Annotated in this window: 209 protein-coding genes, 3 tRNA genes and 2 pseudogenes (1 of these 214 cut by a window edge); 57 read left to right on the top strand and 157 right to left on the bottom strand. The window is 38.2% G+C overall.

Annotated elements, in window-relative coordinates:
- Window positions 1-69: 69 nt before the first annotated feature.
- The 17 genes from GKR92_02050 to GKR92_01970 all read right to left on the bottom strand — a co-directional run bounded on the left by GKR92_02050 (window position 70) and on the right by GKR92_01970 (window position 20,180).
- Window positions 70-693, bottom strand: a complete 624-nt coding sequence (locus tag GKR92_02050) for a response regulator (GenBank protein QMU60541.1) — start codon at window positions 691-693, stop codon at window positions 70-72.
- 36 nt (window positions 694-729) lie between these two features.
- On the bottom strand, window positions 730-3,840 hold the full coding sequence (locus tag GKR92_02045; GenBank protein QMU60540.1) for a PAS domain S-box protein: 3,111 nt from the start codon (window positions 3,838-3,840) through the stop codon (window positions 730-732).
- 333 nt (window positions 3,841-4,173) lie between these two features.
- Complete coding sequence (gene gspD, locus GKR92_02040; GenBank protein ID QMU60539.1) at window positions 4,174-6,447, bottom strand: type II secretion system protein GspD; 2,274 nt, start codon at window positions 6,445-6,447, stop codon at window positions 4,174-4,176.
- Window positions 6,448-6,872: 425 nt separating this feature from the next.
- Entirely contained in the window at window positions 6,873-7,808 is a 936-nt protein-coding gene (locus tag GKR92_02035; protein ID QMU60538.1) for a hypothetical protein, read from the bottom strand.
- Window positions 7,805-8,425, bottom strand: coding sequence for a hypothetical protein (locus GKR92_02030; GenBank protein QMU60537.1), 621 nt, complete (start codon window positions 8,423-8,425; stop codon window positions 7,805-7,807). The genes GKR92_02035 and GKR92_02030 overlap by 4 nt, the downstream gene beginning before the upstream one ends.
- Before the next feature lie 5 nt (window positions 8,426-8,430).
- Complete coding sequence (locus GKR92_02025; GenBank protein QMU60536.1) at window positions 8,431-9,453, bottom strand: hypothetical protein; 1,023 nt, start codon at window positions 9,451-9,453, stop codon at window positions 8,431-8,433.
- A gap of 125 nt (window positions 9,454-9,578) precedes the next feature.
- Window positions 9,579-10,412 carry a hypothetical protein gene (locus GKR92_02020; protein ID QMU60535.1) on the bottom strand — a complete coding sequence of 278 codons (834 nt, stop codon included), beginning with the start codon at window positions 10,410-10,412 and terminating at the stop codon, window positions 9,579-9,581.
- A 9-nt stretch (window positions 10,413-10,421) separates the two neighbouring features.
- Window positions 10,422-11,081 (bottom strand): prepilin-type N-terminal cleavage/methylation domain-containing protein, encoded by a 660-nt coding sequence (locus GKR92_02015; GenBank protein ID QMU60534.1) that lies wholly within the window; start codon window positions 11,079-11,081, stop codon window positions 10,422-10,424.
- A gap of 2 nt (window positions 11,082-11,083) precedes the next feature.
- A complete protein-coding gene (locus tag GKR92_02010; protein ID QMU60533.1) occupies window positions 11,084-11,506 on the bottom strand; it encodes a prepilin-type N-terminal cleavage/methylation domain-containing protein in 423 nt (140 codons plus the stop codon).
- A complete protein-coding gene (locus GKR92_02005; protein QMU62686.1) occupies window positions 11,503-11,967 on the bottom strand; it encodes a prepilin-type N-terminal cleavage/methylation domain-containing protein in 465 nt (154 codons plus the stop codon). The genes GKR92_02010 and GKR92_02005 overlap by 4 nt, the downstream gene beginning before the upstream one ends.
- 18 nt (window positions 11,968-11,985) lie before the next feature.
- Window positions 11,986-12,426 carry a type II secretion system protein GspG gene (gene gspG, locus GKR92_02000; protein QMU60532.1) on the bottom strand — a complete coding sequence of 147 codons (441 nt, stop codon included), beginning with the start codon at window positions 12,424-12,426 and terminating at the stop codon, window positions 11,986-11,988.
- 30 nt (window positions 12,427-12,456) lie between these two features.
- Window positions 12,457-13,677: a type II secretion system F family protein gene (locus tag GKR92_01995; GenBank protein QMU60531.1), complete on the bottom strand. Its 1,221-nt coding sequence runs from the start codon at window positions 13,675-13,677 to the stop codon at window positions 12,457-12,459.
- A gap of 19 nt (window positions 13,678-13,696) precedes the next feature.
- The gene (gene gspE / locus GKR92_01990; protein ID QMU60530.1) at window positions 13,697-15,391 is read right to left on the bottom strand and encodes a type II secretion system protein GspE; all 1,695 of its coding nucleotides are present in this window, start codon (window positions 15,389-15,391) and stop codon (window positions 13,697-13,699) included.
- A gap of 211 nt (window positions 15,392-15,602) precedes the next feature.
- The gene (locus GKR92_01985; GenBank protein ID QMU60529.1) at window positions 15,603-16,658 is read right to left on the bottom strand and encodes a hypothetical protein; all 1,056 of its coding nucleotides are present in this window, start codon (window positions 16,656-16,658) and stop codon (window positions 15,603-15,605) included.
- A gap of 14 nt (window positions 16,659-16,672) precedes the next feature.
- A complete protein-coding gene (locus tag GKR92_01980) occupies window positions 16,673-18,517 on the bottom strand; it encodes an AAA family ATPase (GenBank protein QMU60528.1) in 1,845 nt (614 codons plus the stop codon).
- 261 nt (window positions 18,518-18,778) lie between these two features.
- Window positions 18,779-19,747: a protein-methionine-sulfoxide reductase catalytic subunit MsrP gene (msrP, locus tag GKR92_01975; protein QMU60527.1), complete on the bottom strand. Its 969-nt coding sequence runs from the start codon at window positions 19,745-19,747 to the stop codon at window positions 18,779-18,781.
- A 343-nt stretch (window positions 19,748-20,090) separates the two neighbouring features.
- Window positions 20,091-20,180 (bottom strand) — tRNA-Ser (locus GKR92_01970).
- A gap of 85 nt (window positions 20,181-20,265) precedes the next feature.
- On the opposite strand from GKR92_01970, the gene GKR92_01965 reads away from it, so the two are divergent.
- Window positions 20,266-20,342: transfer RNA gene (locus GKR92_01965), tRNA-Arg, on the top strand.
- A 493-nt stretch (window positions 20,343-20,835) separates the two neighbouring features.
- Here the strand turns inward: GKR92_01965 and csrA are convergent.
- From csrA to GKR92_01930, 7 genes are all read right to left on the bottom strand, one after another.
- The gene (csrA, locus tag GKR92_01960; protein QMU60526.1) at window positions 20,836-21,027 is read right to left on the bottom strand and encodes a carbon storage regulator CsrA; all 192 of its coding nucleotides are present in this window, start codon (window positions 21,025-21,027) and stop codon (window positions 20,836-20,838) included.
- Window positions 21,028-21,173: 146 nt separating this feature from the next.
- The gene (locus tag GKR92_01955; protein ID QMU60525.1) at window positions 21,174-22,412 is read right to left on the bottom strand and encodes an aspartate kinase; all 1,239 of its coding nucleotides are present in this window, start codon (window positions 22,410-22,412) and stop codon (window positions 21,174-21,176) included.
- Window positions 22,413-22,549: 137 nt separating this feature from the next.
- Window positions 22,550-25,147, bottom strand: coding sequence for an alanine--tRNA ligase (gene alaS / locus GKR92_01950; protein ID QMU60524.1), 2,598 nt, complete (start codon window positions 25,145-25,147; stop codon window positions 22,550-22,552).
- A 42-nt stretch (window positions 25,148-25,189) separates the two neighbouring features.
- Window positions 25,190-25,513, bottom strand: coding sequence for a RecX family transcriptional regulator (locus tag GKR92_01945; protein ID QMU60523.1), 324 nt, complete (start codon window positions 25,511-25,513; stop codon window positions 25,190-25,192).
- A gap of 142 nt (window positions 25,514-25,655) precedes the next feature.
- On the bottom strand, window positions 25,656-26,714 hold the full coding sequence (recA, locus tag GKR92_01940) for a recombinase RecA (protein ID QMU60522.1): 1,059 nt from the start codon (window positions 26,712-26,714) through the stop codon (window positions 25,656-25,658).
- Window positions 26,715-26,860: 146 nt separating this feature from the next.
- Complete coding sequence (gene thpR / locus GKR92_01935; protein ID QMU60521.1) at window positions 26,861-27,391, bottom strand: RNA 2',3'-cyclic phosphodiesterase; 531 nt, start codon at window positions 27,389-27,391, stop codon at window positions 26,861-26,863.
- A complete protein-coding gene (locus GKR92_01930; GenBank protein QMU62685.1) occupies window positions 27,384-27,872 on the bottom strand; it encodes a nicotinamide-nucleotide amidohydrolase family protein in 489 nt (162 codons plus the stop codon). The genes thpR and GKR92_01930 overlap by 8 nt, the downstream gene beginning before the upstream one ends.
- 137 nt (window positions 27,873-28,009) lie before the next feature.
- Here GKR92_01930 and mutS point away from each other — a divergent pair, with 137 nt between their 5' ends.
- Window positions 28,010-30,550 carry a DNA mismatch repair protein MutS gene (gene mutS / locus GKR92_01925; GenBank protein QMU62684.1) on the top strand — a complete coding sequence of 847 codons (2,541 nt, stop codon included), beginning with the start codon at window positions 28,010-28,012 and terminating at the stop codon, window positions 30,548-30,550.
- A gap of 42 nt (window positions 30,551-30,592) precedes the next feature.
- On the opposite strand, the gene GKR92_01920 is transcribed toward mutS, so the two are convergent.
- Window positions 30,593-31,519 carry an NAD-dependent epimerase/dehydratase family protein gene (locus tag GKR92_01920; GenBank protein ID QMU60520.1) on the bottom strand — a complete coding sequence of 309 codons (927 nt, stop codon included), beginning with the start codon at window positions 31,517-31,519 and terminating at the stop codon, window positions 30,593-30,595.
- Between the two features lie 187 nt (window positions 31,520-31,706).
- Between GKR92_01920 and GKR92_01915 the strand changes: the two genes are divergently transcribed.
- The 3 genes from GKR92_01915 (at window position 31,707) to GKR92_01905 (ending at window position 35,756) form a co-directional block, all read left to right on the top strand.
- Window positions 31,707-32,030, top strand: coding sequence for a DUF3470 domain-containing protein (locus GKR92_01915; GenBank protein QMU60519.1), 324 nt, complete (start codon window positions 31,707-31,709; stop codon window positions 32,028-32,030).
- A gap of 190 nt (window positions 32,031-32,220) precedes the next feature.
- Window positions 32,221-35,127, top strand: a complete 2,907-nt coding sequence (locus GKR92_01910; GenBank protein QMU60518.1) for a hypothetical protein — start codon at window positions 32,221-32,223, stop codon at window positions 35,125-35,127.
- Window positions 35,128-35,147: 20 nt separating this feature from the next.
- Window positions 35,148-35,756 (top strand): arylesterase, encoded by a 609-nt coding sequence (locus GKR92_01905; GenBank protein ID QMU60517.1) that lies wholly within the window; start codon window positions 35,148-35,150, stop codon window positions 35,754-35,756.
- 1 nt (window position 35,757) lies between these two features.
- On the opposite strand, the gene GKR92_01900 is transcribed toward GKR92_01905, so the two are convergent.
- From GKR92_01900 to GKR92_01815, 18 genes are all read right to left on the bottom strand, one after another.
- Complete coding sequence (locus tag GKR92_01900; GenBank protein ID QMU60516.1) at window positions 35,758-35,961, bottom strand: DUF2970 domain-containing protein; 204 nt, start codon at window positions 35,959-35,961, stop codon at window positions 35,758-35,760.
- A 71-nt stretch (window positions 35,962-36,032) separates the two neighbouring features.
- Window positions 36,033-37,916, bottom strand: a complete 1,884-nt coding sequence (locus GKR92_01895; GenBank protein QMU60515.1) for a hypothetical protein — start codon at window positions 37,914-37,916, stop codon at window positions 36,033-36,035.
- Complete coding sequence (locus tag GKR92_01890) at window positions 37,820-38,824, bottom strand: DNRLRE domain-containing protein (protein QMU60514.1); 1,005 nt, start codon at window positions 38,822-38,824, stop codon at window positions 37,820-37,822. The genes GKR92_01895 and GKR92_01890 overlap by 97 nt, the downstream gene beginning before the upstream one ends.
- Window positions 38,821-39,801, bottom strand: a complete 981-nt coding sequence (locus tag GKR92_01885; GenBank protein QMU60513.1) for a prepilin-type N-terminal cleavage/methylation domain-containing protein — start codon at window positions 39,799-39,801, stop codon at window positions 38,821-38,823. The genes GKR92_01890 and GKR92_01885 overlap by 4 nt, the downstream gene beginning before the upstream one ends.
- A 27-nt stretch (window positions 39,802-39,828) precedes the next feature.
- The gene (locus GKR92_01880; GenBank protein ID QMU60512.1) at window positions 39,829-40,272 is read right to left on the bottom strand and encodes a hypothetical protein; all 444 of its coding nucleotides are present in this window, start codon (window positions 40,270-40,272) and stop codon (window positions 39,829-39,831) included.
- Window positions 40,269-40,826 (bottom strand): hypothetical protein, encoded by a 558-nt coding sequence (locus GKR92_01875; GenBank protein QMU60511.1) that lies wholly within the window; start codon window positions 40,824-40,826, stop codon window positions 40,269-40,271. The genes GKR92_01880 and GKR92_01875 overlap by 4 nt, the downstream gene beginning before the upstream one ends.
- Before the next feature lie 45 nt (window positions 40,827-40,871).
- Complete coding sequence (locus GKR92_01870; GenBank protein ID QMU60510.1) at window positions 40,872-41,384, bottom strand: prepilin-type N-terminal cleavage/methylation domain-containing protein; 513 nt, start codon at window positions 41,382-41,384, stop codon at window positions 40,872-40,874.
- A 239-nt stretch (window positions 41,385-41,623) separates the two neighbouring features.
- Window positions 41,624-42,751, bottom strand: coding sequence for a hypothetical protein (locus GKR92_01865; GenBank protein QMU60509.1), 1,128 nt, complete (start codon window positions 42,749-42,751; stop codon window positions 41,624-41,626).
- A gap of 10 nt (window positions 42,752-42,761) precedes the next feature.
- Window positions 42,762-44,822: an STAS domain-containing protein gene (locus tag GKR92_01860; GenBank protein ID QMU60508.1), complete on the bottom strand. Its 2,061-nt coding sequence runs from the start codon at window positions 44,820-44,822 to the stop codon at window positions 42,762-42,764.
- A gap of 61 nt (window positions 44,823-44,883) precedes the next feature.
- Entirely contained in the window at window positions 44,884-47,085 is a 2,202-nt protein-coding gene (locus tag GKR92_01855) for an EAL domain-containing protein (protein QMU60507.1), read from the bottom strand.
- Window positions 47,082-47,462 (bottom strand): response regulator, encoded by a 381-nt coding sequence (locus GKR92_01850; GenBank protein ID QMU60506.1) that lies wholly within the window; start codon window positions 47,460-47,462, stop codon window positions 47,082-47,084. The genes GKR92_01855 and GKR92_01850 overlap by 4 nt, the downstream gene beginning before the upstream one ends.
- A 2-nt stretch (window positions 47,463-47,464) precedes the next feature.
- Window positions 47,465-49,342 carry a hypothetical protein gene (locus GKR92_01845; protein ID QMU60505.1) on the bottom strand — a complete coding sequence of 626 codons (1,878 nt, stop codon included), beginning with the start codon at window positions 49,340-49,342 and terminating at the stop codon, window positions 47,465-47,467.
- On the bottom strand, window positions 49,333-50,793 hold the full coding sequence (locus tag GKR92_01840; GenBank protein ID QMU60504.1) for a hypothetical protein: 1,461 nt from the start codon (window positions 50,791-50,793) through the stop codon (window positions 49,333-49,335). The genes GKR92_01845 and GKR92_01840 overlap by 10 nt, the downstream gene beginning before the upstream one ends.
- On the bottom strand, window positions 50,790-51,038 hold the full coding sequence (locus GKR92_01835) for a hypothetical protein (GenBank protein QMU60503.1): 249 nt from the start codon (window positions 51,036-51,038) through the stop codon (window positions 50,790-50,792). The genes GKR92_01840 and GKR92_01835 overlap by 4 nt, the downstream gene beginning before the upstream one ends.
- A 120-nt stretch (window positions 51,039-51,158) precedes the next feature.
- The gene (gene pilO, locus GKR92_01830; protein ID QMU60502.1) at window positions 51,159-51,710 is read right to left on the bottom strand and encodes a type 4a pilus biogenesis protein PilO; all 552 of its coding nucleotides are present in this window, start codon (window positions 51,708-51,710) and stop codon (window positions 51,159-51,161) included.
- A 2-nt stretch (window positions 51,711-51,712) separates the two neighbouring features.
- On the bottom strand, window positions 51,713-52,357 hold the full coding sequence (locus GKR92_01825; protein ID QMU60501.1) for a hypothetical protein: 645 nt from the start codon (window positions 52,355-52,357) through the stop codon (window positions 51,713-51,715).
- A complete protein-coding gene (locus GKR92_01820; GenBank protein ID QMU60500.1) occupies window positions 52,350-53,513 on the bottom strand; it encodes a hypothetical protein in 1,164 nt (387 codons plus the stop codon). Before GKR92_01820 ends, GKR92_01825 begins: the two co-directional genes overlap by 8 nt.
- A 65-nt stretch (window positions 53,514-53,578) precedes the next feature.
- Window positions 53,579-54,091, bottom strand: a complete 513-nt coding sequence (locus GKR92_01815) for a prepilin-type N-terminal cleavage/methylation domain-containing protein (protein QMU60499.1) — start codon at window positions 54,089-54,091, stop codon at window positions 53,579-53,581.
- A gap of 356 nt (window positions 54,092-54,447) precedes the next feature.
- On the opposite strand from GKR92_01815, the gene GKR92_01810 reads away from it, so the two are divergent.
- From GKR92_01810 to GKR92_01800, 3 genes and pseudogenes are all read left to right on the top strand, one after another.
- Window positions 54,448-54,936, top strand: a complete 489-nt coding sequence (locus GKR92_01810) for a prepilin-type N-terminal cleavage/methylation domain-containing protein (protein ID QMU60498.1) — start codon at window positions 54,448-54,450, stop codon at window positions 54,934-54,936.
- Window positions 54,937-54,948: 12 nt separating this feature from the next.
- A complete protein-coding gene (locus tag GKR92_01805) occupies window positions 54,949-57,771 on the top strand; it encodes an EAL domain-containing protein (GenBank protein QMU60497.1) in 2,823 nt (940 codons plus the stop codon).
- 154 nt (window positions 57,772-57,925) lie between these two features.
- A pseudogene (locus tag GKR92_01800) lies at window positions 57,926-59,205 on the top strand (NAD(P)/FAD-dependent oxidoreductase).
- On the opposite strand, the gene cmoB reads toward GKR92_01800, so the two are convergent.
- The 11 genes from cmoB to GKR92_01745 form a co-directional block, all read right to left on the bottom strand.
- A complete protein-coding gene (cmoB, locus tag GKR92_01795) occupies window positions 59,202-60,185 on the bottom strand; it encodes a tRNA 5-methoxyuridine(34)/uridine 5-oxyacetic acid(34) synthase CmoB (protein QMU60496.1) in 984 nt (327 codons plus the stop codon). The pseudogene GKR92_01800 and the gene cmoB overlap by 4 nt on opposite strands.
- Window positions 60,186-60,192: 7 nt before the next feature.
- The gene (gene cmoA, locus GKR92_01790) at window positions 60,193-60,942 is read right to left on the bottom strand and encodes a carboxy-S-adenosyl-L-methionine synthase CmoA (GenBank protein QMU60495.1); all 750 of its coding nucleotides are present in this window, start codon (window positions 60,940-60,942) and stop codon (window positions 60,193-60,195) included.
- 21 nt (window positions 60,943-60,963) lie between these two features.
- Window positions 60,964-62,577, bottom strand: coding sequence for a peptide chain release factor 3 (locus tag GKR92_01785; GenBank protein QMU60494.1), 1,614 nt, complete (start codon window positions 62,575-62,577; stop codon window positions 60,964-60,966).
- A 99-nt stretch (window positions 62,578-62,676) separates the two neighbouring features.
- The gene (gene rimI, locus GKR92_01780; protein QMU62683.1) at window positions 62,677-63,105 is read right to left on the bottom strand and encodes a ribosomal-protein-alanine N-acetyltransferase; all 429 of its coding nucleotides are present in this window, start codon (window positions 63,103-63,105) and stop codon (window positions 62,677-62,679) included.
- 101 nt (window positions 63,106-63,206) lie between these two features.
- Window positions 63,207-63,950: a uracil-DNA glycosylase gene (locus GKR92_01775; protein QMU60493.1), complete on the bottom strand. Its 744-nt coding sequence runs from the start codon at window positions 63,948-63,950 to the stop codon at window positions 63,207-63,209.
- Between the two features lie 24 nt (window positions 63,951-63,974).
- Window positions 63,975-65,519 carry a 2-isopropylmalate synthase gene (locus tag GKR92_01770; GenBank protein QMU60492.1) on the bottom strand — a complete coding sequence of 515 codons (1,545 nt, stop codon included), beginning with the start codon at window positions 65,517-65,519 and terminating at the stop codon, window positions 63,975-63,977.
- A gap of 440 nt (window positions 65,520-65,959) precedes the next feature.
- A complete protein-coding gene (gene pssA / locus GKR92_01765; GenBank protein QMU60491.1) occupies window positions 65,960-66,760 on the bottom strand; it encodes a CDP-diacylglycerol--serine O-phosphatidyltransferase in 801 nt (266 codons plus the stop codon).
- A gap of 9 nt (window positions 66,761-66,769) precedes the next feature.
- Window positions 66,770-67,390 (bottom strand): hypothetical protein, encoded by a 621-nt coding sequence (locus GKR92_01760; protein ID QMU60490.1) that lies wholly within the window; start codon window positions 67,388-67,390, stop codon window positions 66,770-66,772.
- 40 nt (window positions 67,391-67,430) lie between these two features.
- Window positions 67,431-68,447 (bottom strand): ketol-acid reductoisomerase, encoded by a 1,017-nt coding sequence (gene ilvC, locus GKR92_01755; GenBank protein ID QMU60489.1) that lies wholly within the window; start codon window positions 68,445-68,447, stop codon window positions 67,431-67,433.
- A 45-nt stretch (window positions 68,448-68,492) separates the two neighbouring features.
- A complete protein-coding gene (ilvN, locus tag GKR92_01750; GenBank protein QMU62682.1) occupies window positions 68,493-68,996 on the bottom strand; it encodes an acetolactate synthase small subunit in 504 nt (167 codons plus the stop codon).
- A gap of 157 nt (window positions 68,997-69,153) precedes the next feature.
- Window positions 69,154-69,384, bottom strand: coding sequence for a SirA family protein (locus GKR92_01745; GenBank protein ID QMU60488.1), 231 nt, complete (start codon window positions 69,382-69,384; stop codon window positions 69,154-69,156).
- Between the two features lie 215 nt (window positions 69,385-69,599).
- On the opposite strand from GKR92_01745, the gene GKR92_01740 reads away from it, so the two are divergent.
- Complete coding sequence (locus GKR92_01740) at window positions 69,600-71,081, top strand: M48 family metalloprotease (GenBank protein QMU60487.1); 1,482 nt, start codon at window positions 69,600-69,602, stop codon at window positions 71,079-71,081.
- A gap of 8 nt (window positions 71,082-71,089) precedes the next feature.
- On the opposite strand, the gene GKR92_01735 is transcribed toward GKR92_01740, so the two are convergent.
- The 7 genes from GKR92_01735 to GKR92_01705 all read right to left on the bottom strand — a co-directional run bounded on the left by GKR92_01735 (window position 71,090) and on the right by GKR92_01705 (window position 80,195).
- A complete protein-coding gene (locus tag GKR92_01735; protein ID QMU60486.1) occupies window positions 71,090-71,695 on the bottom strand; it encodes a hypothetical protein in 606 nt (201 codons plus the stop codon).
- Window positions 71,696-71,861: 166 nt separating this feature from the next.
- Window positions 71,862-73,799, bottom strand: coding sequence for an acetate--CoA ligase (acs, locus tag GKR92_01730; protein QMU60485.1), 1,938 nt, complete (start codon window positions 73,797-73,799; stop codon window positions 71,862-71,864).
- 42 nt (window positions 73,800-73,841) lie between these two features.
- Entirely contained in the window at window positions 73,842-76,142 is a 2,301-nt protein-coding gene (locus GKR92_01725) for a VWA domain-containing protein (GenBank protein QMU60484.1), read from the bottom strand.
- Window positions 76,143-76,150: 8 nt separating this feature from the next.
- The gene (locus tag GKR92_01720) at window positions 76,151-76,948 is read right to left on the bottom strand and encodes an AAA domain-containing protein (GenBank protein ID QMU62681.1); all 798 of its coding nucleotides are present in this window, start codon (window positions 76,946-76,948) and stop codon (window positions 76,151-76,153) included.
- Between the two features lie 112 nt (window positions 76,949-77,060).
- On the bottom strand, window positions 77,061-78,095 hold the full coding sequence (locus tag GKR92_01715; GenBank protein ID QMU60483.1) for an aliphatic amidase: 1,035 nt from the start codon (window positions 78,093-78,095) through the stop codon (window positions 77,061-77,063).
- A gap of 337 nt (window positions 78,096-78,432) precedes the next feature.
- Entirely contained in the window at window positions 78,433-79,035 is a 603-nt protein-coding gene (locus tag GKR92_01710; GenBank protein ID QMU60482.1) for an ANTAR domain-containing protein, read from the bottom strand.
- A gap of 2 nt (window positions 79,036-79,037) precedes the next feature.
- Entirely contained in the window at window positions 79,038-80,195 is a 1,158-nt protein-coding gene (locus GKR92_01705; protein QMU60481.1) for a transporter substrate-binding protein, read from the bottom strand.
- Between the two features lie 195 nt (window positions 80,196-80,390).
- Here GKR92_01705 and GKR92_01700 point away from each other — a divergent pair, with 195 nt between their 5' ends.
- On the top strand, window positions 80,391-81,224 hold the full coding sequence (locus tag GKR92_01700; protein ID QMU60480.1) for a hypothetical protein: 834 nt from the start codon (window positions 80,391-80,393) through the stop codon (window positions 81,222-81,224).
- A 63-nt stretch (window positions 81,225-81,287) separates the two neighbouring features.
- On the opposite strand, the gene GKR92_01695 is transcribed toward GKR92_01700, so the two are convergent.
- On the bottom strand, window positions 81,288-81,611 hold the full coding sequence (locus GKR92_01695; GenBank protein ID QMU60479.1) for a hypothetical protein: 324 nt from the start codon (window positions 81,609-81,611) through the stop codon (window positions 81,288-81,290).
- Between the two features lie 247 nt (window positions 81,612-81,858).
- On the opposite strand from GKR92_01695, the gene GKR92_01690 reads away from it, so the two are divergent.
- The 3 genes from GKR92_01690 to GKR92_01680 all read left to right on the top strand — a co-directional run bounded on the left by GKR92_01690 (window position 81,859) and on the right by GKR92_01680 (window position 86,150).
- Entirely contained in the window at window positions 81,859-82,545 is a 687-nt protein-coding gene (locus GKR92_01690; GenBank protein QMU60478.1) for a haloacid dehalogenase type II, read from the top strand.
- 181 nt (window positions 82,546-82,726) lie between these two features.
- Window positions 82,727-84,031, top strand: coding sequence for a transporter substrate-binding protein (locus GKR92_01685; GenBank protein QMU60477.1), 1,305 nt, complete (start codon window positions 82,727-82,729; stop codon window positions 84,029-84,031).
- A 43-nt stretch (window positions 84,032-84,074) separates the two neighbouring features.
- Window positions 84,075-86,150, top strand: a complete 2,076-nt coding sequence (locus GKR92_01680) for a response regulator (GenBank protein ID QMU60476.1) — start codon at window positions 84,075-84,077, stop codon at window positions 86,148-86,150.
- A 93-nt stretch (window positions 86,151-86,243) separates the two neighbouring features.
- On the opposite strand, the gene GKR92_01675 is transcribed toward GKR92_01680, so the two are convergent.
- A complete protein-coding gene (locus GKR92_01675; GenBank protein QMU60475.1) occupies window positions 86,244-86,942 on the bottom strand; it encodes a response regulator in 699 nt (232 codons plus the stop codon).
- 503 nt (window positions 86,943-87,445) lie between these two features.
- On the opposite strand from GKR92_01675, the gene GKR92_01670 reads away from it, so the two are divergent.
- The 11 genes from GKR92_01670 (at window position 87,446) to GKR92_01620 (ending at window position 99,591) form a co-directional block, all read left to right on the top strand.
- A complete protein-coding gene (locus GKR92_01670; GenBank protein ID QMU60474.1) occupies window positions 87,446-88,780 on the top strand; it encodes a transporter substrate-binding protein in 1,335 nt (444 codons plus the stop codon).
- 225 nt (window positions 88,781-89,005) lie between these two features.
- Window positions 89,006-89,908: an urea ABC transporter permease subunit UrtB gene (urtB, locus tag GKR92_01665; protein ID QMU60473.1), complete on the top strand. Its 903-nt coding sequence runs from the start codon at window positions 89,006-89,008 to the stop codon at window positions 89,906-89,908.
- 38 nt (window positions 89,909-89,946) lie between these two features.
- Window positions 89,947-91,038 (top strand): urea ABC transporter permease subunit UrtC, encoded by a 1,092-nt coding sequence (gene urtC / locus GKR92_01660; GenBank protein QMU60472.1) that lies wholly within the window; start codon window positions 89,947-89,949, stop codon window positions 91,036-91,038.
- Window positions 91,038-91,781 carry an urea ABC transporter ATP-binding protein UrtD gene (gene urtD, locus GKR92_01655; protein ID QMU60471.1) on the top strand — a complete coding sequence of 248 codons (744 nt, stop codon included), beginning with the start codon at window positions 91,038-91,040 and terminating at the stop codon, window positions 91,779-91,781. Before urtC ends, urtD begins: the two co-directional genes overlap by 1 nt.
- A gap of 1 nt (window position 91,782) precedes the next feature.
- A complete protein-coding gene (gene urtE, locus GKR92_01650; GenBank protein ID QMU60470.1) occupies window positions 91,783-92,478 on the top strand; it encodes an urea ABC transporter ATP-binding subunit UrtE in 696 nt (231 codons plus the stop codon).
- A 385-nt stretch (window positions 92,479-92,863) separates the two neighbouring features.
- Window positions 92,864-93,313: a N,N-dimethylformamidase, small subunit gene (locus GKR92_01645; GenBank protein QMU60469.1), complete on the top strand. Its 450-nt coding sequence runs from the start codon at window positions 92,864-92,866 to the stop codon at window positions 93,311-93,313.
- Between the two features lie 54 nt (window positions 93,314-93,367).
- On the top strand, window positions 93,368-95,767 hold the full coding sequence (locus tag GKR92_01640) for a LamG domain-containing protein (protein ID QMU60468.1): 2,400 nt from the start codon (window positions 93,368-93,370) through the stop codon (window positions 95,765-95,767).
- Between the two features lie 143 nt (window positions 95,768-95,910).
- The gene (locus GKR92_01635; GenBank protein QMU60467.1) at window positions 95,911-97,092 is read left to right on the top strand and encodes a ring-hydroxylating oxygenase subunit alpha; all 1,182 of its coding nucleotides are present in this window, start codon (window positions 95,911-95,913) and stop codon (window positions 97,090-97,092) included.
- A 38-nt stretch (window positions 97,093-97,130) separates the two neighbouring features.
- The gene (locus tag GKR92_01630) at window positions 97,131-97,817 is read left to right on the top strand and encodes a sel1 repeat family protein (GenBank protein QMU60466.1); all 687 of its coding nucleotides are present in this window, start codon (window positions 97,131-97,133) and stop codon (window positions 97,815-97,817) included.
- Between the two features lie 19 nt (window positions 97,818-97,836).
- Entirely contained in the window at window positions 97,837-98,142 is a 306-nt protein-coding gene (locus GKR92_01625; GenBank protein QMU60465.1) for a hypothetical protein, read from the top strand.
- Window positions 98,143-98,265: 123 nt separating this feature from the next.
- Window positions 98,266-99,591 carry a hypothetical protein gene (locus GKR92_01620; protein QMU60464.1) on the top strand — a complete coding sequence of 442 codons (1,326 nt, stop codon included), beginning with the start codon at window positions 98,266-98,268 and terminating at the stop codon, window positions 99,589-99,591.
- Window positions 99,592-99,655: 64 nt separating this feature from the next.
- Here the strand turns inward: GKR92_01620 and GKR92_01615 are convergent, their stop codons facing one another.
- The 4 genes from GKR92_01615 to GKR92_01600 are packed head-to-tail and all read right to left on the bottom strand — an operon-like array spanning window position 99,656 to window position 105,455.
- Window positions 99,656-102,151 (bottom strand): NAD(P)-binding protein, encoded by a 2,496-nt coding sequence (locus GKR92_01615; protein QMU62680.1) that lies wholly within the window; start codon window positions 102,149-102,151, stop codon window positions 99,656-99,658.
- Between the two features lie 29 nt (window positions 102,152-102,180).
- On the bottom strand, window positions 102,181-104,142 hold the full coding sequence (locus tag GKR92_01610; protein ID QMU60463.1) for a glutamate synthase: 1,962 nt from the start codon (window positions 104,140-104,142) through the stop codon (window positions 102,181-102,183).
- The gene (locus GKR92_01605; protein QMU60462.1) at window positions 104,124-105,032 is read right to left on the bottom strand and encodes an amidophosphoribosyltransferase; all 909 of its coding nucleotides are present in this window, start codon (window positions 105,030-105,032) and stop codon (window positions 104,124-104,126) included. Before GKR92_01605 ends, GKR92_01610 begins: the two co-directional genes overlap by 19 nt.
- Window positions 105,033-105,053: 21 nt before the next feature.
- Complete coding sequence (locus GKR92_01600) at window positions 105,054-105,455, bottom strand: hypothetical protein (GenBank protein QMU60461.1); 402 nt, start codon at window positions 105,453-105,455, stop codon at window positions 105,054-105,056.
- A gap of 292 nt (window positions 105,456-105,747) precedes the next feature.
- Between GKR92_01600 and ureE the strand changes: the two genes are divergently transcribed.
- The 8 genes from ureE to GKR92_01560 are packed head-to-tail and all read left to right on the top strand — an operon-like array spanning window position 105,748 to window position 112,175.
- Window positions 105,748-106,188 carry an urease accessory protein UreE gene (ureE, locus tag GKR92_01595; protein ID QMU60460.1) on the top strand — a complete coding sequence of 147 codons (441 nt, stop codon included), beginning with the start codon at window positions 105,748-105,750 and terminating at the stop codon, window positions 106,186-106,188.
- 2 nt (window positions 106,189-106,190) lie between these two features.
- Complete coding sequence (locus GKR92_01590) at window positions 106,191-106,883, top strand: urease accessory protein UreF (GenBank protein QMU60459.1); 693 nt, start codon at window positions 106,191-106,193, stop codon at window positions 106,881-106,883.
- 33 nt (window positions 106,884-106,916) lie between these two features.
- Complete coding sequence (locus GKR92_01585; GenBank protein QMU60458.1) at window positions 106,917-107,612, top strand: urease subunit gamma; 696 nt, start codon at window positions 106,917-106,919, stop codon at window positions 107,610-107,612.
- 2 nt (window positions 107,613-107,614) lie between these two features.
- Window positions 107,615-109,327, top strand: coding sequence for an urease subunit alpha (ureC, locus tag GKR92_01580; GenBank protein QMU60457.1), 1,713 nt, complete (start codon window positions 107,615-107,617; stop codon window positions 109,325-109,327).
- A complete protein-coding gene (gene ureG, locus GKR92_01575) occupies window positions 109,324-109,950 on the top strand; it encodes an urease accessory protein UreG (GenBank protein QMU60456.1) in 627 nt (208 codons plus the stop codon). Before ureC ends, ureG begins: the two co-directional genes overlap by 4 nt.
- 12 nt (window positions 109,951-109,962) lie before the next feature.
- Complete coding sequence (locus tag GKR92_01570; protein QMU60455.1) at window positions 109,963-110,772, top strand: hypothetical protein; 810 nt, start codon at window positions 109,963-109,965, stop codon at window positions 110,770-110,772.
- Between the two features lie 14 nt (window positions 110,773-110,786).
- Window positions 110,787-111,443 carry a hypothetical protein gene (locus GKR92_01565; GenBank protein QMU60454.1) on the top strand — a complete coding sequence of 219 codons (657 nt, stop codon included), beginning with the start codon at window positions 110,787-110,789 and terminating at the stop codon, window positions 111,441-111,443.
- Window positions 111,444-111,500: 57 nt separating this feature from the next.
- Window positions 111,501-112,175 (top strand): hypothetical protein, encoded by a 675-nt coding sequence (locus GKR92_01560; GenBank protein ID QMU60453.1) that lies wholly within the window; start codon window positions 111,501-111,503, stop codon window positions 112,173-112,175.
- Between the two features lie 9 nt (window positions 112,176-112,184).
- Here the strand turns inward: GKR92_01560 and GKR92_01555 are convergent, their stop codons facing one another.
- From GKR92_01555 to GKR92_01535, 5 genes are all read right to left on the bottom strand, one after another.
- Window positions 112,185-112,628, bottom strand: a complete 444-nt coding sequence (locus GKR92_01555) for a GNAT family N-acetyltransferase (GenBank protein QMU60452.1) — start codon at window positions 112,626-112,628, stop codon at window positions 112,185-112,187.
- 35 nt (window positions 112,629-112,663) lie between these two features.
- Window positions 112,664-113,029, bottom strand: coding sequence for a hypothetical protein (locus GKR92_01550; protein ID QMU60451.1), 366 nt, complete (start codon window positions 113,027-113,029; stop codon window positions 112,664-112,666).
- Window positions 113,030-113,054: 25 nt separating this feature from the next.
- Entirely contained in the window at window positions 113,055-113,582 is a 528-nt protein-coding gene (locus GKR92_01545) for an SRPBCC family protein (GenBank protein QMU60450.1), read from the bottom strand.
- A 323-nt stretch (window positions 113,583-113,905) separates the two neighbouring features.
- A complete protein-coding gene (locus GKR92_01540; GenBank protein ID QMU60449.1) occupies window positions 113,906-115,168 on the bottom strand; it encodes a tetratricopeptide repeat protein in 1,263 nt (420 codons plus the stop codon).
- A 13-nt stretch (window positions 115,169-115,181) separates the two neighbouring features.
- Window positions 115,182-115,721, bottom strand: a complete 540-nt coding sequence (locus GKR92_01535; protein ID QMU60448.1) for an isochorismatase family protein — start codon at window positions 115,719-115,721, stop codon at window positions 115,182-115,184.
- A 143-nt stretch (window positions 115,722-115,864) separates the two neighbouring features.
- Here GKR92_01535 and GKR92_01530 point away from each other — a divergent pair, with 143 nt between their 5' ends.
- Together GKR92_01530 and GKR92_01525 are read left to right on the top strand one after the other, a co-directional pair.
- Window positions 115,865-116,245, top strand: a complete 381-nt coding sequence (locus tag GKR92_01530; protein ID QMU60447.1) for a hypothetical protein — start codon at window positions 115,865-115,867, stop codon at window positions 116,243-116,245.
- A 378-nt stretch (window positions 116,246-116,623) separates the two neighbouring features.
- Entirely contained in the window at window positions 116,624-117,295 is a 672-nt protein-coding gene (locus tag GKR92_01525) for an HAD-IA family hydrolase (GenBank protein ID QMU60446.1), read from the top strand.
- Between the two features lie 15 nt (window positions 117,296-117,310).
- Here the strand turns inward: GKR92_01525 and GKR92_01520 are convergent, their stop codons facing one another.
- From GKR92_01520 to pdsR, 3 genes are read right to left on the bottom strand one after another with little or no spacing between them, the layout of a single operon-like run.
- Window positions 117,311-117,745, bottom strand: coding sequence for a hypothetical protein (locus GKR92_01520; GenBank protein QMU60445.1), 435 nt, complete (start codon window positions 117,743-117,745; stop codon window positions 117,311-117,313).
- Window positions 117,706-119,910: a proteobacterial dedicated sortase system histidine kinase gene (gene pdsS, locus GKR92_01515; protein ID QMU60444.1), complete on the bottom strand. Its 2,205-nt coding sequence runs from the start codon at window positions 119,908-119,910 to the stop codon at window positions 117,706-117,708. The genes GKR92_01520 and pdsS overlap by 40 nt, the downstream gene beginning before the upstream one ends.
- 6 nt (window positions 119,911-119,916) lie before the next feature.
- A complete protein-coding gene (gene pdsR / locus GKR92_01510; protein QMU60443.1) occupies window positions 119,917-120,618 on the bottom strand; it encodes a proteobacterial dedicated sortase system response regulator in 702 nt (233 codons plus the stop codon).
- A 198-nt stretch (window positions 120,619-120,816) separates the two neighbouring features.
- Between pdsR and pdsO the strand changes: the two genes are divergently transcribed.
- From pdsO to GKR92_01495, 3 genes are read left to right on the top strand one after another with little or no spacing between them, the layout of a single operon-like run.
- Complete coding sequence (gene pdsO, locus GKR92_01505; protein ID QMU60442.1) at window positions 120,817-121,629, top strand: sortase-associated OmpA-like protein PdsO; 813 nt, start codon at window positions 120,817-120,819, stop codon at window positions 121,627-121,629.
- Window positions 121,630-121,655: 26 nt separating this feature from the next.
- Window positions 121,656-123,776, top strand: coding sequence for a marine proteobacterial sortase target protein (locus tag GKR92_01500; protein QMU60441.1), 2,121 nt, complete (start codon window positions 121,656-121,658; stop codon window positions 123,774-123,776).
- A complete protein-coding gene (locus GKR92_01495) occupies window positions 123,763-124,341 on the top strand; it encodes a class GN sortase (GenBank protein ID QMU60440.1) in 579 nt (192 codons plus the stop codon). Before GKR92_01500 ends, GKR92_01495 begins: the two co-directional genes overlap by 14 nt.
- A 37-nt stretch (window positions 124,342-124,378) precedes the next feature.
- Here the strand turns inward: GKR92_01495 and GKR92_01490 are convergent, their stop codons facing one another.
- From GKR92_01490 to GKR92_01430, 13 genes and pseudogenes are all read right to left on the bottom strand, one after another.
- The gene (locus GKR92_01490; protein QMU60439.1) at window positions 124,379-124,666 is read right to left on the bottom strand and encodes a hypothetical protein; all 288 of its coding nucleotides are present in this window, start codon (window positions 124,664-124,666) and stop codon (window positions 124,379-124,381) included.
- Window positions 124,667-124,668: 2 nt separating this feature from the next.
- Window positions 124,669-126,363 (bottom strand): dihydrolipoyl dehydrogenase, encoded by a 1,695-nt coding sequence (gene lpdA / locus GKR92_01485; GenBank protein ID QMU60438.1) that lies wholly within the window; start codon window positions 126,361-126,363, stop codon window positions 124,669-124,671.
- Between the two features lie 2 nt (window positions 126,364-126,365).
- Window positions 126,366-128,268 (bottom strand): annotated as a pseudogene (gene acs, locus GKR92_01480) (acetate--CoA ligase).
- Between the two features lie 26 nt (window positions 128,269-128,294).
- On the bottom strand, window positions 128,295-128,900 hold the full coding sequence (locus GKR92_01475; GenBank protein QMU60437.1) for an OsmC family peroxiredoxin: 606 nt from the start codon (window positions 128,898-128,900) through the stop codon (window positions 128,295-128,297).
- Between the two features lie 140 nt (window positions 128,901-129,040).
- On the bottom strand, window positions 129,041-129,628 hold the full coding sequence (locus GKR92_01470) for an OsmC family peroxiredoxin (GenBank protein ID QMU60436.1): 588 nt from the start codon (window positions 129,626-129,628) through the stop codon (window positions 129,041-129,043).
- 277 nt (window positions 129,629-129,905) lie between these two features.
- Window positions 129,906-130,406, bottom strand: a complete 501-nt coding sequence (locus tag GKR92_01465) for an NUDIX domain-containing protein (protein ID QMU62679.1) — start codon at window positions 130,404-130,406, stop codon at window positions 129,906-129,908.
- Between the two features lie 112 nt (window positions 130,407-130,518).
- Window positions 130,519-130,821 carry a hypothetical protein gene (locus tag GKR92_01460; GenBank protein ID QMU60435.1) on the bottom strand — a complete coding sequence of 101 codons (303 nt, stop codon included), beginning with the start codon at window positions 130,819-130,821 and terminating at the stop codon, window positions 130,519-130,521.
- A 43-nt stretch (window positions 130,822-130,864) separates the two neighbouring features.
- A complete protein-coding gene (locus GKR92_01455; protein QMU60434.1) occupies window positions 130,865-131,464 on the bottom strand; it encodes an NAD(P)H-dependent oxidoreductase in 600 nt (199 codons plus the stop codon).
- 146 nt (window positions 131,465-131,610) lie between these two features.
- Window positions 131,611-132,783 (bottom strand): dimethyl sulfone monooxygenase SfnG, encoded by a 1,173-nt coding sequence (sfnG, locus tag GKR92_01450; protein QMU60433.1) that lies wholly within the window; start codon window positions 132,781-132,783, stop codon window positions 131,611-131,613.
- A 113-nt stretch (window positions 132,784-132,896) separates the two neighbouring features.
- Window positions 132,897-133,082: a hypothetical protein gene (locus tag GKR92_01445; GenBank protein QMU60432.1), complete on the bottom strand. Its 186-nt coding sequence runs from the start codon at window positions 133,080-133,082 to the stop codon at window positions 132,897-132,899.
- 90 nt (window positions 133,083-133,172) lie between these two features.
- Entirely contained in the window at window positions 133,173-134,399 is a 1,227-nt protein-coding gene (ribB, locus tag GKR92_01440; GenBank protein ID QMU60431.1) for a 3,4-dihydroxy-2-butanone-4-phosphate synthase, read from the bottom strand.
- A gap of 321 nt (window positions 134,400-134,720) precedes the next feature.
- A complete protein-coding gene (locus GKR92_01435; protein ID QMU60430.1) occupies window positions 134,721-136,139 on the bottom strand; it encodes an ABC transporter substrate-binding protein in 1,419 nt (472 codons plus the stop codon).
- A 475-nt stretch (window positions 136,140-136,614) separates the two neighbouring features.
- The gene (locus GKR92_01430) at window positions 136,615-138,009 is read right to left on the bottom strand and encodes a response regulator (GenBank protein ID QMU60429.1); all 1,395 of its coding nucleotides are present in this window, start codon (window positions 138,007-138,009) and stop codon (window positions 136,615-136,617) included.
- Between the two features lie 461 nt (window positions 138,010-138,470).
- Here GKR92_01430 and GKR92_01425 point away from each other — a divergent pair, with 461 nt between their 5' ends.
- Window positions 138,471-138,956, top strand: coding sequence for a flavin reductase (locus GKR92_01425; GenBank protein ID QMU60428.1), 486 nt, complete (start codon window positions 138,471-138,473; stop codon window positions 138,954-138,956).
- Between the two features lie 27 nt (window positions 138,957-138,983).
- On the opposite strand, the gene GKR92_01420 is transcribed toward GKR92_01425, so the two are convergent.
- The 46 genes from GKR92_01420 to flgB form a co-directional block, all read right to left on the bottom strand.
- Window positions 138,984-139,220, bottom strand: a complete 237-nt coding sequence (locus GKR92_01420; protein ID QMU60427.1) for a helix-turn-helix domain-containing protein — start codon at window positions 139,218-139,220, stop codon at window positions 138,984-138,986.
- Between the two features lie 193 nt (window positions 139,221-139,413).
- Complete coding sequence (locus GKR92_01415; protein ID QMU60426.1) at window positions 139,414-139,974, bottom strand: hypothetical protein; 561 nt, start codon at window positions 139,972-139,974, stop codon at window positions 139,414-139,416.
- Between the two features lie 136 nt (window positions 139,975-140,110).
- Complete coding sequence (locus GKR92_01410; protein QMU60425.1) at window positions 140,111-141,076, bottom strand: HDOD domain-containing protein; 966 nt, start codon at window positions 141,074-141,076, stop codon at window positions 140,111-140,113.
- Between the two features lie 30 nt (window positions 141,077-141,106).
- The gene (locus GKR92_01405) at window positions 141,107-142,654 is read right to left on the bottom strand and encodes an HDOD domain-containing protein (protein QMU60424.1); all 1,548 of its coding nucleotides are present in this window, start codon (window positions 142,652-142,654) and stop codon (window positions 141,107-141,109) included.
- Between the two features lie 104 nt (window positions 142,655-142,758).
- Window positions 142,759-144,882: an EAL domain-containing protein gene (locus tag GKR92_01400; protein ID QMU60423.1), complete on the bottom strand. Its 2,124-nt coding sequence runs from the start codon at window positions 144,880-144,882 to the stop codon at window positions 142,759-142,761.
- A 15-nt stretch (window positions 144,883-144,897) separates the two neighbouring features.
- Window positions 144,898-145,971, bottom strand: a complete 1,074-nt coding sequence (locus GKR92_01395; protein QMU60422.1) for an ion transporter — start codon at window positions 145,969-145,971, stop codon at window positions 144,898-144,900.
- 454 nt (window positions 145,972-146,425) lie between these two features.
- On the bottom strand, window positions 146,426-146,881 hold the full coding sequence (locus GKR92_01390; GenBank protein ID QMU60421.1) for a DUF2802 domain-containing protein: 456 nt from the start codon (window positions 146,879-146,881) through the stop codon (window positions 146,426-146,428).
- A 17-nt stretch (window positions 146,882-146,898) separates the two neighbouring features.
- Window positions 146,899-147,072, bottom strand: a complete 174-nt coding sequence (locus GKR92_01385; protein ID QMU60420.1) for a hypothetical protein — start codon at window positions 147,070-147,072, stop codon at window positions 146,899-146,901.
- A gap of 69 nt (window positions 147,073-147,141) precedes the next feature.
- Window positions 147,142-147,876, bottom strand: coding sequence for a FliA/WhiG family RNA polymerase sigma factor (locus GKR92_01380; GenBank protein ID QMU60419.1), 735 nt, complete (start codon window positions 147,874-147,876; stop codon window positions 147,142-147,144).
- Window positions 147,877-147,893: 17 nt separating this feature from the next.
- Window positions 147,894-148,769: a P-loop NTPase gene (locus tag GKR92_01375; protein QMU60418.1), complete on the bottom strand. Its 876-nt coding sequence runs from the start codon at window positions 148,767-148,769 to the stop codon at window positions 147,894-147,896.
- Complete coding sequence (flhF, locus tag GKR92_01370) at window positions 148,762-149,943, bottom strand: flagellar biosynthesis protein FlhF (GenBank protein ID QMU60417.1); 1,182 nt, start codon at window positions 149,941-149,943, stop codon at window positions 148,762-148,764. The genes GKR92_01375 and flhF overlap by 8 nt, the downstream gene beginning before the upstream one ends.
- Window positions 149,944-149,992: 49 nt before the next feature.
- Window positions 149,993-152,107, bottom strand: a complete 2,115-nt coding sequence (gene flhA, locus GKR92_01365) for a flagellar biosynthesis protein FlhA (GenBank protein QMU60416.1) — start codon at window positions 152,105-152,107, stop codon at window positions 149,993-149,995.
- A 16-nt stretch (window positions 152,108-152,123) separates the two neighbouring features.
- Window positions 152,124-153,251: a flagellar biosynthesis protein FlhB gene (flhB, locus tag GKR92_01360; protein QMU60415.1), complete on the bottom strand. Its 1,128-nt coding sequence runs from the start codon at window positions 153,249-153,251 to the stop codon at window positions 152,124-152,126.
- A gap of 10 nt (window positions 153,252-153,261) precedes the next feature.
- Window positions 153,262-154,029: a flagellar biosynthetic protein FliR gene (fliR, locus tag GKR92_01355; protein QMU60414.1), complete on the bottom strand. Its 768-nt coding sequence runs from the start codon at window positions 154,027-154,029 to the stop codon at window positions 153,262-153,264.
- Window positions 154,030-154,039: 10 nt separating this feature from the next.
- The gene (fliQ, locus tag GKR92_01350; GenBank protein QMU60413.1) at window positions 154,040-154,309 is read right to left on the bottom strand and encodes a flagellar biosynthesis protein FliQ; all 270 of its coding nucleotides are present in this window, start codon (window positions 154,307-154,309) and stop codon (window positions 154,040-154,042) included.
- An 11-nt stretch (window positions 154,310-154,320) separates the two neighbouring features.
- Window positions 154,321-155,061 (bottom strand): flagellar type III secretion system pore protein FliP, encoded by a 741-nt coding sequence (gene fliP / locus GKR92_01345; protein QMU60412.1) that lies wholly within the window; start codon window positions 155,059-155,061, stop codon window positions 154,321-154,323.
- Window positions 155,054-155,512 (bottom strand): hypothetical protein, encoded by a 459-nt coding sequence (locus GKR92_01340; GenBank protein QMU60411.1) that lies wholly within the window; start codon window positions 155,510-155,512, stop codon window positions 155,054-155,056. The genes fliP and GKR92_01340 overlap by 8 nt, the downstream gene beginning before the upstream one ends.
- Window positions 155,512-155,874 carry a flagellar motor switch protein FliN gene (gene fliN, locus GKR92_01335; GenBank protein ID QMU60410.1) on the bottom strand — a complete coding sequence of 121 codons (363 nt, stop codon included), beginning with the start codon at window positions 155,872-155,874 and terminating at the stop codon, window positions 155,512-155,514. The genes GKR92_01340 and fliN overlap by 1 nt, the downstream gene beginning before the upstream one ends.
- 18 nt (window positions 155,875-155,892) lie before the next feature.
- Window positions 155,893-157,014, bottom strand: a complete 1,122-nt coding sequence (gene fliM / locus GKR92_01330) for a flagellar motor switch protein FliM (protein ID QMU60409.1) — start codon at window positions 157,012-157,014, stop codon at window positions 155,893-155,895.
- A 25-nt stretch (window positions 157,015-157,039) separates the two neighbouring features.
- Entirely contained in the window at window positions 157,040-157,498 is a 459-nt protein-coding gene (locus GKR92_01325) for a hypothetical protein (GenBank protein QMU60408.1), read from the bottom strand.
- 206 nt (window positions 157,499-157,704) lie between these two features.
- Entirely contained in the window at window positions 157,705-159,129 is a 1,425-nt protein-coding gene (locus GKR92_01320; GenBank protein QMU60407.1) for a hypothetical protein, read from the bottom strand.
- Between the two features lie 75 nt (window positions 159,130-159,204).
- Window positions 159,205-159,645 carry a hypothetical protein gene (locus GKR92_01315; protein QMU60406.1) on the bottom strand — a complete coding sequence of 147 codons (441 nt, stop codon included), beginning with the start codon at window positions 159,643-159,645 and terminating at the stop codon, window positions 159,205-159,207.
- Between the two features lie 24 nt (window positions 159,646-159,669).
- Entirely contained in the window at window positions 159,670-161,040 is a 1,371-nt protein-coding gene (gene fliI / locus GKR92_01310; GenBank protein QMU60405.1) for a flagellar protein export ATPase FliI, read from the bottom strand.
- On the bottom strand, window positions 161,033-161,635 hold the full coding sequence (locus GKR92_01305) for a flagellar assembly protein FliH (GenBank protein QMU60404.1): 603 nt from the start codon (window positions 161,633-161,635) through the stop codon (window positions 161,033-161,035). The genes fliI and GKR92_01305 overlap by 8 nt, the downstream gene beginning before the upstream one ends.
- Before the next feature lie 16 nt (window positions 161,636-161,651).
- A complete protein-coding gene (gene fliG / locus GKR92_01300) occupies window positions 161,652-162,677 on the bottom strand; it encodes a flagellar motor switch protein FliG (protein ID QMU60403.1) in 1,026 nt (341 codons plus the stop codon).
- Complete coding sequence (gene fliF, locus GKR92_01295) at window positions 162,667-164,313, bottom strand: flagellar M-ring protein FliF (GenBank protein ID QMU60402.1); 1,647 nt, start codon at window positions 164,311-164,313, stop codon at window positions 162,667-162,669. Before fliF ends, fliG begins: the two co-directional genes overlap by 11 nt.
- Window positions 164,314-164,346: 33 nt before the next feature.
- The gene (gene fliE, locus GKR92_01290; protein QMU60401.1) at window positions 164,347-164,667 is read right to left on the bottom strand and encodes a flagellar hook-basal body complex protein FliE; all 321 of its coding nucleotides are present in this window, start codon (window positions 164,665-164,667) and stop codon (window positions 164,347-164,349) included.
- Window positions 164,668-164,694: 27 nt separating this feature from the next.
- Entirely contained in the window at window positions 164,695-166,053 is a 1,359-nt protein-coding gene (locus tag GKR92_01285; GenBank protein ID QMU60400.1) for a response regulator, read from the bottom strand.
- Between the two features lie 26 nt (window positions 166,054-166,079).
- Window positions 166,080-167,279: a GHKL domain-containing protein gene (locus GKR92_01280; protein QMU60399.1), complete on the bottom strand. Its 1,200-nt coding sequence runs from the start codon at window positions 167,277-167,279 to the stop codon at window positions 166,080-166,082.
- Window positions 167,280-167,417: 138 nt separating this feature from the next.
- Window positions 167,418-168,542 (bottom strand): AAA domain-containing protein, encoded by a 1,125-nt coding sequence (locus tag GKR92_01275; protein ID QMU60398.1) that lies wholly within the window; start codon window positions 168,540-168,542, stop codon window positions 167,418-167,420.
- Between the two features lie 364 nt (window positions 168,543-168,906).
- Window positions 168,907-169,212: a hypothetical protein gene (locus GKR92_01270; protein ID QMU60397.1), complete on the bottom strand. Its 306-nt coding sequence runs from the start codon at window positions 169,210-169,212 to the stop codon at window positions 168,907-168,909.
- Between the two features lie 21 nt (window positions 169,213-169,233).
- Window positions 169,234-169,608: a flagellar export chaperone FliS gene (gene fliS / locus GKR92_01265; protein QMU62678.1), complete on the bottom strand. Its 375-nt coding sequence runs from the start codon at window positions 169,606-169,608 to the stop codon at window positions 169,234-169,236.
- A gap of 55 nt (window positions 169,609-169,663) precedes the next feature.
- A complete protein-coding gene (gene fliD / locus GKR92_01260) occupies window positions 169,664-171,046 on the bottom strand; it encodes a flagellar filament capping protein FliD (protein ID QMU60396.1) in 1,383 nt (460 codons plus the stop codon).
- 59 nt (window positions 171,047-171,105) lie between these two features.
- Window positions 171,106-171,504, bottom strand: a complete 399-nt coding sequence (locus tag GKR92_01255) for a hypothetical protein (GenBank protein ID QMU60395.1) — start codon at window positions 171,502-171,504, stop codon at window positions 171,106-171,108.
- An 86-nt stretch (window positions 171,505-171,590) separates the two neighbouring features.
- Window positions 171,591-172,940 carry a flagellin gene (locus GKR92_01250; protein QMU60394.1) on the bottom strand — a complete coding sequence of 450 codons (1,350 nt, stop codon included), beginning with the start codon at window positions 172,938-172,940 and terminating at the stop codon, window positions 171,591-171,593.
- 251 nt (window positions 172,941-173,191) lie between these two features.
- On the bottom strand, window positions 173,192-174,394 hold the full coding sequence (gene flgL, locus GKR92_01245) for a flagellar hook-associated protein 3 (protein ID QMU60393.1): 1,203 nt from the start codon (window positions 174,392-174,394) through the stop codon (window positions 173,192-173,194).
- 5 nt (window positions 174,395-174,399) lie between these two features.
- Window positions 174,400-176,304, bottom strand: coding sequence for a flagellar hook-associated protein FlgK (gene flgK / locus GKR92_01240; protein ID QMU60392.1), 1,905 nt, complete (start codon window positions 176,302-176,304; stop codon window positions 174,400-174,402).
- 14 nt (window positions 176,305-176,318) lie between these two features.
- Entirely contained in the window at window positions 176,319-177,362 is a 1,044-nt protein-coding gene (gene flgJ / locus GKR92_01235; GenBank protein ID QMU60391.1) for a flagellar assembly peptidoglycan hydrolase FlgJ, read from the bottom strand.
- Window positions 177,363-177,379: 17 nt separating this feature from the next.
- Window positions 177,380-178,492 carry a flagellar basal body P-ring protein FlgI gene (gene flgI / locus GKR92_01230; GenBank protein ID QMU60390.1) on the bottom strand — a complete coding sequence of 371 codons (1,113 nt, stop codon included), beginning with the start codon at window positions 178,490-178,492 and terminating at the stop codon, window positions 177,380-177,382.
- 5 nt (window positions 178,493-178,497) lie between these two features.
- Complete coding sequence (gene flgH / locus GKR92_01225; protein ID QMU60389.1) at window positions 178,498-179,160, bottom strand: flagellar basal body L-ring protein; 663 nt, start codon at window positions 179,158-179,160, stop codon at window positions 178,498-178,500.
- 13 nt (window positions 179,161-179,173) lie between these two features.
- Window positions 179,174-179,962, bottom strand: coding sequence for a flagellar basal-body rod protein FlgG (flgG, locus tag GKR92_01220; protein QMU60388.1), 789 nt, complete (start codon window positions 179,960-179,962; stop codon window positions 179,174-179,176).
- A 27-nt stretch (window positions 179,963-179,989) separates the two neighbouring features.
- Window positions 179,990-180,730: a flagellar hook-basal body complex protein gene (locus GKR92_01215; GenBank protein QMU60387.1), complete on the bottom strand. Its 741-nt coding sequence runs from the start codon at window positions 180,728-180,730 to the stop codon at window positions 179,990-179,992.
- Window positions 180,731-180,752: 22 nt separating this feature from the next.
- Entirely contained in the window at window positions 180,753-181,985 is a 1,233-nt protein-coding gene (locus tag GKR92_01210) for a flagellar hook-basal body complex protein (GenBank protein ID QMU60386.1), read from the bottom strand.
- Between the two features lie 43 nt (window positions 181,986-182,028).
- A complete protein-coding gene (locus GKR92_01205) occupies window positions 182,029-182,694 on the bottom strand; it encodes a flagellar hook assembly protein FlgD (GenBank protein QMU60385.1) in 666 nt (221 codons plus the stop codon).
- A gap of 15 nt (window positions 182,695-182,709) precedes the next feature.
- Entirely contained in the window at window positions 182,710-183,135 is a 426-nt protein-coding gene (gene flgC / locus GKR92_01200) for a flagellar basal body rod protein FlgC (protein ID QMU60384.1), read from the bottom strand.
- Window positions 183,136-183,137: 2 nt separating this feature from the next.
- Window positions 183,138-183,542, bottom strand: coding sequence for a flagellar basal body rod protein FlgB (gene flgB / locus GKR92_01195; protein ID QMU60383.1), 405 nt, complete (start codon window positions 183,540-183,542; stop codon window positions 183,138-183,140).
- A 301-nt stretch (window positions 183,543-183,843) separates the two neighbouring features.
- Between flgB and flgA the strand changes: the two genes are divergently transcribed.
- From flgA to GKR92_01175, 4 genes are all read left to right on the top strand, one after another.
- On the top strand, window positions 183,844-184,539 hold the full coding sequence (gene flgA, locus GKR92_01190) for a flagellar basal body P-ring formation protein FlgA (GenBank protein ID QMU60382.1): 696 nt from the start codon (window positions 183,844-183,846) through the stop codon (window positions 184,537-184,539).
- An 86-nt stretch (window positions 184,540-184,625) separates the two neighbouring features.
- On the top strand, window positions 184,626-184,928 hold the full coding sequence (gene flgM / locus GKR92_01185; protein ID QMU60381.1) for a flagellar biosynthesis anti-sigma factor FlgM: 303 nt from the start codon (window positions 184,626-184,628) through the stop codon (window positions 184,926-184,928).
- A gap of 3 nt (window positions 184,929-184,931) precedes the next feature.
- Entirely contained in the window at window positions 184,932-185,450 is a 519-nt protein-coding gene (locus GKR92_01180) for a hypothetical protein (GenBank protein ID QMU60380.1), read from the top strand.
- Window positions 185,451-185,841: 391 nt separating this feature from the next.
- A complete protein-coding gene (locus GKR92_01175; protein ID QMU60379.1) occupies window positions 185,842-186,768 on the top strand; it encodes a diguanylate cyclase in 927 nt (308 codons plus the stop codon).
- Window positions 186,769-186,770: 2 nt separating this feature from the next.
- Here GKR92_01175 and GKR92_01170 read toward each other — a convergent pair whose 3' ends face one another.
- The 5 genes from GKR92_01170 to GKR92_01150 all read right to left on the bottom strand — a co-directional run bounded on the left by GKR92_01170 (window position 186,771) and on the right by GKR92_01150 (window position 192,253).
- Window positions 186,771-188,183: a diguanylate cyclase gene (locus GKR92_01170; GenBank protein ID QMU60378.1), complete on the bottom strand. Its 1,413-nt coding sequence runs from the start codon at window positions 188,181-188,183 to the stop codon at window positions 186,771-186,773.
- Between the two features lie 2 nt (window positions 188,184-188,185).
- A complete protein-coding gene (locus tag GKR92_01165) occupies window positions 188,186-189,832 on the bottom strand; it encodes an FMN-binding glutamate synthase family protein (GenBank protein QMU60377.1) in 1,647 nt (548 codons plus the stop codon).
- A 116-nt stretch (window positions 189,833-189,948) separates the two neighbouring features.
- Window positions 189,949-190,569, bottom strand: a complete 621-nt coding sequence (locus tag GKR92_01160; GenBank protein QMU60376.1) for a hypothetical protein — start codon at window positions 190,567-190,569, stop codon at window positions 189,949-189,951.
- Window positions 190,570-190,573: 4 nt separating this feature from the next.
- Entirely contained in the window at window positions 190,574-191,458 is an 885-nt protein-coding gene (locus GKR92_01155; protein ID QMU60375.1) for an OmpA family protein, read from the bottom strand.
- Window positions 191,459-191,470: 12 nt separating this feature from the next.
- Complete coding sequence (locus tag GKR92_01150; GenBank protein QMU60374.1) at window positions 191,471-192,253, bottom strand: flagellar motor protein PomA; 783 nt, start codon at window positions 192,251-192,253, stop codon at window positions 191,471-191,473.
- A 294-nt stretch (window positions 192,254-192,547) separates the two neighbouring features.
- Here GKR92_01150 and GKR92_01145 point away from each other — a divergent pair, with 294 nt between their 5' ends.
- The 4 genes from GKR92_01145 to GKR92_01130 all read left to right on the top strand — a co-directional run bounded on the left by GKR92_01145 (window position 192,548) and on the right by GKR92_01130 (window position 196,930).
- Window positions 192,548-192,907, top strand: coding sequence for a response regulator (locus tag GKR92_01145; GenBank protein ID QMU60373.1), 360 nt, complete (start codon window positions 192,548-192,550; stop codon window positions 192,905-192,907).
- A gap of 205 nt (window positions 192,908-193,112) precedes the next feature.
- On the top strand, window positions 193,113-194,102 hold the full coding sequence (locus GKR92_01140) for a transporter substrate-binding domain-containing protein (GenBank protein ID QMU60372.1): 990 nt from the start codon (window positions 193,113-193,115) through the stop codon (window positions 194,100-194,102).
- A 12-nt stretch (window positions 194,103-194,114) separates the two neighbouring features.
- Complete coding sequence (locus GKR92_01135; protein QMU60371.1) at window positions 194,115-196,469, top strand: PAS domain-containing protein; 2,355 nt, start codon at window positions 194,115-194,117, stop codon at window positions 196,467-196,469.
- Entirely contained in the window at window positions 196,466-196,930 is a 465-nt protein-coding gene (locus tag GKR92_01130; GenBank protein ID QMU60370.1) for a response regulator, read from the top strand. The genes GKR92_01135 and GKR92_01130 overlap by 4 nt, the downstream gene beginning before the upstream one ends.
- Before the next feature lie 16 nt (window positions 196,931-196,946).
- On the opposite strand, the gene GKR92_01125 is transcribed toward GKR92_01130, so the two are convergent.
- The 6 genes from GKR92_01125 to GKR92_01100 all read right to left on the bottom strand — a co-directional run bounded on the left by GKR92_01125 (window position 196,947) and on the right by GKR92_01100 (window position 209,362).
- A complete protein-coding gene (locus GKR92_01125) occupies window positions 196,947-198,302 on the bottom strand; it encodes an HlyD family type I secretion periplasmic adaptor subunit (GenBank protein ID QMU60369.1) in 1,356 nt (451 codons plus the stop codon).
- Entirely contained in the window at window positions 198,299-200,488 is a 2,190-nt protein-coding gene (locus GKR92_01120; protein ID QMU60368.1) for an ATP-binding cassette domain-containing protein, read from the bottom strand. Before GKR92_01120 ends, GKR92_01125 begins: the two co-directional genes overlap by 4 nt.
- Before the next feature lie 8 nt (window positions 200,489-200,496).
- Complete coding sequence (locus GKR92_01115; GenBank protein QMU60367.1) at window positions 200,497-202,257, bottom strand: ATP-binding cassette domain-containing protein; 1,761 nt, start codon at window positions 202,255-202,257, stop codon at window positions 200,497-200,499.
- A 199-nt stretch (window positions 202,258-202,456) separates the two neighbouring features.
- Entirely contained in the window at window positions 202,457-203,428 is a 972-nt protein-coding gene (locus tag GKR92_01110; GenBank protein QMU60366.1) for a hypothetical protein, read from the bottom strand.
- The gene (locus tag GKR92_01105) at window positions 203,388-205,364 is read right to left on the bottom strand and encodes a hypothetical protein (GenBank protein ID QMU60365.1); all 1,977 of its coding nucleotides are present in this window, start codon (window positions 205,362-205,364) and stop codon (window positions 203,388-203,390) included. The genes GKR92_01110 and GKR92_01105 overlap by 41 nt, the downstream gene beginning before the upstream one ends.
- 164 nt (window positions 205,365-205,528) lie before the next feature.
- Entirely contained in the window at window positions 205,529-209,362 is a 3,834-nt protein-coding gene (locus tag GKR92_01100; GenBank protein QMU60364.1) for a hypothetical protein, read from the bottom strand.
- Between the two features lie 956 nt (window positions 209,363-210,318).
- Between GKR92_01100 and GKR92_01095 the strand changes: the two genes are divergently transcribed.
- From GKR92_01095 to GKR92_01045, 11 genes are all read left to right on the top strand, one after another.
- Window positions 210,319-211,560 carry an FAD-dependent oxidoreductase gene (locus tag GKR92_01095; protein ID QMU60363.1) on the top strand — a complete coding sequence of 414 codons (1,242 nt, stop codon included), beginning with the start codon at window positions 210,319-210,321 and terminating at the stop codon, window positions 211,558-211,560.
- A 24-nt stretch (window positions 211,561-211,584) separates the two neighbouring features.
- Window positions 211,585-211,860 (top strand): sarcosine oxidase subunit delta, encoded by a 276-nt coding sequence (locus GKR92_01090; GenBank protein QMU60362.1) that lies wholly within the window; start codon window positions 211,585-211,587, stop codon window positions 211,858-211,860.
- 16 nt (window positions 211,861-211,876) lie between these two features.
- Entirely contained in the window at window positions 211,877-214,795 is a 2,919-nt protein-coding gene (locus GKR92_01085) for an FAD-dependent oxidoreductase (GenBank protein QMU60361.1), read from the top strand.
- 2 nt (window positions 214,796-214,797) lie between these two features.
- On the top strand, window positions 214,798-215,499 hold the full coding sequence (locus GKR92_01080) for a sarcosine oxidase (protein QMU60360.1): 702 nt from the start codon (window positions 214,798-214,800) through the stop codon (window positions 215,497-215,499).
- A 149-nt stretch (window positions 215,500-215,648) separates the two neighbouring features.
- On the top strand, window positions 215,649-216,248 hold the full coding sequence (locus tag GKR92_01075; GenBank protein QMU60359.1) for a helix-turn-helix domain-containing protein: 600 nt from the start codon (window positions 215,649-215,651) through the stop codon (window positions 216,246-216,248).
- A gap of 111 nt (window positions 216,249-216,359) precedes the next feature.
- Window positions 216,360-217,262 carry an amidophosphoribosyltransferase gene (locus GKR92_01070; GenBank protein QMU60358.1) on the top strand — a complete coding sequence of 301 codons (903 nt, stop codon included), beginning with the start codon at window positions 216,360-216,362 and terminating at the stop codon, window positions 217,260-217,262.
- A gap of 12 nt (window positions 217,263-217,274) precedes the next feature.
- Complete coding sequence (locus tag GKR92_01065) at window positions 217,275-217,778, top strand: hypothetical protein (GenBank protein QMU60357.1); 504 nt, start codon at window positions 217,275-217,277, stop codon at window positions 217,776-217,778.
- On the top strand, window positions 217,747-218,448 hold the full coding sequence (locus tag GKR92_01060) for a protein glxC (GenBank protein ID QMU60356.1): 702 nt from the start codon (window positions 217,747-217,749) through the stop codon (window positions 218,446-218,448). The genes GKR92_01065 and GKR92_01060 overlap by 32 nt, the downstream gene beginning before the upstream one ends.
- A gap of 66 nt (window positions 218,449-218,514) precedes the next feature.
- On the top strand, window positions 218,515-219,828 hold the full coding sequence (locus tag GKR92_01055) for an FMN-binding glutamate synthase family protein (GenBank protein ID QMU60355.1): 1,314 nt from the start codon (window positions 218,515-218,517) through the stop codon (window positions 219,826-219,828).
- 63 nt (window positions 219,829-219,891) lie between these two features.
- Window positions 219,892-221,199: a type III glutamate--ammonia ligase gene (gene glnT / locus GKR92_01050; GenBank protein ID QMU60354.1), complete on the top strand. Its 1,308-nt coding sequence runs from the start codon at window positions 219,892-219,894 to the stop codon at window positions 221,197-221,199.
- 393 nt (window positions 221,200-221,592) lie between these two features.
- Window positions 221,593-222,327, top strand: coding sequence for a hypothetical protein (locus GKR92_01045; protein ID QMU60353.1), 735 nt, complete (start codon window positions 221,593-221,595; stop codon window positions 222,325-222,327).
- Between the two features lie 26 nt (window positions 222,328-222,353).
- On the opposite strand, the gene GKR92_01040 is transcribed toward GKR92_01045, so the two are convergent.
- From GKR92_01040 to ruvA, 12 genes are all read right to left on the bottom strand, one after another.
- Window positions 222,354-222,429 (bottom strand) — tRNA-Lys (locus tag GKR92_01040).
- An 86-nt stretch (window positions 222,430-222,515) separates the two neighbouring features.
- Window positions 222,516-223,208, bottom strand: coding sequence for a 7-cyano-7-deazaguanine synthase QueC (queC, locus tag GKR92_01035; GenBank protein QMU60352.1), 693 nt, complete (start codon window positions 223,206-223,208; stop codon window positions 222,516-222,518).
- A gap of 96 nt (window positions 223,209-223,304) precedes the next feature.
- On the bottom strand, window positions 223,305-224,006 hold the full coding sequence (gene queE / locus GKR92_01030) for a 7-carboxy-7-deazaguanine synthase QueE (protein QMU60351.1): 702 nt from the start codon (window positions 224,004-224,006) through the stop codon (window positions 223,305-223,307).
- Between the two features lie 34 nt (window positions 224,007-224,040).
- On the bottom strand, window positions 224,041-224,901 hold the full coding sequence (ybgF, locus tag GKR92_01025; protein ID QMU60350.1) for a tol-pal system protein YbgF: 861 nt from the start codon (window positions 224,899-224,901) through the stop codon (window positions 224,041-224,043).
- 18 nt (window positions 224,902-224,919) lie between these two features.
- Window positions 224,920-225,447 (bottom strand): peptidoglycan-associated lipoprotein Pal, encoded by a 528-nt coding sequence (gene pal, locus GKR92_01020; GenBank protein QMU60349.1) that lies wholly within the window; start codon window positions 225,445-225,447, stop codon window positions 224,920-224,922.
- Window positions 225,448-225,509: 62 nt separating this feature from the next.
- On the bottom strand, window positions 225,510-226,799 hold the full coding sequence (tolB, locus tag GKR92_01015; protein ID QMU60348.1) for a Tol-Pal system beta propeller repeat protein TolB: 1,290 nt from the start codon (window positions 226,797-226,799) through the stop codon (window positions 225,510-225,512).
- Window positions 226,799-227,791: a cell envelope integrity protein TolA gene (gene tolA, locus GKR92_01010; GenBank protein ID QMU60347.1), complete on the bottom strand. Its 993-nt coding sequence runs from the start codon at window positions 227,789-227,791 to the stop codon at window positions 226,799-226,801. The genes tolB and tolA overlap by 1 nt, the downstream gene beginning before the upstream one ends.
- 3 nt (window positions 227,792-227,794) lie before the next feature.
- Window positions 227,795-228,271: a protein TolR gene (gene tolR / locus GKR92_01005; GenBank protein QMU60346.1), complete on the bottom strand. Its 477-nt coding sequence runs from the start codon at window positions 228,269-228,271 to the stop codon at window positions 227,795-227,797.
- Between the two features lie 26 nt (window positions 228,272-228,297).
- Window positions 228,298-228,996 (bottom strand): protein TolQ, encoded by a 699-nt coding sequence (gene tolQ / locus GKR92_01000; protein ID QMU60345.1) that lies wholly within the window; start codon window positions 228,994-228,996, stop codon window positions 228,298-228,300.
- 2 nt (window positions 228,997-228,998) lie between these two features.
- Window positions 228,999-229,415 carry a tol-pal system-associated acyl-CoA thioesterase gene (gene ybgC / locus GKR92_00995; protein QMU60344.1) on the bottom strand — a complete coding sequence of 139 codons (417 nt, stop codon included), beginning with the start codon at window positions 229,413-229,415 and terminating at the stop codon, window positions 228,999-229,001.
- 42 nt (window positions 229,416-229,457) lie between these two features.
- Window positions 229,458-230,552 (bottom strand): Holliday junction branch migration DNA helicase RuvB, encoded by a 1,095-nt coding sequence (gene ruvB / locus GKR92_00990; GenBank protein QMU60343.1) that lies wholly within the window; start codon window positions 230,550-230,552, stop codon window positions 229,458-229,460.
- A gap of 25 nt (window positions 230,553-230,577) precedes the next feature.
- Window positions 230,578-230,686, bottom strand: the 3' portion of a protein-coding gene (gene ruvA, locus GKR92_00985; GenBank protein QMU60342.1) for a Holliday junction branch migration protein RuvA. The gene runs 500 nt beyond the window's last position; the window shows 109 of its 609 coding nt (coding positions 501-609); its start codon lies beyond the right edge, outside the window; the stop codon is at window positions 230,578-230,580.

Raw genomic sequence — 230,686 nt, 5'->3', positions numbered from 1 at the left:
ATAACTTACGTAGTTTTAGTGAGTTACATGAGTAATTATTAAACTACTTAAACTTTGACCCATTTCAGCCTAATTGGGCTTAGTGTTTGTGCGATCAAACATATCGCCGGTAAAACGATTTACATTGTCTACCGACTTCACTAATTCAGCGGCTATTAAGCCTACTTTTTTGCGCTGATTACGAGATTCTGAACGTAACATTTCAAATGCTTGTTCTGAGCTAATATTGTATCGCGCCATTAATATACCAATGGCAATACTGGTTTCACGACCTTGTTGTAAGGCTGTGCTTAACTGTGATTCGGTTTGCTTAAGCTCTCTGATTTCAGCGGCACGCTGTAAGGCCGACTCAATGGATGGCAATACTTGTTGCACATCGATAGGCTTCACTAAATAACCCAATGCACCCGCTTCTGCAGCCTTGGCTACAAATTCTTCATCTGAATAAGCGGAAAGAAAAATACACGACACATCAGCCTTCTCTCTAAGCAGGAGTGCTGCCTCCACACCTGTAATATCAGGCATTTGAAAGTCCATTATGACAAGATCCGGTTTCATTTCACAACCCATCTCAACCGCTTCATTGCCACTACTGGCTCCCAGCACATCAAAGTCATACTGACGCAAACTCTTCGCTAGCGTTACACGTATAACGCGGTCATCATCCGCGAGTAATATTTGTGCTTTTGCCACGCTTTACAACTCCAAACTTAAAATAAACACTGAAATTTATGACACGGCTTCTAATACATTCATTTCTGACGCATACATATTGAGTATCACTGGCGGATGCAAAGTAAGGGTTGCTTTTACGTAATCACCTTCTTGCTCATATTCAAGCTCTGCCCCCTCAGGTGGCATCAAAGACTGAATCATTCCCATGCCCACTCCACCACTGTTTAAGCTTTCCTCGAAACTGAAAAATTCACCAGCAGCATAATTAATTTTATTGGCTACCTGAATTATTAATTTCGATTCTTCATTATCAATTATGATGCGCACTCCATCTGAATCCACTGCATAAGATGAACGATGTTTCATCGCATTGGTAATCAATTCTGAAATGATCAAAGAAACCGCAACCGTTTCTTCCTCCCAAAATTCTAAGTGATCGGAATCGTCACAGAGCACTTCAAAAGATACCTCTTGAGAAAATAATTTACTTGAGGCTTGGGTGATTTGTTTAATTAACTCGACGACATTGACCAATCTATGCGCTGAGTCAATCATCAAGTTATTTACAATTGAAATGGTGTCAACTTGATTAATTGAAGTGACTAGAACATTGCGCAATTCTGGATAAGCATCTAAATTTACTTTTAACAAGCCAACAATGGCTTGTAAATTATTCTTGATTCTATGGCGCATTTCACGGCTAACCTCGTCACGCTGTACTTTTATATGGTCAAGCCTTTCTCTCTGACTAGTAGATCGTTGTGTAACATCTCTACAAAGAATTCTTAACTCCCGCGGCACACCTTTTTGTGCCTCAATGACCCGCAGTCTATGATGGGTATTAATAAGCACACCTTCTCGTGTAAGCATGCGTATCTCCATCTCAAACTCATTAATTTGATCCTCAAATACAACATTAAAGTGCCGATTAGCCCGTCTAATATCATTCTCATGCATCAAATTCCAAATAGGCTTATTTAATAACTCATCTTTTGTATACCCAAGATAATCTGCGCAAAATTGATTAACGGATTGAATAGTTCCATTTGCATCTACAGAAAAATACATGTCAGGTGCATTTTCATATAAGTCTTGCAACCTAGTTTGACTTCGCAACAGATTTTGCTGCATTTCAACACGCTCAGTTACATCATGCACAAGTGCCATATAGCTAACTTTTACATTAAATAAATCCGATGATTGCGTAGCGGCCCATTCTGTATGTTTTAATTTACCTGATGCATCTTGTATCGTTAATCCAAATTGATTAGAGGTTGCATTTCTATTTTGCATGTATGTCTGCAGCTCAATAAGCATTTCAGGATGACTCGGATGCTTCACGGACCAGTTAGATGGCATTTTTCCAACAACCTCCTCATCACTCCACCCTAATATTTGTTCTGCTTGATGTGACCAACGCTCAATAACACCATTTTCATCCCACTCCACTATTGCAGTTGGCGAATTTTCCAAATGCAGCGCAAGAGTTTGATCAGCCTCTTTTTGTCTTTGTTCGGCAAACTGGCTTTGCAGCTTATTTGATATCCATTCAGACATCATTTGCACAAATTTTTTCTCTGTATCGTTAAACTCATTGGCGCGCGGCTGTAAACTAGTAAAATTTAACGTACCGTAAGGATTATTGTCTAAATACACTGCTGCACCAATATACGCCTCAAGCTTTAGCGCCGCATATGCTGGATGATGTGCAACCTCTGTTGTTTTTGCATGCGCAAAACCCAATGCATCTCGAGATTCAATCGTTAACTGACAATATGTAAGACCAAGTTCAAACTTATCACCGCCTTGAACCTGGTAAGTAGGCGATTCAGTATGCACTTGCATCACTGTGTAACGCTCACCTTCAATATATGAAAAAATGCCACATTTCATGCCCAAGTGTTTACAGCCACCTGCCAATAAACATTGAATCTGCGTGTGCAGCGAACTCCCTTCAACTGAAACTATTGAATAGAAAAAGTGCAAAGCTTCATCATTTTTCTTGAGCGCTAACTCAGCATGCTTTCTCTCGGTAATATCAGCAGTAGTTCCAATCACTCGCAATGGTGTGCCGTTTTCGTCTCTATCTAAAATTCGACCACGATCATGCACCCAAATCCAATTGCCAGACTTATGCTTAATTCGGTGCTCATGTTCGTAAAAATCTGCATCCCCTGATAGATGTAAATCAAATGATTGTTTTGCGCTGGCTATATCGTCTTCATGAATCATCCTATTCCGCGGCTGCTTACCATTCTGCAACTCTTCACTTGCATAACCCACTAATTCACACCATCGTTCGTCGAAGAAATTTTCATCTCTACCTAAGTCTATTTCCCACACACCGTCCTGAGTACTCTCTAATGCAAGCTGCAATCGTTCTTGGGTTTTGCGTATTTTTTCATTTGCCTCATAACGACGTCGCGTTTCCCTTTGATAAAGCTTGGCTGCAATTATAACTACTATGAGAATTGCTAAAAATTTTAACAAGCTACTAACCACTATTTTTCTTAACTCGTCAGAAAACAAAGTGTGATTATGCAAGGACACCACATCCCATTGAGTGCCACCAATAGAGGCCACTGCACCTACTCGCTGCATATCTTCAGGCTCAAGATAGACATCATTAACCAAATCCAAGTCCGAATTTGGTGCTGCTAACTCTACAAAACCAGGAGAGTCTTGGCGCCATAGGACAAGTTGATAATTAATATTTTGATGTTTATAGAGTAAAGGCTGAACTAATTCAGATGGAAAACTTACGCCAAATATTCCCATGAAATTATTTTCATACTTCCAGGGAACTATAATATTAAAATGATCCTGATCTGAATTTCGATGCATGCGTACAGCATATTCTGCATCCACACCACTAATGGAAGGCAATACATACACTTCGGGTTTATTAATCTGGGTACCTTTTGCATCAATCACTAATTTTCCATCTCGATTCCAAATTAGAAAATTTATGGCATCAGGATAATTACTGTTAATTTGCTGATTTAACAATCCAATGGCAATTGATTCTGAAGATTTACTGAGTTGAGCATCTTCGAGCATTTTAGTTTCGATATCAGCAAACATAGCTATGTTTTTTTGCATCATCTCCACATAATTTGATATTTCATTTGCCGCAGACCAAGATGACTGTGACATGCTATCCATTTGAGATTTATGGAATTGAGAATACTGTTCCCAACCACTCCATAAGAGTAAGGCTATAACTGCAGACAATAGGAATACAACAACTGAAAGCGGGACCTTTTGTTTGATAAAAGGCAGCTTAGCTGTGGATGTAAAATATTTGCTGTTATCCGCTCGAATAACTCCTCCTCCCGGCAAATTGCCCCAACTCAGGGTAGTTGCTCTAGTTCTATGATGAGCTTATCGTCTTATGTTTTTATTGTTGTGACAACGCTTCAATATACTTGAATAAGCTCCATATTTCGTGCATTACCAGTAATTATTTTTATCTATCATATATATGGGCAATTTCAATTACCAGCGCACACCACCACGCTCAATCGCTTTAATCTTCGCCTCTGGATTATTCAATTCAGGAATATCTAAACCATCTAGCTTTTTACGTAATTCATTTGTTGCTTCTCTCGCTTCAGCTGCATCACGAATAGCCGTTGGAGTGATGAGAACCAGTAGCTCAGTTCTCGAAGACGCGTTTGTCGTAGTGCCGAACAAGCTACCCAGTATTGGTAAATTACGCAATCCTGGAACACCAACGTTACCTTGACCATTGGTATCCTGTATCAAACCTCCCAAAACAATAGTGTCACCACTCGGTACAGAAACCGAAGTGCTAACTTCACGTTGCCCTATCGTTGGTGAATCGATTCCCGATGTTTCAGTTTCATTTGCAGTTCGAATACTTTGATAAATATCCATCACCACATTGCCGCTTTGACTCACACGAGGCGCCACTTGCAAGGTCACTCCCGTTTCTACAAACTGAATAGTACTCGTCACCAAATCACTTGTACCAGTATTGGTAGACTCGGATGTTCTCACAGGCACTTGGTCTCCAACGTTTATCGATGCCGTATGATTATCCAACACCATTAGCGAAGGTGACGAAAGAATTTGCATTTTATTATCGCGAGCCAAAGCGCTTAACACGCCACGCACCAAGCCGCCCGAATCTACTAACGAGTATGAAAAACCTTCTGAAGCTATACCTGCTAAAGTTGCGTCAGCACCCCCCACTCCAAGCCCTAAACGACCTATTCCAGTATTACTATCAATATCATTATTTCTAAACAACCATTGTGTTCCGTATTGTAAATCTCCAGTTAGTTCCACTTCAACAATAGTGGCTTCTAACAAAACTTGTAATGGTGAGATATCTAAACGTTTAATAGCATCAGCAATATCTTGATATTCTTCTTTGGTAGCTTTTACTACCAGCGCATTATTTTCTTCATCGGCAATTATTTTAATTACACTATTATTACCACTGTTACTAGCGCCATTAGAAGCTTGATCAGTTGAAGCAAAGCGATCTGCATTAGGGCTCAGAGAACCTGGCAATGAAGCCCCTGCACCGGTGGGCACACCTGCACTTATACCATCGGCTTCACCACTAATATAATCCGAATTACCAATTCCAGAACTACTGCTTGTTGAACCCGCTAAACCCGGTGCTAATGAAGCTTGATTACCATCTTCTTGTGTAGAAATATCTGCATCAAATAGTTCAGAAAGAATTTGTGCCAAGTACCCCGCACGTAAATTTTGCACAAAATAAACATGTAATGTTCTTGCGATACTATTGTCGACTCGATCTAGTCGATCCACCCATTGCGATACGGTATTAAGATATTTTCGTTGCGGCGTAATCGCAAGAATTGCATTTAACCGTTCAATTTCTACAAATCGCAGCACTCCTGCCTGCCCTTCTTCGCCATTAAGTCCAAAGATTGAGTTTAGCTCTTGAATTACTTTGCTTGCAGAAGAAGAACTTAATCTAAATATTGCAGTAGACATCCCTTTGAATTGATCAACATCAAATATCTCCACCGTATCTAACATATTTTTTAGTTCAGCTTGTGTGCCTGAAACCAGCAAAATATTCCGACTTTCATCGGATTGAATCATTGCATTTTCACCTTGCAATGAACGCAACACATTTGTCATTTCAGTTGCTGAGATATAACGAAGCGGAACAACAATGACTTGATAGCCTTTTTGGCGATCTAATTCATAAGATGGAGTCACTACACTACTCAACCCTTCACTTGCAGGAAGAATTTGAAATACACCATCATTTTCAGCTAATACTGCATTGTTTGCTTTTAAAATGTTTTCCATTACAGGTATTAACGAATCTCTCGCTAATGGCCGACCCGTTTTAAGACTTACTGAACCTTTAACACGTTCATCAACCACATAAGCACGACCCAGTAGGTCTCCAAGTATCGTCATGGCAACTTCTTCGATCGGTGCATCTTGAAACATTAAGGTGATATCACCTTCAGTACTACTAGACGATATATCTGCACTTGGTCTTGCTGTGAACGTACCCGTACCAGGATATATTTCTGCAGCACGTTTTTCAGGCTTAGATGGTGTGTTTGCTTCAGTTCTAGCTGTTTCTACATCAACATTTTGTTTCGCAGATGTTTTGACAGCATTATCAACGTTAACATCTGATACTTTTGGTGAGTTGGCAGTTGTGGTGCAACCACTGATAATAAACACCAACGCAACAAAACTTGCATGCGCCAGCTTAATTAAACTAGATTGTTTTTGAGTGTCCATAGTAACCTTACGTTTTACAACCAGGTAGCCGAGACTGTTTGTTATATCCAAACATGTACATCAGTAATTGAGTTGTAATGTAACTTATGGTGAACGCGCAAAGCTGCACGCACCTCCTCCATAATTATTCTTTTTATTCTTATTATTTTATTATCCTCTAAACATATTCTTTAGTTTAGAGTGTCACAACACCAATGCATAAGGCGGGGTCTGGGGCCGAACGGTGTGAGTATTAATTATTTGAATACACGTTACGCATTGGCCTAGCGCAAGTCAATGAAAGTCTGTTTAAGTTCAAGTAGTTATTGCAGTTGTTTGTATAATTTTATTGGCTTTTTTTATACATCAATACGTTACAAATACCGCACATAAAGCACGGCAATTAATTTATTAGGCATTGCGAATAGATTATTACTAACTATCTATTAATCATCGAATATTTTAGCACCCAAACCTTCTAGTGCTTTGAGCTCATCTTCAGTGATATCTTCATCATCATAGTAATCTTCTGCAGATATTTCTCTAACTGTATTTGCACGACTACTCGATGCAGTTGAACTTTCATTGTCATCTTCAGCTTCATAATAAGCTGCATTTTTCTCTTCTTCACCGGGAATTCTTATAGGTGATTTTCTAACAGGTTTATTAGCTGGCTTAGCACTTCCGGTTTCTTTATCTTTATAAGAATTATTTTTCGTAGACTTATTACGGTAGCTCCAAGATTTTCCAGCAACTTTCTGTTTAGGTTTATCCGTATTTAAACTATCTTTACCTTGCTTATTTTTATTGGCTCCTTTCCAACCCTTGTAAGATTTAATCGCTGCCGTTGCTTTTTCTATTTTACTTTTATTTAACTGCTTAATCAGCTTTGCCTGCTTTTCTTTTTGACTTCCTTTAATTGGCGTCACAAATAGTTTGTACTCTAATTCCTCATTTTGAAAAATTACATGGTTAGAAGAAACCTCAGCAATATTCCATTCTTTATACGATTCTCCTACTTTCAAACGCTCCATCTGTTTAGCTTTTGTATCCGCTACTATCGCTATTTGTACATCTGAACTACTTGCGGTACCTACTAAAATTAAATGCGCTAATGCGTCTACGGTTGTTGCTTTAGTGACTGAACGTATATTCACGGCAGCAGCTCTGCCTTTTACAAACAAAGGCCGTTGCACAATTTCCGAGTATTTATCGATACTTTTTAACACTGCTAATTGTGGTAAATCATAATCAATAGACTTTGCTAGCTCTTTATCAAGGCTTTTGCCACGTACACTTTCGACATCCAAAGGATAAGACATCACTTGGTAGGCAAATAAAGCCAGTAGTGCAATGCAGAGGGTGCTTAATATAAGTTTCATAATTCTGTATCTAATCCATTCTTTGTATTACTTGGTGTTGCTTCTTGAGCGGCCAAAAACCCAGACACATCAAAACGTATATCTAGTGCCTCATTAGAGCCTTTAGACTGCTGATCTCTAAAAGTAGTTCGATAACCTCTACCAACATTTATCTTATCAATAATTAAAACGGGTATATGAGACTCTAATTCATATACCAAATTACGCAAACTTATTACATCAGCCCGACAATGCACCGAAATCTTTATTTGCCGCTCATCCTGATTACCGCTAGTCACTGGCTGTGTGCTTAAAATTTTTGCGCCATGTAGATTAAGCACTTCTTTAATTATCCCTTGTAATTCTGCAGATACTAAAGCTGCTTTCCCTTCTGAGAAATAATACTCTTGATCTTCATTAAATAGCTGTAATTTATCAAGCTTACTTGATAATCCACTAGTTTTGTGTGAGATGGTTTTGTACTGCAATAATCGATGTTGCAGCGATGTCACCTCTTCTTTACTACTGCTATAAAGAGCAAACAATGGAAGCACAACGATAAAGAGTAAAATTAATATCGCAATAATTAATACTATTGCTGCATATAACTTGTGTTTAGATTCTGGTGTTTGCGACATGGTATCTATTCCTGGGCTGCCTTTATTTGCGCTGTAATAGAATACCGCTCTAACCCATCTGCACCACTTTGTGTAACGGGTGCAGCAAATCGAATATCATCAAACATGCCGCTTTTATCTATAATTGGAATTAAATCTGATGCAGATGCGGACAAGCCTTGGATAGAGAGTAACCCACCCTCTAAGGATAGCCTCTGCACATAAGTGTGGTCAGGAATAGCTTGTGTTAATAAGTTAAGCAATTCAATGATGCTTGGATTTCTATGTTTAACATCTATCAAGTACCCTACTTGATCCTGCATTTTTGAATATTCTGTTTGCAGCTGCTTAACTTTTTGTACAGTTTTCTCAAGCCCCTCTAACTCAGAAGAAAGTTTTGAAATATGCATGTAGTTTATTACCAACGGGGTAACACCTGTTAATAACAGCAAGCCCAATGCAGCAGCGGCTATCCAATTAATTGATGATTTTTTACTATTCCCTAAATCAGAATGTGAACGTAGTAATTTTACGTTATGCAAGGAATTATCAGAATTTTGGGAATCGACAATATCAATCTTTTGTAAATGAACACCACTGCTCTCAATTGCATGTACCACAGGATTTAGTACTTCTTTTCTGACAACAATTAATAAAACTTTAATAAGCTCTTTTTCTTTAATACGATCTTCAATTCTATAATCACAATAGACATCGTCTTTATTAAAAGGTGTATAACGATCCATTTCATATTGAATAACTTCATATAAATTTTCTTCTGTACTAGCCGGCAATGAAATATGCCTAGTCAGCACTTCACTTTCATTTATATGAACATCTAAAGCCAATTCACCTTTTTTGCTTGCCTCTTCTTTAAAAAGATATTTGAGCGATTCAGCAGGATCAGCCGTAATGGCTTGTTTAGCATGTAATAACTCAACACTACTGCTATCCAAAACCTGATATTCATCTCTTGCAATTATTAACAATAGTGAATCTTTACTGCGACTATGACCTAAATGTTTTTCGCCAGGCAAAAGCAATGACAATCCCTCACCCCACCAAGTGAAGAAATCTTTAAACGACTGTGTAATTGAAGAAGAAATAGCAACGGTTCCTTTAATTATTCTTTTTTAAACTTCCATGTAGTGTATCAGCAACAATTAGAGGATTTTTAACTCTGCTTCCAGCCTAATATAGCAAAAGGCTCAAACGTATTACCTCTTTGCAATCGCACAATACTCGTAATTACAGTAGACAAACCACTTGGACCGGTAGCTTTGGCACGCAGAGTATAAATGAGACCGCCTGTAGAAGAAATGTAATCACTAGAGGTTTCTTCACTGTTACTTGTGCCTATAATATCTTGCACTGCCTTTTTAACCACATCGGATGCTAAATTTGTATTCACTCCAATATCTTGAGCAAAGACGGTTACGTAAGGTTTAACTCTAGCGAATATTTCGGGAGTCACTCCCAATACAAGTGACAATTCATCAATACTATCAAATTCATCATCTTTAGCCTCATACAGCAAACCATTTGCTGCATAATCCTGATCTTCCGCACCATCCACTCTTTTTAAATTATCTTGATCACGCCAATCTGCAATTGCATCTGCGATAGATGAACCAACTTTTTCATCAACACCAACAGTTACAAAAAGTGACCTTATTAAATCAACTGATGCTAAGTTGAGATCGATTTTCCCCGATTCATCAGCAACCTCCACATAAACTGCTATATCATCTAATTCGTAATTAAAATTCGGGTTTTTTAAGTGAAATCCTTGCAATGCATCTCGTTTAATTAAAGTATCAATCGTTAACAACAATGTCCCTTCTGCTGCATGTTTGGTTTTGAAACCTGCTACTACATTCGTCGCTAAACTCAAGCTCGCACGCGCCTGATAAGACACTGAACCCGCAATTACAGTTAAGAATGCCGTAATCCACAATACAGTGATTAAAGCAAAACCTTTGGAATGAGTTTTATGTATCGATTTCATATGTTCCGCTTAGGGTAAGATATAACTACCATATCTAGTTTCAACAATTAAAGGCGGCCAAGACACAGCATCTTCAAATGACTCTACTGTTATTGATACACGTGAAGGTAAAGCACTTTGGTTCAACCAATTGTTGTACCAACTTAAAGCACCTGTTCGTTGGTTTAGACCATAATATTCAAATTTTATATTCTTTACGTTTTTAATTAATTTTACATCTCGTTCTGCTGCGCGCGCCTTACCAGAGAAATAAGTATTTGCAGGCAAATAACGCACACTTAAATTATATGCGCCATTCTTTTTTTGCTTAAATATTTCATAAATATAAAGATAATCATCTAGGCCGTATTGTGGGGATGGCGCTAGAAATATCATTTTCTCAGGATTTCCATCAAAGTAATTGTCTTTTGTTTCATCCTCTTCAATAGGATAAAAAACAGCTTCACTTAGTACTTTTCGTAAAAATCGTTGTGAACTTACAACTTCCTCTAAGTTATCTTGATGGTCGTCAACTTTAGCCCAAACACGACTTCCAAAAGTAAAGCCATTAGCACATAAGGTCACTACTATTGAAATAATGACTAAAGAAATTAGCAATTCGATAAGGGTTAAACCAGATTGACGAGCAACACAAAGGCGTGGAACGTATGATTGTTTGCAGGCTTTCATCTTCAAGCGCTCGCCAATCTAAAAGTTGTTGCACGAATTGAACGTTGGCCTCTTCTTGCCTGCCAATAGATATTTAGAACTACTTGATAACGCTTTACTGTTTCTACTATCGAACGAGAACTGGAACCATCTAATGGTTGTACTTCTAACTTCCAACGATATCGTTTGTTGTATGCACCTTCAGTAACGCCAGGTAATAAATGAACTTTTTTACCAATTTCAGCCAGATGTGAATCCGCATACATGCTTGCCTGTGCATAATCATCGGCTAACGTAGAACTCTGCAATGCAGAAGAAAATACTTGATAAACTACACCAAGTGAAATTGCCAAAACCGACAACGCCACCAAGGTTTCTAATAGTGTAAATCCACCTTCTCTTCTATATTTTGTTTCACGCACAAGATCATGGCTAATGCGACTCATCTTATTTCTACTTTCCCTGACAGCCACTCCACTACAATGCTATACATTTTTTTACCATTGGAAATTTTTATTTCTCCTCCCGATGAACTACCATCTGGCGCAAAACGAATTTGTGAAATATTTTTATTTGCACTTAAGCCTTTAGCTGAAAATATTTGCAAATCGAGCGATGAATCTATCAATCGTTGCCTTTGACTCCCCACTACCCAATAGATTCGTTTCTCATTATCAATTGAAAAAGCAACCTCTTCACTTTTTGCAATTGCAGAAATTCTCGCGCGTCGCAAAGTAACCAGAATATCCTGAGATGTGGCCTTCAAAGCAGCGCTAGATGAAAGACGACTGTATGCAGTAGCGGAAAGTGCTGTGATGGAGATCGCTATAACTAATGTAATCAGCAACTCAATCAGTGTGAATCCAAATGCGCTATCTCGTGGGCTTGATGTATTTGAACAAAGCATTGTTAATTTATTAAATGTTTAATTCCAACTCAACACATCTTGATTTTCTTTTTCCCCACCCTCTGCACCATCTGCACCTAAACTAAATATTTCATATTCTGCATTTCTACCTGGAAATCGATAATTATAGTTTTGCTTCCATGGATCCTGCGGTACAAACTTCTTGCGCAGGTATGGGCCATTCCAACCATCCACCCCAGCAGGTTGTTGCACTAAAGCATCTAGTGTTTGCTCTGTAGTAGGATAGCGATTGGTATCAATCTTATACATTTCTAAAGCTGTCGATAATTCTTCAATTTGTATTTTCGCCGCCTTGGATTTTGAATCGCCTAAGCGTTTCATAACTTGCGGACCCACAATACCTGCCAATAAAGCAAGAATGGCAACCACAACTAGTAATTCTATTAGAGTAAAACCCTTAACTCTAGATTTTGAAACATTACATTCTTTTTTATACATACGTACTCTCTTCTAATTTATCTATATTCGTTATGAAGCCAAATCATTAATACTTACCATCCCAAGTAATATCGAAACAATAATTCCGCCGATAACAACTCCTAATAAAATTATTATTGCTGGTTCAAATAAGTTCACCATCCTTTGCATGGCATTGGCAGTTTCTTTTTCATAAATTTCAGAAACACGTTTCAGCATATTATCCAACTCACCTGTTTCTTCGCCAACCTTTATCATTTGTAATGCTAGCGACGGAAACAACTTCGCCATGCTTAAGGTATGAAAAAGACTTTTACCTTCTTTAAATTGCTCCATCGCTTTACTTATATTGTCGAGAAACAAACTATTAGTAAGATTAGCTTTCGCTATGGGCAACGCAGATAACACTGGCACACCATTGGACAACAAACTACCCAAGCTGCTGGTAAATTTTGCAGTCTCATGTTTTACCAACAAATCACCAAATACTGGCAACCTTACAAACTTCGCATCCCAAAATTTTCGATAACTCGGCGAAGTAAACAAATATCGAATTAAAAACCCAGATAGAATTAAAACCACTAGCAACAACCACCAATAACTACTAACGAAATTGGACACACTTATAACCATTTTTGTCGCTACCGGGAGAAGCTCCTCACTTCCCTCAAACAACTCAGTTATCTTCGGCACTACAAACGTCATAATTACCAATATAGATGCCATCGCTACAACGATTAGAATCATAGGATAAATTAGTGATGAGATTAATTTATCGCGCATGGTTTTAGCGCTTTCTAAATACTCGTGCATACGAGTGAGTCCAATTTCTAAATTACCACTAGCCTCAGAGGCGCGCACCATGTTGATATAATAGGGACTGAAAATGGTTTTTTGTTTTTCCAGTGCACTAGACAAGTCATTACCCGCTTCCACGTCTTCCAATAATGAAGCCGACATATCCCTAACATTCTCATGTTCCGATAAATCTCTAAATATACGCAATGCGTGATCAACTGGAAGCTTAGCCTTAACTAATGTGGCCAACTGTTCAGTAAAGGCCAACAGTTGATTTGAGTTAATTGATTTTTTTGTTAGCGAAAAAGCATTTTTAAGTGAATGGCTTGAAGATGATTTTGCTTCTTTCGCGTAAATTGGAATATACCCAGAAGATTGCAACCAATTAATCATTGCAGGATGATCTAATTCTTCGCGCTGACCCTCTAACACCTTCCCCTCAGGAGTCGTCGCCTTATATTCAAACATAGGCATAATTAACTAAGCATCCATACTATGAGTCTTGAGTAACACGCAAAATTTCTTCCAAAGAAGTTATCCCTTGGGCAACTTTTTGCAATCCATCTTGATACATCGTCTGCATACCTTGCTGCGTAGCAGCGGCCGCCAAGGTTGAAGCATCGGCATGTTCTAATATTAATTTTCTGATCTCGTCGGTTACGAGCAACATCTCAATAATAGAAATTCTTCCGCCATACCCAGTATGATGACAAGATTCGCAACCTTCTGGAACGTACATATAATCAAAAGAAGCATTAGAACCTAACTCTTCTTTAATCTTATTTGGTATTTCTGTTTTCGTTTTGCATTCATCACATAAAACGCGCACCAAACGTTGAGCAATCACAGCATTTAATGTTGAGGTTAATAAATAATCCTCTACACCCATTTCCATTAAACGCGTAACACTGCTTACAGAATCATTAGTATGTAAAGTGGATAATACAAGGTGCCCAGTTAATGCAGATTGCACACAAATCTCTGCAGTTTCCAAATCGCGCATTTCACCGACCATAATTACATCTGGATCTTGCCGTACAATAGATCGCAAAGCATTCGCAAAGGTTAATCCTATACTGGCTTTAGCTTGTATTTGGTTAATACCTTCAAGTTGATACTCAACCGGATCTTCTACGGTAATAATTTTACGATGCGGCTCGTTTAATAAACTTAGCGCTGTATATAAGGTTGTTGTCTTACCACTACCCGTTGGACCGGTAAGTAAAATCATGCCATGCGGCTGTCGCAATGCGCTAATAAATTTATCATGCTCTGCTTGTTGAAAACCAAGTGCTTTAAAATCTAACACTACAGATTCTTGATTTAACAATCTCATTACGACACTTTCACCATGCATGGTTGGCACAGTAGAAATTCGCATATCATATTCACGACCTTGAATACGGTTACGAATCCTTCCATCTTGTGGCAGACGTCGTTCTGCTATATTCAACTTAGCCATGATTTTTATTCTAGAGATAATGGCAGCTGCAAACTGACGCGGCGGAGATTCAACCTCTTGTAATACTCCGTCAATTCGATAACGAACTTTTAAGTTACCCTCAAACGGCTCAATGTGAATATCCGAAGCACCTTGTTCTGCAGCACGCTGAATAATTAAATTCACTAATCGTATAACTGGAGCTTCGCTAGCTAAATCTTTTAAGTGATCCAACTCATCATCTGAAATTTCATCAACATTAACTGCATCAACTATTTGATCCATTTTACTGGAATCAAGACCTGATATTTGATTGATAGCTTCATCAATATCAGAAAGTGTACCTATACGAACTTCAACAGTTTTACCTGTTGCAATGCGAACCGCATCTACAACATGCTGATCAAGAGGATCTGCCATGGCTAACACAACTTTATCTTCTTGCAGTTCAAGTGGAATGGAAGAACTTTCTTTGAGAAACCGAAATGAAATAGCACCATTCAACACTTCTTCAGTTGGATACTCATCACGTCCAACGATGGGCAATGCAAGTAAGTTTCCAAGTGCTTCCGCAATATCTTTATCACTTACCGCACCCAGCCTATTCAACATAGACACAAAAGAAACATCAGGAGTTTCTTCTTGCATGCGTTTTATTTTGGATAGGTCAGATTCACGTAGTTTTTCGCCACGTTGCAAATAATCTGCTATGTCCTCGTTGGACAGCGTTACGGCAGTACTAGACATACTTTATATACTTGAGCCTAAATTAACCAAATAAGGTTTATGAAGAAAAGACGCTATTACCCTGATATTTCAGGATTATTATTATTCTCGACTATGGAATCATAATCGTGATGACACAAAATTAAAAATACTTGTATAAAAGGCGGTATTTCAGCCTAAGGCATTGAATTTAATCGTTTAAACAACCGTACAAGCATTTATGAAGTACAGTTTAGCGCACATTATAGCGAAATAAATGGCCTTGATAATCAAATACAGCCCCATAACGCGTAATTTCAATCAATGCCAAATCTTGTTGCAGGCTTTTACCTTCCGTATACATCTGTCCATTTATACGTATTCGTCGTTGTACCGGATCAGCATGAAACATATGCACAGAAACATTAAAATCGGGAACTTTCTCCTGCACATCATATGGCAATTCACCAAAGCTAGGCACACCACTTCTAACGGCTTGCCTATGTTGTTTTGAATAAACTGACTCTTCGGGTTGCTTAAATTCTTCTACTGCACTTAATTTAGGTGGATGTAGTTCTGATGGATTACTTTCAAATGCAATCGCCTTAGATGGAGTCACATAGCTAGCAGTTTCAATTAGCACGAATTCTTCTGCCGTTTGATCAATAATTTTCTTTGGTTTATTTGGTTTATTTGGTTTATTTGAAATCGTTTCTTCTCTTGGCAATGCTGCCAAGTCAGAATAAATATCCACCAGTTCTTGCTTACCAGAATAATCGTTAATTTTATTTACTACAGTACTAATTTCTTTTTCTAAAGCTGGTTTTGGTTTGGGTTGAAAATTTACAAGAACATTAGCACTTGGTTTTTTACTAGCTTCTTTTTCATTTGATTCAACTTTTTGCACAACAGATGGTGTTACAGGAGGCTCATCTTCAGTTATTAGCCTAACGGACTTTAAATTAGATTTATGCAAGTTCTTTATTGGAACCATAGCAATGCTGTGTTTAGCGACATTTTCGCCGATAATTGATGGAGTCTTAGCTTCAATTTTAATTTCGCTACTGACATCATTCATAGACAGCTCTTCTATATATCGACGATCTTTGTTGGTGAAATAATTTGTAACCCACCAAACGAGAGTTGCTGAAATTATTAACCCCAATGTCAATAACACCCAGTGCAGTTTATTATTTTCAATATCATCAATATGAGCAGCGGTGTATTCAATCGATATAGCAGGCGCTTGCTGCTGGCCAAGCTTGCGCTCTCTTTCTGCTTGTTTAATTGATTCCAGTATGAATGACATATGTATGACCGATATTATTTAATTAAGTAAGGTGTATCTATATTTTTATTATTGAAATACATTTGAGTAATAGGCCCCACTACACCATCGGAAGGCAACTTATTGGCTATTTGAAAAGCTCTCACTTGATTTACTAAGTCTTCCGAATAAACAAAAGGGTGAGAAGTTAATGACTTACGTCCTTGCAGTTTGGCAAGCTTTTGATCTAATAACGCAACTGCTTTTCCTTTTTGCCCTGGTTTAATATAGGAAACCCCGGCTCTTAATGGTCTCCATAGCATTTCAAATTCACCACTCCAATTTGCTTCAATGTCAGAAATAGCAACAAGCTGATAATCCCCTTTTTCACTTACAATTGCATAGTCACCTTCTATAGATACCACCACCATATAGCTCGGCTCATATAGTTCAGACTTACTTTTAAGCAACACTGGCCGATTTAAACCAATTATATTTTTTATGGAGCCTTTACTCTGATAACAGTGCAATTGATTATTAAACGCATGCTCACATGGACTTACTTCTGTGGAAGAATAATCAACTGCCCACAACCTAAATAGTTGCTGATACGCTTTTCCATAACCAGTGAACTGTAATACTTTTTCATTACTAACAAGTTTTGGCGCATTATTTTCTAATGTTGATTTTTTTACTTCTTTAACCACATCTTTTACAGGCGCACTAACATTTACCTTAATTGGCTCACTTTTTGCTATGTTTTTTGTTACATAGTTTGCTTTTCTCTCATTTATCTCTTTCTGGTTTATAATTAGTTTCTCTGCTTTTATGGTAGAAGCAAAATTAACCTCAGAAACTTCAGCAGACTTAACCTCTGCTTTGACAACCTCAGTTACATCTCCAATAAAAGTTTTCACCTCATCGGCATCGGGAGTCAATGCTATTTTATTCTCGGAAAAAACAGCCAATGAACTCTGAATTGCTGGCGAATCAATCATATAATTTTGGAATGCAAATACCCCAAGAGCAGAAATCAACACAACAAAAATACTTGCGGCCAATGCTTTAGGGAATAAATTGCTATATACCGGCACATCACCGAACACTTCTTCCGCAGATTGTGTAATTATTTGTGAAGAAATTTTACTTTTACGTATTGTGTATGCAACCAATAAAACACGATCACACAAGATGTTAATACGACGCGGCACACCTTTTGAAAGTCGATAGATTTGTTTGATATTCGCAGCGCTGAAGATTTTTTCCTTTGCTCCAGCTACCAATAAGCGGTGATTAATATAATGATTCGATTCATTCAAACTTAACGGGCCGATATGAAAACGCGCAGTAATTCTTTGATTTACCTGCTCAAGCTCAGGTTTTGCAAGCAAGGTTTTTAGCTCGGGCTGGCCTATTAAAATTATTTGCAATAATTTTTGCTCATTAGTTTCTAAATTTGTGAGTGCACGAACATGCTCCAGTGCTTCAATACTTAAATTTTGAGCCTCATCAATAACCAATGCTGTATTTCTACCTCTGCTATGCGCCTCAACCAAATAAGTATTAAGCTTCTTTACATACTCTCTTATACTAGGCTGAAAAGGCGAATAACCTATATGCAACTCATCACATATGGAAGCCAATAACTCCATTGGTGAAAATTTAGGGTTAATAACAAAAGCTATATCTGTATTTTCAGGCAGTTGCTCAAACATACAGCGACAGATTGTTGTTTTGCCTGTGCCAATATCACCCGTTAGGCATACGAAACCCCCTTTACGGGTTACGCCATAGATTAGATGCGCTAAGGCTTCTTCGTGTTGCTTACTTAAAAATAAGTATTTTGGATTGGGTGCAATCGAAAAAACCGACTCATCAATATTGAAATATTGTCCGAACATTTGTTTCCGCTAATTGTGTTTTTATTATTTTTATTAGCCACACATAGAAAATAGGCAAAATAATAAACATGTAATCGTTAAGCTTATTTTTTGAGCATACTCTTATAAATACCGAGTATTCAACCAACTAGAAGTAAGGTTGTTACCGTATATGTGCATGAAAAATATGGAGTATTTGATTAATAAACTTGCCGGCAAGTGCTGAACACACTTATAAGATCTAGAAACAAATAGAAACAGTAAATAGACTGTATTAAAAACTTAGAAATCTTTCTTAAGGTCCATCCCTTGATAGAGTTGTGATACTTGATCGGCATAACCATTAAACGGCATGGTTTTTCGTTTTAAAAAGTCGCCTATACGTCTTTCTTTTTTCTGACTCCATCGAGGATGATCCACACTTGGATTCACATTAGAATAAAAACCATATTCACTTGGTGCGGATAAATTCCATGCACTTTTAGCCTGTGAATCAATAAAACGAATCTTTACTACGGATTTAATACTTTTAAATCCATATTTCCATGGCACCACTAAACGCAATGGCGCACCATTTTGATTCGGCAGTTCCTTTCCATACAAGCCGACTGCAAAAATAGTTAACGGATGCATCGCCTCATCTATGCGCAACCCTTCTGTATATGGCCACTGCAACACTCTTCGTTGTTGACCCGGAAGATTTTCCGGATCATAAATACTTTCAAACTCTACAAATTTTGCATTTGAATTAGGTTCGAACCTCTTCAACACCTTATTCACTTCAATACCAACCCATGGGATTACCATTGACCAAGCCTCAACACATCGTAATCTGTAAATTCGTTCTTCTAATACCTGCGGACTAATAAAATCTTCCAGTGCATAGGTGCCCGGTTTATTGCAGTGTCCTTCAACTGTGATACTCCAGGGTTTTGTTTTCAACAAATGGGCATTTAACTTGGGATCTTTTTTACCAGAACCCAACTCATAAAAGTTATTGTAAGAAGTAACGGAATTATGCGAAGTGAGACTATCTTTTACATTATACGAGGTTTGCTTAACGGATGAAAAATCAATGGAAGCCACAGCATTAGTAGGCGAAATAATAGGCAACATCCCGTAGCTGCCCAGTGCACCCGTTACAGCATACTTTGCAGAAGTCTTGATGAATTGACGCCTTGTTGAATAAATATTCTCGTCTGTTACATCGCAATCTCTAATACTGGATGAATCTTTAATCTTAATTAGCATTCTTTTATAACTATCTATTCTGTAACCTATTTTTCCAATTGCCCGTAGTGAACGCTGAATGACCTTTGTGGACAACTAATAATGGTTTAAAGCGACTAAAATTATGGACTTAATAGCCATAAATGCGGCAAATCATTGCCGTTTAACGGATAAAGCCGGATATTATGAGTGTGAAATCGACTTTGCTGACGCTGAAATAGGAATAGTAAGAACTAATTTAAATAGTAATAGCGAAGAGGACACGCGCGCATGGGTATTATGCGCAAAGTAACCATCGCGAAGCGATACTATAGGTATTTAGCGGCATACCAAACAGAGGTGGCAAGGTTGATTTAAATAGTAATGGCGGAGAGGGAGGGATTCGAACCCTCGGTACGGTCACCCGTACAACTCCTTAGCAGGGAGCCCCAATCGACCACTCTGGCACCTCTCCGAATTCGAAACGAGAGTATATCGAATACCTAATAATATATGTAATTCCAATCGGGTTATTCGTTATAATCGCCGGCTTCATAATTGCGCCCGTAGCTCAGCTGGATAGAGTACTCGGCTACGAACCGAGCGGTCGGGAGTTCGAATCTCTCCGGGCGCGCCAATATTAAAATGCCCCTTTATTGGGGCATTTTAATATTGGTATGTTTGGTAAGTCATTCGAACTGTTTGGAGTTCGACAAATCGGCAGGATAACCGATTTGGACGTTGCATTAGCAACGCATGAGCGTAGCGAATGTGAGAGTCATGAATGACTCGAATCAATCTCTCCGTGTAAGATTCACACATGCTCAACCTCACACCACTCCAAACTCTCCTATTCGGAATCGCACAAATAGCTATCGGCATCGGAATATTATTCCTACCCTTGAGCAATATTCACGTCATCGCATGGGTTTTAATTCTATTTGGCTCAATGTTTATTTTCTTAGCGATTTATTTATGGATTATGGAAGTTATTAGTAAAGCAACCGAAAAATAATTCGAAATGATTTAACAAATCATTTATTAAAACGAATAGAAGTTATAGCATCGATGATGTAATCACCGACAGCCCATATGATTTTTAGAAGTGTTTAACGCAAATGACCTAGTTGCTAGCCTGTTGATTCATTTGCATTAGCTTTTTCGCGCTTGATACGTTCGTAAATTTCTTCGCGATGCACCGCAATATCACGCGGGGCATTTACCCCAATACGTACTTGGTTACCTTTAACTCCTAGCACAGTGACCGTAACATCGTCTCCGATCATCAATGTTTCACCAACTCTCCTGGTCAAAATCAGCATTCCCGTATCTCCTAGATAGTCCGTTTTTATACGTTTATTATTTTTATTTAATTAACCAATGCAACAATCAACATTTCCTGTTAACCGTCACTCCTATGGTTTCTCTCCTACCAAAGCTGTTTTGTTATTCTTCCCACACTTACTGTTTAGTGTTTTTCCTCCGTCGCCTGATCTAATTCAAATGCTTCATGCAATGTTCTTACACCAAGTTCTAGATACTTCTCCTCTATTACGACCGAAATCTTAATTTCCGAGGTCGATATCATAAGGATATTTATCTTCTCATCAGCTAGTGCTTTGAACATTCTACTCGCAATTCCCGCGTGAGACCTCATCCCTACACCAACTAATGATAATTTTACAATATTTGGGTCTCCACCAATGCGCCCTCCACCCAGTATTTTTGCAGTATTTTCAAGGATTTTCAGTGCTTTATCATAGTCATTTCGATGTACTGTGAAGGTGAAATCAGCGGTATCTTTTCTGCCTATATTTTGCACAATCATGTCAACCTCGATGTTTTCAGCCGATATTGGACCCAAAATATGGGCGGCCACACCCGGTTGATCGGGCACATCTTTTATAGTCAATTGAGCCTCATCTCGATTAAATGCAATACCTGAGATTAATGGATCTTCCATGCTGTCATCCTCATAGGTTATTAAAGTGCCTGGACCTTCTTTAAATGATGATAGAACTCTAAGTGGCACATCATATTTACCAGCAAATTCTACTGCACGAATTTGTAAAACTTTTGAGCCTAAGCTGGCCATTTCTAACATTTCTTCAAATGTAATGCGTGATAAACGCCGTGCATTGGGTTCTACTCTTGGATCAGTAGTGTAAACACCATCTACATCAGTATAGATTTGACACTCATCTGCTTTCGCAGCAGCTGCTAACGCCACTGCTGTGGTATCAGAACCACCTCGGCCTAATGTTGTAATATTGCCATCACAATCTACACCTTGAAATCCTGCAACTACGACAACATTGCCATCATCCAGTAATTTCTTTAGGCGCTCACCATCAATATCCTGAATGCGTGCTTTGTTAAATTTATTATCGGTAAGAATGTTTAATTGCCCGCCAGTGCAAGACACTGCATCGCAATTTCTTTTTTGTAATGCCATAGATAACAATGCGATGGTCACCTGTTCTCCAGTCGACACTAATACATCTAATTCACGGCCAGCAGGTGTTTTAGTTTCCTGAACCTCTTCCGCTAAACCAAGTAAACGATTGGTTTCACCACTCATAGCAGATACCACTACTACAACTTGGTTGCCTTGGTTCTTTGTAGCAATAATTTTTTCAGCCACGGCTTCGATACGCTCAACTGTGCCTACTGAAGTCCCGCCATATTTTTGTACGATAAGCGCCAAAATTACTATCTCTTAATAAATTATATTAGGTATTTGAATATTTGAATTAGATGCCAAGAAGCAATGCGAGTAGATTCTAATGATCAGGCCAGGAATTTACTAGAGATTTACCACTATTAAGACCGTAAATTATAGAACTATAAGTTTGCACGTATCCAATCTGGTACAGATTGAAGCGCTGCATCGAGTGCCGCAGGATCCGTGCCGCCAGCTTGCGCCATATCAGGACGTCCACCACCCTTACCACCAACTTGTACCGCCACTGCATTAACTAGATCACCCGCTTTGATACGGCTAGTCTGATCTTTGGTTACTCCAGCTATTAAACTTACTTTATCGCCATTGCTAGTGCCTAAAACAATTGCCGCACTTCCTAGCTTATTTTTTAGTTGATCTAAGGTATCTCGCAAAGACTTAGGATCAGCTCCTTCAATTTTATGTGCTAAAACTTTCATGCCATCGATTTCAATTGCAGACGACGCTAAATCGCTACCCGTTTGAGTGGCCAACTTCCCTTTCAACTGATTGAGTTCTTTTTCAAGAGCTCGGTTACGCTCAACAAGTTGTACGACTTTATCTCGAGCATCTGTTTTGGATGCTTTAACCGCATCGGCAATATTTGCTAACTGATTTTCATTGTCTTTAATCCATTGCAGTGCGCCTTCACCAGTTACCGCTTCAATACGACGAACGCCAGAAGCAATTCCTGTTTCAGAAATTATTTTAAATATTCCAATATCACCTGCACGGTTCACATGTACTCCACCACACAGTTCAACTGAAAACTCACCAATTGAAAGTACACGCACCTCATCCCCGTATTTTTCTCCAAACAATGCCATCGCTCCAGCTTCGAGCGCTTTGTCTTTTGACATGGTGTTTGCAGTCGCTATTGTGTTCAGGCGAATTTGATGATTAACAATGTCTTCAATTTTTTGTAAGTCTTGATCACTTATCGCTGCATCATGAGAGAAATCAAAACGCAAACGATCCGGTGCAACTAGCGAGCCTTTTTGCTGAACGTGTGTGCCTAAAATTTCTCGCAAAGCAGCATGCATTAAATGGGTCGCAGAATGATTTAAAACGGTTGCTTGTCGATGCACTGCATCAGCCAGTGCATTAACTTTATCACCTACGTTTAATGCCCCCGATAATTGCTTGCCGATATGCGCATGTGCATTACCCTGTTTTTGTGTGTCAATCACTTCAAATGCGGCTTGTTTAATTTTTAACAATCCTTGATCACCTACTTGGCCACCTGATTCTGCATAGAAAGGCGTTTGATCAAGAATGACAAGCCCAAATTCTCCCTCATTAATAGCCTCTACACTTTCATTATTAACAAAGATCTCTTTTACGATGCCTTGATCTTCAATGTGTTCGTATCCAGTAAACTCTGAATTAGTGAGTACAGCAATAGATGCATCATAATCCACATCAAAACGACTGGCTTGACGTCCACGCTCACGTTGCGCTTTCATTTGCTTTTGAAAACCACTTTCATCAATTTTTAAATTTTTCTCACGAGCTACATCAGCGGTTAAATCCGCCGGAAACCCATACGTATCATAAAGTTTAAATACGGTTTCACCTGAAATTGTGTCACCTGTTAAACTTTTTATATCATCCTGCAAAATACGCATGCCTTGATGAAGTGTTTCATTAAATCGCTGTTCTTCTGTTGCTAATACTTTCTCTATCCGCTGTTGTGCCTCTGGCAGTTCCGCATACGCAGAACCCATGTTATCCACTAGTGGTTGAACTAGTTTATAAAAAAAGGGCTCGGTTATTCCCAACTTGTTTCCATGCCGTGCCGCACGTCGAATAATGCGCCGCAGCACGTAACCACGACCTTCATTAGAAGGAATCACGCCATCGATAATCATAAAACTACATGAACGTATATGGTCCGCAATAACACGTAACGATGGCATTGAAGTATCTTTTACTTTTGCAATTTCAGCAGTAGTTTTAATAATTCCAGCAAAAAGATCAGTATCATAATTATTCGTAACACCTTGCAAGATAGCTGCAAGTCTCTCCAAACCCATGCCAGTGTCCACTGAAGGTTTTGGTAGTGGGTTTAAGTTACCTTTTTTATCACGATCATATTGCATGAACACCAGGTTCCAAATTTCTACGTAGCGATCACCATCTTCTTCAGGTGTTCCTGGCGGGCCGCCTGGTATTTTATCTCCATGGTCATAAAATATTTCCGTACACGGACCGCAAGGACCGGTATCGCCCATCGACCAAAAATTATCTTTGGCTCCGATACGTGCTAACTTATTGGGATCCACTTTTATTTCGTTTAGCCAAATCTCTGCAGCTTCGTCATCTTCTTCAAAAACCGTTACCCATAATTTTTCTTCCGGCAAGCCAACCACTTTGGTTAGAAAATCCCAAGCGTAGTGAATTGCTTCAGATTTAAAATAATCCCCAAAACTAAAATTACCCAACATTTCGAAGAAGGTGTGATGCCTTGCGGTATAACCAACGTTCTCTAAATCATTATGTTTGCCGCCTGCACGTACACAGCGCTGACTTGAGGTTGCACGGCTATAATTGAGCACTTCTTTACCAAGAAATACTTCTTTGAATTGCACCATTCCAGCATTGGTGAATAACAAGGTAGGATCATTTCCGGGCACAAGTGGACTAGACGGCACAATTTCGTGACCGTTTTCTTTAAAATAATTTAAAAATGCACTGCGAAGTTCTGAGCTAAGTTCCATATTGACTACACTGGACGCCATCAATAGCGTCTCAAAATGATTTTATGATCCGAATGTACTGAATGTTTTTTGGATTATATCACCAGTAAAGCCACGGGACTGAAGGAAACGCATACGTTTGGCACGCTCATTTACAGTATCTAGCAGCTTACCGCCAAATTTTTTTTCATAGGCCTGGCATGCCGTGTCTAACCAGATTGTATCGTTAAACTCGACAAATATATCAACTAGATCTGAAGAAACTCCACGTTGTTGAAGCTCTTGCTTAATTTTGAGAGGACCATATCCACGTTTGCGGCGCATATTCACATAGCTTTCTGCATATCGCTCATCACTTTGCAAACCGTCCTGGATAAGAACTTCCATCTGTTCTTCGATTTCACTATCCGTAAAATCTTTGGCTTTAAGTTTCCGAGTCAGCTCTAGGCGTGTGTGCTCACGCCTAGCTAGAATTCCAAGTGCAGAATTACGTACGGATCGTGCTGGCTTATTTGCTTGCTTATTAGAATCAGGCTTCAGTCGCTTCCTCCTCTGCTGCGGTATCGTCTGCTTCTACATCTTGATTTAAGTTATCATCACTTGGTAATAATTGTGCACGTAATCTTTGGTCAATTTCATTCGCCATTTCAGGATTTTCAAGCAAATATGCACGCGCATTCTCTTTGCCTTGCCCTATACGCTCTTCGTTATAGCTATACCAAGATCCTGCTTTATTTACCATGTCATATTCAACACCCATATCAATCAACTCACCCAATCTAGAAATACCTTCACCATAAAGAATTTCAAATTCAGCTTTCTTGAAAGGAGGTGCCAGTTTATTTTTCACAACCTTCACACGAGTTTCGTTACCAAGAATTTCATCACCTTTTTTAATCGCACCAATTCTACGAATATCTAAACGCACTGAAGCGTAAAATTTCAACGCGTTACCACCTGTGGTAGTTTCCGGGCTCCCAAACATAACACCGATCTTCATGCGAATTTGGTTAATGAAAATCACCATGGTGTTGGAGCGTTTAATATTACCAGTGAGTTTACGCAATGCTTGCGACATCAAACGCGCCTGCAAGCCCATATGTGAGTCACCCATATCACCTTCAATTTCAGCTCGCGGAGTTAATGCAGCAACCGAATCCACTACTACAATATCTACTGCACCAGAACGAACCAACATATCGGTAATTTCTAGTGCCTGTTCACCAGTATCCGGTTGAGAAACTAGAAGATCATCTACATTTACACCAATTTTTTCAGCATAACTTGGGTCTAAAGCATGTTCCGCATCAACAAAGGCTGCAGTGCCACCATTCTTTTGACATTCAGCTATAGCCTGCAACGTTAACGTTGTTTTACCTGATGATTCTGGCCCATAAATTTCTACTACACGCCCTTTAGGCAAGCCACCAATTCCCAGAGCAACGTCTAAAGCTAGAGAGCCCGTGGATACAACTTCAATATCACGTGCAGCAGTAGAATCACCCAAGCGCATTACTGCACCTTTACCAAATTGTCTTTCAATTTGACCAAGTGCGGCCACTAGCGCTTTTTTACGATTCTCGTCCACTGGTACTACCTCTAACGTTTATGGCCTATGTTACGGCCTATTCTTGAATATAGATTTGTTGCTAATGTTTGAACATTAGTTTGATTATCTTGGCACATCCGAAGTGCAAAAACACTTGCTATGACATCTAAATTTATTTGTTTACATTATTCTTCTTTTAAGAACGAGTATGTTGCAAGTGAATTATATCGAGTTATATTTTCATCTGTAACGGATTCCAGTAAGTGAAATTCAGTTGCCCGCCAAGTAATGGTAAAAGGTATATCAGGAAAATCTGCCTTAGGCATGTTCTTAAACAAAGTCACATGTGGTTTATAAATACGTTCATCTGTATTTACACCACAATTTTCTGCTATAGATTTTAGATGGTTAGTCAGTCTAGTTAATTCTCTAGGATAGGAAGAACATCCAAGCCATAAAGTTTGCGAAAGCTTAAAATAACCGTAAAGATCTAAACGCAATGAAAATGTTTGCACAAACGTTTGCGCCATCTTCTTTTCCAAACACTTACGTTCACTTGCTTCTAAATCACCTAAAAATTGCAAAGTAATATGCAGATTATTGTTAGGTACAGGTTTCACTCCTTTTATAATAGGAAATGACCTAGATAAATCCACCAACTGAGAATGGACCTCTTGGTCAGGCAATAGGCCAAAAAATAAGCGCTTTTTAGCCATGTACTCTCTCTATAAGGTGTTCTATTGCAGTTAGTGTCGATTGCTCACGGATAGCGTGCCTATCGCCCTGAAATGTATGAAGTATTGCATGGGCTGCTTGATTCTTAACCGCGGTTGCAATGTACACAGTACCTACCGGTTTTACTTCGCTACCACCACCAGGGCCCGCGATTCCAGTTATAGAAGCACTAATATCAGCATTACTATGCTCAAGAGCCCCAATAGCCATTTGTTCTGCAATCTGAGGACTTACCGCTCCATATTCATTTAGAACATTAGCTTCTACACTTAACAAGCGAATTTTAGAGGCATTACTATAGGTCACAAATCCACATTCCAACCACCTAGAGCTACCTTCAATCGAAGTACATTGTTGCGCAAGCATTCCGCCCGTACAAGATTCCGCAACCGCAAGGGTTAAGTTTTTTTCAACTAAACATTCTGCCAATTTATTAATCAGAATTTTATTTGGCACAACGATCACTACTCTCAATCAACATGAATTAATTATTCTTGTACTTGCCTTACTATTGGATACTATTTGAGCTGCCTAAAAAAGTATTCTTCGTTAGACTGCCATTTATGATCGCACGCCCTCCAATAAAACACACGCCTATGATGCAGCAATATTTACGTATCAAAGCAGAATATCCCGATATGTTGCTGTTCTATCGTATGGGTGATTTTTTTGAACTGTTTTTTGAAGATGCGAGACGTGCCGCCAAGTTACTTGATCTTACTTTAACATCACGTAACAAAAATTCTGCTGATGAAATTCCTATGGCAGGTGTACCGGTTCACGCAACAGAGGGGTATTTAGCGAAATTATTAAAACGCGGTGAGTCTGTTGCAATATGCGACCAAATTGGTGACCCCGCAACCAGTAAGGGCCTGGTAGAACGCAAAGTCACTCGCGTGATCACACCAGGCACCGTTATTGAAGATGAATTACTAGAACGGCAAAAAGAAAACTATTTGCTGGCGATATGCGCGCATGAAAATAGTTATGGAATCGCTTATATAGATTTAAGCTCTGGTAGATTTTTATTACAAACTTGCAATTCAAATCAAGAATTACTCGATGAAATTGATCGCATACAACCAGCAGAAATTTTATTAGCAGAAGATACTTTATTAAATACAGATTTAACTCCGTTAGTTGATAAATACACCTCTAGATCTATACCTACCTGGCATTTTGAATTTGAATCAGCGGTCACTGCACTATGCAAGCAATTTGGCACAAAAGATTTAAGTGGATATGGCTGTGATAAATATCCTTTAGCCATATCAGCTGCTGGTGCAGCACTGCAATTCATCAAAGACACTCAGAAAACACAGCTACCACATATCGATGGATTGAAGGTTTGCCATAAAGATGAATACTTGGCTATCGATAGAGTTACGCGAAAAAATCTTGAAATAGAAGTTTCTACTCAAGGTGATACAAAACATAGTTTAGTCAACGTGCTAGATAAAACAGCATGCGCAATGGGTTCTCGCTGTATACGCGCTTGGTTAAACCAACCTACATGCATTAAAAGTACTTTAGTGTTGCGTCATGCTGCTATTTCTGAGTTTTTGCAACAAAATAATTACAGTGAATTGCATGATCTTCTCTCAGAAGTAAAAGATATAGAACGTATTCGTATTCGTAGTCGTATTGCTTTAAAAACTGCTCAACCGAGAGACCTTGATGCCCTGCGCACAACTATGCAATGCATTCCAGCCATCCAATTGCAACTCGGAAATTATAAAAATGAACTGCTAACTGAATCTGCTAAACAGTTAAACAATCATGAAGACTTAAAACTTAAACTTGAAAATGCTTTAGGAGAAGAGCTTCCCGCGCTCATTCGTGACGGTGGCGTTATTAAATCGGGTTACGATGAAGAACTAGATGAGTTACGCAACATTAGCACTCACGCAAATCAATTTTTAATTGATTTAGAGCAACAAGAAAAAAGCGCAACCAATATTACAAATTTAAAGGTTTCATACAACCGTATTCATGGTTATTACATTGAAATTCCACGCAGCCATGCAGATCAGGCGCCTGAGCATTACACTCGCAGACAAACCTTAAAGAATACAGAGCGCTATATTACTCCAGAACTTAAAAAGTTTGAAGACAATGTGCTTAGTGCAAAAGAACGTTCTCTAAAGCGTGAAAAATTTTTATACGAGCAACTAATAGCTGAATTAAATACCGACTTACTAGTTATTCAGAACTGCTCTAAAGCGATAGCACAAATGGATGCGCTTGCAACATTAGCTGAACGCGCTGCTACTTTAAATTACGTACAACCAACCTTTACAGAAGAAAATTGTTTACGCGTAAAGCAGGGCAGACACCCTGTTATTGAAAATGTACAAAACGACCCTTTTACTGCTAATGACGCATTATTAAACGAGCAACGTAAGTTATTACTTATTACCGGCCCAAACATGGGTGGAAAATCTACCTACATGCGTCAAATTGCACTCATTACTTGGCTAGCGTATAGCGGTAGTTTTGTCCCTGCAGAAGAATTAATAATTGGCCCTATAGATGCCATTTACACACGTATCGGTGCATCAGATGATTTAAGTTCCGGCCGGTCTACCTTCATGGTTGAAATGACAGAAGCGGCAAACATATTAAACAACGCAACTAAGCAAAGCTTAGTGTTAATGGATGAAGTGGGACGCGGCACCAGCACATACGATGGATTATCTCTTGCATGGTGCTGCGCGGAGCATCTTAGCGAAGTAAATCAGTCCTATAGCTTATTTGCCACGCATTACTTTGAGCTCACCAAGCTACCTGAACTTTTTGACAATATTCATAATGTTCATATTGATGCGATCGAACACAATGAAAAAATAATATTTTTACATGCTGTAAAAGAAGGTCCTGCAAATCAAAGTTATGGTTTACAAGTGGCGCAACTTGCAGGTATACCAAAATCGGTTATTGCCAGTGCAAAACTAAAATTAAAACAATTGGAATCAGAAGTGATACGAACAAAACCAACTAACCAACAGTCCCAGCTTGGTTTAGCGCTAGAAGAAGAAATTTCACATCCTAGTGTTGAATTCTTAGAGAATATAGAACCAGATGAACTTACCCCTAAAGAAGCTTTAGAAATTTTATATAAACTAAAGTCTCTAAGCTAAATGTCCGCTTTCGGCCATAAGCGATCATAGCTACCAATAAATCTAAGCCTTAACAGGTTGATTCAATAATTCCCTTAATCCTTCTTCTAAACCATGCTTAGCGGTTACATTAAGTGATTGTTGCAATGTATTTACCATTGCTGCGGAATGTTTGATATCCCCTTCTCTTTCAGGCCCAAATGTTTTATCGCAAGTGTGTCCGGCAATTTTTTCCAACACTTCAATTAATTCTAGCAAAGTAACTGTCGAACCTGTCGCCACATTTACAGCACCCTGATAGTCACAGCCTAGCGCAGCTACATTAGCTCTTGCCACATCATTTACATAAATGAAATCACGTGTTTGAGAACCGTCACCATTAATAGTTAAGGCTCGATTGGCTAACACCGCATCTGCAAACAATGCAATTACGCCCGCATAAGGTGATTTTGGATCTTGTCTTGGGCCAAACACATTAAAAAAGCGCATGCCGCAAGAAGATGTATCGTAAAGATCTTTAAACAACTTTACATATAACTCGTTTATTTGTTTTTCTAAACCGTACGGTGATTCCGGGCCTAGCGGTTCTGCTTCACTTAAAGGCAAGGTCTTTGGGTTTCCGTAGGTAGCCGCGGATGATGCATATACAAATCGTTTAGCTTTATTCTTCTTGATCGCGTTGAGTACATTGATAAAACCGAGAATGTTATGAGTAGCTGAATCTACAGGGTCTTCAAGTGATTTCACTACAGAAACTTGTGCGGCTAAATGCAAACAATGGGTTACCCCATCAGCTGCTTCTGCTACTGCCGAGGCATCACGTATATCTCCATCAACGATTTCTAATAAAGGATGAAATTCAGGCAGGTTTTCACGATGACCAGATGAGAAGTTATCCAGCACTACCACGCGTTGTTCTTGCTCAAGTAGTTGATCTACCGTATGCGAGCCAATAAAACCAGCACCACCGGTTACAAGATATTTATTCATGACATATCACTATTTTTATTGTCTGAGTTATAATTATTGGAATTATCAGATAATTATAGCGTCTTATATATATAGGGAATGCGATCTAGTCACGATCTCATCCGAATTTACGTTAATTTCAGCTTATATTTTCATCTTTGCCACAATTCCCTACAATTGCTCACCTCAACAACCGTTAACAATTTTTATGACTTTTTTAGTAACTGAATCCTGTATCAAGTGCAAATATACTGATTGCGTAGAGGTCTGCCCGGTCGACTGCTTTCATGAAGGCCCCAATATGCTGGTCATTGATCCCGAAGAGTGCATTGACTGTGCCATGTGCGAAACTGAGTGCCCGGTTGAAGCGATAGTGAGTGAAGATGACCTAGCAGAAGATCAGCATGATTTTCTTGAGATTAATGAAAGGTTTTCTGCCAAGTGGCCAGTGATAACCAGTATAAAACCCGCCCCCGATGATGCAAAAGATTGGGAAACTGTCGAAAATAAACGCGATTACTTAGAAGAATAATTTAAATGAATCATAAAGAAGCTCTGATTTCTCTTGACCAGTTTACTCCTGCAAAAACGGCATACATTCCTTTCGTGGACATAAAACGAACCAAAAAATACCGTGAATGCAGTGGGTATGTTTATACACATGAACACTTTGAGACCATTTATTAATAAAGCATCTAGATAAATCAGAATTTCATTCACTTTTGTACGCACTCAACAACATACATCTTGTTCACTATAGCAATAACCTACTGGATATCATCAGTAAAGAAATTGCAAAACAAGCAACACATTTGTTTCCCGACCTACGCAAAGTCACTGTATTTTTACCCAATCAACTATCACAAAGTATACTGCGCGAAATAATTCTCAAAGAAGCCGTAAAGCAAGGCCACGATGCAGTATTACCACCGACGTTAACCACAATACACCAATGGGTCCGTAGCAAACATGAAATAAACAAGCCGGTTTTAGCTCAGTATGCACGTGAATTGATTTTAGTTGATGCCATTAAGCAACAACCTGATTTATTCTCCAGTGCAAACCCATGGGGTATAGCTAACGAACTCTTATCACTATTCGATGCAATGTTATTAAATGACATTGAGCCTATAGAATTTAATACATACTACCAAGGTGAAAACCAAGATATTTCTCGTGCTCTTTTACACGAATCTGATCTAGTAAAAGTATTATGGGAAGCTTGGTTAAATCAAACTACTGATGAAAATTACATTGATCCCACTCAAGCCTATGCCAATGCCTTAAAGAGTATAAATATTTCAGAGGAAAATATATTTTATTGTGTAGGATTAGATCAGTTATCTAAACTTGAATGCGATTTTCTAAATAGAATTGAAAAACAATGCACATTATTATTTTTTGCTTATGCGAGTAACTCAGATTGCTCTGTGCGAACCAATTATTGGTTAAAAAAGTACATTAACCCTGACACCCAATTAGAATTCAAACAGAATAATGAAAGCACCCCATATTCTATACTGCTCGACGAAGTTTTTGCAGATAGTTCACTTAACATTAAACAACGAGCAGAAATTTTTGCAGGTTCGCAACCTGATTCATTGGGTGATCATTTAAGCACCTATAAAAGCAATAACTTCGAGCATCATACAAAAGCCATAGATGTTCAAATTCGTATTTGGGTTAATGAAAACAAACATAATATTGGTATTGTTACTACAGATCGTAAGTTAGTACGAAGATTGCGCGCAGTTCTTGAACACGCCAACATTACTGTAAACGATGCTGCAGGCTGGGCCTTAGCTACAACCAGTGCTGCTGTAGTAGTAGAATGGTGGCTACAATTAATAGAAGAAAGATATCCTGCCAAACAACTATTAGCGCTTGCTACTTCTCCCTTCTTTCCTGTCGAAGACAGTGATTTACATGAGCAAGCCATTAATTTTTTTGAAAAAGAAGTTATCCTTGCGTTCAATCTGCATAGTGGCATCCATCGTTATCGTAGCGCCATTGAGAAAGTTCAGGCCAAGAATCAAACAGTAGATGCTTGCATTTTTGACTACCTAATAGAGCTAATCGATAGATTTGAAACCAGTGCGCAATTGCTAGCAAAGTTGCATAGTCATAAAACCTATCCATTACATCGATTTATAAATGAGCTGTTAAATAGCCTAAAGCCAATAGGCCTTTACACCACACTAAGCAATGATGATGCTGGAAAGCAGATTATCAATTTATTTGAAGATCAGGTTACTCATTTTAAATTAGTCGATAACAAACTAAGTTGGTCTGAATCTAGACGTTTTATGTCTAGAATATTTGATCAGCAAAACTACAAGCCGCCTATTCCTCAATTAATTAACCAGGCTAGCGTAACATTTTGCAGTCTGGAACAAAGTCGCCTGCAACAGTTTGACGCACTAATAATCGCCTCAGTAGATAAAAATAATTTTCCTGGTACTAATAATAATTACGTGTTTTTTAACGAACAGGTCCGTACCGAACTAAACATTCCTACCTGGCGTGATGATCATGCGCGACATTTACACCAATTTCGCTGTTTACTCGATGCTGCAGACCAAATACTAATAACCGTACAAACTGAGAAAAATGGAGAAATAATGACTCCTTCTCCATGGCTAGAAGCCATCGAAACGTTTTACTACATGGCATATGGAAAGCATTTAACTAATACCAACTTGCAACATTTAACAGAACAAGACTCCACTACTGTTAAAAAACGATCAGAAATTCCATTTCCAGCACAATCAATACAACCTGGGCCTGTATTATTACCAGAAATTAAACCAGACAGTATTTCAATTTCTCAATACCAAAGTCTGATTGACTGCCCTTATCAATACTTTGTCTTAAGCTGCTTAAAACTATCTCAAACAAATGAACTTAAAGAAGAATTAAGCAAAGCAGATTTTGGAAGCTTAGTACATCAAAGCATTCATGCTTTTTTCAGCAATTTATCTTCTATTCCCGGCCCTTTTAATAAGACTGTTACTACACATAATCGCAAAGAAGCCGAAGACACATTATGTTCGATTAGCAAACAAGTATTCGCCCAATCTTCTGACAATGAATCTGATGAGAATTTTAATAACAAATTATGGCTGCAACGCTGGTTAAATTTAGTCCCAAAATTCATAGAATGGGAAAGTAAACGACAAGCAAATTACCTTCCGAAGGATCACGAAATTTCCAAGAAATATAATATCGATGAGACGTCACAAATTCATGGCAGACTTGATCGAGTAGACAGATCTTCAGAGGGTTATGCCATTATTGATTATAAAACTGGAATTACACCGACCAAGAAAAGTATTATTGCAGGTGAACAAGTGCAATTACCTATGTATGCACTATTAAATGAAGGCAACACAAATGAGAAAACAACACAGGTTGAATTTGTCGCAATAGGTGACAACAATACCGTTAAAAGCATAGCTGTAATTAAAGATAATGAACTTGATAATCTAAAAAACGAACATCTTCATCGCTTACAGTCATTCTTTAAGAGTCTACAACAAGACATCCCGCTTACAGCTCTTGCAAACAACGATACTTGCGAAAGATGCGATGCTTTTGGTGTTTGCAGGAAAAGTTTTTGGGATCACTGAGTACTGAAATAAGTAGTTATATGAAAATAAATGTATTAGCAATATTACTGTTAGTTTTTGCTCTCTTTACATGCAGCGACTCATCTAAAAATCTAAGTCCGCTATCAAGTGATGCAACAATACTTGCTTTTGGCGACAGCCTAACCTACGGCACAGGCGCAAATAAAGGAGAAGACTACCCTGCACTATTATCCAAATTGGCAAACATTACTGTAATTAATGCTGGAGTACCTGGAGAAATTAGCAGTAAAGGTTTAGAACGTTTACCAAAAATACTCGATGAACATAAGCCCGACCTACTCATTCTTATTCATGGTGGGAATGACATCTTAAAAAAACTTTCTCGCATTGAGCAAAAAAGTAATTTATCAGCAATGATTGAGTCAGCAAAAACAAGAAATATAGAAGTTGCCATGCTCGGTGTACCTGAACCAGGTATTTTTCTAAAGAGTTCTGAACTTTATGAAGAAATTGCCAATGAAACTAACATTCCAATCGAACTTTCGCTACTGCCTGATATTCTAGGTGATAACTCACTAAAATCAGATTTTGCACACCCTAATGCAGACGGCTATCAACTATTAGCAGAGGGAATTTTTGAGTTTCTTGAGGATTATGATGCGTTATAGTTTATGCAGCTGAAGCAAGAATGAATTTCACTATAAGTATCATTCCGATGATAAATAATATCGTCAACACTAATCCAACGATTATAAATTGCGCAGGACTACCATGTTGGAAATCACGCTTGCGGTTTTTATCACTCTGCACACCAAAAAAGCTGGCAAGTACGCTTTTTACGACGTCAATAAACGATGGCTTTCCGTCTCCCACATGCTTTCCTCATAAGTTGGAAAAACCTATTCAAGACGATTAGCAATACTAATGATCTATACCATTAGTAATTACTTTGCACAGCCACTCACCTCAATTTGCACGTCATCAAAATACACTTCGTCTGTGTTGCCCAATGTTGAAGAGGAAATAAAACGAATCCGAGTATTACTGGATATAAATTTACTTATATCTTGACTGAATGTTAGATAACTTGAGTCGTCTGCAGGCCCTTCGATACGATCAATTTCATCCCAAGTGCTACCACCATTTGAAGATACTTCAATACTTACATAGTCATTTAAATTATCGAGAGAAGCTCTGCTAAATAATAAATTCAACGTAGCACTCGTATAAGATGATAAATCTGCTTCACGCTCAACACCTTCGCCACCACTGTCATTATCACGCACACGCAATACGAAATCTCTCCCTAAATCACTGCGCACCTGTTCATCCCCAGAAGTTGCTCCGTTGCTTTCGTTTATTTCCAACCAGTCAGTAGACCAATTTAATGTACCGTTATTACCTGAATAACTCCTCGCATTAAATTCGTCAAGAAAATAACCAGAACAACTTGGCTCGGGAGGTGGTTCGCCGCCCCCGCCCCCGCTACCTTTTTCTATGGCAAGCGCTGCTATATCCGTATCGCTAAGTACGCTGTCAAAAATACGGACATTATCGAGCAAACCACCATAAAGACGATCAGCATTCAAATCCTGTCGCGCTCCAAGATAAATATCAGTTGTCGGGTTAAAAGCATCGCTACCCCGCGAATCCGAGTTCTGCAGCACACCATCGAGATATACATTAGCTCCCTTCCCATTTGCAACTGTTAACGTATAGGTGTGCCAGAAATCATCTTTTATGATACTGCTGACATCAAATTCCAAAGCGGTATTATTAAGGGTGTCATTCTCATCACGAATCACGGTGCGTAATATATTGGGATCAGTGCCATGTGCGTCTTCGTTAAGAAAAACATTGAGACTGCTGACACCATTTATATCGCCATGGCTGTACATATATTGAAACAACGAACCTGAATTGTCATCTATCTTAAAGCCGAATGACACAGTGAAATCTGTGCCAAATGCAAAATCGGGCACTAAGACATAATCATTTATCTCATCAAAACCCAACGCGCCATTTTCTTGTCCACTGACATTCCACACTGGACCATTGAATAATGTACCATCATGCCCACTTATTGAATCAACAGCGATAGCGCCACTGGTTTCATCTAGCTTCCAATGTGCAACAGGGTTTGCAGAGGGTATATTTGCAAGTTCGTCAATTTCCTCTTGGGTTAGTGCACGGTTATAAAGACGCACATCATCTAACAATCCTTCCCATGGTTTGTTTTCCCAATTGCTATTGCCAATCGTAATGTCAGCGGTATTTTCGTTTAACGACGCAATTGCTGGTTCGCTTAATTCTAACGCGCCATCAACGTAGATATGCACTTCTTCGGTCACACTATCGTATGAAGTGGCAAGGTGGTACCACTGATTGGTATTAAAAATTGTGTCGGGTGTATAAATTGCTCCACCAATGCCAACATACAAATAACCACCAGACAAAGCCATCCAATAGGAATCGTTCTGCCCGATTTGTTCCTTACTAATCACTCGCTGGGTCGATGACATAAATGCTGATTGATTGAATACCCAAGCTGACATCGTCAGCGCCTCTGTAAGCGACAACGTGTCATCATGTGGGACAACTATTTGGTCATTTGATCCATCAAAATCTAAAGCACCGTCGATGCGACCCCCAGCTTCCCAAACTGGACCGTTAACCAGCTCTCCATCGTGACCACCTACCGAATCCAATGCCTTGACGCCACTGGTTTCATCTAGTTTCCAATGAGCGATGGGCTCATTGGATGGTGGAAGCGCACACGGTCCCACGCCACACTCACATCTATAAGTAATCGTGAATTTTGGATGCAAACTTGAATCAGCCGCATCACTACTGTGGAATTTCTTTTGTTATTGCCTGAAGCAGACGGAGACAAAAGTATCATTCCATAATTAGGGTAATCACTTGTCACCCACGCTTGTGCAAGACTAGTTATATCTAACGAATTCCATCCTGCCCCATTCGGTGTAAACGCACCGGCAATATTTGCATCGTAATCACCACCTGGAGTACTCCAGGAATTTATTCCATTATAGTCATTCCACGTAACACCATCTTCTGTCCATGCACGTGTAAGTGCGTGCGCTTCTATTTCATCATTTGCACCGCTACTACTATGCATATACATTTCCAATACAGCCGAATCCAATTTCGCAGTTGATGGTATTGATGAAAGATCAAACTGAAATAATATACGATAATTTTTATTCGTCTCAGAATCAATTTTTAAATCTTTATCCGTTTCTTTATTGTGATCTTGATGACCTGAGTCACCTTCAATAAAACTATCTATTCCCTCGCTACCCGGTTGCAATAATATGGTTTGAGTATTGGGATTAAAAACTTGCATATTGTTTCCAGTAATAGTGTGCGTCACACCATTGGAGAGCGTTCCAGTTGCCGCAATAGTAACTGGTGAATCATTAGTTGGTGTATAGGTTGCAGTATATGAATTAGCACCAAGCGATGTAGCAGGAAGTGAATACCCTGTACACCCGCTATCATCAGCTACCCATGTAGCATGCTCTAAAGCAGCTTGCGCAAGATACACTACTTCAGTTTTCTCATTTTGTGATGCCACATTATTTGTATTCATCGCGCTTTGACTATTTATAAGCAGTGCAATGCTTGCAATGACGGTAATTATGATTACAACCGGTAATAACGCAAAACCGTGTTGTATTTTTATGCTCTTAAGTGTTATATCAAAGTGGATCATTGCGCTGCACCCACACGAACACGTGCGTTTAAACTGACCACCTCACCATCAGGTGGAGAGAGTTCTAAAGTTATATCTACTAGCTGTGCACGATCACCCGCGGACATGGGCACACGTTCAAATCGGAGTAGCGTTACATTTTCTGCAATGGTTGATTCAACATAGTCCCTCCCGTCAACTGTACCGCTAGTGTTTGCATCCCACGGGACCGCAATGCGTTCAATCAACGCACCATTATTTAAATAATAAACAAGTGGGTCTAACCAATCTTCGTCAACATTGCCGTCTTCATCATCATCATTTACATCACCTTCATCCACTTGAGTGTCACCATCATCATCTACCCCCACAACTCCAGGCGCACCATCGCCATTCATATCTGCACTAGAATCTTCATCTATACTTCCATCGCCGTCATCATCCATACCGTTGATAGGATCTTCACTTTGTGCAAGATCATTACTTTCATCATCATCACCCGCAGGTGAAAATATAAAGTCTTTAGTACCGTTTCCATCATCATCAAAATCACGAATACCCGCCTTACCATCTTTCTGAGAATCTGCAGGCAAGTCTTCGTCGTAACGACCATCGTTATCGTTGTCAGCATCAGGCACTCCATTACTATCCAAATCTGAATCAAGCGGTAAAGACACCGCAAGCACCGCTGTTGCTAACGTACTTCCGGTTTCAGGCGGTGAAGCTGGTATGGTTTGTTCACGAACATTTTCACGATACGTCGTGACAACATTGTCGCCTAATGGAATAAGCAATTTCCTGGTTGATGTCACTGCTTTCGTCATACGCTGCATGGCATAGTCAGCCGCTTGAACTGAGTCGTTGCGTGTTTGTGTGGCACTATTTGCCTCAAGTGCTTGACCTATAACTCCATCCATTGCCGCAATCAGTAATGCTGCGATTACCATCGCAACCAACATTTCGATAAGCGTGAAGCCTTTTTTATTTATTATTAACATCGTTAACTTGTTACAAAAATAACTAACTTAACGACTCGTAACGGATTCAAAAATCTGAGCACTACCCTCTATTTCAACGCGCACCCACATCAAACCATCATCCACCCCGGTAAATGCATCTGCATCTGCATCGGCGTTATCGCCATCGTAACCAAATAAAAAAACTAAACGTCTATCAGTTGTACCGCCGGCATCTGAAAAACTTGTTGGAACCGTTGCACTAGCCGCTGCGGCTGCAGCTGTTTCTAATGCGCTGTAAGGTTGTGCTAAAACCTCCTCCATTTTACTGAGCAGTTGAAAATGCTGTGTGGATAAAGATTGATGCACTTCAGAACCTGCCAATGCCCCTTCCATGGATTCAAGTGCAGGCATAAGAGTAATTGCAATCAAAAAGGTTGCGACGATAATCTCTATATATGAAAAGCCATCTTGTAAGCGCTTAACATAAAATATGTAGCCAACACGTTTCACTGGCTGGTTACTCTACCGTTGTAAGGTTGCACACTTACATTATATGTATGCACTCCTTTAGCTAATTCAACAACACCGTTGTTAAGTTGATATGTAGTTCCTGTGTTTGAGTCAAACCAAACTGGAGTGCCATTTGCATCAAACAACAAAGATTTACGTCGCACCGAATCAGTAAATAAAAATGGCTCTGTTGAATTTACAATACTAACGTTGATTAAATTAAAATCTGTATTTAAATTATAATCATATGGATTTTTATTTATAGGATGGTATGCAATAAATTCTTGGCCCACTGGAATAACCGTTAAATCTGCTTTGTAAATTGTTATTTGTTTACTTGCACGATTTATATCTACCCCATAAGTTTCTCCCGTGCGTAAGGCTTCACTGCGAGCAAAACGAATTGCAGCCACAATTTCATTCTTAGCCAAATCAAGTTGATAGGTATCGTTAGAAGTAAAAGAAGGAAGTGCCATTACTGCAAAAGTTGCCATGATTGACACTACAATCATGGTATCTAGTAGAGTAAAGCCTTTGCTACCCTGCGATTTCATAAAAACAATTAAACCCCAGCATATTCTGCCAGGGAAAATTAACGATTAGTTATCTGCAATAAATTCACCGGTGACGGTGTCGTAGCGCCAACCACCTGCTGCTGCTGAAGCAAGTCCTAATACGCCTGCACTCACCACAACAATAGTATTACTGCTGCCTTCGGGGTTATCTGGAATCGCTCCTTTTAGATAAGGTCCGTATTTGAAGGTAGCGTCCTTACCGGTACAGGCAAGTCCATCGTCATTGGTATAGCGTGAGAGTTGTGCGATTAGCGCTTCTTGACTATTCGCGGCACCGGTGCCTACGGCTGCACCACTTCCACAGGTAGCACCGGTAGCAATATTGGCACCAGGGTATTCACCGTGTTCTTGATAATAGAATTCAATGGATGAACGTAAGTTGGCTAAATTGGATTGCAAGGCTGCCGCCTTTGCATCATTAGTGCTGGCAGAAAACTGCGGCACAATAATTGCCGCTAAGATCGCTAATATAATCACAACAATTAAAAGCTCCACAAGTGTGAATCCTTTCGCTTGTTTTACTTTTGATAAATACATTTTAAAATTCCCTCTCAATTAATATTAAATATTTGTATGCAAACCTTTACTTTTAGGTTATCGGCAGTTGAGCGAGGTCTTTAAATGACTCAGTTCACATAATTGATAAATGCTAGTAATTTAGCTATAACTGGCACCAGCAGATAATAATTATGTTGTATATATGGAAAATTTCCTTATTTTCAGTAATTTACATATACATGTAAATCATAGCAGTGATAGTGAATGAGCTTGTTTGGTTAGTGAACTGCTCGAGACAAAGAGAAAATTGGCAAAATTAATGAACTGACAATAATGCCCACTAAACCACCCATTAATAACAGCATAATCGGCTCTGCGAGCTTAGATAAGGTTTGTAAATATTTTAATAACTCAGTCTCGTAATGATCTGCTATTTTTCCCATTACTATAGGTAAATTACCGGTCTCTTCGCCGGTAGTTATCATTTGCTTTACTAGCGGTGGAATAAAATTTACTTGTGCAAAGCCACTGCTGATACCACTACCTTCTTGTACTTTTAGCTCTACATCACACAAAAATTTTTGATAAAGCTTATTTTGCACAGTATTTTTACAGTCTGCTAAGGTATCCATAACACTCACACCGTTAGCCAATGACAAACTCATAACGCGCAAAGACTGAACTAGATACAACTGTGTAAACACACTCTTTATAACTGGAAAAGATAATTTAAAATTATCAACAAACACTCTGCCTGACTTACTACTAATCCACTTACCCACTAGTATTATTAAACTTGCGAATACTGCGATGATAATCATCCAATGATTAGTTAAAGCTCCGCTCATCCACATGAGTGATTTTGTAGTGACTGGCAATGTATCGTGTATTTTTGCAAACATATCCGCAAACTTTGGGAATACAAACGTTAGTATAAATATCACTACACCAAGAGAAAATAATCCCAAGATACAAGGATACGATACTGCTGAAATTAACGTATTCCTTAACTTTTCTCGTCGCTCCTCCATATCCAGTATCTGTTGCAATACATCCCCCATGAATCCACCTTCTTCACTCGCAGATATCAAATTTACCTGTGTTGATGTAAAGACATTGGGATATTTTGACAAGGCATAGGAAAACGATTTGCCTTCATCAATGGTAGAAATCAATTCACTAATTAGATTTTTTACAGCTGGCTTTTCAATTTGTTTTTGTAAAGCAGATAATCCTGCGTACAATGGAGTCCCAGTCTGTAGCAACAATTGAATTTGCTGAAATAGAAAAATCCTATCTTTCGATGAAACTTTTTTAGCAGAAAATAGCGTTAATTTTTTCTGCCACGGATTGTTTTGTTGATCAACGACTTTATCTGCAGTTGATGGTCTTATTTCGATAGGCATAGAAGTTTACTCAACCAGTATTAACCACACGAGTTACTTCTTCAATCGTGGTTACACCTTCACGAACTTGATCTAAACCATCCGAAAATAACGTTTTGACATGATTCTTTTTAATATAATCATCTAATTGATCACGACTTGGGTTTGTTATAATTAGTTGCTGCAATTCTGCATCCGTTTTCAATGCTTCGTAAATACCGATGCGTCCCCTATATCCAGAGTCATAACATTCAGCACACCCTCTGCCACGATGAAGTCTTACTGCTTCTTTTTCTGACCATCCATATCGCTTAACAAGTTCAGGTGGAGCCAAAGAACTCGTTTTACATGCAGGACATATCACTCGAACTAAACGTTGTGCTACAACACCAATCATCGCTGAGGACAAAAGGTAGGGCTCTATTCCCATATCTATCATGCGATTAACAGCTCCCACACTATCATTAGTATGTAATGTCGATAAAACAAGGTGACCTGTGAGCGCTGCTTGTACTGCAATTTCTGCTGTTTCGCGTTCGCGTATCTCACCTACCATGACTACGTCTGGATCTTGTCGCAATACATGCTTTAACACTTTTGCAAAGGTTAAGCCGATTTTAGGCTTCACTTCATTTTGATTAACAATATCAACTTGGTACTCAACTGGTTCTTCAATCGTTACAATATTTTTCTCAATAGAGTTTAAGTAATTTATTGCTGCATATAAGCTAGTAGTTTTTCCGCTGCCTGTTGGTCCAGTAACCAGCAATAATCCATAACTACTGTCTAACAAATTAGTAAATACATCGAGCGACTGTTTACTCATACCTAATTTATTAACATCAAGGATTGCTTGATTCTTATCTAATACACGTAATACTATTTTTTCTCCATATAATCCTGGCAATGAGCTAAATCGCAAATCAACTGAGCGACCTTGAGTTTGCACTTGTATTCGACCGTCTTGAGGTAGTCTACGTTCTGATATATCTAGATTAGCCATGACTTTTAATCTCGAAACTAAAGCGGGATGTAATTCAGCCTTTGGCGCCATAACTTCATATAGCAAACCATCGATACGAAATCGAACACGTGATTTACCTCGTGCGGGCTCTATATGAATATCACTGGCATGATCTTGAACCGCACGTTGAATAATTGAATTAATTAAATTAATTACTGGACTGGCTGCAGCAACCTCATCAATAGCCGCATAGTCATGATCAAGTTGGTTATCGATGACTTCAAAATCTTCTTCTAATTCTCCAATAAATTCAGATGCAAGATTACCATTTGAATAAGCTTCGTTTATGTTCTCAAGAATATCTTCACGTCTAGCAAGGATTGGTCGTACACGACACCCTAATCGTTCTTCTATTTCATTAAAACTTGGAACCGCTTGAGCATCTGCAGTGGCTAAAGAAAGTTCGTCTCTTATTTTGAATAGTGGAAGTACTTTTAAACGTTTTGCTACACTCTTATCTAACAAACTTACCACTTCCAGGTCATATAGATCTGCTCTTAAACGAATATATGGAACCGATAATTGCTCGGATAGAGCTTTCAAAATATCTTGTTCGGTAACCCATCCACGGTCTACAATAACTTGCCCAAGCTTTTTTCCAGTAGCGTCTTGTAATTTCAAGCCCTCTTCTATTTGTGCCGCTGTAATGATTCCTTTTGCCAATAAAATGTCGCCCAATCTTACATTTTCTTTGAAATCAGGCTGAATTGCTGAAATGGTAGTTTCCTGGCCATCTGTTTTTAAAATACCAATTACATTTTTAAAACCAGTAATTTGGAAAGCCTCTAGTATTTTGTCTTTAACATTTGCAAGCTTAATACTCCCGCCCACTTTAGTTAACTCATCTTGTGTATCGAGCAATACTTCTAACGCTTCACTATTAATGAGCGAGGTGGTTATTAGATCAACGACTATATGGTTTTCATTTTGATTAATACAGTCTGCCACAATCGCTTTAAACTTTTCTATTGATTCTCCCACAAGTTTTGAACGAGGCGCAAGATATGTCATAGCTCCCACGCGACTGCGCATAATCTCTTGAGTAATATATTCTTCTGCAGCGCTCATAATTAATTAACTATTAATTTCGCAGGTATAGAGAAAGGCATTGATCAAACATGAAAAATATTTAACTAACAAAACGCAATTTTTCGAGTTGCAGACTATTCAACTGCTCAGAAAGTGGAATCGGTTTACCAACACCGTATCCTTGAGCATAATTAATACCGATATCTTTAATACAACGTATGATGTCTTCGTTTTCAACAAATTCTGCAATCGTTTCCAGCCCACGAACTTGGCTAACTTGATTGATCGCCCTAACAATCTCATGTGTGAATGGATCATCGACAATACCTTTGATAAACGACCCATCGATTTTAAGATAATCAACTGGTAAATTTTTCAAATATGCAAATGAGCTTAAACCAGAGCCAAAATCATCCAAGGCAAACCGAAACCCTTGATCTCTAAGAATACCCATAAGATGCTTTGCATCTTGTAAATTATTAACTGCGACAGTTTCAGTGACTTCAAAACATATTATTTCAGGTGAAACCTGGTACTTATCTGATAATGAGGTAATTAAATCTACTATATTAGGCTCATTCATAGATTGGCCAGATAAATTTATAGTCCAAATGTAATCGAATACGTTTGATTGCGTTGAGGCCTCCATAAGCAGCTTAAAGCTATTCTCGATGACCCATGCATCCACGTTTGGCATGAGTCGAAATCTCTCTGCAGCAGGAAGGAATTTTATGGGTGGAACAATACTGCCGTCTTCATTCTTCATGCGTAGTAATATTTCAAAATGCAGTGTGTTCGACGAATTATCAATAGGTTGAATTAATTGACAAAATAATTCTAATCCATTTTCAACAAGCGCTTTCTGAAGCCTTCTAACCCAATGCACCTCTCCTTTTCGACGTTGCAACTGAGTATCGCCTGATTGATACACTTGCACTAAATTACGACCTTGCTCTTTGGCTACGTTCACCGCTAGCTCTGCAGCTGCAAAAATACTTTGTATACTTTCACAATCTGCATTCATTTCTGCCACACCAATACAAGCAGATGTTTCATAACTCTGATCATCCCAAGAAAAGCCCATCTCCTGAATTGCTAATCTAATATTATCAGCAATACTACAGCCCATCTCTAATGAGCATGAATCAAGCAACACTCCATATTTATCACCCGTCAAACGTGCAACAGAATCAGTATCTCTAATTTTTTCACGTATCTGCTTACCTACATCAACGATTAACTGATCTCCTGCTTTTGTGTCTGCTGTATCATTTACAACTTTTACCCCATCGATATCTATATGCAATATGCAGAAGGTTTTTCCTTCAGACTGTGCTGTATTAAGTGCAGATTCAAGCAAATACTCAAAGCCATTTCTTTTTAGCAACCCAGTAAGACTGTCATAGTTAGCCATAGTCACTTTAGCGGCTTTTCTCGCCATAGTTTCTAACAAATTTCGATCACTATTAGAAAAGTCTCGTGCATAATTTGGATTCAATGTAACAAGCATTCCACTTACTTCTTCGTTAGTAATCAGTATTGGGCTACATGCTATTTTATAAGGTACATCTGGTATTAATGAATCTCGTAACGCATCAGATAAATCATTCATCACCAAACTTTTCCCATTTTCTTCCAACCATGGAAATAAGTTATTTTTTACCTGTAGTAACATGGAATGAACATAATGAATTGTGTATTTAGTATTATGATGAAATATAGTTAAATCTTCTCTTGGCATAATTAAAACCGCCATTGCAACATCTAAATAATCTGTGCAATTTTGAACAAGATTTTGCAAAACTTCAGGACCATTAACTAATCCACTAGATTGGTCATCCGTATCATATACAAGGTTTAATTCTTCATACCTTTCTTCTAATTCATATGCCATCGAACTCAACTCTGATAAAAGCGCTCTCTCTTTACTTACAAGTGAGGCAATGAGTTCTAAGCTTTCTTCATCTGTTTTATTTTTTTTATTTTTATTGCTATCTGATTTAACAATGATAGAAAGTCCTCCACATGGTCTATCTGCTAAATCAAATAACACGATATGATAAAGTGATTCGCTATTTACAGATGACCGAAAATATATTTGATCAGAATTATCTAGATTACGTTTTATGTTTTTATGTAATTCACCTGTTACTTCATTAATCGATTCCTTGTATGACTGCACGTTTAACCAGAATACGTTACCATTCGCATCACAAGCGGAAAATGCCTGTATATTTGAATTTAAATGCGTAATCAGTTGACTAAATTTAATATAATCAATTTCTTTTAGTGGATTTTTCACGCTACCAACCCGAATTTATTTCTATAGTCATCTAGCAATTTAATCAATTTTCGAATACTTACAGGTTTTTCGAGAAACATTGTATGTTGAATATCTCTCGTCCATTCTCGATGTTCTATTTCTGTTTTAGAGGTAAGCACTAGTATTGGAAACTTTCTGTCAGGCATCTCTTCATCAATTTTTTTACACAAATCTCTTCCATTCATACGTGGCATATCAATATCTGTAATTAGAAAGTCTGGTAATTTTTCTTTTAATTTATCTAGCGCTTGCTCGCCATTAAATGCCGAAACTACTTTATATCCGTTTTTCTCTAATGCTAGCGTCATAACTCTAACCACATGAGGCTCATCATCAACAATTAAAATATTTTTCATGTTTAAACTGCCCTTTCTAGCATTGAAGAATTATTTTCTAATATAATCGTAAACTCTGATCCTTCTCCTATTACACTTTGCAATTTAAGTTTACCGTGATGCAAATTGATAATATCTTTAGCAAGAGAAAGACCTAATCCATGGCCAGTACGCTCCCTCACATTTTCATCATTAGAGCGATAAAATTTTTCAAAGATTTGATGCTGCTCGTTGGCATCAATACCAATTCCAGTGTCGCGCACTCTAATATGAATTGAATTATCGACTTGCTCTGCAGACAGAGTTACTGTTCCAGTTATATCGCTATATTTAATAGCATTCGTTAGTAAATTGTTAATTGCAATGCGTAGCAAATCTTTGTCAACATATAATGACGAAATTTCATTTGGCACATCAAATATAAATTCTAAATTTTTAGAACGGCCGCTTCTTTTTATAGTTTCAAATACATCTTTTAACAAGTCACGTAATTTAACATGCTGCCTCTCGGGATTTAAGCTACCCATTTCTATCTTTGTAATACTCAACAGATTGTTAATAAGCATAGATATCCGCTCCACCTCATCATGAATCACATTAATTGCTTCAGTACGAAACTCAACAGATTGTCCCTCCTCTCGCTGTAATGTTTCGCTATACATCGCAAGCACATTGAGTGGAGTTTTTAGCTCATGTGCTACATGCGCTACAAACTCTCCGCGAGCATTTTTTGCAAAACTCTCTTCAGTAACATCTTGAAACAGTACTAAAGTTCCATACACGTGTTTAGTGTCTTTAGGCGAAAATAAGGGATACGCTTTTATAGCAATACGGCTATCAGTAGAATGTTCGGGTGTAAATTCCAGTTTTTCAGAAGGATAATTTGATGTAGGATTATTTTTTATTTTTTTAATATATTTTATTGCATTTGAATCAGCTAACCAATTTTCAATGTCACTATTTATAATTGTATCTACTGGTACATTCAGCAAGCTTGATACTTTAGAATTCACAAAGCTGACATTACCCGACTCATCAAACACCATAACGGCCTCTGGCAATGCTTGAAGTACACTTTCTATTTTTGATTGTTTGTAAGTCAGTAGTTTTGATGACGTTACTAAATCACTTTTATTCGTTTCTAATTCTAATATTCTCGATTTCGCGAGACTAACAAAATCATTAAATTTGTGAATAAACTCTGACAACTCACCACTCGCTTGTATTTGGACTTGTTCAAAATTACCTTTATTAACCAAATCATTTATTTTGTTCCCTGCGGCTTTTAATGGTCTAATTTCTCGTTTAATCAAATAGAGAAATAACGCTGCAATCAAAAATATTGGTAGCGAAATTGATGCTAAGAACGGAATTTCACTTGCAGTTAATCCATATTTTGGCTCATAGAATCCTAGCCTCACGTAACCAAGTAGCGCCCCCTTTTCTATAAGGGGCGAATGAAATTCTATAATTTTCTTACCATCACCTTCTAATGTAAGTCTTTTCTCTGCTAACCAGCTACTCGGATCTGCAGGTGGCTTTAGCTTTGGGATAATAATTCCTGGTACAGCAGCACTTGTAATTAATAATCCTGTCTTATCAACTATTGCACCGTATGCAAAATTTTGATCATTTTCATTGTATTTTATAAGTTCTAAGGTTCCTCGGTGACCGTCATTTGGAACCAGTTGGTAATAAGGTATTTCAGATATTAATCGAACCAGATCTATACCTTGTGTGCGAATTTGTGCAATACGAGAGCTATGCAAATGATTAAATATCAAATAAACAATAGAAGCTGCAGCAAACAATGAAGCTAGTATTACCATAAGCCCCATACGTTGACTTACCCAAGCAGACATATTATTTGAATTATTTTTAGTCATTTTATTTAATAACATCCATTACTATAACTAGCGGGGTTTGCTGGATGTCGCGAACTGCAGGTAGATGAAATTATAGGAGTATTTTCTGTTGGTTTTATAACAGCAACATCAGCAGACTTTTCATCAATCTCATTAGTAGATGAATCATCTTTAAAGCTTTTATCAGTTTTTACATTGATATCAGTAGCTCTATTTTCCAGCTCACTCTCGATTCTAAGAGCACGCGCTTTCTCAGCATTATTGATGATATTATTATGATCATCGACAATATGCGGTGTAATCATTACAACCGTCTCAGTATTTAAACTGCTATCTGACTTATTAGAAAAAACACGCCCTAGCAAAGGTATATCTCCCAATACTGGAACACCTTGCTTACTTTGATCTAAGCTGCGCCGAATCAAACCACCAATAAATACTGTTTGCCCATCTTCAACTAGCATTTGAGTTGATACTTCGGTTGTCACTTGGCTTGGAATTCCATCTTCAACACGGCCAGTGCTTACTTCTGGATGAATCGTGAGCATGATTCGGCCTTGCCCATCAACAGATGGTAGTACTCGCAAAATCACGCCTGACTCTAAGAACTCAATGGTTTCACTGGTGATTTGATTAATCGTTGTCGTAACTCGAAAGCCTAATCTGTCACCAATAATTACTTCTGCCTCTTGGTCTTCAAGAGCTAATAATTTTGGTGTGGATAATGTACGCAATCTTCCTCTAGTAAACAGTGTGTCTAATGCCACTTCAATATTTGGAGTAACCAAGTCAAAAAATAATCCCGGTGATAACGAATTTGATAACCCCCTTGTTCCTGCTGCGCCTGTTCCTCCATCCGAGCTAAAGATTTTCGTCCAATCTAATCCAAATGATTCAGTATCTCGCAGTGAAATCTCTAATATTTTAGCTTCGATAAATATTTGTTTTGGCTGTTGGTCTATCTCAGCTAATATAGTTTCGATTCGTCTAACAAATGAAGGCAAATCTTCAACAATAAGCATTCTACGTTGAGCTAGATTGGTGATCTTTCCATATTCCGACAAATATGTTTCTAATATTTGTTCTACAACACTTGTATCTGAATATTCGACTTTAAAAGCTCGTAACTCTGTTAACCCACTTCTCGCATACTTTCCGCTTTCTTCACGCTTAATAATAAAAAAGCTGCCATTTCGATATTCAACTGCATATCCCGCAGCATCAGCAATGGATAATATTGCTTGTCTAATGGTTACATTATATAAGTTAACGGATATTTCACCCGAAACATCCTTAGCTAACACAATATTTACACGTTCTTTAATAGAGAGCATCTCCATTGCTTCTGATATTTCAACATCATGGAAAGTCAAAGATATTTTTTTAGATTCTTGCGCTGATACATTTGCTATTAATGAAGCTATTATGCATAACGCAAAGACGTGAACTATCCTATAGAGACACTTTATGTAATTATTTTTATTCATTTTAATTTTTTATGCGCTTCACTCACGTGTAGAGTTATTTCTTTACCATTTCTAACCAAAGTTGCTGAGCCTTCCCCAATGGAAATCATTTCGTAACCTCTTATCTTATCCCCCACGAAAAGCATTAAACCATCAATATTTGCAATCGAATTTTGACTTGAGGATAAAGTTGCTCGCAAGCTGTCTTCTGATAATGTAGAACTTTCTTCTGGCACTTTTCTTTGCTTGGTCGAATCATCGCTCACAAACCCTGGATTTATAAATGGGTTTTTTTTAATAACTGAGTTTCTTTAACTTCAGCGTATCCATACCCACATAATGAGTAACTCACGATTGCCAATAAGGTAAAGAACTTAACCTTCATTCTAGAGACCCTTATATGACGCTATGGTTAATTTCATTAACAGTATTGAGTTATTGTCATTATTATTAATTGTGTTTAGCTCCAAACTTTTTATCACAATAAAACCCAACTGAGCTCTTAGCTCATGTAGCCACTTATACAAGTCAAAATATCCTCCTGAAAGTTGTACATTAAATAATATTTCTTGAAACATCTGTATTTGATTGCCTTGAACAGGCTTTACTCCTATTAAGTTGATATCGTGATTCCATGAAATATTGTGCAATTCGCCAATAATGAATGCCTCCATTTTCTTTTCAGGCAAATCAGCCATATCACCTCTCAAGTTGTGCTTAATTTCTTTTACCTCTTGAGCTAACTTCAGCTGTTGTTCATCCAATTTATCTTTATTAGAAACCAATTCTTTCATTTCATTTCGTGTCATTAATCCTGTTTTTATATCCTTAATTTGCGGCCAAATACCATATGCAGACGAAGCAGCAACTAGCAGAAAAATCGACCCAACCATCATCAGTAAAAATGTTTTTTGATTTAATTGATTTAAGACTTGCATGATTAACTTATTTTATTTTCCAGGTTAACCGTTATAGCCAAATTAAAATTTACAGACTTTGTCTTGTTTCTTTTATTTGAAGAAGTTTCAAGTACTTTTGCATCTAATATTTCTGACTGATCTAACAAATTATTTACAAAAGATGACAATGTAGAATGATTAGAAGCTTGGCCTGAAATTAGCATCTTTGTGCCAATCGCCAACGATTGTTTTTCCTGATCTGAGGTTACAATTAAGAAATAACCCGTATTAACTAAATTTTCTTCTTCTACCTCTATCTCAGTACGTTGAAATTTCATACTTGTAAACCATATGTCTACATCCTGAATGGCAACATCGATAGCAACAAACAAGTCTTCAGCATCTACAGCGCTTCTTAATCCACTTAACAAAGCCCACTGATAAATTAATTCTTTCTTTTCTCCACGTAGCAGCCTGAGATTATCACGTTGCTGTGAAGTAATTTCTTTAATTTTGGATAATTTTATTATCTCTAAATTTGTTTCATTTTTTACATGCTCTAATGCTCCATAAGCAACACTTACCACAATAAACACACATAAAATAATGAACCCAAATAACTTAAGAGCGTGTAGCTTCCATACATGCTCGCGATATACTGTAGGAATCAAATCTATCTCACTCATTGTTTACCAACCCTTTTAGTGCCAAGCCTGTAGCAATTGCCATATCCGGTGTAGACATTTCTTCAAATATTTCTTGCGAACTAGCATTACGAAAGGATGCTAAAGGGTCAGATAAAGATTGAACGGATATGTTTAATTTTTTATCTAGATAATCATCCACACCTTTTATATGCGCAAGACTGCCTAAAAGAAATATATTGGTTATCGACTCACCTTGGTTTTCTGATGCTGCAAATATAAGTATTCTATTAATTTCATCTATTAACTCTGAGAATATCGGCTTCGCGATATCGAGTAGTGTTTTAGTGACATCTTCATCTATGTATGTAGATTGAGGAGAGCTTGAATTTGAATCTGAACCTGAACCTGAGCTAGACCCATTTCCAATCTCAAAACCATGCTTATGCATAAGTCCCAGTGTTGCTTCATGGGGCATCTCTAAAACATTAGACATCTTTTCAACAAGTGCCTTAACGCCAAAATTAATTTGATGATCAAATAATAATCTTCGTCCTGAAGTAACCGTCAAATAACTCTTATCATTGCCGAAGTTTATTACTAAGACGTTTTGATAATTCTGCTTTTGATGTATTGAATACACCAAACGCTTAATAGCTGCTGGCCTTATCTCTAAAGCTTCTACATGCAAACCTGAATTGCGCAACAATTCTAAATATGAAATCACTAAATCTTGTTTAACGAGTGCAACAAGCGCCAGTTGCTCACCATGCTTATCATCAGATCGAACGGGTAAATAATCGATTACATATTGAGATAGATCTTCGTCTATACGGCCTTGTAATGCTTGTAAGATCGATTCACTGTCGTCACTATTCTTAGACTTTGTATAGTTAATCGAATATATTCGCACATCACTTGATGGCATAGATGAAATAATATTTTTCCCTTTAAATCCATGTTCTTTTATAACTTGATGCAATATTGGGCGAAGATTTTTTGGAGAAGACAATAATTCTTCACGTGATTTTTCATACTTGATTGAACAACATGATCTTAGCCCCACTTTTCCATTAATCATGGTTCCTAATTGAACTAAATTAATGTTATCAATCGAAAAGTCGACACCTATAAGACCCGTTTCTGTCCATGGAACAGAAGTTTGAACACGACGAGAAAATGATTGCAAAGAAATCATGTTTAATAATTAATGTCGTCCTTAACATGCATGCCCGTACTAACTCTATTTGGGGTGTTAAGCGATTAGTTATCTGCAATAAATTCACCGGTGACAGTATCGTATCGCCAGCCACCTGCTGCTGCAGATGCAAGACCTAATACGCCTGCACTCACCACCACAATGGTGTTGCTCGTGCCTTCAGGGTTATCTGGAATTGCACCTTTTAAATAGGGCCCGTATTTGAAAGTGGCATCTTTACCTGTACACGCAAGTCCTGCGTCATTGGTATAACGAGTGAGTTGAGCAATGAGCGCTTCTTGACTATTCGCAGCACCGGTACCTACGGCAGCACCGCTTCCACAGGTCGCACCAGTGGCGATATTTGCACCAGGATATTCACCATGCTCTTGATAATAAAATTCAATGGATGAACGCAAGTTTGCTAAATTTGATTGCAAAGCTGCAGCCTTTGCATCATTAGTGCTAGCTGAAAACTGTGGCACAATAATCGCGGCTAAGATCGCTAATATGATCACTACAATTAAAAGTTCCACAAGGGTGAAGCCTTTTGTTGTATTAGATAGTTGAATATCCATTTGTCAATTTCCTCTAATTGTTATCTTTGCATGCACAGCTAGAAGAGGTATCGACACATACCTTACAATCTTTATACAAACGGACTAAATTCTAGAGTGAACGCAACAAATAACACTACACATGGCGCTTATTAAAGAATAATTAATTTGGGAATTTTCGATTAAGGATTCGATCTAAAATTGAATATTCAATTCATTAATTTAGTGCCATTTATTCCTATAAATAGACCTTTTATACATCTAACCAGACAAATAGATCATCCTGGTTACAAAGTCACTTTATGTAACTAAATATTCTAATAAAATACCATGATATAAATTATCAAGTGCAATTTGAACACGGATGTTATCAAGCAGTGAAACAGATAATTAAAATTGGTCATAACTTACGAATGCGTAAAATTCGTATTAATGGGTTTACCATAGTAGAACTGATGATTGCATTAGCAATCGCTGGTATTATTATGATGGTTGCTGTACCAACCTACCAAGATTACACAACACGTGTTGAAGATGGGCGAGCCGAAAAAGACCTAGTAGTTATTCAATTCACAATTGAAGATTATGAGCTTTCCTATGGAAGTTTGCCGAATTCTTTAGCTGATATCGGTATGGATGGCATGAAAGATCCTTGGGACAACCCATATGTATACGCAAACCATGATGTAGTTCCACCAGGACATAGAAGAAAAGATCATTCGTTAGTGCCCATTAATAGTGATTATGATCTTTACAGTAAAGGCGAAGATGGAAGAAGTGCTTGGCCGTTAACCGCTAATCACAGTAAAGACGATATCATTCGCGGTCGCGATGGCGGCTTTGTTGGTAAAGCAGAAGATTACTAATACCTATTTTTTATGCAAATTCAATTTGCGTTTACCAAGAGCAAAGTAGCAAAAAGAATATTCATTCTTTTTTTTCTTGCAGCCATTTTACCTGTATCTATAACAGGAATTGTCACGTACAACTATGTAACCAACCTACTCACACAGCAAAAGCATAAGCACTTAAGCTTAGAGAGTAAGTCATATGGAATGGCTATATTTGATCGGATTCTAGTTGCAGAGAGCCAGCTTAATGGCCTAGGTGAAAGTTTAATTGATACAAATTATATAAATTTCGAGATCAATCAAATTTTCCAAGAAATTGACTCTTCCAACACCCCATTATTTGAAAATATTAAAGTCTATTCTAACAATTTAAGTTTTAATAATTCTGCCTATAAACATTTACTAGAAGGTAATACGAAAATAACAGTAAACAATGATAATGACGATATTACAATTAACTTCAGCAGACTAATAAATACAGTAGATACAACTTTTTTACTATCAGGTGATGTTAATAAAGAATATATATTCGGCGATATGGATAATTTTGCAGGAGATGATGATGCATGTGTTGTAGCAGATGGTATAGGCTTATTAAATTGCTCAAATAGCTCTCTAAATACAACTACTCTATCTAATTATACTAAATACTTTAATCACGATATTGAAACCTATACGATAGACATAGATGACAAAAATTATATCGTAGCATCATGGGAATTATTTTTAAACGGAAGCTATAATGCTGAAAGTTGGATTATTTATTACACAATTCCTAACGCCGTAGCTATTGCGTCTATCAAGTCATTTGGTAATTTACTGATTCCTTTATTACTACTTTCAATACTTGTAGTCACATTGATTAGTATTAACCAAATATCTAAAATATTAGTGCCATTAGAAAAACTTTCTTTATTGACAAGAAAGATTGCGAAACGTGACTTTAAGGGAAAAGTAGACTTCAATACTGGGGATGAATTTCAGCAGTTAGGCGATTCATTTAACTCTATGTCAACAGAACTAGCCAGACAGTTCACTGTAATGACAGCCATGTCTAATCTCGACAGAGCTATTCTAACAACCATGAATAAAAACAAAGTGATTCAGGCAATCTTTAAGAACTTAGAAGATTATCTTATATATAACTATGCCTCAGTAATACTTTTAGATAATAAAAATGAGATAAATGGAAATTTATATTCTTACAGCAAGACAGATAATAAAATTGATTCAGTTTATCCAGTAAACATAAATGATATAGATATAGACATGTTACTAGACCATACTGATTCATATGTTCGAACACTTGAACGTGATAAGTTAAATACGTTTGAATGGTTAGATGCTGTACATTCTAACTACATTACAACCATTGCAGTTAAGCAAGACCAAAAAACAACAGCCTTAATAATAATCGGCCATGAATACTTGCCACAGCTCAACAAAGAAAGCATGGAGCAATTAAGCAATTATACAGGAAGAGTTAATGTGGCTTTAAATGCTATAGAACGCGAAGAAAGGTTGGTTAAGCAAGCTAATTTTGATGATTTAACCGGCTTACCTAACCGCCAGTTATTATCTGAAACTTTTCTAAAAATGTCACAAAAAAATGACAATCAAAAAGTAGCAGTTCTATTTATTGATTTAGATAGATTTAAAGTAATCAATGACTCACAAGGACACGAAATTGGCGACAAATTACTGATCGAGGCCTCAGCACGAATTCAATCGTGCGTAGATGATATAGGTTTTGTGTCGCGTTATGGAGGAGATGAATTTGTTATCTTATATCCTTTCACTATCGATTCCAGCCACATAACTAATACTGCCAATGAAATTATTAGTCAGCTCTCTAGATTATTTACTATACATAGCTACGAGCAATATATTGGAGCCAGTATAGGCATTACAGTTTACCCACAAGACGGTAGAAACTGGGATGAAGTATTACAAAAAGCAGATATTGCAATGTATAAGGCTAAACAAAAAGGGCGAGGCAGATATTTATTCTTCTCTGACGCTATGCAGGCTGACATACTAGAAAAAGCTTCACTAGAAGCAGATCTTTTCCATAGTATAGAGAACCAAGAAGTTTATATGGTTTACCAACCTCAAATAAATATTGAAACAGGTGATATTTATGGGGCAGAAACACTTATGCGCTGGGAGCATAGTACAAAAGGACATATTTGCCCAGAGAAATTTATATCCTATGCAGAAGAGAGCGGTTTTATAGTTCCACTCGGCATATGGGCAATACAAGCAGCACTAAAGCAATGTAAAGACTGGCAACTAGAAGGTCATTCGCTATCTAAACTATCAATAAACATATCGCCTCGACAATTAAGTCATGAAAATTTTATAAGCGAAGTTGAAATGCTTATTTCTGATTTTGATATACACACTACAAACATAGAGTTTGAAATTACTGAAAGTATATTTTTAAGTGATAACGCCAATATTCTTAATAAATTACATAATTTAAATAAACTAGGCATTAGTATTTCTATTGATGACTTTGGAAAAGGATATTCTTCTTTAAGCTATTTAAAAAACTTGCCCGTACAAACATTAAAAATTGATAAATTATTTATTGACGATATTCATAAAGACAAAGAATCTGTAGCGATCGTCAAAGCTATAATTGTTATGGCAAAATCATTAGATAAAACTGTTATTGCAGAAGGTATTGAAACAGTTGAACAATTAAATGTTCTAAAAACTCTTGGCTGCGATATAGCGCAAGGCTATTTCATAAGCAAACCAAAACTAGCTAAAGAGATCATGAACTATTCAAAAACAGCAATCATTAACTTAGAAGACTTTAGAAACAATGTGCTAGGTTCTTGAATTTAAGCAATTTCTTACTGCTCTGGAAATTGTGACAACTCAATTGCGACAATTTCTTTCTCCCAACTGGTAGATATAGTGTTTTCAATAACCTCTTCTATGCCTAAAAGTAGGCATAGAATGCACGGAGATTAATACTATAGAATAACGCTTAATGACTAATTTACATCATGTAGTAATTGTTGGTGCTGGTTTTGGTGGTATACAAACTGCACATCATCTCAAGGGAGCTAATGTTCGAATTACGCTCATAGATCAACATAATTATCATTTGTTTCAACCACTACTTTATCAGGCAGCCACTGCGTTACTCGCTCCTTCCGAAATTGCTTGGCCGATTCGACATTTATTGCGCAAGCGCAACGAGATCACCACTTTATTAGCGAAAGTGATCAATATTGATAAACAAAACAAGAAAGTAATTCTAGAAAATGATGATTCTATTGAATACGATACATTAGTTTTAGCCACTGGGGCACGTCATGCCTATTTTGGACATGACGAATGGGCAGAACATGCGCCCGGCCTAAAAGTATTAGAAGATGCAACTAGTATTCGCCAAAAGATTTTGATTGCATTTGAAAAGGCAGAAAGAGAGACCGATGTTGAGCATCGTGCAGCCTTATTATGTTTTGTTGTCATAGGTGGCGGACCCACCGGCGTTGAATTAGCAGGAACTATAGCGGAACTTGCACATCATACGTTGAGCGGCGAGTTTCGAAATATAGATACCAAAGAAACACGAGTGATTTTAATCGAAGCTGCCACACGCGTTTTACCTAGTTTTGAAGAAAACTTGTCTGCTTATGCTATGGATGCATTAGAAAATTTAGGTGTCGAAGTTGAACTTGGAAAACCTGTGACAGACTGCAATGTGTTAGGGGTAGTTTTTGGGGACAACAAATTGCCATCAAAAACTATCTTATGGGCTGCTGGCGTGCAAGCCTCACCTGCTGCAGATTGGCTAGAAGCAGAAACCGATCATGTAAACCGAGTAATGGTTGAATCTGATTTAACATTAGCGAATCATGCAGAAGTATTTGTTATCGGAGATACTGCAACTATAAATGACGAACATGGTAAACAGGTACCTGGCATAGCTCCAGCAGCTAAGCAGCAAGGTCAATACGTAGCAAAAACATTGCAGCACGACTTAAAGGCCAAACTGCTAGCAATCCGTTTCGCTATAAACATTATGGTGACTTAGCCACTATAGGCAAACGTGCAGCAGTATTTGATATAGGTTGGATGAAGGCACGCGGCAGATTTGCTTGGTGGCTTTGGGGTATTGCCCACATCTACTTTTTAATAGGTGTGCGTAATCGCATTGTTGTCGCAATGCACTGGCTATGGATTTATTTCAAAGGTGATCGAGGAGCACGATTAATTACTCAAACTGATCCCCAACCTCTACTCAAAAAGAAAAGTAATTAAGCTCCTTTCTCGGCTATAATAGTGGTCCGCAATGGTGCCTGGTAGCCTTCCACTGTCAGGCTATGGTCGTCTGGATTCAATGCTTGTTCTAATGAATATCTAGTCATCCATTCAGTCTGACGCTGCTCCTCTACTGTCGTCATCGTAGTATCCACTACATTGATATCTACAAATCCTGCTTCCGATAGCCATACTTTTAATACATCGATACTAGGAAGAGCCCAAACATTTCGCATATTTGCATAACGGTCGTTTGGAATTAGCACATCCGCATCCGGATCATTAATAATGAGCGTTTCAAGAATGAATTGACCGCCCTGTTGCAACTTACTATAGACTTGATTTAGATGTTGCTGCGGCTCTTGACGGTGATACAACACTCCCATAGAGAATATAGTATCAAAACTCGGGGAGTTTTCTGGCAGCTCTTCGAAAGCAAATGGCAGAACAAAAGCTTGTTGAGGGACAGTAGAATATTTTTGTAAAGCATGAAACTGGAACACATAGTGCCAACTTGGATCTATGCCTAACACCAATTCCGCACCCATAGCCTGCATACGTAATGCGTAATAGCCGTTACCACAACCAATATCTAGCACCAGCTTATCTTTTAGATCTAGCTTCGATGCAATTCGCGACCATTTCCAATCGCTGCGCCATTCTGTATCGATATGAATCCCAAATACCGTAAATGGCCCTTTGCGCCAAGGACTTAACTCTTTTAGTTTTTTTTCAAATGAATCTATTTCATTCAACGCAATGTCATCAGGGTTTCCAATTATAATTGTATCTTGATGAAAATCAGTTTCAGTTGAATTAAGCACCGGTAGCGATTCATAAGTATTCCGCCAATCTTTAAAGTGACCATGCTTGGGATTTTCATACTTCTCATCAAGCAAAGTGAGAATTTCAATTTGCTGTTCTTTTAGTTTCGAATCCTTTAGTGCAGAAACTAACGCTTCACGATCGGGAGAAATCATTACATTGTTAATCTTTTATGGCTAAGTAAGAAACAAAATTAAGGTATTTAGTCAAAATAGATACTTTAGAAAATCCAGCTTGATGCAACCTCTCTATGTGTTGCTCATGCGTATCACGTTTCAATACATTTTCTAACGCTTCACGTTTTTGACTGATTTCCATCTCACTATAATCATTTTGACGTTTAAAGTTTTCATGCAATCGCTGCATCAACGCATCTTCATTTTCGTCTTGGTGAGTGATTTTCTCAGACAACAATAATGCACCACCCGCATTCAAACCTTTGCATATACTTTTTATCAGAGCATCTCTTTTGGAACGCTCTACAAACTGCAATGTATAATTTAGTATTGCAAACGACCCATTATTTATCTCAACTTCGGTTACGTCGTCTTGCAAGGGACAAATAAGAGCTTCTAAATGAATACTTGCAAGTCTTTCTTGCAATTGTCTAATCATGGCAATTGAGTTATCTACCGCAAAAATATTTACATTTTCCCTAGCCATCGTCTTGGTCATCGACTTTGCAATAGAGATAGAAGCTTCACCCAAAGAACAGCCTAGATCGTATACATTTGAATTCGGCTGTATGAATTGATTAGCAACAAGCGGCAGTAACTGATTCAGTGCGGTATACCCTGGAACCGATCGTTGAATCATATCGGCAAATACGCCTGCTACATATTCGTCGAAGGCAAAGTCCTCCACTTTGTCTTGTTTAGAAGCGTAAATGCGATCTTTATCAGAGCTAGACATTGGTATTTACCCAATCAACATTTACTGTTCAGAAATTGTACTGTGCTCACGAGTAGCTCGAAATTCAATATTTGGCCATTTCTCTAGTGCCATTTGAAGATTTACTCGTGTTGGCGCGATATAGACTAATTCATCACCATGATCCACAGCCAAATTGAGCTCAGTCTTATTCTTGAACTTGATAAACTCCTTCTCATCGTCACTGCTTACCCAACGAGCCGTTTGCACATTAACTGCTTCAAATTTACACTCAACATTGTATTCATGTTTTAAGCGATGTTGAACAACCTCAAATTGCAGCACACCCACGGCACCTAATATTAGGTCATTATTGGTTAGAGGGCGAAAAAGCTGCGTTGCACCTTCCTCACATAGTTGTATAAGACCTTTCTGTAAAGCCTTCATTTTTAAGGGATCTTTTAACTGTGCTCGACGAAATAACTCGGGGGCAAAATTAGGCACTCCAGTAAATGCCAAGCGCTCACCTTGTGTAAAAGAATCACCAATTCGTATCGTTCCATGATTATGCAGACCAATAATATCGCCTGGATAAGCCCGGTCCACATGTTCACGGTCCTTAGCAATAAACGTTAATGCATCACCAATTTTAACTTCACGATCGAGACGCACATTCGTCAATTTCATGCCCTTTTGAAAACTGCCTGAGCAGATACGCAAAAAAGCCAGTCGGTCTCGATGCTTCGGATCCATATTGGCCTGAATTTTGAAAACAAATCCGGAGAACTTTTCTTCATCTGCTAGCACATCCCTGGTCTCAATTTCTGTAAGGTTGGCTACCCTGGGTTGTGGCGCAGGAGCATATTCAACAAATTTTTCCAATAATTCCGCTACACCAAAATTGTTAATTGCAGAACCAAAGAATACTGGTGTCATTTCACCTTTTAAATAAGCCTGTTGATCAAACTCATGGCTCGCACCTTGCACAAGCTCAATCTCATCTCGCAACTCTTGTGCCTGATCACCCAATAACTCATCTAATCGCGGATTATCTAATCCTTCAATAATTTCACCAGTTTGTATTCTTCCCTGGTGGTTAGGATTATAAAGATGTACAGAATTATTCAATAAGTTGAAAACACCTTTAAAAAGCTTACCCATACCAATCGGCCAAGTAATAGGTGCACATTTTATTTTTAAAATACTTTCGACTTCATCCAACAACTCAATGGGCTCTCGACCATCACGATCGAGTTTATTAATGAAAGTGACAATAGGTGTATCTCGCAACCGACACACCTCCATTAATTTAATGGTTCGCTCCTCTACACCTTTCGCATTGTCGATTACCATGAGGGCGGAGTCGACTGCAGTGAGTGTTCGATACGTATCTTCAGAAAAGTCTGCGTGCCCCGGTGTATCTAGTAAGTTAACGATGCAATCTTTATAGTCGAACTGCATAACAGAACTCGTGATCGAGATTCCACGTTGTTGCTCCATCTCCATCCAATCTGATGTTGCATGACGTGCAGCTTTACGACCTTTTACCGAACCGGCCAATTGGATAGCACCACTAAATAATAAAAGCTTTTCAGTAATCGTGGTTTTGCCAGCATCTGGATGAGAGATGATTGCAAAAGTTCGACGCTTAGCGGTTTGCTTCTGATGTTCGTTCACAGTGATGGTTCTAAAGTTTAGATTAGGTTTTTAGTAGCCGAAAGCGCGCGATTATAACGAAACGTTGGTCGTTACTACAGGAAAGAATGGTGATTTAGTTTATTTAGTAAGTGCTTTTGCGAGAATTACCGCATCTTCCCGGCCAAATTTTGCTGGGTAATAGTCTCTTCGACTGCCAATTTCATTAAAGCCTTCAGAAAAATATAGTGATAATGCCTGCACATTGCTTGGCCTAACTTCTAAAAAAGCAGTATCTGCTTCACGTACACGTGCTATATCTAGCAATTCCAGCAACAACCGTCTACCTATGCCTTGGCCCTGCAACTTAGGATCTATGCAAAGATTAAGAATATGACACTCTTGAACCGCCAAAGACATAACTGCATAGCCGATGATATCTCGATCTATTTCAGTCACCCAAGATGAGTAGCCAAACCGCATACAGTCATGAAATATTCCTTCGGTCCATGGAAAATCATAACTACGGTGCTCAATTTCCATAACAGCAGGAAGATCATGCGCTGTCATTAGACGGTAGGTCTCAATTGGATACTCAAAAACTGCACTCATAGTGAAAGTGTAGTTTATTCGAGTTAATAAGGCATTATTCGCTCAAAAAAAACCGATAATTAGCTAGATTCAGCTGTCTTGTGGGATGAAACCTGATGAGAAAACACCTCAAGCGCAAATTTCAAATCTTCCCAAGCACTGCGTTTTTGTTGTGGGCTACGCAGCAAGTAGGCAGGATGGTAAGTAGCAACAACTGGAATATCTGTATCTTGATAGATAAATTTTTGGCCGCGCATTTTGCCGATGGGTGTGTCGACATTCAATAACGATTGCGCTGCAATTCTGCCCACTACTAGAATAATCTTTGGTTGTATGAGTTCAATTTGCTGGCGCAGATAAGAGCCACAACTATTGATTTCATTTGCTTGAGGATCTCTATTATTTGGTGGTCTGCATTTTAATATATTTGCAATAAATACTTCCTCACGCGCTAAGCCCATCGCACGCAACATACTAGTAAGTAACTGCCCTGCTCTACCCACAAAAGGTTCGCCGATACGATCTTCATCTGCTCCAGGCGCTTCACCAATAATCAGCCAGTCTGCTGCAGGATGCCCTACTCCAAATACGGTTTGTGTGCGCGTTCGATGCAATTCACATTTAGTGCAATTAGAAACAGTTTGTTTTAGTTCATCCAAACTTGAAGCAGCATGCTGCTGCTCTACACTTAAATTTTCTTGTATGGCTATTGCTTGAACATGCTCTTGCACTTCAATATTCTCAGATTCTGCAACATGCTGATTAGAAAGCCATGTCTGCACACCCATTTGCTCAAGGTAGTAAAGACGTTTATCTTCGTTCATAACTTATTTAGTACTAATCAGTCCTTATACATGATGTTGCGGATGTTGCCGCTCTTCAGGAACAACAAGTTTATTTAAAGCATGTAAATATGCTTTCGCCGAAGCCATTACGATATCCGTATCTGAGCCATGTCCATTAACTATTCTTCCTGCTTTTTGTAAGCGCACCGTTACTTCACCTTGTGAGTCCGTTCCTGTTGTAATATTATTTACCGAATAAAGCTGTAATTGTGCTTGGCTAGCAACAATTTCTTCTATCGCACAGAATGTTGCATCAACTGGCCCACCTCCATTCGAGGAGGCTGTTTCTTCTTTGCCGTCTACTGATAATGTTATTTCTGCATGTGGAGTTTTACCTGATTCTGAATGCGCCGTTAAGGTTACTAATTTACAATATTCATTTTCTTCATAGGCTGTGTCCGAAACTAAAGCATGCAAATCTTCATCATAGATCTCATGTTTTCGATCCGCTAAATCTTTAAAATTAGTGAAAGCACTATTTAATTCTTCTTCACTTTCAAAACTAACGCCTAATTCTTCTAAGCGAGTTTTAAATGCATTCCGACCAGAATGTTTTCCCAAAATTATTTTATTAGCTGCCCACCCCACATCTTCTGCACGCATAATCTCATAAGTCTCTCGCGCTTTAAGTACGCCGTCTTGATGTATACCGGATTCATGTGCGAACGCATTTGCTCCCACAATGGCCTTATTAGGCTGTACAGGAAAACCAGTAATGGTCGACACCATGCGTGAAGTAGGAACGATTTGTGTAGTATCAAGATTAGTTTTGCAATCAAATACATCTTGGCGCGTTTGCACTGTCATTACCACTTCTTCCAATGATGCGTTACCTGCGCGCTCACCTAAACCATTAATCGTACATTCCACTTGTCGCGCTCCATGCAATACTGCGGACAAAGAATTAGCAACGGCTAATCCTAAATCATTATGACAATGTACCGAAAAAACTGCTTGATCAGAATTAGGAATATTTTCGATTAAGCGCCCAACCAAACTACCAAACTGGTGTGGTATGTTATACCCCACTGTGTCTGGAATATTTATAGTATTCGCACCCGCTTTGATTGCCGACTCAATGACTCTACACAAGAACTCAAATTCTGAACGACCAGCATCTTCTGGTGAAAATTCTACGTTATCAGTAAAACCTCTAGCACGTTTCACGGCAGCTATTGCTTGTTCTACCACTTGATCTTCTGTCATACGTAACTTACTTTTCATATGTATCGGTGAAGTAGCAATGAACGTATGAATTCTTGAGGAGTTTGCAGGCTTTAAAGCTTCACCCACACGATCGATATCTCGATCTAGCGCACGTGCTAAGCCACAAATTGTGCTGTCTTTAACTGCATCCGCGACTGCTTGAACCGACTCGAAGTCCCCTATACTCGCCATTGGAAACCCTGCTTCAATGATATCGACTTTCATACGCTCTAAAGATTTAGCAATTCTAACTTTTTCATCCCGCGTCATGGACGCACCCGGGCTTTGCTCGCCATCACGCAAGGTTGTATCAAATATTATTAACTTTTCTTTGCTTGCCACCGTACTACTCCTAAAAAAACACACTATTTCCTAGTGTTAATACAAAACACTTTCTCATCCATTTCACTCTTTGTATCCATAGAATTCTATAGAATCTGACTTATAAAATCTTTACCAAAATAATATACAAGAAAAATAATACAAAATTATTCTGCAATCAAAGACCTATAAAAAATATAAGAGAAATGTCTACTAAGTAGACATGAGAATAATATTGGTTGTACGTATTGCCTCGCCAGGCATAGATTAGCCGCTACTGCGGCAGAAGAAATAAAGGTAGGAGTGCGATAGTAGATACTAATGTGCTAGAAGCAACCATAGTATTGTTACGCATATATTTTGAGAACGTCTTATCCATGAGTGCAATATAGCGGTATAAACTAGATATTTCTATACCAAAATTACCAACGGTAAGCTTAAATCGGATATATAGCTTATTTTCACGTACTGCTAGACTTTTTCTTGTCTATTTCTGGATTCTGCCCATCTTGCAAACGTTGTTGACGCTTGCGTCTTAAACGGATCACATGGGTTATCGGTCCAGATAATGCATACACTGCAAATAATGCAAAAAACAGTTTTGGTGTGTCCAAGGAAGCCAAAATAAACCCAATTACTATCGCGAGTAACGCATAAAATGGCACTCGCTCGCTTGGGCTTATATCTTTAAAACTGTAGTAGCTAAAGTTACTCACCATTGCTGCACCTAATAAGATAGTGACAACTAATGCTGGTATTGCAAAATCCGCACGCGATAATTGCAAGTCATGGCATACCCAAATAAATCCAACCATCGCCGCTGCCGCAGCCGGACTAGGCAATCCCTGGAAATATCTTTTGTTATCTTCACCAATTCGCGTGTTGAATCTAGCTAAACGTAACGCTGCTGCTGCCGTATAGAAAAATGCAGCTAACCAACCCAGCTTAGACATCACCGGATAACCTTGAAAGTGGATCAATGCCCAAAAATACATCACTAGTGCAGGCGCCACTCCGAATGAGACCATGTCAGAAAGACTGTCATACTGAGAACCAAATTCTGTACTAGTTTGTGTCATCCTCGCAACACGGCCATCAAAACCATCCAACAGCATAGCTACTACAATCGCAATGGCAGCATGCTCAAATCGATCCGCTGTTGAAGCAATAATGGCGTAAAAACCTGCAAACAATGCTCCCGTCGTCAGCAAATTCGGTAATAAATAAATGCCTCTACGCGGCTTTTGTTTTATCTCATTCATTCTTTTCGGTTAGTTAGAATTCTCATGAACGAATTCTGCCAATTTGTCACTTCCAGCGCGAACCGATTGTCCTGTCTTTATGGTTATATGGGCAGATGCAGGAAGATATAGGACAATTCCACAAGAAAATGCCATAAAACCACAACGTTGACCTTGGCCTAACTTTTCACCAACACTTATAGAGCAAGTGGCGTGACGGAAAATAGACTGAAGATTCGCTGCTATCACCATACTATCATCTTCATCAGTGTGAAGTAGTAACGCAAGTTGTGAAAATGTAGGTTCGACTGGAGAGATCACCCAAAGATTGTCAACCTTACCTTCACAAGGACTGTGAATATTATACTCGCCTAAAACACCTTGTTTTAAATGAATACACTGTCCCACTCTTTTAAGATAAGGATCATAAGACTCTTCTACTTTTAGAACTTTCCCATCTATAGGACTCACGATAGCCAATGGCTCGGAAGGAACTAAGCGACTAAAATCTCTAAATAAGAACAGCAGAGCGATAAAACTTATCCAAGCTAGCCACAAAAAAAGGCTTGCTCCAAACTTATACTGAATTAGTGCGAGAGCAACACCAATCGCTATTAAAAGTACACGTACTTCTCTAGCAATTGGAATCATAATTGGAGTTCATGGCAAGATACGCCATGCTATTTATTAGTTAGTTTTTAGTTTGATCTACTATTTTATTTGCACTGATCCAAGGCATCATGCCACGCAATTTAGCACCCACATCTTCTATAGGATGCTCTTGACCCTTTTTACGAAGTGTTTGCATGTTTGATGCGCCCGTATCGAACTCATTAATGAATTCTTTTGCGAATTCACCAGCTTGAATCTCAGATAAAATTTTCTTCATCTCAGCTTTGGTTTCATCTGTAACGATACGTGGTCCGCGAGTAAGGTCACCATACTCTGCCGTATTTGAAATCGAGTAACGCATATTTGCGATGCCACCTTCATACATTAAGTCCACAATAAGCTTTAACTCGTGCAAACATTCAAAATATGCCATCTCTGGCGCATAACCCGCTTCAGTTAACGTTTCAAATCCTGCTTGCACTAACGCAGTTGCACCACCACAAAGCACAGCTTGCTCACCAAACAAATCAGTTTCAGTTTCTTCTTTAAAAGTAGTTTCAATTATTCCAGCACGCCCACCACCATTAGCTGATGCATAAGATATTGCCGTTTCTTTAGCTTTCCCCGAAGAATCTTGATGAATCGCTACCAAGGTAGGTACACCACCACCTTGCGCATATGTAGAACGAACTAAGTGTCCTGGCCCTTTAGGTGCAATCATAATTACATCTAAATCTTCACGCGGTGCAATACCTTTAAAGTGAATATTAAATCCATGAGCAAATGCCATGGTAGCACCGTGTTTAATATTTGGCTCAATAGACTCTTTGTAGAGTTTAGCTTGGTGCTCATCTGGCGCTAGTACCATAACAATATCAGAAGAGCTAACCGCCTCTTCAATAGATACTGCAGCAATGCCAGCATTTTTAGCTTTAGCAAATGAAGACGACCCTTCACGCAAACCTACAACTACTTTTACGCCAGAATCTTGTAGATTATTTGCATGCGCATGACCTTGTGAACCATATCCAATAATGGCAACTTGTTTGCCTTTAATAACTGAAAGGTCTGCGTCTTTGTCATAATAAATATTCATGCTTATTCTCCGTTTACTAAGCCTTCAAAAGTCTAATTAATATTATTACCGCATAGACTCTAATTTTAAAATTTGTTTTCCTGCTGCAATTCCAAGTGCACCGGAACGAACAAGTTCAAATACAATTTCTGATGGTACTGCCTGAATGGCGCGATCTAGTTTCTCACCCACTCCAGTAATCTCAACCACAATTGCATCTTTTGAATCGCTTACCACACGACCCTTATATTCACTTGTTAATATCTCTATAACTGCTTTCGCAACATCATTATCATGTAGCTTTAACAGCAGCACTTCACGTTCAATATGCTCATCTGCCGTTAGATCGAGCACTTTCACTACATCAACAAGTTTATTTAGTTGATTTACAATTTGCGAAATAACCTTATCACTACCTTCTGTTATCACTGTGATTCGAGAAACAGTGGAATCATCTGTAGGCGCGACCGTTAACGACTCAATATTATATCCGCGCGCAGAAAACAAACCCGAAACTCTAGACAGAGCGCCTGCTTCATTTTCTAACAATATGGAAATAATATGCCGCATTAAGTTGTAGCTGTTTTGTATTTTATTCGCAAAAAAAATATGCTCCAGCCTTAATGACTGGAGCATATTGATCACTAAATAACGAAGCGAGTAACTAAGACTGTTTACGTTGTGACGATGACTGCCACAAGCATCTTAATATTTTATTGTTATTTTATTACTTCTTCTTAATATGGAAGTAAAACTTCCCATCATCTTCTTTTGAATCTAAAAGCTCGTTACCAGTTTGCTTTGAAAAAGCCTCAAAGTCTTTAACAGCACCAGGGTCAGTTGCAATTATATGTAATACTTTGCCAGCATCCATACCAGACAACGCCTTTTTTGCTCTTAATATAGGTAATGGGCAATTTAATCCACATGCATCTAACTCTTGATCAAACTCAGACATTTAAAACTCCTTGAAAATTCATTCGCAATAGTAGCGTAAAGGCGCACAAGCCCAAAGCAACAATATCATATTATAATATCATGATATTATAATATGTGGGTCCACCTCCCAATAAACAACCTCAATTTCTCCATGGTAATCATATAATTCAGCTTTTAAACTAATGAGCGACTACAATAATGTAAACGATTTGCTCACTAGCCAGTCTTATAGATATGAATAACTCCCAAACCTGGCCATTTAGAGCAAACCTATCTCTTCAACGTATAGGTCATTTAGTTTTAACTTTAGCACTAACATTTGGCCCTAATATTTCAATAGCCGAAATCAATTTACCTGATATTGGTGGACCAGCAAGTGAAGGGCTAAGTGTTTCCAAAGAGATAGAACTCGGTCAAATCCTTATTTCTGAAGTTCGTGGGAACCTTCCTGTCATAAACGACCCTGAATTAAGCCAATACATACATTCTTTAGGTACGAGAATTACCTCTGCAGGGTTAAATTCTAATTTCCCATTTACTTTTGTATTGATACAGAACTCTGATGTAAATGCTTTTGCATTACCAGGCGGTATTGTCGCTATTAATAGCGGTCTTCTAACTTTAGGCGAAAAAGAAAGCGAAGTTGCCAGCGTATTTGCACATGAAATAGCACACGTTACACAACGTCATATAGCACGCAACTTTGCAAATACAAAGTCTTTTGGTGTTATATCTGCGCTTACACTATTAGGCTCTATTCTTGCTGTTGCCTATGGTGGAGGCGAACTAGGTCAAGCTGCTCTCTTAACAACACAGTCTACATTACAAGAGAGACAACTCGCATACACACGTAGTTTTGAACAAGAGGCAGATCGAATAGGCATGCAACTTTTAGTCGACGCAAACATTGATCCTCAAGGTATGCCAGCGTTTTTTGAAAATTTAAATAAACATACGCAATTAAACCGAGGACAGATTCCTGAATTTTTAAGTTCTCACCCTCTAACAACAAACCGCATTAGTGAATCAAAATCGCGAGCCAATCAATACAAAGGTTCATTCACTTCAAATACTATACATTTTGAGTATGCAAAAGCTCGTACTATTGCAATTACCAGTAATCCGAATCAGCTTGCTGATTATTATAAAAAGAAAAACAGAATACCAGGAAGCTTAAGTGAAACTGAAACTTATGCTTACGCGTTAGCGTTAAGTCGTACAGGAAAAAATCAGAAAGCTTTACAACAACTGAAATCCATTTCTGTAAATGTTGACAACGAACTTACAATTAAATTAGCTAATGCCCAAATATTGATTGTAGATGGGCAATATACAAAAGCAGAAAACTCGCTTAGAAAATTAGAGGAAATTTACCCAAGCAACCTATCAGTTATTTATTATTTAGCCACTTCTTTAACTGAAAGCGGGAATGCCCATCTCGCCCTACAAAAACTAGACCAACTGTATATCTCACAACCTGAAAATCCAGCATTTGACAAATTGAAGGCTAAAGCAGCAAGCAAAGCAAACTTAGCGTGGCGAAGTCATGAATCATTAAGTGATTATTATGCCGCACATGGACAATACGGAACCGCAATGGAGCAAATTCAATTATCCCTTCGCGTACCTGGCATTGATAGCAGCTCAAAAGCAAGAATTGAAACAAAAAAAGAGCAATACCGAGAAGCTCGAAAAAGAAGAGATAATTTTAAATAATTATTTATCTAAAAATAAGCTCTGGCAGATTGCAAACTACTTAACAACTCATGATGCTGTTGTTGCAGCTGAGCACCTAGTGTAGACATCTGTTCTGCTACATCGCCTACCTCTCTAACTTCCCTTGAAGTTGCCGTAGTAGTTTTTACTTTGCAATGTAAATATTGATATTTTTTCAACAAATAGTTGTTGTATAAAATACCATCTAAAAATGCTTTTGATTCGGTATAAAAACTTCGAACTGCTATTCGCTCATCTTGATTAGGTAGTTTGTTAATTTCTGACGTATCACTTGCAAATCTACTATAAACATCTTCAGCACCGCTCCAAAAAATAAATAAGCCATTCTCTGCTTTACTTTCGGCTAGCTTAGTTGAAATATCAGCACGGTAAGAATTTAGAAAAATCGAAATATCTTGCTTATAATTTTCGCGTAAATTTTGAATACGTTTTAATTCTTCTTTATTTTTTCTTTTATTCTTCCTTGCACGTTGCATATTTGAACGCACTTCTCTCGCAATTTTCATCACCCACAATACCAGCAATAAAACTGCGATAGCCGCAATGCAAGTTTTTATATCAACACCAGATAAAATTGAGTCGATTAATTGCATGACTCTAAACTCTCCAACTCCAATGGAAGACATAGAGATATCAGAGAAAACTATTTGAGTTTCACAGATAGTGCCAAACGGTAGATTTAAAACGACCAGTGGTTAAACGAGATTATTCGGCAATTTAACTCTTTGTTTTTAAAACCCTTAAAATGCACCAATTTATTTAGATATTAGCCCTATTGGCAATTATATCATCCACTACTGATGGATCAGCAAGCGTTGAAGTATCTCCTAAATTATCAATTTCGTTTTCTGCAACCTTTCTTAAAATACGCCGCATAATTTTTCCAGAACGTGTTTTTGGTAATCCAGGCGCCCATTGAATAATATCAGGTTTAGCAAACGGGCCAATTTCTTTACGCACAAGCTGGACTAGCTCTTCTTTTAATATATCAGTCATTTCCACCCCTGACATGGGTGTCACATACGCATAGATACCCTGTCCTTTAATATCATGCGGGTAACCCACTACTGCAGCTTCGGCAACTTTTGCATGTAGCACCAATGCACTTTCAACTTCTGCAGTACCTAATCGATGACCAGAAATATTTAATACATCATCTACACGACCGGTAATCCAATAATAACCATCCGCGTCACGTTTACATCCATCACCACTAAAATACATACCAGGGTATTGTGAAAAATAAGTTTCAATGAAGCGTTTATGGTCACCGTATACAGAACGCATTTGACCTGGCCATGGAAATTTCATTACTAAATTACCCTGACATTCACCTTCAAGTTCTTTTCCGTTTTCGTCAACGATGGCTGGCTGTATCCCAAAGAAAGGCTTGCTAGCAGAGCCCGGTTTTAAATCCGTTGCACCTGGCAATGGCGTAATCATGTGCCCACCCGTTTCAGTCTGCCACCACGTATCTACAACCGGACAACGGCCATCTCCAACGACATGGTAATACCATTCCCATGCTTCTGGGTTAATGGGTTCGCCTACTGAACCTAGTATACGTAGACTTTTGCGACTGGTTTTTTTAACAAAATCATTGCCCATACTAATAAGCGAACGAATTGCTGTCGGTGCAGTATAAAAACTTGCAACATTATGTTTGTCACACACCTGCCAAAAACGACTGCCGTCAGGGTAGTTTGGCACCCCTTCAAACATCATGGTTATCGCACCATTACATAGCGGCCCATATAAAATATAAGTATGACCAGTCACCCAACCAACATCTGCGGTACACCAATAAACTTCGCCATCTTGATAATCAAACACATATTTATGTGTGATGGCTGCAAATAATAGATAACCACCTGTTGTATGTAATACGCCTTTTGGTTTTCCTGTAGATCCCGAGGTATACAAAATAAACATCGGATCTTCGGCATCCATATGCTCAGGTTCACATTCGCTACTCACAGCTGAAATTTGTTCGTGATACCAACAATCTCGTGAATCATGCCAATCTATGTTGCCGCCTGTACGTTTAACCACTAAGACCGTACTTACATTTGGACATTCTTCTAAGGCTTTATCAGTATTGGCTTTAAGTGGCACTGGTTTTCCACCGCGCACACCTTCGTCTGCAGTAATTACAGTTTGGCAATCAGAATCTAGAATACGATCACGCAATGAATCAGGTGAAAATCCACCAAACACTACAGAATGTACCGCACCAATTCGTGTGCAAGCCAACATGGCATAAGCCGCTTCAGGAATCATCGGCATGTATATACATATCCGATCACCTTTTTTAACGCCACGAGATTTTAAAACATTTGATAACTTACATACTTCTTGATGCAACTCTTTATAGGTAATGTATTTGTCATCATTTGGATCGTCTCCTTCCCAAATAATCGCAGTTTGATCTCCGCGCGTATCTAAATGTCGATCTATACAGTTGTAAGATACATTTAAGCTTGCCCCTTCAAACCAACGAATATGGCCTTTTCGATAATCCCAATCTAAAACGGTATCCCATTTTTTATACCAGGTTACAAACTTATCTGCTTGTTCAGCCCAAAACCCTTCAGGATTGCTTATCGACTCTTCGTACATTGATTCATATTTCGCTGCATCAATATGTGCAGCTGAAGAAACTGACGCGGGTACTGGGTAAATTTTATCTTCTGACATATTGTTACTCCTACAAATCTTATTATTCTTTTAGTTACATATCTATGCAGTTAAACGAAGGTACAACATAGGTAACTTTTCTGGCAAGTGCTCTAGTCTATCAATTACCGCTACATTTTTTCTGCCAAATATTTTGTGCAAATAATTATCTCCACCTGCATCCAAACCCACACAAAAAGTATCGATACCTAACCGGGAAATAGACCGTACTACCTTGCGTGCATCTTCAACCAAATACTGCTGATCATCTACATCTATATCCGAAGGTTCACCGTCTGAAATTACCAACAGCAATCTTCTATGTGTATGTTGAGCTACTAAATCTCTTGTAGCATGCCTCATTGCTGCCCCCATACGCGTTGATAATTTACCCTGCAAACCTGCCAAATGTGCGCGAGCCGTGGTGTCATAGGGCGAATTGAAATCTTTAATTCGATAATAATGCACATCTTCTTTGCCGTCGGAACAGAATGCAGCAATAGCAAATGGGTCATTTAATTCCGACATTGCATAAGCAAGCAAACTAGTTGCTTGAAGCTCAAGTTCTAAAACTGATGTACCTGCTGTTTGAACTTTATCATTGGTTGAATTAGAAATATCCAATAGCACCAATACAGATAGATCACGATGCTTGCGCTCAGTAGTGCTATAAATCCTAGGATCAGGAGTATCCCCCATCCTTCGACTAATCACTGCATTAATACATGCGTCTATATCTAAGGACTCGCCAACACTTTGGTGATGCAGTCGTTCTGGCAAACTTACCTTTGCTGTTTGAATTAAATTAGTGATTCGATTAACTAGATTATTATGTTCTTCTAAAATTCTCTCTATTTTATACGCATCTCCAAAATCAGGAAAATATTCCAATACGCAAGTCCAGTTAGGTCGCTCAGATCCTGTTAAGTAATCATATTCTGGATAACGTACTGCAACTTCGGATTCTTTCTGTTCCGTATCAGTACTTTCTCGCGCATGATATTGCTGTTCATCATCAGTATTTTCATTTTGCTCATGTTCACTATTAGAATCATCGACTTCTTCCTCACGATCCATGCGCATGGCTTCGATAAAGACGCCATCATCCTCTTCTTCTTGATCTTGCTGATCCCCAAAGTCCCACAAACCCATATTATCGTCTCGATAAGCGGGTTCTACGACATATGTTTTTGCATTAAATTGTGCGCGTAACTGACCTAAATCATTACCTAAAAGAACCCCAATTCTCCGACACATAGCAGGATCCGTCATATCGTTTTGTGCATCAAAAAACATATCACGACCCTTTTGCACCCAGCCATCTTTATCCTTATATTCTTTATCAATAAGTGCGCGTGCGAGTCGTGTTAATAGCAGTGGCACCAGTTTTGGTCCACTAGGCTTTGCAACATGAAATGGTTGCCAAAGTTTTCGCAAACCTGGAAAGGATTGCATCGCCAAATACTCTACCCGAGCATCTTCAAGCAAAGAAACCAATGTTACTTGGATAGGTTTTAGCTCACCTAAAGGAAAAATTGTTTTTGAATACACCAAATGCGCACCCACATGCGCAAGTCCCGCACGAAAAATTCTTTCAGCTTGCTGATCATGAAAGCCAGGAAACACTTCGGGTATTCGTACTACACCATTGCTAATTGAAATCCGTCTTAACGATAACGGTGATGTAGAAGCTGGAAGATCACGTATCGGTGGACGCAAACCCCAAAGAGAAATCAAATAGAGTTTTAAACGGCGATCAAGATCAGTAAAAACAACATCTCCTGCTTCGTGCCTAAACCACTTTTCTGATTCAGGATCTGTAAAACTAAAATAGTTGATTTGCCGTAAAGCATCATCTCCCGTTGAGCGCAATCCAGTTAATACCCAAGATCTAAATTGATCAGGCGTTAAGGTAGAAACTATTTTTTGTGTGCGCTCTAGAACTGCGAGCAAAGATTCAGGCGCGTGATAAATTAATTCCTCAATAGTCGTTACCCAAGAAGAAAATGCCTGCGTTGATTTTAACTCATGTGCTGCAATCACTGCAGCTTTGGTTAATAACTCTGCTGCTGCACGATTCACTTTAATCGCAGACAATGAAACAGTTACTGCTAAATTAATCGTTACTTCAGAATTTAATATTTTGACTAGTTTGGGTGAATAGCGCGCATAAGAAAGCGGTATTAAAGCCCCATAACCTGCATTCGAAAGTTTGTTACAGGCACTTTTCCAAAGCGGGTAAAATTCATTTGGAAAAAACTGCTTCCCTTCATCAACAAGAAAAACCAGACGTTCATCTGGATCTCCAGGTTCTTGTGTAAGCGAAGAAATTTCATACTTTCCTCGCGTCGTGGAGGTAGCCAAGTGTCACCTCACGCGCATGCTTCAATTGCTGAACTTAACGCATTACGAATATCAAGATCATCCGTAATCGGTAACACTAGCGCTACTTCGCAGGCTTCTTCTAAAGAAATACCCTTGGATATAAGTTGTGCGGCGTAAATTAACATGCGGGTAGATGCTCCTTCATCTAAACCATGGCCTTTTAGATTTCTAGAACGTTCAGAAATTTGCACAAGTTTTTCAGCAATTTTGTTATCGATACCTGTTTCGTGCGCAATAATTTTTGCTTCATCGCTTGCTTTAGGATAGTCGAAATCAATTGCACCAAATCTTTGCTTGGTTGATTCTTTTAAATCTTTTAACACACTCTGATAACCTGGGTTATAAGAAATAACAATTTGAAAGTCATTGTTAGCTTTTATAACTTCATTTTTCTTTTCTAATGAAAGAACACGACGATTATCTGTTAAGGAATGAATAACCACACTGGTATCTTGCCTGGCTTCAACAATTTCATCTAAGTAACAAATTGCACCATGGCGAACTGCTAACGTTAATGGCCCATCGTGCCAAACCGTCCCTTCTGCGTCGAGCAAGTAACGACCAACTAGATCCGAAGCTGTCATATCCTCATGACAAGAAACGGTAATCAATGGTTTTTTAAGCTTCCATGCCATGTATTCAACAAAACGGGTTTTACCACAGCCAGTGGGCCCTTTAAGCATCATCGGCATACGGTTTGCATACGCCGCCTCGAACAGCTGAATTTCGTTATGAGTTGGAGAGTAGTAAGGTTCTTCCGTAATCAAATAATCATCAAGATTCATACCTTGTCTCTCACTATGCACTCAAACTTTTCCAGCGAATTTATAATACGCATTATTATTAAGAAAAATAAATGTGGAGACATAAAATGCCTCCACATTACTTACTACAAAACTATCTGTGAGTCTTTGGGTTTGGTATCCCTTCAATTTCACATTCTTCTGTGCCAACAGTAGTTCTGGTAATAGATTCCACCATTTCACGTGCGGCTTCAGGATCTGTAATCCATTTTTTGTAAAAGTCGAACGGACATTCAGCAACACCTGTATCACCTTCACCTGAATTAATTTTACCTGTATAGCCACGATGCAATAATTTGAACAGATGATTTTCAGATTGCTGATTTTTACGTGCATCACGAATTAATGAAACTGATAAATTAGCATACTGAACACCCATATCTTCTTCGCCACACTCACCTAAGGTACGGCCATCAAAACCAACAATTGCAGAGTGACCAAAGTAAGAATACACGCCATCAAATCCAGTGGCATTTGCAACGGCAACGTAAGTGTTATTCATCCATGCCATAGCTTTTGCAACCATGACTTGTTGATCTTTAGACGGATACATATAACCTTGGCAACGCACAATTAACTCTGCGCCTTTCATGGCGCAATCACGCCAGATCTCTGGGTAATTACCATCGTCACAAATGATTAAACTGATCTTTAGACCTTTTGGCCCATCAGAAACGTAAGTGCAATTTCCGGGATACCAGCCTTCAATTGGGACCCATGGCATGATCTTGCGATACTTCTGTACAATTTCACCTTTATCATTCATCAGAATAAGCGTGTTATAAGGTGCTTTATTTGGATGATCTTCATGTCGTTCGCCCGTTAAGGAAAAGACACCCCAAACTTTTGCATTTCGACATGCTTCTGCAAATATTTCAGTTTCATCACCTGGAATACTTGATGCAGTTTCATACATCTCTGTCTCGTCATACATTATCCCATGCGTACTGTATTCCGGGAAAATGACCAAATCCATTCCTGGCAATCCAACTTTCATGCCTTCAATCATGTTGGCAATATTGCGTGCATTATCTAGAACATCTGCTTTTGTATGCAGTCGTGGCATTTTGTAGTTCACTACTGCAACACCTACTGCATCTTTACTACTTGATATATCACCGTGATACATATTTTATCCTCCTCGTCTTTTCACACCTATTATTAAAATCAGGCATAAAACGACATATTTTACGAACAAAAACTTAACTTCAAACTAGTTTGGTTTTCGGCTAACTGTTTAATAATTATTTTTCTCACACACATAAAAAAGCCCTCACGGATATAAACATCCGTGAGGGCTTTTTTGCCCAATTTTAGTAATTACAGAAGCATTATTGGTTCTGTAAATTTTAACTAGCAAGAATGCTATGAGTTACTTAACTTTTTAGACTAATTTTTTGAATACGTCAAGGACGCATTGCCTAATTGATATTTACACTCATATTAATGTCCTGGATTTACAGGTTTTATTTGACATTAACCTCTAAAGTTTTATCTGCATTAACTATTTCTTGAGCAATATCCTCTGTAGTCACGCGACGCTCCATTGCCCTGCTGCGAATAAATTCATAAGCTTGCTCATGACTAATATCATTGGCTCGCTCAAGTATTGCAACCGCATGCTCGATTGCATGAATTTTTCTTAATTTAGTTTCAAGTTTCTCCACTCTAGAAGTCAATGCCAATTCTTTTCGCCAACGCGTTCTTGCGATGACTAAATTAGCTAACAAACCAAATGGACGCACAGGTGTATTGATAATCCCGTGGGCGCCTAATTCATAAACGGTCTGCAATACCGTTGGGTTTTCATAATCAACTATTGCAATAATGGTAGGACTGTTCTTATCTTCTTTTAACCATAGTGGTTTATCAGTGAATGGATGTTCATGCAAAGATTGCAAAAGAACTACATCAGTATCGGAATTAATATCATTTGGACAAGGCCAAACCATTCTAACTTTACAACCAATTCGTTCGATGTGCTGACAAATATCACCACCTTGTTCATCATTAGGGTGCACTACAAGAACCTGTAATTTACGAAGATCTTTTAATATTTCTATGGCCATAATTAATTCAGCTCACTTTCGTAATATTGCATACGATTTAGACTTTTATCAGAGCCTAAATCAACTAGATAAGGGTCAGGCTTAACCGGTGCATCGGTTTCTGCAACAATTTGGAACTTGCCATGACTGTCGACTCGCCCAATTTTGGGCCATAAATAGGTGTGATGATTGTCTGGATCTATTTGTATAGTGCCTTCAGGCGCATCAAAAATAGTTCCGAGCGCCGCAGTACGGACTATATCCGTATCCATAGTCCCTACACGACGCAATACATCTGCAAAAAGATTAACTTGAAAATAAGCAGCTTCTGCGCACGCATTTGTGCACTCTGATGCTCCAAACATAGATTTATAACGGTTAACAAATTGTTTGTTAGCAGGTGTATCTACCGTTTCAAAATATGGTGCTGCAGTAATATGTCCCGAACCTACCTCATGACCCATTGCAGTTACTTCTGCTTCACTTGTAGTAAGGCTTGCTATAGGCATTTGCCTTGGTTGCAAACCTGCACGCCAATAACTCTTATAAAATTTACTGGTTGCTGCTCCTACTATCGTACTGAATATCACATTCGGGCGTTTTTCTAGAATATCTACTAATATTGGATCAATATCTTCATTGCTTGCATTCAAGGGAAGATATTTTTCTGCAACCACCTTGCCTCCTGTAGATTGCAAAATATCTTTCATGATCCGATTTGATTCATAAGGATAAATATAATTAGAACCGACAAAATAAAAACGATTCCCGTATTGACTAAGCAAATAGCGCGCCAAGAACATGCTATTTTGATTGGGTGTCGCACCGGAATAAATAACATTTTTTGAATATTCAAACCCTTCATACAATGTTGGATACCACAACAAGCCGTTATAATCTTCAACAATAGGTATCACCGCCTTGCGAGCACTGGACATGTAACAACCAAAGATGATATTTGCGGAGTCTTTAGTAATTAAACGCCTAGCAAGTTGTCGAAACTTTTCCGGGTTAGATTCCGGATCATAAACAATCGGCTCAATGCGTCGACCATTCACACCACCTCGCGCATTGATTTCACGAATAGCAAGCAAAGTCGCATTTAATTGAGTCTGCTCAATAACAGAGGTGGCACCTGTTTTAGAAAATAAAATACCAACTTTCCATGAAGACTTAATCATATAAACAGCCTTAGCGTATTACAATGCTAGAAAGCTTAAAGCATTGATAGCCAACTTGTTAATAAATTCTATTAATTTAAGCGATAAAGATTATACAATAGCTAAAAATAACTTTAGAGTGAAACTCTCTCTATTAAATTACTTTTATAAAAAATAAACATAATACCTAAAGTGATTAATTTTTTTAAACACACGATGTCTGGCATTGCACAAGTCATCGTTCAACCCTGTTCTTTATCTGGTTTAATAATTTTGACGGGCATTGCCGTTCACTCGTGGAAAATGGCACTAGGTGCGTTCTTTGGAGCTGTTATTGGCACTGCTTCCGCAAAAATTCTCAATTTTGATAAAAAAGATATTGCTTTAGGAATCTTTGGGTACAACGCAACCTTAATTGGGATCGCAAATATATATATTTTTCAAACCACAATTACATCTCTCATCGTTTTCATTTTGAGCTGCGTACTATCTGTTTTTGTTACTCAATGGATCCCTAAGTATTTAAAACTCCCTGCATTTACAGCTCCTTTTGTTTTTATCACCTGGTTTATCATCCTCATTCAAGACTTCATAACACTACAACCTGCAAATGATATTTTAAACTTTGTCGATAACATACATACGGCGGGCTTAGGAGAAGCCGTGGGTCAAGTATATATTCAGGGAAACGGAATCACTGGCGCAATAATGTTATTCGCTATTTTGCTTTGTTCAAAATCAAGTTTCGTATGGGCCTTGATTGCGACAACATTAACTTGGCTACTTGCACAATCACTAAACTATCCGGATGCAAATATTCAAAATGGTCTTTATGGATTCAGCGCAGTATTGACAGCTATTGCATTACAAAACATGAAACCAATAATATTCCCGTTGATTGGTATCGTATTAACTGTTTTTGTTACCCAGGCGTTTATTTTATCTGGCTGGCCATCACTCACCGCACCTTTTGTATTCGTATCTTGGGTGATAACTGTTGCTTATCTATATTATGAAAAGGTCAATAATAAAGGCACGACCTTAGATTGAAGTAATGAATAACCAAAGATGGAAAACCAAGTAGATTGGTATGCTGACGAGGACTTGCTTGAACTAAATTAAATAAATACCCGTTAACGTCAGTGCTTGATCATTATTGATCACCATAACAACATCAAACATATACATGTTCCCATTAATATCTACTGCTTCTATTGTGCCCTGCCGTGTCCAACTTCCGGTGAATTTAGTTTTCTTGTCATGTTCAAGCATTACAAACCCATCGACCTCCCATTGATCACTATCTGTAAACGCAGTGCCTTGTATTATCTCACCCGTATCCGCACGTGTGTATATTAAGTAAGTAACTATCTCGTCTGCGGATGCAGCTGAGAGTATTGAGATTAATAGGATTGCTGTCCCTAGCTTAAAAAGCACAATGTCTCCACTAAGAGAATGATGACTTATGCAATATCGGCAAGAAATTCTAATGAATAAGCTATTTTCGGCTTAATATGATGTTTTAAGGATGTTAACGGTAATGTTTTATTCCCATATATTGATTTTGATTGTTTTGCAAAATACCATCCCAGCAAATTTCATCACTGAATTTCTCAAGTTTACTCAAGATTGTTATTACATAAATATATAGTTAGAAAATAAGAAAAACCCAGAGACATAAAACGTGAAAAAGATAACAATTGGATTCGATGTTTATGGGACACTGGTTGACCCTATAGAAATAAGCGTCTATTTACAGAGTCTAATTGGTAATAAAGCTATACCGTTTGCAGAGATATGGAGACAAAAGCAACTCGAATATACTTTTCGCCGCGGATTAATGAATCAATATCAAAATTTTGATATTTGCATACAACAAGCTATGCAGTTTGCAGCTGAATGTTTAGATGTAAGTTTCCCAAGCAAAGAAGAAGAAAATCTTCTTAATTTGTATTCGAATCTTAAAGTATTCCCCGATGTAGTTCCCGCATTCGAACTACTAAAACAAAATAACCATACATTGGTAGCATTTTCGAATGGAGTTGAATCGACATTAAATACATTATTATCTAATGCAGGGTTAATCAATTATCTTGCAGACATAATTAGTGTAGACAAATTACAAACTTTCAAGCCAAACCCGAAAGTCTATAGATACCTCGCATTAAAAACAGATGCAGACCCTGCCGATTGTTGGGTTATATCAAGCAATCCCTTTGATGTAATTGGAGGAAAGTCTGCAGGATTAAATGCAGCATGGATACAACGTGATCCGAGCAATATATTTGATCCTTGGGAATATGCTCCTGATATTACAGCAAAAAATTTGGTTGAATTTTCAAAGCTGCTAAATCGATCGAGCCATTCCTAATTACCACGCTTAACACAAGCAGTGTATTTTCAAGCTGCAGTTAATTTATATGTGAATTTCTCACATAAGTACTCGCTAAAAGCAATATTATAGAATTAACCCCTTTCTTTGTAGGCGTGAAACGTTACACTTTATGAACTAATATTTTGATATTCATAAACTTGCCTGGCATATTTAAACTATGGCTATAAATCGTCGAGACTTCCTCAAAGCCTCATGTGCAGCCCCATCATTGCTAACACCATTTTTCCCACAGCTATCAAGCGCGCGGGCTAGCTCACCTTGGATAACGAAACACGGCACCATTAAAATTGGCTTGCTATGGTCATTGAGCGGCCATCTTAGTGTTATTGAAAAACCTTCCCGAGACGTTGGCCTTTATTGGGTAGATAAAATCAATAAAAATGGCGGGGTCGCTGGTTTTCAAATTGAACCCATTGTTGTCGATGCAAGATCGGATATGAAAGCCTATCGAGAAGGCATTCAAAGCTTGATGTTAAAAGAAAATGTGCTTGCAACTTTTGGCGGGTATACCTCTGCAAGTCGACGCGCTGTAATGCCATTAGTTACTTTAAATAATGGATTGTTTTATTATCCAACTTGCTATGAAGGGCGCGAATGCTGGCAACATATAATATGTACTGGTCCAATAGCGAATCAGCACTCTTACGACCTAATCCCTTATATGGTTAAACATTTTGGGCCTAGAGCTTATTTCATTGGCTCAAACTATGTCTGGCCTAAAGAATCTAATCGAAACGCACAACGTTGGCTCGAAAAGTCGAATGGAGAACTGACTGGCGAATCTTATATGCCACTCGGCCAAGCAGGATTTGACCCAATCTTCAAGAAAATAAAAAAACTCCAACCTGATTGGATATTTTCTACTGTAGTTGGAGATTCAGACATATTTCTTAGAAAAGAATATTTTAAGGCAGGTTTTAGTCCAGAAATGTTGCCGACTGCCTCATTAACTACATCTGAAATGGAAGTGAAACTAATGGGTAAGGAATATGGTGAAGGCCATATACTTTCTGCACCCTATTTTCAAAGCTTAAACAATGAAACCAATCAGCAATTTGTTGATGAATTCCTTGGTAGTCAATACGGTGACAGTGGCGTTACGCACTACAATATGGAAGAAACTTATTTGACCTTCCTTTATTTTAAAAAAGCGGTAGAACTACTTGTTAAAGAAGAAGGTGAATCTGCAATTAACCCAATGAAATTACGACAGTACTCTGCTGGGCTAGAATTAACCGATCAAGAATCGCCAGAAGGTGCAGTACGCATAGACCAAAAAAACTTTAACAGTTGGCTCACGCCTAAAATTGGGAAATTTGATGCTACTGGTCAAGTAAAACTATTATCACAACAAGATCAAGCAATACCACCCAACCCATATATTCTCTACCCACAACGCGGCGAATGTTCGACCACTGGCTTACATTTGCCAAATGGTAAAATTGTCAAAGCAGCTTCTTAAATATTCTCAGCCTTTAAATAAGAGATATTATTTTAAGTAAAAAATGAAAAGAAAAGTTAAAAATATTATTAACAGCATGTCAGTTGGACAAAAAGTTCTGACAATTATATTTCTTGAAATTTTTTCTTACTCAGTCGTAACTACAATCGCACTCTCACAAATTAGTTCAGTAGGCAATGTAGTTAAACAAACATCAGACTTATACTTGCCACTATTTAACTCATCCGAATCGATTCGTCATCAAATACAAGATAGCCGACTAAACTTAAAAGACATTATCTTTGTTGGCGATCGCGTGGTCTATGACAAAGAAGCTGAAGAAGCATATATCGCTGCTCGTGGGCGTTACCAAGAAGATCATAGCAACATCAATGAAGAAATTGATTGGGCTGATAAACTCATTACGAAAGCGGCCTCTCAAAAAGATGAACAAAATAACTTAATTAGAGAATATAGCCAGAACTTACTACGTCAACTTTCCAGCCTCAGACAAGCAAGTCGCATTCACAACATTCGTGCCGAAAAAGTATTTCGACACGTGGAAGACGGCTCATTCCTAATGGGAATGGAAATGGTTTCAGATGTTGCAGCAAGCGAAAAAACACTTATTTCTGAACTAGACACACTCGTTAGCGAGCTAAGTAATCTCAACGACGCGTCGGTAGAATATGCAGACCGCGTAGAAAACACTGCATCCAGCTTCACCATACTGGCTTCAATTATCACAATTTGCTTTGTTATCACTGTTTTTTACTATGTTGTGAAAAAAAATATATCTGATCCTTTACATGCGCTTACGGACACTATCAATTCCATTAGTGCTCTGCACAATGTTGAAGATTCATCACTTGAAAAAGAATTAATGTCTCGCGGTGATGAACTAGGAATGGTAAGCCGGAGTTTCAATAAGCTAAAACATGACTTAAGTGCACAAGATAAAAACCTACGTGACGCGAAAGAAGATGCTGAAAAAGCAAATCGGGCTAAATCACAATTCTTAGCTGCTGCAAGTCACGATCTTCGCCAACCACTACATGCCATGCAAATGTATATCACAGCATTGCAACAAAAAATTAAAGACAGAAATTTACTTAAAATTGTTTCAGATATCGACGCAGTTTCCATATCAACTGGACGCTTATTAAATTCTATTTTAGATGTGTCTCAATTGGAAGCAGGTGCAGTGAAACCTCAAATCGAAGACTTTGCTATACAAGAAGTGTTGCACAGGGTGGCACGTAGTTTTCGGCCAATGTCATATCGAAAAGGAATTGCATTGCACATTGTGCCCTCAAGTGTATACGTACGTAGTGACCCAATTTTACTAGAACAAATTATCGGAAACTTTGTGGCCAATGCCATTCGCTATACAGATACAGGCCGTGTCTTATTGGGATGTCGGCGCAGAATGGGAAAACTCTCTATTGAAGTATTGGACACTGGCCCTGGCATACCGAAGCATCAACGTGATGCTATTTTTGATGATTTCCATCAATTGGATAACAAAGAACGCGACCGCGGCAAAGGGTTGGGGCTTGGCTTAGCGATTGTTCGCAGACTTTCTATATGCCTAAATCATCAAATAGAACATTCTTCCGAAGTTAATCAAGGATCGCGTTTTGCAGTGATTGTCGAATTGGGTAACAAATCCACACAGCCTATTCAACCAAGACCCTATGAAACAAACTTATTAGGTTTAAATAACGCTTCTGTCTTGTTGATCGAAGACGATGAGATGGTACTGAATGCAACCACACAACTGCTGGAATCTTGGGAATGCAATGTCATCAGTGCTAAATTTGCACAAGAAGCAGAACGCTTGATATTTGATCCACAAAATATCCCCGACATCATAATTGCTGATTATCGACTACCCGGAAGTGTCAATGGTGTGCAAGCCATCAATAATATTGTTGCAAAACTAGGCTATCCAGTTCCCGCATTTATTATTACCGGTGAAGCGGACACAAGCGAAGTTCGTAAAATTGCAGATCACGGATACCGCGTACTATCGAAACCAGTACATCCCGCCAAATTAAGAGCACTTATCTCTCATTTAATTGTTGAGTCTAATGAAACTTCACAACCTACAGATCAGCTTAAAGTCTCTGCTTCATAAATCATGGGTAGCAATCTGCACAGGTGCTAATCTTAAAGCTCGTCACAAAATTAATTATTTTAATAATAAAAACGAAATTAATCTGGCCTAGATTTAAGAGAACTCTTTATCTCTCTTAATTTGTGCGTACATTGCTACAGCTTCTGTACGATTTTGCACATTTAAGGTTTTAAAAATGCGCGATGAATGCATTTTTACCGTGCCGACGTTTAAACCAAGATCATTAGCAATGTCTCTGTTCGGTTTACCCAATGCCATGAGATCTAATACTTCTAATTGCCGAGGAGTAAGCTGTGCATAGCCCTGCTCTAAAGAATTCCCAAATAATTCTGCTGAATTTGCTTGTTCTTGTGTGGGGTCATCGTTAGAAGAACTTGTACCTAAAACATGTGGCGGAACATAGACTCCTCCAGATAGTACTAATTTAATTGCACTCATCATCACGTCTGGCGATGATGTCTTAGGTATATATCCCATAGCACCCGCAGCCAGTGCACTGCGTATTGCAGCCACATGCTCTCTTGCCGAAACTACTATAATAGGTACCTCGGGCCATTCTTTACAAATTTGCTTAATGCCTTCCATGCCGCTCATGCCCGGCATTAAAAGATCCAGCAATAACAAATCAACAGGCATCCCTTCTTTTAGATACTCTAAAGTTTGCTGAAAATCATTAGTCTCAACAATTTCTACATTCTCTTCAACCAGCTTAACTAATTGAACAAGACCACCCCGCACTAACGCATGGTCATCTGCTACCACAATTCTAAAAATTGAAGAATCCACACTCATAAGAATTAAAAAGAATTCCTGTTGATTATATTGTCTTTAGTCAATGATCTTAATTTCAGATAGCCGTATATCAAGTAGATATACAGTAGTTATTAAGCACGATAATGAGCAAAGAAATTGAATGCAATACATTTCTCAAGTAATTGAAAATTTAATATTTTTAAATCCTCGTATACCTAAAATATAGATGCGTTTTGCCTTGAAATAATTGCTGTTTTACCAACTTTTTTTAGGAGGGTTACCTTCTACAATATCGCAATTCGTCATACTAGATACTTAAGTCAGTATATATTGACCTAATGACTGACATGTGATTCACTATATGCCATAAGTCTATATACTTATGGCCATGTCCTTAAAACAAAACATTTAGAGGCACGACTAACATTCGATTCTAAACAATTCTGAGATTGGCATCCTAGATGCTCTGCGCATACCTACTAGTAGAAACCATGTGAGGCTTTATTGCTGCACAGGCCGCCACTCAAAAGTAAGGAGGATTTATGAAGAAAGATAAGCCTATTAGTAATAAACGAAGAGCGATACTCAAAGGATCTGCTGCCGGTGCTGCCGGTGCTGCTTTTGGCTTCCCGTCGTTTTTTGTTAAAAATGCATCAGCGGCTGCACCTTGGATCAAAAAAGGTGATAAAACCATTAAAGTGGGATTGCTTTGGTCCGCTACTGGAAATTTAGCAGTAATAGAAAACGACTCAACTCAAGTTGCACTGTATGCAATTGATGAAATCAATGCCGCGGGTGGTGTTGCTGGAAAAATGATTGAGCCCGTTGTAATTGATGCAAAATCAGATATTAAAGTTTATTCAGAAAAAATTAGTCAATTGATCTTAAAAGATCGAGCGATTTCTGTTTTTGGTGGCTACACTTCAGCGAGCCGTCGCGCGGTTGCGCCAATAGTGATGGCACGTGATCATCTTTTCTATTATCCAACCTGTTATGAAGGTCGCGAGTGTACCCAAAATATTATTAACACTGGCCCTCTAGCGAATCAGCATTCATTTGACTTGATTCCATTTATGGCTAAAGAATTTGGTCCTAAGTGTTATTTAATTGGTTCTAACTACATTTGGCCAAAAGAGTCTAATAAGAATGCCAAAGTTTGGTTGGAACGCTCAGGTGGCGAAATTGTAGGTGAAGACTATGTGCCACTAGGTGGTTCAGAATTCACACCTATTTTCAATAAAGTACGTCAAGCCAAACCAGACTTTATCTTCTCAACCGTTGTGGGTGATTCAGATATCGCCATGCACAAGCAGTTCTTACAAGAAGGCTTTAAGTCAGACAAGTTGCCTATCGCTGCACTGACTACAGGTGAAATTGAAATTCGTGCCATGGGAGCCGAAGCGGGCGCAGGCCATTTCCTTTCTGCACCATACTTCCAAACATTAGATAATCCTGTTAACCACAAATTTGTGGATGGCTATCTAAGTAGTAAATACGGCGGTGGCGGTGTAACCCACTACAATATGGAAGAAACCTATCTATCACTATACGTATGGAAGTATGGTTTAGAGAAGGCACTAGCGAAGACTGGAAATATCGAAGACATTACTCCACGCATGATTCGTGATGTGTCTGGCGGTATAGCCGTTGAAGATGATGTGTCGCCTGAAGGTAAAATTTGGATTGACCCTGACAACTTTAATTGCTGGCTCAAGCCAAAAATTGGACAGTGTCAAAGTGACGGCCAATTCAAGATTGTGAAAGCTGCTGATGAGCATGTTGCACCGGATCCGATGTCAATTTATCCGGAACGCGGCGTATGTAAAGCAGATGGCCTGCACACTCCAGACGGTAAAGTTAAAACAAACGTGCTTTAACTGACCTTGATTCGTGTGAGTAGCGACTAAAGATAAATTCAATTATCGTTACTCACTTCGATCAAGAATTGTCTTATCGTCTCTAACTATTAGGGACGATAAATTAGACATGCAATGAGAATTATAATTATTAGTTGCGTGTACGAAAAATAATAAGCTTAGAAAGCTAAACACTGTTAATTGTTATCATGTATTAACAGGTAAGTTTCAGGAGGAAATTAGTTAATGAGCATTCATGATTTTTGGACCCCCTTTTCTCTCTATCCATTTCTAAATGCATTGTTTATTGGCATTAGTCTTGCCAGTATTTTTTTCATTGCAGCATTAGGGCTGACGATTATTTATGGTGCGATGGGTGTCATTAACATGGCGCATGGTGAATTTATCATGTTAGGTGCTTATACAACTTACGTATTCCAACAATTTTTAGGTGTTCCATTTCTTCTCTGTCTGCCCATAGCATTCATTGTGCTTGCACTGATTGGTTGGGCGATTGAACGAGGGATCATACGAACGTTATATCAACGACCACTAGACACATTATTAGCTACTTGGGGGCTATCGCTAATTTTAATTCAAGGTATTCGTTTAATATTCGGTGGCCAACCTAAGTATGTGGCGGTACCAAAATTTCTAGATTTTCAAATAGAAGCCAACTTTATTCATTTATCTGGAGTCCGTCTCTTCATTATTATTTTTGCAATACTCATAGGTGCTGCAACTTGGTTCTTATTGTACAAAACTACTCTAGGTGTTCGAGTCCGTGCAGTAATGCAAGACAAAGAAATGGCGGCCTCGTTTGGAATCGATGCTAATAAAATTTACAGCATAACTTTTGCATACGGTGCGGGCTTAGCAGGCGTGGCAGGCGCATTGTTTGGAGCACTGAAAACGTTATTCCCAGACATGGGAAGCGGCTACATTGTCGAGGCATTTTTAGTCGTAGTAGTGGGAGGTATAGGGCTGGTTGGCAGTATGTTTAGCTCCGGCATTCTTGGGGAATTGAGCTCAATATTCTCATATTTTACCAATGAAACCTTCGCGCGGTTCATACTGTTCACATTAATTGTTGTGTTTCTTAGATTCCGACCACAAGGTTTGATTACAGAAGGTGCAACTCGGCGTTAAGCAAAGATTCTAACTCAGAACATGGAGAAAATAATAATATGAATGGGAATCTTTATCACAATCGTAAAGCGCAATGGGCAATTTATATTGTGGTATTTGTGTTACTTGCGCTAGTACCGTTTGTATTTGATAACCCATTTAATTTAAATCAATTTGCACGCTATCTAATATTTTCGATAACCGCAGTTTCGGTATCGTTAGTGTGGGGATACGGTGGAATCCTAAGTTTAGGTCAAGGTATCGCATTTGGTATGGGAGCCTATGGTATGGCTGCCACAATGCAGATGCAGTTTCAAGATCCAGAAAATGATCCTATACCCACGTTCATGTTAACCAACGAATTAGAAAAACTACCTCTAGTTTGGGAGCCGTTTTGGTCTACACCCATAGGCTTAGCCTTAGCATTAGGCGTCCCAACATTATTCTTTTTATTTTTCGGATACATGATGTTTCAAGCGCGAGTAGTCGGCGTGTTTGTGGCCATCATGACTTTAGCTATGCTTGCAGCTTGGTACAGCGTGGTATATGACATGCAGCCATTTACCGCAGGATTTAATGGTATTTCTCCACCTAATGCTTTTGAAATTTTTGGTACATCGATTGATCCTTATAGTGCGACCGCGTATTGGATATGTGTGGCATTCCTGGTAATTCTCACACTAAGTACCAAGTTTTTGTTAGGCACAAAATTTGGACTGATCGTACAAGCGATGCGAGACGATCCCGAACGCGCACGATTTTTAGGTTACAGCGTGGCCTACTATCAAACTGTGTTATTTACAATTTCCGGTTTTATCGCCGCATGCGCAGGCATTTTATGGGTCATGGTCACTCAATACGTATCCCCTACTTCAATGGAAATTATGTTGAGTATTTCTATGGTGATTTGGGCGGCGGTGGGTGGTCGCACCTCGTTACTCGGTGCCATTATAGGGGCATTTCTGATTAATCTGGGACAAAGCTATGCGGGTGATGAATTCCAGCAACACTGGCTGATTATCCTGGGGGTTGTATTCGTTATTGTTGTGCTATTTCTTCCAAAAGGTCTTACAGGTTTATTTGAATCAATTTTAGGAAAATTTTCTGGTAATAAAAATGGAGCTGACAGTAGCACTGGGCAAAATTCATAATGGCAATACTTGAGCTTAAGGAAGTTACAAAAACATATAACGACTTTTCTGTCGTTAAGGGATTTAATTTTAATGTCAATGAAGGTGAGCTTCGCTGTTTGATTGGACCAAATGGTGCTGGAAAAACAACATCATTAGATTTAATTACAGGCCGACAAAAGCTTACCTCTGGAACTGTTCATTTTGATGGCAAAAATATTTCCAAGCTACTTGAAAGAGATATTGCAGTCTTAGGCGTGGGCCGGAAATTTCAAGTACCTGCTGTATTTAAGGAGCTAACTGTACGAGAAAATTTTGAAGTGTCGCTAACTGATAAAATTGGCCCCTTTCAAAACATGAATCCGTTTACTAAAAAGCGTAGCCGAAAACACTTTAATGAAATTATCGAATTAGCTGGCCTGGGTAATCGTCTCGATACTACTGCAGGGTTTCTCTCCCATGGTGAAACACAGTGGCTTGAAATTGGCATGGTATTAATGCAAAAACCACGACTTTTGTTGATGGATGAGCCCACCGCAGGAATGACCGAACAAGAAACCGAAAAAACTTCAGAAATTTTTAAAGAACTTAAAGGCGAACATACTCTAATTGTAGTTGAACACGATATGTCTTTTGTGAAAAGTATTGCAGATGTGATCTCAGTCATGCACCAAGGCAGCATGCTCGCTGAAGGAACCTTATCTGAGATAGAACAACACCCCAAAGTTAAAGAAGTATATCTCGGCACAGAAGGAATTAACTAGCATGCTAGAACTAAATAATGTTACTTCCTATTATGGAAAGACCCCTATCCTTCACGATATAAATATATCGATGCAAGAAGGTCAATGCCTATGTGTTCTGGGTAGAAACGGTGTAGGCAAAACGACATTGCTACAAACCATTATGGGCCTTACCACGAGCATGACGGGCTCACTAAAAATTAATAACCAGGACTTTGCTAGTCAACCGACCCATGCACGCGCGCATGCAGGATTAGGCTATGTCCCGCAAGGTCGTCGGATTTTAGGAAAATTTAGTGTGCGAGAAAATATTGTGCTTGGTACCTTCGCACGTAACGACAAAACCAATACGCTACCTGAATCCTGTTTGAAACTGTTTCCCTATCTGGCAGATAATCTTGATAAACGTGCTGGCCTACTATCAGGCGGACAACAACAGCAACTTGCCGTAGCAAGAGCCTTAGCAACGGATCCAAAAGTGTTATTACTCGACGAACCCACAGAAGGTATTCAGCCTAATATTGTGGAAGAAATTCAAAACACCTTACACCACTTAAATAAAGACATGGGTATGACGCTAATCTTGACTGAGCAGCACATCAAAATTGCTAAAAAATTAGCGGACTTATTTATCATCATGGATATTGGACGCATTGTTGCGCATGGCCCGATTAGTGAACTCACAGAAGAACTTGCACATAAGCACCTGACTATTTAATTACCTTATAAGAACTGATTAACGATTCTGCTAAAGCCAGTTATAAGTTACCTCTAGTATCTATTTGATTAAATTACATTCTGTTAATTTAGTGTTGTCGAGTTATTGAATGATTCAACCTCCTCTCCGAGCCTTCTTTTTTACACCTCGATCGAAACCGATAGTTCCTAGTAACTGCATATTCATAGACCTCTTATATTGACCTATAAGTCAATATATGATTCACTTATGGTCATAAGGCAGTAGACCTTTGGCCATATTTGCCCATAATAATATTTTTGGTTGCTTATGAAATTTCGGCATCCAAAAGTCTGAGGACCAAACTTTTTTATTCAAATATTTTTAAACCATCACTACAACTCATGCAATGTGCGGAGGAAGAAAAATGATATCAATACCTAAAAAAGGAACTCCCGAACGCGAAAGACTTATCGCAACTCATAAGGAATGTATCGAATCTATGAAGGGTGTACCTGGCTGCACCATCATGAAGTGTGAAACTCAAGGCGACACCACCGATATTTCAGGTGGATTTCAAGAAGACCCATTACTAAATAAAGTTCTAATCCGCATGCGAACAGCCATGCCAGGAAATTTTGGTGGGAAATTAGTTGTGATCTGTACAAAAGTTGAAAAAGAATGGCGTATTGGACGTCTTGCAGGTGTTCGTGGAGTTCCACCAACCTTTGTTGGCAAAAAAGTTTATGACAATGAACAAGATCCGCAGCACGATATCTTCTTAATGCGACTGGATGAGTTAGATGAAGAGGATGGGTATCCAGAGCACTTTAATGAAGGTTGGAAACGCCGTAACGATAATTGGACAGTAACCTAAATAACGGCTTACGCACTATAAATAAAAAAATAATTTATTTGAGGAGAACATAATATGTGTGCAATGAGATTAACGGGTTACGCTGATAAGTTTGGCGTCCACCCTGGAGATACAATTAAATTCCACGTGAATTGTGACGGACCTAAAAAATATGATTGCCAAATCGTAAAAATGATTCATGGCGACACAAATCCACGCGGTCCAGGTTTTATTGAAAAGAAAGTTTCTGCAAAATGTAATGGGGATTACAAAGGCAGACCGCAAACTATCTATAGTGGTTCGTATGGTTACACAGATGACTTTACTCACTTTCAAGTTGAATCTTTTACCATGCAATGTTGGATTTGGCCGACTACGCCGAAAACGCACCCAAAGTATTGGCGTCATGGTGCACAAGGTTTAATGACAAAATGGGCTAATGGAAAAGGCTATGGATTATTTATCAATGAAGATGGATGCTTAGAGCTCCGTATCAACAACAAAAAAATTGCCACAGGTGCTCCCATTCGTGATCATGCATGGCATTTTGTTGCAGCCACGTTTGATGCGAAAACAGGCAAGGCAACGCTGTATCATGAACCGCAAATTCAGTATGCCTTGGACCCAGATATCCCACCGGTCACTGAAAAAATTAGCGGTAAAATACAACACACAGAGGGGGTTCCTTTCGCAGTAGCCGCATACGCTGACGGCGCAAGTTCAAATGCCCAAGCACAAGCTTCACGCCCTGCAGGGATGATCATGACGGGCCATTACAATGGCAAAATTGATAGCCCAAGGCTTTGTAGACAAGCATTAAGTCGTCAAGATATTGAAACCATGAAACTTGGTGCACAACCCGGATTAACCGAACGCAGACATAGCGGACCTACCGGCCCATTATCTGAAGCCATTGTAGGTGCATGGGATTTCTCAGATGGAATTAACACCATGGTAGGTATGGATCATGGTCCATATTTATATGATTTAGAAATTGTAAATTGCCCTACTCGAGCAATGACAGGATATAACTTCTCAGGTCACAACTTTGATTGGAAACACGCGCCAGAAGAATACGGTGCAATCCATTTTCACGATGACGATGTCGATGATGCACGTTGGGATGTTGATTTCGAATGGGATGTGCCAACAGGCATGGACAGTAAGTTCTATGCTGCAAAACTCACCACGGATTCCGGTGACGAAGAATACATTCCGTTTTGGGTGGCACCACATGTAGGCGAAGAGACCGCTAAAATTGCTTACATGGTACCGACGATTAGTTATATGGCTTACGCAAACGAGCACCTTGCAAACAATGCAGGTGGTGCAGAATTGTTAGTGTACCGTGTACCGATTATGCAAGACCAAAATATGTTCTTAAGCGAACATCGTGAGTATGGTGGCTCCATTTATGATACTCACACAGATGGTTCTGGTTTGTGTTTGTCTTCAAGACTAAGACCAATTCTAAGTATTCGTCCGAAGTACGATCACTTCTTAATGCAAGCTCCGTGGCAATACCCTGCTGATCTACACATGATCTATTGGCTAGAAGAAATGGGCTATGATTATGATTGTATTACCGATGAAGATGTAAGCTACGATGGTTTGGCACGACTTGAGAATTACAATGTTGTAATTACCGGCTCACACCCTGAGCACAACAGCGGACCACAACTGGATGCACTACATAACTATACGCAACAAGGTGGACGCTTGATGTATATGGGTGCAGACGCTTGGTATTGGATCCATTCCTATCACCCTGCTTATGAAGATTTGGGTCGTGGCATCGTTACTGAAATGCGACGTTGCGAATCCGGTATTCGTACTTGGCGCGCAGACCCCGGTGAATACTATCACCAAGGGACTGGTGAACTAGGTGGCATGTGGCGTTATCGCGGTCGTTATTTACACTCGGTTGCCGGTACAGGAATGTCATCAGAAGGATTTGATATTTCTTCCTACTATTCACGAACCTATGAAAGTAAAGATCCTCGTATATCTTGGGCATTTAATGGCATCGACTACGATGAGAAAATCGGAAACTTTGGCTTAGTGGGCGGCGGTGCTGCAGGTACTGAACTCGACATTGTCGACACCATGTTAGGTTCACCCCCACACACATTAGTCGGCGCTACTTCTGCGGGACGTCATACTGAAGCTTACCTATTAGTAATGGAAGACTATGGGTTTAGCCAACAAGGTATTGATGGTACTCAACATCCACGCGTGCGATCCGATATTGCTTTCCATGAAACACCGAACGGTGGTGGTTGTTTCGCATTTAGTTCAATCGCTTTTTGTGGATCGTTGCCATGGAACAACGGTAAGAACAATATTTCTACATTAGTTGGAAATGTTCTGGACCGCTTCATGAAAGATGGTCCATTACCAGCTGCACCTAAGAGTGCTTACATCCATCGTGGACGTGCCGATCACGATCCAGCGATGAATAAGAAAGCAAAGTAAGGCTTAGTACTTTTGCAATATATTCGCTTATTTAGGTAAGTCGAATTATTTCAAAAATGTGTAAACCTCCGAGGCGTCATTGACACAATGAAGTGTCAATGACGCTCAAGATAATAGAATTATAATAACGTGGGTGGTGCAATATGGAATTTCATCCAGACATGGGTTTTGTAGAAGATGGTGTTGATTTCACCAACAAAGACTTATATAAATCTTCTAGCCTACCCTTTGGACAAGCAACGATACTTCCACCCTTTTCATATCAATCAAAAATTTTTAGTGAATTAGAGGACGAAAAACTCTGGACACGCAATTGGATAGCCGTAGGATTCACGAATGAAATCCCAAATGCCGGAGACCTTCTACCTTTCACTGTAGGACACCACGGCATACACGTACAACGACAAGATGATGGAAGTTTAATAGGTCGATTCAATAAGGCCCAACATGGCGGATGTCGCGCCGTACCGCTTCAATGCCAAACCGGCAAGAAAACCAAATGCTCTTTTACCTCTTGCGGTTACAGCCGTGACCGAAATGTTATTCGCGTGGAAGAAATTGGTGAAAACACCCCCACCATGCATCAATATTTAGGACTAATCCCTGAGCGATTACTGCCGGTAAAAGTAGAAGTGTTAGGCTCAATCATATTTATCAATCTAGATCATGAATGCAACAATCTTGCAGATGAATACTCTATTGTCGCAAACAATATTGAATCAATATTAAATAAAGACTTTTCATTACAAAATAATGAATGGCTTGAATGCAGCTCAAATTGGAAATTTGCTGGACGTGCCTTTTTTGACGGAAATAATATAAGCAACAACTTATCAAATAGCGACGTTGAACAAGCTTATAACTGCTTTATGACCCCAAGCCTTTCTATCCATGATATCGACCTAAATTTAGAAAACGCCATTGAAAATGACATGGAAAATATACAACTATGTTGGCTATTTCCTAACTTAGTGCTTATTCAGCATCTGGATTTTCTTGTAAGTGTAATTCTGCAACCCACAAGCATGGGTGAGTGTACTTTACGCACTTCGTTATATGCAAAAAAAGAATCTAATAGTGATGCATCACAAGTTCCAGAGTTCTTGCGAGCCTACATTCAATCGGTTACAACCAAAGCACAACATATGCAAAGTCAAGCAGATGAATTAACTGCACCCGGCGCCCCAGAGCTTAAAAATAACATGATTCCGATTGAAACGAATTTAGCAGGTCATTCTTTTCATTGTTACATAACTGAAATAATTGAAACAGAACATGATTATTACTGGAATGCTCCACTTTATAGTAACAATATCGCACGTTAGTAATTACTAAAGACTAAAATAATAATAAAGAACAAAAAATGGAAAACCGAAAGGAAAATAATATGAGCCAAGCACGTCAAGCATATAACAATGGTGATTATGAAAAAGCACATGAAATTTGGCTAATACAAGCCGAAGAAGGCAATCCTGAAGCACAAGCTTGGCTTGGTTCTTTATATGCTAATGGCGACGGAGTAGATGTCGATGATAAAAATGCGTTGACCTGGTACGAAAAAGCGGCTGAACAAGGCTACTCGATGGCACAAGCAAACGTAGGTGCAATGTACTATATGGGCCAAGGTGCAAATAAAAACGTTGATAAAGCAATTAAATGGCTATCAGCAGCCGCTGAAAATGGCGATGTTAATGGCCTATTTAATTTAGCGGTTATTTATACCAAAGGTGAAGGAGTTGATAAAAATCCAGAGCGCGCTGCTGAGTTATATCAACAAGCGTCTGAGCTTGGACATTACCCATCACAGTCACGACTAGGTTACATGTATGCACATGGCCAAGGTGTGGAAAAAGATCGTATAAGAGCTTATTTATGGCTAAGCCTTGCTGCACAGCATGGCATTGGCACCGCACTTAGTGAACTCGAATCAATCGTGAAAAGTATGTCTGCGGAAGAAAAAGCTATGGGAGCAACACTATCGGAACAATGGCGCAACAAGACAGGTGCCAACAACATGCAAGTAGCCATACAACCCACACCTTCCAATTAAATAACTGCCTATTAGTTATATGATTTATAGCGTACAACAAATCAAATTTGAAATTCTTGCTTATATAAAAGAATTTGGTGGTGATTTTAATGACTGGTATGTTGGTATAGCAGCCGACCCTAAAGGTACACTGTTTCAAACACATAAAGTACATCAAGAAGATGATATATGGCTTCATAAACAGGCACTCACTTTTACGGCCTGCAAAACCATCCAAAAATATTTTTTAGAAATCTTAAAAACAGATGGCGAAGCTATTTCTGAAGGTGACGAAGATACGGATTGTGTCTATCTCTATAAAAAAAGTAATCATACAATTCCTTGATAAATTATTTTATCAACATGTATATATTAAGTTTACAATGCATAAGAGAATTAAATACTTTAAATACAAGATTCTTTCCAGGGTTGGTTCAGGATAGTGATTCAGTCACTTAGGTAAACAAGAATGAGCGTTACAGTCAAGAAAGCTGTAACCACATTAGTAGCAGTGATGCTATTAACTCTCATTACAGTTCTAATTGTCATGGCAATTAGACCAATTCCTCTTCCATTTCTATCAAGTTATATAAAAAATCAACTAGACAACCGCTTTCATGCTTACTATGTTGATTTTGACAATGCTCAAACTCGCTGGCGGCCTATCGAAGGAACTTTAGAATTTCACTTAAGCTCTACGCGTGCGTTGGATTATGGTGAAAATCTGCTTGCTTCAGTTCCGAAAGTATTAGCTGAAGTAAGTATTAAATCCATTTTTACCCAGCCACTAATAATTCAAAACATAGAGATTCAAAACCCAAGAACCAGTTTTATTCGCACTGCTGGTGGTGCATTAAAATTTGATATGGGTAATACAGATGATGGATCTTCAGGAAGAGTGCTAGAAACAATTCTTATTAGCTTAGCTACAAACTCAACAGCATCATCCATTACGGAAGAAACTCTTACAAATCTTCGAATCGTCAATTCCGACCTCACTCTAAGTGATGAAATAACAGGATCATTAATACGTATACCTAAAGCAAACATAACCTTAATGCCTGATACAGAAGGTATCGGTTGCGAGTATGACTTTAAAGTTTTTGCACGAGGTGAATATTTGCATATATCTGGAAACTGTTTGTATATGACAGCAAGTGAAAATTTTAATCTACTAGTAAATCTAGACGAAGTTCGACCTGCATTACTTACTGAAATTTCACCACAATTTTCTTATCTCACTCCATTGGAAGTAAGGCTATCCGGGATTGTGGAGCTTGAGCTAGATAAGCTTCTAAATGTAAATAAAGCAGAATTTGATCTTGTTAGCAAGAAAGGTACATTAGAACTCGCTGACTACTTCGGTAAAAATATAAATATCAATGCTCTTAAATTAATAGGTAAAGCATTAAATGATTTTTCACATGTCGAATTAGACACTGTTGTTGTGGCTTTAGAGAATGCAAAAGCAGAAGGAAGTGCCCTTTTCTTAACAGATGATGAAAATCTAGATTTCAAATTAACCGCTTTTCTGACAGGCTCTTCAGTTACTGCCTTGCTACCCCAATGGTTTGCATACTTAGACACTGAAGACTTGGATTGCATTAACAATTCACCTTCAAGTGCTTATAATCGATCATCGTTAGCTCTAAATGGCATCTATAATATTGAGTTACATCAGATTAATGCATCAGGAAAAATATCTTGCTTAGATCAAAAGCTTGCTGATAACAGCATGCAAGAATTTATGATGGATGGGAAAGTTAACGCACCTAATTTGACAACAGTCCAATAGTTACAAGTTATTGTGCACAAATATTATCAGACACACTAATTTTTTAATGTGTTATTCGAATTTTCTAGGCACATTTTCCAGGCAATGGTATACCGGTGGCCTCAGACGCATCTTCAGTAATCGCACTCAAGTCTTCTGGTTCCACATTATATAAATTTGTTTTCCCAGTGCAACGAGCCATCATAGAGGCTTCACCTAGATTAGCCTTAACAATATTGACCAGTCCTTGAACACGATCAGTATCGGAATAATTTGAGCTAAATACCATTTTATCATTATTAATTTCGCCACCCATAGCAAGTCCAGCACATACGCCCATCACTACTACATTTGCACCTAAACCAATTAACTTTGCGGCATCAGTACCAGATCGCACACCGCCAAAGTATACAAGCTCGACTACCTCTTCTTTTTTCATTTTGCGCAATATACGGATTGCATCTCGCAAAATACTAAAGTCTGGCGAAGCAGCTAATTCTGACCAAGCACTACCTAAATTTCCTGTGCTATCTAATACTAAGATATCATGCTCATTCTCCAGCGAGCAGATAATCGCTTGCTCAAGATCATTTGCATTAGAAACGACCAAACCCACAAGTTGGCTGTCTACAGCAGGTGTTAATCCGACTGGCTCTTCGCCTTTATCTAAGTGATAAACATATCCAGCTGTATTTTTTGTTTGCTCTGATAACGACGTACTTAACTGTAACCAATTCGTGTCTTTACCTGGATCCTTGTGTCCAAGATACGGGGTTACAGATATGGCACATCCTTGACTCATTGCCTCGAAAATTTCTTGTGCTTCATTATCAAAACCCGTTACCAAAAATGGATGATGCATCTCAAGTTTATTGGCCAGGTCGGTATTGACATTACATGCTTCACGATAAGGATCGATTACTAGACGCGATAAATTTGCTGGTAGAAACACTAAATCGTCTAAACTAGGTGCACGACTTTCTGGAAATGGATTGGTACGAGTTCGTAATCGTTTCTGCAACATAGATTTTAGTTTCATATGATCTGCAGGATTGGTACGTGCCATAGAAAAAATATCTTCACGATGCGCTACCGAATAATCTGGAGAACCTGTTTCAGCATCACAACGATAACAACGTGCAGCCTCATTACGCGCAGTATCCCAATCATAAGTAGACTCTATTTCGGGAAAACTAACCGGGTCTTCGCCAACCCCAAAAAATTCAGGATGATGTGGACTAAACTTTTCCCATTTAATATCTTGTGCTACTGGAACTCTTCGTGTTCGAAACGGTGTTCGGTATGGAATTGGATCTTCGATATCATTTAGGAACGATTTCACATAGTACGCAGCACGTTGGCCATGTTGCATCGCCATAACAATTGTTGAGCCGCCAAATGCACCATCTCCAGCTGCAAAAACTTTTGCGTCTTTAGTACGCATGGTGTCCCAGTCTGTATGCACACGATCGACATCCATCAAATTATGGTTTTCCAAATCGTCGCATATGCCTTTTTGACCCACTGCAGCAATCACCATTCCACATTCAATGTCGTGCTCGCTTCCCTCATCAATTTTAGGCTGAAGACGCTCATCTTCACCCTTTTCGCCTAATTTCGTCTTCACACATTTAAGACTTAACGTGCCATTATTTTCTTCAACCGCAACTTGTTGTGTGAAATAAATAAACTCAATGCCTTCTTCGATCGCACCTTCAAGCTCTATCTTTCTGGCAGGTATTTCATCTGGCCCACGACGGTAAATAACTTTTACATTCTTACACCCAGGTAATCTTAATGCCGCACGACACGCATCCATTGCAACGTCACCACCACCCACCACCACGACGGTTTCCGGTAGTGTTGGTCGCTCACCCGCATTTACATGACGCAAAAAACTTACGCCATCGATAACTTTTTCGTTACCTTCTTCGCCTGGGATGCCCATCGGTTTGCCCCACCAAGAACCTATAGTTAACAACACTGCATCATGCTTAGCTTTGAGTTCATCTAATGAAACTTCTTTGCCAAGACCCGTATTTAAATGAATGTGTAAATCTGGGAAGCGTTTCAGCAAACGATCAATATCTTCTTCTATTATGCCGGGGGGCAATCTAAATGCAGGTATCCCCCAAATCATCATGCCACCTAATCGATCTGTCATTTCATATACATGCACTTCAAACCCTGCATCACATAATTCGTGTGCAGCCGTAAGACCCGCAGGACCTGAACCTACAATGGCAACCGTTTTTGACTGTATTGCTTTAACAGGTGTTGGTTCATACGTAGAACCTAATTTATCCATCACGAATCGTTTTAAGTTGCGTATTTGTAATGGTCCATCACTATCCACACGCCGGCAAGCTGGCTCACAGGGTGCGTCACATACACGACCACAAATAGAACTAAAAGGATTGGTTGCCGTTATCGCTTCAAATGCTTCTTCAAACTTCCCTTCCCAAATATAACCGATGTATGAAGGCGCATCGGTTCCTATAGGACATGCAACTTGGCACGGTGCGGGAACATAATTTACATCTGCTGTGTGATCTTCATAATCGGGTGGCACATCAGGCATTAAAATGCGATTAATATCATAAACAGCGCTCATACTGCTGCCCTCACTTTGATGTCGATATTTGCATCTCCATATTGAGGTTCATATGGCAAACCAGTCATTGCAGCGGCCTCTGGCGTTAACGCCACTAAATCATCTCGACTAAATTGTGTTACATCGTCATACCCTAGTTCGTTTGCAATGGTTGCAATCTGCCAACGCACGCTTTCTAAAAAGCGATGAATGTTTTGTGCTTCCACTTCAGGTTCATAACGTTTCTCATGCTCAGGATCTTGTGTGGCAATTCCAGTTACACATTGGCCTACATGACACTGCATGCACGCTATGCAACCTCCCGCAATAATGGTTGAAGTTCCTAAAGCTATCGCATCGGCACCCAAACACAATGCCTTCACTGCATCTACTCCATCACGAATTCCGCCCATAACAACAACTTGAATATCATCACGTCTACCAATTTCTTCTAACGCACTCAGTGCTTCAATAATTGCAGGCAACGTTGGTATCCCTACATAGTCAATAACTTCTGCACTTCCAGCACCCGTCGAACCTTGCATCCCATCGAGCTCAACAAAGTCAAAACCATCCTTTACTGCAATTTTTATATCGTCACGCACACGACCTGCGCCTAATTTAATACTTACCGGTAATCGATATCCTGTGGCTTCACGTAACTCTTCTACTTTAATTACTAGATCATCTGCACCTAGAATATCTGGATGCCGTGAAGGTGAACGCAAATCAATGCCGGCTGGTATACCTCTAATTTTGGCAAGTTCTGGCGTCACTTTTTTAGCCATCAGCTGCCCACCTAAACCAGGCTTTGCCCCTTGGGAAATATAAATCTCTAAACCATCTGCACGATTCATATCATGGATATTCCAACCCAATCTCCCTCCAAGCATTTGAAATATTAGTTGTTTTGCTGCACCGCGTTGCGCATCACTCATGCCTCCTTCACCAGTATTCTCAGCGATATCTGAAAGCGTTGAAGCAAGTCCAATAGCTCTTTTAGTAGAAGCGCTCAGTGCGCCATAGCTCATAGGCGCAATCATTACCGGCATACTTAATTTAAGAGGTTGAGCACCGTTAATGCCGCCAATTTCAGTACGCATTTTTACTTTAGAGACAACATCAGCATCGCCACCAGCAAGAGATAAATCTTTTCTAAATGCAATGTCAGAAAAATGCGGTAACGGTCGTGCGCCTCCATAGCCACGAATTCGATATCGTCCAATTTGTGACTTAACATATAAGTCTTCTTGTATTTTTGGATTCCAGTAATCAGATGCGCCAGAAAATGAGAAAAATGGGATGCTACGCATTTGCTGTTCAGAGGTTGCGTAGCGTAGCTTCTTACCCGCATTAACAACTTTTTGAAAACTTCCTTTAAACGGAATTTTATAATGCTCAAGAAATTCCATTACCTCATCAATTTCTGCACTATCAATATCAATGAGCTCAGCGTCAGAACCTAAATTTTCAACTTTACCGGCTACAAATATTTCACCAGCAGACATGTCTTCGCCAACTTTTTCACCAGAGTCACCTAAGATAATGATACGCCCGCCATACATCATGTAACCGGCCATAAAATTTGCATTGCCTGCACAGCACAAAGTTCCCGCTTTCATCACCTGGCCAGCACGTGAACCCATGTTGCCACGAATAACAATTTCAGCTCCACGAATTGCAACTCCAGGTATTGCACCCGCATTGCCTCCAACCACCACTGAACCGGAATACATATTGTCGCCCACACCCCAACCAACGTTGCTCTCCACTTCAAAATTAGCAGCATCACTTAGCCCTGCACAGAAATAACCTGCAGAACCTTTAACTTTTACTGTAATGGGATGAATTAAACCAACGCCAATATGGTGGCGTGCATCAGGATTGATTACTTCGACATCTTCTCCGTCTTTACCACTTTGTCGAATTTTTTCATTACCTTCTCTTACGGAAGTTTTCCCTAGATCGATCGTGACCATGTGTTATAGGTTCCTGGTGGTGGTTCTTTTGTATTGAGCGCTTGCCCTGGGAATAATTTATTGAGTGAAACTTCTTCAGAAGCAATGGCAACCATATCCTCAGTTTCATACATCACCATAGGCTTAACGGCCAAGTGATCTTTTGCATAACCAATTTCATCTTCTGTAGAAACAAGAAATGAAAACGTGCCATCTAGATCTTCAATTGAAGTTTTTAGCGCTTCTTTTAATTTAATTCCTTTTGATAGTTTATCGGCAAGATAAACTGCAATGAGCTCACTATCGTTATCCGTACGAAATTCATAATCACGTTGCTCAAGGCGCCTACGCATTTTCCAGTAATTAGTGATTTGCCCATTGTGCACGATAGCAACATCAGCAAATCCCGTGGCCCAAAATGGGTGCGCAGCTTCGGGTTTAACGTCTGACTCAGTTGCTAAACGCACATGACCTAAGCCATGAGAACCTTTATATTGTCGTATGTCATAGCTCGCATCTACATCTTCTGCACTTCCGACATCTTTAATAATATCTAAGCTATTGCCGATAGAAATCACTTTTGCAGCTTGATCAAGTGCGTAAGAAAATTTTTGGATATCGCCAGAATAGTTAACCGTTGCACGGTAGGTTTCCCCAATATGCTCATCTTCGATTATAGAAGCGCTATTTTCTTTCAATGATTTCTTAATTTGAGTTATGGCTGCCACACCTATCTCACCTTGACCTACTAATAATCTAAGCTTGAGCGTATTTTTTTGAGCATCACCATATAAAGCAAAGCCTGTAGAATCAGGACCGCGATGTTGGCAACCATTGAGCATATCTACTAATGCCTCACCGGTTTTAAAATCCGACGAGTCCTTAAGCATAATGCCTGCTATGCCGCACATATATTATTCCTTATATAACGATTAATGAGGCACCGAATGACCCAGCGCGGAACATAGTAATGCTGTGTCACAGTAGTGCTTATAAGTATTTAACTTACCATCCTTAGCGGTCCAAAGATGTATTGTTTCCACCTCAACATCTTGGCCAGACTTGGTCGCTTTGGTTCGGTATAAAGCTTGAACAATAATATTTTCACCATCTACTTCAATGTATTTTTGTGGGTTGGCTTCCCAAAAATCAAAGTGATTCCCTAGCTTGTCAAAAAACTCTAGAGAAGCTGGCAATCCATTTTGATCTCCTCCATAGGGAAACCCAGGCATTATTCCAAAGATAAAATCATCAGATAAAACTTCTGAAAGCTCACCTCCACTATTTACAAGCTCGTAAAAACGTTCAGCTAATTGTCTAATATTTTTACTCATATTCTATTACCCTTTATTAGTGCGCTCTTTGTTTATTATTGTGAATCCATGCGATTAACGTAGACGTATTCATGTTAATAGCTCTTATAAAATATACTCGGATATGTGGTCATAAGTATATATAAGGATATATACTTATGACTAGTATAAAAATATATATAAATATTACTTATGTATAGTATGTGTATATTTAATCGCTTAAATAGCGCATTTTTAAGGAAATAAGCGGTTATGGCTTAAGAATATTTGCCTAACTTGAATATCTGCCAACAATAAAAAAAATGAACATCAGATGATACAAATTAACCAAGTTCTTGGTCATTCACATGACTCGAACCTATCGAGTCAACTTCACGATTTATCACACCATAATAAAGTCGAATATATTGTTTTAGATCATGCAAATTTACAGCGTCGACGATTCCGCACTCAAACGGATCAAGGTACAGATTGCGCAGTAACCATATCGCGTGACAACAAACTATCTAATGGCGCTGTTTTATTATTAGAAGATGACCGCGCTATTGTTGTAAAAATGGCTGAAGACCAGTGGCTATCACTTCACCCTAAAGATATTTCCAACGCAATTGAGCTTGGCTACTTTGCTGGCAATATGCATTGGCGCGTTAAGTTTGAAAATGAACGCCTTGATATTGCGCTTGAAAGCCCTAAAGAAATTTATCTTGATCGATTAAAAGATTTCTTTGCGCAAAATAAAATTACTCTTATTTAGCCATGACTGAAGAAGAGCAAATACTCACGCTTTTACAACATGGCGATAGCTTCTTCCCATCAGGTGCGGTGTCATTTTCTTGGGGATTGGAAATGTTAAACAATGACCAGGTCATCACTTCGATTAAGGAGCTCGATAATTTTATTGAAAACCAGCTAATTGAAAGATGGGGACCCTTTGAGCGTGTTGTTTTGGCTCACACCTATGATCATGCCAACAATATCGAGAATAATATCGAACATATTATTTCTATTGATAAACTCGTTGAATGCATGACATTAGCGACTGAGTTAAGAGAGGGATCTAAAAGATTAGGTTCTGCTCTATTAACGACTTACCAACAACTAAACAACCCGACAGCAGATCAATACCTCAAACTAAGTTATGAAGGCAAAGCGCCCGGCCACTTACCTATTGCTCAAGCTCTAATCTGGAGTTCACTAGGCTTGTCTCGCAACTCTGTTTTGATGCTATCCGCATATAACTTTTGTGTTTCTGTATTAAGTGCTGCGTTGCGACTGGGGATAGTCGGTCATATTGATTGTCAAAATAGTTTAACTACATTTCGTCAACTAATTACCGAGATTTTAACTTGGCCTATTCCCGCTATAGAAGAAATACACGCCTTCACCCCGTTTGCCGATATTGCTTCGATGCGTCATGAATATTCTGAAACAAGACTATTTGCAAACTAAATAATTATTATTAAAAAGATTCGGAGATAAACCATGCTACTCACACCCACTGAATTAGAGCGTTTAACAATTTACACTGCAGCCGAACTTGCAAGAAAAAGAAGAAATAGAGGATTGAAATTAAATTATCCTGAAGCAACCGCCATTATCGCTGATGAAATATGTGAAGGTGCAAGAGATGGTCGAAGCGTTGCAGAAATGATTAGTTATGGTTCGACATTACTCACTACTGACGATGTCATGCCTGGTGTAGGAGACATGATGCATATGCTTCAAGTTGAAGCCACCTTCCCTGATGGCACCAAGTTAGTCACTGTGCATGAGCCAATTCGATCAGGTAAAAAGAAGACAAAAGAGAATATCGTACCTGGAGAAATTATATCTGGAGAAGGTGATATAAAAATTAATGCAGGTAAGCGTTCAATTAAATTAAAAGTACTTAATACAGGTGATCGCCCAGTACAAATTGGCAGCCACTTTCACTTTTTTGAGGTCAATCCAGAATTAGACTTTAAGCGTAAAGATGCATTTGGGAAACACTTAGACATTCCTGCGGGTACTGCAGTGCGATTTGAGCCAGGTGAAAGTAAGGAAGTACAACTGGTTAAATTTGGCGGTGCAGGTGAAGTACATGGCTTAAACAGCTTAACCAATGGTTCAACTACTAGCGAAGTTAAAAAACAAGAAGCCTTGCTACAAGCTAAAAATCGTGGATATAAAGGGGCATAACAATGATTAAAATTTCAAGAAAAGAATATGCAACTATGTATGGCCCCACCAAAGGGGATGCCGTACGTCTAGGTGACACCTCACTATTTGCAGAAGTAGAACATGATTATGCCGTGCCGGGCGATGAATGTTTACATGGCGGTGGTAAAACGTTACGCGATGGCTTGGGATTAACACCTGGCTATGATAGTGCCGCAGGGTCCTTAGATATGTTGGTGAGTAACGCACTAATTATCGATCCGGTATTAGGCATTGTTAAAGCAGACATAGGAATTAAAGAAGGCAATATTGCAGGCGTAGGTAAAGCAGGCAACCCTGCCACGATGGATAATGTTGACCCTGATCTTGTTTGTGGCGCAGCGACTACGGTGCGTGATGCAGAAGGTCTCATTGCAACACCTGGCGGTATAGATGTGCATGTGCATTTTGATAGTGCACAATTATGCGAACACGCAATCGGTTCAGGCATTACCACTATGCTGGGCGGGTCATTGGGTCCAATAACCGTCGGCATTGATTGTGGTGGAGCATGGAATGTTGGCAAGATGTTACAAGCTTCTGAACAATGGCCAATAAATTTTGGATTCTTAGGTCGAGGCAATTCGTCTAAACCTAGATCCCTAATCGATCAGCTCGCAGGAGGCTGTTTAGGTTTAAAAATTCATGAAGACTGGGGTGCGATGCCCGCTGTGATTGACACCTGCCTTTCTGTCGCGGACGATTTAGATTTTCAAGTGCAACTTCATACCGACACACTTAATGAAAGTGGTTTTGTTGAAAATACATTAGCGGCCATTAATGGTCGCACTATTCATATGTATCACACTGAAGGTGCTGGCGGTGGGCACGCACCCGATATCATTCGAGTGGCCGGTGAATACAACTGCCTACCCTCCTCTACTAATCCAACTAATCCATACACAGTCAATACATTTGATGAACATTTAGACATGACTATGGTATGTCACCATTTGAATCCTGCTATACCTGAAGATGTTGCCTTTGCAGAAAGTCGAATACGTTCACAAACCATTGCGGCTGAAGATGTAATGCATGATCTGGGTGCCATTTCCATGCTGGGCTCTGATAGTCAAGGTATGGGACGTATTAACGAAGTTATTTGTCGAACGTGGCAATTAGCGAGCAAAATGAAAGACCAACGAGGACGACTCGCAGAAGAAACTACTAAAAATGGTGATAACGAAAGAATAAAACGTTATATCGCAAAATATACCATCAACGCTGCGCGAACATTTGGTATTGATCAACACATTGGTTCATTAGAGAAAGGAAAAATGGCTGATGTAGTGTTATGGAAACCTGCATTTTTTGGAATTAAACCAGAGTTAATTATAAAAGGTGGTTTCATAGTGTGGTCTGCTATGGGCGATAGTGCTGCATCACTTATGACTTGTGAACCCTTAGCGATGCGACCACAGTGGGGAGCCTTCGGTAATGCGAAACAACAACTAAGTGCAAACTTTGTCAATCAATCTGCTGTAGATGCCAATATTGGCGAAAAGTTACAACTTCAAAAAACCTGTCTTGGTGCACAAGGGACTCGAAAGCTCAATAAAGGCCATATGTTGCACAACGATAGTTGCCCTAAAGTTACGGTTAACCCAAATACATTCGATGTGTTTGTTGATGGTGATCTGGCTACTTGCGAACCCGCTGAAACATTACCATTAACACAACGATACATGCTTCGATGAATAAACAAGCTTCTCAAAACGGTCCCGCGCGAGTGGGCATTGGTGGGCCTGTAGGTTCTGGTAAAACAGCACTGATCGAACAATTAATTCCTTTTTTTATTAATCGTGGGAATGAAATTGCAATTGTAACCAATGATTTAGTTACACGCGAAGATGCTAAACGTTTACAACAATCTGGTTTACTTGCGCCTGAACGTGTGGTGGCTGTGGAGGCTGGTGCTTGCCCACACACTGTCATACGCGAAGACCCAACACTAAACATACAAGCTGCAAACTTATTAGATCAAAAGTTTGAAAACTTAGACATCATACTTATAGAAAGTGGTGGCGATAATCTTGCCTCTACTTTCTCTTTAGATCTTGTAGATTATTGGATGTTTGTTATTGACACTTCTGAAGGTGATGACATACCACGTAAACGTGGCCCAGGCATTGTGCAATCTGACTTACTCGTAATTAATAAGGTAGATATCGCAAAGTACGTAGGTGCAGATATTGATTTAATGGTTAAAGAAGGACAGGAAGTTAGAGGTGACAAACCTCTTGTACTCACTAACTGTAAAACAGGCCAAGGGATTGAAGATGTGGCAAACCACATTATCAATAACGTACTTTTTAAATAGTGTAGAAAATTAATGACAAATTTATCATTAGAATTTGCCAGAAATGCTGATGGGAAGACATTTCTTGAAAATCAATATGCATCCTATCCTTTTCATATATGTAGAACTCAATATCTTGAAAATGATCCGCCTGGGATGGCTAATATTTACATTCAATCAGCTTCTGGCGGGATATATGAAAATGAAAACTTAACCACCAATGTTATAGCGAACGCTGACTCATTTAGCCACGTTACTACACAAGCCTCCACCATCGTACATGGAATGACGAAAGGTGATGCGCACCAAACCGTCAATATTAACGCCACAGATAATTCATATACAGAATATGTATCCGATCCATTAATACTCTTTCCAACCTCTAAGCTGAGTTCAACAATCAATGTATTTGCAGACCAAACTAGTACCGCCATCATCGCAGATGCCTTTTTACTACATTTTCTAAATGGTGAAGATGACCTATTCAAGCAATTAAATAGTTATTTACAAATACATGATGAAAATAAGAAATTGTTGGCTAAGGATGTCTACATAATAAATCCTAAAAACTTTTTATCTGCTGGACGAGAATTTATCGGTATGGGAACCATCTCAATCATCAATCGTTCAATCAACACTGAGAATATATTGGAACAGTTGCAAGAAACGATTAAATCCAATAGCAACGTATATGGTGGAGCTACTCTCTTACCCAATAACTGTGGAATCATCATTAAGTTTTTAGCCCCTGATGGAGATTACTTAAAAAAGACAATCACTCAACTATGGATGGATATTAGAGAGTCTTTAATCGGCACTAAACCTAACATTCGAAGAAAATAAACATACGTTGTAAAATGACTCTATTATTTATACTTGCAATCACTATAGGCATTCGCCACGCATTTGAGCCTGATCATATGGCAGCAGTCCTCTCTGTCTCAACACAATCTAATTCTTTATCTGCAACTGCGAAGCAAGGTGCCATATGGGGCGTAGGCCACACCATTACTCTATTTATCTTCAGCATGATACTAATGGGTCTAAATATTGAAATAGATAGAAATATTTTTGTACTATTCGAATTTATTATAGGCTTAGTTTTAATTTGGATGGGGTTTGATGTTGTTAATAAATCAAAGGTGCTCCTTCACGATAGAGGAAGTAATCATATAGAATCAGAAATAACAGAAAATAATAATAAAACTAAATTATCCTTAAAATCACTTGGGATAGGCTTATTACATGGGGCAGCTGGATCTGGTGTCATCATAGCGCTGATAACAACGACTATTGATTCGATTTATTTGAAATTTGCATATATAGCGCTGTTTAGTTTTGGCCTTATTATTAGCATGTCATTACTCTCAATTCTTATGACGATGCCTATGCATCGGAACTTCAAAATTATTCCACTTCGGTACTTTAAAGTAATAACAGGTACACTAGCGATCTTAATTGGTATGAAAATACTTTATCAGTCAAGCGCTCAAATAAGCACACTACTAACATAGACTCGTCCTGCTTATTTTTAATTATAAATATTAACTAATTTTTCATATTAATAAAGTATGGATTTTAAAATATGTGAAGAAGTATCTGTGCTCGGAATACATGCTGCATTCCTTATTATCAAAGGCATAGATAACCATCACTATAACGATTCACTAAAACAAAATATTGAAGAATTTTATACTCAATATCTACAAAAGCACTCGATCGAAAGTCTTCAAATTGATGAAAACATTATTGGCTATCGAAACCTGCACAAAGACGTAAACATCACAGACAATACATTAATTGCATCTCCTGAAAGTCTAATTAAGATACTCTTCAAGCATAAGTCATTACGCCCAATCAATTTTATAGTAGACACGTACAATTATATTGCAATCAAAAACAAGGTATCCATTGGCGCTCATGACCTAAGCCATATAAATGGAAATGTAAGATTATGTTTCACTAAAGGAGATGAGTTATTCATTCCCCTAGGTAAGAAGAAACAACTAAGTGTTAATAGCGGAGAGTATTGTTATATAGACGATGATAACGAAATACTATGCAGACTAGATTGTAGACAATGTGATAAAACTAAAACCACTACAGATACAAAAGATTGCCTGTTCATAATTCAAGGGCATAAATATATTTCGGTTGATATAATTAAATCTACTGCTGAAGAAATACAGGAAATTTTCAGACCTTATATATCAGACGAGAAAGAAATTATATTAAGTATAATGTAATAAAATTATTTAAATAGATTTCCGAAATGCCACCATTGAAGAGCGGGAAAATCCGTGATCTTGATAAAAACGATGCGCCCCTTCATTATCAAAATCAGTTAGTAAAGTAATACGCTTACAACAATTTCGTTTAGCTAAATCAAGCGAGTATTTCATTAGCATTGAACCCACACCTTTCCCACGTGTCTTTGGAGTAACGACCATATCCTCAAGTATTGCAACTCGACTACCGAGCGCAGTCGATATGGTATACAAAATATTAACCATGCCAATGATTTTATCTGAGTCTATTGCAATTACTATTACACCGACATCTGAGTTAGAAATTATATTCTTTAAACCTTTGCCTTGAACCTCAGTATTTGGCTTAAATTCTTCTTCCTGTTCAAATAAATAATTTAATAGCTCACATAATTCAGGAATATCATCTAGCTTTGCTTCGCGTAACTGCATAACTCAAACTAATTTATATTCATTAGATACAATCATTAAGCAAGTCTAGTGTAATAGGTTAATATTTCTGAAAAAACGCCAGATGAATTAACTTTTATTAGCCCTGCACCCTTAATATTAGTGCCAGGAATTTCCCATGCACATGATGCCGTCGTTATGTCATTCTCTTCCGAAGTCAGCACTTCTGTAAGCTGCATAAATGGTTCGGGTAGATTACCGTTACAGAGTGTTTTTACCGTTTCTTTCATATCATTTAGATAATCAGAAAATTTATCTTTTGAGATTTTTCCAACATTGGGATCGTCCAAAATATAGTCATTGGTAATGGCTTGCAAAACTAATTCTGCATTTCCATTTGTCCAACCCTCAGCATATCGTCCCAAATGATTTAATGCGCTCATAAGGCATCTCCCTAGATTTAAGAAATTATTTATATAGTGTAATTAAAGCATTTAAACCTGCCAAATATATATCACTTATTGTCTTCTTGACTTCATCATTACTTGCACCTACTGCATTAAAGGTGGACTGCCAGATGACTTCAGCTTCGTTATCTGCAGCGCTTTTAACAGTTATTACTGCATGGTAATTTTCTAGCGGTAATGGTGATTCAAGTATTGAATACTGAAAAGACATTTCAGTTTCATCATATAACTCAAGTTTTTCCACAATATGCACATCATCCCCTAGTGCTAACACTCTAATGTCACCAGTATCTTTTCCTGTACCCAGTAATGTAGTTGCAAGTACAGCTGGATGCCATCTATCTAAAACCTGAAAACCACCAATAAGTGCCCAAACTGTTTTGGCAGGCGCATTTACAAGCACCCTCTCCTCCACCATTAGTTGATCAGCATAAAGATTCATTGAATATCCTAAGCTAACCAAAAGGAAACATAATGTAATCACTACATATTTAATTCTATTTTTTCTAACTTTGTATTGATGCTTCATATAAGACTCCAATAATTACTATTATTTATTTCTATTGAATAATAATTTGTAAGTAAAAACAATAAAAACACCCCACAAAAAGCTATTTAGTATAAATGGGATATATTGGCCCAACGAGCTTGCGCCTTCATAATTAGATTTTTCAAATAACGTTACAATAGGAAAAAATAATATTTCTACCACCCAGTAATTAATTTTTTCCATAAATGTTAGATCTTTTCCAGAATCAAAAACAGAAAATACGTGGCCAAAAGATCTAATTGATAACCAAATTCCTACAAAAAAATGCAGTATAGAGATCACGAATACCAAAATGATAGATTTCATTCTGCTGGATACACATCAAAGGCGATTCCAATTCTTTCTTCTGATCCTGTAAATGGAATAGTTCCATGAAAATAATAGGATGGAAAAAATAAAGCTGTTCCTTCTTCTGGCTTCATCGCAGTAACATAAGGCTCAAACTCATCAGGCACCAAATAATCAGGCCTACCAAACTCCAACCAACCTTCGCGCTTATCAGGAGAAACATTTACTGCAGAAGGAACGCTTACATAATAAACACCACTTAACCATGAATCTTCATGTATATGAGGCGGATGCTTACCATTTTCTTTTAAGATAGACGCAATTAATGTAAGACGATACTTTTTTGGCAAACGAGAGTAAAAAACATGCTCACTGTTATATACAAGATTATCTCGATATTTATCTATTGCAGATCGTAAAGTTTTCTCAAATGCCAGAATAGAATTTGAAGGATTTAATAAAATATCTTTTGTAACTGCGCCACCACTGGTCACGCGCTCTAATGGTTCCCACGTCAATGTCTCATGGTTTCGGACATCTTGCTCAAGGTGCTCATTAAATGACTGTAAGGATTCATATCCTTTTGGTACTGGAATATGGAATTTATGAATCATCTCATCAAAGTTGTATAATAAATTCCACTCCGAATGACGTTGAAGCTGTGAAAATGCTATAGCTTTGTACGCACTAGCATTTTGGCAATAAGGATCGATTGCTAGACAATTGTTTGCAGCTTCAAGCGCTTCGTTAGCTTCATTATTTGCTAAATGAGTGGCCGCAAGCTTGTAGCTTGCTTCTCGATTATTGGGATCTAACGATATAGCATTACTGTAAGCTGCACATGCTTCGGGCAATTTCCCTATTCCCTTTAATGAGCTGCCTAAGTTGGTATAAGCATTTGCATAATTACTCTTTAAATCAATCGCATGTTGAAAACATTGGCGTGCTTTATCAAATTCTCGCTGTTCAAGCAAGACAATACCTTGACTGTTATGCACTTCTGCATAATTAGGTGCAACTTGTGTTGCGTGTGTTAGAAGCTCAAGCGCTTTGCTGTATGAACCCAGTTGATATTTTGTGATTCCACCAAAATGTAGCGCATTGGGGTCATCAGGATTTGAACTGATTAATTTGTTGAATAATTTATCTGCTTGTTCGAGATTTCCTTGCTGAAGTTGCTGAACTGCATTCGAAATTAATTCATCGTGCGTAATTGGTAGTGCCACATTTTTCTTGCGGCTTTCTTTAGTAAGACGTCGTCGCTCTGCCCGGTTCACGGTATTTATATCCTCAAATTAATTCATCCACATTTACAACGTTTGCATATGCAAAGTCCAAGGCAGACATTGAAGCATTATGAACGTCAATAGCTGACACTTCTTTACCATGAAATTCTATATCACGAGTTGCGCATGCATCCTGAACAACAACACATTTAAATTCTAAATCTGCTGCTGCTCGAGCAGTAGCTTCAATACACATATGGCTCATCGCTCCACAAATTACTAAATCAGTGATGTTTTTTACCTTTAATTGATCAAGAAGATTTGTCTCGCGAAAACTATTTGGAAAGTGTTTAGAGATAACAGTCTCACTAGGCAATGGATCTACACTGCCATGTATTTCAGAGCCTTCGGTATTAGGTAATAAAAAACCTGCCTGGTTGTCTTGAAAAGTATGTTGGATATGAAAAGTTTGTAAATCTTGATCGCGAAATTTATCTAAAAGCAATCTTGCATTTGAACTAGCTATATCGATACCCACTAACTCCATATTTCCACCTGGAAAATAATCATTTTGTATATCAACAAGAAGTAAGGCTGGTTTCATAACTAATCTATATATTGAAGAACGTGTATTTTATGCCGAATTCCACATGACATCTAATAATAAATATCTATAATAGACGACACAATAACAAAAATCAGCACAGACGAATATTCATATATAACGTGCTATTTATGGAGGTAATTATGGCTGAAGAAACCAAAGCAAAACTCTTAAAAATATTTTTAATTATTACAGGTTTATTTTTCATATTTGGCGTTTTCGCCATGATGAACTATATCGCTCCCGAAAGCTGGGGTTGGGGACCAAGACAAAGCGAGTATGAGCAAATGATTGTTATCATTTACGCTACGCTCGGTGTGTTCTTGATACTTGCAGCCAAAGATCCAAGTGAACATCGCAGCTTATTATGGTTCACAGTTTGGTCCAGCATCACTCACGGTGGCGTCATGTTAATCCAAGCACTAGTTAGTGATGGCCATGAACATGCCAACTTGTTTGGTGATATCCCTGCACTATTTGCCGTCGCGATTGTTCTATGGTTTTTAATGCCTAAACGCACTTAAACTATAACTAACTGAATGCCTGCGTTTGATGATAAGCAGGCATTCAATGTATAATATTAATTATGAGACTATTAATAATATGCTTATTTGTAGTTATAACAGCACCTCTAGCGGCTATCACCTTAGCGCTAATTAAAATAGGCGCTGAAGAAATATTTCGCTATGCTGAACAAAAAAAGAATGGCATTGGAGCTTTATTGGTCCTATTAAGCTGGATTATATTATTACCCATAATGCTTTTATTAAGTCTTTTCGCAGGGCTATATAAGTATGTAACCTTTAAATCTCCAAAGTATCAAAACCATAAATCTAGATCTTGTTAGATTACGATTTTAAAATAACTCTTATCACGATTTAACTCTTATCAAAAAAACTTAGATAGTGAGATATTTTGAGTTAATCATTTTTGATTGCGATGGCGTATTGGTAGATAGCGAGCGAGTAACCTCAGAAGTTTTTTCTCAAGTACTAGAAGAAGAATGTGGGCTATCCTTAAGTTTAGATGAATTGATTGACACTTTTATGGGAATATCCTCGCAAAAGTGCTTAACAATAATTGAAGAAATGTTAGGGCATAAACCACCCATTGGTTTAGAAGCTCGTTATCAAAATGATATAAGCAAGGCTTTACAAAAATCTGTTACTGCTATTACTGGTGTTGAAAAATTATTAGCTGAACTGTCTATCCCATTTTGCGTAGCATCTGGTGGATCTCACGAAAAAATGCAGACCACTCTTGGTAAAACTAATTTACTTAAACATCTTGAAGGAAAGCTCTTTAGCACTGCCGACGTACTACGCGGAAAACCATATCCTGACGTATATTTACATGCGGCAGAAAACATGCAGTGTCAGGATCCTAGTCGTTGTCTTGTAATCGAAGATAGCCCACTGGGTGTTGAAGGAGGTGCAGCAGCAGGCATGACTGTATTTGGGTTTGCAGATCTAGTAAAAAAACAAAAACTAATCAATTCTGGTGCAGATCACATCATCACTGAAATGGAAAACTTAGTAAACGAAATAACTCTCTACGAAAACAGAACGTACTAAGATAATTCATATATCCTAAAGATCCACTGAAGTAAAATCATGCACACGAATTTTACTAGCTAATGGCTTAAGGACGGTTTTGACTGCATTTATATGTTCAGGATGAACTAAATACTGTTGCATAGAAGTATGATTTTCGAAAATCATATATAACGCCACATCAAAGCTATCATCAACAATCTTTCTCTCGCTTGAAATTGACTTCCCAACTCGCATTTCTAGAATACCAGGAATTTCGTTCAATTGTGATGAAGTCTCAATAATCCGTTGAATATGTCCTTGGTTTCCTGACTCCTTTAACCAAATTAGCACTATATGTACGACGGCACCTTCTTCATCTACCTGTTCTGTAACTGAAGTGCAGGCAGATAAAAACATACACAATGCAATCATGCTCATGCATATACGCATCACGAATCTAATTTCTTTGTAGTTATTATGGGCAGCCATATTGTTGCGATTACACCTGATTGATCTCTAGTATTTTCAATTGTGATATGACCCTGATGAAATTCAGCAATTAATCGCGCAATGTATAACCCTATTCCCAAATGAGCTTCACTTTGTCCAGATTCTTTTTTATAGCTTTGTTCACGCACAGAAACCATTGACTCAAATAACCTACCTTGCATCTCTTGTGATAATAAAGGCCCATTATTTATGATCGTAAGCTTTGCTTGCCCCATCTCTTTACTAAGCATTATCTTTATCGGTTCGCTTGTATTGCTAAATTCCACTGCATTAGCCACAACTTTATCAATTAATTGAGAAATATTTTCTGGCACACCATTAACTTGTAAATCTATTTTACAAATATCAGTTTCAAATAAATATTCATTATATGCAGCTCTATATCCTTCCGTGCACCCTTGTACTAATTTAGATAAATTAAATACTTCTTTTTCACTTAACTGCAATGAATGCTCTAGACGCGTGGCTTCACTCATATTAGTTAAAATAGCGTTCAGTCTTTTAATGCCTTCTTGCGCACGCTCCATATAGACCTTAGCTTCTGCATCATGTTCCAGCATTGCAAGATTGTCTAAAGAAGAACGCACTACTGTTACGGGTGTGCGAAATTCATGCGAAAGACGCGACGTCATATTTTCTAAATAACTATTGTACTGTCCCAGTCTACTAACAATACTTGAAAAACTTCTTGAAAGATCACCAATTTCATCATTCACACCCGAACCTTTAAAGACAGTATGAATGCGCCCTTGTTCATCAATGGCTTGTTCAGCTTGACTACGTAATTTTCGAATCCGATACGAAATTCTTGATGCAAACAAAAATAACGCGAGTGTACCTAACAGCATCACACCTAAAATTACACTAAATAATCTCTCCAATGCTTTGTTTCTGATCGTGCGAATTCCATTTGTCGTCTCTTCTGCAACCACCACACCTAAAACTTTTTCATCTACCCAAATTGGGTGCGCTGCTGATAGTACAACTGCTTTTTTATCGGGTGTTAGATACCAAGATGATTTAACTTCGCCAAGAATTGCATCATCAATCTGCGAACCTGCGAGCTCAGTAGCTTTTTCCAGTTCATCTACAAAGTCCTGCGGTGGACGAGTAAGTAATTTATAATATATAGGGTGCAGATATTTTTTCTCAGTACGTTGCCACCAAGATAATGAATCTCGCTTATAGACTTCATTATCATTCATAATGCCTGTAGCAGAACGAATATCACCCATTCTGGCTAAAACACGGCGATGAGCGTCTATCACCCAGATTCTTGAATTCGAACGCGCTAGTCCTTTCAGTATTTGTTCAATTTCTGGCGAAGGCACTAGTACAGTTCCCAATTGGTCAGCTTCTTGTGTGGCAGAAGTTCCTACAATATTGTCTATCTTTCGAGTACGACTACTATCGACGTCATAAATAGCAAACCCTAACTTGCTACCAATCATTTCAAGCGGAATACGTAGCTCAACATTATAGCCATTCGGTGTTTCTACCCAATTACCCTGAATCTTGCTTTCATGCCGTATTGGATAAACACTCCCAACCTCTGGTTTAGTTAAATAGGCATTAATCCAGCCAGGGTTTTCATTAGAGATGATATAACGCTGAAATTGATCTTCTTTATCTAAGAAAGCAACTTGAATATTATCATTGCGATGCACATTAAAATTATTCTCTTTTCTATAAACAATGTAATCATCAATGACTTCAAACATTACATATAGATATTCTTCATATTTAACCACCATATGGTTAAAACTAAGTGAGGATGGATTATATTTAGAATTACTTTCAAGTACATAATCATCCCCATAATAATGTGGTTGATACTGGAAATTTTCCCATTCTTGCAATTCACCATCTAATTGAATGGGATCTGAAACATCAATTGCATACAAATCTCTTCCTTTACTCACATCACTTAAAAAACTTGCTTGTGAGTTAAAAAGATTAGGACGTTCATGTAAAGCAGTTGCTGCAGCACTTACAGTACCCACTAAAGTTTGCTCTTGGCCTTTACGCAAATACTTTTCCATTTCCCAAACATACTTATAGCCCAACCATGGAATGGCGAATAAGAAACTAGATAAGAAAACTAACTTGAGACGCAAGCCTATTCTTGGCTTAAGAAATGACATATATAATTATTTTGAATCGCCAGAATTCCAACGATAACCCATACCATATACAGTATCGATACAGTCAAATTTAGTATCTATTTGAATAAATTTTTTACGGATACGCTTAATATGCGATGTGATGGTGCTGTCATCTACAACCATTTGAGATTCTTGCATCAGTTGTTGCCGATTTTTCACATGACCGATATATTTTGCAAGCGCATGCACCATCCAGAATTCAGTTACGGTTAAATCAACATTTTTCTCTTGCCACATGGCAGCCATACGTTGTGTATCCATACTAAGATCACCTTGCTGCAACACTGCTTCACCTGTAGTTGGTTCACCCATCGCATCTTGACGACGGAATAAAGCCGCAATGCGTGCAAGTAAATGTGGGAAGCTAATGTCTTTTGTTAAGTAGTCATCTGCTCCAATTCGCAAACCACTTACGGTATCCACATCACTATCCCGTGCAGTTAAAAATATGATGGGCAACGTTTCAGACATAGAACGCAACGAGCGACAAAGGGTAAATCCTCCATCCACCTCGTCTTGTAGACCAATATCGATAATAGCTAAATCGGGTAATCGTTGTTCAAACACCGACATAGCATCTTTCCGATTAGCAAAAGTTTGTACGCTATAGCCCTGTTTACGTAACACATCAGCATAATTCTCCCTTAGGGCAAACTCATCTTCAATCACAGCTACACGTCGACTCATAACAAATTCTTATTTATATACTGATAGACAAAACTATACGGATTAATTACTGCAAAACCAGTCACTTGGAAGAATTGCCTTATTCTTGCCACATTTAAACAGCAAAAGGCCTATTTTCTCACTCAAAAACGTCATAAGCGTTTTATTTAATACCCTCAACGTAACCACAAACCTGAAATATCTACAACATACTTAAATATGAGGAATATTATGAAACTTACCCTATCCATTGCTGCTTTAGTAATCTCTCTAACTGCAACACCCTTACTTGCAAGCTCACCTATTTCTAATATCGATAAGTCCAATACAGAAGCAGGCATTGGATTTGGCGCCGGCTCAGTAGTGGGTGGCTTAGTTGCTGGACCTATAGGCATTATTACCGGTGCTTTTATTGGCACTCTAATTGGTCAAAATGCTGTCAGTGAGGATAACGTCAAACAATTAGCTAGCTCAAACAACTTTCTTGAAAATAAACTAAACGAAACTTCCAATAAACTCCAAAGTCTAAAGGATGATAATTCAAGACAATCTCTCGTTCTCAACGATACTCACCGCACTATAGAAATATTACTTACACAGAACCAAGAACTGAAAAATCATGCACTAAATTTTGATGTTCAATTTCGCACCAACTCAATAGACATTGAAAAACAGTACCAGGTGTATTTAGTAGGCCTCGCGAATACGCTTAACAACACACCAAACTTAGAGATTGAAGTAGCTGGTTTTGCAGATCGAATGGGTGATGAAAATCATAATATGTTGTTATCAAATCAGCGTGCTAAACAGGTAAAAGAATTCCTAATCGAACATGGTATTCAAGAGGATCGCATCACCACACTAGCGCATGGAGAGACCCAACCATTACATCCAGAAAACAATCTGGAGAACAATTTCTTTGATCGGCGCGTTACAGTTTTCATCATGCCAACTGAAATTAGCTCAAATAATATTGCTGAAGAAATTGCAGCTGCAGAAGAAAAGTTATCCGTTGCCTTTAAGAAACAATAATTATTATTGAAGATAAGGATAATATTATGCGCCGATCATTGCAAAACGTAACGAATCTTAAATTCGTAAACCTGAAGACATCCTCTCCTCCATCTGGCAGCCTACGGGCTGCCTTTTTTTCGCTGCTATTCATTTTTATGATATTTAATTTTTATGAAACAAGCCTAGCAGATCATGATGGTCTTGAAGAGATCGTAACCATTAATGATACAGAGAGCGGCAGATTATTAATAGAAACTAACCATGCTGGGCAATACTACATTGCACCTACTGTAGATACGGATGTGCAAATGGATATTACGGGACTAATTGCGAGAGTTAACATTACGCAGCATTTCACTAACCCTTCAGCAGAATGGGTAAACGGTATTTATGTATTTCCTTTACCTGAAAACGCAGCCGTAGATCATATGAATATGATTATTGGTGAGCGTATCATTGCAGGTAAAATAAAAAAAAGAAAACAAGCAAAACAAATCTATGAGCTAGCTAAGCAACAAGGTAAAAAAGCCAGTTTAATTGAACAACAACGATCAAATATTTTTACAAACTCAGTTGCTAATATTGGGCCAAATGAAAAAATATCTATTTCTATTCAATATCAACAAACACTTAGTTATGACCAAGGTCAATTCTCTATTCGCTTTCCTATGGTGGTTGGCATTAGATATATCCCTGGCACACAAAAAGTAGCAGAATTTAATGGTTTGGGTTGGGCTATGAACACCGATCAAGTTCCTGATGCTAGCAGCATCACTCCTCCGGTTATAGACTCTGACCAAGGGCACAATAATCCTGTTTCCATCAACATCAACCTAGATGCAGGCTTTCCGATAGTAAATGTAGAAAGCCGTTACCACCCGATCAGCAAACAAATTAATGAAGCAAATCAATACCGCATTCAATTAATCAATCAAGCTACTCCTGCAAATCGTGACTTTGAACTGACCTGGCGACCGCAAACCACACATGAACCTCAAGCTGCGTTATTTACCCAAGATAAAGATAATGATCGATATGGACTATTGATGTTAATGCCACCCGAAGTAGATTGGAGTAAGCAGCAAACATTAGCCAAAGAAATGATTTATGTAATCGATACCTCTGGTTCAATGTCAGGCGAATCTATGCAACAAGCCAAACAAGCTTTGTTATTGGGTTTAAGCCAGCTAAAAAGCGAAGATTGGTTCAATATCATTCAATTCAACTCTTATACTGAAGCTTTTTCAGAACATGCTCTGCCTGCTAGAGAGAATAATATTGATCGCGCAAAAAAATACGTGAATTCGCTACTAGCAAATGGCGGCACTGAAATCGCACCAGCATTAAAAACCGCTCTCTCTAATGTCAAAAATAGTGAACGCATACGCCAAGTTATATTTTTAACTGATGGCAGTGTAGGCAACGAAAAGCAGTTGTTTAAAATCATTAAACGAAAACTAAATAACAATCGTTTATTCACGGTTGGTATTGGCTCTGCTCCTAATAGTTATTTTATGAGTGAAGCTGCATCTCTAGGTAGAGGCACCTTCACTTACATAGGAAAAATTGAAGAAGTGCAGGAAAAAATGACACAGTTGTTTCAAAAATTAAATCACCCTGTATTAAGTGATATAGAAATGATTTGGAAAGATGATAGTAATATAGACCATTGGCCTAACCCAATTCATGATTTATATATCGGCGAACCTCTTATTGTTAGCCTTAGGCTTCCTAAAGATCAGAAACAGCTAATTATCAAAGGACATACCAATCAAACCGATTGGTCAACCGATTTACCGATCACAGATGGTGGAAAAGAAACAGGTTTAAATGTTTTATGGGCGCGAAATAAAATTCAAAGTTTAAGTCAGAAGATTAGTCATGGAGCTAATGCAGAAGAAATCAAACAAGCGATTACTGCACTTGGGCTTGAGCACCATATAGTCACTAAACATACGAGCTTAGTCGCAGTGGATGTAACACCCACCAAACCAACTGACTTAGTAAGCAAAGACAAAGCTGTGCCAGTTAAAAAACCACATGGATGGAATATGAATATTCCAGGCAACATACCGCAAGGAGGTACTCCAGCACAAATGAATTTAATGCTAGGTATATTGCTGCTCATTACAGGTTTTATGTTACGAAGATATGTTATTAAGTAAGCATATATGGTTAAAAAAACTTACTGTAATAGCCATTATAGTTGCAGGGTGCTGGCAATTTGGATCTGGTAGTTACATTTATGCCAAAGCTCAACTTGCTCAATACTTATTAAACAATGCTTGGTCTAAGACTTTGCAAGGAGAATCTAAAGTTAAGCCATGGGAATGGGCTGACACCCATCCTATTGCAAAAATTACATTTAACAACGGAAAGGAAGACTACATCGTGCTTGCAGGTGGAACAGGTCGCACAATGGCGTTTGCTCCAGGACACGTTAGCGCAACACCACTACCAGGAAATGGAGGCAATAGTGTAATCGTTGGCCATCGAGATACCCACTTTACTGTGCTGAAATATTTGAAGCTTGGTGACGAAATCCGAGTGCAAACACCTAACAAAAAGATGAATTACAAAGTAGCTAATATATTCATTGTTGACCAAAGTCAGTCTGAAGTAATGCAGGATTTTGGCTTAGAACAACTTACATTAATAACTTGTTATCCTTTTGATGCTATTCATACAGGCGGACCTTTACGTTATGTAGTGCAAGCAGAACCTATTTAGCTCAGATCATCGAATAAATATATATTTTGAATAGCTATTAAGTTTCAGATTCTATGGTTTTCTTATGTCTGAATAATAGTTTTCCTACTGTCTGTGATTTTTCAGGACTAAATACCAAACCCATCCTATTTTCTACAATATCTATGAGCAGAGCAGTTAGCTCATTGGCAGATTTTGCATCTTGCAAACAATTTAGAACCTCTTCTACATAATTTCGATACTCCGTTCGTGCAAAAGGCTCACCCTTAAAACCAAAAGGATCCCATATATAAAATAACACTTCATCTACACGTCTTTCGAGCTCACTATTTTGAGTGTTACTCATATTTATTTAAGGTACATATCGACAATTGTCTTATTTGCAACCTCTGCAGAAAAGCCAATAGTTTCCGATAGTGTGGGATGTGGATGAATCAATTCTGCAATATCATTTACTGTAGCACCTACTTTTATAGCTAATGCCACTTCTGCAATCAATTCGCCAGCATTAGACCCCACTATTCCCGCACCGATAATTTTATTTGTTTTCGAATCATAAAATATTTTAGTCAACCCTTCTTTTCTACCAATACTTAAAGCCCTTCCACTAGCTGCCCAAGGAAAATAAGCAGTTTCATAATCGACATTTAATTGCTTAGCATTAGATTCAGTCATTCCCACCCATGAAATTTCAGGATCAGTATATGCCACTGAAGGTATTAAACTATCATTAAAATAACTGTCAATACCTGCAATAACTTCTGCAGCCACTTTTCCCTCATGTGATGCTTTATGTGCAAGCATCGGTTGCCCAACAACGTCACCAATAGCAAATATATTTTTTACATTTGTGCGCATTTTATTATCTGTTGGAATAAACCCTCGATCATTTACCTTAATGCCTGCTTTCTCTGCATCAATGCTATTTCCGTTGGGCTTTCTACCCACCGCAATCAGCACCTGATCAAAAACATCTTTTTTCTGTGCAATATCGCCTTCATATCTAACGTACATTCCATTCAGAGTAGACTCTATACTCGAAACCTTTGTTCCTAGGTAAATATTCTCATACATGTGCTGAATACGTTGTTGTAAAGGCTTTACTAAGTCAGGATCAGCACCAGGAATCAAAGAATCTGCAAATTCGACAATCGTAACTTTTGAACCAAGTTCGTGATATACCGTAGCCATCTCTAAACCAATAATTCCACCGCCCACTACTAGCAAACGATCTGGAATACTGTCTATTTCCAAAGCTTCAGTTGATGTTAGCACTCGAACATCTTCATGTGGAAAATCAGCTATCTTTATTGCTTCAGAACCCGCAGCAATGACAGCATTTTCAAAACTTATTTTGTATGATTTTCCATCTGGGGATTTTAGTTTCAACTGCGTTGATGATGCAAATGCAGCCTCACCGGTAACTATTTTTACATTGCGTTTTTTTGCTAAATTTTGCAGTCCACTTGTGAGTTGATTAACAACTTTATTTTTCCAGGACCGCATTGCAACGGTATCTATTTCAAGCCCAGAATATTTTATCCCTAAATCAGACATCTCTTTAGCTTCACTAATTACTTTTGCGGCATGCAACAAAGACTTTGAAGGGATACAGCCTACATTCAAACAAACACCACCTAGTGTTGCATGACGTTCGATTAATACCACCTCTTTACCAAGGTCTGCTGCTCGAAAAGCTGCAGAATATCCGCCAGGACCTGACCCTATAACTACTACTTGAGTGGATAAGTCTTTATCAATACCACCTAAAATAGGTGAAGTAACCTCTGAAGATACTGTGTCATCAGACTCTATTGTTATCAGCACTTGATCTTCTACTACTCGATCACCTACGGAAGCAATTACCTCTTTAACTACACCACTAACAAGTGCAGTAATATCTATAATTGTTTTTTCAGTTTCTATCGCAATTAAATTGTCGCCTTGTTTAACCTCATGGCCAGGTGAAACAAAAACTTCCGTTACAGGCACGTCACTTACACCTGACAAATCAGGCGTTTTAACTTCTATAATATTACCCATAGCTAGGACTGATTATTTTCGCTACTCTCGATTAAATCATTGACGATCGATGGATTCACCAATGTAGAAGTATCACCAAAATCAGAAAAATCTTTATTCGCAATTTTCCGAAGTATACGACGCATTATTTTACCACTGCGTGTTTTAGGCAACTCCGTTGCACAGTGAATAACATCCGGTTTTGCTACTGCACTAATCTGATCACGAACCACCTGTCTTAATTCACTGTGTAAATCTTCGCTCGACTGTACATCTTGATTCATAGCAACAAATGCGCAAATTCCTTGCCCTTTTATAGGATGCGGGAACCCAACCACTGCCGCTTCTGCAACATCGTTATGCTGTATTAATGCACTTTCAATTTCAGTAGCCCCAAAAAGATGTCCCGAAACATTTAAGGTGTCATCTGCACGACCCGTGACGCGAACGGTTCCATCTTCTGCAATTAATGCACGATCACTTGGATAGTAGTAACCACCTTTATCACTGCTCGTAAAATAGGTTTCTTCGAACCTTTTTTGATCACCATATAGTCAACATTTGACCAGGCCACGGCCGTTTTATCACCAAGTTACCTGATCTCTCAGTGGTTAATTGTTCTTTATCATCTACTAAAGATGGCTCTATTCCCAGAAAGGGTCGCGCATCAGTACCGCATTGATCAGTAACCTCATCTGGTAATTGAGAAATTAATACACCTCCAGTTTCTGTTTGCCACCATGTATCGATTATTGGGCATTGCTTTTTGCCAATTTTTTCAAAATACCAATTCCAAGTTTCAACATCGATTGGTTCACCAACGGTTCCCAATAAACGTAAACTTTTAAGTGAATAATTATTTACAGGTTCATTACCAAATGCAGTTAAGGTCCGAAGTATGGTTGGGGCAGTATAAAAAGTGTTAACTTTGTATTTATCTATGATCTGCCAGTATCGGCTTGCATCTGGATAGGTTGGCACTCCTTCAAACATTAATGTAGTAGCACCATTCGATAATGGCCCATATAGAACATATGAATGGCCAGTCACCCAACCCAAATCTGCAGTACACCAATAGATATCATTATTCTGATGATCGAATACAAAGTTATGCGTCATACAGACATGCAATAAATATCCTGCAGAGCCATGCAAAATTCCTTTTGGTTTACCTGTCGATCCAGATGTATAAAGAATAAATAGTGGATCGCTAGAATGCATTTCCTCTACTGGGCAATTCTTAGAGACTTGTGTTATTTCATCGTGATACCAAACATCACGGTTATCTAGCATTTGTATTTCACTATCTGTACGCTTAACTACAATTACAGAATTAACTTCAGGACAATCGTCTAGCGCTTGATCAACAATTTTTTTGATAGGTACAGTCTTACCACCACGCAAACCTTCGTTTGCAGTGATTACTATTTTACATTCTGCATCTTGAATTCTGTCACTGAGTGATTTTGCGGAAAATCCACCGAATACTACTGAATGCACTGCGCCTATTCTTGCACAAGCCAGCATAGCTACTGCCGTCTCCACAATCAGTGGCATATATATACATACCCGATCACCTTTTTTTACATTTTTATTTTTCAGTACATTGGAGAATTTGCATACTTCTTCATGTAATTGCTTGTATGTAACTTTTTTAGATTCGCTCGAATCATCACTCTCCCAGATAATTGCGACCTTATCGCCTTGTTTTTCTAGATGACGATCAACACAGTTATAAGCAACATTGATCTTGCCTTCATTGAACCATTTAGCATGCACTCTGTTGGCATCTTGCTCCATAACATTAGTCCAAGGCGCTATCCAATCTAAAAAGTATTTAGCTTGTGCACCCCAAAATTCTTCAGTATTTTTTAACGACCACTGATACAGCGCATCATAGTTAGACTTTGAAAATAATGTGCTCATAGCTACTCTTATTAATTAAATTATTTTTATTTTTTTCGGAATATTTTTAATAACTTCGATAGTAGAGACACTTTTGATGTTAACTTAAGTACTTCATCATTAATCAGAGCTGTGCCTTCGACTTTTACTGGTCTGATTAGCATATCCATCACTGGGCATTGTTTTTCAACATCCTCTATCAAATCTCGGAGAATTTCTGTCGATTCAGAACTTACAATTTTTGTTTCATAGCTAATGTTAGAGAACCCTGGGTAAACAGTTTTTTGCTCTTCTTTTATTCCTAATAAACCTCTAACATTTAAATGAGCCTTTAAGGTCACCTCGCACTCTTCTAACTCTATTCCTCTAGTAGCAGCTAAAGCGGAAAACATGATAATTTGACATGACCCTAAAGCGGCAAGAACCAATTCGACTGGACTGGCACTTAAATCATCACCGCCGAATGCAGGAGGCTCATCTACCAACAACTTATGTGCCCGCCGTATCTGATTTTTACAAAGCGTTCCGCCTTCCCATCTAGTATTTACGTAATACTTAAAATTTCCATACTCTGAGTCTTCATTCGCACTATCAATTATTTTACCGACAGCTACCTTTACCGTTTCCAAACTATTAATATTTTCTTCGCTCATACTTTATTATTTTCTTCACTCATATTTTATTATTTTATTTATTGAATACTTAGAAACGCAAAAACAATCAATATAAATTGATTAATGTACTTGACTGACAACTAAACGATTAATTATTGCAGGGAAGACTCAATTATTATTTATGCAACCTTATCTTGCAAACTCAACTCTTGATTATTAACAATTGTTGAGCTATTAATAGTTACTTTTCTTGTTAACATATCTAATACTGGGCACTGTTTTTCTACAGTATTAATTAAACTTTCAAGCTGCTCACTTGAAGCATTGCTCTTTAACTTTGTTATATAATCTATACTTGTAAATCCAGGAAATGAATCTTCATCTCCTTTAACCCCTAGCATTCCCCTAACATCCAGTTCAGCAGTAAGTTTTACTTCACATTCTTCAAGCTCTATATTCATTCGAGTTGCCGTTACGGAATACATGATTTCTTGACATGTACCCAATGCAACAAGGATTAATTCAACTGGGCTCACCCCTAAATCACAACCGCCTAAGATAGGCTTTTCATCAATTACCAGGTTATGCTCATTGCGTACTCTTGCATTACATAACACACCACCTTCCCAATGCGTATCTACGGTGTAGTGAAACTTGCCAAAATTTGAGTTTTTTGATGTTCTACTTATAAGATTCTGTACAGAGTCTTTTACCCCGGTCAGATCTTTAATATTTTCTTGGCTCACATTGCTTGCCTCTAATAAAATTTGGCTAAGTTACTGAATATACTTGCAATTTATAGGCCAAATTAGACATAGAAGATAAGCTGCTGATTAGCATTAAATTTAACTTGAGAACGCTCCATCGCTATTAGCAATGTTTCAAATTCACCATTCAACTAAGTGCAATACGAAACAGGTTAATACTCCAGTCATAGCTATCTACTTCTATTAATAACCTATTGATGGAGTAATTTAAAAATAATTTGTGTCTTTTAATACTTCTCTAATGTCTTGATTAGTATTCAAACTATTAACTAGATAATTATGCATCACTTCCATACACATCTAACATTCTGAATTGATATTTATCCAATTTTTTATCGTAAAAGTACCAATCTAATGCTTTATTCATGATTGAATAGGATAAAAATTCCCAGGGAATATCTTCTTTTTGGAAATATCTAGTCTCAGAGCTTTCTTCTGTCGTGCTCGCACAATCGTTCATAGCGGTACCACGAAAAATAAAATAAACTTGATTGATATCTGGGCAAGAGAATACAGCGAAAAGGCTCATCTTTTTTACAGAAACTTTCGTTTCTTCTTCCGTCTCACGAATTGCGGCCTCTAGTACAGTCTCATCATTTTCCATATATCCTGATGGCAATGTCCAGAAACCTATACGCGGTTCTGTTGCTCGTTTGCACAGAAGAATTTTGTCATTACAATCAACTATACTGCCTACTAGTACTTTTGGGTTTTGATAATGTATTAAATTACATGCATCGCATACACTTCGCTCTATCAAATCTCCATCAGGCACCAACCGTACAAGCTTTTCACCGCAATTACTGCAAAAGTTTAATTCAGGTGTTAAATATGTAGATATTACTTACTCCTTTTTTCAATTCATAAATAATTTTTAACTACTTTCAATCTTAATCGTCATACAAATTTGTGTACGTGTCCATGCCAACACCACCATTGAATTTTGGAAAAGCTGCTGTAACATTAGTAACGTGCTTATTTGACATCGAATTCCACATTTCTTCTGCTTGCTCCATCTCAAGAACTTGCATCTCTTCGTTATCATCGTTTTGTAAAAAATAATTAGAATTTAACGCTCTAAATAGGAACTTATTACTACTCGTATCATATGCCAACAATGTTGATGTATCGGTTCTATAAGTTTCTTCATCTACCACTTGTTGTAATATTTTATATTTAGGGCTTTCTGACATTAGCTCTCTCCTAGATTATTTTATAAAGTTACTTGAATTAAGATTAACTAGCTTTTTTTAACAATGGCTTTCTGCCTATTGTAGGTCCTCTTGCACCAATTAGGCTGGATTTATCTTCGGGCAAAATTCTTACGAAATTAACAATAGATTCTGCAAGTTGCTTTAAACGATCAATAACGTCCTGACTTACCAAATCTCTGTTTGAGTAGTGATCATTATTCGCATAGACACTACCCGGAATGGCGTGAGCTAGAAAAAACCCTAGCAAAGGTTTTAACTCATGCTCTAATGCTAAATAGTGATGATCACTTCCACCTGTAGCAATTAACCCCACTGGTTTACCCATCAGAGCATCGTTAGGGATCAGGTCGAATACATTTTTTAATAATCCAGTATAAGTCCCTCGATACATAGGCGTTCCAAATATTAATGCATCAGCATCAATAATTTTATCTATAATTAATTTGGAATCACCTTCATATTTTGCTGGGTCTCTACCATCACAAAACTGAACGTCAAGCTCACCAATACTCAATACTTCAATATCTATTGAATTGTCATATTGATATGCGAAATCAAGTGCTTTTTCGATCGCTACAAATGTCTTTTGACTTACACCTCCAGATATTCCTAGTAATTTCATAACAACTACCTCCTGAATATAACTCGAAAACGACCAGAGAAAAGGAACTTAAATTACTTCCCTTTCTCTACGCTTCACATTCTAAGCTTTTTTTGTAAATTAAAAATTACATTTATTAAATAATCTAACGTTATCTTTACTTACTATTAAGCTGATTTCTTTTTGCCAATTGACTTGCCTTTACGAAGGTCTTCTTCTTTCTCGCGCACTAACGGTATAACTTTTTCACCAAAAGCTTTTAAGTCAGTGTTGTAGTGCAAGAATCCACAAAGAATTACTTTCATACCAAGCTGTCTAAGCTCAATAATACGATCTGCAACAGTTTCTGGTGTTCCTATTAAACCAGTCTTAAACCCATCGTTATATTGAACTAAATCTTCAAATGATGAATTAGCCCACATGCCTTCACCCTCTGCAGAGGATCGGCCTGCATTCTTAACCGCTTCACCGAAACCTTTAACCGCTTCGACATCTGCATTGGTGATAATATCACGCAAGGTATCAGTGGCTTCTTGCATGGTATCGCGAACAATACAGAAACCATTCGCACCAAATTGAAGTTCACTTGGATCTCTACCACTTTCTACAGCAGATGCATGTGAGTCATCCATGATTTCCTTAAAGCCTTTATTAGTGTTGCCATTCATAAACAACACATCGGTTACTCTACCTGCTAAACGCCTAGCATCTTTAGAGTTTCCGCCCTGGAATACCGTTACTCTATGCAGTGGCTTAGGTAGCATCGGTGCACCATTTATTTGGTAAAAGTCTCCATACATCGTATATTCTTCTTCAGTCCACATACCTTTCATAATGCGAATGAATTCTTCTGATCTACGATAACGCTCCGTATGCTCAAGCCATGGTAATCCGTAACCAGTGAACTCACCTTTAAACCAACCGCTGACTATATTGATCGAAGTTCTACCTTGACTACATACATCTAACGAAGCTTGCATCTTTGCAACAATTGCAGGATGCCAAAGACCTGGATGTACAGCAGTAATCACTTCAATTGTTTTTGTGTGTTGCAAAATAACATTTGCAATGGTAAATGCCTCATGTTGATGGTCAGCGCCATAGCTAGCAAACCAACGGGTTTGTGCAAGCGCCGTTGCAAAACCTACTTCTTCAGCATCTTGTGCATATTTAATATTTGCTTCCGGAGTCCAATCTGTATCCATTGGTAAAGTTGTTATCACCAAACCCCCAGAAATATTGGGCACCCAATACGCAAATTCGATTTGATCCGATTCCATCCATGCGGATGGTTTCATTGGATTCTCCGAATTTTTTAATAATTTAGGATATGTTGCCATTTTTAATAACCTCAGTTCTCTTATTTAATTAAATATTTATCATTTATCTCTCGCCTAACTTTCGAAAATTCCATATTCAAAGTTAGACGCACATGCTGCAAAAGGCATTTTAATTAGGTCCATACTTTTTTAGGCGTACCGATTCCTTTATCTTTTAATATTTCGATTGCTTTCGCGGTATCACCTTTGCTTTCAATTAAGGCATCACGGCAGTCTATAGTTCCTGCTCTTGTTTCATTCCTGACAGTTTTTATCATGTCGGCAGTTAAGTCCTTAAGACCAAATTCTTCATCAGACATTCCAGCTACTCCTTATCATTTACTTAATTAATCATTTACTTAATAAAAAATATTAAAATATGTTAACTTTTATAGCTAATCGTTAATTCGTTATTTTTTCATGGGTATCACGTGACCCATTTTTTCTTTTTTTGTATTCAAGTATTTTTTTCGGTATTCGTGGTCTTCTCTTGTCGAAAGAATTGGAATTCTTTTTGTACACTTAATTCCATGCGTATCCATCCAGCTGCATTTATTAATATTATTTGTTAGCAGTTGAATTCGCTCAATATTGAGTGCACTTAATATATGTGCAGCAACGGTATAGTCTCTTTGGTCTGCATCAAATCCTAAAGCTCGGTTTGCTTGTACTGTATCTAGACCACACTCTTGCAGCGAATAGGCTTTTAATTTATTCAGTAATCCTATTCCTCTCCCTTCTTCACGCATGTAAAGAACAACTCCCGAGCCGTGCTCGTTAATGATTTTTAACGAAGCTTCAATTTGATCGCCACAATCGCAACGTAATGAACCTAATACATCACCCGTTAGACATTCCGAATGTATGCGAACAACAACATCATCATCCTTACCCCATGAACCTTTAACAATGGCTAAATGTTCCTTATTTGTATATACGTCACGGAATGCAACCAATTCAAAATCTCCCCATTTTGTGGGTAATTGCACTGTAACTACGCGTTCAACTCTAGACTCAAAACGTAATTTATATTCAATCAGATCCTTAATACTAATTAACCTTAAGCCGTGCGTATTTGCTAATTCAGCTAAATCTGCAAGACGCGCCATGGTTCCGTCTTTGTTCATGATTTCACATAACACACCCGCTTTCTGCAAACCTGCCAAATCCATTAAATCGACAGCCGCTTCGGTATGTCCATTGCGTTTAAATACTCCGCCCTCTACAGCACGAAGCGGAAAAATATGACCTGGTCGTGAAAAGTTATCTGCTTCAATCCGTGAATCTGCTAATCCTTTAACGGTCTTTGATCTATCAGCTGCAGATATTCCTGTAGTCGTTCCATGTTTAAAATCTACAGAGGTTGTAAAGGGTGTAGCATGCAAAGAATCGTTATCTTTGTCAGATACCATAAGATCTAAATTGAGTTCACTTGCTCTTTGTTCAGATATTGCGGTACAAATTAAACCTCTGCCATACGTAGACATGAAGTTAATCATTTCAGGGGTACATTTATCGGCTGCGCCTATGAAGTCGCCTTCATTTTCGCGCGACTCATCGTCCACAACGATTACCAACTTACCTCTGCGTAAATCAATTAGCGCTTCTGAAATAGTGTTGAATTTAACTTCTGTCACAGAAAATAGCTCTTTATGAAATTTGAATAATTTTACTAGTTGATTGCATCAATTATGCCAATTCCATACAGATATATAAAACTTTGATTTATAAAAACTAATTATTTTTCAGGAAGATATAAATAATGGAAATGTGTTTCTTTTAGAAACACATTTCCATTTGAAACAATTCTGCATGTAGCAAAACGAAACCGGACGCACTTCCTTGTAACAGCAAACTCCGTGTAATCCGGCTTGCCTTTTGCACTTTTACGTTAAAGGTACATTTTAATAAACACTAATCACTAGTGATATTTATAAAACATACCTTAGCTGTAATCCTTAATTCCAAGTACTCACTTCTGCAGGTGCTGCAGGTTGATCACCTGAAAGTGTCCAGTTATCACGATCGTTTGTATCATCACAACTACGCTTCTCTATCTTATTATCTGTGCGATATTTCTCAGCTGAAGCAAATAGCGCATTGGTTGGAGCCTGACTCTTGATCCAAGGCGTTACAATTTCCCACTTTCGAGTTTCTGCATTGTATTTTTGGAATTTTGAGTTATGTCCACCAACATGGTCTTTACACGTAACCAACATAGGCGCTAATAAACCTTCAGCTCCTAATTCTTTAATTCGTGCTTCATCAAAGTGGATATTTTCAAATCCCCAACGCACTTGCTCAGCAGATAAAGCAATATTTCCAAAACGCTTTTGAGCATTTTTTATTGCTTCGACATGCATAATTCCAGCGGTGATACCAAGATTATGGTAAACACTTCCTAGACGACTACGATCTTGTAGATCGCCTTCCCCTGCCTTATATACCGTATCAATTATCTGTTGTTGAACTTCGGTGAAGATACCAGCTGGATGCGTGGTTATCGCTTGATACCCATGCGCTGCTTTTCCTGCAGGTCGAACATCTTCATCTGAATTACTCCAGATGTTTCCAATCAGACGATCCACTGGAAATCCGATTCGCGCTGCAGATTGCATTGCTACAGGATTCATCACACCCCATCCTCGCAAGAAAACAAAGTCTGGTTTAATTTTACGTATTTGTAACCACTGTGACGCTTGCTCATTACCTGGGTGAGGGACTTCAATTTTAGTATGTTCGAATCCATACTCTGCTCCCATTTCATCCATATAACCAAGCGCTTCTTTTCCATAAGGAGAACCATGATAAACCGTAACAACCTTCTTACCATTAAGGGCTGCCTTAAGGTCTACTGTATTAGGGTCTTCGCCTGACTCTAAATGCGCCATGAATCTAACTGTTGCATTATATTCGTCCGGCACACCCATTCCTAAAGGAAATACGTAAGGGAACACTTCACCATCAATGGTTTCACTCATACCATGATTTACAGTAATCATAGGAATGTTATCAGCGCGCACCACTTCATTTAATGCAATTGCAATGCCTACACTGAGAGGATCAAAGAATAGTGCACCACCATCTTTATCTTTCAGTCGCTTGTAGCATTCCACACCTCTTTCTACTGAATATTCAGTTTCACATTCGGACCAAGTAAGCTTAACTCCACCTACACCGCCATCACGGATATTCATAAGATTATAATAATCCAGAATTCCTCCGTAATAACCAGTACCACCGGCAGCATAAGGGCCTACGCGATAGCTAGGAATCGGTATATACATACTTTCTGCGAAAGCAGCTAAAGGACTAATCAATAATGCAGCAAAAGATATTGCAAGCACTATCGACTTTTTTAGTTTTAAGAACATCATTTTCTTCTCCTCCAAAATTTTACTTCGAAAATTCCATAGCGAAACTATAAAAAAAACAAAAGCAAGAATATTGAAATTATTATTAATTTAACTACATTTAATACAAACAGCTTCTTAATACTACTAGACTTATATATATCAAACCAAGAGAAGGAGTACGTTTTCTCTATATGCTTTTTTACAAATACACGCAATACAAGAAGCTGCTTTATAGAAAGTGTAAGCAATATTCATTCCTATTTGAATATCTAATAAAAACAAATGCTTATAATTGATATACCGTTGCGATATGTTTCTTAATGACACGATAAGTATCTAATCAGAAACAATTTGATAAATACTTATAAGATAATTATCTATCAAATAGAAAATAATATTTTTTAAACTTAGATAAAGAGTTGGCCACAGCAATACAATCTTGAATTGTTTTTATATAGTGTGCTGCTATTCGATTTAAACGTACCAAGAAGTTTTATTAAAATTCAACAGCACTCTTTTGTCTTTCGCGGAACAACCCCCAACGATTGCGACGCATCCATAGTGCTTTCCTACCGATACCCAACAATTTTGCCAACTCAATTTCATTATAGTCACTTTGATACTCTTCAATCACACGTCTTGTATAATCTTCAATTGACATCGGCCCATGCATATTCTCTTCATTTTGCTTTGATTGCTTTTTATGCGCCCCATTGGTTTTAATGTGCTTGAAATCTTCAACCGAGAGCACATCATTTTTAGCCAATATGATTGCCCTTTCAATTGAATTTTCAAGTTCTCTAATATTTCCAGGCCATTCATATTCTTTCAGAAACATCAAAACATCATTGTTAATCTTATTAACCTTTCTACCTAATTTTGTATTATAAAATTTGATAAAATAATTTACCAATAACTCTACATCTTCTAGACGCTGTCGCAACGGAGGCACAGAAATTTGAATCACATTTAAACGATAGAACAAATCTTCTCTCATCCGACCTTCATTCACTTCTTTTTGTAAATCTGCATTGCATGCCGCTATAATCCGAACATCTACTTCATGTGTTTTACTATCTCCTACTGGCTTAATCATTTTATCTTGTATAAATCTAAGCAGCTTTACTTGCAACATAGGAGCTAGCTCTGCAATCTCATCTAAAAACAAAGTCCCGCCATGTGCTTCCTGAATAAGGCCTATTTTACTTGCTATTGCGCCGGTAAAAGCACCTTTAACATGACCAAAAAACTCTGATTCCATAAGATCCATCGGTATTGCGCCACAATTAACCGGCACAAACCTTCCTTCACTGCGTGTACTCGCTTTATGAATACCTAAAGCCACTAACTCTTTACCCGTTCCACTCTCACCTTGAATAAGCACCGTAGCTTCGCTTGGGCCAACTCGGTTTATTAAATTTTTAAGCTCTGAAATAGACTGACTAATACCAATAATTTCTTGTTTAGTATGTAGTGCAGCACTTAGATTACGTCGCAAGAGAGTATTTTCTTTTTGAATAGATTTTTCTTTCAAACCTCTCGCAACTGCGTGCACTAGATAAGAATCAGTAAAAGGTTTTAAGATGTAGTCAGATGCACCTAAACGCAAAGCCTGCGCTGCACATTTGATAGAGGTATAGCTTGTCATGATAATGACCGGAAGTTCTAGCTTGGAAGCACGAACTTTTCTAAGCAAGTCTAAACCTGTTGGACCACTTAATTTAAGATCACTCAATATCAGATCAAAATGTTCTGACAGTAACTTTTCGATTGCAACATTAACTTTTGTTACATGAGTGACTTCCATCAGCTCACTTTCAAGTAACTGTTTTACCGAATCACCGAACTCTATATCGTGTTCTACTACTAATATTTTATGAGAAATTTTCATTTCTAACCCCTCACACACCTCATCTTTTTAGGTCATGATCAAGAATTGACATAGTTCTTATTAAATTCGGATTTAACGAACAAATATTGTATTAATTTAATTCTATGTGTCACTCACCAAAGTTTAAAAATCTTATTTTCTATTAATTACTAAAAATAGAACTAATGAATATATTAATATTACAAATTAATAACTCGTTACGGTACCTTAAATGTATCAAATAGAACAAGTTATTTACAACATTTTATTCATATTGAAACATGTTTCTTTATGATGTGTATAAATATATTTTTATAAATATTAAATCGACTAAATTCAAGCACTTTAATGTAAGTACTATGTGGCATATATGTTGCAGACCTATCACAATACTTAAATACAATATAAGCTTTCACTATAACCCTGTGTTTTTAAGTGTTAAATAACCATAATTTTTTCCTGGTATGTAGAAATAATTAAGCATGAAGTCTGAAAAAGTTTGTGAAGATTTATTCAAACAAGCAATGGCTTGTTTTCCGAGTGGCGTAACCATTGTGACTACGGTAGATGAAACTGGACAAAAATGTGGCTTTACGGCATCTGCATTTTCATCGCTATCGCTCAATCCTCCATTAATTCTGGTGTGCCTGGCGAATAACGCTGATTGCTTTGATAAATTCAATAATGAGAATCAATTTGCTGTCAACATCATAGGCGCAGAACACGAAGCGCTCGCCTTCAAATTTGCCACAAAGGGAAGTGATAAATTTGAGGGAGGCGAATTTGAGCAAGGTTCTTACGGACTGCCTATACTTTCAAAGAGCCCTGTTTCACTCGAATGTAACACAGAGAATATATATTCTGGTGGAGACCACATTATATTGGTCGGTCAGGTAAAATATTTAAGTGTAAATGGTGGGGCGCCTACAATTTGGCACGAAGGTAAATTTCATCAACTAAACAAATGAAACACACTCTATTATTATGAGGAGTGATTAATTTATATTTTCAGATTTAACTTCTGAAATTAGATTCATAAACGTTGGCTCCAATAGCTCACAATCTTTGATATCTGTCTTTTGTTTCAAAAGATCTTCAACTTTCACCACAAATTTTCCATCTATCTTGTATATGGCTAAATCGCCATTATGAATAAATCTATATACTTTGGTTACAGACACTCCCGTTAGTCTTGCGGCGCTAGGAAGATCTAGATACTGAACAACGGACATAAATAATTGCTCTAAAGAAGTTATTAGCTTGGTTGCTATACATTATAATATAGAAGAACATTTATAATGTAATAATATAGGGTGCAGACGGTATTGATAATATAATCAATCGGTTACAATCTATATTTGTCCGATTTTTTACATGAAATCAATATTAGATATTTAGAGATGCAGCAAGCTCAGTCATAGAAAATTATTCTCTTTTAGCTCTCACCCCAAATGCCTGTCGATAAAATTGGCTGGCACCATTTTCTCCTAAATGCTTCATTGTTGATACAATTTGCTTAAAAATGGGCATCACTTTTTCATAAGTATGACGCTCTCCTCCTATAAGCATCATTTGAATGAGGCCTGACTCGCATCGCTCTTCATTGATGAGTGCAGCATCTAGAAATTGTATTTCTTTTTCAATCAACTGTTCTGATATTTCTTTGATGAATTCAGGTGAAACCGAGCTCATATCCACTATTATAGTGTCCGAAGCTATGCAATTCACAACTCCTTGTTTACTAAATAATACCTGCTCTAACGCAGGACCATCAGGTGTGATTGTAATGATTATCGAGCTAGATCTAACGAGAGCAGATAAAGAATTGTGGAAATAGACAGTAGGCTTATCTAAATTTTGATTATTATTAGAAGCTAATAGGTTTACAAAAATATCTGCATCCAATAATTTCATAATAAGCAGGTTGGCAAGACTACCTTCTCCCACAATACCTATTTTAATTATTTCACTATCACACTTAACCATAAATAATTTGATGAGAATCAATAACGTTAAGTATTTATACTATTGTTAGTAGCTTAAGCGAGTCAAATGTATTTATATATTAGGTCACCTCAAAACATGATGCGCGCGCACTGTTCATGTAATTTTTTTGGAAATACTACGCTGCTTGATTTGTATTTGTGCCTGTTCCACTCAATTCTAAAGTCATCTTAGCCATTTCTGCGACGGTCTCTAAAATATCTGGGTCATCAATCTCAACATCAAACATGTTAGCAGTTTCTAAAAATTCTCTTGTTACCGTGCCGATTAGATTCATAAATTCTATAATATCAATATCAAACTCTTTCTCTGCTTTATCCGCTTCTTTAAGGTACCCTTCTCCAGCATGATCAAAGCATATACAATCCGCCAGAATTCCTGCAAATGCTACACATTTAGCTGCAGTAGAATTGTTTTCACTTACACTTTCTATATTATCGCCATGACTAGCGGACACTAGCTCTGTAATTTTATCAGGAATATCCCATTTATTTAGCAACCATGCGCCTACCACTGCATGATCAAACCCAAGTTTACTTTTCTCAAATTTAATTAAACTTTGATGATCTTGCTGCTTATCACGTATCCCCGAATATAATTCTGGGTGCACTTTATCGATTGCTAGCATGCCAATATCTTGGAGTAAACCTGGTAAAAATAACTCTTCTTTCTTAGCGTAACCTGTAGCACCGGCTAAACAACGACAGGCAACAGCAGTAGCTAGAGAACGTTTCCAAAAGTACGTGTAATCTAATCCGTCACCACTATCTTTCATATTACCTACAAGCGAAAAACTAAGTGCAAGATTTAGAGTGCCTTCCCAACCAAACATAACAACAGCTTGTTGGATATTTTCAGTTTTAGTACGACGCGCATATAAAGATGAGTTGGCAATACGTAAAATTTTTGCTGTTAGTGCAGGATCAAAACTTACTATTTCCGCTAGTGTATCGATATCAGAATTTGCGTCTGAGCTAAGATGAATTATTTGATCTGCCACGCCTGGTGGACTAGGCAAATCGTCACATTTCTCCAATAAGGCAAACGTCTCATTATCCATTAAATCTTGTATGCATAGTTCCATATAATTATCACTTCCAGTTTAAGTATTCAGTTAGCCAGTTGCAGAATTAGCAGCGTCTTCTTCCTTATAGAGTGTATATTGGTTTCGGCCATTTGCTTTTGATGCATATAGACAGTAGTCCGCTATATTCAAGAGGTCTTCCCAATTATCGAAACTGATACTTTCTCCTTGTGTTGCAACACCTAGTGAAGCAGTTAGAGGAAAACTTATCTCTTCTTGAAACTTGAAATTTTTACTACCAAATGCCTCTACAATTCTAGAAGCCAGACTTTCAGCACCTACATCACCTGTGTTTGGCAACACAACTACAAATTCTTCACCTCCATATCTAAACAAAGAATCTGTGCCACGTACGCAAGACCTTAATATTTCAACTGCATAGACTAAAGCTTTATCACCACAATCATGTCCATAAGTATCATTTACTTTTTTAAAGTAATCTAAATCAACCATCACAACAGCAAGAGGACTATTTCTTTGTACAGATAATTCAAATTCATGTTTCAAAGAGATTTCTAAATATCCTCGATTATAGATATTTGTTAACGCGTCTAATTTTACAGAATCTTCAAGTTTTTTTGCTTTTGACTCTAAATTCTCTGCTTCGTGATGTAATTCTTCAGCAGTTTTTAGGGTCTCCATACTTCGAAGCAATAACAGCTCTTTAGCTTGTTCTGCTATACAATTTATTAATCTCGGATCACCCACATCTAATTCAAATATTGCAGCTGCTTCTGTTATTTCTTGCGATATGCCTTCTAAATTTTCTAGAAAACCAACTTCATCTAGCCCAATTAATTTTTCACATACATTTGCTGCGTAGTGATAATCTTTTTTATCTTCATCACTACAAATGCAATCCGCGATCACATTTGAAACTTCAATACAATTTTCAGCAGGAGTTGTATTTCCTACTTTTGCATATCTTTCCTCATGATGACTAATGGCTACTAAATCGATTATTCTCTGCGGTAAGCCCCAATGTTCTAATAACCATGCGCCAACAGATGCATGATCAGCGCCAAGTTTATCAATTTCAACTTTTTGCACCATCTTATGCTGATGCTGATTCTCGCTAATCTCTTTATATAAATCAGGCACTGCCTTATCTAAAGCGAGCATGCCAATATCTTGTAACAAACCTGGCAAGAAGAGATCTTCTTTCCTAACATCTATTCCTACCACTTTAGCTAAATGTTTAGCGGATACTGCTGCTGATATAGATCTTTTCCAAAAGAAATTATAATCAAGCCCTTTCTTTGAGGAGCAAGGCATTTTAGAAACTAATGAAAAACTTAACGCAAGATTTAAAGTACCATTCCAACCAAACATCATTACGGCCTGTTCTAGACTTTCCACCTTAACGGCTCTGGCATACATTGGTGAATTTGCCATACGTAAAACTTTTGCCGTCAATGCTGGATCTAGACTTACGACTTCCGCTAATGCAGAAATATTGCTATTTGAATCAGCGCTTAAACCAATAATCTGCTCTGCTACGCCCGGTGGCGTTGGCAAATCTTTGCATGTCTCCAGCAATGATATTAATTTTGGGTTATCAAATATCGTCACGTTCATCCTTTTTTCTTAAGACTTCATTCTTGTATTTTTAATGAATAATAATTTGATTAATTCATTAGGTTAACGGTCAATTTTTAAATTTCTTGAGTGAATACAGCTCTTTAAGTCACTCTTTTTGGCTTACCTACCCCATATCCTTGAGCATAGTCCACACCGATTTCTTTCAATATTTCTAATATTTCATCATTCTCTACAAATTCGGCGATGGTCTGCATTCCCATTACTTTGGCTACTTCATTAATCGATCGTACGATCGCCCGATCTTTCTCGTTATGCACAATATTTTTTACAAACGTTCCATCAATTTTAAGGTAATCCACAGGTAGATCTTTAAGGTATCCAAAAGAAGAAAGCCCGCTACCAAAATCGTCTAACGCAAATTTAACGCCAATATCTTTTAATTCCTTAATAACATGCACAGCTTTAGTAATACTGGATATTGCAGCTGTTTCAGTAATCTCAAAACAAACTGTTTTTGGATCCAGCCCTGTCTCATCTAACTCTTTCTTTATAAACTCTAAGATATAAGGGTCACTTACTGTGTTTCCCGACAAATTTATTGAAATTACCACTTCACTGCCTGCATAAGTTTGCTTGTGATATTGAAATGCTTTCTTAATAACGAATCGATCTACTCCTGTTATCATTCCATATCGTTCGGCTACTCTTATAAATTCATTCGGCGATATAATATTTTCTTTAACGTCTAGTATTCTAGACAGTACTTCATAGTGAGGTATTTCTTTATTATTATTTAATACAGAAACAATAGGTTGTTTCATCAAAAACAAGCGATCGTTATTTAACGCATCCGTTATTGCACTTACGTATGTAAACTCAGAAGATCGTTCAATTATTGCAGTATCATCTGTATGCGCGATGTGCATTTGATTACGACCTAGTTCTTTGGCTCGATAACACGCCATATCTGCTTGACTCATTATCAATGCTTCATTTACTGACTTATCTGTAATCATCGCGACACCTATGCTGGCGCCAACCTTGAAACTTTGTTTGTCCCACTCAAAAACAAATTGGTTAATACTGCGTAAAATATTTTCACACACGTTTACTGCATTATTCAGTGGGCAAGACTCTAGAATAATTCCAAATTCATCTCCTCCTAAGCGGGCAACTATATCTGATGCGCGCACTTTATCTTCTAAGATATGACACAAACTAATCAGTAGCTGATCACCCGCACTATGACCTGCAGCATCATTAACTACTTTAAAATGATCTAAATCTAAATAACATAAAACTGAATCTTCTTCCGTGTCTTTAGCTTTTTTAAGCACCCTTTTAAGTTGCTTATCAAATTCATTTCGGTTTGCCAAACCAGTTAATGCATCATGTTTAGCGTCATACGCTATTCGTTCAAGCAAGGATTTTTCTTCTGTGATACTCCGTATTACTCCGCGATAACCTTCAAACTTTTCATTATTATTAAATATTGATTTTGCATTTATTCTGAATATATCTACTTCTTTATTTTCATTTTTAACATTAAACGTAAAGTTTGAGATATCTTTTTGGCATTTTAACATTTCTTTATAAGCGTCAAAATCGAATTCGCATTTTGAACTATTTGAAAACAACGTATCAAAACTTTTCCCCAATGGATAAATAGATAAATCGCCAATTAGATTTTTTATGCTTCCAGAAATATATGTATAATTGAGATCTTTATCTAACTCCCAAAATATATTGGCTGCAGTCTCTGAGAAATCCTTAAATCTTTTCTCGCTTTGGATAAGTTTTTCTTTAGCAATTCTTTGTTGGGTAATATTTGTACTAACTCCTAAAACGTATAACTCATTATTTGCAGTATCAATAAATGGTTGTTTTGTGGTCTGCAACCAAATCTTTTTTCCATTTTTGTCTGTTATAGTTTCTTCCAGAATGGTCCTTTCTTGTTTCTGCTGCATCACCATTGTATCTATTTCAATACAGCTTTCTATTTTCCAGGGATGATGCGTTAATTCTTCATCATTTCTTCCAATCAAGTCATTTACTTCATATCCATAAACATTAGCTATAGCTTTATTCACTAATATGAATTTACCAGAGGCATCACGCACTGAAATCAGATTAGGCACTTTGTCAATGACATCTTGTAGGAGATTTTTCTGCTTCTTAAGACTATCTATTTGAATTTCATATGATGAGTCATCATTTAATTCCTCATTAGCTATAGAAATTATTTTTTTACTATTTAGCTGCATAATTTATTATTGCTTTTAAATTGCTTTTATTAATGGAATTGAACAATCTTCATTAGTGACAACTATTTTATATCCGCAATGTGGGCACTTATTATCTTCTTGATTTATCTTGCTTGAAGTTACTCTCTTTTCTTCATTAGCTAGAATCTGTTCAGCAACAGCTTTACCTATACCCAATTCTTCACGTAATGACTCTAACTCTTCTTTTTCATTTGTAGTTAAAATTCCATCTTCATAAGCTCTATCTGCCAGATTTTCATATTTATTGGTTCTTAAACGAAGTTGCTCAGAAAATGCTGAAGCTAAAATAGCTGTCGGCAAAGCTACCATTCCTACTCCTACAACCGTTATAAGTGCACCAAATGATTTACCAGCGCCTGTGATGGGTGTCACATCTCCATAACCTACAGTGGTTAGTGTAGTAAATGCCCACCACATAGAAGCTAAAATGCTAGAAAATTCTTTAGGCTGAGCTTCATGTTCAAAATAGTACATACCTGAAGCTGCCAATAACATTACAACTAGTAAAATGAAAAAGGCTGCACCAAATGCACGAAGGTTTTCTTTGAAAACAACATTCAATACATCAAAGGCAGCTGAATATCTTGTTAGCTTGAATATTCTTAACAGTCTAAACGAACGCAAGAACCTCATATCTGCATTACCAAATAAACCAAACATCATGAAGTAGAATGGTAAAATAGCGAGCAAATCAATTACTGCTGAAAATGAAAAGCTATAACGTATTCTTAACATTAAATAGCTGCTCTTACTTTTTATATTATTTGGACTATCTACACACGACCATATTCTAAGAACATACTCAAGTGTAAATATGAAAACAGATACCACTTCAAACCAATAAAAATATACATGGTATGAATCATTTATAACTTGTACTGATTCTAAAACTATCGAAATAACACTAAGCAATATAAGTATGATTAAACCAACATCAACTATTCGACTTATGTTGTCACCAGCAGATGCAATTTCTAATAGTTCATGGATGCGCCTTCGTGATAAATGCTTTTCCAATGCATGCTCCGTTGCATAGTTACTTGCGCATGTATTTATTTCACAGCACATGCAAACAGCTTGTAAATTTTAATACGTTTAATAAGTTACAGATCAATGGAAAATACGGAATCCCCAAATATCTAATCTCTAGTAATTTATCGGCCTCTTTAATAACTACTTTAAGGCTTATAACTTATTGATATAAATACAATATATTTATATATTTCAGTGCATTTGCTCTACTGAGGGAAATTTAGAATGGATATATTAGGCTTAGAATTAGCCTGGTGTGCAGATAATGAACAAGCAGCATTGCAGTACACCCCGAACCCAGGTTGCAGCTGTAAAAATCCTTGTGTGTAATAAGTAGGTCGAAAAGTAATTCTAGCCTTACACCATGTACATTTGTGATACATATCGATACGTCCTTATACAGGTAAACATATCGACTAATGGTTGGAATCCTTTAGTTATCTATACTAACTATTTGAATATAACGAATGAACATATGCTATCTATAGCTCTATGCAGCTTTATCATTTGAATGAAGAGCAAGTATTAATTCTGCCTCTGATTCTGTTAATGAACATAGAGAAATAATATCTTTTCTAGCATAGCCTCTACTTGCTAGCTGCACGGCCTGTGTGTACGGCGCATTATTAAAAAGTTTTCCTTCACTACTAGATTCACTATTAGATGTTATTTTAGTTTTTGAACTATCAATCTCTTGATTGATATTATTTTGTTCTTTTTTTAACATGCCTAATTCCTCATCAATTAAACGATTAAAACCAGTAATGTCATCGATATCATTTAATTGAGTTTTTTCTAGCTTAAGCATTTTTCTACTTAAAACAAGAATTGATACTAACACTATGAGTATTGAAAAATATAAAGCAGATTGTTCAAAACTAAAATACGATGTCACGTTATATGTGAAATCTTTAATATAATCATAATTTAAACTGTATATTTCCATAATTCCCTCAGATTTGATCAAACATATTCATCTATTATTGTATCACCTGGATCTTTTTGTTCATCATCACCTTTTTTAGTCTTATCATCTCTCGTATTTCGATGCTGTTTATTTTGATCAGGACGATCTTTTTTGATTGGCTGAGTGGGCCAAGTCCTGGTTAATGAACCAATTTTATTACTATCAACCATTTCAAAACTCTTAGATCATTTATATTTCCTAATAGTCCTTTATGTGAATTAAATTAGTCCTTTATATTACTAATTCTTATTTTCTAACCATTCGCTCAATTTTGCTCTAAGCATAATTAAAGCTTTACCATGTATTTGACAGACACGCGATTCACTCACCTCTAGTAAACTACCAATTTCGCGTAAATTCATTTCTTCCTCATAGTAAAGTGACATTACTAATCGTTCACGATCCGGCAATTGATTGATTGATGATGTCAGCTCAGAATGAAATTTTTCATCTATGTATTCTTTATCAGGGTCAGAGTCTGAGCTCATTTCAATTTTATAGTCTGTAGATTCTTCGCTTTCATCAATGCTAAATACTTGAGCTACCGATGAATCACGAAGAATTCGATTATATTCACTTAGCTCAACACCCATTTCTTGAGCAATTTCTGTATCGGTGGCACTTGATAATGTTCTATTTTCAACTTTCCTGATTGCTTCCATCATATCCCTAGATTTACGATGTACAGACCTAGGGGTCCAATCTCCACGTCTAATTTCATCTAACATCGCACCACGAATACGTATCCCTGCATAAGTTTCGAAACTCGCACCCTGAGTCGGATTAAATTTTGTGGCAGCTTCTAATAATCCAACCATACCTGATTGAATTAAATCATCTACCAACACTGTATCAGGCAATCTGCCTTTCAAATGATAAGCAATTCTTTTCACTAGAGATGCATGTTGAGTTACTACGTTCTCAATATCTAAATTCTGAACTGCGGTATAACTTTCTGTTGCGGCTTCATTCATAATATTATTTTATATAATTATTGGTTTGATAATTGTCGCTCAAGAAATAACTCAATTGCGCCACTTGCGTTAATTCCTTTTGGTTTGCTATTTAACTCTCTCGCAATACGTGCAAATCCTAAAGAAGATCGACTAGTAGGATAGGCATCTATAACTGATTGTTGTTTCTTAATGGCCTTTCTTACATATTTATCAATAGGAATATATCCACAGTATTCCAAAGACGCCTCTAAAAAATGATTAGATACTTTTTCAAGTTGAGAGAATAAACGTTCGCCATGCGCACTTGATTCAACCATATTGGAAATAATTTGAAATTTTTTCTTTACGCCTTTTTTACTTAATACTTTTATAAGTGCGTAAGCATCAGCCAAAGAAGCTGGCTCATCACACACTACAATAATTATCGAGTTAGCCAAATGTGTTAATAACGATACGCTGTTGCCAATGCCAGGCGCAGTATCAATAATGAAATAATCAAGCGATGGATTAAGTTCACTAATAGAATCAATAATACCCATATGCTCTTGCACACTAAGATTAGCCATTTCGCTCACCCCTGATGCGGCTGGGATAATTTGTATGCCATGTGGTCCGGGGATAATAATATCTTCTATACAACACTCATTTTGTAGTACATGGTATAAATTTTTTCTTGCTCGTAAACCTAACATTACATCAACGTTAGATAAGCCTAGATCTGCATCCAATAGCATTACCTTCCTTTGAAGGTCAGCAAGCGCTACGGCCAAATTAATAGCAATATTGGTTTTACCTACCCCTCCTTTTCCTCCAGTTACTGCTAGAACATTAACCTCATTAGTTGCATTTAAATTTCTCAGTGAAGAAGCCTGGTCAATAGGGGTAACACTACAATTTTTTTGTTCAAACATTTTTTACCAACTCACAATATAGATCCGTCGAGTGAAGAGATTCCATGCTTCCAAATCTCTTCCCAAAATTAAAAGCTTTAGTTAATATTTCATCTTGATTTAGACGAGCAATATCCTCAGGTACTTTCTGACCTGTAGTCTCATAGGCAAGAGGTAAATTTTGCTCAATAATTGCTGTCAAAATACCTCCAGTTTGTGAGGCCTCATCCGTTTTACTAACTACAACACCATTGAGACTATCGGACATGAAGGTGTTAATGATTTCTTTTTGCACACATAATTGAGAATTCGCTGAAATCACTAAATAAGTAATTAAGTCTTTCGATAACTTATTTAATATCTGCATTACTTCTTGAACACGAGGATCACGTTGGCTCAATCCAGCAGTATCAATCAGAACAAGTTTTTTATTTTTAGCAATTTTAAACGCCTTATTAAGCTCTGATTCATTATTAGCCGTAAGCACAGGAACATTAAGTATGCTTCCGTATATGCTAATTTGATCATGCGCACCTATTCGAAAGTAGTCAGTGCTGATAATTGCTATGTCACTATTACCATGCTTCATCGCATACTGAGCAGCAATCTTTGCAATAGTAGTAGTTTTTCCAACTCCAGTAGGACCCACCAGTGCAACAATTCCACCTGATTCAATTACACTCTCCTGAGTAATTGATATTTTATCTTTTAAATCACTCTCTATTAGATCCCATGCCTCATCAAAGTCATCGACTTGCCTAACTTCTCCTAGTAATTCTTTGCTTAAATTAAAACCAAACCCACTTATCGATAGCCTTTGTAATATTTTTCTTGTAGAGGTGTTTTGAGTAATTAGATTTTTCCAGCTTATCAATTCAGTTTGTGACTCTATAATGGCACGCAGCTGGCTAATTTCTTCTTGGATTGAAGACGTATTCATTTCATGCGCTATTGGCTTTACTTTTATAGATGATTTAGATTTAACTTGCTCGCTTACCATGGGAGATTTTTCATAAACCTCAGCACTAGGAACAACATCACTATTAGCAACCGCTTCATAATCTGTCGCAGCCACCACTTCAACTCCAGTTGAATTTTGATTTGAGGAAATTATTACAGCGTTATCACCAAGCTCTTCGCGTATTTTTTGCAAAGCCGCATGCATATTATTCTCATGAAATCTTTTCATTTCCATATTTTTATACCTTTCTATTTACGACTAATTAATATGTTTCACTAATTAGTTACGCAGCAACCTCTGGAAGTTGTGGCACGCCATCATGTTGATCACCTACACTTGCCATAATACTTATACTCTTACTTTCTGGAATTTCATCAAATGACAAAATGTGTAGGTTTTTAACACTCGTTCTAAATAATTTTGACAACATTATGCGCAAACCGCTGGTAACCAAGAGAACTGGAGGCAAACCTACAGCTTCTTGTTGTTGCGCTAAATCACGTACAGAGTCTTGCATCTTTTCAGCTAACGTTGGTTCTAAAGCAAAATAACTTTCTGGTCCTTCATGTATAGTCTTTTGCAATAACTGTTCCAACTTAGGAGAAAGTGTAAATACGGACAGATCCTTACGCATCCCATTGATTTCTTGGACAATTGCTCTTCGAAGTGCGATACGAGTAATACCTGTCAAGGCGTCAGTATTTTGGCTAGTATTTGCCGCTTCCGCCAAAGTTTCAACGATCGTACGTATATCTCTTATCGGAACACCTTCTTGCAATAAGTTTTGCATAACCTTAACCACGGCACTCATTGGCAATGTTTTAGGCACTAAATCTTCAACTAATTGAGGTGACCGATCGGCTAATTTATCTAACAACTGTTTGGTTTCTTCGTACCCAAGGAAGTAATGAGCGCTTTCACGTAGAATCTTGCTTAGATGTGTAGCGACTACAGTACTAGGATCAACAACGGTATAACCCAATGTCTGGGCCTGGTCGCGTTGACTAGGCTCAATCCAGATAGCATCCATTTCGAATGCCGGATCTTTAGTAACAATTCCATCAATCTTTCCACTCACGTTTCCAGGATTTATTGCTAGTTCACGTTCTGTGTATACCTCCCCCTCGCCTTCAATTACGCCTTGAATAACAATGCGGTAATTATTTGCCGGCAAGTCTAAGTTATCGCGTATATGTACCGGTTGTAGCAAGAAACCAAGATCTTGAGAAACTTTTTTACGAACACCTTTTATACGACCTATAAGTTCTCCTTGTTGCTCTTTATCTACCAAAGAAATAAGCCGATAACCAACCTCTAAACGAATAATGTCTACACTTTGCATATCCCCCCAACCTAGCTCTACATCTTCAGGTTCTGTTTCATTTTCTTCATCAAGCATAGTCTCATCTTCATCTACAGTCTTCACGCTACTTGACGCTACTCGTGAAAATACAATGCACATCGCTGCTATAATTAAAAATACAACATTCGGCATACCTGGAATCAGTCCCATGCCACCAATAATTGCTGCCGTTATCATCCAGACACGTTTATCACTGAATACCTGCTTTAGAACTGTTTCACCCATATTTTGAGAAGCGGAAACACGAGTAACAATGATTGCTGTTGCAGTAGATAATAGTAATGATGGAATTTGAGCTACTAATCCATCACCAATTGATAACAGTAGATAGTTTTGAGTCGCAACACCAAAACTTAAATTGTGTTGGCCCATGCCTACCGCTAAACCACCAATTATATTAATAAAGATGATTAAAATACCTGCAATGGCGTCACCACGGACAAACTTACTTGCGCCGTCCATAGAACCATAAAAATCTGCTTCTTTAGAGATATCTTCTCTTCTTTGCAATGCTTCTTCTGGAGAGATTAAACCTGAATTTAAATCTGCATCAATGGCCATTTGTTTGCCAGGCATGGCATCTAATGTAAAACGTGCACTTACTTCTGAAACTCGCCCTGCACCTTTGGTAACCACCACAAAATTAATAATCACAAGAATCGCAAATATGACAAAACCTACAGCATAGTTACCACCTACAACAAAATTACCGAATGATTCAATTACATTACCTGCAGCTCCTGTACCAGTATGCCCATTAATAAGTACTACTCGAGTAGATGCGACGTTAAGCGATAATCGCAACATGGTCGCTACAAGTAAAACAGTGGGAAATACTGCAAAATCTAATGGTCGTAACGTATAAATACTTACTAAAATGATAATTAATGCAAATGCTATATTAAATGTAAATACCAAATCTAATGCGAACGGCGGTAATGGTACTATCATCATGCTAAACATCATGACTAGAAGTAATGGTGTACCTAAACCATTTTTTGAAAATTCTTTAAAAGTACTTAAAGCGCTATCCACGTTACTTTTCCCTTAATTAATCAATTCTAAGTTCATTTGGTATTTCAAATTCTTCAGGTGGTTCCGGATATTTACCTGGCCTTGCATTCTTAAGTTGAAATACGTACGCGAGCACTTTTGCCACCGATATATATAAACCGTAAGGTATTTCCTTATCAATATCCGTACTGTAATAAACTGCTCTAGCTAATGCAGGAGCACAAAAAACACTTACCTCATGCTTCAAAGCTATTTCTTTGATTTTTTCTGCTACAAAATCAACACCTTTAGCTACCACTAAAGGTGCATTTGACATATCTGCATCATATTTAAGTGCAACTGCAAAGTGAGTTGGGTTTGTTATGATCACGTCTGCATCCGGTACACCCTCCATCATCCTCTTTTGCGCTAGCTCTCTTTGCAAATTACGCAAACGCCCTTTATTTTCTGGATTACCTTCAGTCTCTTTAAATTCATCCTTAACTTCTTGCAAAGTCATTTTTAATTGCTTGTTGTGTTGCCATAATTGAAAAGGTGCATCAATTAGAGCCACTACTATTAATCCTGCTGATGAAACTGTAAATATTAGCAGTATCAATCTATACGAATGGACAATGCTGTCTTGCGTAGACTCAAATCCTAAATTTAATATTTCAGAGGTAAATACTTTTAATAACGACAAAACAATTGAAGCTATTAGGCCTACTTTCAATAACGCCTTTAATAGCTCTACAAGGCCTTTTACACCAAACATACGTTTAAAACCGGAAAGCGGACTTAGACGATTCATTTTGAATGCCATAGCTTTCATAGAGAACGACATTCCACCGATAGCCATAGGGCCAAATAAAGCCACTACAAACATTAATGCCAAATATGGAGCGACTGCGAATAACGCGGCTATAGCGCTTTCAGTAAAATGTGGAATAAGATAATTCTTATCCATAATATGAGAAATTGGTAATTGGAAGTTAAGCAAAAAAATCCCATGTAAACTCTCGGAGATAGAACCTGTAGTAAATATCAAGCCACCCGCACCCACAAATGTAACCAGCATAGTGTTTAATTCGCGTGACCTAGGAACTTGACCTTTTTTTCGCGAATCCTGAAGCTTTTTTTGCGTAGGCTCCTGCGTTTTATCTTGTTGTGAACTTTGCTCTGCCATCTAATCTTCCTTATTGAGAAAATGGCATTTGTTCAAATGCAGTATTTAGTAAATTTTGAAATACAACTGCTACGCTTGGTAAGGTTATTGCTATAACCACAAGTCCTAAAATAATTGTGATGGGAAACCCTACTGAAAATACATTTAATTGTGGTGCTGCACGGGTCATTAATGCCAAAGCTGAATTTGCGACTAACAAAGCAGTAATCGCTGGAATCGCTACCATCAATGCACCAGAGAACATATTAGTTCCCCATGCAACTACACCCCATAATGCTCCTTGATAATCAAAGGTATGCCCAATCGGCAAATAGGTAAAACTATCAAATAGCATATTAATTAACGCTAAGTGGCCATCAAATGCTAAAAATAATAGCGTTGCTGTAATGGATAAAAATTGACTAACAATAGGTACGGTTACACCATTAACAGGATCTGTAATTTGAGCAAAACCTAAACCCATAGTCACCGCAATATTTTCTCCAGCAATAGTGAGCGCTGAAAAAACTAGACGTAAAATAAAACCCATTAGCAAACCTATTAGAATTTGCAACCCAACTTGAATAATTCCATTTGAAGAGAATAATACAACTGCTTGTGTTTCCTTAAGTAAAGGAATCATAAATATTGTGATTATGGACGCTATGGCTACTTTTATTCTTAGTTGTAAAAATGGGCTACTTAATATTGGTGCGACAGAAAATAAGGCTGCTACACGTGTAAATGGCAAAATAAATTCGTGTATACCTGCTAATATTTCATTAAATTGAAAAATCATAGTATTGGAATTAGATTAGCAAGGTTGGGATATTAGTAATCAAATTTGTTACATAATTTGTTAGTGTTTTTAGCATCCATGGACCTGCCAACAACAATGTTAGAAATAAAACAATTAGTTTAGGAATAAAACTCAACGTCATTTCATTAATTTGCGTAGCGGCTTGCAACATTCCAACAAAAACACCTATTACTAATACAGAAATCAATATAGGCGCTGCCACAATTACAGTTATCCATAGCGCATTATTTAATAGCGTCAATGTTGTTTCAGGTGTCATTTCTTATCCTATTAACTAATATAAAAACTCGATGCCAACATCCCTAGCACCAAAGACCATCCATCCACTAGAACAAATAACATCAACTTAAAGGGTAAGGAGATAATTAATGGCGACAACATCATCATTCCCATAGACATCAAAACACTTGCCACGACTAAATCGATAATTAAAAATGGAATAAATAAAATAAAGCCTATTTGAAATGCTGTCTTTAATTCGCTAGTTACAAATGCTGGCAATAATATAGACAGAGAAATATCTTCAGGCTTTTCTATTCCAGTAGTACCAGATAATTCCACAAATAAAGAAATGTCGCTTTCGCGTGTTTGTGCGATCATGAACTGTTTAATAGGATCGATAGCATTATTTACTGCAGCTTGTGCATCAACTTCTTCAGCAAGATAAGGCTGTACTGAATTGTCGTATACCTCTGTTAACACCGGTGTCATTACGAAAAACGTGATGAAAAGAGCCAGTCCTAATAATATTTGATTAGATGGCGTTTGAGATGTTCCTAATGCTTGTCTTAAAATCGCTAATACAATAATTATGCGCGTGAAGGATGTCATGGTTAACAACAAACCTGGCAATACTGTTATTGCTGTCATTAATACCAGCACTTGCAAGCTCAGTGAATATGCTTGACCACCATCTGCAGTTGTTTCTACAGTTAGCGCAGGAAAACCTGATTGTGCAAACACATCGGGTACTACAAGAAAAGTAATAAAGATTAGTATTAATTTACGCATGACTATTCTTGCCCAGAAGATTGACAAAAATATTCGAAAATTCATTTGTTTTGACTTTATCTTCAGAAGAAATATCCTGAATGTAGTCTTGATCTAAATCATGAATTTTTCTAATCCCTGAATTAGAAGCTCCTAATAATAAATAATCTGGTCCAGCCTTAACAATTAACAATTTATCTTTTGAAGTAACAGAATAACTATAGATAACCTTTATTAATCCTTGGCCATTCATATTATTAAAGCGAACCTTTTTTAATAAGAATAATGCAAAAACTATTATTATTATTACAAAGAGTGTTGCATATATGATTTGTCCATAATTTATTATTGGCTTTGCAAACTCACCAGAGAATGATTCTTTACCGACCTCTTGGCAATAAGCACTAGATGTTATACAAAACAATAAAAGTAACTGCATGACTAATATTGTAATTTTTTTATATTTATTCATTAATTAGGTTTATTTTTAAGTTTCTCGACACGCTTCTCTGGGCTCACGATATTTGTAATACGAGCGCCAAATTTATTATCAACGACTACTACTTCTGCTTTGGCAACAAGTTTTCCATTCACTAACACATCTACTGGCTCATCCACCAATCGATTTAATTCGATAACAGAACCTTGGCTTAATTCTATTAAGTTTTGCAAATCAACAGTTGCACGCCCAAGCTCAAGAGAAACATCTACTGGAATATTCAATACAACATCTAAATTGTTTATTCCTGGTAAAGCATTCATCTCAGCATCTACCGTTTGATTCTGAGCAGCTTGAGGCGTTGCTGTTGGTTCATTTGTTTGATCTTCACTCATATTTTTATCCTGATATATTTAGCTCTCATTCTTTCTTATCCATGAACTTATACTTACTGCTACTGCATCATTTACAGAGCCTATTTTCCCTGTGAAAATAGGTGTAGTACTTGAATACACTGTTACTGATTCCGGCATAGCAAAAGGAATTACATCGCCTGTTTTAAGTTTGACAATTTCATCAACCGTAAGATTAAATGCTGCAAGTACCGTGTTTAGCTCTATAGGCGCTGCTTTAATACTGTTAAATAACTGTTTTTTCCATTGACCATCGCTTTCCTCATCACGTTCTGGAACCATTTTCCTCAAACTATGCTTAATTGGCTCCAGTGCTTTATATGGATAAGCTATTCTTATATAACTTGCTTCTTCATCTAAAGAAACTTTAAATTGGCAAACGACGATAAGAGCAGATTCGTCAAGTAGATTAATTAATTTTGGTTGTAATTCTCGTTGAACATACTGAAAATCTAACGGCTCTGTTTTTTCCCATGCAGCTTTATTAGATATTAGAAACATCTCTAATATTTTATTACTTATATTAAATTCAGTTTCCGTAAATACTTGTTTATCACTTGCCTCACTTAACTTTCCTTCACCACCGAAATATGCATCCATAATAATTTCAATTAATCCACCATCTATACAAACTAGAGCTTGAGAATCAATTTTGCTAATATTTATAATGCTTGTATCTATAAGTATCGGTAGTGAATGAATAAAGTCTCCATACCTACTTATATCTACATCATTCGCTGTGACTTCTATTTCTCTTTGCAATAAATCCGTTAATCCTTCACTCATCGATTCAATAATTTTTTCATTTATTATTGTCAATGCCGGAAGACTAGACTTGTTAATATGAGCTGGAGAATAAAAATCATATGTTAATACTCCTGCCTCATCTGTTATTTGTTCAACATCACCAGATAAAGCATTTCGCTCCTCTTCACTTAATACTTGCTCATCTTCACTTTTGTTTTTATCCGCATCACTCCAAGGACGATCTTCAGATCTTCGCTCTTCACCATCCCAATCTTCGTCTTTCTTTTTTGAATCATCATGTTCAGACGCATTAGCATCTTCTTTGTTTTGATCGTCTTCCGATTCTTGACTTGCTTCTGGTTCTGCAGAACTCATTACTTTAACTCTTAATAGTTATTAGCTATTGCATCACGAGCTTAGTGAAATATATATCTTCAACTAAGTTCTCTCCATAAATCTCTTGCATAACAGATTGAGCAGTCATAAGTGCATCTTTCCGGAGGGTTTCTTTAGATTCTATAGTCGATAACTCGTCGCTGTTTTTACCTGACATTAATAAAAGTAAATTATTACGTACTACAGGAATATGCATCTTGAATTGATCCCTAGCCTCCATGTCATAAAACTTTGCTACCATATAAACCTGCATAAAATGCTTCTTAGATCCATCTACAAAGTTCACCGTAAATGCGGGATGAATATTTTCATAGATGGCTTCTTTCATCTCAGGCTCCATTTCTTCTTCAGCCATTTCCTCGCCTTCTGGTACTTCAGGAGACTTCATAAAAAACATTGCACCACCAATTCCACCACCAACAAGTACAATGCCGATAACAGCAAAAATAATAATTTTTTTCATTTGCAAACCTTCATAGTAGAAACATTTAATTTCATATTTCTAATTGCAACCTATGTGCCAACTTTTATAGTAAATTAATACCATAAATATCAACCACTTATGCAATGAAGTTTTTAAGATAGCCAATAAATTGACTAGTAAGAATTAAATCGAATCGATAATCGTCAAAGATTCGTTGTTAGAGTGAATTATATTGACAGGATTACTTAGACATACGCATCCAGCAAGTATCGGGGTGCAGAGTTATTGACATATACATGTGGAACTACTTCACCTACTTCATCATCAGTCTCATCAAAACCATTATTGAAGTCACTCTGACTTTTATCATCTAAATCAGAATACTGAGAACCTTGTTCTGCTTCATTTGAACTACGTGTTTCGACATGTACTTCCTGTAAATTTATACCACTTTCGCCAAAGTGACTCCTTAAACTAGACATGCTTGCCTCAATAAGCTCTTTTGTGACGGTATTGGTAGCTATAAAATTAAGTTTTAAGTTTGAATCTTCAAGACTCAAAGCAATATTGACTTGTCCTAAAGCTTCTGGGAAAACATTAATTTTTGCGTTCTGTGCTTTATTTCCAATCAACCACTTAACATTTTGCGTGATGGATTGATCAACACTTTGTTGGATTTGTTCTGAACCTGTACCAAGTTTAATTGATAGCGGTATAGGTGACTCTATCAGCTTACTTTGTAAGGCTCCCGCATTTAAATTACCATATGAATCAATTGCAGCATTTATATTTACATTTTGTATAACTGGATCAGATTTAATTGAATTAAAGTTCTGTTGAAATATTTCTGTACTTATTGGTTGGTTTTTTGAGGCATTTCTAGAAGTATTATTTTCAGATAAATATTTAGCAATAAAATCATTCAATTTATCAGAAATGTTTTCACTTACATCAAGTTTTTGAATGCCTGAAAGAGCTGTAAGCTCTTCTGATTCTAGTGTAGAGCTGTTATTTTGACTTTGTTGTATTTTAGCTACAGAAGGTGGACTAACAGATGTTAAAATACGTTGATTTCCTATAACTCCCACTGTTGTATTTAAATTTTCAATTTGTACAGGCTTATTTGAAGCGCTATTTTCTTGCGCAACCGGTATTGGAATGATATTCAACTCATCAATTATTTGATTTTCTATTTCATTAGTATTCTGCAGCCCTGATGAAAGTGACTCTATTGAAGTAGACAATTCAGGAATATTAGATAAATCTAAGAATTCCTGTATCGCAAGCTCAGCATCAGGTAATATATTTATTTCATCATCAAGACTTATAGAGTTAGTATTAATGCCCTCTTGATATATCCCTTTAAATGATTCAATCAATTGATTGGCATCAACATCGGCTATTTGAATATCATTTACTATCGAATGTAGTTCAGATTTTAGATTACTTAACGATTTCGGTAATATCGCATGCGGCAAGCCCTTGCCATCTATAGGCAATACTTTTCCGTTACTCGTAGCAGTAATTTCTTTTAAGGATTCTTCTAGATGTGTACCAAAATTACCGTTCGCACTTTGATTCAAGCCAGTAGTCTCTGAAGTAAGACAACTTGCACATGTATTCGATGCGGCTTGCAAATTAGTAGCCGATAATATTTCTGTTTCTGCCATATCTAAATTATTCCTTGCCTTAGATATTGCACTTTTCGGGCCAACTTTTACCTGTTTTTTGTTGATCCCTCTCGCCTAGGACACAGAATTGTTTTGCAATATTGCAAGAACTTGACTATCTAACTCATTTTGTTCATTACGTTCACTAATCTCAGTTTCCTGCTTGTGATAGCGTTTGATAAGCACACCTAAAGCTCGGTTTTGTGCTCGATCTTTTTGTAAAATATGAATCATTTGATTTACTTTATAATCTAGGTCATGAACAACTTGCTGTTGTACTTCAATAGCTATTTGAAGTTTATTCATCAGCTTATGGTGTATCTGTAGGCTGGTTATAGTTTGCTTATCTTTATTTGTATTTATAGACATATAGTTATTTTGATAATTCATCAAATCATGTAATTTTTTTTCATTATCAATTTTATGCTGCATAAGCTCAACTAAAGATGAAAATTGTTTATTCAACTTGAAATCAAGCACCTCTAGTGCAGCATTTAATTTTTTCGAGCGCGTCACAGAGATATTTTTCTATTTATTTAGTTAGATACTTGGATCAAGTGAAAGATTCATTTCACTTAGAGAAGACTGGTAATTACATGCTACTTGCATATCTTGCTTGAGAAATTCTAATAATTTAGGGTAGTATTCGATAGCTTGATCAATCTTCTCGTCAGTTCCTAACTGATAAACCCCTAAATTAATCATATCTTCGTGTTTTTTATATCTCCCATAAAGTTCTCTAAAACTTTGTGCAGTTTTAATCTGTTCCGCACCACATACTGTATGAAATAGTCTACTTATAGACGCCTCAATATCTATAGCAGGATAATGCCCAGTTTCAGCTAAGGTTCGTGACAGAGTTATATGACCATCTAAAATAGCTCGAGAAGCATCAGCAATGGGATCATTCTGATCATCTCCCTCAACCAACACGGTATAAAATGCTGTGATGGATCCACCAGCAACACTAGAATTACCTGCACGCTCTACCAAAGCAGGTATCTTAGTAAATACAGATGGTGGATAGCCTTTTGTAGCCGGTGGTTCACCGATCGCAAGAGCAATTTCTCTATATGACTGCGCTACTCTCGTTAATGAATCCATCAACAATAAAACGTGTTTACCTTTATCACGAAAATATTCAGCTATAGTGGTGGAATATTTAGCCGCGTGAACTCTTTGCAGTGGCGAACAATCTGCAGGTGCTGCCACTACAACCGTTTTTGTTAATCCGTGCTCGCCAAGTATTTGGTCAATAAATTCTTTTACCTCTCTACCACGTTCGCCAATTAGACCGACTACAATGACATCTGCAGAAGTAAATTTTGTCATCATGCCCAATAAAACACTTTTACCTACACCACTTCCTGCAAATAAGCCCATACGTTGACCAGTGCCAATGCTTAGCAAGGCATTAATGGCTTTCACACCGACATCAAGCGGCGTCTCAATAGGCATTCTCTCAAACGGATTAATATTCTTGCCTTCTAAATCGCGGTATTCATTTGCCTGCACAGGGCCTTTGTTATCCAAAGCTTGTCCAGCGCCATCAATTACGCGTCCTAATAGCTCTTCACCTACAGGTAGTTTATGGTTATCTTTTGTGGGAATAACACGTGCACCTGGCACGGCTCCTTGCATATTTTCAATTGGCATCAAATAACTCTTGGTACCAGAAAACCCTACCACTTCAGCTTCCATCTTTTGATTACTAGGCGACACGATCAAACATCGACCACCAATATTGACCTGGCAACCTTGTGCCTCAATAGTCAAACCAACGAGACGAGTCAATCTTCCTTCAACAGTATAGTTGTACGGTGTCAGAGATTGTTCTGCATGATTAATTGCATCAATCCAATGCTGCTTGCGTTGACTATAATATGGAAGAGTGTTGTGAGCTTCACTCATCTGAACGATCCGTAGTACGTTGACTACCTAATATTTTTGCGGATATTTGCGCTACTTGCGAATCAATCGTTGCATCGATAATTGAATCATCGGTTGCTAACTTACAACCACCACGCTGTACCGAAGGGTCTTCTACAAGTGAGTAGCTATGCACAATATCATCTTGATTAAATACTTTTTGCACAACATTTAAATCACCAGGGTTTAAATGAATTATTAAGCGACCCTTATCGAGTGGCAATAACTTAATAGCTTCTTTTACTACTGACACAACTTGCTCAGAATTGATTTGCAACTCTCTTCTTATGATTTGCTTTGATATAGATACTGCAAGTTGCGTTATGGCTTCAATTACATTCTGATCAACTTCTTTAAGAGCATTATCTAAACTAGAAAATACGCTATCGAAAGTTTGCTTGTACTCATTTAAAGCTTGTTGGCCTTGTTTTAACCCATCCTCATAGCCATTTTTTAGTTTTTCCTCATAAGAACGTTGTGTGTTTGAAACTGATAACTCTTGGTCTAAATAGGGGCCCTCTTTGTTCAGTTCAAATGTGCTTAGTGATGCACGCTGCCAGGTTTCTTGATTGTCCATAAATATGCCTTAAGATCTAAAGAAAATCATCGCCTTTCCCACCCAACATTATCGTTCCTTCTTCTGCTAATCTAAGTGCAACCTCTAAAATTTCTTTCTGTGCTTCTTCTACTTCTGCTAAACGCACTGGACCTGCAGTTTCAAGATCATCTTTAAGTAATTCTGCAGCACGTTTAGACATATTTTTAAATATTTTATTTGCAATCTCTGTACTAGCTCCTTTGAGTGCTGTGACCAACTTATCTTGAGGTGCTTCCCTTAGTATAGTTTGCATTCCTCGATCATCTACACTTAATAAATTATCAAATACAAACATCTTGCCTTTAATTTCTTCGCATAATTCCTTGTCTATCTCTGTTAATGTCTCCACAATATTATTTTCAGTATCTTTATCAACATTATTCAAAATATCTGCAGCTGCTTTAATTCCACCAAGATTTTTAATCTTGCTATCAGTTTCCTGAGTAAATCTACTCTCGATAAGAAGCTCAAGCTCTTTTAATGCAGATGAATTTACATCACCTAGTCTGGCAATCCTCATCACAACATTTGTTTTTTTGTCTTTATCCAATAATTCTAATATCTGTCCCGCCTGTTCATCTTTTAAATGAACCAACAAAATCGCTATCAATTGAGGGTGTTCATCTTTAATTGCATCTGCAATTACTGAAGGATCTATCCATTTTAAAACTTCAAGCCCACTTGCATTAGGTCCTAACTCAATACGCGACAAGATACTATTGGCTTTCTGAGGCCCTATAGCTTGAAACAATATTTTCTTAAGGTAATCCTGTGCACCAATATCAAGCGGCGTGTGTTTTTCATTTACATCACTAAAATCATTTAAAACATCGTAAATATGATGTTGTGTAACATCTTTTAATGCACTGATTGCGGAACCAATGAGCTCTAATTCCTCCGGATCCATAAATTTCAGTACTTTAGATGCTTCTGATTCTCCTAGTACCATCATAAGTATAGCTGCACGCTGTGCACCATCTAATGCACTCACATCAGCCGATGGTGATTCTTCATTCGCCACTTGGTGCCACCCAGTTCTTTACTATCTTTGCAACCTGTTTAGGATCTTGTGATACGAGTTCTTTAGCCATAGCAAGCTGTTGTACATAATTAGGATAATTTCCTGCAGCGGCGGCTGCGATGGCTACTTCTCCTGAGCTACCTTCTAATAACGGTTGTGATGCGGAACTGGAACCACCCGTTGCTGAATTATGCTTACTCATTAATGCTTTCATTGCTGGGCGCACAAACATAAATAGTATGATCAACACTGAGATACCAGCAAAAACTTGTTTGATAATGGACAATAACCAAGACTGCTTCCAGATAGGAGTAGCTTCTGGCTCCTCTAAAACTACTTGAGGGAGAAAACTACTATTATATACGGTAACACTATCGCCACGCTCCTCATTGAAACCTATTGCATCACGAACTATACCGCGGATTAGTGCGAAATCTTCACTAGCAAGTGGTGTCTTTACAGTTTCGCCAGCTTCATTAATAACATCTTTATCGTCTACAACAATCGCAACAGTAATTCTATTAACCAAGCTTTTTGCTTCTTGCGTATAACGCATAGTCTTGTCTAATTCATAATTTTTTGTTGTATTTTGCGATGTAGAGACTGGTGTAGAGTTTGCTGATGAACCCTCCTCACCTTCTTGTGACTCTTCTGTTTGAAGCGTTCCACCTGAAGGAGGTTGATTCGATAATGCTCCGGGGATTCCTAATGCAGCGATTGAACTTCCTTGGTTACGTTGTTCTGAGATCTGTTCGCTACGCACTTGATTATTATCAGGATCGTATAACTCTTCAGCACTCTCACTCTTAGAAAATTCAATTTCTGCATTTACTTGAGCTTTAATTTTATTTCGACCATATATAGGCGCAAGTAATTCTTCAATTCGATTTGCATAAGTTTGTTCTACCGATTTTTTATACGCCAGTTGTTTATTTGACTGATCAATAACATCATCAGTACCAGTAGAACTAAGCAACTGTCCCCACTGATTAACAATCGTTACATTAGCAGCATCTAAATATGGAACACTAGAAGCCACCAAATGTGTAATAGATGATACTTGTCCTGACTCTAGCACCCTCCCTGGCATTAACTTAATCATTACAGATGCAGAGGTTAGCCCTCTATTCCTAATAAATACGGATTGCTTGGGCGTTGCAATATGCACTCTAGAATTATCAATATTTCTCATACCCGCAATTGTACGACTGAGCTCAGTTTCTAGTGCATGCTGATAACGTGCGGTCTCCATAAATTGGCTAGTGCCTAAGGAAGGTTTGTCATTAAGTACTTCATACCCTGTGCCATTTGACTGTGGCAATCCTTCAGAAGCGAGTATTATTTTTGCCTCACCAATTTTGTCATTTGCAACCAATATCATCCCTGAAGATGAGTCCATACGAAAAGGTATGTTTGAAGAACGCAATACATCAGCAACCATACCTACATCTGCTTGAGATAAATTCGAATAAACTGGACTATATTCTGGCTTTATAGACCATAGTGTTACACCCACTCCCAATGCCAATACGGCAGCTAAGGTCAGTATTATTCCCAAATGCGAAAATAATTGCCGTAGAAAATCAGCTAAACTGAATGTGTTGGGTACTTGAGTAGCTTCTAATGTTGCTGCCATGTAGTTATATTCTCTTATTATAAATTATGCTATTTAAACAGGCATACTCATAACTTCTTGGTATGCCGTCACTAATTGATTGCGTACTTGCTTGACCGCTTCAAATGAAACACGCGCTTTCTGCATCTCTATCATGACTCTGGAAAGTTCCACACTAGAGTCACCCTGCTCAAATCGATTTGCCAAATCAGCAGCCATCATTTGCTGTTCATTAACTTTATCTACTGAAGTTTTTAATACAGATGAAAAACTAGGTGCATCATTGCCAGCCTGATTAATCTTGATATTAGGCTCGACTTGACTAGAAATGCTTCTAATTTGAGAAAGTAATTCATTTATTTTTATGTCACTCATATTAAGATCCTCATAATAGTCTTAAACTTATACCGATCTATAAGCTGATGGCACAGGAACGCCTTGGTCTTTCATTTTTGCAATTTTATATCTAAGCGTTCTTGGACTAATGCCCAACCGTTCAGCAACAAGTTTTCTGTTTCCATGCTCAGAAACTAACGCCTGCAAAATTAAATCTTGTTCATGTGATTTTAAATCAGTCGTTAAATTCGTAACGGTTTCCTCATTAGCACTTTCCAACTCATCTAGCTCTAGTAAATCTTCTTCTATTACGGTTCCACTACATAACACAATTGAACGTTGAATTACATTTTCAAGTTCTCTTACATTACCCGCCCAATTATTTTTCATCAAACTTTCACGCGCACCCTCAGAAAGTTCTAGTGCTTTATTTGGCGAATGTTTATGTAGTAGCATATAAGCTAAAGGCAAAATATCTCCAATCCGATCACGCAAAGGATGCAAAGTTATAGGAAATACATTCAATCGGTAAAACAAGTCTTCTCTAAAGGTTCCTTTTTTAACTTCATCTTTTAAATTTCTATTAGACGTAGCAATAATCCTTACATCTAAATCAATTAACTTTTTACCACCTAACCTCTCTACTTGTTTTTCTTGTAGCACTCTTAATAGTTTTGCCTGTAATGCAAGATCCATCTCAGAAATCTCGTCTAATAACAATGTGCCTTGCTGAGCTTCTTCAAATTTACCTGCTTTAGCTTGATGCGCACCCGTATACGCACCTTTTTCATACCCAAATAAAACGGCTTCTAACATATTCTCTGGAATCGCTGCACAGTTAATAGCAACAAATGGCTGTCCTGAACGTGGAGAATTTTCATGAACAAAACGTGCCAAAACTTCTTTTCCCGTTCCGCTTTCACCTCTTATAAATACTGATACCGAGGTGGTTGCTACTCTTCTAGCTATTTTTTTTGTATCAATAGATTTTTTATCGACAGATATATAGTTATCACCATTATTCGCTCTTGAAAACTTGACTTGAATATTGCTCTTAACAATGTTCAACAGCAGATCAACATCAAATGGTTTTACCAAGTAATCGCTAGCCCCATTCTTTATACAAGACACTGCTTTCTCTATCGTTCCATAAGCTGTCATCAACACAACCGGCAAAGAAAGATATTTTTGTTTAATAGCATCTAATAATTCATATCCATCTGTAATAGGATCATTGCCATCAACGGTTTTATCGAACTGGATATCACTAAGAACCATGTCGATACGCTCTCTACCAAGTAGACCCATAGCGCTCATTGGAGAAGAAGATTCAAATGCTGTAAAACCATGATCACGAATAGTTCCGGCAATGGCATGACTTAAATTCATGTCATCCTCTACAATCAATATATTTTTTCCCTGCATAATCTACCCTTTATAATCTTATATAGTTAGCTATCTTGAATTTTTTGTTTACTTGAACTTGAAATCGGAGAAAACTCTAAGGACTTAGGAACACGAATATCAATACATACACCCTGTGGATATTCATCTTTAATCTCAACCGTTCCTCGATGCGCTTCGACAATAGACTTGACCACTGCTAAACCTAAACCTGTGCCACCTGCCTTAGTCGTAAAAAAAGGCTCAAATATTTTCTGCTTAAGCTCATCAGAAATACCTTTCCCTTTATCATGCACTGAAAACACAACTTCTTTTCCTTCGGTCTTTATTTCTATTAGAACTTTTGCATCGAATTCACTAGCTTGTATGGCATTGTGAATAACATTCTTAAGTGCCCCCCAGAATGCAATATAGTTAATAGATGCTTTGGGATTATCAGTAGAAATAGATGCATTTATTTCAATTAAATTCTTACCAAACTCATGTTTAATATCATTGCGTATATTACTAATAAGTTGTTCTACGCTAATTACATCATTCAGCTGCCATTCTCCTTTTGCAAAAGACAACATATCGTTTACAGTTTCTTCCAAACTATGCAAACAATGTTTAACATTCTCGACCAATTGAAAAGAAAGTTCTTGCTTACCTATTCGCTTTTCTAAACTTGATACATAAAGAAATGCCGCTGACAAAGGTGTACGTACTTGGTGCGCAAGCGAGGCCACCATATTTCCCAATGATTCTAGTCGTTCTTTTCTATTGATAGATTCGTGATAACTAAATTCTGCAGTCACATCATTAATTATGATGACCTTACCTTCACTGCGTTGCTGAGATTCAATTTTTAATGAAATGCGATTGCCATTTTTTAAGCAAACTTCACTGTTGCCCGAATATCCTGCTACCAAATACTTTTTTGCTATCTTCTTCCAAGCTACTCCATTTAAGTTAGTACCAATTAGATTGTCGGCAATTTCATTGTTTTCAATGATGGTTCCATAGTCATCTAGTACGACTATTCCTACAGGCAGGGTACGTAACAATATAGATAATCTATCCGCAAGCTTTTCTTTTTCGACTAATTGATGAAACTTTTCGTTTTTAGTTTCAGCAAGTTCTTTTTGGAGAGTATCAACCCGGTTCTCGAGTTGATCATATGCAGAGGTTAAACCTTCTGAAACACGATTAAAATCATCAAAAGCACTTTCAAGTGCTAGCTTCCTGTTATCAATTGCTACTTCCATTTGGCATATCCTCGCGTAGTAATTTGTTAATGCGCATAAATTTGACGCGCATTAACTACTATGCAAACAACATGCCTACTTTTGTTTTACTTTATATAACAGCAGCTTAAGAATTTTTGAAATGTAATGAAGTCAATTTTATGACGTTGAAGTTCGTTGGAATTGATGCTTTTTCAACTTTTCGACGAGTGTTGTACGTCGCAAACCAAGTAATTTTGCAGCTTGCGCCACAACTCCGTTAGCAAGCTCTAAAGCTTGGGCAATATAAAACTGTTCTACCGATGCGATATGAGCTTTTAAATCAACACCATCTCTAGTAAGCACGGGCAAACCAATAGTACTACATGATTCATCTTGATCAGTCGATTCTATTTCTGCAAATTCCTCTGTAGCAACACTTTCAGATACCAATGCACTGCTTGGCAGTTTTGGAGTTGAGAAAGTACTGTATTTACTTGGCAATTTTGCAGCATCAACTTCTTTATCTGGGTACAAAATACTAAGTCTTTCGAGCAAATTAGACAGTTCTCTAACGTTCCCTGGCCAGGTGTAGCGTGCTAATGCAGACATTGCATCAGGTGTTACTTTAACGTCTGTACCCGTTTCTTGTCTTATTTTATCAGTAATTGCATACACCAAAGACGGTAAATCTTCGGAACGTCGACGCAATGGTGGTAACTCAATTGGATAGACATGTAATCGATAATAAAGATCTTCTCTAAACTCACCTTTCGCAACCATATCATCTAAATTACGATGCGTTGCAGCGATAACACGCACATTAGCGCGTATTGATTTTCCACTGCCAACTCGCTCATAAACTTTCTCTTGCAATACTCTTAACAGTTTTGCCTGCATATTGAGATCCATGTCACCAATCTCATCAAGAAATAATGTGCCACCTTCGGCAAGCTCAAATCTGCCTTTACGATCTGTAATAGCGCCTGTAAATGCGCCTTTTACATGCCCAAATAGCTCACTTTCAAGTAATTCTTGCGGGATTGCTGCACAGTTTACGGGTACAAAATACTTTGCTGCTCGATTGGAAATAGTATGAATGCTACGGGCAACAACTTCTTTGCCTGTACCTGATTCACCTAAGATAAGAACATTTGCACTCGTATTGGCAACACGCTCTATAAGATCACTCACTTGTTGGACTGCTTTACTGTGTCCATCTAGAAGTGATTTGTTATTTTTACGGCGACCTAGATCTTGCCTAGCATCGGATTTGAATTCAAGCGTGGATTGTTCAACCTGCATATCTTTAACCAGCCTTTTAATTACTAATTTTAAAGCTTATGATTAAGAGACAACGCACTCCACGTGATTATTGCGCTGACAGCTTCCGTATCTGCCATCCCCTCAAAATATTATAAATGTTTCTACATAGTTTGTTCTACGTTTACATAGCCCCACTCAACATATTAAAAGATACATTACTTTTAATATGGATACAAAACTTATTTGTTAATAAATAATACAACAATTTATTGCAACTAAAAAATAAATAATATTTATTCTGAACAGCCTAAATTAATGGTACCTCACAAATTTATTTCGCAATGAAATGCTTGTAATTAGCAATCGATGTGCTGCAATTATATACAGCAATACCTTATGAAAGCTAAACGGCGCTGTTATAAAGCTGAATAGCAGATCGTGAAGTGTTATTTTCCTGAATTTGCGTCAATACTTTGGCGCGCATGGCAACTAAACGTTTTTCTATACTGTTATTTTGAGATACAATTATCTCAATTTCACTTTTCATAGCAATAAATTGCTCAGCAGATAAGCTATGGATAAATGTACGAACCCTTTTATCCCACTGTAGACTAAGCGCTATTGCCTCATCCCATGACTCATTCTCGATAGTAGTCAGCAACTCATTCGCCGAGTCAGTCACTTGCATTAGCTGCTTACTAGCATTCATATTGCACCCAACCGCTATCTGCTATACACGGGCTTCATTAGGTATGGAATTCCAAGCTTCTTGGATCTCACGTAACAACCCCATTACTTCATCGATTATAGATACATCACTATCTGCATTCGCAACCACGAGTTGTCTTTGCATATAATCATATAAATCATCTAAGTTTTGCGCAATTTCGCCACCATTATCTAGATTAAGACTGGATCTTAAGCCGTCTAATATCGCAATCGCTTTGGAAATTCTCACTGTTTTTTCCTGTATTTGCTTGCGCTCTATATAACCATTTGCAGCTAAAAGATGATCAATAGCGCCTTTAAATAGCAAACTAATTAATCCGTGCGCATCCGATCGCTCAACATTTCCTAACACACCGCTACTACGGTATTCATCTATAGCCAATGTTGCTGCTGTCATGTTCATATCTAGTTTCCTTATTTTACTTTAGGTATTAATTTCTACTATTTATTAAGCTATTTGTCGGCAGATTCGCCAATTGCTGAGTTAAAAAATTACTAGTCGCATTCAGTTGCCCGACCAAACTATCCAGCGCCGCGTACTGACTACGCAGCCTCTTTTCAGTAAGAACAATACGATTCTCTATACGTGCAATATTATCGTCTATTTGAGATCGGCTATCGCTCAAGCCATCTGTGCGCGCTTGTATTAAGCCGCCAGTTTCCACATAACTGGATAAAATCGAATCAATAGATTGCGCGAAACCATCGTCAGGATTTGAAAATAATTGCACGACACCATTAAAATCATCTTCGATAGCTTGATCAAACTTTTCGTCATCTAAGCTAAGTATTCCATCGCGATCAAACGTTAAACCTACATCAAATAAATAATTAAAATCGCTACCAGTAACATTCAATCTATTAGTAAATATTTGACGTACTCGGGTTTCAATCCCAAGCAATAAAGATTCACCTTGCAAAGTAGATTCACGCTGAGTGTTTAAACTGATTATGAGATCATTGTAGGCAGTGACTGCCGTTTCAATTGCGTTTTTACCTACGGAGCGATCCTCAGTAACGGATAATGCTGCAGTACCAATATCTTTTAAAGATAAGGTGACCCCTTCGATGACATCTGAAATTTCATTTGAAGAACGTGTAACATCAAAACCATCTACGGTTAATGTTGCGTCTTGTGCGATATCTATTTCTTGTAAATTCTCCGTGCCACCAGCTACAAATACTAGATTAGAAAGACCAGCAGCGTCTGTATCATTACCATCACTATCTCCAATTACGGTTACACTCAAAACATTTTCTGTACCGCTTTCTTCTGAAGTTAAAACTAAATGACTACCATCATCTGCAGTAATAATGGATGCCGACACACCTGTATTATCGAAATTGTCGTTTATAGCATCGCGAATACCTATTAAGGTGTTGTTATTATCATTAATGCTAATTGAAAACGTGGCCACTCCAACTGAAATATCTAGCTGTCCGTTTCCAACAATACTGTCGCCATTTGCAAATGCAGAGGAGGCTAATTTGTTTTTTTGCGCTAGACTTAATACTTCGATATCACTTGCTATTGGAACTGATCCCTCGCCCACCGATGCAGTGATTATTTGGTCATCACTTGAGGTAACGGAAAATGATCTAAAACCAGAAGATAGCTTAAGATCAGATATACCCGTTTGAAATTTTGATACAGAATCCCTAATCAAGCCTAAAGCACTAACCTGAATATCAATTTCAGTTTGACGTGTTTCAAGAAGTTGAATAGGTCTGCGCTCAGCAGCGACTAACTGGGTTACAATATTTTCAATATCAATCCCAGAACCTATACCTAACGATGTTATTGTACCTGCCATAATTATTTAATTTCCATCAATCCTTGATGATAGATAGCAATATTAATGCCAGTTTATGCTCAGCCCTGTGCTGCTAACAATAATCCAACTTTTCCGATTTCTGCAGCGGATGCTTCACGGAGTAAGTTTGCCACCGCGAGGGCCTCTTTTGCCGGAATTTGACGAATTACATCTCCAGTTTGAGTATCGGTAACGGTGATTACTGATCGACCACTACCTTCATCAACCGAGAAGTTCAAATTCGTCTGTATTTTTTCACTAAAATCATTCAATTCTTTAGCAGCATTGCGCACAGCTTCCACATTTTGCGTAGCTTGCTTAGCAACTTCATTTGCTTTTTCACTATCAACCTTAGCTTCGCTAGCTGATTTTTTAATCACTTCAGCTGCAGCGCCAGATTGTGTAGATTGAAAATTGTTAGTAGCTACAGTGGGCAATTTAATTACTTGTGCAACCATTTTAAATCTCCTATCAAACTTTTCGGTTATGCATCTAGAAGGATAGGAAAAGCTCTAGATGCATAAACACGAAAGTTAATTATCAACTACTGAAGTAGCGACAATACGTTCTGCGGCAAAGAATTTGCCTGAGAAACAATTGCAAGACCCGCCTGCTGTAGAATCTGCGAACGAGTTAAGTTTGCAGTTTCTGCAGCAAAGTCAGCATCTTGAATACGCGAACGTGCAGCAGTCAGATTTTCAACGGTAATCTGAAGGTTAGAAATGGTGGACTCAAAACGAGTTTGAACCGAACCTAACTCTGAACGCAAAGTATTAATTTGCTGTAAAGCCGCATCAACAGTTAATAACGCAGCGTTTGAATCAGCTTGAGTCAATACACTAAGTCCATTTGCTGTTTGGTCTGCGCCGCCGGCACCAACTGCATTACCGCTAAGAACGGCTGGTGCCGCGCCTCCTACAGTAACGGTTGTTCCAACTGCAGCTGAAAGTGTAATACCCGCTTGAACACTTTGTGCAGCACCACCTAATCCAACACCCGCGTCAATTTCAATCGTAGCACCATTTGTATTACTTAATACAATGGCTCCAGTAGTACCTGAAGCGGTAACACCTGTTTGCGCAGAAAAGTTGTTAATGGTATCAAGGTCCGTTGCATCACCAGCAAGCGTTAATGACACACCATTAATATTTGCAGCGCCAGCAGCATTCACCAATGGCCCTGTTGTAACAGTGGTATTAATCTGAGCTTGTACCCCTGATGTCGCAGTAACATTGTTAATTGCATTTGCAACTTGGGTAGTTGTAGCTGCCGTAGCAGATAAGCCAGAAAGATCTACTGCCACACCTTGCACAGTTAATGTGTCAGTTGTCACTGCAGTATTAATAGCTGCTTGTTCAATTGAACCACTAACGGAAACATTAGCACCAAGAGTTGAACCTCGAGCATCCACACCATCAACACTAATGGTTTGGTTTTGGTTCGCACCCGCTTGGAACACCAACGTACTTGCAGTGCCATCAAGAATATTTTGGCCGTTAAATTGCGTGCTATTCGAAATACGATTAACTTCAGCAATTAACTGTTGCACTTCATTATTCAGAGCCTGACGGTCTGTAGATGAATTCGTATCGTTAGCAGACTGTACCGCCAACTCACGAACACGTTGCAATGCATCGGTTGCGGTTGATAAAGCGCCTTCAGCGGTTTGAGAAAACGAAATACCATCATTTGAATTACGAATGGCTTGGTTTAATCCTCGAATTTGTGAAGTAAATCGCTCTGCAATCGCCAAGCCAGCAGCATCATCACTCGCACTGTTAATTCGTAAACCTGAAGACAAACGCTCCAACGAGGTCTGTAATTGACCTTGCGTGGTATTTAAATTTCGTTGAGCATTCAACGAAAATAAGTTTGTATTAATAATTTGAGGCATTTTACTTACTCCTTAAGTAGTTCATCCTTACAAAAGTCTAAAATCTCTAACTAGAGACTTCGACACCGCAAAGAACCAAGCCTCTACGTTGTCCTGCTAAGCTTATCGGCGTGTGATTTGAATCCTTTAAGGATTTTTTGAAAAAAATGTAAGAAATTCAATCAACTACACATGGCAGCAAGGCGATTTTCTTTAATGGTAAAACTAATAGGAAGTAGAATTATCCGACGAAGGGTTAATTTATACGTTAATTAAAGAAAGTTAAACAAACTTTGACCGCGAACTTGTGCAAAGGCACCTTGAATCGCTTGTAAAGTTGTTTGTTGCAATTGCAGTTGCGTAATGGCTTGTGCGTAATCTAAATCTTCAATTTGAGACCGTGTAGTTTGCAACTCAAACTTTGCTCCATCATTCTCAATATTTGCATTATCTATTGAGTTTTGTCGTGTACCAATAAAAGTGCGAGTATTAAGAACATTCGCTAAAGCATTATCTACATCACTAATGGTACGATCTAATGCTTGAGTAAGTTGAGCTTGATCTGCAGGATCGGTAGAGCCTGTTTGCAAGGCATTTATAAAGTTTTGTAATGTTGCAAATACATTTTGTCTACGACTCGCATTAACCTGAAATTCATCACCCGCTTGTGGTTCACCTGCTATAGAAACTTCAGCACCATTGAAACTTATAGCTTGACCTGAAACGTAATTCTGACCAGCCAGAATAGTAGTAGCAGTGGTGTTATTGACAACATCGAAGGTTGTTGGCGAGGTAAAAGTAATACTAAAGTCATTAGCTTGGAATGCAGCATTATCTATGACCGATCCGACTGTAATTACCCCATTACCCGAATTAGCTACATCTAATGATGTAACAAAGTCTCCATTTCCATTTTTTATATTGACAAAAATATCATAACCAGACTCCGAAGAAACAATAGTGCGATTATTAGATATTTTTAATGTAAGCTGATTTTGATCACCATTATACGCTACACCTGCTGCAGTTTGTGTAAATGGCTCCGTACGACTTTTAGAACCTGAAAACAAATAGTTTCCATTTCCATCACGTGCATTGGCATAATCAAGTAATTCTTCTAGTCTTTGCTCTACCTCTGCACGAATAATTGCACGCGTCTCACCAGTTTGACTACCACTATTAGCCTGTAAAGCTAACTCTCTAACACGTTGCAATGAATTATTTACACTCGAAAGTGTTGCATCTTCCAACCCTAAACGTTGATTAGCAAAAATACCATTGCGCTGAAATTGATCAATACTGCCAATCGCTTGGTTTAAATCTATAATTCTTGCGGTTTCTGCTGGACCATCTGAAGGTTTATTAATGCGCTTGCCCGTACCTATCTGATTTTGAACTTCTGAAATTTCAAATTGCTGCTTGGCAATATCTACTGCAGTTTTTTGAAATAAATAAGCTGTAGTAATTCTAGTCATTATTTTTACCTTCGAACAGCAGCTAAAAATGTATCAAATAAGGTATTGGATGTAGCGATCACTTGGGCAGCCGCCTGATATGCTTGTTGATACCTAATTAAATCTACGGCTTCTTCATCAAGATTAACGCCTGAAACACTATCGCGCGCCTGTACAGCTTGATCAAAAAGTGCTTGCTGTGTTTGACTACTAATACTGGTTTGCCGGCTAATAGTACCAATTTGACTCACCAAAGAACCGTACCCTTCTTGTAACGTTGCAGTGCCACCCACTGTTTGCGATGTTTGCAAATCCAGTAAAGCAACCACATTTGTATTATCACCAATACCACCTGTATTTTGTTCTATTGTAAATACATCACCTGCTTCAGGCTGATTCTGAATTTGTACGCGGATTCCATTAAAATCAATATTTGCATTGCTTGAATACGCAACACCGACTGCTATCGTTGCGCCATCCGTTACATTTACAACATCAAAAGTAGTTGCTGGTGTATTAAATCGAATCTCAACCGTATCGAATAGATCTGCATTATTTACATCCAGTACTTCTGGCGAAGTAACTACTCCATTACCCAAGTTTGCAGTACTTTCCAGACTACGTACTGGAGATGCTGCAGCAATTTGACTAGTATTAGTTAGTAACACGCTAATACCCGCAGCACCATTTCTGGTTGGCTGAATCAAGAAACTATCGCCTGCTGACGCTGCTCCAGCGATATCTACCTGTATACCATCAATATTAAATGGCCCAGACGCAGCGCTAGTACTAACACCGTCGCTTAGTCTTGTTAAGGTAAAGTTTGCACCATCGAAATTTAATTCATAATCCGAAGTTGTCACCTGGCTGATATCGGTAATACTAGTAGTTACTGTTGCTGTACCATTATTATTTTGATTCGCTAAGGTTTGCGGTGCAGAAGTTGCAAAAAACTGCCCGCCCACAGAACCATTAGCATCTAATCCAGCTTGATGTTGAGCATTAAATTCATTTGCTAACACTAGCGCTAATCGACCCGTCTGGTTTCGAATTTGACCAAGTTGTTCAGACCTAAAATCTAACAAGCCACTTACACTACCACCGGTGATTTTATCGGTAATATCAAATGTACTCGGCCCTACATTGATCCCAACCAGCAACTCACCAGGATTAGCCGGGTCATTTATAGCAGATAAATCTCTTGATAAATTACCGATCACTACTGATTCACCACCACCAATAAATACATTCACCGAACCATCGCTTAGCTCTACTGTATTGACTGAAAGGCGTTCTGATAATCTTCCGATTAAAACATTTCTTTGATCCACTAAGTCATTTGGCACACCTTCACCAGATGTAGTAGCACTAGCCGCTACAATTGCTTTATTTAAATCCGCAATTCCACTGGTAAGACTATTGATATCATTCAGATCACCTCTTAATCGTGTATTAATTTCCTTATTGATATCGTTATAACTAGCATCTAAATCTTTAAAACGTGCAACTAGCGTATCTGAGTTACTTAGAACAACTTGTCGAGCCGGTATAGAGGCAGGATCATTTGAAAGATCTTGCAAACTATTAAAAAAGTTTTGAAACGCATTATCCAAACCACCTTGAGATCCGGATACTAGGTTTTCTACACGATTTATTAAACTTAAATAAGAGTCTAAACGTGCAACATCTGATGAACTAGATTGTACACGCGCATTTAGGAACTGATCTTCGATACGCTGTACACTTGAAACTCTTGCTCCACTTCCAAAGAATCCGTCTCCAAATCTTTGTGATGGGCGCGAAGTTATATCAACACGTTGACGCGTATATCCTTCAGTACCTACATTCGCTACATTATTAGAAGTAGTCGCAAGCGCACGTTGGAATACTTGCAATCCTGTTATAGCTACTCTTGATGCGTCTACCACGATTCAATCTCTTTATCTTAGTGAGTATTTTTTGCTTGATATTCAGAGGTTACATCACCAGCTGATGCCTGCTCATTCAAAGAATGTATTGCATTTTTTAGAATGCTCCCATCCATAATCGAATTTATCTTTTTGGCATAGTTTGGATCCGTCGCATAACCTGCTTTTTGTAGCTCTGCTGCAAAACTTTTTACATCGCTAGCATTCCTGATCGCATCTTGATAGCGCGGATTACTTAACAAAAACTCTGCAAAATCGTTAAATGAATCTGCAGGCGTTTCATATACTCTAAATTTATCTTGAATCTTAATCGTTTTCTCACCATCAAATTCGTGCGTTACATTCGTAACCTCTGGGCCTTGCCAATTATTCGCTTTAATCCCAAAATAATTATGGGAATCTTGTCCATAACCAGCTTGAGGTCTATGCAAACCCCAGCCTGTCTCTAATGCTGCTATTGCAACCAATACATCGGCAGATGTATTCAATTTTGTAGCGGCCTGATGAGCATACGGATAAATTTCTTGAACAAACTGCTCAGGAGCAGACAGCTCATAAGTGCTTGTTATACCGCTAGTTTCTTGAATTTCATCAGTAACTATTTGTTTTAGTGTGGTATTAATTGGTCCACCAGTACTGCCACTAGATATACCAAGAGATGCCACTTGAGTGGTAGCTTCTTGGGAATCTGGCGCTCCAAGCGAGGAAATCGAACTGCGCCGAAATAATGGATCTATTTTCAAGTTCACATCAAGTGTCGCATCAGCAGGCTGTCCCGCAAACTGACGTTGCAGTAATTTAGCAACTGCAAATGTTTCTTTAGATGCCAAATCAGTTGCAAGCTGTTGATCATGCCAGTCTCTATAGAAATCTGACTTGTCGCTATCTAGCAATCCGCTAGACAAGGAAGCGCTACGCATACTTTTAAGCATCGATTGGATAAAGAACGCTTCAAATTTCTGTGCTGCATCACCGAGATCGGAAGCACTACCATTGCCGCCTAGTTGTTTAGTTTGTGCAAGACTACTAAGTGTCTTAGCTACGTCAAGCTGAGATTCCATTTATACAAATTCCATTTTTAAATAATAACGAGTTCAGCACGTAACGCACCAGCTTGTTTAAGCGCCTCTAAAATAGCTACCAGATCTCCCGGCGCGGCACCCACCTGATTCACCGCATGAACAATTTCATTTAGCGTTACACTTGGTCCAAACACAAACATGCGATTTGCTTCTTGCTCAATTTCAATATTAGTTCGATCGACAACGACGGTTTCTCCATCCGAAAACTCATTAGGCTGACTTACCAAAGGATCAGAAGTAATCGTTACTGCCAAACTACCATGAGTAACTGCCGCAGGTGACACGCTAACATTAGAACCGATGACAACCGTACCTGTCCTAGAATTGACGATTACCTTTGCTGCTGCCTCACCAGGTATTAACTCAATATTCTCCAAATCTGCTGCAAACGAAACTCTAGACACCGTATCTAATGGCGCATCTACTTTTATCGTCACCGCATCTACTGCATAGGCAACATTTTGTTTAAAATGTTTATTAATACGCATTTGTACACGCTTAGCAGTTGTGAAGTCAGCTGCATGTAAATTCAAATACAGTTCATCACTCGTTGCAAATGGAGAAGGTACAGCGCGTTCTACACTAGCACCATTTGGAATTCGTCCTGCACTAGGTATATTAATACTAATACTAGACCCGTCACTTCCTTGCACTCCCAACCCGCCTACAACAAGGTTACCTTGGGCAATCGCATATACTTGGCCATCAATACCACGCAATGGAGTTAACAATAAACTACCACCGCGTAAACTTTTGGCGTTACCTAATGAAGAAACGGTTATATCTATATTTTGACCAGGCTTAGCAAATGGCGATAGTTCCGCATGAACCGTTACTGCAGCTACATTCTTTAATTGTGGATTAATATCTGGCGGTATTGTAACGCCATATTGTTTTAGAAAACTTTTTAAACTCTGAATAGTAAAAGGAGTTTGTGAAGTCTGATCGCCTGTACCATCTAAGCCGACTACCAATCCATAGCCTAATAATTGATTACTACGAACTCCAGCAAAAGAAGAAATATCTTTGATTCTTTCTGCACTAACATTACTCGATGCTAAAAATGTAACAAGCATGAGGCTTAAACTAATTATTTTTGATATTTTCATAGTATTTAATAGGGCCACACTGCAGAGAAAAAGAATTTTGTTAACCAACCTGCCTTACTGCTATCACTTACGATACCTTTACCTTTATAGGTAATTTGCGCATTCGCTACTTGATTTGACAAGACCGTATTATCCGTAGTGACGTCTGTAGGACGTACTATTCCAGAAATTCGCACAACCTCACTACCTTCATTTAGTTCAATTAATTTTTCACCTTTAACAAGCAAGTATCCATTAGGATAAACTTGGTGAACCATTACCGTAATATTGCCTTCAATACTATTTTCTTGTGTAGTTTCACCTTCACCATTAAACTCATGACTAGATTCAATATCATTTACTATTTCATTTAAACGATTATCTTTACCAAACAAGGTTGGCGCAGGCAAGCCTATAGTAGATTCCTTATCAGCTTCTGTACTTGCAGATTTTGATGCATTAATACTTTCTTCTAGCACCACAGTAATCAAGTCACCTACTCTTCTTGCTTTGACATCTTCAAATAAAAACAAATTAGAAGATGCATCATAAATAGCACCATCTACAGTTGTTTTTGCCTCTGGAATCATTGCATCACTAGGTGCATATTCAGGATTTTTTAGACTTCCGACTGAAGAGCAGCCAGATGCGATACTAATCAAAAAAAGAATGACGAAAATATATTTCATATTATTATTTTAATTATATTGTGTTGTTAGCAAATTCAAGCATGCTACTGATAGTTTCAATCGCTCGTGAGTTAACTTCGTATACTCTTTGCGTTTCGATCATGTTTATTAACTCTTCTACTATATTAACGTTGGATGTCTCTAACGACCCTTGATCAAGTTGGCCTAAGCCATTAGTTCCGGGAGTACCAATTTGCGGAGTTCCTGAAGCAGCTGTTTCAAATAATAAATTCCCCCCACGCGCCTGCAAACCTGTTGGGTTTACAAAACTTGCTAATTGAATATTTCCTACTTGTGTTGACGCTGCGCTTCCACTAGTTTGCGCAGACACGGTTCCATCTGCGCCAACGGTAATATTAACCACATTAGGAGGAATCGTAATTGATGGTTGCAACACATAGCCACTCGAGTTTACAACTTGGCCAGTCGAGTCTAATGTAAAGGTTCCGTCACGGGTATAACCAATGGTTCCATCTGGCTGTAAAATTTGAAAGAACCCATTACCTTGTACTGCAAGATCTAAAGAACCACCTGTTCGCGTTAAATTTCCTTGAGTAAATAATTTTTCTGTTGCGACTAGACGTACACCTGTACCTACTTGCAAACCAGTAGGAAATTGTGTGTCCTGAGATGATTGCGCTCCTGGCTGCCGTACCGTTTGATAAATAAGGTCTTCAAAAACTGCACGATCACTTTTAAATCCAGTTGTATTTGCATTAGCCAAATTATTAGCAATCACTGAAATTCGTGTTTGCTGTGTATCCAAACCTGTTTTTGCATTCCAAAGTGCTGTACTACTCATACTAGTTTCCTATATGTAATTTTTATTTTAATTAACTCTTAGTAACTGCGTTGTAGCAGAATCATTTTCTTCAATTGCTTGCATCATTTTAACGTGCAGCTCAAAATTCCTTGTTAATTCGATCATATCTAATAATTCTGAAACCGTATTTACATTACTAGACTCCAACACACCTGATGTAACAGCAACCGATGCATCCGCCTCAAGAGACACATCGGGAGCCGCCCTTAACAACCCGTCTTCGCCTTTAACAAGCACTTCTGCATCAGCATTAACTAACTTAATGCGATCAATTGTTGCCAAAGTTGTTGCTTCCTGACCTACAGGTAAAATTGAAATAGTCCCATCTGCACCTATCTCAAGTTTTTCAAATGGAGGTAATGCAATCGGTCCGTCATTTCCTATCACAGGATGACCTGCACCTGTCTCTAACAAACCCGCTGATGTGGTATGCAAATCACCCGCACGGGTATAAGCACTACTTCCATCAGGCGCTTGAACTTCAATAAAACCATTTTCGCTTACTGCAATATCAAGCTCCCTTCCAGTGTGTTGTAACGCACCACCAGAAAAATCGATCCCACTTCGTTCATCTTGGTTATAAATACGACTTTCATAACCAGGACCTATTACTGGCAAACTATTAAATGCATCAAAGTCTGCCTTAAATCCAGTGGTACTAGCGTTCGCAAGATTATTAGTATTAGTTGCTTGATGAAGCTGCACCTGCTTTGCTCCATTCATAGCTACATACAATGAGCGATCCATGATTTAAACCTTTAGTTAACTATTAACGAATATTGATAATGGTTTGAGTAATTGTGTCTGCTGTTCCAATTACCTGTGCATTCGCTTGAAAATTTCGTTGCGTTTGAATCAAATTAATTAATTCACCCGTTACATCAACATTAGATTCCTCTAATGAGCCTGATTGAATCAAACCCAAATCTGCTGAACCAGGTACTCCTATAAGCGGTTGCCCCGATGCAAAAGACTCTGACCAAGCTGAATTACCTGTAGGACGCAAACCTTGTGAATTTGCAAAATTAGCTAGTGCAACCTGCCCTAAAGTTAAGGATTGCCCATTCGTATAACGAGCAAACAAAGTACCTGAAGGGTCAAAGTCTAGTGAACTTAAACGACCTGTTGCATAACCGTTTTGATCAATTGCACTCACACCAAAACCACCACCAAATTGCGTAATGTCACCATAATCAACCGTAAATGTGGTTGGAGCACCGACGCCTCCAGGGGTAAATGCAGCAGAAGTTGTAGTGGTTTGACCTGCTGTTCCATTGATCGCACTAAGTGCTCCGAATGCATCAAACGTTAATACATCAGGGCCTGATATTTGCGCGTTATCTACATGCTGAAACACTTGCCAATCATTTGCATTATCTTTTCTAAAATAGTTAGTAGTAACATGCTCACCACCTAAGGAATCAAACACTGTATAAGAAGTTGCATGATTATAGGTACCAGCATCTGGAACACCCGTTGGCCCAATTAAAAATGCAGGCAGGACTGGCTCAGATGCATCAATATTTGCATCTATATTTATTAAGCTGCTTACATTAGGTGCTATATTTGAACGATTAATCGCTAGTGGTCCCTGAGCACCCGTTAAATTTCCACTGCTATCGGCCTGAAAACCAACCAACTGGCTACCAGATGAATTAACAATATTTCCAAGGTTATCTACTTGGAATGCGCCAGCACGAGAAAATGTTTGCGAACCACCATCACTTAATACAAAAAAGCCGCCGCCAGAAATTGCTAAGTCTAACGAGTTATCGGTGAAGGTAATGTCGCCATCAGTAAACTGCTGAGAAATTGATGCAACTTGAACACCTTGTCCAATAGCATTGCTTGATGTACCAAATTGAGATGTAGCATATAAATCTGCAAATTCTGCTCTTGAACGTTTAAAACCTGTAGTTTCACTATTGGCTATATTATTCGATATAACCTGTAAATCGTTTTGCGCTGCATTTAGTCCTGTAAGTGCAATATCAAATGGCATAATAATTCTCCCTTTTTAATTAACAAATATATTTTAACTTTACTTATTCAATCTTTAATATTTCAGAGATTTTCAGTTCTCCTCCATTCTCAACATTTAAGCGGACTGAATTAGAATTTTGTCCTAACGAAACACTCTCAATCTGTTTATATGCGTAGGTATCTAATGCAACACTATCATCGCCTTGGGTACCCACTACAGAAAAGAAATATTCTCCATCTGACACTTGGTTTCCACTCGCATCTGTTCCATCCCAAGAAAAATCTTGCAATTCGTCGTTAACAACACCAATAGGTAGACTTTTAACTAGATTCCCTGCTTCATCAAAAATATTAACGTTTACATTACTCGCAGGCGCATTTGCCCCAATTGCTCCTCTTGCTATTTCACCTTCTTTTAAACTCAAGCTATCCGATGGGATTAATGCATTTTTTCCTATCAAATTTGTTGCCCCAAGTGATTGACTTGAAATCAATGAGCTCGAAAGAGCACTAAATGAATTGTTTAATTCACCAACACCAGAAACAGTACCAAACTGTGCAAGTTGCCCTATAAACTCTCCACTTTGTAGAGGTTCAAATGGATCTTGGTTCTGCAATTGCGTAACCATAAGTTCAAGAAAATCGGCTTGGCCTAGATCGTCAGAACTATTTTCTTGCTGTTGAGGTGAATTAATTAAACTTAATATATCGGATGAAATAGCTTGCATATTTATTTACCTTTTTTATAACCTGCCCAAACGTAATGTTTGTAACAATAATTCTTTAGATGTGTTTAACACTTCAATATTTGATTGATAACTGCTCTTAGCTGACATCATATTTGTCATTTCTTCAATAACGCTTACATTCGACAAATAAATATAACCTTCATCGTTAGCCATTGGATTACCTGGTTGATATTGAGCAACATTTTCTGCCGAACTCTCAGCTATTCCTACAGTTCGCAAACCAGCACTTGCTGAATTATTCACATTATTTAATTGACCTTCATATGTAGTTGCGAATACGGGCTGTCTAGACTTATATGCACCTTCCGGTGTGCTTGCTATAGACTCAGCATTTGCTAAATTACTTGCAACAGTATTTAAACGCGTGTTTTGCGCACTTAACCCGCTTGCTGCAATATCGAATATATTAAACAATGACATTGTTATTCACCTTTCAATGTACTAATTAAACCTTGAATTTTATTATTCAACATTGACAAACTAATTTGGTAGCGCACTGCATTTTCTGCAAATTGTCCTTTTTCAACATGACTATCTACTGTGTTGCCATCTAATGAAGAATTCTCTGGGACTCTATATTTTGTTTGAAATGAAAATGAATCAGTCAAACCACTAGATATGTGATTTCCATGGCTAGCATTAATAGAAACAGATTTTACTGAACCTACGTTGTTACTTGCATTTAGGATCGACGCAAAGTCTAAATCTTTTGCTTTATAGTTTGGTGTATCAGCATTAATAATATTTGATGCTAATATCTCTGCACGTTTTGATCTTGCTACAACAGATTGCGCACTAATACCAAAATAGTTATCTAATACAGACACAGATTACTTTTAATAATTAATAGTGATTATTACAAAGCAAGTGTCATGCCAATTTTTAAAAATACATAATTTAGCTGCAATTAAGTAAGTAACATTACGAAGTAATTAATGATCGCGGCAAGTATTGCCGCCTTACGGCAATAATAGCTCTACTGAATTGAAGATATCACTAGATACTGCAAAGAAATTTTAGGTGTGTATTTTGCATTAAAAATATTACATCTATATTCAATATATAAAGTGAATATATATTAGGACCGATGGAATTTACTTAACACTAACTACTGAACGATAATAAGCCATGCAAAAACATTTAATTTTTCTACATATCTTCATCTTGCTATCGAGTGTAAGCAATGTTCACGCTGGCATTCAGAGCCATGAAAGTTTAAAAAATACGGTAGCTAGTTTTCTGCAATCAGAAACAAAAGACACAAAGGATTCTGAGATTACCGTGCAGGATTTCGATAGACGCTTGCGACTACACCAATGCTCAACACCTTTACAAGCATTCTGGCCATTGGGTAATAAACGCTTTGGCAACACAACCGTTGGGGTTCGTTGTACAGGTGATAAGCCATGGAAAGTCTATGTTGGTGCGCACATACATATATATAAGAGTGTATGGGTATCAAATATAGGTCTAAATCGTAACCAAGTGCTTGATTTAGCTTCTATTAGTAAAGAAAAACGTGATATTACTCGCCTAACAGGCGGATATTTGCTCTCTGACACCCCTATACAAGGTATGCAAATAAAGCGAAATATACCTGCAAATCAAGTGCTTACGAACACTATGCTGGATTCACAGAAAATGATAAAACGAGGTGAGCGAATCACTATTGTTTCAAGGGCGGGTGGAATTGAGGTACGCGCAACCGGTGTAGCCTTAAGCGATGGCAGCAAAGGTGAGCGAATAAGGGTTAAAAATACCAGCTCTAAGCGTGAAATTGAGGCCTACGTCTCAGGTAAGCACTTAGTTTTGGTAACTCTTTGACAGAAATCACAAAATATTTAGTTAAACTACTAAAGTTAGTCTGAATACGGCCGATAAGCACCATAGAGAAAACGAGAAAAGCGAACATGACAGACAAAATCAGTAATATAAGTGGACCGATAAACGGTAGTAACTTACAAAACACATCCAAGGGTGCTAAAAATACCAATGTTGGCGGAAGTGAATCTGCTAATGTCGCTAGCACAGGAAAGGTAGATATCTCATCTGCCCAAACCTTAGATAAAATCAGAGAGAGCTTGGCTGCGGAGCCTGTTATAGATCGACAGAAAGTCGATACTGTAAAACAAGCGTTACAAGATGGAACTTACAAAATTAATTCGGAGAATATCGCGACTAAGCTAATTGAGTACGAACAACTATTAAAGTAGTTCATGAGCTCATCCGATAGCAGTATCAACACGGGTATACATGCTGACCCGTACGCGGCCTCCTCTATTCAGGATTTTTTAGCACGCTTTAATAAAAAGCTAAATTCTCTTGTAGAAGTGCTTCAAGGAGAACAAGAAGTATTAATTAAAGGAACGGCTGATGAAATCAGTCAAGCAACTCAAGATAAGTTTGCCTGTATGCAACTATTATCAGACTTCATTGCAAACTACTTTAACAACACTTCTGATAACACGAACATCAATCTTGAACAATCACTTAAAATGATGAATGTTATTTGTGTAGAAAAAAACATTCAAGCATGGAATGAGTCCCAAGAATTGATTCAATTCTGTCGCGAACTATCTGATGAAAATAGCATATTGCTCGCCAACCGTTTAAAATCTACTAATAGTGCACTAGACACTCTTTATTCGTTAACCGGTACACAGCAGACAAAAACCTATGATGACAGTGGACACTCAAACCACTCGCGCGTATCAAGACAATTAGCTTCAGTCTAATTACATATTAGTTAATATAATTGACTAACATTCCCTGTATTTAGAATTATTTTTTAATACAGTTGATTATTTCATCCAATTTAGTTTGTATTTGCATCTAATTAAGACGCTAATATTAATTAGCTAAGTCTAACTTAACCATTATTGTGCTGTTCATCACACCATTTATGTTAACTAAGTTCATTAGAACTACTAAAAACATACACAGTTAACATAACCAATACTTAGTAGTTAATTTAATGATAATAATAAATTTTATTTGAACCAATTAACATTAGAACTCTAAATTCTTCAACATAATTACCTCTTGCAGTAAGTTTAAGGAATGATATTAGAGGTGTCATTTAACTGCATTTTAATAGAAGAAATTAAATTCTAAGGAGAGGGATTTATGAATAGCTCTAGTGTTGAAAGGTTCACCACTAGCTCAAACCATGCGCTTGAAATTGCTACGGCAATTTCTGCTAACAAACCGATCAATCGGACCATTGCTGCGCTTGTTTTAAAGCTACAAACTACATTAAACCTAAATCAGATAATTGAGACTTTCTTTGAGTCTTTAAAAGCTGATATGGCGATATGTGGTATCGAATATGAATACCCGCTGTTGTATACCCATATTAATCGCGGCATAAAAACCAATAGCTCATACAGTTATCTCATAGAAGTTGATGATGATACATGGGGCAATATCGTTATTTATTGTAAAGATGATTTAACGCAAGATGAAAAATGCAGCCTGGACGAATATGTTTCTGCAACAATTTTTCCATTACGTAATGCCATTCAATATGAAAATGCAATGGTAGTTACTGCAAATGAATCTTACTTAGGATTACCTAATTGGGGACTCCTAGAAGGCCAAATTACCAGAGAAGCAAAATTAGCATTTAGACAGAAACAACCATTAAGCCTTGTGCTTATTGATATTGATCGATTCATGATTTTGAAAAAAAACCATGGTTTGATGTTAGGTGATCTAATCATCAGGCATGTGTATGAGACTTTACAAAGTGTTCTCAGAGATACTGATCTTCTATATAGGTTTGGTTATGATCAATTTTCTTTAATTTTAAGCAATACACAAGAACATGATGCGAATATAATCGCAGAAAGAGTTAGATCAGCTGTTTCAAATCATGAACTACTTGCTAAGAATAACAAGGGTATACGTGTAACCGCTAGCATTGGTATTACTGAATTAGATAGCAGTGACTCAGTTGACTCTTTATATGCGAGAGCCTATAACGCGCTGAAATTAGCTAAAAATTCAGGAAGAAACCAAGTTAAAATTGCTGATGGGAAATTTTTACGCTAGATCTACGAAATCGTGAAAATGTTTACACGATTTCGACCTTGTTCCTTAGCTGCATACAATGCTTTATCTGCTCGCTCAAAGATGCTTTGCGAATTATCACTTATTTGAATACTTGTAATTCCACAAGAGATTGTTATTTGCACTTTCTTGCCTTTAACTATAAACGCAATATTTGAAATTTCATTGCGGACATGATCTGCATACACTTTTGATTCCTCAATGGATAATCCTGGTGTCAGCATTGCAAACTCTTCACCGCCATATCTGGCTAAAAAATAATTATCCTTAAGCAATTTACTAAGCTTTTCTGCTACTGCTTTAAGCACCTTATCTCCTACAACATGACCATAAATGTCATTAAATCTTTTGAAATGATCTATATCCCATATCAGTAGAGATAAATTACTATCATGCTCTTCTGTTGATGTGACAATTTCAGAGATTTTCTCATTATATGCCTGTCTGTTATATAAGCTTGTAAGCGGATCTCGCAGAGCATGTTCTTTTTCACGTTGAACTTTGTCTTTAAGCTCTTGAGTCTCTAACTTTAATTCATTTACCTGTTTAGCAAGCGCCTTTACATTATTGTTTACACGAGATTCTTGCGCTTTAACTATTTGACGTTCTTCCTCAACAATGTTTTGCAGTGTATCAAGCTGTACTTTTACAGTATTTTTTAATGATGCCAAGTCATTTCCAGAAATAATATTTTCACTAATAAGACTCACAGCATCATTCATTTTTAAATTTAAGTCATCTTGAACCTTTAAGTCTGATGCCTGGTCTTCCGCTACAGTATGCAATGTATCACCGATACGACTTATTTGAGCACCAATATTAAACAAGAAATTTTCAAGCTCCTCCTTATCTGCATAGGTATCTTTATAAACACTATAAAATAAATCATAAATAGATCGTACACATTCATTCAGATCCATAATGGATTTTATGTCTTTACATTTTTTTTGCAGAGAAGTGCTTCTATCTTGATAGTCTTTTGAAAACTTAAATTTTTTGAGTATTTCAAGAGGTAACTCAAATACAAGTTCTTGCTTTTCTATTACGTATTTCTTACTTACTTTTTCAAGTACATTTACCAGTGAAATTAAAACATGATTAGAATCTGACACATCAGTGATTTCATGTGCCATATTATTAACAGAATTAAATGCATCGTGGTTTTGAAACAATTCTTGAGCACTGCAAATCAAGTTGCTCAATGACTTAGAAACTTCTCTAACATCTTCACAGCTTTCATCCCCATACACTTCAGATTCAATAGTCTGTTGGTCTCGCTGATCTGATGATAGCTGATTATTATTCGCATATAATTTTTTAATGAATGCAGCAGGTAACGACAGTAACCCTGAAGACTTACTTTCTATCACATCATTTTCAGAATCTTGAAGATCCATTACTATAAACTCGAGTCCGCTTTTTCACTCAGTTGCTTAAGAGGTATGTTTACAACTGTATTTTCTAAATTTATGTCCTCATTATCGTCCTGTCTCCCTGACCATGGACGCGCACCAAGATTTCGACGTTCCACAACAGACTCATAACCTTCTGATGGATACAATATATTCAATGGTACTGATAAACCATTCTCCTGCACTACTCGCGCATGACGCCTATTCAATTCTCGAGGATGATTCACTCCACACGAATGCGCAATCATCCCAACCTCATGCACTATATTCTTAACGTAATTTGCTACACGCAATGACTTTAAATGTGGGTTTAAACCTCGTTGCAACCCCTTATCATGAGTTGCGATACCAGTAGGACAAGTGTTTTTATTACATTGCAAAGCTTGTATACAACCTAAAGAAAACATGAAGCCACGCGCCGAGGACACAAATTCAGCGCCCAGACATAAAGCCCAGGCAACATCTGCTGGTGTAACCAATTTCCCAGATGCAATTACATTTACTCTCTCATAAAGATCATACTGATTTAATTTATTCACCAACATTGGCAAACTTTCTTTTAACGGTAGACCCATATCATCTAGCAATGGCATAGGAGCAGCTCCCGTTCCACCATCTGCACTATCAACTGTAATAAAATCTGGCGCGGTAGATTTTCCACGTACAGTAATTAATTGGAATAAACGGTCTAACCAATCTTCAGAACCAATTACACATTTAAATCCAACAGGCTTACCTGTTATCTCACGAATGAATGCAATCATGTCTAATAAATCTTCATCACTACTAATATCTGGATGGCGATTAGGGCTGATTGAGTCCTCCCCCATTCTAACACCGCGTATATCAGCCACCTCTTTAGTGACTTTATCTCCCGGTAGAATACCTCCTTTGCCAGGCTTGCCACCTTGGCTCAACTTTATTTCAAACATACGTACTTGATTATGCAGGGATACTTCCCTCAGCTTCGACTCACTCAATTTTCCACTAATGAGGTCTCTTACGCCGTACTTTGCTGTACCAATTTGAAATACAATGTCGCACCCACTTTGCAAGTGATATTTTGACAATCCACCTTCACCAGTATTCATCCAGCAACCAGATTTCTTTGCTCCCTCTGCAAGAGCCAAAATAGCAGGCTTAGATATTGCCCCATAACTCATCCCTGAAATATTAAAAACAGATTTAGTGGTAAATGGATGTCTACATTCAGGCCCAATTGTTTGCTTAGCCAATGGTGCTGCATCTTCACCCAAGGTTGGATACGGACAATTTGCAAATAACACCGTACCTACTTTACTTATGTCGCGTGAAGATCCGAATGCTATCGTGTTACTGATATCTTTTGCTGCGCGATACACCCATGAACGCTGCGCGCGATTAAATGGCATCTCTTCACGATCCATAGAAAAGAAATATTGTCGGAAGAATTCACCTACATGTTCAAAAAAATAGCGAAAGCGCCCGATAACGGGGAAATTACGTCGTACCGCATGTTTGGACTGCGTGATATCCGTAATATATAAGATTGGAATACAAACCAGTAGGATCAGAAATAAAATAGAAAATAGGTCTTGTGATATCTCAAGACCATATCCTATCCATGTCTTGCCTATTTGTAGAAAATCATCCATACCGATATCGATTTAGTAGTGTCAGACTACTTATTTATCGGCCAAATTGATTTTTCCTTTAGGAACTAGTAATCATAAGTGATTGAATATTAAAGCTATCTAAATAGGGCTTGCCTTTAAATGTGATTTTTCTCGCGAATAAGCCTTATCTCTTTACCTCTAACATGCGTATGAATAGCTTCACGATCTTCAAGGCTAATTTCGGTAAATTCGACACCGATTGTAAATAAACCCTCTTCCTCACCTTCTACTTCACTCCGTACTATCTTGCCATAAGCAAGAATATACTTTGAAATTTGTGATAGTTGCAGTCTCAGCTCTAAATATGAACCAATATTTAGTCGTTTATCATAATAAAATCGTAAACCACTTGCGCTTATGTTCACTTCTCGCCAATTTAAATCTGGAATCATAGAACATTCAGAAAATTGTCTTCTAGCTATTGTATTAATCTTATCGTCCATCACTTTTAAATACTTTGCAATTTCAGGATAACGCCTACGCACCAATGCAAACTGATCAGTTAAAACTTTGGATGAGTCACTAAAATTATTTAACAATTGTAATTCAGCATTATTTTCAGGATATTTTTTTAAAACTTCCTCCAATTGATCATCCGGAATTAAACGTAGTGATAATAAAATATTGTCGTTAATCCTGAACGCATTGCGATTCTCAATAGAACTATCGTTCGCATTATCTAATTGTGTATCAGCATTGCTCATAATTTTAACCATCTAATTAGTTATCAATAACTGAAGAAACATCTTCATATTCATACAACAAACTCTTATTTCCTAAAATAGATATTTCAACTCGTCGATTCTTAGAGCGGCTATTTTCTGTATAATTAGTAAATATAGGTTTAATATCTCCATACGCTCTAATTTGCAATCGTTCAGGATTAATATTCTCTTTTGCTTCTAAATGATGCACAACTGCTGCTGCACGCGCCGCAGATAATACCCAGTTCGATGGAAATCTTGATGTATTAATAGGACGATTGTCGGTATGACCGGAAACAATTATCTTTCCTTCAACTGCATTTAAAGCTATCGCAATTTTCTTCAATAAAGATGAAAATTCTTGTTCAATTTTATCGTCACCAGAGAGAAATGTACCTCGCTCTCTAATTCGAATCACAATTTCTCTATCAGTCCACTCCACTTCAACAATTCCTGAATCAATTTCACTTTTTAATATTTGAGTAATTTTTTTGGCTTCATCATGCATACGTTTTACCGCAGCTTGATATATTTCTTTTGCAACTTCTTTTTTATTTAAATTTTTATCTCCACTTGTAAAGTTTAAGTTTTGTTTACTCTCATCTGTAGTTTGTTGACGCATTATTTTTAACAGTGTTGCATTATCTGGCTTGCCTGGACTAAATTCTGTTGTAACAACGCTTGTGCCTTTTGGTAGCTCATTTGCGGGCACATCTCGTTGCACACCAAATGCTTTAGACAAAGAACCTGCAAGCTCTTTGAATTTAGCTGCATCCATCTCTGAAAATGATAAAAGCAAAACGAAAAAACACATCAATAGCGACATCAAATCGGCAAAGGTTGCCATCCATAACGGTGATCCTGCAGATTCTGGCGCTTTAGCGGGAGGTGCATCAGACATTGTCAGACTTGACTATGCAGCCTCTTTTTCTTCACTTGCCTCACCCACTTTTCCACGCAAGTTATCTGGCAAGTAAGTCGCTAATATTTGCTCAACTACCCTTGGATTTGTGCCTGCTTGAATAGCCGATACAGACTCAAGTATTAGATCCTTACTGAGTCTTTCATCCAGAGCAATCTTCTTGAGCTTATCTGCAATTGGTAATGCAATTGCATTTGCAATAACAGCACCATATAAAGTAGTTAATAATGCAACCGCCATCGCAGGGCCAATGGACTTAGGATCATCCATATTTGACAACATTTGCACTAATCCAATCAATGTACCAATCATACCCATCGCTGGTGCAGCATCACCAATAGACTTAAACATTTCTCTACCGGTTTCATGTCGCTCAATAGAAAGATTAATATCTTTGCTTAACATTTTTTGAACCACTTCGGTTGGATGCCCATCTATGCATAAATTGATGCCTTGCTCTAAAAACGGATGACCAATTTCTTTCCCCTCAAGTGCAAGCACACCCTCTTTTCTAGCAACATCCGCAAGTTCTACAGCTTCTTCAATTAGCTTTGAAAGACTCACCGCTTTATGTAAAAGAGTGGATAAAACTAACTTAAATGAACCAAAAAAATCTCCCAAAGAAATTCGCGTTAAGGTCGCAGCAAAAGTGCCTCCTATAACTACAGCAAGAGATGGCACGTTCATGAAGGTCCCTGCTGAACCTCCTAAGACAATCGCTAACCCGATTACTGCCATAGCCCCCACCAAGCCTAATAGAGTGGCTAAATCCATTTACAAACGCTCCTTGCTCAGCTTATTTTCAATGAGTACATTTATGTAACTTACTGTTTTATATATAGTATTTTTAGCATCGAAGATAGAATCTTTCGACATACCCTGTAACGGCCAAAACAGGCAAATATTTAGTTATTTGCTATGAAATAGATGAGTAGCTGACGAGTGAGCGAGGAATACGATAATTTTGAAAATAATAGAAAAAGTGCTTAAAAATCAAGCAAATATGCCGATACAGGATTATGGATACACCCCATAACCCAACCTTAGAAGTATGAATAGCTTGTATATATGAAACTCTTAATTGTAGATGACAGTCAAGCCATGCGGAACATTATTAAATGGAACCTTAATCAAGCAGAAGTACATGTAGATAAGGTGTATGAAGCCTCATGCTGTGAAGATGCGCTGCATATCATTGAGACCAAAAAACCTGACTTAGTAATAACAGATTGGAATATGCCAGAGATGGGTGGACTGCAACTTCTAAGAGAGCTACGTGAAATTAACAATACTGTAAGATTTGGATTTGTAACTACACAGGCATCGACAAACATTCATAATATTGCCAAAGATGCGGGTGCAGATTTTATTGTCTCTAACCCTTCATGCATAAACACATTTAAAACACAAATTAGCCAAGCGTTATAAAACTATTTGCTAAATTAGATAGGCTTTCGTTTTTTTAATAAAACACTAGTGCAGCGCAATGAGTGTCAAAATATTGACTACTTAAATCTTTAATCATTGTTTATAAAAGTACATACTTTTTTCTGTTATCTTAAACGATCCATTTAAATGTCGTTAAATTGACATTTAAATTTATTATTTATTGATATTCATAAAATTTGTACACATGTCACAGAATTTTTCGGGCAAAAGAAACATTATTTCATTTTTACTGATTGCAGGCACCTTACTGCTATTTGTTTATTTATCTTTCAATCCATATGAAAACAAGCAAGAGACAATTCGTATTGGTATCACTCAATGGCCAGGTTTCGAATATTTATTTATTACGCATAAACAAGGTTTTTTCAAACAAGCAGGTATAGATATTGAACTGGTCGAGCTCAGTTCGTTAGCAGAAGTACGTCGTGCATTTGAGCGTGGAAAAGTAGATGGCATGGCGGCCACATTAGTAGAGGTATTAGAAGCACACAAATATTCTGAACAAATAGCCCAGACCATTGCCGTAATAGACTACTCAAATGGTGCAGATGAAATCCTTGCATCTAAACAATTTAAAAACTTAAAAGACCTTAAAGGTAAAAAAATTGGCGTAGAAGCAGGAAGTTTTAGCTCCTATCTTGTTAGTCGGGCACTAGAAATAAATGATATAAAATATTCAGAAGTAGTATTAATCCCTATGGAATTACATAAATTACCTAGAGCATTAAAAACTGGCAAAGTTGATGCCATTACTTCATACACTCCTGTCTCTATTGCCATAAAAAAACAACTTGATGTAAATACACTATTTGACAGCTCCCAGATTCCTCAAAAATTACTAGATGTAATCGCTATCAATAAACAAGTGCTTATTAATAACCCAGGATTACAAAAACAATTTTTACAAGCCTGGAAAGATACTCTTGAATATGTTGAAAACAATAATGAAGACTCATATAGAACTTTAACTGAACGACTTCCGATAACAATTGAAGAATTTAAAAACTCAATGAGTCTAATTCATTTAGTTGGCTCAGACGAGCAAGATCAATATTTTAATGAAGATGGTATTGTCCAAGATAATTTAGTTAAAACTGGCGATGTTGTATTTATGCACTTAGATACTTCGAAAATAGATTATTCGCAGTTCATATTTAATAGTAATTTAGATTAAGCAATAATAGTAATGAGTGTTGTAAGTAAAAATTATAAGACCTCTTCTCAAAAACGTATAATTTTATCTTTTTTGTTTATATTTATTATTGCTGTTCTTATTATTTGCGCTCTTATGTACAGGGTGTTTAGCAATAACCTCTCTGAAAATCTGAATACTCGTGCAGTAGAAATCATTGACATCATTGACTATATGGCTCAGACCTCAGGTGAATCTCCCGCACTAATCAAAGGTGTTAACACTTTAGCAGCTAATCGCGACATAAAGCTTATTATTGTAAGAATTAATGAGCCCCCCACCGTAATTGCATCAAACAAAGCTGCACTAATTGGGTTACCATCGAATGAAATATTTTCAAACTTTAAAGATAATCAATCTTTTAACTTTGATGCCAACACTGATCAGTACACAGCAATTTCATCTATCTGGTTAGAGAATAAATTTAGCAATGGTCAGTTTACCAAAGCGTCGGTAGGCGTTATTTTTGATACCTATAAAACCCGCATACTATTGCAAAAACAAATTTTGAGTACTTCCATTTATTTAATTTTAACGACCATTTTTGCTATTGGGTTAGTGTATTTTTTAACGAACAAATATATATTTCGGCCATTAGAATTAATCAATACATCCTTAATTAGTAATGACTCAAATAATGAGTTTTCCCCAATCCCCATATCAACTAATGATGAAATCGGCACTGTTGCTATAACGCTCAATCAACTATTTACAGATTTATACGCCTCCAAAAAGAAACTTCGTGAAAATACCGAACGATATGATCTTGCATTGCAAGGCACCAGAGTTGGATTAGTTGATTGGGATATAATTACAAATGATTTTTATTGCTCATCAAGTCTCATAGAACTATTAGGTATTAACGAAAGTAATTTCAAACCAAGCCTTGCTTGGTTTAGCGAACGCACACACCCTGCAGATAAAGAAGCTGCACAATTATCTCTAACCTCGCACTTAAAATTTAACACTGAATACGATGTTGAAGGAAGACTACGTCGGGAAAATGGTGAATACATTTGGATGCGGGTTCGTGGTCAAGCTGTACGAGATGAAGACGGAAAAGCGACTCGCATGGTGGGCTACTATGTAGATATCTCTAATCGTAAAGCCAATGAACATTTCATGAATTCGCTTTATTTAGTTAGCGCAGATGCAGCTCTTTCACTGAATCATAAAATTAATACAATTCTCAAGGAAGGGCTGAGTTATTTAGATTTAGATTGCGGAATTATTTGCAATATTATAGATGAAAAATCTTCAGTGACTTACTGTCAGTGCCCAGACAAATATAAAATCAACACTGAATCTATTTACAATCTAAGCGAAACATTTTGCTCTCATACCATAGAGTTAAATGATATGGTCGCTGCGTACAATGTGGCAAATTCAAATCTTAACTATTTATCAGAACACACAGATTTTGGCATAAATTGTTATATTGGAACCCCGCTATATGTGCATGGCAGGATATATGGCACCGTTAGTTTTTCTGATTACAAACCAAGATTAAAGCCATTTTCCGAACGAGAGAAATCTTTTGTGAGGCTTATTGCTCAATGGATTGGTAACGAGATGATGCGCTCTCAATATATAGATTATCTACATGACACAGAAATCAGATTAGAAGATGCTGTTGAAGAACTCACAAACGCCAATTCTGAATTGGAAAGTTTCACACACGTTGCTTCGCATGACCTTCAAGAACCATTACGAATGATTACTAACTTTACAGGTCTTTTTGAAAAAAACTATGGGAAAGAGTTAGATGATACTGCCACGGAATATTTAAATATATTATCAAAATCTGCAAGTCAAATGCGCATATTGATCAAAGATTTGCTTGATTATGCACAAGCAAGCAAGCAAAATGAGAAAATTGAATATCTAGACTTAAATAATATATTAAATAATGTGTACGCTAATTTAGAAAAACAAATACGCGAATCAAATGCGCTCATACTATTTCACGACTTACCAACAATCCAAGCAAATAAAGCAAGCTTAGTAAGTTTATTTCAAAATCTGATAAGCAATGGAATAAAATTTCAAAACAAAAACAATCAACCAATAATAGAAATAAAGACTTTTCAGCATTCAAACGAGTTAGTAATTAGCATATCAGATAATGGCATAGGTATTGAAAATGACTACCATGCAAAAATATTTGAACCTTTTAAAAGGTTACATGCCAAATATGAGTATAAAGGAACTGGGATAGGCTTAGCTGTTTGCAAAAAAGTCATTACCAGAATGGGAGGCACCATACGTATAGAATCTAAAAAAGGTTCTGGCAGCACTTTTTTTGTTTCTATTCCTAATATAATGTCACAAACAGGTAAAGCAGCATGAATACAATTAACACCAAAAATAAAACAGCTGAGATATTATTGATAGAAGATAATTTAGGCGATGTGTTGCTTACCAAGGAAGCATTCCGCTCCTCTCATTTTAAATATAATTTACGTGTTGCCAAAGACGGTGACGAAGCACTAAAAATATTAAGTCGACAGGGAGAATTTACCCAATTCCCCCGTCCCGACCTTATTTTATTAGACTTGAGTTTACCAAAGATAGATGGTCGTGAAGTTCTTGAAAAAATTAAGACCAGTAATGAATTAAAAGATATACCTATAATCATCTTATCAGGTTCTGAAGCTGAATCAGATATGACTACGAGCTATGATCTCCATGCTAACTCATATGTTGTAAAGCCAGATAATTTTGATGACTTCAAAGAAATCGTAGCATCAATTGAAAATTTTTGGTTTAAAAAACATGACTTAAATGAAAGCAATGACACTATTCATTAACAAATTTTAATTCCACTTATCTTTCTTGGAATGCATTTTGAAAACCTCGATAGATAGGCTTTAGTAGATAATCAAGTACCGATTTCTCGCCTGTCTTTATGTCTGCTTGCACAGTCATTCCCGGAATAATTCTATATTTTCCAGCAGTGCTTCCTACAAAGTCTTTATCTAGAGCAATAGTTGTCTGGAAATAAGGGTTATGTTGTTCATCTAAAAACGTAGAAGCACTAATCTGCTTTACTTTACCCATGACTGTACCAAATCTATGCGGATCATAACTGTTAACCTTAACTTCAGCTCGTTGACCAATACTCACATGGCCAATATCAGTTGTAGCTACTTTTGATTCTACGATCAATACATCACCTGCCGGGACAATTTCCATAATGGTTTCACCAGGCTTAATAACACTTTGTATAGTATTAATAGTTAATCCTTTGATTATTCCTGAAACTGGGGCTTTAATTTCTAATCTAGCCACACGATCTTGAAATTTTGTTAAATTTTTATCTAGCTCAGCTAACTCACCAGAAACTTGGCCAATTTCTTTTTTAATAGTTTCATTAAACTTACTATCTAATTCTTCAAAAGATGCATAAGCTTCTTGCTTAGACTCAGCAGCCACTCGAATATTTGATAAAGTTTGCTGATATTGGGTTTCAGTTTCTGCCATATTCGTTTGTCTATCTAAAAATTCAACCTTCGAGATCAAGCCTCGTTCTGCTAAATCTTTTCGCATTACGACTTGCTGTTGCAGAACGTTAAGCTCACGCTTCAAATATTTTGCTTTGCTATTTTCTCTTTTAAATTCTTGTTCGCGTTGTTTTATTTTTATTTGCGCAACATTCGATTGAGCAAGATAACTCTTTAACTGAGCTTTATATATGTTAATTTCGCTTTCAACTAGTCCTGCATATTCTTTTTTATATTGATTAAAATTAGGCTCAACACCAGATAGAATTGCATTTAATCTTATGAGTTGAAGTTTTAATATTGCATGACGTGCTTCGATCTGTTGCAGATCAGATTTTGAAGCAATAGGTGAAATATGGACTAATACCTCACCCTTTTCTACTATCTCACCATCATTAACAAATATTTCTTTTACAATACCACCCTCTAAGTGCTGCACTACATGATTATGGCCACTTGGCACCACCTCACCAGACGTTACTGCCACTTCATTAACGGGAGTAACATAGGCCCAAATTACGATAGCGACACATAGAAATGCTATGGTTATAATTCCAATACTTACCGCACCAGGTGCATCTGATTCCTCAAGTTGAATTGATTGTGCAATAAAACGCGCACGCGCTCTTGGCACTTCAGATTTAACTTTGTCGGATAAAGATATGCTTTCTTCAGTCATCTTTGCATCTCCGTTAGATATTTAATTGCTTCCCCAGGTGTCCCCACATGTGCAACCATGCCATTGACCATTACAATGGCACGATCTGCAAGTCTGATATGCGAAGGTCTGTGACTCACCATTAATACAGTTTGCTTACCACGCATTTTTTCTAAATGATCCATTAAATTCTGATCCGTTATCTTGTCTAAAGAAGTACCAGGCTCATCCATTAAAAATATAGGTGCTTGTCGGATATATGAGCGAGCCAAACAAATACCATTAACTAATCCAGACGGTAATCGTGAAGTAGTATGATCACCGACCAAAGTTTCAAACCCTTTTGGTAACTTATTAAGTGCAGACAATATTCCTGCTTGATCTGCAGCCTTAATTAATTCCTTATCGGTAGCCAAAGGTTGATTCAATCGGATGTTTTGTCCAATGGTTCCATAAAACAAACTAGCTTTTTGAGGCATATATGCAATTACGCGACGTAAATCAGTAGCATTCATTTGACGTACATCGGTATCATCTATTGACAACATTCCTGCTTGAGCTCGATACATTCCTGCTACTAATTTCAAAACTGTAGATTTTCCAGATCCATTGCCACCCACTATGGCAACAAATTCTCCAGGATTAATATCAAAAGATGCACCGATCAAAGCAGGATCTTCATTTTGACCATAGCGGAATGTAACTCGATCAAAAGTAACTTTCCCGGATATTTTTGGCATGATCAATCCAGCTTTATAACTATTTCTCTCAGAAGGAACACGCATCAACTGATTTAGTTGCTTAATACTTTGTGAGATTTGATCGATTTGTAACATGGCTAAACACACACCTTGCAATGGAGAAAGCACTCGCCAAATCAATGCCATAACTGCGATCAATGCACCAATGGTCATATCACCATTCATTACTTTTAAGGTGCCTAAAGTTAATACTGAAACACCAGCGATTGTCATTAATGACTGTGCAACACTATTTATTAGCGCATGACTAGTTGAAGTCTTAAATGTCCGCGTCATCGCCTCCCCTGAAGCTTCTCGATACAGTTCTAACCAAGCACCTTCTGCACCTAAGGCTTTAAGTTCGCGCAGCCCTGAAAATGTTTCCATTAACATTCGCTGTCTTGCTGAACGTGCATGACCTGCATGCACAAGTTTTTTATTTAAACTTGGAAACCACAACCATCCAAAGAGCGTATATATTGCGATCATAACAATAGGAATGTACGCAATACTTCCACCTAATAAAAACAATAAGCCTATGAAAAGCAATACAAATGGTAACTCCAAGAATAAGGTTGCACTTGGACCCGTGAAAAAGTCACGTATGGATTCAAACTGTCTCAGGCGAGACAATTGTGAAATTACTGTTGAACGTTCTGTTAATGCAGGTGGTAAAGAAAGAATTTTTTTAAACGTTTCAACACCAATTATATAGTCTAGCCGGCCCGCTAATAGACCCAGTGTTTTTGAGCGCACCAAGCGAAATATCAATTCACAGCAAAGCGCAATACCAATTCCTACCATCAAAAAAGGAATTGTATGGGTTGATCTTGCGCCAATTACGTTGTCATACACCACCATTATAAAAAGCGGTACAAACATAGCAATAATATTCAACATAAACGTCATTGCTACTAAATGTTTAACCAGCTTACGAAATCTTTTTAATATCTGGACAAACCATTGATCTGCAGATTGTTCCTGCCCTGTCATTGCATGGGTAGGATGCATATCAGTAAACAAATATGCAGTACCTTTTTCATTCAATAAGTCACCAGTACGATAATCATTCTCATGAGCATCAAAATACGTTACTTCATTTCCAGATTTTTTTGTTATTACATAAATTCCACCCGATTTAGATTCAAACAAACATGGTAATAATGATGAATTTAACTTTTCAACCGATGTTTTTTTCTCGTCACTTTCATATCCCAAAGTGACTAACATATTACGTAAATCAACCAAGTCCAAATGATTGGCAAAGTGTGGGATCGCTTCAATTAATTCACGTTTATACGACCGCCACCCTAATTCTGAAAGTATAGGCATAATACATGCCGCATAAGGTGAAATTTCGGCCGCTTTATTAAAAGCACTATTGCGAATTGCATTGGCTAAACGCTCAGAAAGCGGTAAGCGCTTCTCATCTGCCAATTTCTTAATATCTTCAGCAGTAACACTCATATTTTCACCTATTGATTTACCGCCTGATCAAGTGAAGAATGAGATTTCTTCAAATCTTTTTTAGCCAATTTAAACTGCATACTATTTAGGACGCCATTCGCTAGCTCGAAATGTCTGTCACATATAGCTAATAGTGAAGGCCGATGAGAAATAATGATCATCGTTAGGCCTTTATGATTTTCTTGCAAATACTTATGTAAGCGAGCTTCATTACCAAAGTCTAAGCATGAATTAGCATCATCAAATAACAATACTTTAGGTTCGCCATATATGGCGTCACCAATCAATGATCGCACTAAAATAATTTGTTGACGTACACCCGCTGGAATAGAGTCTACATTTGCACCACCAATACGCGTATCTAGTCCATTGGGCAACTTAGTGATCGCCTTAGTTAAACCAAACATTTCAGAAAGTTCTATAGCTTGATCTACTGCATACCCTTCACGAAACAAAGTTAAATTGTCAAGTATTGTGCCTTCATAAATTGTCCCTTGTTGAGGCATAAGAGCTGTTTGTGCACGCACTGATGAACCATCTAACGTTTTAATATTTTTACCATCAAGTAGCACTTCACCTTGAGTTGGATTTACAAATCCCATAACTAAATTAATTAATGTAGTTTTACCCACACCATTTGCACCAATGATTCCAATGGCTTCTCCAGGCTGTACATTTAATGAGATCCCTGACAATAACTCAACATCACAACCTTCATGCTTAAAATGCACGTCTCGTAATTCAATTTCACCTTTTAACGTTACGGGTAATGAATTTTCTTTTAATGCCTCTAATGGTAACGACAACATCTCCTTCACTTTGTCGCCAGCAATATTTACAGCTTGTACCTGTGTCCATAATCCCATTGCTTTTAATGCTGGCTGAAGCACTCTTCCTGAAAGCATAGTGCCTGCTGCTAACGCGCCCACTGTTAATTCTCCCGAAACAACATAGATACTTCCAATCCCTACAAAACTAATCATTACGATTTGCGAAAAAGTTGCACCTAAACCAGATACAATGCTGTTAATTCGACTCACTTCATAAACACTAGATGCAGACTGAGACTGCAATCTTTCGTACCTTCTTAACATCAAAGCTTCCATTGCCATCGCTTTGACTGTATGTATACCTTGCAGAATTTCAATTAGAAAATCTTGTCTACGTTGATCCGCAGAAGACCTTTGCTCTAATGCTAGTTTTAATTTTTTTCCAGTAAAATATGAAATTATCACAAAGATCCCAATAACAGTTACGGGGATTAGCACCATTTTTCCTGCAAACACAAATATCAAACATAGAAAAACTAAAACAAATGGTAGGTCAACCAACATTAAGATATTTTGCCCAGAATAAAATTCTCGAACTTTTTTAAGACTTTCCATTTTATCTAAGTAAGAACCAATGGAATCACTTTCAAACTTCACAAGATCTGAATGAACTATTCTTTCTATAGAATGTATTCCTTCAGTATGTTCATATTGCACGCCTTTCCAAGTAAGGATGGCTGATCGTGCAACACGTAAAACCCCGTCCAATATCGCAGCAGCTAATAATCCGAATACTAATAAAGAAAAAGTATCGGTTGCTTGATTTGGCAGAATGCGATCATAAACTTGCAGAATCACTAAAGGTAAAGCTAATGTTGTTAAATTTATAAATAACGACGCGAGCAAAACATCCCAACGCTTCCATGCAGTAGGAACTTTATGATTAGTTTGGTTTGAATCATTAACAGAAATGTTTTCTGTCATTTTCAGTTGATCCATTCTTGTCTTCTTAACCTTTAAATAACTTCATACGTATACAGCCCACCACAACCTTGTGAGTGAGCATGCTCTAGATCTATGAATATTTATCGGCTAAAGAATGAAACTCTTTAGAAATCAGAAACTTGCTTGCTTATACTGGATAAAACCAACTTTTTTAGAGACAAAGGGCGTTGACTGGCATAGCAGAGTAAATTAACTACCATTGAATAGACTCAACTCCATCAAAAGCAACCTCTGTTCCATCTGCAAAAGAAATTACGCCGGACGCATCGGTACCCATATCAATACCTCCATCCGCAATACTAAATTCTACACTTTCCCCATTAACTTCTATACTCCACGGGTTATCGCTATCACCGGTATCACCAGGTGCCACATCAATTTGCAAAATATCAGACCAACCTTCGCCTGTACCACCGTGAACAACATCATTTCCATCAAGTGTGTCTAATATAAATAAATCACTACCATCACCACCATAGGCAATATCGTTGCCTTCGCCAATTACTAATGTATCGTCACCACTTTCACCATACATGCGGTCATTACCATCACCGCCACTAAGATTATCATCGCCACTGCCGCCATACATTCGGTCATCACCATCACCACCACTGATGGAATCATTACCATCTTGTCCATACACGTAATCATTTCCTGCACCACCTTCAATGACATCATTCCCTGCTCCACCACCTAGATTATCATTGTAATCACTACCTGTAATTTCATCGTCTCCATCTTTTGTGCGAACAACAACAGCATCATCAGAACTGCTCGCGTCAATATCATGATCAGCATCCGTTTGTGCATAAACACTTTCAACATTCGCGTCGCCCATGTTTAAGGAGATATCATCTTCGCCATACGTATACACACGATCCGTACCATCACCACCATCTACTTTGTCACCTCCATCAATGTAAATATAATCGTTACCTGCACCACCACTGATGTCGTCGGTACCACCCTTATGTGCATAAATCCGATCCGCACCATCGCCACCGTCTAAAGTATTGTTTCCATCACCACCACGTATGTCATCATTATGGTCTGAACCTACAATATTATCGTCACCACCACGCGCAATTACTTGTACACCCGCTTCAGCACTGCTCGCATCAATATCATGATCGGCATCGGTTTGTGCATAAACACTTTTCAACATTCGCGTCGCCCATGTTTAAGGAGATATCATCTTCGCCGTACGTATACACACGATCCGTACCATCACCACCATCGACGCTGTCATTACCATCGATATAGATATAATCATTGCCTTCACCTCCATGTATTTCATCTGTTCCACCCGTGTGACCGTAAATCCGATCATCACCGTCGCCACCGTCTAAAGTATTGTTTCCATCACCACCACGTATGTCATCATTATGGTCTGAACCTACAATATTGTCGTCACCACCACGCGCAATTACTTGTACACCCGCTTCAGCACTGCTCGCATCAATGTCATGATCGGCATCGGTTTGTGCAAACACTTGTTCTACGTTCGCGTCCCCCATGTTGAGGGATACATCTTCTTCGCCATATGTATAAACGCGATCTGTCCCAGCACCACCATCGACGCTGTCATTACCATCGATATAGATATAATCATTGCCTTCACCTCCATGTATTTCATCTGTTCCACCTTGATGCGCATAAATCCGATCCGCACCATCACCACCATCTAATACATTTTCACCATCACCACCGTATATATAATCATTACCTGCACCACCATATACTTCATCATTACCGCCTTGCCCAGATAAAACATCATTGCCTGCACCGCCGTAAACTGCGTCATGCCCATCACCAGCATAAACGCGATCATTTCCATCTAAAGCTTCAATTTTATCGTCACCTGCAGTACCACGTAGAAGATCATTGTTATCTGTTCCAATAATATGATTAAAATCATTTACGTCATCAATATTAATAGTAAATTCTTGCGAAACTGACAAACCACCTTCATCTGTTGAAACCACCGTTACGTCTACAGATGAATCTTTTTCATAATTAAAGCTTTGACCATCTTTTAATTTAAGCTGCATGTTTCCATCGCCATCATTAACAACTTCAAAACGGTCATCACTAACACTATAACTATGAGAATCGTTTACATCGGCATCGCTTGTAGAAACAGTACCAATAACTGCACCATCACTATTCTCTGCTACATTAGTACCATCTAACGAAATTCCTTCCGGCGCATCATTTACAGAATTAATAACAACATTTAACGATGCAGTTGCTGTAGCAGTATCGTTATTCGATTCTTCTGTCGAAGTAGCACTGATCGTTAAATCAAAGTCTGAATCACTGTTACTAGCAGGGATTATGGTCAACGTATTTGTATTCCATTCGCTTATATTCACACTTGTTTCGGATGCACTTGCACTAAAACTATTCACACCATCTGAAAGTATTGCACCTTCAGGTATATCTTTTATTTCTATAAATAAACTTTCTGAACCATCGTTATCTGTTAGTGCTGCACTTATATCTAAAGAGATTGCAGTATCTTCGTCTCCCACCGCCTGCTCAACATTTAAAACAGGTGAACTAGCTGCACTGTCTACATTACTATTTTCATTAGATTCTGCACCGGGAGAATTTGAAGAGCCTAAATTAACCGATTCTTCGCCACTAACAAAATTTGTGGTTTGATTTATATTGCTATCAGCTGAAATATTATCTTGATCAGTATTTTGCGCTTCAGAAAATAAAACTGAACTTGAATCGGTAGAATTATTTTTACTACTGCCAGACTTCGAAGAAGAGTTTGAACTTTTTGATACGCTATCTGATGATAATTCTTGAGCAGATTGAGAATCAGTCTCATGCGGCTGATTTAATGTTTCAGAATTTATTGAAGAATTGGAATTGCCTGTATCCTGAGATCCAGCTTGCTGTAAGGCTTCATCCCCAATAGACAAGCCTGCCTCACCCATTTGAATATTTTGTTTAAAAAATTCCTCTTGGGGAAAGTTTGAAGATTGATCACCCGCATCAGGAATTTGGTTCTTATTTGAAGAACCATCAAATTGCTCATCACTCAAGACGACCTTTTTTACATCAACATCCTTATCACCACTTGCCATTATCGCATTCCTTGCTCAAATTTTTTATTTACATTTATGCAAGTACGGTAACGGCTACTTTGATACTATCTTTAGCGCTATATCAGCTGATTAACGTAAATTTTTGATCGATATGTGACCCTCGTCTCATTTAATAATTGTATTAATAAAATTTACGCAATCAATTACCATTCAATACCTTCAACACCATCGAAGTTCAATGTGCTGCCATCATCAAAAGTAATAGATCCCGCGGCATCAGTTCCTAAATCCAAATATCCAAGCGCGACATCATAACTAACCTCATTACCACCTACTGTAACCGTCCATGGATCAGCAGGATTTGGTAAGGACGAGATATCTACATCTAGACTTACAACATCGGTCCAACCACCACCATTGCCACCACTAAATGAATCTGTATCACCTAATGCTTCAAACACATACACATCATCACCTGCACCACCCACTGCAGCATCATTTCCTGCGCCACCTATTAAGATATCGTTTCCATCACCGCCATTGAGAGAATCGTTCCCATCACCACCATAAATTTGATCATTGCCTGCATCACCATTTAAAATATCATTTCCTGCACCACCAACAATTAAATCATCACCATCACCACCCGCAATAACATCATTGCCATCGCGCGCAACAATTACATCATCATTTGCGGTACCCGTGATGTTGTCATTACCTAACGTTCCGAACATAGGCCCATCTAATGTTTCAAATACCACATCTACATTTTGTGTTACTGTTGCAGTATCACCACCATTCGCTTCTGTGGACGTAGCACTCACTGTTAGTGAAACCGTTCCAGAGGTTGTTGCCGAAGGCACAAGCTGTAAACCATCTACATCATTTTGATCTACTGACCAAACACCACTACCTAAGTTGGTACCCGCACTTAGACTTGCATCAGCCGGCACGCCAGATATTTCTATTTCGATAGATTCTGAGCCATCATTATCTACCAATGCGATTGCTAGATTTAAATCCACTGGGCGTGTGTCTACAGTGCTGCCATTAATTTCAAGATTATCTACCAACAAACTTGAGTCGACCGCCTGATCTCTTGTATTCATTACGGCAAAACCAAGATCTAGCACACCATCTTCTGTTGCAGTAAAGGTAAATGTTTGCCATCCCGTAGCACCTGGATTTCCAATATTAGAAGATTGAGATAATCCTTGAGGAGTACCATTTATATTTACAATTGCGAAATCGTTAAAACCATTACCAATATCACCAGCATTCTCTGCATTGTAAAAATTCCAATCAAATGTAATTACATCACCTTCTTGCACAGCTATTGCTGTTTGCATAGAAGATCCATCCGTAGCATTACCTGGAGACAATACATCCAAAGAGCCTGCTGCTAAACCTAGTTCTGCCTCTACTTGTGCATCGGTCGCACCACTAGCTAATAGCTGTGCTATTGAGGCACCTTCTGTTGGGTTTTGTCCTTGGAATGAATTAGGATTATTTACTGTACCTAAAACATCTACATTACCTAAACCACCTTCAAAATTAGTGGCAGGATTTTGCAAATGTGTGATCGTATTCGGACCCACTAACATAGGTGCATCTGCGACTGCGTCTACGTTTACATTAAAGGTATTATTATATGTCAGAGTAACGCCATCTTCCGTTACAGTAGTCTGCACAGCTAATGAAAAGTCTGTATCACTATTTTCAGGAGGCGTTAACGTTAGCCCTGATAATTCTGTTTGATCTAAAGTCCAAGTCCCATCATTATTATCTACACCTGCTGATAGCACTGAACCAGTTGGAACACCACTAATGGTAATAGCAACTGCAGAACCTTGTTCTACACTTGATAATTGTATATTTAGTGCTATAGCACTGTCCTCATTACCATTGACATTATTTGTAGTAACAACTACACCTTCATTAATATCTTCAATTGCAATGTCGAACGTCGCATTACTGGAACTGCCATCACTACTGGTGGCGGTCACTTGGATTTGCATCGTCGCATTGGTTTCAAAGTCGAGTGCACCAGGATTGGCGACCGTGACTTCACCGGTGCTGGTGTTGATCGCAAACGCATTACCAGGATTGCTACTTAAACTGTAACTCACGGTGTCGGCACTGTCCGGATCATCCGCAAACGCGGTCACCCCAACACTGGTGCCGGCACTGGCACTTTCATTCACACTGTTCGCAGTGGTGTCACTGTCGGTTACCGCACTGATGTCGAACTCGTCTACATCATCACCAATGCTGATGTCGAACGTCGCATTACTGGAACTGCCATCACTACTGGTGGCGGTCACTTGGATTTGCATCGTCGCATTGGTTTCAAAGTCGAGTGCACCAGGATTGGCGACCGTGACTTCACCGGTGCTGGTGTTGATCGCAAACGCATTACCAGGATTGCTACTTAAACTGTAACTCACGGTGTCGGCACTGTCCGGATCATCCGCAAACGCGGTCACCCCAACACTGGTGCCGGCACTGGCACTTTCATTCACACTGTTCGCAGTGGTGTCACTGTCGGTTACCGCACTGATGTCGAACTCGTCTACATCATCACCAATGCTGATGTCGAACGTCGCATTACTGGAACTGCCATCACTACTGGTGGCGGTCACTTGGATTTGCATCGTCGCATTGGTTTCAAAGTCGAGTGCACCAGGATTGGCGACCGTGACTTCACCGGTGCTGGTGTTGATCGCAAACGCATTACCAGGATTGCTACTTAAACTGTAACTCACGGTGTCGGCACTGTCCGGATCATCCGCAAACGCGGTCACCCCAACACTGGTGCCGGCACTGGCACTTTCATTCACACTGTTCGCAGTGGTGTCACTGTCGGTTACCGCACTGATGTCGAACTCGTCTACATCATCACCAATGCTGATGTCGAACGTCGCATTACTGGAACTGCCATCACTACTGGTGGCGGTCACTTGGATTTGCATCGTCGCATTGGTTTCAAAGTCGAGTGCACCAGGATTGGCGACCGTGACTTCACCGGTGCTGGTGTTGATCGCAAACGCATTACCAGGATTGCTACTTAAACTGTAACTCACGGTGTCGGCACTGTCCGGATCATCCGCAAACGCGGTCACCCCAACACTGGTGCCGGCACTGGCACTTTCATTCACACTGTTCGCAGTGGTGTCACTGTCGGTTACCGCACTGATGTCGAACTCGTCTACATCATCACCAATGCTGATGTCGAACGTCGCATTACTGGAACTGCCATCACTACTGGTGGCGGTCACTTGGATTTGCATCGTCGCATTGGTTTCAAAGTCGAGTGCACCAGGATTGGCGACCGTGACTTCACCGGTGCTGGTGTTGATCGCAAACGCATTACCAGGATTGCTACTTAAACTGTAACTCACGGTGTCGGCACTGTCCGGATCATCCGCAAACGCGGTCACCCCAACACTGGTGCCGGCACTGGCACTTTCATTCACACTGTTCGCAGTGGTGTCTGAATCATAAACAGGACTTAGATCAGATATTGGAACAGGGTCTGGAATTATATTGTTACCAGAGTCACCGGGGAAATTAGAACCTGTTCCTACAGAAGATGAACTAACAAAATCATTTGGTACTGGAGTTGAATTAAATTGAGTAGCGTCAAGACCACTAACAGATGATAAATCTTGATCATTAGAAAAAGGTTGAGCTGCGTTAGCAGTATTTAAATCAGAATCATTATCTGCCTTTAAAAAGTCAGGAATATTTATTTCATTCTGATTTTGTTCAGATGATGCACCTTGTTCTTGCTCTATATTTCTAGCAGGAACAAACTCATCTGCAGAAGTGGCAATATTCTCAGAAGCGGTTTCTTCACCTATAATTTCAGAGCGACCCGTATCACCCATAAGAATGTTTTGTTTAAACAACTCTTCACGCGGGGTTTCAACATCAATCTGCTCTTGATATTGCTCATCTAATACTTGTTCGTTACTAGATTGAGTCGTCTCAAATGTTTTTTCGACCCATTGCTTAAACTTATCAAATACCGCCATGGCTAAACTTCCTTGTAGATCCAAAGTTCAAAATACGTATTTATCCGCATTAAGATTTCGGCTAAAACACTTAAAAGTTTAGTAAAAACAAGGAAATATCGATCGAATCTGTGATCGAATCGTATATTTAAACAGGATTATGACTATATGCAGCAGTTTTTAGGTAATACCCCACCCATCAAATATTGACATTTACAGATTATATACCCTATAGTCTGCGTGGTTTTGGCATAAGCTAAAACCTATACTTTTCCTAAAATAGGAAAAAATTCGTTGGAACTGGAGGAGATGAAAATGGCAGACTTTTATACATTGCTAATTTTCTTAGGAACGGTGGGTGCTATTGCATTATATATGTATTGGCACTTTTATCAGGCTGATAACTTTCACCATGGAGAGTCTAAACAACATCGATAATCATATTTGATGTTAAATAAAGGCCCTGCTTTGCAGGGCTTTTATTTAAAAGCAGTCTAACGTACAAGCAAACTATTCAACACCAATTACGACACAAATCCCATCGCTTGAGGCACTACCTCGCTTTCTTCATCTTACTCATATTGTTGTTACTAATAATCCCAAAAACTCAATCTCAGGTGCGTGGAATTAAATCATTAACTAAGTAAGTTATTTCGTTACTCCATAGGGAGTACATCTTTCGAGCAATTGACCATACACTCAGCACAACCAATCATCTGTATAATTATTTCTTTAACTATCAACTGTTTGCAAATAATTTAAAGCACCATGTTGCCGTCAATACCTTGCACGTTTTTATGCATTACGTAAGAAATAATATTATTTAAAAAGAGTGCTAAATTGCAGGACATACATCAATTTTGCAATCTTAACGAGCATAAAAGTATTACAAAATTTACACAATAATAGCTTAATATTTAAATATAATTATTAACTTGCTTTAACATAGATATAAGTTGCTAAATTAGAGATTACTCATGCCATTAGGATTATTAAAATACGGCTTCTCATCTAAATATCCTGCTCGTCGTGATATTCCTGCACCCAAGGATTTAAAAAAATCATACGATGTCGTAATTATCGGTGCTGGCGGCCATGGCTTATCTACTGCATATCACTTAGCTCGCTATCACGGCATCACTAATGTTGCAGTGCTAGACAAAGGCTATATTGGTGGAGGAAATACAGCACGTAACACTGCAGTTGTACGTTCAAATTATATCTCTCCCGAAGCAGTAACCTTTTATAAAGCCTCTGTCGAACTGTTTAAAAATTTAGCGAATGAGTTGGGATACAACCAAATGTATTCGCAACGCGGGCAGCTAACACTTGCGCACTCTGATGCAAGTGTGCGTACTTTTACATTGCGTGCTGAAGTAAACAAACACATGGGTGTTCGTTCAGAAATGGTGGACCGTAAACAAATTCAAGAAATTGTACCCACCCTAAATATGGATAAAAATGCACGCTTCCCGATACAAGCTGGGTTATGGCATCGTGATGGTGGTACCGCAAGACATGACTCAGTCGCTTGGGGTTATGCTATGCGTGCATCACAAATGGGAGTTGAAATTCATCAGCGTACCGAAGTGACCGATGTAGTAATAAATTCCGGAAAAGTAACTGCTATCGAAACAGATCGTGGCACCATACAATGCAATCATGCGATTCAAGCGGTTGCAGGTATGAGCTCTGTAGTTGCAAAAATGGCAGGTATTCAATTACCGATACGCAGCTATCCTTTACAAGCCATGGTCACGCAACCTGTTAAACCATTTCTTGATCCATTAGTAAGCTCAGCAGGATTGCATGCTTATGTTTCTCAAACGGCTCGCGGTGAAATTGTTATTGGTGGTGGTTCTGATCCTTATGAATTGTACTCCACTCGATCCACGCTTGATCTTAAAGAAAGTCTTATTGCACATACGCTAGAGTTATTCCCATTTTTTGCAGAGTTAAAGTTATTGCGCCAATGGGCAGGCATTACCGACATGACGCCAGACTACAGCCCTGTAATGGGTGAAAGCCCAGTGAAAAATTATTGGCTGGATGCTGGTTGGGGTACTTGGGGATTCAAAGCGACGCCAATTTCTGGAAAATGCATGGCAGAAACGATCGCACAAGAAAAAACTGTAGAAATGATTCAACCATTTCAACTAGAACGTTTTAAAACCTTTAAGTTATCAAACGAAGCTGGCGCCACCGCAGCAAGTCATTAGTAAAAATTGTTAGTAGATATAATTATGAAAATAATGAACTGCCCCTTAAACGGACCAAGAAACATTTCAGAATTTATTTGTTTTGGCGAAGTTACGGATATGCCCAATCCAAATGAATTAAGCGATGAACAATGGGCTGACTTTACGTGGATGTCTAACAATACAGCAGGTGTTATACGCGAATGGTGGTGCCATACGGCCACCACATTTTGGTTCATCGCAGAACGCAATACCGTCACTGATGAAATTTTAAACACCTATCCTGCCAATGAAGTATTTACTGATCGTGTGGATTTCTAGCTGAACAAATAAAGTAATGGATACTCAAATAAATCGTCTGCCAACGTCCACAGGACTATTTGTTGATCACAATCAATCGATCACCTTTAGTTTTGAAGGTAAAAACTATACCGGTTTAGCCGGAGATACTATTGCTAGTGCATTAGCAGCGAACAATGTTTGGCTACTGTCACGCTCATTTAAATATCACCGCCCACGCGGCGTGATGTCTATGGCCGGACTTGAAGCTGACACTCTTGTTCAACTTGAAGGTGAACCTAACGTCGCGGCAGATCGTCGTAAAATAACTACTGACTTGCAAGTTAGCGGACAAAACTATAATGGCAGTCTAGAAAACGACAAAGATGCAAAAGTGGGAACTTTTAGTAAGTTTATGCCAGTCGGTTTTTATTACAAAGCTTTTTATCGACCTAGAGGAATTTGGCAAAAATTTTGGGAACCCGTAGTGCGCAAACGCGCAGGCCTAGGGAAAATAGACCCAAATACACCGCATGCTTATTTTGACAAAAGTGATAAGTTTTGCGATGTAGCCGTTATTGGATCTGGACCTGCAGGACTGAATGCAGCATTAGTGGCTGCCAAGGCTGGCGCTGAAGTTATCCTAATCGAACAAGAGCACCTTATCGGCGGCTCATTAAATTATTCTCGTTTAGATGTGGATGGAACATTGTCATCTGCAATGCGAAATGAATTACTTGAAGCAGTGGTTAGTCAATCTAATATAGAAGTATTAACCAGTGCAGTTTGCAATGGATGGTTCGCAGACAATTGGCTGCCCATTATTCAAGGTAACCGCATGTACAAGCTACGCGCAAAAGAAATGGTGCTGGCATCTGGAAAAATGGAACAGCCCGCCATTTTCCATAACAATGATCTACCCGGTATTCTGCTTGGTTCAGCGGCACAAAGATTGATTCGTTTATATGGAGTACGTCCAGGACATCGCGCAGTAATTCTTACGGCTAACGACGATGGTTATGGCACAGCATTAGATCTATTTGATAATGGTGTGGATATTGTTGCCATTGCCGACTTGCGTGAATCCCCTATTGCTACCTCGTTACATGAAAAAGTACTTGAAAAAGGTATACCGATTCATACCGGTCATGCTGTTTATGCGGCTGAGTCGCGGGCAGACAAAAACCATCTTGAGAGTGTCGAATTACGCAATGTTATTGGACAAGGTCAATGCGCAGATGAATCTAAACATTTTGATTGTGATTTGCTTTGCGTATCCATTGGATTCACACCCACCTATCAGCTCGCGCTTCAATCTGGCGGCAAAATTTCATATGACGACGATACCGCGAGATTTTCTATAACTCAACTTCCCAGGTCACTACATTTAGCCGGTGCTGTAAACGGTGTTAGCGAACTCACCGCGTTAATAGATTCCGGCAAACAAGCTGGAAAAGCTGCTTGTAATAATTTAGGGCTAGAAGTTAATGACATCATTGCGGAACAGTTGTCCGCCACTAATACTTATGGAAATCATCCATGGCCCCTATTTCCGCATCCTAAAGGCAAAGAGTTTGTAGATTTAGATGAAGATCTTCAATATGCAGATATCGTCAACGCTTGCAAAGACGGTTATTCTGAACTCGAATTAGTAAAAAGATATTCAACAGTTGGCATGGGGCCTTCTCAAGGTCGCCACTCAGCACTTGCAACCGCACGAATTGTTGCAGATCAGACGCAACGTAAAGTTGCAGAAGTGGGTGTAACCACAGCTCGCCCACCTTTTAGAGCAGAAAAATTGGGTGTCATTGCAGGACGAAGTTTTGAACCTGAACGACTTACCGCAATCCATCACCGGCACAAAGAACTTGGCGCACAGATGATCACTGCAGGTGTCTGGTGGCGACCTGGATATTACGGACAACCACAAAATCGAGATCAATGTATACGAGACGAAAACCTAACCATACGCAATAACGTTGGCTTAATAGATGTATCAACTTTAGGTGGGCTCGAAGTTCGTGGACCGGATGCAGCTGAGTTCTTAAATCGCATGTACACCTTTGCCTATGCAAAGCAAAAAATAGGCATGTCTCGCTACTTATTAATGACCAATCCAGCAGGAACCATCATCGATGACGGTGTTGCATGTAGATTCAGCGACGAGCACTTTTATGTTACCGCAACTACAGGTGGTGTGGATAATGTCTATCGCACTATGATGTGGTGGAATACCCAATGGCGATTAGATGTTGATGTAACGAATGTAACTGCAGCATATGCAGGCGTAAATATTGCAGGACCGAATGCTCGCGAAGTGTTACATAAAGTCTGTCATGACATCGATCTTACCCCTGAAGGATTTCCTTATTTAGCCGTACGCGAAGGTACCGTTGCACATATTCCAGCACGCTTATTACGCGTAGGATTTGTTGGTGAATTAGGCTATGAAATACATGTGCCTTCCTCACAAGGTGAAGCCTTATGGGATGCGCTATTAGAAGCGGGAAAAGAACAAAATATTCAACCAGTAGGCATTGAAGCGCAACGATTACTACGATTGGAAAAAGGCCATATTATTGTTAGTCAAGATACTGATGCCATGACCACACCCCAAGAAGTTCATATGACCTGGGCGATTGCAAAAAAGAAACCCTTCTTTGTTGGGGGCCGCTCATTACAGTTAATCGATAACCACCCTTCTGACCGTAAACTAGTCGGCTTTACTATCGATAATTTACAAGAAGAAATGCCTACAGAATCGAATGTGATATTAGAAGGAAACAATATTGTTGGACATATAACTTCTATCGCGCATTCTCCTAGTTTAAATAAAATAATTGGCCTGGCTTATGCTAAAGCAAATACCGAGGTAGGTATGCAGATCAGCATTAAACTCACTAGCGGAACGGTTATCCAAGCTCAAGTCGTCGATATACCATTTTATGATCCAGATAATAAACGCCAAGAAATGTAGCTATGTCAGAAACACACCCAAACCATTTCCTTATCCGCAGCCCTCATTACAGAACGCTGTTAGCGGAAGGCGCAAATTTTATCGAGCATCGTGATGTTGTATTGGTCGATGATTATGGAAACAGTGCTGAAGAAGAAGCTATCCAAGCGAAACGTTTGGGCATAGTTGATTTAACTTCATTTGCCAGATCAGGATTTAAAGGCAAACAAGCCATTCAATGGGCGAAAACTCAAGGCTTGAATATTGGTGAAACAAATAATCAAGCTTACTTGCAAGAGAATGGTGCATTAGTTGCACGACTTGCAGATACTGAAGTACTTATTTTAAATAATATTAACAGCGGTAGAAATCAATGCACTCCGTTCGAAGAAGAGTACGACAATATCCACCCTGCTAAATGTTATACCGTTCCGCGCAATGACTCTTCTGCATGGTTTATGATTACTGGAGAGCATGCTAGCGAAATGTTCGCAAAAATTTGTGGAATAGATTTACGTCTAAATAAATTTTCCAACCATTCCATTGCACAAACTTCTATTGCACGTATTAATGGAATTATTATTCGTAACGATATAAATCAGACCCCAGCTTTTTACTTACTATTTGACAGTGCATCCACGGGCTATATGTGGTCATGTTTAAAAGATGCATTTGTAGAATTTAATGGCGCTCCGGTTGGCGACAGTGCGCTATCTAAACTGTAGCTCCTATCTCTAAACCACAACCAACTCTCTTGGCTCGCCTCAATATTATATGATATTAATCATAGTAAATATTATTTCCTTATAATAAAATAGATATTCGGATTATATAATCTATTGATTTTATTGAAATAAGTATATTGCGCTGTCAAATGGACAAACAAATTTCTGCAAATTCACCTTCTTTAGAGCTCGCGATTGGTCATCAAATTAAAGAGTTTCGCAAGCAACTCAAAATGACGGTAACCGAGGTGGCTAAACAAGCTGATTTATCGCCAGGAATGCTTTCAAAAATTGAAAATGGGCTTACATCCCCCTCTTTATCCACTCTGAAATCTCTCTCAATTGCCCTTAATGTGCCCGTCACATCGCTATTCCGCAAATTTGAAGAAGAACGAGACTGCACCTATGTTCGCTCTGGCGAAGGTCTTATGATCAATCGCCAAGGTACCCGTGCAGGCCACAATTACCAGTTATTGGGCCACACCATTAATAAACAGGTCACCGTGGAACCGTTTCTTATCACGCTTACAGAGGAATCAGAGGTTTTTCCTATATTCCAACATCCTGGTGTCGAATTTCTCTATGTACTAGAAGGCAAAGTGCTTTACCGTCATGCAAATCAAACACATATGCTCAACCCAGGGGACTCTCTTTTCTTTGATGCAGATGCGCCTCATGGGCCAGAAAAGCTCGTAGATTTGCCGATCAGAATGTTGTCTATGATTATTACCCCCAACCAAAGCGCCTAAATACCATACGTATATTTCCTCACAGGAAAACATTATTCATATGAGTTGACCCAATGAGAATTTGTTTTACTATGAGCTTTAAACGAAATATTGCATTAAGGCGCAGCTATCATGTGTGGAATCGTAGGGCTTTTCATAAAAAATCCAGCTTTAGAATCACAGCTAGGATCTCTACTCGCGCCCATGCTGGTCGAGATGACCGAGCGCGGACCAGACAGCGCGGGTGTTGCGTTTTATAGAAATACGGTAGCGACAGGTAGTTCAAAAGTAACGCTTCTCAATCAAGATTCAACTTTAAGCTGGGAAAATATATCTACACAGCTAAAAGAAAAATTTGGCAACAGCACTTCAATTGAAATTCGATTTACTCATGCTGTAGTGATTACTCCTAGTGATTCGAATACTGTTTTAACTTGGTTATCTGAAAAATTCCCGCAGCTGTATGTAACCAGCTCTGGTACAACTATCGAGATCTACAAAGACAAAGGCATTCCCAGTGACGTTATTGATCGCTTTGATCTAACTGCACTACAAGGTACGCATGCACTGGGACATACACGCATGGCAACAGAAAGCGCAGTCACCACAGAGCATTCTCATCCATTTTCTACCGGATTGGATTTATGTTTAGTCCATAACGGTTCTTTATCTAACCACAATCGTTTACGCAGAAAGTTACAAAGAGAAGGCGTTGAATTTAAAACGGATAATGATAGCGAAGTAGCTGCTGGATATTTAATGTGGCGTATTCGTGAAGGCGACACTCTTAATGAAGCGCTTGAGAATGCAATTGAAGATTTAGATGGGTTTTATACATTTGCTGTAGGCACGCGCGATGGATTTGCTGTTCTTAAAGATCCCATTGGATGCAAACCTGCCATCATGGCAGAGACAGATGATTGGGCTGCCATGGCGTCTGAGTTTCGCGCAATTGCCAGCCTACCAGGTGTTGAAAACGCAAATATTTGGGAGCCTGAACCAGAAAAAATTTACAGTTGGGCACGGGCTAAATGAAGGATATTAATGATGGATGATTTAAATTTTGTAAAAGACTTAGTAGACAAACTTGATGGCGTTATTGCGCTTAATATCAATCCACACTCTGAAAACGGTAAAGCAACATTAGATGCGCTATCAGAATCTGAAGTTTTACTAGTCGTATCCGCATCCTCCGACATTCAACCTAATTTAAAAGGAAATATAAATCACAGACTTTCTAGAGCACTAAATAATACTAAACAATTAACAAAACTAGAGGATAGCTTACATCAACTTAGTGGCTCACCTAAAATAGACATTGCCAACTTAACTTCTAGAGAAATGCAAGTTTTAGAACTTTTAACGGTCGGATTGAGCAATAAATTAATAGGGCGTGAACTAAATATTTGCCATTCAACCGTTAAAGTACACGTAAAAAATATCTTGCATAAGTTAAAAAAACATTCGCGTTTGGAAGCCGCAATATGGGCGGTAGACAACTTAAAACACACTGAATTTAATAAGAGACGTAATCGTGAAGAACACCTTTGATCTTGAATCTGCTGATGTTCGTTTACTGAACCAGCAATTACAGCAAAACAACGGCACTCAAGACCAACTTGAATACTTAGTTAATAACCCGCGTGGTAAACATGCTATTGCTGCAGGCATTGATTCAATTGCTAATGTGAATATTGATGGTCACGTCGGATACTACTGTGCAGGTATGAATAAATTCGCCAACATCACGATATCCGGCAATGCTGGCTCAGGGGTTGCAGAGAATATGATGTCAGGAAAGGTAACGGTTAAAGGCAATGCTTCGCAATATGCCGGTGCAAGTGGTCACGGAGGTTTATTGGTTATTGAAGGAAATGCTGCTGCTCGTTGCGGCATATCAATGAAAGGAATTGATATTGTTGTAGGTGGATCGATTGGTCACATGGGTGCCTTTTTGGGCCAAGCAGGCAGCCTGGTTATCTGTGGTGATGCAGGTGATGCTTTGGGAGATTCAGTATATGAAGTGCAAATTTTTGTACAAGGAAGAGTAAAAAGCTTAGGCACAGACTGCATTGAAAAAGAAATGACAACCGATCACATTGAGAAGCTTGGTGGACTTTTACAAAAAGCCAATATTGATGCAGATGTTACAAAATTTAAACGTTACGGATCGGCAAGAAATCTTTATAACTTTAATATCGATAACGCTTCTTTATCTTAAATCTTTATTGAATATCAAATATATAAAATCGTAACTCTTAAATAGAAACACAATGCTGATTCACCAATGAATACTGAAAAAGAAATGAAAGAATCATATATCTGGGACAAAAGTACTATCCAAGAAATACAAAGAGCTGCTACACAAGGCATCTACAGTATTCGGGGTGGAGGAGCAAAGCGTAGACTTCCTCACTTTGATGATTTGTTATTTCTGGGAGCTAGCATGTCACGCTATCCACTTGAGGGTTATCGTGAACGCTGTGACACCGATGTTGTTCTCGGCTCACGCTTTGCTACAAAGCCACTACATTTAGACATCCCTATCACCATTGCTGGCATGAGTTTTGGCGCATTGTCTGCTGAAGCTAAAGATTCATTAGGTAAAGGTGCTGCCATGATGGGCACTAGCGCCACAACCGGTGACGGCGGCATGACCCCAGAGGAAAGAAAATCTTCTAAGACTCTCGTTTACCAATTACTACCTTCTCGTTACGGTATGAATCCAGATGATTTGCGCAAAGCCGATGCAATTGAAATCGTCTGTGGCCAAGGTGCAAAACCGGGTGGTGGTGGAATGTTATTAGGACAAAAAATAAGTGATCGTGTTGCGCAAATGCGTACATTGCCTAAAGGTGTAGATCAGCGCAGTGCTTGTCGACATCCAGATTGGAACGGACCAGATGATTTAGAAATTAAAATTCAGGAACTACGCGAAATAACCAATCATGAAAAACCAATTTATATAAAAGTCGGCGCAACTCGCACTAAATATGATGTGCAGTTAGCCGTAAAAGCGGGTGCTGATGTAATCGTTGTAGATGGCATGCAAGGTGGCACGGCGGCAACTCAAGATGTATTTATAGAACATGTTGGTATCCCCACTCTACCTGCGGTACGAATTGCAGTAGAGGCTTTACAAGAAATGGGCATGCATCGTAAGGTACAACTTATTGTTTCAGGTGGCATACGAAATGGTGCCGATGTTGCAAAATGTATGGCATTAGGCGCAGATGCCGTTTCCATAGGAATGGCTGCACTATTTGCCCTGGGATGTAATAGCCCTAAGTATGCTGATGAATATAAAAAAATGGACACTGCACCTGGATTTTACGATGCCTATCATGAAGGTCGTGACCCCGCTGGTATAACCACTCAGGACCCTGAATTATCCAAAAATTTAGATCCAGAGCTAGGTGGTCGACGCATTAAAAATTTATTGCAGACCATGGTGCTAGAAGCACAAACTTTGGCACGTGCTTGCGGTAAATCTCATTTGCATAATTTAGAACCTGAGGATTTGGTTGCGCTAACCGTTGAGGCAGCTGCAATGGCTAAAGTCCCATTAGCTGGAACCGATTGGATTCCAGGCCAATATTAAGTTGTTAAAAATTTAATTAATATAATAAAATAAATAAAAATAAAATCCCCTGGAGGAAATGTCATGGCTATCGATTTAGAAAAAGTAGCAAAAGAAAAAGGCATTAAATATTTTCTGGTTAGCTTTGTAGATTTATTTGGTAATCTACGTGCAAAGCTAGCGCCCGCACGTGCCATTAAAGATATGCAAAAAAATGGCGCTGGATTTGCCGGATTTGCGGCCTGGCTAGATATGACCCCAGCCCACCCTGATTTATTTGGTATCCCAGATCCCAGCAGCCTAATTCAATTACCGTGGAATCCCGAAGTCGCATGGGTCGCCTGTGATTTATGGATGGATGGAAAAGAAGTTGAAGCCTCACCACGCGTTGCATTAAAAAGACAACTCGCACGCGCTACTAAAAAAGGTTATCGCGTAAAAACCGGCGTGGAGTGTGAATTCTTTTTAATTAATCAAGAAGGAACAGCTTTAGCCGACTCTGCCGACACACAATCCAAGCCTTGCTATGACCAGCAAGCGGTAATGCGCCAATATCCACTCATTAGCGAAATTTGTGATTGTATGATTAAGCTCGATTGGAACCCCTACCAAAATGATCATGAAGATGCGAATGGTCAGTTTGAAATGAACTGGGATTACGACGACGCCTTAAAAACCGCAGATCGTCATGTATTTTTTAAATACATGACTAAAGCGCTCGCCGAACAACACGGGCTACGCGCTACTTTTGCACCCAAACCATTTCTCAACTTAACAGGTAACGGTTGTCATGCACACGTTTCCATTTGGGACAAAACAGGCAAAAAGAATTTATTTTTAAGCAAAAATGATGACTTAGGTTTATCTAAACTCGCCTATCAATTTTTAGGCGGCATCATGCAACATGCACAATCACTTTGCGCAGTATTTAATCCTACTGTAAACAGTTACAAACGCATTAGTGCACCACGCACCACCTCTGGTGCCACCTGGTCGCCAAGCTCGATTACTTATTCTGGTAATAATCGTACCCATATGATTCGTGTTCCAGATGATGGTAGATTTGAGTTACGTTTAATGGATGGTGCCGTTAATCCCTATCTACTACAAGCAGGCATCATCGCAGCAGGATTAGAAGGAATCGAAAACAAACGTGATCCAGGCGAACCTTTGCATATTGATATGTATGAAGAAGGTCATAAAGTAAAAAATGCTAAATTATTGCCTACGAATCTGCTTGATGCACTACGCTTATTAGAAAAAAACAAAGTTATTCAACAAGGCTTAGGCGAAGAGCTTGTTGAATCATTTGTAAAACTAAAAATGCAAGAATGGGATCAATTCACATCGCATCTTAGTGAGTGGGAACGTAATAACGTATTGGATTGCTAGTCACTATCCTCTTATAGCATTCCACAGATGCAGTGCGTTCTATATCTGGTTCTACATCATTATTGATTTGTATTATCTTCGCAGGTGCGTAGGTAATACTGCATTGTAATGCTATAAGTGCTAGATAAGTATTGGTACTTTGTCACGCTGATCATGTTCTCTTTGGTGAGATCAGACATCATTTAAGCAAAACTATTACTGTTGAATAAATGCCTTACTTTTCAAGGCTTGTAATGTACGAATTACATTAGCCATTCAAAGGTTTATTTCTAAATAAATGTAAAAAAAGATCACAGAGTATGAACTGTATCTCATTTTCAATGCATTTGAATGGATGCGCTAAAGGTAACCCACTAAGATCAATATACTAATTTCATAATTTAAGTGAACAGGATGTTCCCCAACAAAAAACTACTCACACTTCTACTGATTATTTCTGCGAGTTTAAACATAGCGCTATCAACAGAAACGAATGATTTTATAAAAGACTCTGCCAAAGATAATAAACAAGGACTTATCATTGGCATGTACGAATCTTTATATAATGCTATTGAAATGGACAGTGCCAGTGAAGTAGAGCAACTCATTGCTTTTGGAGCAAACATTGATCATCGAAATAAGGCCGGCATCACACCACTCATGCTCGCATCAAGCATGGGTAGCATTAATACGGTTGGCATGCTTTTAAAATTAGGCGCTGACACAGACCTAACATCTAAAGAAGGCATGAAAGCAATAGACTTTGCTCATAAGGCGAACGATAGAAAAATAATAACCATCTTACAGGCGAACCATACCCCTGAAGAAACATCATCTGAAAGACAACTGATTACAACTATTCAATTCTATTTAAATAGGCTTGGATATATTGCAGGCAATATAGATGGCGTTTATGGTGTGAAAACCAGAAAATCACTTAAACAGTTTTCGATAGACTACAAACAAAACTTTGCTATAGAAATTTCATCTCGACAAGTAGAGACATTATTTCACGCAATGTCTTTAACGAACCCCATAGATATTGCTGGAAAAGAAGTTTCTGAAGAAAGTAACTTAAGTGAGGAAATTCCTACGCCAGTCAATGTAGACTTCGTCATATTAGATGCAGAAGCGACTACCGCTAGATAATATTTATAATTTTTAAATCAGAAAAATGGTGGGCCGTGACAGATTCGAACTGTCGACCATTCGGTTAAAAGCCGAGTGCTCTACCAGCTGAGCTAACGGCCCACGCGAAGCGCGCTATCCTACCGTAATTCTTAATAAAGCTCCATGCATTTACCTATCCACTTCTGGCTAGTTTGTAACTAGTATATTTAGTTGGTATATCTAGTTGGATCAACAATTCCAGCCTCTTCAAATCCTTGCTTGCGAAAATGACAAGAATCACAACTTCCACAAGCTTTACCCTGCTCATCTGCCAAGTAACAAGAAACAGTATTAGCATAATCCACGTCATGTTCACTACCTAAGGTAATGATCTCGGATTTGCTTAAGGAGATCAAAGGTGTATGAATTTTAAGCGTATTGCCTTCAACTCCAGCCTTGGTCGCTAAATTCGCCATGCGTTCATAGGCCTGTATAAATTCTGGCCTACAATCAGGATAACCAGAATAATCAACTGCGTTCACACCAATAAATATATCTTCGCTCTTCAGCACTTCTGCCCAAGCTAATGCGATAGATAGAAATACAGTATTTCGAGCTGGAACATAGGTTACTGGAATACCCTCTGATGCAGTCGCTACTTCAGCTTGCGGAACACTAATTTCATCATCCGTTAAAGCCGAACCTTTAAAAGTAGCAAGATCGATATGAAAAATTTTATGTTCAACAACTTTTGCTAAATTAGCTATTTTTGTGGCGGCAGCAAGTTCGGCACCATGACGTTGACCATAAGAAAAACTTAACGCATAGCAATCAAAACCTTTCGATTGAGCAATAGCTAGTGCAGTGGCGGAATCTAGACCTCCAGAGAGCAGGATAATGGCGTTTGTTTTCTGCGACAAAATTTTGAACTTTTTAGGTGTGAAATATGATGTATATCTGTATTTTATTTCCCTGCAACAATGTTAGGATTAAGACCTAAATTATGCATGGTATTATTATTTACCAGGAACGTTTCCCCAAAGTATTTTATGCAGTTGCATTTGAAAGCGTACATCAAGTTGATCTTGCACAATCCATTCTGCTAATTGTTTAGCCTCTAATGGATCAACATTGCTTTCTTCCACTTCCATCATAGGTGAAAACAGAACCTCGCAACGATCTCTTATCTGATGTTCCACAACTATATTTTTTGCCCAAACGTAATCAGATTGATTACAGATTACAAACTTGACTTGATCTTGTTCACGTAGATAACTGATATTTTCCCAACGATTTTTACTCGCCTCTTGTGACGCTGGCGTTTTTATATCCATCACTTTAATTACACGAGGATCCACTTCACTGATGTCTAATGCGCCACTGGTTTCAAGAGAAACCTTGTAATCTTGATCGCACAGAGTACTAAGCAAACTTAAACAAGATTTTTGTGCCAGTGGCTCTCCACCGGTTACCGTTACATGTTTTAGATTAAAGGCTGCAACTTTTGAAGTAATTTCATCAAACTGCATCCAATTACCACCACTAAACGCATAGGCAGTATCACAATATTGGCAACGCAAGGGGCAACCCGTTAAACGCACAAAAACAGTAGGCATACCAACACTGGTTGATTCACCTTGAATTGACGCGAATATTTCAGTAATACGAAGCTTATCTGCTTGCGGTTGTGTGCCCAAGGTAGCAATAGTAGCAGTCATAAAATTTAAAAATTAAGTCTTAATGACCTTAGCTTTAATGGCCCTCTCTGGCCATCCTATCTAATCGCTGCTGAGCTAAGCTCGCAACACTTGAATTCGGAAACTGTGCACGTAAGCGAGTTAGCTCAATTCGAGATTCTTCATATTGACCCAGCTCATAATGAGTAAAACCCAACTTCAATTTAGCATCTGCCACTTTAGAACTCGCAGGATATTGCTCAATAACTTTAGTAAATTCAGATAAGGCTTGCGGATAGCGTTTAGATACATAGTTTGCTTCAGCCAACCAATACTGCGCATTGGATGCATATTTACTTTGCGAATGGGTTTGCAGAAAACCATTAAACGCCACAATGGAATCGTCATACTTACCTTGTTTAAGCAAAGTAAATGCAGTCTTATAATCTTGTGCTGCATCATTTGAAGCGCTATTAGAAACAATAGTGCCACTTGTTGTAGCTACTTGATGATTTGAATTATTAATATCGCCAGAGGTTTGAACTTGATTTGCGGCATTATTGTCAAGCAACACACCTTCACTAGCACTACGGCTATCAGACATAGACACTGGTCCAGATGCCTGCAAACGTCGATCAATATCCAAATACTGCTCGCGTTGGCGCGATTTCAGAGTATTTAACTCATGTGTAAGCTGCTCATTCTCACCTCGTAATTGCTGTATTTCGCGCTGTAACACGTTTATACGCTGTGACAAATTAACCAAAGCTTCACTATTCGCAACTCGCTCGACACGTTGCATTCTTGCATCCATCGTATCGAGTCGCTCGTTATTAGCCTTGTGGGCAGCTGCCATGGTTGACACTTGCATTAAAACAAGTGTCACCAATAGCCTTGACCCAAATAATTTACACTTCATCCTTAACTTTCTTTCCATAATTTTAGCCAGCGGTTCTTACTGAATGATTTCAACTCTTCTGTTTTGCTGCCATGACTGTTCGCCCGAACCTATCACCGCAGGTTTTTCTTCACCATAGCTCACAATGTCGAGCTGATTACCACTTACACCTTGCAGCATAATTAAATCACGTACAGTTTGTGCACGTTGCTCGCCCAAGGCAAGATTAAACTCACGTGTGCCACGCTCATCCGCATGACCTTCTAAACGAAGTTGTGATGCCGGATTAGTGCTTAGTGACTCTGCAGCCGCCATTATTAATGGTAACGACTCATCACGAATTTCAGCACTGTTGTAATCAAAATACACAACATTACCGGATTGGGAAATCACATCGTCAAGGCTACCCATAGTCAAGCCACCTTCACCATCAAGACCTGCTGTTGACGCATCGTCTAAAGAAGGATCACCACCTTCGTAATCATCACTGATTACATCGCCAGGCATTTGCTTGGTACTGGAACTACATGCACCCAATGTTAAAAATAAACTTATAAAAAATACTATAAGTAGTTGCTTAGTCATAACTCACTCCTCATTGTGGTTACTAAAATAAAATTCGAAACGGATTAAATTTCGAAACATAATTAACGAAATGGTGACCATGACGGTTCACGCACATCGCCTTCGGTTAAACGTAGTTTCTGTTTAACTCTCCCATCTGCACTTACGGCAGCTAAAACTCCACGACCCTGATCAGAAGTTGCAAACATAATCATACTTCCATTAGGTGCAAAACTAGGCCCTTCATCTAAATTACCATTACTAATGACTCGCATAGCCTTTGATTGCATATCCATAACCGCTACGCGAAACCCATTACCACTATTGTTCACCAAGGCAAGATAACGACCATCTGGTGAGACATCTGCGGCAGCATTATACTTGCCATCAAACGTCAGCCGTTGAGCTTTTCCTCCATTGGCTGATACCTGATATATCTGTGGACCTCCACTTCGATCAGAAGTGAATAATAAAGTTTTTCCGTCTGGCATCCAACTCGGTTCGGTATCGATCGCAGGGCCACTTGTGAGTCGCTTTAAATTCTTTGCCGCTATATCCAATATATAGATATCAGGACTGCCAGCAGCTGATAAGGTTAGCGCTAATTGCCTTCCATTTGGAGACCAGGAGGGCGCACTATTGATGCCTTTTTTTGCAGATACTTTTGCACGCGTACCTTGAATTATATCTTGTATATATATCGCTGAGTTGCCACTTTCAAATGAAACATAGGCTAGGCGCGAACCATCTGGAGACCAGGCTGGAGACAAAATTTGTTTGCTGGAAGAAAAAATAGTTCGAGCGTTATAACCATCCGCATCCGCAATTTGTAATACATATTTTTTTGAATCGCCTTGGCTTATCGTACTTACATACGCTACACGAGTACTGAATGCACCTCGTATACCCGTTAAAGTTTCAAAAACCAAATCGCTAATTTTATGCCCAACTTTGCGTACGTCTTTAGTGCCAGCCGGAATCACATTACCTAATAATCTTTTCTTTCTGATTAAATCGATTAACTGAAATTCAATGCGATATTGACCCTCACCTGCCTGAATAATTTTTCCAAGCAATAAACTCTCTACTCCAGTATCACGCCAAGCCTTAAAATTTAACTGTGATGAGTTAACTGCCACTTGAGGAAAACGCTGTTTGTCGAGCACATCAAAAAACCCACTTCTTGCTAAATCATTTCGAACAATAGTTTCGATTGCTTCTGGTGCGGAATAAGTATCGCCAGCAAAAACAGTAATCGCTATCGGCAACGCGCCTTCAACACCTTGAGTAATTTCAATTTCTAAAACTGCATATGCACTTTGCCCCATAAAAAGAAACATACCCAAGGCCATTACTCTAACAAAAGTTTTCATTAAATCTCCGGTATAAATTTAAAACGTAAATCTCGATCAAACAGATCAGGTGTTGGTGGTTCTGGTAATGGATCAGATTTCCAAACCGCCTCCTCAACTGAACGACGAAATGCTTCATCACCAGTACATTGCTCTACTACTACATCTTCCACATATCCTCCAGGTGCTTGACGCACATAAACTTTACACCAAGCCTCTGGCTGTTCACTTATTGGCTTACGCCAGCGACTTTGTATCCTACTGCGTATTGCGTCCTGATAAATCGCTATATCCCTACTCATTGCACGCGCTTTAGCAGCACGTTGCGCTTCCGCTTCCGCGGCATTTATTTCAGCTTCTTCTGCTTCTAGTATCTTTGCCAAACGCTCTTGTTCTGCTGCTTTTTCTGCGGCTAACTTTTCAGCTTCTTTACGTTTCTTTTCTTCTGCTGCTAGTTTTTTTGTCTCTGCATCTTTACGCTTTTTCTCTTCAGCTAATTTCTTAGCTTCTTCTGCCTTTTTTTGCTCCGCTAATTTTTTCGCTTCCTGAGCTTTTTTCTGCTCCAGTTCAGCTTGCTCTTTTACTTCCTCTTCTAAGCGTTTTTTTTCAGCCGCAGCTTGCTTTTTAGATTCTTCTTCTAAACGCTGCTTTTCTACAGCAGCTTGTTTTTTAATTTCTTCTACTTTTTGCTGTTCAGCTTCCGCTTCCTTTTGCATTTCCTCAGCTTTCTTCTTTTCTATCTCTAATTCAGCTTGAAGTTGTTTTTTTTCTTCTTCTAGTTTTTGCTTAATTTCTTGCTGCTTCTTTTGTTGCTCGCTCTCTTTAGATAGCTTTTTATCATCAAATTTTTCAGAACTAATAACCGTGGCGTTAATCGTATTGATATTATCTAGTGGATTAGCTTTTCGATCACTCTTGAATTGAAAGCCAACCACCAATAGCAATATGATCGCCACATGAACAACAATCGCAATTGTCGCCGACATTGGCAAATGTCGCTTGAATTTAGCCATAACCTATAAAGGATCAAGTTCTTTCACAGTTAAGTCAGACATGGTGGAATCAGAGACAGTGGGATCAGTAATCAATCCAACATTCTCAGCGCCTGCTTGTTGCAACATCACCATCACCGTAACGACACGACCATAATCCACACCATTATCACCCCGCACATATACGGGACTTGCCTCTTTAGATAGTATTTCTTCGATTTGGTTTCTAAAAAACTCATCCGCCACGGGCTCCCTTGGTGTATCGGATTTATTCACAAATACTTTGCCTGCTCGATCCACTGAAATTATCAGAGGTTCTTGATTTTCGTCGATTTTTTCCAATGGTTTCGCAGGAGCAGAAGGTAGATCTACCTCAACCCCTTGATGAAATAATGGCGCAGTAACCATAAAAATTACCAGCAATACCAACGTTACATCAATGTATGGAACTACGTTGATCTCTGCCATGCGCTTGCGACGCTTAATGCCAACATAGGCCATGCTAAATCACCCGTTTATGCATAAGTTTATCCACGCGCCTGCATATCCATATCTTTTGTTAAGGCTTGGCGTTGCAATAAAGCTGTAAATTCTTCAACAAAATTGTCATAGCGCATTATTAAACGTTCTACATCAGTGGAATAACGGTTATATGCAATGACAGCAGGAATGGCCGCGAACAATCCCATTGCAGTTGCGATCAGCGCTTCTGCTATACCAGGCGCCACTGCTGAAAGTGTGGCTTGTTGCACATCACTCAACGCGCGGAATGAATTCATAATTCCCCATACCGTTCCAAACAAACCAATATAGGGAGCGGTAGAACCTACCGTAGCTAAAAATGAAAGATAGTGTTCCAGCGCTTCCACTTCTCGCGCCATCGCAACTTTCATCGATCGCAAAGCAGTATCGGTGATCGCTTCCGGTGAAACGCGTTGCTGGCGATGCAAACGTACATATTCTTTAAACCCGGCAAGAAAAATATGCTCCATACCTGTAGGATCTTTTTTTACTCTAATTTTTTCATACAGTGCGGCTAAGTCCGTTCCTGACCAAAATTGATCTTCAAATTTATCTGCATTATTACGAGCATCGCGAATAATTTTCCACTTGCTAACCATCATGGTCCATGAAATGACCGATGCAATAAGCAAAATCAGCATCACCAGTTGCACCACCAGGCTGGCTTCCATTATCAAGCCTAAAATACTGGTATCAGTCGTCATTGTTATACTTCCCCTGATTGAATAACTTTATATAAATTTTTAGGAATGGGATTAGGTGAAAAATCACTTGCATTCAAACAAACAACATTCACTTCACTTGTAGTAAATAAATTTGTTTCATCACCTTGTTGGCTTACGTCTTGCTTGAATGTAATACTTGCCGGTTTAAGCACATGAGTCTCCACACTCACTGCCAAAGCATCATTAAATCTCGCAGGCTTCTTATATTCTATAGTTACTGACCGTACCGCAAACAAAACGTTCAGTTCTTTTATCAACACATCTTGCTCCACTCCCAATGCCCGCAACCACTCGGTTCTGGCCCGCTCCATATATTTTAAATAATTTGCGTAATACACCACTCCACCTGCATCGGTGTCTTCATAGTAAACGCGTGTATGCCATAAAAAGGGCTTCATTAATCGTAAATGAGCTTTTCTTAATTAATTTATTGGTTAACTTTATTGGGTAGTTTCACTGGATGTAGATGAGAACAGATCTTCACTAGAATCTGTTTCTGATGAACCTAAATTATGTTGCGGGATTTTAATTCCAAAATGACGGTATGCATGCCCCGTTGCCACACGACCACGTGGTGTACGCATCATGAAACCTTTAAGAATTAAAAACGGTTCAATGACATCTTCAATAGTGCCTCGCTCTTCGCCAATAGCTGCAGCCAAACTATCCACGCCTACAGGCCCACCTTCAAATTTTTCAATCACCGCAAGCAACAACCTCCTATCCATATTATCAAAGCCGTGTTCATCCACACTCAGCATATCTAGAGCAGCATTTGCAATTTTACTTGTCACTACTCCATCGGCTTTAACTTGCGCATAATCACGCACGCGACGTAATAAACGATTCGCAATTCTAGGCGTACCTCTAGAGCGTTTCGCGATCTGTATAGCACCATCATCATTGAGTTTCACATCTAATATTTTTGCAGAACGTCGGACAATGGTTGCTAGTTCTTCTGTATTGTAAAACTCAAGTCGTTGCACAATTCCAAATCGATCGCGTAATGGAGATGTAAGCAGTCCTGCACGTGTTGTGGCACCCACTAATGTAAATGGAGGGAGGTCTAATTTAATCGAACGCGCTGCGGGCCCTTCTCCAATCACAATATCCAATTGAAAATCTTCCATGGCAGGATATAAAACTTCCTCTACTACTGGACTTAAACGATGGATTTCATCTACAAACAACACATCATGCGGTTCTAAATTAGTAAGGATCGCAGCCAAATCACCTGGCCGCTCTAACACTGGGCCAGATGTATGACGCATATTTACTTGCATCTCGTTCGCAACAATATGTGAAAGCGTTGTTTTACCTAAACCTGGCGGCCCAAATATTAAGACATGATCTAAAGATTCTTGGCGTTGTTTAGCTGCAGAAATAAATATTTCCATTTGCTCACAAACTTTTTCTTGGCCAATGTAATCACAAAGTTGACTGGGCCGAATTGCGTTCTCTGCAACCACCTCTTCTTTTTCAACATGGGTGTCGACGATGCGTGATTCTTCTAGTTCAATATTTGTATTGGCCATGAATTTTTAATTAACTTGGTCTGTTTTACGACATGCTGGTTTTAAGTGCTTGACGAATAATATCTTCACTGTTTTGACTCTTTGTATCGACATTGCCCACCATTCGACTTGCTTCGTTCGGCTTATAACCCAAC

Source organism: Gammaproteobacteria bacterium (assembly GCA_014075255.1).
Taxonomy (GTDB): Bacteria; Pseudomonadota; Gammaproteobacteria; order UBA4575; family UBA4575; genus JABDMD01.
This window is presented reverse-complemented; position numbering and strand designations above follow the sequence as displayed.

What these genes read in the sequence shown, in the direction of transcription:
- GKR92_01840 (QMU60504.1), bottom strand. Translation starts at nt 50,793, where the DNA reads ATGAATAAAAATAATTACATAAAGTGTCTCTATAGGATAGTTCACGTC.
- GKR92_01100 (QMU60364.1), bottom strand. Translation starts at nt 209,362, where the DNA reads ATGGCGGTATTTGATAAGTTTAAGCAATGGGTCGAAAAAACATTTGAG.
- fliQ (QMU60413.1), bottom strand. Translation starts at nt 154,309, where the DNA reads ATGACACCTGAAACAACATTGACGCTATTAAATAATGCGCTATGGATA.
- flgL (QMU60393.1), bottom strand. Translation starts at nt 174,394, where the DNA reads ATGACTAGAATTACTACAGCTTATTTATTTCAAAAAACTGCAGTAGAT.
- GKR92_01250 (QMU60394.1), bottom strand. Translation starts at nt 172,940, where the DNA reads ATGCCTCAAATTATTAATACAAACTTATTTTCGTTGAATGCTCAACGA.
- GKR92_01410 (QMU60425.1), bottom strand. Translation starts at nt 141,076, where the DNA reads ATGGAACTATGCATACAAGATTTAATGGATAATGAGACGTTTGCCTTA.
- GKR92_01055 (QMU60355.1), top strand. Translation starts at nt 218,515, where the DNA reads ATGAATACTGAAAAAGAAATGAAAGAATCATATATCTGGGACAAAAGT.
- GKR92_01180 (QMU60380.1), top strand. Translation starts at nt 184,932, where the DNA reads ATGAGCTCATCCGATAGCAGTATCAACACGGGTATACATGCTGACCCG.
- GKR92_02045 (QMU60540.1), bottom strand. Translation starts at nt 3,840, where the DNA reads ATGGATAGCATGTCACAGTCATCTTGGTCTGCGGCAAATGAAATATCA.
- GKR92_01400 (QMU60423.1), bottom strand. Translation starts at nt 144,882, where the DNA reads ATGCAGCTAAATAGTAAAAAAATAATTTCTATAGCTAATGAGGAATTA.
- GKR92_01425 (QMU60428.1), top strand. Translation starts at nt 138,471, where the DNA reads ATGAAGTCTGAAAAAGTTTGTGAAGATTTATTCAAACAAGCAATGGCT.
- GKR92_01875 (QMU60511.1), bottom strand. Translation starts at nt 40,826, where the DNA reads ATGAAATCGCAGGGTAGCAAAGGCTTTACTCTACTAGATACCATGATT.
- GKR92_01680 (QMU60476.1), top strand. Translation starts at nt 84,075, where the DNA reads ATGAAAAGAAAAGTTAAAAATATTATTAACAGCATGTCAGTTGGACAA.
- GKR92_01820 (QMU60500.1), bottom strand. Translation starts at nt 53,513, where the DNA reads ATGATTTCTTTGCAATCATTTTCTCGTCGTGTTCAAACTTCTGTTCCA.
- ybgC (QMU60344.1), bottom strand. Translation starts at nt 229,415, where the DNA reads ATGAAGCCCTTTTTATGGCATACACGCGTTTACTATGAAGACACCGAT.
- msrP (QMU60527.1), bottom strand. Translation starts at nt 19,747, where the DNA reads ATGCTAATTAAGATTAAAGATTCATCCAGTATTAGAGATTGCGATGTA.
- GKR92_01385 (QMU60420.1), bottom strand. Translation starts at nt 147,072, where the DNA reads ATGGTTGATAGTAATAAAATTGGTTCATTAACCAGGACTTGGCCCACT.
- GKR92_01255 (QMU60395.1), bottom strand. Translation starts at nt 171,504, where the DNA reads ATGGTTGCACAAGTAATTAAATTGCCCACTGTAGCTACTAACAATTTT.
- GKR92_01500 (QMU60441.1), top strand. Translation starts at nt 121,656, where the DNA reads ATGCGCCGATCATTGCAAAACGTAACGAATCTTAAATTCGTAAACCTG.
- flgI (QMU60390.1), bottom strand. Translation starts at nt 178,492, where the DNA reads ATGAAAATATCAAAAATAATTAGTTTAAGCCTCATGCTTGTTACATTT.
- GKR92_01390 (QMU60421.1), bottom strand. Translation starts at nt 146,881, where the DNA reads ATGGAAATATACAGTTTAAATTATGATTATATTAAAGATTTCACATAT.
- GKR92_01085 (QMU60361.1), top strand. Translation starts at nt 211,877, where the DNA reads ATGGATACTCAAATAAATCGTCTGCCAACGTCCACAGGACTATTTGTT.
- GKR92_01645 (QMU60469.1), top strand. Translation starts at nt 92,864, where the DNA reads ATGATATCAATACCTAAAAAAGGAACTCCCGAACGCGAAAGACTTATC.
- GKR92_01760 (QMU60490.1), bottom strand. Translation starts at nt 67,390, where the DNA reads ATGATTCCAATTGCTAGAGAAGTACGTGTACTTTTAATAGCGATTGGT.
- fliM (QMU60409.1), bottom strand. Translation starts at nt 157,014, where the DNA reads ATGAGTTCTGCAGAACCAGAAGCAAGTCAAGAATCGGAAGACGATCAA.
- ureE (QMU60460.1), top strand. Translation starts at nt 105,748, where the DNA reads ATGATACAAATTAACCAAGTTCTTGGTCATTCACATGACTCGAACCTA.
- GKR92_01125 (QMU60369.1), bottom strand. Translation starts at nt 198,302, where the DNA reads ATGACTGAAGAAAGCATATCTTTATCCGACAAAGTTAAATCTGAAGTG.
- flgA (QMU60382.1), top strand. Translation starts at nt 183,844, where the DNA reads ATGCAAAAACATTTAATTTTTCTACATATCTTCATCTTGCTATCGAGT.
- GKR92_01870 (QMU60510.1), bottom strand. Translation starts at nt 41,384, where the DNA reads ATGTATTTATCAAAAGTAAAACAAGCGAAAGGATTCACACTTGTGGAG.
- GKR92_02005 (QMU62686.1), bottom strand. Translation starts at nt 11,967, where the DNA reads ATGCTTTGTTCAAATACATCAAGCCCACGAGATAGCGCATTTGGATTC.
- GKR92_01985 (QMU60529.1), bottom strand. Translation starts at nt 16,658, where the DNA reads ATGTCATTCATACTGGAATCAATTAAACAAGCAGAAAGAGAGCGCAAG.
- GKR92_01150 (QMU60374.1), bottom strand. Translation starts at nt 192,253, where the DNA reads ATGGATTTAGCCACTCTATTAGGCTTGGTGGGGGCTATGGCAGTAATC.
- GKR92_01120 (QMU60368.1), bottom strand. Translation starts at nt 200,488, where the DNA reads ATGAGTGTTACTGCTGAAGATATTAAGAAATTGGCAGATGAGAAGCGC.
- GKR92_01715 (QMU60483.1), bottom strand. Translation starts at nt 78,095, where the DNA reads ATGTATCACGGTGATATATCAAGTAGTAAAGATGCAGTAGGTGTTGCA.
- GKR92_01605 (QMU60462.1), bottom strand. Translation starts at nt 105,032, where the DNA reads ATGTGCGGCATAGCAGGCATTATGCTTAAGGACTCGTCGGATTTTAAA.
- GKR92_01305 (QMU60404.1), bottom strand. Translation starts at nt 161,635, where the DNA reads ATGGACAATCAAGAAACCTGGCAGCGTGCATCACTAAGCACATTTGAA.
- GKR92_01280 (QMU60399.1), bottom strand. Translation starts at nt 167,279, where the DNA reads ATGGAAGTAGCAATTGATAACAGGAAGCTAGCACTTGAAAGTGCTTTT.
- GKR92_01890 (QMU60514.1), bottom strand. Translation starts at nt 38,824, where the DNA reads ATGATCCACTTTGATATAACACTTAAGAGCATAAAAATACAACACGGT.
- GKR92_01635 (QMU60467.1), top strand. Translation starts at nt 95,911, where the DNA reads ATGGAATTTCATCCAGACATGGGTTTTGTAGAAGATGGTGTTGATTTC.
- GKR92_01685 (QMU60477.1), top strand. Translation starts at nt 82,727, where the DNA reads ATGGCTATAAATCGTCGAGACTTCCTCAAAGCCTCATGTGCAGCCCCA.
- alaS (QMU60524.1), bottom strand. Translation starts at nt 25,147, where the DNA reads ATGGAACTTAGCTCAGAACTTCGCAGTGCATTTTTAAATTATTTTAAA.
- GKR92_01945 (QMU60523.1), bottom strand. Translation starts at nt 25,513, where the DNA reads ATGGAAGTTCTTATCCAGGACGGTTTGCAAAGTGATGAGCGATATGCA.
- fliF (QMU60402.1), bottom strand. Translation starts at nt 164,313, where the DNA reads ATGGCAGCAACATTAGAAGCTACTCAAGTACCCAACACATTCAGTTTA.
- GKR92_01155 (QMU60375.1), bottom strand. Translation starts at nt 191,458, where the DNA reads ATGTCTGATGCACCTCCCGCTAAAGCGCCAGAATCTGCAGGATCACCG.
- rimI (QMU62683.1), bottom strand. Translation starts at nt 63,105, where the DNA reads ATGACAGCGCATGATCTTCCTGCTGTTATGGAAATTGAGCACCGTAGT.
- GKR92_01615 (QMU62680.1), bottom strand. Translation starts at nt 102,151, where the DNA reads ATGCCTGATGTGCCACCCGATTATGAAGATCACACAGCAGATGTAAAT.
- sfnG (QMU60433.1), bottom strand. Translation starts at nt 132,783, where the DNA reads ATGGCAACATATCCTAAATTATTAAAAAATTCGGAGAATCCAATGAAA.
- queE (QMU60351.1), bottom strand. Translation starts at nt 224,006, where the DNA reads ATGACTGCTACTATTGCTACCTTGGGCACACAACCGCAAGCAGATAAG.
- fliE (QMU60401.1), bottom strand. Translation starts at nt 164,667, where the DNA reads ATGAGTGACATAAAAATAAATGAATTACTTTCTCAAATTAGAAGCATT.
- GKR92_01325 (QMU60408.1), bottom strand. Translation starts at nt 157,498, where the DNA reads ATGAAAAAAATTATTATTTTTGCTGTTATCGGCATTGTACTTGTTGGT.
- GKR92_01640 (QMU60468.1), top strand. Translation starts at nt 93,368, where the DNA reads ATGTGTGCAATGAGATTAACGGGTTACGCTGATAAGTTTGGCGTCCAC.
- GKR92_01475 (QMU60437.1), bottom strand. Translation starts at nt 128,900, where the DNA reads ATGAGCGAAGAAAATATTAATAGTTTGGAAACGGTAAAGGTAGCTGTC.
- flgJ (QMU60391.1), bottom strand. Translation starts at nt 177,362, where the DNA reads ATGGAATCTCAGCTTGACGTAGCTAAGACACTTAGTAGTCTTGCACAA.
- GKR92_01075 (QMU60359.1), top strand. Translation starts at nt 215,649, where the DNA reads ATGGACAAACAAATTTCTGCAAATTCACCTTCTTTAGAGCTCGCGATT.
- acs (QMU60485.1), bottom strand. Translation starts at nt 73,799, where the DNA reads ATGTCAGAAGATAAAATTTACCCAGTACCCGCGTCAGTTTCTTCAGCT.
- mutS (QMU62684.1), top strand. Translation starts at nt 28,010, where the DNA reads ATGCAGCAATATTTACGTATCAAAGCAGAATATCCCGATATGTTGCTG.
- glnT (QMU60354.1), top strand. Translation starts at nt 219,892, where the DNA reads ATGGCTATCGATTTAGAAAAAGTAGCAAAAGAAAAAGGCATTAAATAT.
- GKR92_01825 (QMU60501.1), bottom strand. Translation starts at nt 52,357, where the DNA reads ATGAGTGAGATAGATTTGATTCCTACAGTATATCGCGAGCATGTATGG.
- GKR92_02015 (QMU60534.1), bottom strand. Translation starts at nt 11,081, where the DNA reads ATGAAAGCCTGCAAACAATCATACGTTCCACGCCTTTGTGTTGCTCGT.
- GKR92_01560 (QMU60453.1), top strand. Translation starts at nt 111,501, where the DNA reads ATGGATTTTAAAATATGTGAAGAAGTATCTGTGCTCGGAATACATGCT.
- pilO (QMU60502.1), bottom strand. Translation starts at nt 51,710, where the DNA reads ATGCAAGTCTTAAATCAATTAAATCAAAAAACATTTTTACTGATGATG.
- flgC (QMU60384.1), bottom strand. Translation starts at nt 183,135, where the DNA reads ATGTCATTGTTTAATATATTCGATATTGCAGCAAGCGGGTTAAGTGCG.
- urtE (QMU60470.1), top strand. Translation starts at nt 91,783, where the DNA reads ATGCTAGAACTAAATAATGTTACTTCCTATTATGGAAAGACCCCTATC.
- GKR92_01520 (QMU60445.1), bottom strand. Translation starts at nt 117,745, where the DNA reads ATGGCTGCCCATAATAACTACAAAGAAATTAGATTCGTGATGCGTATA.
- thpR (QMU60521.1), bottom strand. Translation starts at nt 27,391, where the DNA reads ATGGCTAAAAAGCGCTTATTTTTTGGCCTATTGCCTGACCAAGAGGTC.
- GKR92_01375 (QMU60418.1), bottom strand. Translation starts at nt 148,769, where the DNA reads ATGTTTGAACAAAAAAATTGTAGTGTTACCCCTATTGACCAGGCTTCT.
- GKR92_01205 (QMU60385.1), bottom strand. Translation starts at nt 182,694, where the DNA reads ATGCAAGCTATTTCATCCGATATATTAAGTTTAATTAATTCACCTCAA.
- GKR92_01705 (QMU60481.1), bottom strand. Translation starts at nt 80,195, where the DNA reads ATGATTAAGTCTTCATGGAAAGTTGGTATTTTATTTTCTAAAACAGGT.
- ruvB (QMU60343.1), bottom strand. Translation starts at nt 230,552, where the DNA reads ATGGCCAATACAAATATTGAACTAGAAGAATCACGCATCGTCGACACC.
- GKR92_01445 (QMU60432.1), bottom strand. Translation starts at nt 133,082, where the DNA reads ATGTCTGATGAAGAATTTGGTCTTAAGGACTTAACTGCCGACATGATA.
- tolB (QMU60348.1), bottom strand. Translation starts at nt 226,799, where the DNA reads ATGAAAACTTTTGTTAGAGTAATGGCCTTGGGTATGTTTCTTTTTATG.
- GKR92_01110 (QMU60366.1), bottom strand. Translation starts at nt 203,428, where the DNA reads ATGTTGAAAAGTGTTTATGCACAAACCGATGCCGATCATGATATTGAT.
- GKR92_01415 (QMU60426.1), bottom strand. Translation starts at nt 139,974, where the DNA reads ATGGTTAAGTGTGATAGTGAAATAATTAAAATAGGTATTGTGGGAGAA.
- GKR92_01135 (QMU60371.1), top strand. Translation starts at nt 194,115, where the DNA reads ATGAGTGTTGTAAGTAAAAATTATAAGACCTCTTCTCAAAAACGTATA.
- GKR92_01210 (QMU60386.1), bottom strand. Translation starts at nt 181,985, where the DNA reads ATGCCATTTGATATTGCACTTACAGGACTAAATGCAGCGCAAAACGAT.
- GKR92_01625 (QMU60465.1), top strand. Translation starts at nt 97,837, where the DNA reads ATGATTTATAGCGTACAACAAATCAAATTTGAAATTCTTGCTTATATA.
- GKR92_01915 (QMU60519.1), top strand. Translation starts at nt 31,707, where the DNA reads ATGACTTTTTTAGTAACTGAATCCTGTATCAAGTGCAAATATACTGAT.
- ybgF (QMU60350.1), bottom strand. Translation starts at nt 224,901, where the DNA reads ATGGAAAGAAAGTTAAGGATGAAGTGTAAATTATTTGGGTCAAGGCTA.
- GKR92_01175 (QMU60379.1), top strand. Translation starts at nt 185,842, where the DNA reads ATGAATAGCTCTAGTGTTGAAAGGTTCACCACTAGCTCAAACCATGCG.
- tolQ (QMU60345.1), bottom strand. Translation starts at nt 228,996, where the DNA reads ATGACGACTGATACCAGTATTTTAGGCTTGATAATGGAAGCCAGCCTG.
- GKR92_01455 (QMU60434.1), bottom strand. Translation starts at nt 131,464, where the DNA reads ATGAAATTACTAGGAATATCTGGAGGTGTAAGTCAAAAGACATTTGTA.
- urtD (QMU60471.1), top strand. Translation starts at nt 91,038, where the DNA reads ATGGCAATACTTGAGCTTAAGGAAGTTACAAAAACATATAACGACTTT.
- GKR92_01565 (QMU60454.1), top strand. Translation starts at nt 110,787, where the DNA reads ATGACTCTATTATTTATACTTGCAATCACTATAGGCATTCGCCACGCA.
- flhF (QMU60417.1), bottom strand. Translation starts at nt 149,943, where the DNA reads ATGGAAATGAAAAGATTTCATGAGAATAATATGCATGCGGCTTTGCAA.
- pdsO (QMU60442.1), top strand. Translation starts at nt 120,817, where the DNA reads ATGAGGAATATTATGAAACTTACCCTATCCATTGCTGCTTTAGTAATC.
- GKR92_01095 (QMU60363.1), top strand. Translation starts at nt 210,319, where the DNA reads ATGCCATTAGGATTATTAAAATACGGCTTCTCATCTAAATATCCTGCT.
- GKR92_01405 (QMU60424.1), bottom strand. Translation starts at nt 142,654, where the DNA reads ATGAACGTGACGATATTTGATAACCCAAAATTAATATCATTGCTGGAG.
- GKR92_01585 (QMU60458.1), top strand. Translation starts at nt 106,917, where the DNA reads ATGCTACTCACACCCACTGAATTAGAGCGTTTAACAATTTACACTGCA.
- GKR92_01530 (QMU60447.1), top strand. Translation starts at nt 115,865, where the DNA reads ATGGCTGAAGAAACCAAAGCAAAACTCTTAAAAATATTTTTAATTATT.
- urtB (QMU60473.1), top strand. Translation starts at nt 89,006, where the DNA reads ATGAGCATTCATGATTTTTGGACCCCCTTTTCTCTCTATCCATTTCTA.
- GKR92_01490 (QMU60439.1), bottom strand. Translation starts at nt 124,666, where the DNA reads ATGAGTAACACTCAAAATAGTGAGCTCGAAAGACGTGTAGATGAAGTG.
- GKR92_02010 (QMU60533.1), bottom strand. Translation starts at nt 11,506, where the DNA reads ATGAGTCGCATTAGCCATGATCTTGTGCGTGAAACAAAATATAGAAGA.
- pdsR (QMU60443.1), bottom strand. Translation starts at nt 120,618, where the DNA reads ATGAGTCGACGTGTAGCTGTGATTGAAGATGAGTTTGCCCTAAGGGAG.
- tolA (QMU60347.1), bottom strand. Translation starts at nt 227,791, where the DNA reads ATGGCTAAATTCAAGCGACATTTGCCAATGTCGGCGACAATTGCGATT.
- GKR92_01320 (QMU60407.1), bottom strand. Translation starts at nt 159,129, where the DNA reads ATGGCAGAAACAGAAATATTATCGGCTACTAATTTGCAAGCCGCATCG.
- ureG (QMU60456.1), top strand. Translation starts at nt 109,324, where the DNA reads ATGAATAAACAAGCTTCTCAAAACGGTCCCGCGCGAGTGGGCATTGGT.
- GKR92_01845 (QMU60505.1), bottom strand. Translation starts at nt 49,342, where the DNA reads ATGTTATTAAATAAAATGACTAAAAATAATTCAAATAATATGTCTGCT.
- ureC (QMU60457.1), top strand. Translation starts at nt 107,615, where the DNA reads ATGATTAAAATTTCAAGAAAAGAATATGCAACTATGTATGGCCCCACC.
- GKR92_01420 (QMU60427.1), bottom strand. Translation starts at nt 139,220, where the DNA reads ATGTCCGTTGTTCAGTATCTAGATCTTCCTAGCGCCGCAAGACTAACG.
- GKR92_01775 (QMU60493.1), bottom strand. Translation starts at nt 63,950, where the DNA reads ATGAACGAAGATAAACGTCTTTACTACCTTGAGCAAATGGGTGTGCAG.
- GKR92_01340 (QMU60411.1), bottom strand. Translation starts at nt 155,512, where the DNA reads ATGAATAAATATAAAAAAATTACAATATTAGTCATGCAGTTACTTTTA.
- urtC (QMU60472.1), top strand. Translation starts at nt 89,947, where the DNA reads ATGAATGGGAATCTTTATCACAATCGTAAAGCGCAATGGGCAATTTAT.
- GKR92_01215 (QMU60387.1), bottom strand. Translation starts at nt 180,730, where the DNA reads ATGGATCGCTCATTGTATGTAGCTATGAATGGAGCAAAGCAGGTGCAG.
- GKR92_01430 (QMU60429.1), bottom strand. Translation starts at nt 138,009, where the DNA reads ATGAAAATTTCTCATAAAATATTAGTAGTAGAACACGATATAGAGTTC.
- GKR92_01630 (QMU60466.1), top strand. Translation starts at nt 97,131, where the DNA reads ATGGAAAACCGAAAGGAAAATAATATGAGCCAAGCACGTCAAGCATAT.
- GKR92_01610 (QMU60463.1), bottom strand. Translation starts at nt 104,142, where the DNA reads ATGGTCACGATCGATCTAGGGAAAACTTCCGTAAGAGAAGGTAATGAA.
- GKR92_01600 (QMU60461.1), bottom strand. Translation starts at nt 105,455, where the DNA reads ATGAGTAAAAATATTAGACAATTAGCTGAACGTTTTTACGAGCTTGTA.
- GKR92_02035 (QMU60538.1), bottom strand. Translation starts at nt 7,808, where the DNA reads ATGAAACTTATATTAAGCACCCTCTGCATTGCACTACTGGCTTTATTT.
- ilvC (QMU60489.1), bottom strand. Translation starts at nt 68,447, where the DNA reads ATGAATATTTATTATGACAAAGACGCAGACCTTTCAGTTATTAAAGGC.
- GKR92_01130 (QMU60370.1), top strand. Translation starts at nt 196,466, where the DNA reads ATGAATACAATTAACACCAAAAATAAAACAGCTGAGATATTATTGATA.
- GKR92_01865 (QMU60509.1), bottom strand. Translation starts at nt 42,751, where the DNA reads ATGCCTATCGAAATAAGACCATCAACTGCAGATAAAGTCGTTGATCAA.
- GKR92_01065 (QMU60357.1), top strand. Translation starts at nt 217,275, where the DNA reads ATGGATGATTTAAATTTTGTAAAAGACTTAGTAGACAAACTTGATGGC.
- cmoA (QMU60495.1), bottom strand. Translation starts at nt 60,942, where the DNA reads ATGTCTAGCTCTGATAAAGATCGCATTTACGCTTCTAAACAAGACAAA.
- GKR92_01745 (QMU60488.1), bottom strand. Translation starts at nt 69,384, where the DNA reads ATGTCTGAGTTTGATCAAGAGTTAGATGCATGTGGATTAAATTGCCCA.
- GKR92_01145 (QMU60373.1), top strand. Translation starts at nt 192,548, where the DNA reads ATGAAACTCTTAATTGTAGATGACAGTCAAGCCATGCGGAACATTATT.
- GKR92_01170 (QMU60378.1), bottom strand. Translation starts at nt 188,183, where the DNA reads ATGGATCTTCAAGATTCTGAAAATGATGTGATAGAAAGTAAGTCTTCA.
- GKR92_01720 (QMU62681.1), bottom strand. Translation starts at nt 76,948, where the DNA reads ATGAATCTTGATGATTATTTGATTACGGAAGAACCTTACTACTCTCCA.
- flgG (QMU60388.1), bottom strand. Translation starts at nt 179,962, where the DNA reads ATGAGTAGTACAGCACTTTGGAATGCAAAAACAGGTTTGGATACACAG.
- GKR92_01805 (QMU60497.1), top strand. Translation starts at nt 54,949, where the DNA reads ATGCAAATTCAATTTGCGTTTACCAAGAGCAAAGTAGCAAAAAGAATA.
- GKR92_01860 (QMU60508.1), bottom strand. Translation starts at nt 44,822, where the DNA reads ATGAGCGCTGCAGAAGAATATATTACTCAAGAGATTATGCGCAGTCGC.
- GKR92_01980 (QMU60528.1), bottom strand. Translation starts at nt 18,517, where the DNA reads ATGTTCGGACAATATTTCAATATTGATGAGTCGGTTTTTTCGATTGCA.
- GKR92_01045 (QMU60353.1), top strand. Translation starts at nt 221,593, where the DNA reads ATGTTCCCCAACAAAAAACTACTCACACTTCTACTGATTATTTCTGCG.
- GKR92_01275 (QMU60398.1), bottom strand. Translation starts at nt 168,542, where the DNA reads ATGCAGGTTGAACAATCCACGCTTGAATTCAAATCCGATGCTAGGCAA.
- GKR92_01670 (QMU60474.1), top strand. Translation starts at nt 87,446, where the DNA reads ATGAAGAAAGATAAGCCTATTAGTAATAAACGAAGAGCGATACTCAAA.
- GKR92_01920 (QMU60520.1), bottom strand. Translation starts at nt 31,519, where the DNA reads ATGAATAAATATCTTGTAACCGGTGGTGCTGGTTTTATTGGCTCGCAT.
- GKR92_01740 (QMU60487.1), top strand. Translation starts at nt 69,600, where the DNA reads ATGAATAACTCCCAAACCTGGCCATTTAGAGCAAACCTATCTCTTCAA.
- GKR92_01735 (QMU60486.1), bottom strand. Translation starts at nt 71,695, where the DNA reads ATGCAATTAATCGACTCAATTTTATCTGGTGTTGATATAAAAACTTGC.
- fliR (QMU60414.1), bottom strand. Translation starts at nt 154,029, where the DNA reads ATGATTTTTCAATTTAATGAAATATTAGCAGGTATACACGAATTTATT.
- GKR92_01675 (QMU60475.1), bottom strand. Translation starts at nt 86,942, where the DNA reads ATGAGTGTGGATTCTTCAATTTTTAGAATTGTGGTAGCAGATGACCAT.
- GKR92_01270 (QMU60397.1), bottom strand. Translation starts at nt 169,212, where the DNA reads ATGAATGCTAGTAAGCAGCTAATGCAAGTGACTGACTCGGCGAATGAG.
- gspD (QMU60539.1), bottom strand. Translation starts at nt 6,447, where the DNA reads ATGGACACTCAAAAACAATCTAGTTTAATTAAGCTGGCGCATGCAAGT.
- GKR92_01545 (QMU60450.1), bottom strand. Translation starts at nt 113,582, where the DNA reads ATGAAGCATCAATACAAAGTTAGAAAAAATAGAATTAAATATGTAGTG.
- GKR92_01710 (QMU60482.1), bottom strand. Translation starts at nt 79,035, where the DNA reads ATGGCCATAGAAATATTAAAAGATCTTCGTAAATTACAGGTTCTTGTA.
- GKR92_01140 (QMU60372.1), top strand. Translation starts at nt 193,113, where the DNA reads ATGTCACAGAATTTTTCGGGCAAAAGAAACATTATTTCATTTTTACTG.
- GKR92_01815 (QMU60499.1), bottom strand. Translation starts at nt 54,091, where the DNA reads ATGGATATTCAACTATCTAATACAACAAAAGGCTTCACCCTTGTGGAA.
- GKR92_01590 (QMU60459.1), top strand. Translation starts at nt 106,191, where the DNA reads ATGACTGAAGAAGAGCAAATACTCACGCTTTTACAACATGGCGATAGC.
- gspG (QMU60532.1), bottom strand. Translation starts at nt 12,426, where the DNA reads ATGTATAAAAAAGAATGTAATGTTTCAAAATCTAGAGTTAAGGGTTTT.
- fliD (QMU60396.1), bottom strand. Translation starts at nt 171,046, where the DNA reads ATGGCAGGTACAATAACATCGTTAGGTATAGGTTCTGGGATTGATATT.
- pdsS (QMU60444.1), bottom strand. Translation starts at nt 119,910, where the DNA reads ATGTCATTTCTTAAGCCAAGAATAGGCTTGCGTCTCAAGTTAGTTTTC.
- GKR92_01850 (QMU60506.1), bottom strand. Translation starts at nt 47,462, where the DNA reads ATGAAAAATATTTTAATTGTTGATGATGAGCCTCATGTGGTTAGAGTT.
- flhB (QMU60415.1), bottom strand. Translation starts at nt 153,251, where the DNA reads ATGGCAGAGCAAAGTTCACAACAAGATAAAACGCAGGAGCCTACGCAA.
- fliN (QMU60410.1), bottom strand. Translation starts at nt 155,874, where the DNA reads ATGAGTGAAGATCAAACAAATGAACCAACAGCAACGCCTCAAGCTGCT.
- tolR (QMU60346.1), bottom strand. Translation starts at nt 228,271, where the DNA reads ATGGCCTATGTTGGCATTAAGCGTCGCAAGCGCATGGCAGAGATCAAC.
- GKR92_01080 (QMU60360.1), top strand. Translation starts at nt 214,798, where the DNA reads ATGTCAGAAACACACCCAAACCATTTCCTTATCCGCAGCCCTCATTAC.
- fliI (QMU60405.1), bottom strand. Translation starts at nt 161,040, where the DNA reads ATGAGTGAAGCTCACAACACTCTTCCATATTATAGTCAACGCAAGCAG.
- GKR92_01495 (QMU60440.1), top strand. Translation starts at nt 123,763, where the DNA reads ATGTTATTAAGTAAGCATATATGGTTAAAAAAACTTACTGTAATAGCC.
- GKR92_01070 (QMU60358.1), top strand. Translation starts at nt 216,360, where the DNA reads ATGTGTGGAATCGTAGGGCTTTTCATAAAAAATCCAGCTTTAGAATCA.
- GKR92_02020 (QMU60535.1), bottom strand. Translation starts at nt 10,412, where the DNA reads ATGAAATCGATACATAAAACTCATTCCAAAGGTTTTGCTTTAATCACT.
- GKR92_01620 (QMU60464.1), top strand. Translation starts at nt 98,266, where the DNA reads ATGAGCGTTACAGTCAAGAAAGCTGTAACCACATTAGTAGCAGTGATG.
- GKR92_01160 (QMU60376.1), bottom strand. Translation starts at nt 190,569, where the DNA reads ATGGTTAAAATTATGAGCAATGCTGATACACAATTAGATAATGCGAAC.
- lpdA (QMU60438.1), bottom strand. Translation starts at nt 126,363, where the DNA reads ATGGGTAATATTATAGAAGTTAAAACGCCTGATTTGTCAGGTGTAAGT.
- GKR92_01700 (QMU60480.1), top strand. Translation starts at nt 80,391, where the DNA reads ATGTCTGGCATTGCACAAGTCATCGTTCAACCCTGTTCTTTATCTGGT.
- GKR92_01905 (QMU60517.1), top strand. Translation starts at nt 35,148, where the DNA reads ATGAAAATAAATGTATTAGCAATATTACTGTTAGTTTTTGCTCTCTTT.
- GKR92_01395 (QMU60422.1), bottom strand. Translation starts at nt 145,971, where the DNA reads ATGTGCTGTGAAATAAATACATGCGCAAGTAACTATGCAACGGAGCAT.
- GKR92_01555 (QMU60452.1), bottom strand. Translation starts at nt 112,628, where the DNA reads ATGCAGTTACGCGAAGCAAAGCTAGATGATATTCCTGAATTATGTGAG.
- flgH (QMU60389.1), bottom strand. Translation starts at nt 179,160, where the DNA reads ATGAAATATATTTTCGTCATTCTTTTTTTGATTAGTATCGCATCTGGC.
- GKR92_01435 (QMU60430.1), bottom strand. Translation starts at nt 136,139, where the DNA reads ATGATGTTCTTAAAACTAAAAAAGTCGATAGTGCTTGCAATATCTTTT.
- GKR92_01090 (QMU60362.1), top strand. Translation starts at nt 211,585, where the DNA reads ATGAAAATAATGAACTGCCCCTTAAACGGACCAAGAAACATTTCAGAA.
- pal (QMU60349.1), bottom strand. Translation starts at nt 225,447, where the DNA reads ATGACTAAGCAACTACTTATAGTATTTTTTATAAGTTTATTTTTAACA.
- csrA (QMU60526.1), bottom strand. Translation starts at nt 21,027, where the DNA reads ATGCTGATTTTGACCAGGAGAGTTGGTGAAACATTGATGATCGGAGAC.
- GKR92_02030 (QMU60537.1), bottom strand. Translation starts at nt 8,425, where the DNA reads ATGTCGCAAACACCAGAATCTAAACACAAGTTATATGCAGCAATAGTA.
- fliP (QMU60412.1), bottom strand. Translation starts at nt 155,061, where the DNA reads ATGCGTAAATTAATACTAATCTTTATTACTTTTCTTGTAGTACCCGAT.
- GKR92_01380 (QMU60419.1), bottom strand. Translation starts at nt 147,876, where the DNA reads ATGAATGAAGCCGCAACAGAAAGTTATACCGCAGTTCAGAATTTAGAT.
- GKR92_01285 (QMU60400.1), bottom strand. Translation starts at nt 166,053, where the DNA reads ATGCAGGGAAAAAATATATTGATTGTAGAGGATGACATGAATTTAAGT.
- GKR92_01105 (QMU60365.1), bottom strand. Translation starts at nt 205,364, where the DNA reads ATGGCAAGTGGTGATAAGGATGTTGATGTAAAAAAGGTCGTCTTGAGT.
- GKR92_01550 (QMU60451.1), bottom strand. Translation starts at nt 113,029, where the DNA reads ATGAGCGCATTAAATCATTTGGGACGATATGCTGAGGGTTGGACAAAT.
- flgM (QMU60381.1), top strand. Translation starts at nt 184,626, where the DNA reads ATGACAGACAAAATCAGTAATATAAGTGGACCGATAAACGGTAGTAAC.
- GKR92_01460 (QMU60435.1), bottom strand. Translation starts at nt 130,821, where the DNA reads ATGTCAGAAAGCCCTAAATATAAAATATTACAACAAGTGGTAGATGAA.
- GKR92_01885 (QMU60513.1), bottom strand. Translation starts at nt 39,801, where the DNA reads ATGTTAATAATAAATAAAAAAGGCTTCACGCTTATCGAAATGTTGGTT.
- cmoB (QMU60496.1), bottom strand. Translation starts at nt 60,185, where the DNA reads ATGATTTCTCCCGATCGTGAAGCGTTAGTTTCTGCACTAAAGGATTCG.
- GKR92_01995 (QMU60531.1), bottom strand. Translation starts at nt 13,677, where the DNA reads ATGCCTATGTTTGAATATAAGGCGACGACTCCTGAGGGGAAGGTGTTA.
- gspE (QMU60530.1), bottom strand. Translation starts at nt 15,391, where the DNA reads ATGTCTAGTACTGCCGTAACGCTGTCCAACGAGGACATAGCAGATTAT.
- GKR92_01535 (QMU60448.1), bottom strand. Translation starts at nt 115,721, where the DNA reads ATGAAACCAGCCTTACTTCTTGTTGATATACAAAATGATTATTTTCCA.
- GKR92_01570 (QMU60455.1), top strand. Translation starts at nt 109,963, where the DNA reads ATGACAAATTTATCATTAGAATTTGCCAGAAATGCTGATGGGAAGACA.
- GKR92_01115 (QMU60367.1), bottom strand. Translation starts at nt 202,257, where the DNA reads ATGGATCAACTGAAAATGACAGAAAACATTTCTGTTAATGATTCAAAC.
- ilvN (QMU62682.1), bottom strand. Translation starts at nt 68,996, where the DNA reads ATGCGGCATATTATTTCCATATTGTTAGAAAATGAAGCAGGCGCTCTG.
- pssA (QMU60491.1), bottom strand. Translation starts at nt 66,760, where the DNA reads ATGAATGAGATAAAACAAAAGCCGCGTAGAGGCATTTATTTATTACCG.
- GKR92_01165 (QMU60377.1), bottom strand. Translation starts at nt 189,832, where the DNA reads ATGGATGATTTTCTACAAATAGGCAAGACATGGATAGGATATGGTCTT.